The 230686-nt window shown below is 40.6% G+C and carries 224 protein-coding genes, 1 other RNA gene, 3 pseudogenes, 1 riboswitch and 5 other annotated features (1 of these 234 cut by a window edge); of the genes and pseudogenes, 33 read left to right on the forward strand and 195 right to left on the reverse strand.

Going from position 1 to position 230686, the window contains the following annotated elements; genetic code table 11:
• A partial coding sequence (locus BMX30_RS02550; RefSeq protein ID WP_139195374.1) for an IS3 family transposase occupies positions 1 to 346 on the forward strand: 346 nt, incomplete at its 5' end.
• A gap of 60 nt (positions 347 to 406) precedes the next feature.
• On the opposite strand, the gene efp is transcribed toward BMX30_RS02550, so the two are convergent.
• The 3 genes from efp to BMX30_RS02565 all read right to left on the reverse strand — a co-directional run bounded on the left by efp (position 407) and on the right by BMX30_RS02565 (position 2652).
• Positions 407 to 964, reverse strand: a complete 558-nt coding sequence (efp, locus tag BMX30_RS02555) for an elongation factor P (RefSeq protein ID WP_090740913.1) — start codon at positions 962 to 964, stop codon at positions 407 to 409.
• Between the two features lie 21 nt (positions 965 to 985).
• Positions 986 to 2047, reverse strand: coding sequence for a M24 family metallopeptidase (locus tag BMX30_RS02560; protein ID WP_090740915.1), 1062 nt, complete (start codon positions 2045 to 2047; stop codon positions 986 to 988).
• A gap of 86 nt (positions 2048 to 2133) precedes the next feature.
• Positions 2134 to 2652 carry a YqhR family membrane protein gene (locus BMX30_RS02565; protein WP_090740917.1) on the reverse strand — a complete coding sequence of 173 codons (519 nt, stop codon included), beginning with the start codon at positions 2650 to 2652 and terminating at the stop codon, positions 2134 to 2136.
• 301 nt (positions 2653 to 2953) lie between these two features.
• On the opposite strand from BMX30_RS02565, the gene BMX30_RS02570 reads away from it, so the two are divergent.
• On the forward strand, positions 2954 to 3337 hold the full coding sequence (locus BMX30_RS02570; RefSeq protein ID WP_342028057.1) for an SA1362 family protein: 384 nt from the start codon (positions 2954 to 2956) through the stop codon (positions 3335 to 3337).
• 13 nt (positions 3338 to 3350) lie between these two features.
• On the opposite strand, the gene BMX30_RS02575 is transcribed toward BMX30_RS02570, so the two are convergent.
• From BMX30_RS02575 to BMX30_RS02595, 5 genes and pseudogenes are all read right to left on the reverse strand, one after another.
• The gene (locus tag BMX30_RS02575) at positions 3351 to 4235 is read right to left on the reverse strand and encodes a patatin-like phospholipase family protein (RefSeq protein ID WP_090740921.1); all 885 of its coding nucleotides are present in this window, start codon (positions 4233 to 4235) and stop codon (positions 3351 to 3353) included.
• A 90-nt stretch (positions 4236 to 4325) separates the two neighbouring features.
• The gene (gene splB / locus BMX30_RS02580) at positions 4326 to 5351 is read right to left on the reverse strand and encodes a spore photoproduct lyase (RefSeq protein WP_090740923.1); all 1026 of its coding nucleotides are present in this window, start codon (positions 5349 to 5351) and stop codon (positions 4326 to 4328) included.
• Between the two features lie 94 nt (positions 5352 to 5445).
• Positions 5446 to 7197, reverse strand: a pseudogene (locus tag BMX30_RS02585) (vitamin B12-dependent ribonucleotide reductase); the annotation flags it as partial.
• A 687-nt stretch (positions 7198 to 7884) separates the two neighbouring features.
• A complete protein-coding gene (locus BMX30_RS02590) occupies positions 7885 to 8676 on the reverse strand; it encodes a ribonucleotide reductase N-terminal alpha domain-containing protein (RefSeq protein WP_090740926.1) in 792 nt (263 codons plus the stop codon).
• Between the two features lie 577 nt (positions 8677 to 9253).
• The gene (locus tag BMX30_RS02595; RefSeq protein WP_090741817.1) at positions 9254 to 10090 is read right to left on the reverse strand and encodes a lipoate--protein ligase family protein; all 837 of its coding nucleotides are present in this window, start codon (positions 10088 to 10090) and stop codon (positions 9254 to 9256) included.
• 277 nt (positions 10091 to 10367) lie between these two features.
• Between BMX30_RS02595 and BMX30_RS02600 the strand changes: the two genes are divergently transcribed.
• The gene (locus tag BMX30_RS02600) at positions 10368 to 10748 is read left to right on the forward strand and encodes a rhodanese-like domain-containing protein (protein WP_090740929.1); all 381 of its coding nucleotides are present in this window, start codon (positions 10368 to 10370) and stop codon (positions 10746 to 10748) included.
• A gap of 63 nt (positions 10749 to 10811) precedes the next feature.
• Here BMX30_RS02600 and gcvPB read toward each other — a convergent pair whose 3' ends face one another.
• Genes gcvPB through gcvT form a run of 3 tightly spaced genes read right to left on the reverse strand, consistent with a single transcriptional unit; the run spans position 10812 to position 14732 of the window.
• Positions 10812 to 12272, reverse strand: a complete 1461-nt coding sequence (gcvPB, locus tag BMX30_RS02605) for an aminomethyl-transferring glycine dehydrogenase subunit GcvPB (protein WP_090740931.1) — start codon at positions 12270 to 12272, stop codon at positions 10812 to 10814.
• Positions 12265 to 13611 (reverse strand): aminomethyl-transferring glycine dehydrogenase subunit GcvPA, encoded by a 1347-nt coding sequence (gene gcvPA, locus BMX30_RS02610; protein ID WP_090740933.1) that lies wholly within the window; start codon positions 13609 to 13611, stop codon positions 12265 to 12267. Before gcvPA ends, gcvPB begins: the two co-directional genes overlap by 8 nt.
• Positions 13612 to 13625: 14 nt before the next feature.
• On the reverse strand, positions 13626 to 14732 hold the full coding sequence (gene gcvT / locus BMX30_RS02615; RefSeq protein ID WP_090740935.1) for a glycine cleavage system aminomethyltransferase GcvT: 1107 nt from the start codon (positions 14730 to 14732) through the stop codon (positions 13626 to 13628).
• Positions 14733 to 14926: 194 nt separating this feature from the next.
• Positions 14927 to 15014, reverse strand: a riboswitch (glycine riboswitch).
• Between the two features lie 169 nt (positions 15015 to 15183).
• On the opposite strand from gcvT, the gene BMX30_RS02620 reads away from it, so the two are divergent.
• Together BMX30_RS02620 and BMX30_RS02625 are read left to right on the forward strand one after the other, a co-directional pair.
• Positions 15184 to 16872, forward strand: a complete 1689-nt coding sequence (locus tag BMX30_RS02620; RefSeq protein WP_090740937.1) for a DEAD/DEAH box helicase — start codon at positions 15184 to 15186, stop codon at positions 16870 to 16872.
• Entirely contained in the window at positions 16850 to 17644 is a 795-nt protein-coding gene (locus BMX30_RS02625; protein ID WP_090740939.1) for a YqhG family protein, read from the forward strand. Before BMX30_RS02620 ends, BMX30_RS02625 begins: the two co-directional genes overlap by 23 nt.
• Before the next feature lie 55 nt (positions 17645 to 17699).
• Here the strand turns inward: BMX30_RS02625 and BMX30_RS02630 are convergent, their stop codons facing one another.
• The 8 genes from BMX30_RS02630 to comGA all read right to left on the reverse strand — a co-directional run bounded on the left by BMX30_RS02630 (position 17700) and on the right by comGA (position 21946).
• A complete protein-coding gene (locus BMX30_RS02630) occupies positions 17700 to 17882 on the reverse strand; it encodes a YqzE family protein (RefSeq protein ID WP_090740941.1) in 183 nt (60 codons plus the stop codon).
• Positions 17883 to 17945: 63 nt separating this feature from the next.
• Complete coding sequence (gene comGG / locus BMX30_RS02635; protein WP_090740943.1) at positions 17946 to 18326, reverse strand: competence type IV pilus minor pilin ComGG; 381 nt, start codon at positions 18324 to 18326, stop codon at positions 17946 to 17948.
• Positions 18323 to 18790: a competence type IV pilus minor pilin ComGF gene (gene comGF / locus BMX30_RS02640; protein ID WP_090740945.1), complete on the reverse strand. Its 468-nt coding sequence runs from the start codon at positions 18788 to 18790 to the stop codon at positions 18323 to 18325. The genes comGG and comGF overlap by 4 nt, the downstream gene beginning before the upstream one ends.
• Positions 18744 to 19079 carry a hypothetical protein gene (locus BMX30_RS02645; RefSeq protein WP_090740947.1) on the reverse strand — a complete coding sequence of 112 codons (336 nt, stop codon included), beginning with the start codon at positions 19077 to 19079 and terminating at the stop codon, positions 18744 to 18746. The genes comGF and BMX30_RS02645 overlap by 47 nt, the downstream gene beginning before the upstream one ends.
• Positions 19063 to 19503 carry a competence type IV pilus minor pilin ComGD gene (gene comGD, locus BMX30_RS02650; protein ID WP_090740948.1) on the reverse strand — a complete coding sequence of 147 codons (441 nt, stop codon included), beginning with the start codon at positions 19501 to 19503 and terminating at the stop codon, positions 19063 to 19065. The genes BMX30_RS02645 and comGD overlap by 17 nt, the downstream gene beginning before the upstream one ends.
• Entirely contained in the window at positions 19504 to 19824 is a 321-nt protein-coding gene (gene comGC / locus BMX30_RS02655; RefSeq protein ID WP_090740950.1) for a competence type IV pilus major pilin ComGC, read from the reverse strand.
• 21 nt (positions 19825 to 19845) lie between these two features.
• Entirely contained in the window at positions 19846 to 20880 is a 1035-nt protein-coding gene (gene comGB, locus BMX30_RS02660; protein ID WP_090740952.1) for a competence type IV pilus assembly protein ComGB, read from the reverse strand.
• Positions 20864 to 21946, reverse strand: coding sequence for a competence type IV pilus ATPase ComGA (gene comGA / locus BMX30_RS02665; protein WP_280139925.1), 1083 nt, complete (start codon positions 21944 to 21946; stop codon positions 20864 to 20866). The genes comGB and comGA overlap by 17 nt, the downstream gene beginning before the upstream one ends.
• A 246-nt stretch (positions 21947 to 22192) precedes the next feature.
• On the opposite strand from comGA, the gene BMX30_RS02670 reads away from it, so the two are divergent.
• On the forward strand, positions 22193 to 22894 hold the full coding sequence (locus BMX30_RS02670) for a helix-turn-helix transcriptional regulator (protein ID WP_090740953.1): 702 nt from the start codon (positions 22193 to 22195) through the stop codon (positions 22892 to 22894).
• Positions 22895 to 22975: 81 nt separating this feature from the next.
• Positions 22976 to 23221 carry a DUF2626 domain-containing protein gene (locus tag BMX30_RS02675; RefSeq protein ID WP_090740955.1) on the forward strand — a complete coding sequence of 82 codons (246 nt, stop codon included), beginning with the start codon at positions 22976 to 22978 and terminating at the stop codon, positions 23219 to 23221.
• A 45-nt stretch (positions 23222 to 23266) separates the two neighbouring features.
• Here the strand turns inward: BMX30_RS02675 and BMX30_RS02680 are convergent, their stop codons facing one another.
• Positions 23267 to 24343, reverse strand: a complete 1077-nt coding sequence (locus BMX30_RS02680) for a class I SAM-dependent methyltransferase (RefSeq protein ID WP_090740957.1) — start codon at positions 24341 to 24343, stop codon at positions 23267 to 23269.
• A 457-nt stretch (positions 24344 to 24800) separates the two neighbouring features.
• Entirely contained in the window at positions 24801 to 25436 is a 636-nt protein-coding gene (locus tag BMX30_RS02685) for an MBL fold metallo-hydrolase (protein WP_090740959.1), read from the reverse strand.
• Positions 25437 to 25534: 98 nt separating this feature from the next.
• Here BMX30_RS02685 and BMX30_RS02690 point away from each other — a divergent pair, with 98 nt between their 5' ends.
• Positions 25535 to 26032, forward strand: coding sequence for a hypothetical protein (locus BMX30_RS02690; protein ID WP_090740961.1), 498 nt, complete (start codon positions 25535 to 25537; stop codon positions 26030 to 26032).
• Between the two features lie 101 nt (positions 26033 to 26133).
• Complete coding sequence (locus BMX30_RS02695; RefSeq protein ID WP_090740963.1) at positions 26134 to 26307, forward strand: DUF2759 domain-containing protein; 174 nt, start codon at positions 26134 to 26136, stop codon at positions 26305 to 26307.
• Positions 26308 to 26371: 64 nt separating this feature from the next.
• Here the strand turns inward: BMX30_RS02695 and BMX30_RS02700 are convergent, their stop codons facing one another.
• The 19 genes from BMX30_RS02700 to BMX30_RS02790 form a co-directional block, all read right to left on the reverse strand.
• The gene (locus tag BMX30_RS02700; RefSeq protein ID WP_090740965.1) at positions 26372 to 26683 is read right to left on the reverse strand and encodes an MTH1187 family thiamine-binding protein; all 312 of its coding nucleotides are present in this window, start codon (positions 26681 to 26683) and stop codon (positions 26372 to 26374) included.
• A 12-nt stretch (positions 26684 to 26695) separates the two neighbouring features.
• On the reverse strand, positions 26696 to 27808 hold the full coding sequence (locus tag BMX30_RS02705; RefSeq protein ID WP_090740967.1) for a YqgU-like beta propeller domain-containing protein: 1113 nt from the start codon (positions 27806 to 27808) through the stop codon (positions 26696 to 26698).
• A gap of 284 nt (positions 27809 to 28092) precedes the next feature.
• Entirely contained in the window at positions 28093 to 29079 is a 987-nt protein-coding gene (locus BMX30_RS02710; RefSeq protein WP_090740969.1) for an ROK family glucokinase, read from the reverse strand.
• Position 29080: 1 nt separating this feature from the next.
• The gene (locus BMX30_RS02715) at positions 29081 to 29299 is read right to left on the reverse strand and encodes a YqgQ family protein (RefSeq protein WP_090740971.1); all 219 of its coding nucleotides are present in this window, start codon (positions 29297 to 29299) and stop codon (positions 29081 to 29083) included.
• Between the two features lie 83 nt (positions 29300 to 29382).
• Entirely contained in the window at positions 29383 to 30843 is a 1461-nt protein-coding gene (locus BMX30_RS02720) for a spore germination protein (RefSeq protein ID WP_090740973.1), read from the reverse strand.
• A gap of 435 nt (positions 30844 to 31278) precedes the next feature.
• Positions 31279 to 32808 carry a rhomboid family intramembrane serine protease gene (locus BMX30_RS02725; protein WP_244532491.1) on the reverse strand — a complete coding sequence of 510 codons (1530 nt, stop codon included), beginning with the start codon at positions 32806 to 32808 and terminating at the stop codon, positions 31279 to 31281.
• A gap of 172 nt (positions 32809 to 32980) precedes the next feature.
• On the reverse strand, positions 32981 to 33178 hold the full coding sequence (locus BMX30_RS02730) for a hypothetical protein (protein WP_090740975.1): 198 nt from the start codon (positions 33176 to 33178) through the stop codon (positions 32981 to 32983).
• Between the two features lie 85 nt (positions 33179 to 33263).
• Entirely contained in the window at positions 33264 to 34217 is a 954-nt protein-coding gene (locus BMX30_RS02735; protein ID WP_244532492.1) for an L-lactate dehydrogenase, read from the reverse strand.
• Between the two features lie 54 nt (positions 34218 to 34271).
• Entirely contained in the window at positions 34272 to 35075 is an 804-nt protein-coding gene (locus BMX30_RS02740; protein WP_090740979.1) for a DUF92 domain-containing protein, read from the reverse strand.
• Positions 35065 to 35631, reverse strand: coding sequence for a 5-formyltetrahydrofolate cyclo-ligase (locus BMX30_RS02745; RefSeq protein WP_280139926.1), 567 nt, complete (start codon positions 35629 to 35631; stop codon positions 35065 to 35067). The genes BMX30_RS02740 and BMX30_RS02745 overlap by 11 nt, the downstream gene beginning before the upstream one ends.
• Before the next feature lie 128 nt (positions 35632 to 35759).
• On the reverse strand, positions 35760 to 35909 hold the full coding sequence (gene rpmG, locus BMX30_RS02750) for a 50S ribosomal protein L33 (RefSeq protein ID WP_090740981.1): 150 nt from the start codon (positions 35907 to 35909) through the stop codon (positions 35760 to 35762).
• Positions 35910 to 35992: 83 nt separating this feature from the next.
• On the reverse strand, positions 35993 to 36652 hold the full coding sequence (gene phoU, locus BMX30_RS02755) for a phosphate signaling complex protein PhoU (RefSeq protein WP_090740983.1): 660 nt from the start codon (positions 36650 to 36652) through the stop codon (positions 35993 to 35995).
• Positions 36653 to 36715: 63 nt separating this feature from the next.
• Entirely contained in the window at positions 36716 to 37501 is a 786-nt protein-coding gene (pstB, locus tag BMX30_RS02760) for a phosphate ABC transporter ATP-binding protein PstB (RefSeq protein WP_244532504.1), read from the reverse strand.
• A gap of 59 nt (positions 37502 to 37560) precedes the next feature.
• Positions 37561 to 38445: a phosphate ABC transporter permease PstA gene (pstA, locus tag BMX30_RS02765; RefSeq protein WP_090740987.1), complete on the reverse strand. Its 885-nt coding sequence runs from the start codon at positions 38443 to 38445 to the stop codon at positions 37561 to 37563.
• Between the two features lie 2 nt (positions 38446 to 38447).
• Complete coding sequence (pstC, locus tag BMX30_RS02770; protein WP_090741825.1) at positions 38448 to 39368, reverse strand: phosphate ABC transporter permease subunit PstC; 921 nt, start codon at positions 39366 to 39368, stop codon at positions 38448 to 38450.
• A gap of 136 nt (positions 39369 to 39504) precedes the next feature.
• On the reverse strand, positions 39505 to 40461 hold the full coding sequence (locus BMX30_RS02775) for a PstS family phosphate ABC transporter substrate-binding protein (protein ID WP_090740989.1): 957 nt from the start codon (positions 40459 to 40461) through the stop codon (positions 39505 to 39507).
• Between the two features lie 215 nt (positions 40462 to 40676).
• Positions 40677 to 42803, reverse strand: a complete 2127-nt coding sequence (locus tag BMX30_RS02780; protein WP_090740991.1) for a peptidoglycan D,D-transpeptidase FtsI family protein — start codon at positions 42801 to 42803, stop codon at positions 40677 to 40679.
• 120 nt (positions 42804 to 42923) lie between these two features.
• Complete coding sequence (locus BMX30_RS02785; protein ID WP_090740993.1) at positions 42924 to 44141, reverse strand: MFS transporter; 1218 nt, start codon at positions 44139 to 44141, stop codon at positions 42924 to 42926.
• Positions 44142 to 44292: 151 nt separating this feature from the next.
• Complete coding sequence (locus BMX30_RS02790; RefSeq protein ID WP_090740995.1) at positions 44293 to 44901, reverse strand: superoxide dismutase; 609 nt, start codon at positions 44899 to 44901, stop codon at positions 44293 to 44295.
• A 372-nt stretch (positions 44902 to 45273) separates the two neighbouring features.
• Between BMX30_RS02790 and BMX30_RS02800 the strand changes: the two genes are divergently transcribed.
• Positions 45274 to 45966, forward strand: coding sequence for a Crp/Fnr family transcriptional regulator (locus BMX30_RS02800; protein WP_090740998.1), 693 nt, complete (start codon positions 45274 to 45276; stop codon positions 45964 to 45966).
• 43 nt (positions 45967 to 46009) lie between these two features.
• Here BMX30_RS02800 and BMX30_RS02805 read toward each other — a convergent pair whose 3' ends face one another.
• Together BMX30_RS02805 and BMX30_RS02810 are read right to left on the reverse strand one after the other, a co-directional pair.
• Positions 46010 to 46489, reverse strand: coding sequence for a DUF456 domain-containing protein (locus BMX30_RS02805; protein ID WP_090741000.1), 480 nt, complete (start codon positions 46487 to 46489; stop codon positions 46010 to 46012).
• A 76-nt stretch (positions 46490 to 46565) separates the two neighbouring features.
• Complete coding sequence (locus BMX30_RS02810) at positions 46566 to 48197, reverse strand: Na/Pi cotransporter family protein (protein WP_170843796.1); 1632 nt, start codon at positions 48195 to 48197, stop codon at positions 46566 to 46568.
• Between the two features lie 219 nt (positions 48198 to 48416).
• Between BMX30_RS02810 and BMX30_RS02815 the strand changes: the two genes are divergently transcribed.
• From BMX30_RS02815 to ispG, 3 genes are all read left to right on the forward strand, one after another.
• The gene (locus tag BMX30_RS02815; RefSeq protein ID WP_090741004.1) at positions 48417 to 49202 is read left to right on the forward strand and encodes a DUF1189 domain-containing protein; all 786 of its coding nucleotides are present in this window, start codon (positions 48417 to 48419) and stop codon (positions 49200 to 49202) included.
• 96 nt (positions 49203 to 49298) lie between these two features.
• On the forward strand, positions 49299 to 49625 hold the full coding sequence (locus BMX30_RS02820) for a hypothetical protein (RefSeq protein ID WP_090741005.1): 327 nt from the start codon (positions 49299 to 49301) through the stop codon (positions 49623 to 49625).
• A gap of 111 nt (positions 49626 to 49736) precedes the next feature.
• Positions 49737 to 50825, forward strand: coding sequence for a flavodoxin-dependent (E)-4-hydroxy-3-methylbut-2-enyl-diphosphate synthase (gene ispG, locus BMX30_RS02825; protein ID WP_211482051.1), 1089 nt, complete (start codon positions 49737 to 49739; stop codon positions 50823 to 50825).
• Between the two features lie 57 nt (positions 50826 to 50882).
• On the opposite strand, the gene BMX30_RS02830 is transcribed toward ispG, so the two are convergent.
• Positions 50883 to 51395, reverse strand: a complete 513-nt coding sequence (locus tag BMX30_RS02830; RefSeq protein ID WP_244532493.1) for a DUF4190 domain-containing protein — start codon at positions 51393 to 51395, stop codon at positions 50883 to 50885.
• Between the two features lie 158 nt (positions 51396 to 51553).
• Between BMX30_RS02830 and BMX30_RS02835 the strand changes: the two genes are divergently transcribed.
• Positions 51554 to 52120: a hypothetical protein gene (locus BMX30_RS02835; protein ID WP_090741009.1), complete on the forward strand. Its 567-nt coding sequence runs from the start codon at positions 51554 to 51556 to the stop codon at positions 52118 to 52120.
• Positions 52121 to 52323: 203 nt separating this feature from the next.
• Here the strand turns inward: BMX30_RS02835 and zur are convergent, their stop codons facing one another.
• Genes zur through BMX30_RS02850 form a run of 3 tightly spaced genes read right to left on the reverse strand, consistent with a single transcriptional unit; the run spans position 52324 to position 54372 of the window.
• On the reverse strand, positions 52324 to 52743 hold the full coding sequence (gene zur, locus BMX30_RS02840) for a zinc uptake transcriptional repressor Zur (protein ID WP_090741011.1): 420 nt from the start codon (positions 52741 to 52743) through the stop codon (positions 52324 to 52326).
• A 13-nt stretch (positions 52744 to 52756) separates the two neighbouring features.
• Positions 52757 to 53599 (reverse strand): metal ABC transporter permease, encoded by an 843-nt coding sequence (locus BMX30_RS02845; protein ID WP_090741013.1) that lies wholly within the window; start codon positions 53597 to 53599, stop codon positions 52757 to 52759.
• Positions 53596 to 54372, reverse strand: coding sequence for a metal ABC transporter ATP-binding protein (locus BMX30_RS02850; protein ID WP_090741015.1), 777 nt, complete (start codon positions 54370 to 54372; stop codon positions 53596 to 53598). The genes BMX30_RS02845 and BMX30_RS02850 overlap by 4 nt, the downstream gene beginning before the upstream one ends.
• Positions 54373 to 54526: 154 nt before the next feature.
• Between BMX30_RS02850 and BMX30_RS02855 the strand changes: the two genes are divergently transcribed.
• Positions 54527 to 54793, forward strand: a complete 267-nt coding sequence (locus tag BMX30_RS02855) for a DUF2624 domain-containing protein (protein WP_090741017.1) — start codon at positions 54527 to 54529, stop codon at positions 54791 to 54793.
• A gap of 49 nt (positions 54794 to 54842) precedes the next feature.
• On the opposite strand, the gene BMX30_RS02860 is transcribed toward BMX30_RS02855, so the two are convergent.
• Positions 54843 to 55736 (reverse strand): deoxyribonuclease IV, encoded by an 894-nt coding sequence (locus BMX30_RS02860; RefSeq protein ID WP_090741018.1) that lies wholly within the window; start codon positions 55734 to 55736, stop codon positions 54843 to 54845.
• Positions 55737 to 55760: 24 nt separating this feature from the next.
• Positions 55761 to 57077 carry a DEAD/DEAH box helicase gene (locus BMX30_RS02865; RefSeq protein WP_090741020.1) on the reverse strand — a complete coding sequence of 439 codons (1317 nt, stop codon included), beginning with the start codon at positions 57075 to 57077 and terminating at the stop codon, positions 55761 to 55763.
• 237 nt (positions 57078 to 57314) lie between these two features.
• On the opposite strand from BMX30_RS02865, the gene vrrA reads away from it, so the two are divergent.
• Positions 57315 to 57935: a VrrA/YqfQ family protein gene (vrrA, locus tag BMX30_RS02870; protein ID WP_090741022.1), complete on the forward strand. Its 621-nt coding sequence runs from the start codon at positions 57315 to 57317 to the stop codon at positions 57933 to 57935.
• Positions 57936 to 58187: 252 nt separating this feature from the next.
• Positions 58188 to 59135: a 4-hydroxy-3-methylbut-2-enyl diphosphate reductase gene (locus tag BMX30_RS02875; protein WP_090741024.1), complete on the forward strand. Its 948-nt coding sequence runs from the start codon at positions 58188 to 58190 to the stop codon at positions 59133 to 59135.
• 436 nt (positions 59136 to 59571) lie between these two features.
• Here BMX30_RS02875 and BMX30_RS02880 read toward each other — a convergent pair whose 3' ends face one another.
• The 24 genes from BMX30_RS02880 to rpsU all read right to left on the reverse strand — a co-directional run bounded on the left by BMX30_RS02880 (position 59572) and on the right by rpsU (position 82977).
• Positions 59572 to 60687 carry a Nif3-like dinuclear metal center hexameric protein gene (locus BMX30_RS02880; protein ID WP_090741026.1) on the reverse strand — a complete coding sequence of 372 codons (1116 nt, stop codon included), beginning with the start codon at positions 60685 to 60687 and terminating at the stop codon, positions 59572 to 59574.
• Positions 60684 to 61376 (reverse strand): tRNA (adenine(22)-N(1))-methyltransferase, encoded by a 693-nt coding sequence (locus BMX30_RS02885; RefSeq protein ID WP_090741028.1) that lies wholly within the window; start codon positions 61374 to 61376, stop codon positions 60684 to 60686. Before BMX30_RS02885 ends, BMX30_RS02880 begins: the two co-directional genes overlap by 4 nt.
• Positions 61377 to 61491: 115 nt before the next feature.
• A complete protein-coding gene (gene cccA / locus BMX30_RS02890) occupies positions 61492 to 61854 on the reverse strand; it encodes a cytochrome c550 (protein WP_090741030.1) in 363 nt (120 codons plus the stop codon).
• Between the two features lie 352 nt (positions 61855 to 62206).
• Complete coding sequence (gene rpoD, locus BMX30_RS02895) at positions 62207 to 63337, reverse strand: RNA polymerase sigma factor RpoD (RefSeq protein WP_090741032.1); 1131 nt, start codon at positions 63335 to 63337, stop codon at positions 62207 to 62209.
• Between the two features lie 40 nt (positions 63338 to 63377).
• Positions 63378 to 65192 carry a DNA primase gene (gene dnaG, locus BMX30_RS02900; protein ID WP_090741034.1) on the reverse strand — a complete coding sequence of 605 codons (1815 nt, stop codon included), beginning with the start codon at positions 65190 to 65192 and terminating at the stop codon, positions 63378 to 63380.
• A gap of 813 nt (positions 65193 to 66005) precedes the next feature.
• Entirely contained in the window at positions 66006 to 66830 is an 825-nt protein-coding gene (locus BMX30_RS02910) for a pyruvate, water dikinase regulatory protein (protein ID WP_090741036.1), read from the reverse strand.
• Between the two features lie 25 nt (positions 66831 to 66855).
• Complete coding sequence (gene ccpN / locus BMX30_RS02915; RefSeq protein WP_090741038.1) at positions 66856 to 67488, reverse strand: transcriptional regulator CcpN; 633 nt, start codon at positions 67486 to 67488, stop codon at positions 66856 to 66858.
• An 85-nt stretch (positions 67489 to 67573) separates the two neighbouring features.
• Positions 67574 to 69646, reverse strand: a complete 2073-nt coding sequence (glyS, locus tag BMX30_RS02920) for a glycine--tRNA ligase subunit beta (protein WP_090741040.1) — start codon at positions 69644 to 69646, stop codon at positions 67574 to 67576.
• Positions 69639 to 70529, reverse strand: a complete 891-nt coding sequence (gene glyQ, locus BMX30_RS02925; RefSeq protein WP_090741042.1) for a glycine--tRNA ligase subunit alpha — start codon at positions 70527 to 70529, stop codon at positions 69639 to 69641. The genes glyS and glyQ overlap by 8 nt, the downstream gene beginning before the upstream one ends.
• 86 nt (positions 70530 to 70615) lie before the next feature.
• Positions 70616 to 70789 (reverse strand) — a binding site (T-box leader).
• 109 nt (positions 70790 to 70898) lie between these two features.
• The gene (gene recO / locus BMX30_RS02930) at positions 70899 to 71651 is read right to left on the reverse strand and encodes a DNA repair protein RecO (RefSeq protein WP_090741044.1); all 753 of its coding nucleotides are present in this window, start codon (positions 71649 to 71651) and stop codon (positions 70899 to 70901) included.
• Positions 71652 to 71682: 31 nt separating this feature from the next.
• Positions 71683 to 71826, reverse strand: coding sequence for a YqzL family protein (locus BMX30_RS02935; protein WP_090741046.1), 144 nt, complete (start codon positions 71824 to 71826; stop codon positions 71683 to 71685).
• A 176-nt stretch (positions 71827 to 72002) separates the two neighbouring features.
• Positions 72003 to 72914 (reverse strand): GTPase Era, encoded by a 912-nt coding sequence (gene era, locus BMX30_RS02940; RefSeq protein ID WP_090741048.1) that lies wholly within the window; start codon positions 72912 to 72914, stop codon positions 72003 to 72005.
• Positions 72907 to 73305: a cytidine deaminase gene (locus BMX30_RS02945; protein WP_090741050.1), complete on the reverse strand. Its 399-nt coding sequence runs from the start codon at positions 73303 to 73305 to the stop codon at positions 72907 to 72909. The genes era and BMX30_RS02945 overlap by 8 nt, the downstream gene beginning before the upstream one ends.
• A 186-nt stretch (positions 73306 to 73491) precedes the next feature.
• Positions 73492 to 73890 carry a diacylglycerol kinase family protein gene (locus BMX30_RS02950; RefSeq protein ID WP_090741052.1) on the reverse strand — a complete coding sequence of 133 codons (399 nt, stop codon included), beginning with the start codon at positions 73888 to 73890 and terminating at the stop codon, positions 73492 to 73494.
• Positions 73868 to 74338, reverse strand: coding sequence for an rRNA maturation RNase YbeY (gene ybeY / locus BMX30_RS02955; RefSeq protein WP_090741054.1), 471 nt, complete (start codon positions 74336 to 74338; stop codon positions 73868 to 73870). Before ybeY ends, BMX30_RS02950 begins: the two co-directional genes overlap by 23 nt.
• The gene (locus tag BMX30_RS02960; RefSeq protein ID WP_090741056.1) at positions 74335 to 76509 is read right to left on the reverse strand and encodes an HD family phosphohydrolase; all 2175 of its coding nucleotides are present in this window, start codon (positions 76507 to 76509) and stop codon (positions 74335 to 74337) included. The genes ybeY and BMX30_RS02960 overlap by 4 nt, the downstream gene beginning before the upstream one ends.
• A gap of 184 nt (positions 76510 to 76693) precedes the next feature.
• Positions 76694 to 77662, reverse strand: a complete 969-nt coding sequence (locus tag BMX30_RS02965) for a PhoH family protein (RefSeq protein WP_090741058.1) — start codon at positions 77660 to 77662, stop codon at positions 76694 to 76696.
• On the reverse strand, positions 77659 to 78852 hold the full coding sequence (gene yqfD / locus BMX30_RS02970; RefSeq protein ID WP_090741059.1) for a sporulation protein YqfD: 1194 nt from the start codon (positions 78850 to 78852) through the stop codon (positions 77659 to 77661). The genes BMX30_RS02965 and yqfD overlap by 4 nt, the downstream gene beginning before the upstream one ends.
• Before the next feature lie 15 nt (positions 78853 to 78867).
• Positions 78868 to 79152: a sporulation protein YqfC gene (gene yqfC, locus BMX30_RS02975; protein ID WP_090741061.1), complete on the reverse strand. Its 285-nt coding sequence runs from the start codon at positions 79150 to 79152 to the stop codon at positions 78868 to 78870.
• 117 nt (positions 79153 to 79269) lie between these two features.
• Positions 79270 to 79764 carry a hypothetical protein gene (locus tag BMX30_RS02980; protein ID WP_090741064.1) on the reverse strand — a complete coding sequence of 165 codons (495 nt, stop codon included), beginning with the start codon at positions 79762 to 79764 and terminating at the stop codon, positions 79270 to 79272.
• A gap of 33 nt (positions 79765 to 79797) precedes the next feature.
• A complete protein-coding gene (floA, locus tag BMX30_RS02985; protein WP_090741066.1) occupies positions 79798 to 80799 on the reverse strand; it encodes a flotillin-like protein FloA in 1002 nt (333 codons plus the stop codon).
• A 22-nt stretch (positions 80800 to 80821) separates the two neighbouring features.
• The gene (locus tag BMX30_RS02990) at positions 80822 to 82141 is read right to left on the reverse strand and encodes an NfeD family protein (protein ID WP_425283731.1); all 1320 of its coding nucleotides are present in this window, start codon (positions 82139 to 82141) and stop codon (positions 80822 to 80824) included.
• A 199-nt stretch (positions 82142 to 82340) separates the two neighbouring features.
• Positions 82341 to 82787 (reverse strand): GatB/YqeY domain-containing protein, encoded by a 447-nt coding sequence (locus BMX30_RS02995; RefSeq protein WP_090741068.1) that lies wholly within the window; start codon positions 82785 to 82787, stop codon positions 82341 to 82343.
• 16 nt (positions 82788 to 82803) lie between these two features.
• Positions 82804 to 82977 carry a 30S ribosomal protein S21 gene (rpsU, locus tag BMX30_RS03000; RefSeq protein ID WP_090741070.1) on the reverse strand — a complete coding sequence of 58 codons (174 nt, stop codon included), beginning with the start codon at positions 82975 to 82977 and terminating at the stop codon, positions 82804 to 82806.
• A 200-nt stretch (positions 82978 to 83177) separates the two neighbouring features.
• Here rpsU and BMX30_RS03005 point away from each other — a divergent pair, with 200 nt between their 5' ends.
• The gene (locus BMX30_RS03005) at positions 83178 to 84110 is read left to right on the forward strand and encodes a Na/Pi symporter (RefSeq protein ID WP_090741072.1); all 933 of its coding nucleotides are present in this window, start codon (positions 83178 to 83180) and stop codon (positions 84108 to 84110) included.
• A 605-nt stretch (positions 84111 to 84715) separates the two neighbouring features.
• On the opposite strand, the gene mtaB is transcribed toward BMX30_RS03005, so the two are convergent.
• From mtaB to gpr, 12 genes are all read right to left on the reverse strand, one after another.
• Complete coding sequence (gene mtaB / locus BMX30_RS03010; protein WP_090741831.1) at positions 84716 to 86062, reverse strand: tRNA (N(6)-L-threonylcarbamoyladenosine(37)-C(2))-methylthiotransferase MtaB; 1347 nt, start codon at positions 86060 to 86062, stop codon at positions 84716 to 84718.
• 5 nt (positions 86063 to 86067) lie between these two features.
• Positions 86068 to 86820 carry a 16S rRNA (uracil(1498)-N(3))-methyltransferase gene (locus tag BMX30_RS03015; RefSeq protein ID WP_090741074.1) on the reverse strand — a complete coding sequence of 251 codons (753 nt, stop codon included), beginning with the start codon at positions 86818 to 86820 and terminating at the stop codon, positions 86068 to 86070.
• Between the two features lie 321 nt (positions 86821 to 87141).
• The gene (gene prmA / locus BMX30_RS03020) at positions 87142 to 88077 is read right to left on the reverse strand and encodes a 50S ribosomal protein L11 methyltransferase (RefSeq protein WP_090741076.1); all 936 of its coding nucleotides are present in this window, start codon (positions 88075 to 88077) and stop codon (positions 87142 to 87144) included.
• Positions 88078 to 88094: 17 nt separating this feature from the next.
• The gene (gene dnaJ, locus BMX30_RS03025) at positions 88095 to 89222 is read right to left on the reverse strand and encodes a molecular chaperone DnaJ (RefSeq protein ID WP_090741078.1); all 1128 of its coding nucleotides are present in this window, start codon (positions 89220 to 89222) and stop codon (positions 88095 to 88097) included.
• A 268-nt stretch (positions 89223 to 89490) separates the two neighbouring features.
• Entirely contained in the window at positions 89491 to 91314 is a 1824-nt protein-coding gene (gene dnaK, locus BMX30_RS03030; protein ID WP_090741080.1) for a molecular chaperone DnaK, read from the reverse strand.
• Positions 91315 to 91348: 34 nt separating this feature from the next.
• Positions 91349 to 91924: a nucleotide exchange factor GrpE gene (gene grpE / locus BMX30_RS03035; protein ID WP_090741082.1), complete on the reverse strand. Its 576-nt coding sequence runs from the start codon at positions 91922 to 91924 to the stop codon at positions 91349 to 91351.
• Positions 91925 to 92045: 121 nt separating this feature from the next.
• Positions 92046 to 93077 carry a heat-inducible transcriptional repressor HrcA gene (hrcA, locus tag BMX30_RS03040; protein ID WP_090741084.1) on the reverse strand — a complete coding sequence of 344 codons (1032 nt, stop codon included), beginning with the start codon at positions 93075 to 93077 and terminating at the stop codon, positions 92046 to 92048.
• 77 nt (positions 93078 to 93154) lie between these two features.
• Positions 93155 to 94300: a radical SAM family heme chaperone HemW gene (gene hemW, locus BMX30_RS03045; RefSeq protein ID WP_090741086.1), complete on the reverse strand. Its 1146-nt coding sequence runs from the start codon at positions 94298 to 94300 to the stop codon at positions 93155 to 93157.
• Between the two features lie 365 nt (positions 94301 to 94665).
• Positions 94666 to 96501 (reverse strand): translation elongation factor 4, encoded by a 1836-nt coding sequence (gene lepA / locus BMX30_RS03050; RefSeq protein WP_090741088.1) that lies wholly within the window; start codon positions 96499 to 96501, stop codon positions 94666 to 94668.
• Between the two features lie 298 nt (positions 96502 to 96799).
• On the reverse strand, positions 96800 to 97138 hold the full coding sequence (locus BMX30_RS03055; protein ID WP_090741093.1) for a YqxA family protein: 339 nt from the start codon (positions 97136 to 97138) through the stop codon (positions 96800 to 96802).
• Positions 97139 to 97161: 23 nt separating this feature from the next.
• On the reverse strand, positions 97162 to 98352 hold the full coding sequence (spoIIP, locus tag BMX30_RS03060; protein WP_090741095.1) for a stage II sporulation protein P: 1191 nt from the start codon (positions 98350 to 98352) through the stop codon (positions 97162 to 97164).
• A gap of 96 nt (positions 98353 to 98448) precedes the next feature.
• Positions 98449 to 99573, reverse strand: a complete 1125-nt coding sequence (gene gpr / locus BMX30_RS03065; RefSeq protein WP_090741097.1) for a GPR endopeptidase — start codon at positions 99571 to 99573, stop codon at positions 98449 to 98451.
• A gap of 207 nt (positions 99574 to 99780) precedes the next feature.
• Between gpr and rpsT the strand changes: the two genes are divergently transcribed.
• Entirely contained in the window at positions 99781 to 100041 is a 261-nt protein-coding gene (rpsT, locus tag BMX30_RS03070; protein WP_090741099.1) for a 30S ribosomal protein S20, read from the forward strand.
• Positions 100042 to 100101: 60 nt separating this feature from the next.
• On the opposite strand, the gene holA is transcribed toward rpsT, so the two are convergent.
• Positions 100102 to 101121, reverse strand: coding sequence for a DNA polymerase III subunit delta (holA, locus tag BMX30_RS03075; RefSeq protein WP_090741100.1), 1020 nt, complete (start codon positions 101119 to 101121; stop codon positions 100102 to 100104).
• 348 nt (positions 101122 to 101469) lie between these two features.
• Here holA and BMX30_RS03080 point away from each other — a divergent pair, with 348 nt between their 5' ends.
• Positions 101470 to 101604, forward strand: coding sequence for a YqzM family protein (locus BMX30_RS03080; RefSeq protein ID WP_090741102.1), 135 nt, complete (start codon positions 101470 to 101472; stop codon positions 101602 to 101604).
• Between the two features lie 89 nt (positions 101605 to 101693).
• Here BMX30_RS03080 and BMX30_RS03085 read toward each other — a convergent pair whose 3' ends face one another.
• The 3 genes from BMX30_RS03085 to BMX30_RS03095 form a co-directional block, all read right to left on the reverse strand.
• Entirely contained in the window at positions 101694 to 104006 is a 2313-nt protein-coding gene (locus tag BMX30_RS03085) for a DNA internalization-related competence protein ComEC/Rec2 (protein WP_170843778.1), read from the reverse strand.
• 16 nt (positions 104007 to 104022) lie between these two features.
• Positions 104023 to 104472: a ComE operon protein 2 gene (locus BMX30_RS03090; protein WP_090741105.1), complete on the reverse strand. Its 450-nt coding sequence runs from the start codon at positions 104470 to 104472 to the stop codon at positions 104023 to 104025.
• Between the two features lie 64 nt (positions 104473 to 104536).
• Complete coding sequence (locus tag BMX30_RS03095; RefSeq protein ID WP_090741107.1) at positions 104537 to 105181, reverse strand: helix-hairpin-helix domain-containing protein; 645 nt, start codon at positions 105179 to 105181, stop codon at positions 104537 to 104539.
• A 94-nt stretch (positions 105182 to 105275) separates the two neighbouring features.
• Here BMX30_RS03095 and comER point away from each other — a divergent pair, with 94 nt between their 5' ends.
• On the forward strand, positions 105276 to 106100 hold the full coding sequence (gene comER / locus BMX30_RS03100) for a late competence protein ComER (RefSeq protein ID WP_090741109.1): 825 nt from the start codon (positions 105276 to 105278) through the stop codon (positions 106098 to 106100).
• 97 nt (positions 106101 to 106197) lie between these two features.
• On the opposite strand, the gene BMX30_RS03105 is transcribed toward comER, so the two are convergent.
• The 8 genes from BMX30_RS03105 to BMX30_RS03140 form a co-directional block, all read right to left on the reverse strand.
• A complete protein-coding gene (locus BMX30_RS03105) occupies positions 106198 to 106950 on the reverse strand; it encodes a class I SAM-dependent DNA methyltransferase (protein ID WP_090741111.1) in 753 nt (250 codons plus the stop codon).
• Complete coding sequence (gene rsfS / locus BMX30_RS03110; RefSeq protein WP_090741113.1) at positions 106947 to 107303, reverse strand: ribosome silencing factor; 357 nt, start codon at positions 107301 to 107303, stop codon at positions 106947 to 106949. Before rsfS ends, BMX30_RS03105 begins: the two co-directional genes overlap by 4 nt.
• Positions 107304 to 107873, reverse strand: a complete 570-nt coding sequence (yqeK, locus tag BMX30_RS03115; protein ID WP_090741115.1) for a bis(5'-nucleosyl)-tetraphosphatase (symmetrical) YqeK — start codon at positions 107871 to 107873, stop codon at positions 107304 to 107306. It lies immediately after the preceding gene.
• Positions 107863 to 108432 carry a nicotinate-nucleotide adenylyltransferase gene (locus tag BMX30_RS03120; protein WP_090741117.1) on the reverse strand — a complete coding sequence of 190 codons (570 nt, stop codon included), beginning with the start codon at positions 108430 to 108432 and terminating at the stop codon, positions 107863 to 107865. The genes yqeK and BMX30_RS03120 overlap by 11 nt, the downstream gene beginning before the upstream one ends.
• Positions 108433 to 108450: 18 nt before the next feature.
• Positions 108451 to 108744, reverse strand: a complete 294-nt coding sequence (yhbY, locus tag BMX30_RS03125; RefSeq protein ID WP_090741119.1) for a ribosome assembly RNA-binding protein YhbY — start codon at positions 108742 to 108744, stop codon at positions 108451 to 108453.
• The gene (gene aroE / locus BMX30_RS03130) at positions 108738 to 109577 is read right to left on the reverse strand and encodes a shikimate dehydrogenase (RefSeq protein ID WP_090741121.1); all 840 of its coding nucleotides are present in this window, start codon (positions 109575 to 109577) and stop codon (positions 108738 to 108740) included. Before aroE ends, yhbY begins: the two co-directional genes overlap by 7 nt.
• A gap of 136 nt (positions 109578 to 109713) precedes the next feature.
• On the reverse strand, positions 109714 to 110820 hold the full coding sequence (gene yqeH / locus BMX30_RS03135) for a ribosome biogenesis GTPase YqeH (RefSeq protein ID WP_090741123.1): 1107 nt from the start codon (positions 110818 to 110820) through the stop codon (positions 109714 to 109716).
• 3 nt (positions 110821 to 110823) lie between these two features.
• Positions 110824 to 111339: a YqeG family HAD IIIA-type phosphatase gene (locus tag BMX30_RS03140; protein ID WP_090741125.1), complete on the reverse strand. Its 516-nt coding sequence runs from the start codon at positions 111337 to 111339 to the stop codon at positions 110824 to 110826.
• A 343-nt stretch (positions 111340 to 111682) separates the two neighbouring features.
• Between BMX30_RS03140 and BMX30_RS03145 the strand changes: the two genes are divergently transcribed.
• The gene (locus BMX30_RS03145) at positions 111683 to 111823 is read left to right on the forward strand and encodes a sporulation histidine kinase inhibitor Sda (RefSeq protein ID WP_090741127.1); all 141 of its coding nucleotides are present in this window, start codon (positions 111683 to 111685) and stop codon (positions 111821 to 111823) included.
• A 227-nt stretch (positions 111824 to 112050) separates the two neighbouring features.
• Here the strand turns inward: BMX30_RS03145 and BMX30_RS03150 are convergent, their stop codons facing one another.
• The 29 genes from BMX30_RS03150 to BMX30_RS03290 all read right to left on the reverse strand — a co-directional run bounded on the left by BMX30_RS03150 (position 112051) and on the right by BMX30_RS03290 (position 140364).
• Positions 112051 to 112830 (reverse strand): phosphatidylserine decarboxylase, encoded by a 780-nt coding sequence (locus BMX30_RS03150; RefSeq protein WP_090741128.1) that lies wholly within the window; start codon positions 112828 to 112830, stop codon positions 112051 to 112053.
• Positions 112831 to 112919: 89 nt separating this feature from the next.
• Positions 112920 to 114716 carry a M3 family oligoendopeptidase gene (locus BMX30_RS03155; protein ID WP_090741833.1) on the reverse strand — a complete coding sequence of 599 codons (1797 nt, stop codon included), beginning with the start codon at positions 114714 to 114716 and terminating at the stop codon, positions 112920 to 112922.
• 280 nt (positions 114717 to 114996) lie between these two features.
• Positions 114997 to 115716 carry an RNA polymerase sporulation sigma factor SigK gene (gene sigK, locus BMX30_RS03160; protein ID WP_090741130.1) on the reverse strand — a complete coding sequence of 240 codons (720 nt, stop codon included), beginning with the start codon at positions 115714 to 115716 and terminating at the stop codon, positions 114997 to 114999.
• A gap of 560 nt (positions 115717 to 116276) precedes the next feature.
• Complete coding sequence (locus BMX30_RS03165) at positions 116277 to 116417, reverse strand: YrzI family small protein (protein WP_090741132.1); 141 nt, start codon at positions 116415 to 116417, stop codon at positions 116277 to 116279.
• Positions 116418 to 116540: 123 nt separating this feature from the next.
• Positions 116541 to 116681, reverse strand: coding sequence for a YrzI family small protein (locus tag BMX30_RS03170; protein WP_090741134.1), 141 nt, complete (start codon positions 116679 to 116681; stop codon positions 116541 to 116543).
• Between the two features lie 566 nt (positions 116682 to 117247).
• Entirely contained in the window at positions 117248 to 117511 is a 264-nt protein-coding gene (locus BMX30_RS03175; RefSeq protein ID WP_244532494.1) for a YrhC family protein, read from the reverse strand.
• Positions 117512 to 117665: 154 nt separating this feature from the next.
• On the reverse strand, positions 117666 to 118364 hold the full coding sequence (gene mtnN / locus BMX30_RS03180; RefSeq protein ID WP_090741136.1) for a 5'-methylthioadenosine/S-adenosylhomocysteine nucleosidase: 699 nt from the start codon (positions 118362 to 118364) through the stop codon (positions 117666 to 117668).
• A 66-nt stretch (positions 118365 to 118430) separates the two neighbouring features.
• Positions 118431 to 119102 (reverse strand): YrrS family protein, encoded by a 672-nt coding sequence (locus BMX30_RS03185; protein ID WP_342028060.1) that lies wholly within the window; start codon positions 119100 to 119102, stop codon positions 118431 to 118433.
• A 122-nt stretch (positions 119103 to 119224) separates the two neighbouring features.
• A complete protein-coding gene (locus BMX30_RS03190) occupies positions 119225 to 120982 on the reverse strand; it encodes a peptidoglycan D,D-transpeptidase FtsI family protein (protein WP_090741141.1) in 1758 nt (585 codons plus the stop codon).
• Between the two features lie 63 nt (positions 120983 to 121045).
• Positions 121046 to 121522: a transcription elongation factor GreA gene (gene greA, locus BMX30_RS03195; protein WP_090741142.1), complete on the reverse strand. Its 477-nt coding sequence runs from the start codon at positions 121520 to 121522 to the stop codon at positions 121046 to 121048.
• A 155-nt stretch (positions 121523 to 121677) separates the two neighbouring features.
• A complete protein-coding gene (gene udk, locus BMX30_RS03200; protein ID WP_090741144.1) occupies positions 121678 to 122313 on the reverse strand; it encodes a uridine kinase in 636 nt (211 codons plus the stop codon).
• Positions 122314 to 122315: 2 nt separating this feature from the next.
• Entirely contained in the window at positions 122316 to 123587 is a 1272-nt protein-coding gene (locus BMX30_RS03205; RefSeq protein ID WP_090741146.1) for a peptidase U32 family protein, read from the reverse strand.
• A 141-nt stretch (positions 123588 to 123728) separates the two neighbouring features.
• Positions 123729 to 124658, reverse strand: coding sequence for a peptidase U32 family protein (locus BMX30_RS03210; protein WP_090741148.1), 930 nt, complete (start codon positions 124656 to 124658; stop codon positions 123729 to 123731).
• Positions 124659 to 124663: 5 nt separating this feature from the next.
• Positions 124664 to 125302 carry an O-methyltransferase gene (locus tag BMX30_RS03215; protein ID WP_090741149.1) on the reverse strand — a complete coding sequence of 213 codons (639 nt, stop codon included), beginning with the start codon at positions 125300 to 125302 and terminating at the stop codon, positions 124664 to 124666.
• Positions 125303 to 125534: 232 nt separating this feature from the next.
• A complete protein-coding gene (gene mltG, locus BMX30_RS03220; protein WP_090741151.1) occupies positions 125535 to 126689 on the reverse strand; it encodes an endolytic transglycosylase MltG in 1155 nt (384 codons plus the stop codon).
• A gap of 733 nt (positions 126690 to 127422) precedes the next feature.
• Positions 127423 to 127713 (reverse strand): DUF1292 domain-containing protein, encoded by a 291-nt coding sequence (locus BMX30_RS03225; RefSeq protein ID WP_090741153.1) that lies wholly within the window; start codon positions 127711 to 127713, stop codon positions 127423 to 127425.
• A 14-nt stretch (positions 127714 to 127727) separates the two neighbouring features.
• On the reverse strand, positions 127728 to 128144 hold the full coding sequence (ruvX, locus tag BMX30_RS03230; RefSeq protein ID WP_090741155.1) for a Holliday junction resolvase RuvX: 417 nt from the start codon (positions 128142 to 128144) through the stop codon (positions 127728 to 127730).
• Positions 128145 to 128414: an IreB family regulatory phosphoprotein gene (locus BMX30_RS03235; RefSeq protein ID WP_090741157.1), complete on the reverse strand. Its 270-nt coding sequence runs from the start codon at positions 128412 to 128414 to the stop codon at positions 128145 to 128147.
• Positions 128415 to 128490: 76 nt separating this feature from the next.
• The gene (gene alaS / locus BMX30_RS03240) at positions 128491 to 131124 is read right to left on the reverse strand and encodes an alanine--tRNA ligase (protein ID WP_090741159.1); all 2634 of its coding nucleotides are present in this window, start codon (positions 131122 to 131124) and stop codon (positions 128491 to 128493) included.
• Between the two features lie 78 nt (positions 131125 to 131202).
• Positions 131203 to 131416, reverse strand: a binding site (T-box leader).
• Positions 131417 to 131472: 56 nt separating this feature from the next.
• Entirely contained in the window at positions 131473 to 132552 is a 1080-nt protein-coding gene (locus BMX30_RS03245; RefSeq protein ID WP_090741161.1) for an AI-2E family transporter, read from the reverse strand.
• Positions 132553 to 132782: 230 nt separating this feature from the next.
• Positions 132783 to 132917 (reverse strand): YrzQ family protein, encoded by a 135-nt coding sequence (locus BMX30_RS03250; protein ID WP_090741163.1) that lies wholly within the window; start codon positions 132915 to 132917, stop codon positions 132783 to 132785.
• A gap of 45 nt (positions 132918 to 132962) precedes the next feature.
• A complete protein-coding gene (locus BMX30_RS03255; protein WP_090741165.1) occupies positions 132963 to 133154 on the reverse strand; it encodes a hypothetical protein in 192 nt (63 codons plus the stop codon).
• Positions 133126 to 133647, reverse strand: a complete 522-nt coding sequence (locus BMX30_RS03260; protein ID WP_090741167.1) for a PRC-barrel domain-containing protein — start codon at positions 133645 to 133647, stop codon at positions 133126 to 133128. The genes BMX30_RS03255 and BMX30_RS03260 overlap by 29 nt, the downstream gene beginning before the upstream one ends.
• Before the next feature lie 25 nt (positions 133648 to 133672).
• Positions 133673 to 136135 (reverse strand): SF1B family DNA helicase RecD2, encoded by a 2463-nt coding sequence (gene recD2 / locus BMX30_RS03265; protein ID WP_090741169.1) that lies wholly within the window; start codon positions 136133 to 136135, stop codon positions 133673 to 133675.
• A gap of 33 nt (positions 136136 to 136168) precedes the next feature.
• Positions 136169 to 136819: a tetratricopeptide repeat protein gene (locus BMX30_RS03270; RefSeq protein ID WP_090741171.1), complete on the reverse strand. Its 651-nt coding sequence runs from the start codon at positions 136817 to 136819 to the stop codon at positions 136169 to 136171.
• A gap of 96 nt (positions 136820 to 136915) precedes the next feature.
• Positions 136916 to 138031, reverse strand: a complete 1116-nt coding sequence (gene mnmA / locus BMX30_RS03275) for a tRNA 2-thiouridine(34) synthase MnmA (protein ID WP_090741173.1) — start codon at positions 138029 to 138031, stop codon at positions 136916 to 136918.
• Between the two features lie 51 nt (positions 138032 to 138082).
• Entirely contained in the window at positions 138083 to 139225 is a 1143-nt protein-coding gene (locus BMX30_RS03280; RefSeq protein WP_090741175.1) for a cysteine desulfurase family protein, read from the reverse strand.
• A 36-nt stretch (positions 139226 to 139261) separates the two neighbouring features.
• Complete coding sequence (gene cymR / locus BMX30_RS03285) at positions 139262 to 139684, reverse strand: cysteine metabolism transcriptional regulator CymR (RefSeq protein ID WP_090741177.1); 423 nt, start codon at positions 139682 to 139684, stop codon at positions 139262 to 139264.
• Positions 139681 to 140364 (reverse strand): YczE/YyaS/YitT family protein, encoded by a 684-nt coding sequence (locus BMX30_RS03290; RefSeq protein WP_170843779.1) that lies wholly within the window; start codon positions 140362 to 140364, stop codon positions 139681 to 139683. Before BMX30_RS03290 ends, cymR begins: the two co-directional genes overlap by 4 nt.
• Positions 140365 to 140499: 135 nt before the next feature.
• Here BMX30_RS03290 and BMX30_RS03295 point away from each other — a divergent pair, with 135 nt between their 5' ends.
• Positions 140500 to 141774, forward strand: a complete 1275-nt coding sequence (locus tag BMX30_RS03295) for a replication-associated recombination protein A (RefSeq protein ID WP_090741179.1) — start codon at positions 140500 to 140502, stop codon at positions 141772 to 141774.
• Positions 141775 to 142183: 409 nt separating this feature from the next.
• On the opposite strand, the gene BMX30_RS03300 is transcribed toward BMX30_RS03295, so the two are convergent.
• From BMX30_RS03300 to BMX30_RS23380, 5 genes are all read right to left on the reverse strand, one after another.
• A complete protein-coding gene (locus tag BMX30_RS03300) occupies positions 142184 to 142945 on the reverse strand; it encodes a tRNA threonylcarbamoyladenosine dehydratase (RefSeq protein WP_090741181.1) in 762 nt (253 codons plus the stop codon).
• 192 nt (positions 142946 to 143137) lie between these two features.
• A non-coding RNA gene (gene ssrS, locus BMX30_RS03305) (6S RNA) lies at positions 143138 to 143329 on the reverse strand.
• Positions 143330 to 143388: 59 nt separating this feature from the next.
• Positions 143389 to 145167, reverse strand: a complete 1779-nt coding sequence (aspS, locus tag BMX30_RS03310; RefSeq protein WP_090741183.1) for an aspartate--tRNA ligase — start codon at positions 145165 to 145167, stop codon at positions 143389 to 143391.
• 13 nt (positions 145168 to 145180) lie between these two features.
• Complete coding sequence (hisS, locus tag BMX30_RS03315) at positions 145181 to 146458, reverse strand: histidine--tRNA ligase (protein ID WP_090741185.1); 1278 nt, start codon at positions 146456 to 146458, stop codon at positions 145181 to 145183.
• Between the two features lie 80 nt (positions 146459 to 146538).
• Positions 146539 to 146777 (reverse strand) — a binding site (T-box leader).
• Positions 146778 to 146826: 49 nt separating this feature from the next.
• The gene (locus BMX30_RS23380; RefSeq protein ID WP_170843780.1) at positions 146827 to 147003 is read right to left on the reverse strand and encodes a hypothetical protein; all 177 of its coding nucleotides are present in this window, start codon (positions 147001 to 147003) and stop codon (positions 146827 to 146829) included.
• A gap of 423 nt (positions 147004 to 147426) precedes the next feature.
• Here BMX30_RS23380 and BMX30_RS03320 point away from each other — a divergent pair, with 423 nt between their 5' ends.
• A complete protein-coding gene (locus tag BMX30_RS03320) occupies positions 147427 to 149148 on the forward strand; it encodes an N-acetylmuramoyl-L-alanine amidase family protein (protein ID WP_090741187.1) in 1722 nt (573 codons plus the stop codon).
• Positions 149149 to 149575: 427 nt separating this feature from the next.
• Here BMX30_RS03320 and dtd read toward each other — a convergent pair whose 3' ends face one another.
• The 6 genes from dtd to BMX30_RS03355 all read right to left on the reverse strand — a co-directional run bounded on the left by dtd (position 149576) and on the right by BMX30_RS03355 (position 158824).
• Positions 149576 to 150016, reverse strand: coding sequence for a D-aminoacyl-tRNA deacylase (gene dtd / locus BMX30_RS03325; RefSeq protein ID WP_090741838.1), 441 nt, complete (start codon positions 150014 to 150016; stop codon positions 149576 to 149578).
• 65 nt (positions 150017 to 150081) lie between these two features.
• Positions 150082 to 152277: a RelA/SpoT family protein gene (locus BMX30_RS03330; RefSeq protein ID WP_090741189.1), complete on the reverse strand. Its 2196-nt coding sequence runs from the start codon at positions 152275 to 152277 to the stop codon at positions 150082 to 150084.
• 247 nt (positions 152278 to 152524) lie between these two features.
• Positions 152525 to 153037, reverse strand: coding sequence for an adenine phosphoribosyltransferase (locus BMX30_RS03335; protein ID WP_090741192.1), 513 nt, complete (start codon positions 153035 to 153037; stop codon positions 152525 to 152527).
• Positions 153037 to 155394: a single-stranded-DNA-specific exonuclease RecJ gene (gene recJ / locus BMX30_RS03340; RefSeq protein ID WP_090741194.1), complete on the reverse strand. Its 2358-nt coding sequence runs from the start codon at positions 155392 to 155394 to the stop codon at positions 153037 to 153039. Before recJ ends, BMX30_RS03335 begins: the two co-directional genes overlap by 1 nt.
• Positions 155395 to 155928: 534 nt before the next feature.
• The gene (gene secDF, locus BMX30_RS03350) at positions 155929 to 158190 is read right to left on the reverse strand and encodes a protein translocase subunit SecDF (protein WP_090741198.1); all 2262 of its coding nucleotides are present in this window, start codon (positions 158188 to 158190) and stop codon (positions 155929 to 155931) included.
• Positions 158191 to 158527: 337 nt separating this feature from the next.
• Positions 158528 to 158824 carry a post-transcriptional regulator gene (locus BMX30_RS03355; RefSeq protein ID WP_090741200.1) on the reverse strand — a complete coding sequence of 99 codons (297 nt, stop codon included), beginning with the start codon at positions 158822 to 158824 and terminating at the stop codon, positions 158528 to 158530.
• A 122-nt stretch (positions 158825 to 158946) separates the two neighbouring features.
• Here BMX30_RS03355 and spoVB point away from each other — a divergent pair, with 122 nt between their 5' ends.
• Complete coding sequence (gene spoVB / locus BMX30_RS03360) at positions 158947 to 160521, forward strand: stage V sporulation protein B (protein ID WP_090741202.1); 1575 nt, start codon at positions 158947 to 158949, stop codon at positions 160519 to 160521.
• 347 nt (positions 160522 to 160868) lie between these two features.
• Here spoVB and BMX30_RS03365 read toward each other — a convergent pair whose 3' ends face one another.
• Positions 160869 to 161516: a DUF421 domain-containing protein gene (locus tag BMX30_RS03365; RefSeq protein WP_090741204.1), complete on the reverse strand. Its 648-nt coding sequence runs from the start codon at positions 161514 to 161516 to the stop codon at positions 160869 to 160871.
• A gap of 196 nt (positions 161517 to 161712) precedes the next feature.
• On the opposite strand from BMX30_RS03365, the gene BMX30_RS03370 reads away from it, so the two are divergent.
• Positions 161713 to 162099, forward strand: coding sequence for a TIGR04086 family membrane protein (locus tag BMX30_RS03370; protein ID WP_090741205.1), 387 nt, complete (start codon positions 161713 to 161715; stop codon positions 162097 to 162099).
• 64 nt (positions 162100 to 162163) lie between these two features.
• Here the strand turns inward: BMX30_RS03370 and yajC are convergent, their stop codons facing one another.
• The 12 genes from yajC to nadB form a co-directional block, all read right to left on the reverse strand.
• The gene (gene yajC / locus BMX30_RS03375; protein WP_090741207.1) at positions 162164 to 162427 is read right to left on the reverse strand and encodes a preprotein translocase subunit YajC; all 264 of its coding nucleotides are present in this window, start codon (positions 162425 to 162427) and stop codon (positions 162164 to 162166) included.
• A gap of 39 nt (positions 162428 to 162466) precedes the next feature.
• Positions 162467 to 163606, reverse strand: coding sequence for a tRNA guanosine(34) transglycosylase Tgt (gene tgt, locus BMX30_RS03380; protein ID WP_090741209.1), 1140 nt, complete (start codon positions 163604 to 163606; stop codon positions 162467 to 162469).
• Between the two features lie 214 nt (positions 163607 to 163820).
• Positions 163821 to 164849, reverse strand: coding sequence for a tRNA preQ1(34) S-adenosylmethionine ribosyltransferase-isomerase QueA (gene queA / locus BMX30_RS03385; protein WP_090741211.1), 1029 nt, complete (start codon positions 164847 to 164849; stop codon positions 163821 to 163823).
• Between the two features lie 82 nt (positions 164850 to 164931).
• Positions 164932 to 165138 carry a DUF2905 domain-containing protein gene (locus tag BMX30_RS03390; protein WP_090741213.1) on the reverse strand — a complete coding sequence of 69 codons (207 nt, stop codon included), beginning with the start codon at positions 165136 to 165138 and terminating at the stop codon, positions 164932 to 164934.
• The gene (gene ruvB / locus BMX30_RS03395) at positions 165135 to 166136 is read right to left on the reverse strand and encodes a Holliday junction branch migration DNA helicase RuvB (RefSeq protein WP_090741214.1); all 1002 of its coding nucleotides are present in this window, start codon (positions 166134 to 166136) and stop codon (positions 165135 to 165137) included. Before ruvB ends, BMX30_RS03390 begins: the two co-directional genes overlap by 4 nt.
• 55 nt (positions 166137 to 166191) lie before the next feature.
• Positions 166192 to 166794, reverse strand: a complete 603-nt coding sequence (ruvA, locus tag BMX30_RS03400; protein WP_090741216.1) for a Holliday junction branch migration protein RuvA — start codon at positions 166792 to 166794, stop codon at positions 166192 to 166194.
• A 309-nt stretch (positions 166795 to 167103) separates the two neighbouring features.
• Complete coding sequence (locus tag BMX30_RS03410; protein WP_090741218.1) at positions 167104 to 167646, reverse strand: intercompartmental signaling factor BofC; 543 nt, start codon at positions 167644 to 167646, stop codon at positions 167104 to 167106.
• Positions 167647 to 168085: 439 nt separating this feature from the next.
• On the reverse strand, positions 168086 to 169081 hold the full coding sequence (locus BMX30_RS03415; RefSeq protein ID WP_090741220.1) for a phosphotransferase: 996 nt from the start codon (positions 169079 to 169081) through the stop codon (positions 168086 to 168088).
• Positions 169053 to 170942 carry a SafA/ExsA family spore coat assembly protein gene (safA, locus tag BMX30_RS23765; RefSeq protein WP_211482049.1) on the reverse strand — a complete coding sequence of 630 codons (1890 nt, stop codon included), beginning with the start codon at positions 170940 to 170942 and terminating at the stop codon, positions 169053 to 169055. Before safA ends, BMX30_RS03415 begins: the two co-directional genes overlap by 29 nt.
• Positions 170943 to 171150: 208 nt before the next feature.
• On the reverse strand, positions 171151 to 172257 hold the full coding sequence (gene nadA, locus BMX30_RS03425; RefSeq protein WP_090741221.1) for a quinolinate synthase NadA: 1107 nt from the start codon (positions 172255 to 172257) through the stop codon (positions 171151 to 171153).
• 18 nt (positions 172258 to 172275) lie between these two features.
• A complete protein-coding gene (gene nadC, locus BMX30_RS03430; protein WP_090741224.1) occupies positions 172276 to 173109 on the reverse strand; it encodes a carboxylating nicotinate-nucleotide diphosphorylase in 834 nt (277 codons plus the stop codon).
• On the reverse strand, positions 173078 to 174670 hold the full coding sequence (nadB, locus tag BMX30_RS03435; protein ID WP_090741226.1) for an L-aspartate oxidase: 1593 nt from the start codon (positions 174668 to 174670) through the stop codon (positions 173078 to 173080). Before nadB ends, nadC begins: the two co-directional genes overlap by 32 nt.
• A 97-nt stretch (positions 174671 to 174767) precedes the next feature.
• Between nadB and BMX30_RS03440 the strand changes: the two genes are divergently transcribed.
• On the forward strand, positions 174768 to 175895 hold the full coding sequence (locus BMX30_RS03440; RefSeq protein WP_090741227.1) for an IscS subfamily cysteine desulfurase: 1128 nt from the start codon (positions 174768 to 174770) through the stop codon (positions 175893 to 175895).
• A gap of 62 nt (positions 175896 to 175957) precedes the next feature.
• On the forward strand, positions 175958 to 176488 hold the full coding sequence (locus tag BMX30_RS03445; RefSeq protein WP_090741229.1) for a transcription repressor NadR: 531 nt from the start codon (positions 175958 to 175960) through the stop codon (positions 176486 to 176488).
• Positions 176489 to 176792: 304 nt separating this feature from the next.
• Here BMX30_RS03445 and pheA read toward each other — a convergent pair whose 3' ends face one another.
• From pheA to BMX30_RS03600, 30 genes and pseudogenes are all read right to left on the reverse strand, one after another.
• On the reverse strand, positions 176793 to 177641 hold the full coding sequence (gene pheA / locus BMX30_RS03450; protein WP_090741231.1) for a prephenate dehydratase: 849 nt from the start codon (positions 177639 to 177641) through the stop codon (positions 176793 to 176795).
• A gap of 129 nt (positions 177642 to 177770) precedes the next feature.
• A complete protein-coding gene (locus BMX30_RS03455) occupies positions 177771 to 178226 on the reverse strand; it encodes an ACT domain-containing protein (protein ID WP_090741233.1) in 456 nt (151 codons plus the stop codon).
• 15 nt (positions 178227 to 178241) lie between these two features.
• Positions 178242 to 179534 (reverse strand): GTPase ObgE, encoded by a 1293-nt coding sequence (gene obgE, locus BMX30_RS03460; RefSeq protein ID WP_090741235.1) that lies wholly within the window; start codon positions 179532 to 179534, stop codon positions 178242 to 178244.
• Between the two features lie 66 nt (positions 179535 to 179600).
• On the reverse strand, positions 179601 to 180149 hold the full coding sequence (locus tag BMX30_RS03465) for a Spo0B C-terminal domain-containing protein (RefSeq protein ID WP_090741236.1): 549 nt from the start codon (positions 180147 to 180149) through the stop codon (positions 179601 to 179603).
• A 323-nt stretch (positions 180150 to 180472) separates the two neighbouring features.
• On the reverse strand, positions 180473 to 180766 hold the full coding sequence (gene rpmA / locus BMX30_RS03475) for a 50S ribosomal protein L27 (RefSeq protein WP_090741239.1): 294 nt from the start codon (positions 180764 to 180766) through the stop codon (positions 180473 to 180475).
• A gap of 12 nt (positions 180767 to 180778) precedes the next feature.
• Complete coding sequence (locus BMX30_RS03480; protein ID WP_090741241.1) at positions 180779 to 181111, reverse strand: ribosomal-processing cysteine protease Prp; 333 nt, start codon at positions 181109 to 181111, stop codon at positions 180779 to 180781.
• Between the two features lie 12 nt (positions 181112 to 181123).
• Positions 181124 to 181432: a 50S ribosomal protein L21 gene (rplU, locus tag BMX30_RS03485; protein WP_090741242.1), complete on the reverse strand. Its 309-nt coding sequence runs from the start codon at positions 181430 to 181432 to the stop codon at positions 181124 to 181126.
• 14 nt (positions 181433 to 181446) lie between these two features.
• Positions 181447 to 181525 (reverse strand) — a sequence feature (ribosomal protein L21 leader region).
• 137 nt (positions 181526 to 181662) lie between these two features.
• The gene (locus BMX30_RS03490) at positions 181663 to 183135 is read right to left on the reverse strand and encodes an Rne/Rng family ribonuclease (RefSeq protein WP_090741244.1); all 1473 of its coding nucleotides are present in this window, start codon (positions 183133 to 183135) and stop codon (positions 181663 to 181665) included.
• Between the two features lie 286 nt (positions 183136 to 183421).
• Positions 183422 to 184288: a M50 family metallopeptidase gene (locus BMX30_RS03495; RefSeq protein WP_090741246.1), complete on the reverse strand. Its 867-nt coding sequence runs from the start codon at positions 184286 to 184288 to the stop codon at positions 183422 to 183424.
• Positions 184281 to 185063, reverse strand: a complete 783-nt coding sequence (locus BMX30_RS03500) for a M23 family metallopeptidase (RefSeq protein WP_090741248.1) — start codon at positions 185061 to 185063, stop codon at positions 184281 to 184283. The genes BMX30_RS03495 and BMX30_RS03500 overlap by 8 nt, the downstream gene beginning before the upstream one ends.
• Before the next feature lie 462 nt (positions 185064 to 185525).
• The gene (gene minD, locus BMX30_RS03505) at positions 185526 to 186329 is read right to left on the reverse strand and encodes a septum site-determining protein MinD (protein ID WP_090741250.1); all 804 of its coding nucleotides are present in this window, start codon (positions 186327 to 186329) and stop codon (positions 185526 to 185528) included.
• Position 186330: 1 nt separating this feature from the next.
• The gene (minC, locus tag BMX30_RS03510) at positions 186331 to 187011 is read right to left on the reverse strand and encodes a septum site-determining protein MinC (RefSeq protein WP_090741251.1); all 681 of its coding nucleotides are present in this window, start codon (positions 187009 to 187011) and stop codon (positions 186331 to 186333) included.
• Positions 187012 to 187184: 173 nt separating this feature from the next.
• Positions 187185 to 187703, reverse strand: a complete 519-nt coding sequence (mreD, locus tag BMX30_RS03515; RefSeq protein ID WP_090741253.1) for a rod shape-determining protein MreD — start codon at positions 187701 to 187703, stop codon at positions 187185 to 187187.
• On the reverse strand, positions 187700 to 188587 hold the full coding sequence (mreC, locus tag BMX30_RS03520) for a rod shape-determining protein MreC (protein ID WP_090741255.1): 888 nt from the start codon (positions 188585 to 188587) through the stop codon (positions 187700 to 187702). The genes mreD and mreC overlap by 4 nt, the downstream gene beginning before the upstream one ends.
• Before the next feature lie 173 nt (positions 188588 to 188760).
• The gene (locus BMX30_RS03525; RefSeq protein WP_090741257.1) at positions 188761 to 189783 is read right to left on the reverse strand and encodes a rod shape-determining protein; all 1023 of its coding nucleotides are present in this window, start codon (positions 189781 to 189783) and stop codon (positions 188761 to 188763) included.
• A gap of 158 nt (positions 189784 to 189941) precedes the next feature.
• Positions 189942 to 190088: pseudogene (locus BMX30_RS03530) on the reverse strand (JAB domain-containing protein); the annotation flags it as partial.
• A gap of 214 nt (positions 190089 to 190302) precedes the next feature.
• Positions 190303 to 190584, reverse strand: coding sequence for a hypothetical protein (locus BMX30_RS03535; RefSeq protein WP_244532496.1), 282 nt, complete (start codon positions 190582 to 190584; stop codon positions 190303 to 190305).
• Between the two features lie 352 nt (positions 190585 to 190936).
• A pseudogene (gene radC, locus BMX30_RS03540) lies at positions 190937 to 191458 on the reverse strand (RadC family protein); the annotation flags it as partial.
• A gap of 86 nt (positions 191459 to 191544) precedes the next feature.
• Positions 191545 to 192117 carry a Maf family protein gene (locus tag BMX30_RS03545; protein WP_090741262.1) on the reverse strand — a complete coding sequence of 191 codons (573 nt, stop codon included), beginning with the start codon at positions 192115 to 192117 and terminating at the stop codon, positions 191545 to 191547.
• A gap of 201 nt (positions 192118 to 192318) precedes the next feature.
• Positions 192319 to 193341, reverse strand: coding sequence for an SPOR domain-containing protein (locus BMX30_RS03550; RefSeq protein ID WP_090741264.1), 1023 nt, complete (start codon positions 193339 to 193341; stop codon positions 192319 to 192321).
• Positions 193342 to 193470: 129 nt separating this feature from the next.
• The gene (locus BMX30_RS03555) at positions 193471 to 194253 is read right to left on the reverse strand and encodes a hypothetical protein (RefSeq protein WP_090741266.1); all 783 of its coding nucleotides are present in this window, start codon (positions 194251 to 194253) and stop codon (positions 193471 to 193473) included.
• On the reverse strand, positions 194253 to 195002 hold the full coding sequence (locus tag BMX30_RS03560) for a PilN domain-containing protein (protein WP_090741268.1): 750 nt from the start codon (positions 195000 to 195002) through the stop codon (positions 194253 to 194255). Before BMX30_RS03560 ends, BMX30_RS03555 begins: the two co-directional genes overlap by 1 nt.
• 3 nt (positions 195003 to 195005) lie before the next feature.
• Entirely contained in the window at positions 195006 to 195998 is a 993-nt protein-coding gene (gene pilM / locus BMX30_RS03565; protein WP_090741270.1) for a type IV pilus biogenesis protein PilM, read from the reverse strand.
• Between the two features lie 17 nt (positions 195999 to 196015).
• The gene (locus BMX30_RS03570) at positions 196016 to 196762 is read right to left on the reverse strand and encodes a prepilin peptidase (protein ID WP_090741272.1); all 747 of its coding nucleotides are present in this window, start codon (positions 196760 to 196762) and stop codon (positions 196016 to 196018) included.
• A 14-nt stretch (positions 196763 to 196776) separates the two neighbouring features.
• Positions 196777 to 197199 (reverse strand): type II secretion system protein, encoded by a 423-nt coding sequence (locus tag BMX30_RS03575; protein WP_425283733.1) that lies wholly within the window; start codon positions 197197 to 197199, stop codon positions 196777 to 196779.
• A 116-nt stretch (positions 197200 to 197315) separates the two neighbouring features.
• The gene (locus BMX30_RS03580; protein ID WP_090741274.1) at positions 197316 to 198521 is read right to left on the reverse strand and encodes a type II secretion system F family protein; all 1206 of its coding nucleotides are present in this window, start codon (positions 198519 to 198521) and stop codon (positions 197316 to 197318) included.
• A gap of 1 nt (position 198522) precedes the next feature.
• Entirely contained in the window at positions 198523 to 199563 is a 1041-nt protein-coding gene (locus BMX30_RS03585) for a type IV pilus twitching motility protein PilT (RefSeq protein ID WP_090741276.1), read from the reverse strand.
• 12 nt (positions 199564 to 199575) lie between these two features.
• Positions 199576 to 201243, reverse strand: a complete 1668-nt coding sequence (locus BMX30_RS03590; RefSeq protein WP_090741278.1) for a GspE/PulE family protein — start codon at positions 201241 to 201243, stop codon at positions 199576 to 199578.
• Positions 201244 to 201266: 23 nt separating this feature from the next.
• Entirely contained in the window at positions 201267 to 202577 is a 1311-nt protein-coding gene (locus BMX30_RS03595; protein WP_090741280.1) for a VanW family protein, read from the reverse strand.
• Positions 202578 to 202685: 108 nt separating this feature from the next.
• The gene (locus tag BMX30_RS03600; protein ID WP_090741282.1) at positions 202686 to 203531 is read right to left on the reverse strand and encodes a hypothetical protein; all 846 of its coding nucleotides are present in this window, start codon (positions 203529 to 203531) and stop codon (positions 202686 to 202688) included.
• A gap of 254 nt (positions 203532 to 203785) precedes the next feature.
• Here BMX30_RS03600 and BMX30_RS03605 point away from each other — a divergent pair, with 254 nt between their 5' ends.
• From BMX30_RS03605 to BMX30_RS03615, 3 genes are read left to right on the forward strand one after another with little or no spacing between them, the layout of a single operon-like run.
• Positions 203786 to 204271 (forward strand): type IV pilus modification PilV family protein, encoded by a 486-nt coding sequence (locus tag BMX30_RS03605; protein WP_170843781.1) that lies wholly within the window; start codon positions 203786 to 203788, stop codon positions 204269 to 204271.
• A 12-nt stretch (positions 204272 to 204283) separates the two neighbouring features.
• A complete protein-coding gene (locus BMX30_RS03610; protein WP_170843782.1) occupies positions 204284 to 204790 on the forward strand; it encodes a type II secretion system protein in 507 nt (168 codons plus the stop codon).
• Positions 204777 to 206096, forward strand: coding sequence for a hypothetical protein (locus BMX30_RS03615; protein ID WP_090741288.1), 1320 nt, complete (start codon positions 204777 to 204779; stop codon positions 206094 to 206096). Before BMX30_RS03610 ends, BMX30_RS03615 begins: the two co-directional genes overlap by 14 nt.
• Positions 206097 to 206242: 146 nt before the next feature.
• Here BMX30_RS03615 and BMX30_RS03620 read toward each other — a convergent pair whose 3' ends face one another.
• Both BMX30_RS03620 and BMX30_RS03625 read right to left on the reverse strand, forming a co-directional pair.
• The gene (locus BMX30_RS03620; protein ID WP_090741290.1) at positions 206243 to 207562 is read right to left on the reverse strand and encodes a bifunctional folylpolyglutamate synthase/dihydrofolate synthase; all 1320 of its coding nucleotides are present in this window, start codon (positions 207560 to 207562) and stop codon (positions 206243 to 206245) included.
• Positions 207563 to 207635: 73 nt separating this feature from the next.
• Positions 207636 to 210275, reverse strand: coding sequence for a valine--tRNA ligase (locus tag BMX30_RS03625; RefSeq protein ID WP_090741292.1), 2640 nt, complete (start codon positions 210273 to 210275; stop codon positions 207636 to 207638).
• Positions 210276 to 210327: 52 nt separating this feature from the next.
• Positions 210328 to 210565 (reverse strand) — a binding site (T-box leader).
• A 172-nt stretch (positions 210566 to 210737) separates the two neighbouring features.
• Between BMX30_RS03625 and BMX30_RS03630 the strand changes: the two genes are divergently transcribed.
• The gene (locus tag BMX30_RS03630; protein WP_090741294.1) at positions 210738 to 210929 is read left to right on the forward strand and encodes a hypothetical protein; all 192 of its coding nucleotides are present in this window, start codon (positions 210738 to 210740) and stop codon (positions 210927 to 210929) included.
• A gap of 19 nt (positions 210930 to 210948) precedes the next feature.
• On the opposite strand, the gene ysxE is transcribed toward BMX30_RS03630, so the two are convergent.
• The 8 genes from ysxE to hemA all read right to left on the reverse strand — a co-directional run bounded on the left by ysxE (position 210949) and on the right by hemA (position 220610).
• Positions 210949 to 212010 carry a spore coat protein YsxE gene (gene ysxE, locus BMX30_RS03635; RefSeq protein WP_090741296.1) on the reverse strand — a complete coding sequence of 354 codons (1062 nt, stop codon included), beginning with the start codon at positions 212008 to 212010 and terminating at the stop codon, positions 210949 to 210951.
• A gap of 277 nt (positions 212011 to 212287) precedes the next feature.
• Positions 212288 to 213574, reverse strand: coding sequence for a stage VI sporulation protein D (gene spoVID, locus BMX30_RS03640; protein WP_090741298.1), 1287 nt, complete (start codon positions 213572 to 213574; stop codon positions 212288 to 212290).
• A 526-nt stretch (positions 213575 to 214100) separates the two neighbouring features.
• Positions 214101 to 215390, reverse strand: a complete 1290-nt coding sequence (hemL, locus tag BMX30_RS03645; protein ID WP_090741300.1) for a glutamate-1-semialdehyde 2,1-aminomutase — start codon at positions 215388 to 215390, stop codon at positions 214101 to 214103.
• Positions 215391 to 215707: 317 nt separating this feature from the next.
• The gene (gene hemB / locus BMX30_RS03655; protein ID WP_090741304.1) at positions 215708 to 216688 is read right to left on the reverse strand and encodes a porphobilinogen synthase; all 981 of its coding nucleotides are present in this window, start codon (positions 216686 to 216688) and stop codon (positions 215708 to 215710) included.
• A gap of 11 nt (positions 216689 to 216699) precedes the next feature.
• The gene (locus BMX30_RS03660) at positions 216700 to 217473 is read right to left on the reverse strand and encodes a uroporphyrinogen-III synthase (RefSeq protein ID WP_090741306.1); all 774 of its coding nucleotides are present in this window, start codon (positions 217471 to 217473) and stop codon (positions 216700 to 216702) included.
• On the reverse strand, positions 217470 to 218405 hold the full coding sequence (gene hemC / locus BMX30_RS03665) for a hydroxymethylbilane synthase (RefSeq protein WP_090741308.1): 936 nt from the start codon (positions 218403 to 218405) through the stop codon (positions 217470 to 217472). Before hemC ends, BMX30_RS03660 begins: the two co-directional genes overlap by 4 nt.
• A 10-nt stretch (positions 218406 to 218415) precedes the next feature.
• Positions 218416 to 219249 (reverse strand): cytochrome c biogenesis protein CcsA, encoded by an 834-nt coding sequence (gene ccsA, locus BMX30_RS03670; RefSeq protein WP_090741310.1) that lies wholly within the window; start codon positions 219247 to 219249, stop codon positions 218416 to 218418.
• A 14-nt stretch (positions 219250 to 219263) separates the two neighbouring features.
• Positions 219264 to 220610 carry a glutamyl-tRNA reductase gene (gene hemA, locus BMX30_RS03675; RefSeq protein ID WP_090741312.1) on the reverse strand — a complete coding sequence of 449 codons (1347 nt, stop codon included), beginning with the start codon at positions 220608 to 220610 and terminating at the stop codon, positions 219264 to 219266.
• Between the two features lie 258 nt (positions 220611 to 220868).
• Here hemA and BMX30_RS03680 point away from each other — a divergent pair, with 258 nt between their 5' ends.
• Entirely contained in the window at positions 220869 to 221354 is a 486-nt protein-coding gene (locus tag BMX30_RS03680) for a LiaI-LiaF-like domain-containing protein (RefSeq protein WP_090741313.1), read from the forward strand.
• Positions 221355 to 221610: 256 nt separating this feature from the next.
• Here BMX30_RS03680 and yihA read toward each other — a convergent pair whose 3' ends face one another.
• From yihA to BMX30_RS03710, 6 genes are all read right to left on the reverse strand, one after another.
• Positions 221611 to 222198, reverse strand: a complete 588-nt coding sequence (gene yihA, locus BMX30_RS03685) for a ribosome biogenesis GTP-binding protein YihA/YsxC (protein WP_090741314.1) — start codon at positions 222196 to 222198, stop codon at positions 221611 to 221613.
• On the reverse strand, positions 222195 to 224516 hold the full coding sequence (gene lon, locus BMX30_RS03690; RefSeq protein WP_090741316.1) for an endopeptidase La: 2322 nt from the start codon (positions 224514 to 224516) through the stop codon (positions 222195 to 222197). Before lon ends, yihA begins: the two co-directional genes overlap by 4 nt.
• A 363-nt stretch (positions 224517 to 224879) precedes the next feature.
• A complete protein-coding gene (gene lonB, locus BMX30_RS03695) occupies positions 224880 to 226577 on the reverse strand; it encodes an ATP-dependent protease LonB (protein ID WP_090741318.1) in 1698 nt (565 codons plus the stop codon).
• A 193-nt stretch (positions 226578 to 226770) separates the two neighbouring features.
• Positions 226771 to 228033: an ATP-dependent protease ATP-binding subunit ClpX gene (gene clpX, locus BMX30_RS03700; RefSeq protein WP_090741320.1), complete on the reverse strand. Its 1263-nt coding sequence runs from the start codon at positions 228031 to 228033 to the stop codon at positions 226771 to 226773.
• 360 nt (positions 228034 to 228393) lie between these two features.
• Positions 228394 to 229683, reverse strand: coding sequence for a trigger factor (gene tig, locus BMX30_RS03705; protein WP_090741322.1), 1290 nt, complete (start codon positions 229681 to 229683; stop codon positions 228394 to 228396).
• A 156-nt stretch (positions 229684 to 229839) separates the two neighbouring features.
• Positions 229840 to 230686, reverse strand: partial view of a tetratricopeptide repeat protein gene (locus BMX30_RS03710; protein ID WP_090741324.1) — the 3' portion only. Its footprint extends 176 nt past the window's final position; only the last 847 of its 1023 coding nucleotides appear in the window; its start codon lies off the right edge, out of view — the gene reads right to left on this strand; the stop codon is at positions 229840 to 229842.

The raw sequence follows: 230686 nt of genomic DNA on the forward strand, positions 1-230686 counted from the left end.
GCTTAAAAAGTTAAAGAAAAATAAAAATTTCAAGAAAGTTAAAGATGCATTAATTCACTCGGATCAGGGAGTACACTACACCCATCCTGAATTCCAAAAAGCAGTAAAGAAATTAGGTTTACAACAATCTATGTCAAGAAGAGGTAACTGTTGGGACAACGCCCCCCAAGAATCATTCTTTGGGCATCTAAAGGACGAGGCCTCTATTAAAGCATGTAAAACTCTAGATGAATTGAAACGAGAAATTAAGCAATATATGACCTATTATAATCACCATAGATATCAATGGTATTTAAATAAGATGACCCCTGTTCAATACAGAGATCATCTTCTTAAAACTGCCTAGGCTTTTTTAAAATGTCCTTGACAAAGGGTACAGTTCATTAAAGTAAGCAGGCCTTTTTTATTAAGCACGTGATACGTATGAGCTGTCTGTTGTGTTGATGATTAAACGATCACCCTGATTTACGAAAAACGGAACCTGAACTGTAAGGCCTGTTTCTACTGTAGCTGGCTTTGTTCCACCTGATGCTGTATCACCTTTGATTCCTGGTTCAGTTTCCGTAACCTCTAACTCAACCGTGTTCGGAAGCTCTACACCAAGCGTTTCTCCTTGATACATCATGATTTGGACTTCCATGTTCTCTTTTAAAAATTTCAGTTCGTATTCAATAGTTGTTGCTGGGAGTTCAATTTGATCATAAGATTCATTATCCATAAATACGTGTTGATCACCGTTCGCATATAAATATTGCATTCTCCGGTTATCAATCTGAGCTTTCCCTACTTTTTCACCTGCACGGAACGTTTTTTCCTGGATAGCTCCAGTACGTAGGTTACGTAACTTTGAACGGACGAAAGCTGCCCCTTTACCAGGTTTTACATGTTGGAAATCAACAACGCGCCAAATGCTGTTGTCCACCTCAATAGTCAATCCTGTGCGAAAATCATTTACTGAAATCATTAATAAATCCTCCTAGCCTTATTAAAGAATGATTAACTCTTTAGATGAGTGGGTAAGCCTCTCATTATGTTCCTCTGTGATGATAATATCATCCTCAATTCTTACACCGCCTAGGCCAGGTATGTATATTCCAGGTTCAACTGTTACGACCATCCCAGGTTCGAGCACAATATCGGACTTTACAGATAAACCTGGACCTTCATGTACTTCCAGTCCAATTCCGTGGCCAGTCGAATGACCAAAGTATTCTCCATAGCCTTTTTCGGTAATATAGTCTCTTGTCAGTGCATCTGCCTGTTTCCCGGTTAACCCTGGTTTGATGCCGTTAACTCCTCGAAGTTGAGCCTCAAGAACAATATTATATATTTCCTTCAGCTTTTCAGTTGGCTGGCCAACCGCAATCGTTCTAGTGATATCAGAAACATATCCTTCATAGTAAGCCCCGAAATCTAGGGTTACAAAGTCCCCTGCTTCAATCACTTTGTCACTTGCTACCCCGTGTGGAAGGGCGGAACGATAGCCGGATGCCACGATGATATCGAATGATGAGGAAGTTGCCCCCAATGACCTCATAAAGAACTCTAATTCATTCGACACTTGTAATTCTGTTTTTCCAGGACGAATGAAGTCGAGAATATGTGTAAACGCAGCGTCAGCAATCTTCGCTGCTTCCTTTAATATCTTAATCTCTGTCCCATTCTTAATCAAGCGTAACTTTTCAATTTCTCCAGAAACAGGGACTAATTCCGCCTGAACTTCCTTTTCAAATACTTTAAACGTCGAAAAAGCTACATGGTCTTCTTCAAACCCTAGCTTTTTAACTTCTAGTTTTTTTGCTAGTTCGGCTACTTCTGCAGCAATAGTCCCTTTTTGCTTTATAACTTCATAACCCTCACATTGTTTGGCCGCTTGTTCCGTATAGCGGAAATCAGTAATAAATAGGGCCTTATCGACTGTGATTAGGACCGCCCCAGCCGTTCCCGTAAATCCAGTCATAAATCTTCTGTTAAAGTTACTTGTGATAAGCATCCCATCAAGGCCAAGCTCTTCAAGCCTTTTTTGTAGTTTTTGTAATTTATTCATTATATGACTCCTCTCCTACCACTCGAAAAAAAGAATGTTCAATAAGAACATTCTACCATACATGAATTCTTCCACCTACTCAGAGCTTATGACACTGGAGACTCTTTTGCTTCTTCTTCCCGAACGTTTCGCTCAGCTTCTTCAAACGAGATGGAGTAACCTATGAAAACTCCATATAAAAGATATATACAGGCCGTTGTTATGAGTGTGTTTCTTGATAGCTTCCAAAAGGACTCAATTCCGGGGAAAATAGGGTTTAACACATAAAAAACTAGCAAAAACAATCCTATCCCATACGCCATTCCTACCCACATGTTATTGAACCGTCTTAAAACTGCATAATATAACAAGGAAGCTCCAATGGATAAAACCCCGATGGCAAGTATAGAGAACACTGTACCAATCCACCCTTTTTTCCAATCACCTAGAGCCCAAGGTTCAAGGATTAAATTCGGACGAACTTCCGTAAAATTAAAGAAATAGGCAAGTAAAGCAAGAGAACTCCATACAATCCCACCAACTAAACCAGTAATAACGACCATGCTAATAAAGGACATTGGCTTTTCATGTTTATTCTGTTCTAGCCGCTTTTGATTTTCTTCCATTTCAAGCACCTCCGTTTGTTATTATGCCCACGCCCTTGCAATCCTTACATACTTTTCCCAATTATTTTGCTTCATCCCTTACCTAAATAAACTAGAGCTTTACGTGTTTTTTTGGTAAAATATAGTTAGGAAAGAAGCAAGAAACCCTCTGACAAAAGGCTCAGACTACAAATCTGTATAGAAGATTATCCATAAACTGAAAAAGTAGCAGGATTTGATTACGCGAATGAAGAAAATGTATAAAATAATTCAGTGACCAAGTTTAAAATAGGAAAAAAATGCTCATGATGCTTTTAGGGAGGTGGCTTTTTTGAAAAATAAAACTTCATTTTATATAGTCCTAGGACTAATCTTCCTAGCAGCAATTGGATTGGTTTCTTCGCTGGTTAAAGATCCAGGTGGCCTCATTAAGATGCTTGCAGGGATGGCATTGATAGTAGCAGTAATCTTTTTCTTAATAAATCGTTTTTCACAAGCTAGTCCTTCGCAGAATCATGAGCAACGCGCTTTTAAAAAAGCGGCCAAAAGGTCAAAAAAACGTTACCATTCAAAGGAGAGTTCCTCTCCACCCAAACGTTCGTCAATAGGTTCGCTCTCTGCAGCCAGAAAAAAAAGAAAAGATGCCTCACACCTTACTGTAATAGAAGGAAAAAAAGGCAAGAAAAAAAACCGGGCCTCGTTTTAAAAGGTCTGGTTTTTTAGTATCCCCACGTTTTCATAAACTTTACGGCACTATTCCATCCTAACTCAATAAGTGACCGTTTCTTTTCATCCGTTAATTCAAACTCTGTGGCCAGAATACCTTCGGTTGGGATAAAAATGATGTTTTTTTCATGCTTACGTGAGATATATCTAGCGTCATGAGCATCTTTCATTGTCTCAAAAAGGGCTTCAAACAGATTTATGGCATTATTAATTTTATGTCTCTGATGTTCACGTAAACTTGGGCTTAGCTTAACCCCTAGCACCGGACGTACCATTTTCACATTTTCTTTATCGAAAAGCCACATTGGAAAATTGCTGAGTACTCCGCCATCAACGACAACAGTTGATCCTTGATAGTCTTTTATTTTAACCGGTTCGAAAAAAAAGGGGAGACTACAACTCATTCTAATTGCTTTAGCAATTGAAAAGGTTTTAGGATTAATCCCATACTTAGGTAAATCATCTGGAAGTACAAGCATCGTTCCATTTGTTATATCAGACGCAATCACTCGCAAGCTCTCTGGTGGTAAGTCACCAAATTTCCTCAATCCTTTGGCTGCAAGCTTATTTTCTATCCAACGTTCAAACTCCTTCCCTTTATACAAACCTAGTCTCCAATAAAGGAAAAACCATTTTGCCAATGCTGTGGGAAGAAAAGTATGATGAGGATCCAAAAATGACTTCAAATCCATTTCATCAAGGATTTGGGCAATTTCTTTACTTGAATAACCAGCCGCGATAAAAGCAGCAATAATGGATCCGGCGCTCGTACCCGCAACTCGTTTAAAATGTAACCCCTTCTCCTCTACCGCTTTATAGGCTCCAACAAGAGCAAAGCCCTTTATCCCGCCTCCAGAAAAAACACCGTCTATATCCATACAAGCCCACTCCTATCTGTAACTTGCTTGTTACATCTTTAAGCGGGCAGGTTGTAAAATAGTACGGCGTACAAGGTAAAGTTTTTCATTTTAAGTGAAATATTGTATTTCAGCCTTTGGAAAAAATTCATGGATATACTCGCGAATGCTTGTCTCTAACTGGCTGGCTTCTTCTGTTTGGTAAACATACTTACCAATCCCATAGCGGCCCCATTTATATTTCCGTTTTTCTTCATCCATCTCTAACTTTGTTTTTGGATAACGTTTCATAATGACCTTTTTAGCTGGTTTGGTAAATCGATGTTGAATGAGTTCAAACGTTATATCATCAAGATTCACTCCATCTAGTGATTGATGGAGGCGCTCAAATAATTCGCGATAGCCTTCTTCCCAGCCCTCATGTCTATATATTGGTGCAACAATAAAACCAAGAGGATATCCTGCCCCTGCAACCTTCCTTGCTGCTTCGAGGCGTTCATCAAATGAAGAAGTACCTGGTTCAAAATTTTTGATGACATACCGGGAATTTATGCTAAAACGGAAGCGAGTCTTTCCATTGTGCTTTGCATCAAGTAGATGGTCGACATGATGAAACTTCGTTACGAACCTTAATTGGCCATATTCAGATTCTCCAAAATACTCGATTGCCCTTTTAAGTGAGTGTGTTAAGTGATCAATTCCGACGATGTCAGAAGTACAGGCAGCTTCAAACCTGGTTATTTCCGGTTTTCTTTCTTCCATGTATTTTTCGGCTTGTTCAAATATCTCATCAAGGTTCACATAGGTCCTAATGTATGGTTTACTTCCAAGAGTTGTTTGTAAATAGCAATAGTGACAATGCCCCATACAGCCCGTTGCAAGCGGAATGGCATATTCAGCTGAAGGTTTGGAGGTATCAAATTTCAGTGTCTTCCTTATTCCAACCACAAGCGTTGATTTAGCATTACGATACTGCTGCAATTCATTATCACCAGGAATTCCCCTTACTTGGTTATGTGAAGTCGTCTCTCTAATTTCAAGCCCCATGTCTTCAAATTTCTGTTTGAGTTCTTGTCCTAACGGATACTCTAATGCCCGAGGTTCGATATAGACAAGTTGCGGTACAAATGGTTCCAATTGATTCCCCTCATTTCTATAGACTCATCTAAAGATAGTATGGCTATGAAATGAGAAAAGAGGATGGAAAATTATTTCCATCCTCTACTTTGTATTATAAGCCACATTTTAATTGTGCATTACAGTTTGTACATGTATTACAGCCACCAATATCTTTAACTTCTCCTTTTCGACAAACAGGGCATGTATCTCCTACCTCTGAGCCGATGGTTACATTTGTCGAGCGAAGTTCGTTAATGGTATCAACTAAAACGACATGCTGTTTAGACTTTTCTTTCTTTGCTTCCTTATCTTCTTCAAAGCTATTTTCCTCAGCTTTTAAAGTTAGGACCTGCGAATCACGGGACCCGTCAACATAGACTGTTCCACCCTTTGCTCCACCTTTGTAAAGACGCTCGTACACTTTTTCAACCTGTTCAACACTGTACCCTTTAGGTGCGTTGACGGTCTTACTGATGGAGCTGTCAATCCAACGTTGGATAATGCATTGCACATCCGCGTGGGCTTCAGGTGCAAGTTCCATAGCTGCAACGAACCAGTTTGGAAGGTTTTCTGCATCTGCTTCTGGATGTGCATCTAGGTATTCCTGAACAATATCTGCTTTTACTTCAATAAATTTACCAAGACGGCCGCTTCGGAAGTAAGAAAAGGAAAAATATGGTTCAAGTCCTGTAGAGACCCCAACCATGGTCCCCGTGGATCCCGTGGGAGCAACAGTTAGCAAATGTGAATTACGAACTCCATTTTCGAGTATGGATTCACGCACATCTTCAGGCATTTTTTTCATAAATCCTGTGTTTATGAACGCATTTCTTAAACGATTTGTTTCTTCAGCAGTTTCCCCATCCAAGAACGGGAAGCTTCCTTTTTCTTTTGCAAGCTCAACTGAAGCTCGATAAGCTGTTGTCGCAATGGTTTCAAAAACTTTATCAACTAGTTCATTTCCTTTTTCAGAACCATATTCTGTTTCACAGTAAATGAGAAGATCGTGAAGGCCCATCACACCAAGACCAATTCGACGCTCCCCAAGTGCTTGCTTTTTATTTTCGGCAAGGAAGTAAGGAGTGGCATCGATGACATTATCCTGCATCCTAATCCCTATTTCTACTGTACGTTTTAATTTTTCAAGGTTAACAGTCTTTGTTTCCTTATCGGCCATTTCCGCAAGGTTAACGGCTGCAAGATTACAAACACTATATGGTGCTAGTGGTTGCTCGCCACAAGGGTTGGTTGCTACAACTTTTTGACCATATGCTTGTGCGTTTGTCATGTCATTGGCGTTGTCGATATAGAAAATCCCTGGTTCTGCTGAGTAAGTTGCACAGATATTGACTAGGTTCCAAAGTTCTTTTGCTTTGATTTTTTTGTATGTGCGTACTTTATAGCCAAGCTTTTCCCATTCGCGAACATCGCCAACTTTATGCCATTCTTCATTGTACGTTTTCATGGTTTCAGCATCATACGATTCAACATCCGGGAAACGCAGATCAAACTCCGCATCGTTCTCCACGGCATCCATAAATTCCTTTGTTAAGGTAATTGAAATATTAGCTCCTGTTAGGAATTCCGAATTGTGGACCGTATAATTACCGCCTGTCTCAAGCTTTTCTTCAGCATTCCTGATAATTTCCGCACTGAAACCACCGTAGCCTGGAATGTTTTTATAATTTATAATCCCTTGATACATTGCCTCTTCTTGCAAGGTCAACGGAGTGAACTTTAGTTTTTCTTTCGCATGTTTCTTAATCGTTTCGTCTTGAGTATTTTCGATCAAGAAACGAAGGATTCTTGGATTTTGCATTTTTGAAATAATGAATTCAATGATGTCTGGATGCCACGTACCTACCGTTCCTTTCGGAATATTTCGCTGCGCATTTAAGCAGCCGGACTAGACTATATCATCACCCTCAGCTTGATCTGTTAGGGGTCGGGCGCTTATGAGAGTTTATTGTTGGGACTCACTCTCTAGTCGTTTAACCTTCGCCATCACCTAAGCCCGATGACGCTTGGCTGCAGATTGTCCAATACTAGCAATTTTTAGAGCCGTCACGCCCACCGTTTCCAGTCACGTTGTGGCTTGCTAGCCTCTAAGGATTTTCCCGCAATTCACCCGATTTACTAATCGTTCATTTCTGAACGATGCGGACTAGTGCATCTTTTAATCCGCTAACATTATCATTTGAGCGCCACGCTGATTGTTACTAGCTAAGTTTTAGCCGGCTAGGGCATTTCTGCCTAGCTCTCATACTTTCATATGAGGTCAGACTATATCATCAAAGGATTTACCCCTCTGTCTCGTGCCCCAAAAGACCGTTACCGAATCTATGGTTTACTTTCACCTTAAAGATCACTTCTTAGGTGATTTCAATAGTCGTTGAACGTTCATCTTCGTTTCCAAAGATGCTTCGCTGCTGATTGCCCAATCCTTATCATTTTTGAACCATCACGCTCACCGTTACCGGTCACGTTGTGGTTGATATGGCTCTAAGGGTGTTCCAGCAATTCACGAGATTTTAATCCCGCCATGGCGTATTTAACGGGATCCCCCCTGCTCAACTAGATGAGTCAACTTCGCAATATCATCCAGCCAAGATACTGAGCCAGACGATTTTCCGTTAACACCTTTAGCAAGCGTATTTCGTGGTCTAAGCGTCGAACCATTCGTTCCGACTCCACCACCGCGGCTCATGATTTCCATCACTTGCTTGCGGTGTTCCGAGATGCCTTCACGAGAATCTTGAACAAAAGGCATCACGTAACAATTAAAGTAGGTCACGTCGGTATCTGCGCCTGCTCCGTAAAGAACGCGTCCTGCTGGAATGAAGTTTAAGCTTGATAATTCTTGATAAAACTTTTCAAACCATTCCTTGCGTTTTTCTTCTGTTTTCTCAACTGAAGCTAAGCCCGTTGCATTTCGTTTCGCAATCTGCTCATAGAACACTTCTAATGGTTTTTCAATCACATCGAGTGATTTATGGATGATTCCAGTTTTCGCTTCTTCGGGGTCATCAAGGACGCCGCGGAACTCTTCATCCACCAAAACCTTTGCCGTTTTTGATTCCCAATCAATGTCAAGAATAAACCCGAGGCCTCTTGCAGGAAATTTCGGATCTTCTTTAATCGTAAGAACGACAAAATCTCCCTCACCTAAGGTTACTTTCTCTGTGTCCTTAAATGTATAACGATCCAGCATGACAAGTCTGGATACCCCTTTATGGGTTGTCTTCATATCAGGGGTAATTGGATGAACCTGCGGAAACAAACGGATGTCCTTGTTCAGATTCTCAATATTAATATTCATTTTTTGGCCTAGCTCAACTGTCATGATCACATCTCCCTCTAGTAAAATTCAGTAATACCGTCCAGTTTTTACAAGGCTGATAGATTTAGCGTTGATTCTGGATGTACTTACGAATTACTCATACATTATCATATTAAAAGACATTAAATCAATATATAGTGTGTATTAAATTTTCGACAACACTATATATTGATTAAAGTTCGAATGAAATTAAATTTGTCAAACCTAGAATCAGTGAAAAAAAAGAGAGAAAAAGAGAGAAAGATTGATATCCACCAAAAAACGATAGAATTCAACAAATTTCACCGCTTGCGTTTTATCGAAGGACGCACGAATAACAAAAGGCTGTTTTCTAAAAGATTGTTGTTTTTCATTGGTCTTTAATTAAACCGGTTGTTCGAGCGAAGTCGCTTGACTCTTGCGGGAGCAGCGGGACAGGTGAGACCTAGGTTTAAATGGTCCGAGTAAGGGCCATTTAAACCCCGCAAGAGCGCAAGCGACGCTTACTGCCCGCCCCGCGGAAATCGACCGCTTTGTTCAAAAGCAACGAAGTTTGATAAAGGAGCCTAACAAAAAGATAGGAAAGCGACGTACTCCTTCCCTACCTTTTAAAATTCCACTCGTCAGACTCATATTTTGTTTTTGCAAGATTTAATACATAGTCCATTTCTTCATCTGTTAACGTATAGGGCTCTAATTCAATATTAAGTCCTTCTTCAAAACCTGCCTTAAACGCCTTCTTCGCTTCGTCCATCTCTACAGTACGGCCACTAATTTCCTTTATGGCGACTGCTTTTGTTTTAAAAGCTTTTTGCATTCGTTCTTTTACCCGTTCATTCGGATATTTAAATAAACTAAAAAGCTTGTCCTCATCTAAATCCAGTAAAATCGCACCATGTTGTAGTATAACGCCCTTTTGACGGGTCTGTGCACTGCCTGCAACTTTTCTCCCCTCAACAACAAGCTCATACCAGCTAGGAGCGTCAAAACAAACCGCAGACCGTGGACTCTTTAATGCGTTTTTCTCCTCATCTGTACGAGGAACGGCAAAGTATGCCTCTAGCCCTAAATTCTGAAAACCTCTCAATACCCCTTCAGAGATGACACGATATGCCTCTGTGACTGTTTTAGGCATTTCAGGATGTTCTTCTGACACGATTACACTGTATGTAAGCTCATGTTCGTGAAGTACTCCCCTACCGCCTGTAGGTCTACGAACAAATCCTAGCTCGTGCTTCTTCACTGCTTCCATGTCTATTTCTTTTTCTATTTTTTGAAAGTAACCAATCGACAAACTAGCAGGCTCCCAACCATAAAATCGAATGATGGGAGGGATCTTCCCCTCACTATGCCAATCAAGCAGGGCTTCATCTAACGCCATATTAAAAGCTGGCGAACCATTTCCTGAATCGATATATCTCCAAATTTCTTTTTTCATAGCCCAACCCCATTTTTCTTCGGCTTTCCAACCAGTCATTTATTTCACTTTACATAGTCTATCAAAAAGTTATTTTAAAAACAAAAAAAGATATCTCCCACGCGAAGGACACTAGCCGCTAGGGCGCTGGATACTAAAAACGAATACAATTATTCACACCCATTACCTTTTATAATTTCCTAGACGACGAAAAACAAGCTTTCCAATGAAATTCCTTTGCCCTACGAACAAATCACTTATATAATATAATTGGCTTAGTTAGAAAGGAGAAGGAACATTGGAAGCATTATATTTTCTACTTGTAGTAATAGGGGTTATCGTTGCTTACTCCGCTTTTAATTATTTCTATCAGCGCAGGTTCTTGAAAACCCTAACTGAAGAGGAATTTAAAGCAGGGTATCGTAAAGCACAATTAATTGATGTCCGAGAACCGAACGAATTTGATGCAGGACATATTCTAGGTGCTAGAAACATTCCGGCTTCGCAACTAAAAATGCGGATGAAAGAGATCCGTCCTGACAAACCTGTTTATTTGTATTGCCAAAGTGGGGCTAGAAGCGCAAGAGCGGCACAAATGCTCCACAAGAAGGGGTATCAAGAACTTTCCCATCTACAAGGTGGTTTCAAAAAGTGGTCAGGGAAAATTAAAGCAAAATAAATAATATATGAAAAAAATAAAAGTGCCCTAAGGGCACTTTTTTGATTACAACCTATCTTCACTTTAAGCTTTCTGGAAGCGTAAAATTGGCTTTCTAGCTGCTGTTGCTTCATCAAGTCTTCCAATTACGGTTGTATGTGGAGCTTCCTGAACGACTTCTGGATTGTCTTCTGCTTCTTTGGCAATTTGAATCATTGCATCAATAAATGCATCAAGAGTGTCTTTCGATTCAGTTTCTGTCGGTTCAACCATAATACACTCCTCAACATTTAGCGGGAAGTAAATGGTAGGTGGATGATACCCAAAATCGAGTAGTCTCTTTGCAATATCAAGTGTCCGCACGCCCAGCTTCTTCTGGCGTTTTCCACTTAAAACAAATTCATGCTTGCAATGCTTATCAAATGGAAGATCATAATATTCAGCCAGTCTTCTCATCATATAGTTAGCATTTAATACAGCATTTTCAGTAACAGCCTTCAGGCCATCTGGACCCATGCTGCGAATGTACGTATAGGCACGAACATTTATCCCAAAGTTTCCATAGTAAGGCTTCACTCGACCAATGGATTGTGGTCGGTCATAATCAAAAATGAACTCCCCATCACGCTTAGTAACTATTGGTTTTGGTAGGTATGGAATTAAGTCTGATTTTACACCAACAGGACCAGAACCTGGACCACCGCCACCATGCGGACCAGTGAACGTTTTATGAAGATTTAAATGGACAACGTCAAATCCCATATCCCCAGGGCGAGCTTTTGACAGAACCGCATTTAAATTTGCACCGTCGTAGTAGAGTTTTCCTCCTGCACCATGGACTATTTCAGCCATTTCGACAATGTTCTCTTCAAAAAGCCCCAGTGTATTTGGATTGGTTAACATTAAGGCCGCTGTGTCTGGACCTACGACTCTTTTTAGATCCTCGAGATCAACAAGACCCATTTCATTCGATTTCACTGTTACCGTTTCAAAACCTGCGACCGTTGCTGAAGCAGGGTTCGTACCGTGAGCAGAGTCAGGAACAATAACCTTCGTACGTTCCGTATCACCGTTTGCTTCATGGAACGCTCGAATCATCATTAATCCGGTCCACTCTCCATGAGCCCCCGCGGCTGGCTGAAGGGTCACTTCGTCCATCCCAGTAATTTCAATTAAGTGCTCCTGAAGATCATACATGAGCTCCATAGCTCCCTGGACAGAGCTTTCATCCTGAAGTGGATGAATATGAGCAAAGCCATTAAATCTAGCTACATTTTCGTTAATCTTAGGATTATATTTCATAGTACATGAACCTAGTGGATAAAAACCGGAGTCCACACCATGGTTTCGGTTAGAAAGTGCCGTATAGTGACGCATAATATCTAGCTCAGAAACTTCTGGAAGTTCAGCTTCCGCTTCCCGAACGTATTCTTCAGGAAGTAATTCTGCTAAATCAACTTCTGGAATATCCACCTCAGGCAGACTATAACCGATTCGGCCAGGACTGCTTAATTCAAAAATGAGTGGCTGGTCTTCCTTATGCATGGCAATCCCCCATTTCTTGGACAAGTGTATCAATTTCTTCCTTAGTCCTCTGCTCTGTAACAGCAATGAGCATATGTTCACTTAGTTCAGGATAGTCTCGACCTAAATCATATCCTCCGATAATTCCTTTGGAGAGTAGTTCTTCATTCACTGTTTTAACTGGTCTGTTCAATTTAACAACAAATTCATTAAAGGCTGGTCCTTCAAATACGACTTCAAAACCATTATCCTTGAATGTTTTTCTAGCATAATGAGCCTTTTGGATATTCGCAATCGCCATTTCCTTTACGCCTTTTTTACCAAGAGCGGTCATCGCAACAGACGCTGCTAGAGCATTCAATGCCTGATTTGAACAAATATTGGAGGTAGCTTTATCACGGCGAATATGTTGTTCTCTTGCTTGAAGTGTTAGAACAAAGCCGCGTCTACCTTCATCATCCTTCGTCTGACCAACAAGGCGACCAGGAGTTTTTCGCATTAACTTAGATGTTACCGCGAAATATCCACAGTGTGGACCACCAAATGCTGCTGGAATGCCAAACGGTTGGGCATCGCCAACGACAATATCTGCACCAAATTTTCCAGGAGGTGTCAAGGCACCTAAAGCTAGTGGATTACTAGAAACAACAAACAATGATTTTTGCGCATGAGTGATTTTCTCGAGTTCTACCATTGGCTCAATACGACCAAAAAAGTTCGGGTACTGAACCATAACAGCAGCTACATCACCATCCATCTGCTTGGAAAGCTCTTCTAAATCCGTAACCCCATCCTTATATGGAATCTCTACCACTTCAATGTACTGCCCTTTAGCATAAGTTTTCACTACTTCCTTAGACTCAGGATGGACAGCCGCGGAGATAAGGATCTTCTTGCGTTTCGTTTGCCCTGCACTTAACATCGCTGCTTCGGCAAGGGCCGTTCCACCATCGTACATAGACGAGTTGGCCACTTCCATTCCAGTAAGTTCACAAATCATTGTCTGGAATTCAAAGATCGCTTGTAATTCGCCTTGTGAAATTTCAGGCTGATATGGTGTATAGGCCGTATAGAATTCTGACCGTGAAATGACGTGATCAACAATCACTGGCATGTAGTGATCGTACACACCTGCACCAAGGAAGGAAGAGTACGTTTTTAAATCAGCATTTTTAGCAGCTAATCGGGATAATTCCTTCATTAAGGTAGGTTCGGATTTAGCTGGCTTAATCTTGTATTCACCTTGAAAGCGAACTTTTTCCGGAATATCGCTAAACAACTCTTCAATAGAATTGACACCGATTGTTTCAAGCATGGTTTGCTTATCACTTTCAGTCAGCGGTAGATAACGATGCTTCATGCTATTTCCCCTCTCTACTTCTTTTCTCGTTTATAAAATGGAATGCTAGTTACTACTGCTTTCAATCTCTTTCCACGAATTTCAACCTCGACCTCTGTACCAACCTCGGTAAATGCTTTTTCTAGTAGAGCAAGGCCGATATTTCTCTTAAGTGTCGGTGACTGCGTTCCTGTTGTCACTTCACCTATTTTCTTTTCTTCTTGATAAATTGCATAACCATGACGTGGGATCCCACGATCAATCATTTCCACACCAACAAGTTTTCTAGGTAGCCCTGTTTCTTTCTGTTGAGTTAATGCCTCTTTACCAATAAAATCCGCTTCTTTATTTAATTTAACTGCAAATCCAATTCCGGCTTCTAGTGGCGTGATATCCGGTGAAAGTTCCTGACCATAAAGGGCCAAGTTTGCCTCGAAACGAAGGGTATCCCTAGCTCCAAGACCACAAGGAAGAACCCCTTCCTCTTTCCCAGCTTCTAAGATATCATGCCAAATACTTGCTGCATCCTGAGGTTTGCAATATATTTCAAAACCATCTTCACCTGTATAACCAGTTCTAGAAATTAACGCCGACTTTCCATTTACATTAACTTCTTGGTTAAACTTAAAAAAGCCAATACTCCCTAAATCCAAATCACCTGCAAGCTGCTGCAAAACTTTTTGTGCAGCCGGGCCCTGAATCGCTAACTGAGCTAAGTCTTCTGAGATGTTCTTTAGTTCAACGTCTCCTTCAAGATGGTCTTCAAGCCACTTAAAGTCCTTTTCTATGTTGGCTGCATTGACGACGAGGAGATAGTGGTCTTGCTCAAGCATGTAGATAATTAAATCATCAACCGTTCCACCATTTTCATAGCACATTGCTGTGTACTGGGCTCCCTGAATTTTTAGTTTAGAAACGTCATTTGTCATCATTTTTTGAAGGAAAGCTAAGCTGTCTGTCCCTTTCAACTCAAACTCACCCATATGGGATACATCGAAAAGACCTGCTTTAGTTCGAACAGCCTCATGTTCTTCCTTTATTCCGGAGAATTGTACTGGGAGCTCCCAGCCACCAAAATCTATCGTCTTTCCTCCGTACTGTTTATAAACATCAAATAGCGGAGTACGTTGTAATTCTACCATCGATTTCCCTACCCCCTTGTTCCTGTTTGTTTTTGCTGATTATAGATGTTTTATAGCTTAAAAATGCAACAAAAAAAGGACAGAGTACCCCCTTGTATTACAAGTAGGTCTCTGTCCCTTTCACCTGAAAGTTTACCCTTTTCAAGGCTTTCCCCTTTGGTGGCTCCCTCGATGTGGAGCACTCTCCAGAGTTGCGTCAAACAAGTGTTCTTTTGCCTGAGAGATTCACATAAATGCTTGCTCCTTCGGCGCTACGATTGTAGTCTCTCCCCTTGCCATCATCCGCAATTATAAATTTGTCAATTTAAGGGCATGCTATAAGATAACACCAAATAATCAGCTATTTCGATTTTGCTATTGTAGTAAATTTCAAAACATTCAAATCTACTTTCATCCTATCATTATTAAGGTAGTTTCGGCAATATATTTTAACACTAAAGGAGTGGTCACCTTGACTGTTCAAATCAACTTCGATACCTCTTGGCAGGATGAACTTTTAAACAGGATTTCAAATGACGGTCCATGGGGAAGCTGGGATCTTTATAAGCTAGCTCTCGAGGTCGAAAGTCATACAATCATTCCAGAATTTGAAGGCTTGCAAGCCCCAAAGCATCTTTCCGACCTTACCCCATTACCCCACCAGCTTGAGGTAGCAAAACAGGTGGTTGAGAATATGAATGGAAAAGCCATTTTAGCAGATGAAGTTGGTCTTGGGAAAACAATTGAAGCCGGTCTAGTTTTAAAGGAATATATGATAAGGGGTCTTGTCAAAAAAGCTCTGATTCTTGTTCCAGCCTCACTTGTTTCTCAATGGGAAATGGAACTTAACAGTAAGTTTTTCATTCCTGCTGTTGCCCAGAAAAAGAGCTATGTATGGGAAAGGTTTGATGTTGTCGTCTCTTCTATAGATACTGCTAAACGCAATCCACACCGAGACATCATATACGAACAGAATTATGATATGGTCATTATCGACGAGGCTCATAAGTTAAAAAACAGCAAAACAAAAAACTATGAATTTGTCCAAAGTTTAAAGAAGAAATTTTGCTTGCTTCTTACAGCCACTCCAATCCAGAACAAAGTGTCGGAAATCTTTAACCTTGTCAGCCTATTAAAACCAGGTCATCTCGGAAGTGAATCGGCATTCTTTGAAAAATATAAAAAAGACGCCCGTTCTCTTAATGATAACGAGCATTTACGAGAGCTCGTAAATAAGGTTATGATTCGAAACCGACGCGAGGATACTGGAATTGAGTGGACCAAACGTCATGTAGAGACAATTCCTATCACATTTACAAAAGAAGAACAGGAATTATACAATAGCATCCACATTCTAAGAGACCAATCTAGCGGGGGACCTTCAAGTCCATTTTCGTTAATGACCCTACAACGGGAGGCGTGCAGCAGCCGAGAAGCCGTTTATTATACGTTGAAAAACATGCTCCAGCGACAACAAACACCATCGGCTGAATTTGAACAGAAGATAGCCTCTATTATTAAAAAGGTCGAAGCTGTTACAACGAACTCCAAAGCAGTTAAAGCGCTAGAGCTTATCAAGAAAATCGATGACAAGGTCATTATTTTTACCGAGTACCGCGCAAGTCAACTTTATCTTCAATGGTATCTACAACAGAATGGAATTACATCCGTACCATTTAGAGGGGGCTTTAAACGCGGGAAAAAGGACTGGATGAAAGAACTCTTTGAGAAGAAAGCCCAAGTGTTGATTGCAACGGAGGCAGGTGGCGAAGGAATTAACCTTCAATTTTGTAATCATATCATTAACTTTGATTTACCATGGAACCCAATGCGGCTTGAACAAAGAATTGGAAGAATTCATCGGCTAGGTCAAAAGAAAGATGTCATGATTTATAATTTCGCTATTAAGGATACCGTAGAAGATCATGTACTTAAGCTTTTATATGAAAAAATTAACCTTTTTGAAAAAGTGATTGGTGATTTGGATGACATCTTAACTAAACTCGATTTCGGAAAGGTAGAAGACCATCTAATGGATATCTTAAACCAGTCTTCTTCTGAGGGAGAGATGAAAATTAAGATGGAAAACTTTACTTCAATGATTCAATTTGCAGAAGAAATGACGGAAGGAGATTCACATGCAGCAACAGGAAATACATAACTTTCTTCTAAAGTATTTTGAAGCAAATAAGTGTGAGCTAGTCCAGTCCCAGTCCGGTTACATGACTGTTCAACTGACGGAAGAGATGGATAAAGAGCTTATGAACCGGCCATTTTACTGGCATTATCTAGAAAAAACGGGTGGAGTACCTAACCCTATGCAACTTACTCTAATTACAAACCAACAACAAATAAATGGAGATATCAAAGGAGAAAATATTCATTTTGGCTCGCCTAGACTCCACCAGATTTTTGCTTCAACAAAAAAACTAGCTGGATATATACGGCTATATGAAGATTATCAAGGAGCACCTGGGAAGCAAACCCCCTTGCTTCCTTGGCTTTGTATTAATGCAAAAATCTCCTATCAATGTGATCGAAAGCGAGATATTTACCAATCGATTGGTCTTCAACTTATCAATGGCCGTATGGTAACTGACTTTCATGATCGGATGTTAAAATTACCTTTAACACCAAAGATTCCTGACTATGCGTTCACCCTCTCGCCGCTCATTATGCCTAAAAGTGGTGTTACAAGGATTGAGAATATGTTAAGGACAAAGATTTCCGAAGAGGATCATACCTGGGCAACAGAAGCAAGAGAGCGCTGGAAGAAAGACCTTGATTTATTAAACCATTTTTATAAGGATGTCGAAAACGAATTAGAGAGCTATGAAAATGAAAAACAAGCTCTTAAAGAGCAATTCGAACCAAAGATAGATATTTCAATTATAAACGGCGGACTCTTTTATCTTACTGATAACGCGATGTAAACCCTGATGTACAGCAGGAAAGAAGACCCAGCCATATAGCCGGGTCTTCTTTTTTCTACCGCTGTCTTCGTTTAATTAAAAGCATAAAGGCATATGGCAAAATGCCAAACCACCTGTATACCATTGGCGACCTGCCTGATTTCTTTTCAACCTTATTCCTGACTCTTTCCTCTCTAGGCTGATCCGCATACTTCACTACAGTCTCCGTTATATATTTCACATAGTCATTTGTCTTCATAGAAACACCTACCTTTTTCCCTTACAAGTCTCTCCTAGATTCTTTCCTTTTAACCTTCTGCCACTAATTTTTTTCAATCCATTTTACCCATTTCTTTTGGACCTTATCATAATGAGCCAGAGCAATCCATTGTTCCATTGAGGATAACTTGAGTGTAAACATCACCTCATCCAACGCCGTACTAAGCACTTTACGCTGATAAGCAATTTCCCCATTCGTGTAGATGAACCTCCCTGAGGGTGGTAACTGCCCATTCATCAAAAGTTTTTCTGTTTCTTTTACAGCCGCAAGCATATAATACTCCCCAACCAATATCGTTTCCGTTTCTTTATAAAAACGTTTCTCAGCCACATATTGCTCGATACCAATCAAGAAAAAAAGAGCGAAAAAGGTTAGCATGCATAAAGATAACGGATAAGTAAAACCTTTCTCATTATTTTTCATTTTATATCCACACTTATTATCGATCTTAAATAGCCCTCATAATCTACACCATTTAAATCTGTCACTGAAATAGTAAACCCTGCGCGCAATCTCTCAAACTGAACAGAAACTACATTTTGCAAGAGAATTTCGTGACCAGTATAATTTACTCTTCTCCTAAGATTGGATCCATACTTCTCATACAAAATGGTGTCATTATTTCGTTTCAGTAGTAATTTATCTTCTAGCACAGTAATTTCTGTCGCTAACCGAATTTCTTTTTTCATCTGACTATAGAATACCTCCCATTCCATCCTTTGTATTCCTTGATCAATGACTTCATGGGAAAGCACCGTCCTAATTCCGATTGGCAAAAAAGACATTAACATACAAAACGCCGTTAATGCTATAAGCATTTCAACTAAGGTAAAGCCCTGTTCATTCCTCCCATGCACACTTCGATATTTTTTGTGTGAAATACCCATCGAAATCGACACACACCTCCACTAAAGATTCGGGACTGTGATTGATAGCCCTGATTGTAAATACCGTTCCATTCCGATTAATACTTTCATTTCCAAGTGGTTCAGTTCTGATTTTCATCTCTTGTAACCGGTCATACAATAGATGAAGAGCATCTGCTTCACGTCGAAGATCAACAGACTGAGTAATAAGAGAAATAGAAAGAGGGAGCAGAACACATGCGGCCATGAGCCAAGCAGACAGTGAAAGGAGGAGCTCCGCAATAAAAAAACCTTCATTCTTCAACCACATAGAAACGCCCTCTTCCTATTAATACCGTCATTCGATAAAGCTTGTTTCCGATTTCAATATAAAACGAACCAAATCGGTTCGTATTCCCATCAGGCAAAAATTGAAAATAAAGATTCAACGTTCCTTCCCTGACTTTGACATTAGGAGAATATTTTCTTTCTACTAGCATCGGACCATTAAATCTAGTCCTTATATAATAATAATTTGACTCAGGCATAATATGGATGGTGACCTCTTCCTGATGAGAGATAGCATGTTGTTGGGCTAAGAAAAGGTCGGATTTAAGTTGCGAGAAGAATAAATGGCTATCAAGAAGATTATAGGTAGGCTTTAGTAGCATCGAAGACGCAAGGGACATAACAAGAAACGCGGAAAGAACAATAAGAGTTTCGATTAAGGTGAAACCATTTTTCTGACTATCCATTTAATTTGTAGCAGTTGATGCAACAGCTTCCACGACTCCCCCAGCTGTTAAGGTGATTACACGCCCATCAGGGCAAGATGTTTCACTTGCATTCAAATACTTAGCTGTTACTAACTCAGTGATATCCTTAGGAAGTTTTTTATTATCAATATTATAGGCTTGGACTTGCCCCTCCACCATTTTAACAAGAGCCTCACAACCCTTTTTGTTAATCGTAGCATTATGTTGGGTAACATTCGGAACAGTAATAATTAAAAGCACAGAAATAACTAACAATACAATCATCATCTCGATTAATGTAAATCCTTTTTCGTTTTTCATTCCAATCATCCTTTTCTAATATTAGATTCCCTGAATCAATTTAAACATTGGAAGAAGTATTGCTAGGTATAGGGCTACAATGAGAATACCAATCATGCAATACAACGCTGGCTGAATAATTTTCATGCCTCTCCTTGTTTTTTCTTCAAGGAGAGTGAGACAATGGCGACTATAAAAATGCAATTCCTTATCCAATCTTCCGTTTTCCTGCCCATGTCTAATGATTCGACCAAGCTCCTCCTCAAAGAATGGATAAGCAAAAATAACCTTATCTAGGTCTTGTCCATTAGAGAGACTCTCTTTAATCTCACTCCCAAGCTCTGCTGAAAACGGTGACTGTTTGTGTCTTTCAAAAATTTGTAGTGCTTCAATTACTGACATACCACTAGAGAGAAGATAGCTCAATTGGGTCGTAAAAAAGTGGGAATACAAAAGCTTCAAGAAGTTTCCAGCGAGCGGGAGGCGGACAAGCCTTTCCCGTTTTTCTAGGCTTCGGTACTTTCTAAAAATAACAAGGTAGTAGATTATGCAACAAACAGAGGCTAGCAAGAAAAGAAACATAAACAGAGGGGCATACATTTCGACCGTTGAAAGGACTTTTGTAAATAGAGTTGGCTCAACATCCATATTCTGATAGAGAGAGGAGAATCTCGGAAGCAGTGCTTTATTAACAAAGTAAAATAGTAAGATGGTTAGAAAAATTAAAAATAATGGATAAGATAGGAGGCCTTTCAGCCTTTGATAATCAGCGTTTCTCCTTAGTACCATCACGCTCCCTTCTATGATGGCATCCGCTAGGCCCCCATGCTGTTCCGCAAAATATACATAATTAACAAGATCTTTGTTAAAATTCAAATCTGAAAGGATTCGATAGAATGGATGTCCTTCTCTTAGATTAACTAGACACCCTTTAATCTCTTCCTGCCTCTTAGGATCAAAATAAAAAGAGAGGGAGTCAATTGCCTCTGCTAATGGATAACCTCTTGACAATAATTCACCGATCCTTTTCAGGAAACTTGCCTGCTCCTGCACAGACCATTTAGCGTTCCTGTTCATCTAATATCCACCTCTTAAATTCTTCTTCCTTTATAAACCCCAAAGCGATTCCTTTAGATACGGCATCTCTTAAGGTTGCGTAGCGAGTCCCTTCGTCAATTCCCTTTGCCTGTCTTAGAACGGCAGTTAATGAGTTTCCGGTTAAGACTTCAAAAACACTTCCCCTTTTGCCACGGCCAGAAGTATAGCAATAAGGCGAACACTCTTTTTCACAATACGGACATGCCAGCTCAACTAATCGTTGTGCTGTCACGGCGATCAAGGTCTGTTCTATTTCAAGCCAGTTAATTCCGAATTCGAGCAGGCGGTAAATGGCTCCTTTTGCATCGCGCGTATGCATCGTAGTTAAGACCAAATGACCTGTTAACGCAGCACGAACGGCAATTTCTGCAGTTTCCTGATCACGGATTTCTCCGACCATAATAATATCTGGGTCATGACGGAGGATTGCCTTTAACCCCGAAGCATAAGAAATTCCCGCCTTCTCATTTACTTGAATTTGAAGAACAGTATCATTCTGTTTTTCAATTGGATCTTCTAATGTAATGACATGTCGGTTAATCATTTGCGAGGCTTCGGAAAGAAGTGAGTAAAGGGTTGTCGTCTTGCCGCTCCCCGTTGGTCCGGTAAGAATGACCAATCCATGGGCATGCTTCATTAGAGAAATTAGTTTTTTTGACGTATTCGGGAATAAACTTAACTGATAGAAGGGAATTTGATTTTGCTGAGGAAGAAGGCGGATGACCATACTTTCACTTTTTGTTGCCGGAAGTGTAGAGATTCGAAGTCCTACTTCAATGCCCTTGTAACAGTAGGAGAACGCTCCACTTTGCGGTCGTCTTTTATCACCTATATCCATGGATGAGATGAATTTAAAATGAGAAATGAGCCGTTCACAAACAACTTTCTCGAGGGTATACCTTTGCAGGAGTTGGTTTCCGAGGCGAAACTTAATCATTGTGTCTTTGCCATGGGGTATGATGTGGATATCAGAAGCGCCTTTTTGCAGAGCATCATTTAAAATGCTGTCCGCTAATGCTTGTATCGATCTTTCAATTTCAAACACCACCTCTCGGGTTAATAGAGAAGAGATTCTCCAGGAATTTGTAGCTTTCCTGCTTCCTTTTAAAAAAAAATATGAATAAAGTGTGACAGGTTTTCAAACCGCTAAAAATGCCTCCATCGTTCATGATTTCGCCATTTAGTTGTGAACATTTTCTAAACATATAGTGTAAACAGTGTAAACCTCATTCCAAACCATTTTCAGCTGTATTATAATAAAGAAAATTAAAGCAGTATGAGGTGAAGCAGAGTGGAACAAACATTGAAAATAACAAGTGTTTTATCCGATCCCACGCGCTATTATATTTACCAGTACATTACGAAACGACATAAAGATGTTACCGTACAAGAAATTGCTGATAACTTTGAAATACACCCAAATGTGGCAAGACTACACTTATCCAAATTAGAAGATGTGAACATGCTCGTATCAGAAACTAAGAAAACTGGAAAAGGGGGACGTCCTAGCAGGCTTTACCGCTTATCCGAAGACGTCATTCAGTTAAATTTTCCATACCGGGATTATCAACTATTATCAAAAATAGCTATGATTACCATGATGTCTCTTGGTGACGAGGGAAGGAAAGCTCTCTACCTCACTGGCAAACGCCTAGGTACTGAGTTAGTAGAACAGGAACTATCGAGGCACCATCAACATCCTGATGAACTTTCATTCGAACAAAAACTGAATATCGTTAAAGGCGCAGCGACATTGGCTGGCTTCTACCCTGAATTTGAGGCAAATAATGAACAAACTAAGATCTATTTCCAAATCTTCAATTGCCCGTTTAAAGAAGTCGCGATTGAACACCCAGAAACTGTTTGTACAATGCATGTTGAATTCTTACGTGGTATGTTTGAATCTCTTTTTGAGGATATCGAATTAATTGAAAAAGAAAACTTAATCGCAGGATGTGATTCTTGCACATATCAGGCATTGGTTGCGCATTAATACAAAGCTTATTTACATTTCCCTCCTCTTTACTTTATAATTGGTATGTGATGGACTTGTAAGGTAAAAGGAGGGATGGCTATGGATAGGATGTACAGGGTTTTAGGATTCTGGACAGGTATTTTCGCAGTCATGTTTTTTGTAGGGGATATGTATACAGCGTCCTTACTATTTTTTGGACAAACAGGGTTTTTCTTGCTTTTAAGTTATTTGAAATTATCCGAACGCATGTATATTTATATCTTCGGAGCATACTTAACGGTTTTCTTTGCAGGATTTACTTACTACACCACATTTTTAATGGGGAATGGACCAGCGGGGCACTAAAACCAAAGGTCAAACAAAAAAAGCGATGGAACTCCATCGCTTTTTTTATTTTATCAACCCGCTCAATCCTTTTTGCTGAATAATTACATGAAAAGCGCTACTCATCCCCCCTGGTAACACTAGGCTTCGAATCGCTCTATTTTGTTTGCTCTTTTCGGAAAACGGATTTGGATCAAAATTCTCTGCTAACTCATCAAGTATGCCAATACTGAGTAAATATTCATCTTGTCTTTGCTTTGATAAAAACTTCAAACCTTGAAGCTCTCCTTCACTAACGAGCGCATCAAAATGAACATGACTAGTAATATCCATCAATCCTGGATATTGCAGAACATTATCATACATTCTTTGGCGATAATAACCTCTCAAACTTCCCTTTCGCCGCTCTGGTTCACGCCATTCCTCGTTGGTATATCCATAATCAACGGTAATGACGACACCACTTGTTAACATATGATTAATTTCTCTCAACACTTCCTTCATTGCTAAAGGGATCTCAATCCGCTGCCCCTCATAAAATTTGATCTCTTGATCCTCAATAAAGTCTAGTATCTTCTCATCCACTAGTGGAACTAGTTCTTCACTAAGCTCACCGTCCCTAAATGTAACCATTACTTCAAATAACTCCGCGCCCTTCTTCTCTATCATGTGAACTGGAAGGGCATCAAAGAGTTCATTTGAAAAGACTAACCCACTAAAGTCTCTCAGTTCACTAAGCTCACTATATTGAATAATGTTGCCAATGCTTTGAAGTTCCTCAACCTGAAGTTTTCTGTGGAAAGGGCTGGTCTCGATAAGGATATAAGTTAGCGGAATCGTTGAATATTGATTCCACCCTTCTAAAAATGCCTTAGCAAACCGCCCATTGCCACCGCCAATCTCACAAACTGCTGCAGGAAGATCATATTTTAAATGATGGGTAGAATACCATTTCGCCATGATTTTCCCAAATACATTTGAGACATTGCTTGTGGTAATAAAATCGCCACTTCGCCCAATCTTTACCTCATCATTCATATAGTAGCCGTGTTTCGGATGATAGAGTGCATTCTTTATGTATTCCGCGTATGTAATCATCTTGTTCGGGCTTTTCATTATTATATCTTGGATAAAGGAATTCATATTTTCTCCTTACTATTTACCACTATTGACGTAGTGTTTTGGTTGTTGTATTCTGAAATTAGAAACAAAAGCATTACCTTCCCTTATTTAAAAACAGCAAATCCCTAAGAAACCCTTCATATCTGAAGGGTTTCTTTATTTACTTGGTTCTGCTAAGCGGGGGTGTTGCTTTCCGCTCCAGGCGCACAACGAACAGCGGGGCGGGCAGTGAGCCTGTCTAGCTCCAGCGCCTAGCCCCTCGAGTCGCTTCTTGTCTAGCTACGGCTCCTAGCGACTCGAGTTTAAGCCACCGCCTTTCAGAAGGTAAAGATCACCTTCTTACAGGGCGCGTCTTATGCTTGTCGCCCCTAGACAGTCGCCTCCGCATTTCATAGTCGAAGTCAAAGAACGACTTCATCTGCCGCCCCTCCAGCGCTTTTCGGGGCTGAACAAGGCGCTTCCGCTGTTCTCCATTTACTTAAAAACCATTCAAAAAAGGATTTGAATCCATTTCTTGTCCGATTGTTGTTGCTGGACCATGACCTGGTAGAACAATTGTCTCTTCAGGCAAGACCAGTAGTTTATCATGAATACTTCTTAAGAGAAGATCATGACTTCCCCCAGGAAGATCCGTCCTTCCAATGCTTGCTTGAAAAAGTGCATCTCCGGAAACAACAATTCCATCCTGTTCAAAATAAAAAGATATACTACCAGGCGAATGGCCAGGAGTCTCAAATACCTTAAACGAGAAACCATCCAAAACCATGTTCTCTTCTGAGGAAATGAGATAATCAGCTTCCTTCGCTCTAATCACTTGTCCATGAAGAAAAAATTGTGAACCATTTAAAGCTGGATCTACCAACCAATCCTTCTCTTTTTTATGAACATAAACGGGAATCGAATACTTTTCCCTGATTGAATCTACAGCTCCGATATGATCAAAATGAGCATGTGTTAATAATATCGCCTTAGGCTTTAACTTTTTTTTACTTATGTATTGAATGACTTTATCAGGCTCTTCCCCCGGATCAATAATCAAGCCATTTCCATCCTCGTTCGAGAGAATATAACAATTTGTCTGTAGCGGTCCAAGTGGCAACGGGAACCAGTTCATTCTGACACCTCCAAATTTAAGTTGATTTTCATCCTATTCCTATTTTACACTATTAACAGTTAAGATTTAAGGTTTCTCAAAAAAGGAGGACTCTCATTATGGACTCCGCGTTTGGTGTTGAGGCCAATCAAATCGTATCTGAGGTTGAAGAGTTTGAAGCTTTATTACATTCCGATACAAATATTTTAGAGCAACTCGGGGCGATGTTCATCTATAAGAACGAAAGTGATGCAGCCTGCGCTAAAGGCCTTTTACAAGAGGCGGATTTATTTGAAGATATACACCCACTGATTGTGTTTGAAAATGGTGTTGAAGGTGAATGTTTTTTCGACTACGGTTTTAAAGGTGAAAATCGGACATACTTATTGAAGGAATCATTAATTGGTTTTTCTCTCATCGGAGACGGAGACAACCAACAAATGATTGAAATGGCAAAACTTCAAATCGAAGAACATGTAGTTTATCAGGCAACAATTGACTATCATGAATTATTCTTTGTTGAGCGTCAGCTATCCGAATTGATGAAACGGATTGCAGAAGCCTATAAATGTGGGACAATGTTTTTAGACCTCGACAAATGGAAGAAAAAACTATAAAATAGTAACGAATATAGGTAGCGTCTACATAGGGCTGAAGCCTGAGCATGAATAACAAAGTAGTTTGATGCTTACTTACTATTTCTAAAGGGGGATTAAAAATGGGACTCGTCATTATTTTTGCATTAGTAACCATCCTTGCTGCCTACGGCACATTCACTGCTTTAAAAAACAAAAATTTACTAGGAATCGTTTTTGGTGGGGGTAGCCTTCTCGTCTTTGGCTGGTTTACAATTATGACAATAATCTACCACGGTTATCCAGTAGCGCATTAATTTTTTTTAGCGATAGGAACACATTTATTCATCAAAAAGGACTGCTAAACAGCAGTCCTTTTTATTATTCAAGTAAGCTTTCAACCCGCGCCACTTTATCTTCCATTTTTCTATCGATATCTCGGCGATCATCAATTCTGATGTTCGTTGCAACCCGTAAGATATCTTTAGCAAAAGGAGCCTCATGCATTGCCTGAATGACCTCGAATAAAATTGGTAATTCCCCTTCGATAATTGTGTTCATTGGTGTAAGCTGGTAGCGAATTTTCCCCTGCTTTTCATATTCCAAAAGCAGCTTTTGAATATCTGCAACATAGGAACTAACACTTGGGGAATTTGTACCAATTGGTATAACCGTAACATCAACAATAGCCATAAAAATATCCTCCTACTGGTTAACTAGGTTTATTATCTCCTTCTCTAGCAAATCAATTACTTTCTCAAGTTGAAAACCATATAAACACATAGTACCACTTGGAGAACAAGAAATTGGTTCATTTGCTAACTTAGAAAAGATTTCTCTTTCTTCTCCATCTTTTAAAGAGATTTCCGTTAGCGCGAATCCTCCCGTGTACATATCGGCTGCACCACTACTATGCGGGAGAAAAGATAGCATCGAATCTTTACTATCGATAAAATCATAATATGGGACTAACCATCCTGAAAAAGTAGTTAAATGCTTCGTATCAAAAGTATAGATCTGTTCGAACTCCTTATTAAAGATCAAATATGTAGAACGTTCACTATCGTTTTCCTTTGTATAAATGGCTAGAACGCGGTCTTTGGAAGAATCGATATAATGAACGGACGATAATAATCTCTCTTCTTTCCCATTACCTAGATTTCTTTTTATTAGGGGTGCATTGAGATTAGGGCTATCCTCTTTCCAATCGAGATACAAAACTTCCTTGTTGGTTGGCCAAATCGTAAATGGTTGAGGAAGATTAATTTGCTGTATATTCTGCTCCTCGATATTCACGACATAAGTGGCAAAACTCCAATCTTCTTTAAAAGAGGATACTAAAACCTCATTCTCGTTTTCATCATTCCACTCGTATGCAAGCTCAAACGAATCAATTTTTGTTTCATACCGGGTCTTTCCATCCACCCCGAGGACCGTTAATTCCCCTTCGTAGTTAGATGGGGCTGCGTGAATCAGGAGTTGTTTCCTTGAGGGACTGAGTTCAGCACTTACTATAGGGTATTCGCTCTTATAAAACGATGAGCTCACACCCTCATCTAAATCGTAACTGTAAACCTCGGAGCCCTCTTTTATATTTGTTATGTATAAAATTGTCTGGTCATTTAGCCAGCCCACCGTTTGATAGAAATTCCCCTCCATATCCTCAATTGGGGCTACCTTTCCTAAAGAAAAAGGATTGTCTTTTACAATGGGGAGGTAACTTGAGCCTGCATGAGGTTGCGCGTGGCGCTCATTTGTACAACCTCCTAAAAATAATACAGACGCTGCTAAGAAAGCAAAAAAAAGAAACGATTTCATTGTGTTTGTTCTCTTTATATATATGCCCTTCAAGTTCTCCCCACCCTTCAATAAACAATACGTAAAAAAGCAAGAAACGTTTCAATTTTCTTTAAAATCCTGCACTTTTTTTGCCAGGCTATAATTCTCTAGGGAATCACTTAGTGAAATTCTTTCCTGACCAAGTAGCACTGAAACCGGAGCAGGCCACAAAATTAGTGACAATACCTCCACATACTTTCTCCGTCTTCCTGAAATAACATTTTTTTAGGTTAAAAAAAGAAGTGTCCATTGGACACCCCTCCTTATTCTGCATTTCCCTTAGTAACCCTATTTTCCACAATCCAGGCTGCTCCAATAACTCCAGCATCATTACCGAGGGTTGCCAGGGCAATTTCCGTTGAGTTTGCTACTCTAGGAAACGAATATTTCATAAACGATTCTTGTACAGAATCAAGCAATATAGCACCTGCTCTTGATACTCCTCCACCGAGAACGACTTTTTCCGGATTTAGTGTGTTTGCAATATTGGCTAGTGCAATTCCTAGATGAAATGCAACCTTTTCAATCACTATTCGTGCGGTCGCATCTCCTTCTTTCGCTGCATCAAAGATATCTTTCGCAGAAACTATACCGTCCCTGCGATAGAGTTCACTAAGAGACCCACTATGAGTGTGCATGCTTAACTCTTCAATAGCTAAACGAACAATCCCCGTAGCGGAGGCAATGGTTTCTAGACAGCCGGATTTTCCACAATTACATGGTGCTCCACCCTCCGCAATCGAGGTTATATGGCCAATCTCCCCTGCTGCACCACTTTTCCCATGAACAATATCACCATTGGCAATAACCCCTCCGCCAACACCCGTTCCGAGAGTAACACAGACAAGATCTCTGGCTCCGTTTCCGGCCCCTTTCCACATTTCACCCAAGGCAGCACAGTTCGCATCATTATCCACTGCTACAGGCAATGAGGTTTCCAATTCTAACAGGTCCTTTAGTGGATATACATCCTTCCAACCTAAATTAACGGCTTCATAAATCTCACCCGTTGCCAAATTAACCGGACCAGGAGCCCCTATGCCAATTCCTTGAATCGCACTCTTGCTCCGACCGAGTTCATCCAATTTTAGGTCAATTGCTTTAGCAATATCGGTAGTTATATTTTTCCCTTCATTGGATTTATCGGTAGGGATTTCCCATTTATGTAGAATTTCTCCATAAAGGCTTAGGAATGCAATTTTTATTGTAGTGCCTCCTAAGTCAACACCAATCAACCACTTTTCCACCATTTCATTCACCTTGTTTCTTTTGTCTTTTTTCCCGTTCCAACCTAATTTCATGCCTTAGGAGCATAATAGCAGATTGGAATTCCGCTGTCTGAATAAGCTGTGAGCTATATAGTTCTTTTATTTCAGCCTCCATAAGCTCTAAATCTGCTAACCTTTCTCCCACATAAATATAGGAACCAAACCCTTTTAAAAACTGCTGGATATCAAATATTGTCTTCACTTTTTACCCTCTCATTGTGAACAAATTTACATGATTAAGTATAATCGATACCAGCTAGCTTCTCAAGGGAGTTAATTCAGATCCTAGCGGTCCGGATCTTTAGGGTGTAAGACCTTTGGACGGCGATTTTTCAACGGCATTGGTGCACGAATAATAACATCACGAAATGCTTTGAAATCAAACGGGATAAATGGCCATAAATATGGAATTCCAAAAGAATTCATACGAACAAGATATAGAATAAACAGCACGGTTCCGATGACAAGCCCATATACGCCAAAGGCGGCTGTAACAATAAGTAAAAAGATTCTTGCCATTCGATTTGCTAGACTCATCTCATAACTAGGAGTTGCAAAGGTCCCAATCGCTGCGATTGAAAAATATAGAATGACTTCATTCGTTAATAACCCTACCTCAATCGCAACCTGTCCAATCATCAAGGCTGCAACAAGTCCTAGTGCAGTAGCCAGAGAGGTTGGAGTATGTATAGCGGCCATTCTTAATCCATCTAAACCGACTTCAATGATCATGAATTGGACGAATAACGGAATTTGTCCAGGATCATTTATCCCAATATATGAAAAATTTTCGGGTAATAAACTTGGATGTGAAGCAAGTAAATACCAAAGTGGTAAAAGAAAGATGGATGCCCAAACCAATAGGTATCGTATCATTCTTAAATATGCGCCAACTAATGGTTTATTACGGTATTCTTCCGCGTGCTGCATGTGATGCCAAAAAGTTGTTGGTGTAATCATCACACTCGGGGACCCATCAACGATGATACAAACATGACCTTCATAAAGATGAACAGCAGCTGTGTCTGGCCTTTCCGTGTACCGAACATTCGGATAAGGATTCCAGTGTTTTCCTGAGATAAATTCTTCGATTGTCTTCTCTGCCATAGGTAGACCATCGGTATCAATTTTCCCAATAGAATCTTTTACTTCTTTCACCATCTTAGGGTCAGCAATATCCTCAATATAACATACAACGATATCCGTTTTGGACCTGCGTCCTACTTGCATATATTCCATCCGCAAAGTACGGTCTCGAACTCTTCTCCTAGTAAGTGCGGTATTAAACACGATGGTTTCAACATAACCGTCCCGTGCCCCTCTAACCACTCTTTCTGTATCCGGTTCCTCAGGTCCTCTTACCGGATATGTACGGGCATCGATAACAATCCCTTTTGTTAAACCATCTACAAGTAAAACTGTTGGTCCCGCTAATACCTTATCCGTCAAGTCATCCAAGTCATCGGAAACTTCTACTTCGACGTATGGTATATAAGTACGGATGAGTTTCTTCAACATATCGTCGCGAAGGTCTTCAGGTTTTAATCCAGCCAAATATTTCATTAAAAGATGCAGAATATCGTCTTTCGCAAACCCATCAATTAAAAATAGGGCCATCTCTTTTTCTGCATATTCCACATCGAGCTGAATCACGTCAAAACTTTTGTCAACCCCCAAAGATTCCTTTAAATAAGCAATATTTTTTTGAATATCCGCATGAACTGGATGTTTTACTGTTTTTTCCATAATCCACCTCGAAAGTCTCATATCATCTAGTTAATCCATAATTTTCCTCACTCCTTCCATCATTGCCACACCTATAACAAAACATACTTTGTTTTTTTTACTTAACAGGAATGTTATTCTTACCCCAGGCATCAGCCGAATAGGGACGTGCTGGGGTGACCCCTCTACGCTTGTGAAGATGAAAACAGGGATGAAGCCAGCATGAAATCATCTTCATGAACCCGATGAAGATGATAACGAGAACGAATCAGCTTCATAAGATGTGTAGCCCCCACCCCACAGGACCGAGTGCCTTCTGCTCCAATATCAACAATTTTTAATAATTTATCATCAATGTTATTTAACAAAGTTTACCAAAAGAAAGGAAAGTAGTTCATAATTTATAAATTCATGAACTACTTTCCTGTTTCGAAACTCCTATAATTCAATTTTAAACTACAAAGAGGTAATCCTTTCTACTAACTCTTGATAATCCTTGTTGTCAGGTTGTAAATTTAAAGCGTTCTCTGCGTATGTTTTCGCTTCATTAAGTGATCCTTGTTCTAAATAAATTAACGAAAGATTATAATGAGCCTCATGAAACTGGGGATTCAATTCAACAACCTGTTGAAGGTGAACTTTCGCACCCTCAAGGTCATTCCTTTTAACCTCTGTAAAAGAAAGGAGAAATAGAATATCGGCTGAGTCACGTTCCTTATCTTTGTATTCGTTCAAAAGTTGATACGCCTTGTCAAACTCTTCCGCTCGAATCTGTTCCTGGGCATGGATTAAGACGGACTGCTTATCCATTAAAGATGCAGGGTTACTAAAACCATACTGTAGCAGCCCTAGGATCAAAGCGGTTGTAATCGCTAAGTATAACACCTGGGAAGCAATCCTTTTCTTTTTCGGGAAACGGACAATCCCAGCTGCAGCGAAACCACCTACTAATCCGCCGATGTGTCCTGCATTATCAATGCCAGGAATCGTGAAGCCGAACATCAGATTAATAGCCAGAACAATAAGGATGTTAAATCCTAATGATCTCAGAAAAAGTCGGGGAAAGACAACACCGAAATAAAGTAAGGCCCCAAAACACCCGAATATCGCTCCGCTTGCTCCAGCAGACAAATTAGGGCTAAACAGAAAGCTAGCCAATACCCCTGAGAAACCTGCGAGGATATAGATAAATAAGAACCTACTATTCCCGTATATTCGTTCAACCATTGGACCTAAGTAGTATAAGGCTAAAGAATTCATTAAGAGATGAAGAAAACCAATATGTATGAACATTGGTGTAATAAAACGCCACCATTCTCCTTCCAAAATAAGTGGATTAAACTTAGCACCATACTGGATGAGAATGGATGTCTCCGTACTTCCCCCCATAAGTTCCATTAAGATAAAGACTGCAACCTGAATAACGATTAGAAAAAAAGTGAAGAAACCTTTTCCTGAATGAAATATTGCCTTCTCAGCTTTTTCTCTTTCCGATGCATCTCGTAAGGATTCAACCTGAAGCTTGGTCGTTTCTTCCTCTGTTAACTCCATTCTACCTTCTAGCAAGAAATCAGTGCCCATTATATCGTGTAACTTATCCTTCGATTGACTAACATTCGAACTATCTATTATAGTGGTGACCACTTCCACCTTCTCTTTAGCGGAGCTCAAATACGGTTTAACTAGGTGATGCTCATAATCATCCACTGGTGGAAACTGTGTAAAGTAGAGATTACTTATAGTTAATTTCCCTCTAACCAACCTTCTCCTAATTCGGCTCCCATTTGCAGCAACTTGTTCAATATCTCTTTGAAGCCACTGACTCCAATCAAGGTCATATCGTATAAGCCTTACAATCGGCAGATCTTTATTTTCAACTTTTTCTAACCATATCTCTTGTTTATCCCTTGAAATCTGTAAAACTCTATATTGTTTTCTTACAATTAAATAGTGGGCCGTGCTCCAAAATAAACTTTCGGCAATCAAATATATCTCCCTCCTTTCTTCAGTTTTACTCCTTAAGATTATTATAAACGAAAATGCCAAGAGATAAGGAATATAAGAATTTTCAACAAATGCAGGGGATTATCTTTTTACTAACGGCTGATTTCAAAAACTTTACAGGATCAAATCAAAAAAAGACCTCAGAAAGGTCTTTTTACCTAAATTCTGAAGGTCCTGAAAAAACGGTTTGAAAAAGTTTTTGTCGAATTCCTGGGATACCCATTAGGGAGCCTACTGCGAACCTTCTTAGCATTGCATTTCCTAAAATACCATTCATCACTCGATATCGATTTTGGTATACAAAATATCCTGCCAAGCTAAAAAGTATAAATGACGCAAGTTTTTTTAACATATCCATCCCTCCACCATTATTTTGTAGCAGAAAGAATTCTTTTATCCATAGATTACAGGTACTTCGAAAAAACTAGCTGCCTACATTAAGAAGGAAAGACAGATTCCTTAATTTTTTGTAAAACATTTACTGAATGACTGAATTTCTCTTTTTCATCTTCCGACAATTCGAACTCAAGGACTTCTCTAATTCCATCTCTATTCACGATTGCGGGAACACCGATATAAATATCTTTATGAGCATACTCACCATCAAGGTAAGCGGACACCGTTAAAATCGAATTCTCATTCTGCAATATTGCTTTTGTCAGTCGAACTAGACCCATCGCAATTCCATAATAGGTTGCACCCTTACGTTCAATGATATGGTAAGCAGCATCTCGAACATTAATGAAAATCTGGTCCAGGTCTGCTTGGTTATATTCTTCGATTTCATTGATAATCGTTTTAATCGGTTTACCACCGATGTCTGCATGGCTCCATACAGGTAATTCGGTGTCGCCATGTTCACCAATAATATAGGCATGCACATTTCTTGTATCAATATTAAAATAATCGCCTAATAGAAAACGGAAACGAGCTGTGTCAAGAATCGTCCCAGAACCAATCACTCGTTCCTTTGGCAATCCTGAGAATTTCCAGACAGCGTATGTAAGAATATCAACAGGATTCGTGGCTACAATGAAAATACCATCAAAACCGCTTCCCATGACCTCACTGACAATGCCTTTGAAAATTTTTGCATTTTTCTCGACCAGATCAAGGCGTGTTTCACCAGGCTTTTGGTTAGCACCTGCACAAATCACAACAATATCCGCATACTTACACTCCTCGTACCCTCCATACCATATTTTCGTCGGCGCAGGAGCAAATGGCATCCCATGATTTAAATCCATCGCATCACCTTCCGACTTTTCCTTATTTAAATCAATAAGAACAAGTTCTTCAGCAACACCTTGATTCAACATGGCAAAAGCATAACTTGAGCCTACAAAGCCTGTTCCAATTAATACCACTCGATTTACACGATTTTTTTTCACACTAGTCCCCCCATCACTTTTATGGTTAGTCTTTCCCATTAATCAAGAGATTCATTATGATATCCAAGGTGAAAAACTGATATAGAAAAGGATCCCCAAGATTACCGCACTCAAGCCTGACATGAAATTAACCACATCATTTCTAAACCATTCTTTCCCCTTAAGTAGAATTGCCTTTTCCTGACAATGGGTTGGCCCCTCAATATGCCGACCACAGACCTTACAAGTGTATTCCGCTTGTAAATATGCTCCTAAAAATGTATCGATTAGCATACCAGCAAAGCCGAATATTACTATGGAGAAAAACCCAAGAGAGCTTAATTGAAACAAGTAAGTTGCAATCATAGCGATAAGTAAAGCACCTAATAAACCTGCGAATGTTCCAAGCAAGGATATGGCACCAGAGGTTCCAGTCTCAACCTTTTTAAACCCCTTTATCGTACGCGGGGCCTTTTTGCTCAAGGAACCTAGTTCAGATGCCCAAGTATCGGCGTTCGCACTAGCTAATGAAATGGCAAAGGCGATTAGCCAAATCGGTTCGCTCCAATAAAAGAAAATTAATCCTGTTAGAGCGGCAATTCCCCCATTCGCTATCACTTGTGCCCAGTCTCGTGTTGAGCCCTTTTCGTGAATTTCAGATAAGAAACTTTTTCTTTTCTTCTTATACTTAGAAAACAGACTTGAGCTGATGAAGAATATCCCAATCAATATAAGACCGTTGCTACCAAATCCAATTGCTATACTGCTTCCAACAAAGAAGGCCGAAATAGCACCAGATAGACTAAGGAATGATAGTTTCCAAGCTACAAACGCAGTGAAAAGAATAAAACCTAAAGTCAGCGCCGATTCAACCGCCACACAGGAACACCCCTTCTTCTGTTACAATCTTTGCAACAGCCATGTCATGGGGTTCGTTTGGCAAGTCAGAAACAATCTGTTGGCTAAAAGCCAGACTCAACGTCTGATTGTGATATTTCTTTAAATAACGATCGTAATATCCTCCTCCAAAACCCAGCCTATACCCTGCAGTTGTGTAGGCTAGACCTGGTACAACAAGGAGGTCGATATTTTCGGCGTTAATTTCAGCGGTTTCTGAAGGTATCGGTTCATACAGTCCGAAGTAGACTTTTTCCAATTCTGAAAATCTAGTTAACGTACGAAAAACCATTTCTTTTGTATGGGGAACACATTTAGGGATGACCACCGTTTTCCCTTGTTCCCAAGCCTTGCGTATTAGTTGAAAGGTGTCGACTTCGGGCGCTTTAGAAATGGTCATACCGATTACGTCAGCATCCTTCCAACTACTGTCATCAAATAAGCGTCTTGCGATTTGGTATGAGAGGTCTTCATAAACAGGTAAGCTGAGTTTTTCGAGCTCACTTTTCATTGAATTTCGAAGGGTTTTCTTCCTCAAGTTCTCGCCTCCCTTTCTAAGTAATTATCTGTATGTATTGGCTGATGATTCTTTCCATATATGAATGTATCATAAAATATAATAAAAAAAACAACAAAAAAAGCAGTCGGGATAATTCCCGCTGCTGCTTATTTTGTTTCACGATGTGCAGTTGCACGCTTTTCTCTTGGGCAATATTTTTTAAGCTCAAGACGATCTGGATTATTACGTTTATTCTTTTTAGAAATATAGTTACGGTCTCCGCACTCTGTGCACGCTAACGTAATATTTACACGCATATTTTTCCCTCCAAACATACCTGTTTCGTTCATACGACTTTTCTATAATAGCACTTTTCATCAGGAAATGCTAGTAGGTTTTTTTAATTATTTAGGTCATATCGCTTTCCTTTGACAAGATAGAAAACATTCTCTGCAATGTTTGTTGTATGGTCTGCAGCCCGTTCAAGATAGCGACATATAAAGGAGAGCTGGGTTATCTGTGCCGTGTAGCTAGGATTTTCTTGATTTAGTTTCAACAGTTCCCTGATTGTCTGACCATACAAATCATCGACCTGATCATCCATTTCAGCAATCTTCTTTGCCTTAGACAAATCCTCTTCTCCAAAAGATTCTAAGGACAACGACAGCATCTCCAGTGTTAGTTTGTGCATTTCCTTAATATGTTCAATTGGTTTTACAAGGGGTTCCTTGCCAATCCGGATTGCCGATTTAGCAATGTTTACGCCAAAGTCAGCGATTCTTTCAATATCGTTTGCGATTTTAATCGCTACAATAATTCTCCGTAAATCTACAGCAACAGGGGATTGTTTTGCTATTAGTAGGATAGCAAAATCATTAATCTCTTCTTCCAAGATATTTGCTTTAGAATCATCTTCAATTATTTTTAAAGCTAGTTCAATATCTTGGTTTTCAAGAGCTTCTAAAGAACGTGTTAATGCGTCAGCACTGAAATTCCCAAGTTCGATTAATCGATTTTGAAGTTCTCGCAGTTCCTCTTCAAATTTCTCTCTAACAACCATCGTTTTGCTCCTTTCATCACATCAGACTAAACTAACTCAACAAGAAAATTTGTCTTTCATTGATCAGCCAAATCGACCAGTAATATAATCTTCCGTCCGTTTATCAGAAGGATTGGAGAAGATTTTATTTGTATCGGCAAACTCAACGACTTCCCCACTGAGAAAGAAAGCTGTTTTGTCTGAAATTCGAGCCGCCTGCTGCATATTATGGGTAACGATAATAATACTAAAATCCTTTTTCAACTCTTGGACCAGTTCTTCAACCTTTAATGTAGATATTGGGTCAAGCGCTGATGTTGGTTCGTCCATGAGAATAACATCTGGTTCAATTGCTAGTGCACGGGCAATACATAGACGTTGTTGTTGCCCCCCAGAAAGTCCATAGGCATTTTCATTAAGGCGGTCCTTCACTTCGTCCCAAATAGCCGCGCCCCTTAAGCTCTTTTCAACGATTTCATTTAAAATTTTCTTATCGCGAATCCCATGAATTTTCGGTCCATAGGCAACATTCTCAAAAATTGATTTCGGAAAAGGATTAGGTTTTTGAAAAACCATTCCTACTTTTGTTCTTAAATCTTCTACTTTAAAGTTTTTATCAAGAATATTCTTTCCACGGTACAATATTTCTCCGGAAATCCTTACTACTGGAATCATTTCCACCATTCTGTTTAAGGTTTTAATATATGTGGATTTCCCACACCCAGATGGACCAATGATTGCGGTGACCTCATTCTCATAAATAGACAAATTAATATTTTTTAACGCCTGATCTTCACCATACCAAAGGTTTAAATCCTTCGTATCATAAACAATACTTTTCTTCGTGTCGGGCACTGGCGATTCCCCCATGGTAGAAACTTGTTTCTTGTTTTCTGTTAATACCGACATCAATAAAAACCTCCTGGTAGCTAAAATCTTCTTTGAAACTTATTTCGGATTAAGATCGCGATTGAATTCATTATGAACAAGACAAGTAGTAAAATTAAGATGGTTGCAGCTGCCAAATTCATATACTCTGATACCAACGCAGAATCGAGTGTCCAATAATAAATCTGGACGGGAAGAATCGTAAACTTATCAAAGATTCCATCTGGTAGAGGAATTAGTAATGCCGGTATTCCGATAACTACAAGTGGCGCAGTCTCACCAATTGCCCGGGAAAGGGCTAATATCGTTCCCGTTAAAATTCCTGGTATAGAAGCTGGTAGGACTACATTTTTAATGGTTTGCCATTTAGTTGCACCCATCCCGTAGGAAGCTTCTCTTAGAAATTGTGGAACCGCTCGAATTGCTTCTTGCGCCGATACAACCACAACCGGTAGTACAAGAAGGGCCATCGTTAAACCACCAGCTAAAACGATATTCCCCAAATCTAAACCTCTAACAAAAACTGTCAATCCCAAAAGACCAAAGACGACAGATGGAACTCCAGCTAAATTGGCAATATTGGTTTGAAACAGGGACTGTAACCGCCCCTTTTTAGCATACTCTTCCAGATAAATGGCAGTCCCGACACCTAATAGCATCGTGACAGGAGCAACAACAAGCATTAACCAAAAGGTTCCAAGGATTGCCCCCATAATCCCTGCCCTCTCCGGCTCAGTAGATAACTTGTTTGTAATAAAATCAAAATTTATCCACCCTGCTCCATCTCGGAAAACTCGGTAAATAAGAATAACTAGAACAATTAGACCAAATAACGTAGCCAGAAGGAATAATGATTTTGCAAGCATATTAAGAAATAATCTTGAACCCATTTTTTTCTGAACTTGATTGTTATCAACGTATTTCATTTTTAATATTCCTCCCTATATTTGCGAGAAATATATTGCGCAATCATGTTCATAATCAGCGTAAACACAAATAGTGTAAACGCAACAGCATATAAACTATGATATAAAGTCGTTCCAGCAGCCGCCTCACCACCAGTTACTTCAACTATATAAGCTGTCATGGTTTGCATAGATTGCGTAACATCAAAGGTAAAGTTTTTTGAACTGCCGCTCGCAATGGTAACAATCATCGTTTCGCCAATGGCACGAGAAATACCTAACACAAAGGAAGCAATGATTCCAGAAATGGCTGCTGGTAAAACGACTTTCCAGGTCACTTCTAGCTTCGTTGAACCTAGGGCTAGTGCCCCTTCTCTCATTGCATTTGGCACTGAACTCATGGCATCCTCAGAGAGGGACGCCACCATTGGGATGATCATAATTCCCATTACAATACCAGGACTAAGAATATTCGTTGGTTCCAATCCTGGGATGAAGGATCTTAATAGCGGTGTAACAAAGGTAAAGGCAAAGAAACCATATACAATTGTTGGGATACCCGCAAGAATCTCCAGAATAGGCTTTAAAATTTTTCGAGCTTTCTCCGACGCGTATTCACTTAAATAAATCGCCGTCATAAGACCAATAGGAATGGCGACAAGCATCGCGATTAGAGTAGATATAAGAGTACCGGTCAGCAGTGGCAACACACCAAAAACCGCGTGTTCTCCTAAAGGTTTTAACTCAGTGCCAGTAAAGAAGCTTATAATTGGTACCTCTTGAAAAAAGAGCACTGTTTCGGTAATTAGCGTTAGCAGAATACCGACAGTTGTAAGAATTGATATAACAGCAATTCCTAAAAGGATTCCTGGAATCAGTTTTTCGACTGAATTTCCGATACTCTTTGTTTTTTTCTTTTCATCTATCAAATCACGGATTTTCATTTTGTTTTGATCCGCTGTCTTTTGCAATTTTATTAACCCCTTTAACCTTAATTATGAACCTAGAGGGAATAATCAATAAGAATAGCTAAAAGATGAGAAGAGTACACTTCTCATCCATTAGACTGATTGAAGGTTACTATTCACCTTTCAAGCCATTTAATGTGTCAACAGTGGCTTGAATTTCTTCTTCAGGAAGTGGTGCAAAACCAGTTTCTTGAGCAACTTCATTTGCATTTTCCATTGTATAGATAGCATAATCTAACACCTGTGGTTTTTCTTTTGCATGGTTAACGTTTAGGTAACTGAATACCGGGCGAGTAAATTCTGCATATTCTCCATCTTCAGCGATAGTTTCCACAGAAGGTTCTACTGGACCATTACCAAAATCAACATTAACAGCTGTTAGCTTATCGGTATTGCTCGCATAATATCCATATCCAAAGAATGCAATGGCGTTTTTGTCTTTGGAAACTAGATCAACAAGTACAGAATAATCTTGCTGAAGGTTAGCCCCTTCTACCATATCTTGCTCTCCAAGGATGTTTTCAAACATGAACTCGTATGTTCCATGATTTTCATTTGGTCCGTATGTTTTAATTTCTTCCTCAGGGAAGTCTGGGCGCACATCTGACCACTTTTGCTTTCCACCACTCGCAAGGAAGATTTCAATGATTTCTTGTTGTGTTAATTCAGTAGCCCAATCGTTTTCTTTATTAATAACGAATGTTAAACCATCCAAAGCAACCTTTAGTTCTTGTACTTCAGTTCCTAGCTCTTCAGCTTTAGCTAACTCTTCTTCTTTAATTGAACGTGAAGCATTGTTAAAGTCTGTCCCATCTTCTACTAAGAATTTCTGAAATCCTGCAGAGGTACCAGCACGACTAACTTCAACCGAAACATTCTCCTGGGCATTTGTCATATAATTTTCTGCCATTTTAGCCATAAAAGGATAGACTGTACCAGAGCCGTCAATCACAACACTGCCTTCTAATTCCGCCCCACCCTCCGGTGAGTCATTGCCTCCACAAGCAGCCATAATCATCATAACTGAAGCCATTAATGTCATTAAGCTAAATTTTTTCAGACGTTTCATTCCGTATTCCCCCTAAGAGATATCGTTTGTTTTGTCCTACAAGTAACAGAATACAGACCTTTTTTTAATTCTGTTTAAATAGAATGTAAAGGTTTTGTAAATTCACATGAATTTTATGTATATCTGTCGAAAATCAGGACCATAATCCATATATGATTTAATGGTTAGTATCACCTAAAAGCAAAAAAAAACTGCCCTATTGGACAGTTTTATTACTATTCTTCTTCGGATTCACCATCGTTTGAAGGAGTATTGTTATTTTCAGTTTCTTCAGTCTGCCTAGCCTTTTTTATATCAAAATACGTATCTAGCACCCTACGCCCGATGACACTATTTGCCGTATGGCCACTGTTCCCTTCATATGCCCATGGAACCATTACTGCCATAGCTATTTCTGGATTATCGTATGGTGCATACCCTACAAGACTAAGGTTCATAACACCTGGAGCCTCATTAAAGTTGCCACGCTCTGGTCCATCATAGAATGCTTGGGCAGTCCCTGTTTTACCTGCTGGTTTATAGCTTGCGCTTCCAAAGCTTCCATAAGCCGTTCCGCCAGAAACCTGCATAACTCGGCGGAACCCTTCCTGTACGCCTGCAATCCATTCAGGCTCAGCATCTACCTTATTAAGAACAACAGGCTCAAAAGTTTTTACCACTGGACCTATATCTTTATTATCCATGATTGGCTCACGAATCTCTCTAACAATCTGCGGTTTAATTCGATTACCACCATTAGCAATGGTTGAAACGTATTGCGCCAGCTGCATAGGGGTATAAGTATCATACTGACCAATAGCAAAATCAAGTAAGAGACCTGGGCCACGGTCAAACCCTTTAAATCCGGCCATTTCGTTCGGAAGATCAATTCCAGTCCTTATTCCAAGCCCAAATTGAGCAAATGAATTCCTAAATGTATCAAACGCTTTTGGGTTGATTGAAAGAGGTTGATTATACCGATATACTCCCTCGCCAACATTAATTGCGGTCCTATACATAAAGACGTTTGATGATACTTTAAGTGCATTTTTGTAATCAAGAGTACCTAAACCTGCTCTCCATGAGCTTTTAGGCTTTGTGTCTTTAATTACAATCGGAGTATCATGGAAGGTCGTACTTGGGACGATCGCGCCAGTATTTAAACCTGTTAGCACAGTTGCTCCTTTAACTGCTGAACCTACAGTGTAGGATGTGGAGATATTCCCTAGGGCAAAGTCTTTCATCTCCCTAACCCCTGTTTCTTTATCCTTTACAATTTGCTTACCCGCCATCGTTAATACTTCTCCTGTAAAAGGATCCATTAGAACCACAAAGGCTCGGTCTAAAAATCTAGTTCTTGGCTGCTGCTTTGCCTTAACTAACTCTTCTTCAATAATTTTCTCAACAGCAATTTGTAAATCCATATCTATTGTAAGGACCAGGTCTTTTCCTCTATTTCCTTCAGTAATTACCTCAGTATCAAGAACATTCCCTGCCTTATCGGTAATATTTTTCACTTTTGCCTTTTGCCCGTGTAGAACATCTTCATATTGAAGTTCTAAATAGCTTCTTCCAACTCGGTCATTTCGACTGTAATCTCTTGACAAATAATACTCTAAGCTTTCTCTTGGCAAACCCTCGTTGGAGTCAGTAATCCCACCAAGAACCGATGATAACGTTGGCTTAAGAGGATACTCTCGGTCCCAATCTGTCGTTGTATCCACTCCTGGCAACTGTTCTAAGTTTTCACTAACAGCCGCATACTCTTTAGCAGAAACTTCTTTTTTCACAATTTGTGGTGTAAGTGCATAACCACTATTGAACTCCCTAAAGATAGCTAAAATTTCTAAATCCTCATCAGTAAGTTGATCTAAATCCTTTTCTGTTATTCTTTCGAGTTGAAGGTCATAGATTGCCTTATCATCAAGCTCTTTTTCTTTATATAAATCCCACTCAGCTTCGGTTATTTTCTCTTTAGCACGCTCAGGATTTTTCAAGATCCAGTAGTCCTTTTTATCTCGTTCCCTTACAGCGTCTGTATCCTTGTATATCAGCTTTGCCAACCGTTCTGCTACCTTTAACATTTCCTCCGTGGAAGTTCCTTGACTTCTTGTATAAGTAATCGCGTCACTAGCTGTATTGTCAACAATCGTTGTCATATTTCGATCAAACATTTTGCCACGAGGTACTGGACTGTTAACAGTTACATCCTCGGTCCGTTCGATTTCACGCTTATAATCTTCTCCATAGACAATTTGGACAATCCCAAGTCTCAAAATTAACATCGAAAACAACATAAAGACTGCAAAAAACAATAAATTTAGCCTAAAGGAAACCTGTTTCGTTTTTTTCTTTTTCCCCATCTTCCCCCCACCTTCCTTTTTAAAAAAGGGATACGATGCATGATTGCATACCCTTTATTTTAAAGGAAAAGCAGGGATATATCTATTGGAAATTTTAATCCGAAACGTTTACCGCGAACTTTAGGTATAGGATAGCTTAATATGACGCACAAAGAAGTAAATGATCGTATGACCACTTCCAATGATTAGGAGTAAGATAGGGATACTCTTCTCTTGATTGAACCAGTGGATAGCACCCAAGAATAACAGAATTGAAAGTATTCTCCCCATATTTAAGAACACTTCTTTTACCACTATGTATTCTATTCTCATTTCGGCAGCCTTCCAGCCTCTACCGATGACATCATAGGTTAATGACGCATACGGAACGAGTAATAGTGGATAGGCAATTGCAATAATTGCAGCATATATGAGAAGTTTAAAATAAGTTAAATCAAAAACAATTAAGAAGATAACTAAATAAAGCAGAATTCCTCCAACGAGAATGGCTTTTTTACGCCATTCTTTTTTTAACATCCTAGAAACAAAAAAATAGGTTAAAAAAGCAATACCAGAATTAATAAGCCCAAATGTCCCTAATGCCATTTCGCTTCCAGTAGAGATAAAAACAAAGACAGAGATAATAAACGCAAATGTTCCTTCCCTAAGTCCTTGAAAAATGTGAGCATTTGTAACCATCCGCCAATTATCGCTATTTTTCCGTTCTTTCCAAATTCTTGTGAACCAGTACTTCCCTTCTGCAGGACGCCGCTTTAAATAGAAGCTTAAAAAGACAGCAACCGAAAACAATGCTAAGGAAATACCAAATATAATTGTATAGCCCGTGAACTTTTCCAACCTTGAAATAATAAAACCAGCTGCAAACGGACCAATCATTCCGCCAGCTGAGGATAGGATTCCTAAAAAGCCATTGAAAAAGTCGCGAGTTTCTGGTTCGGTAATCTCAAAGGTTAGGACGTTAAAAGCTAACCAGTAAAACCCGTAGCCAATCCCAAGCACCCCACCAAGAAGCAAGAGAAATTCTGATGCTCTTTCCCCTGCAAAAAGAACCGCAAGGTAAAAAGAGGCTAAAAAAATTACACCAATCCTTAACACAATGACTCGGTCTATCTTTTTTGCCCATCGACCAGCTAAAATAAAAGTCACCAATTGCATCACAACAATTGACAGATTATAAAATCCAAGGTCAAGATATTCTCCAGATTGCTTCCATAAATAGATATTGACGAAAGTATTAGACAAAGCAACACTTAATGAATATAAGCCTCCGATCAACAGAAGAAGCGTTAAGTCTTTTGTTAGTTCCACATCACCTATTAGTTTTTTAACTTTACTCATTAAGAAACTCCCCTTTTCTTCTGTGTAGTTTCTATCAATCCACAATGACTTATTCATGATTAAAGAAAGCAGTAAAGAAGCAGGGAATTAATTTTCTCCATAAAAAAAAAAGACAGGCAAATTGCGCCTGTCTTTTCGTCATTGTCCATTATTATTTCGCAGCGTTGTAACGCTTGTTTACTTCATCCCAGTTTACTACGTTCCAGAATGCACCAATATAATCTGGTCTTCTGTTCTGGTAGTTTAGGTAGTAAGCATGCTCCCATACATCAAGACCAAGTACTGGAGTCTTACCTTCCATAAGTGGTGAATCTTGGTTTGGTGTGCTTGTTACTTCAATTTCTCCATTGTTTACTGCAAGCCAAGCCCAACCAGATCCAAAGCGAGTTGTTGCTGCTTTTGCAAATTCCTCTTTAAAAGCGTCAAAGCTTCCAAACTTCTTAGTGATTGCCTCAGCAAGTTCACCTGTAGGTTCTCCGCCACCATTTGGAGAAAGGATTTGCCAGAATAAAGAGTGGTTAGCATGTCCACCACCGTTATTGCGTACTGCTGTGCGTGCAGCCTCAGGAACGGCATCAAGGTTTGAGATAACTTCCTCTACTGATTTAGCTAGTAACTCCTCATTGCCAGCTAAAGCATTGTTTAGATTAGTTACATAAGTGTTATGGTGCTTAGTGTGATGAATGTTCATTGTTTCCTTATCGATGTGTGGTTCTAGTGCATCATATGCATAAGGTAATTGTGGTAATTCAAAAGCCATATTTAACATCCTCCTATGTATCGTTTGATATCCTTAAGAATGTTTCTACTATCTTTAGTTTTCAGATATTAGAACCATTCTAAAAGGGCTCTAGCATTAGATTACCAAACAACGGTAATTGATTCAAATAAAACGCTTTATTTGAACCTAATAAAGTTTTCCCTTTATGCTTATTTTTATTCTTAAATGAGCGTAAAACACCAAAACGAATAGAATTCAAAAAATCGTCAATATTACACAATCCCCATTCTGTCAACGATTTATGTCGCATCTAACTACAACACCTTCCAATTACTGTAAAACCACTATTGACATAGTACCTACAATTCTTTTAAATCAAAAGTGTAGAGGCTTTTTTAGGGAGTGATCCTCATGGAGAAAAACATATCTTTATACAGCTTGTTATTGCAAAATTTCATAGATAAAGAGGCGATTCAAAAGGTCAAAGCCGGTACCATTCTTTTTCAGGAAGATGATCGGGTTGATTACATCTATCTCGTCCTAAACGGCACTATCTCGGTTGGACGGGTCCACATGAAGGGGAAAGAATTCATCATGAAGTTGCTGAATGGTGAGGAGATGATTATTGAATACGAATTGTTTAAACATAATCCTCGGTATCATTTTACAGCAAAAGTGATTACTGACTGTGAAATCATTATGATTAAGAGAGAAGCATTCGAGGATTTTGTTTTTAACGACAAAACGGCCATGAATTCGCTTTTAAATTGGCTTAGTACCCGGTATTTAAAAGCCCAAATGAAATGCCAAGACTTAATCATGAATGGTAAAAAAGGTGGACTGTACTCTATACTCATTCGACTTTGTACTAGTTACGGAGTTAAAACAAACGAAGGAATTCTTATCGACCTTCCTCTAACCCATCAAGAGCTAGCTAATTTAACTTTTGGAACGAGAGAAGTAATTCAGCGAATGTTAAAGGAACTCAGAGAACTCAACATTATATCTTATGACCAGCTTAAATTTACCGTAAAAGATTTGAACTTTTTAAAAAGAGAAGTCGACTGCCAAAATTGTACCTTTGAAATTTGTGGCCTGAATTAAAAATGTACTTGACTCTAAAAAAATCGTGCTATGCACGATTTTTTTAGATAGTAACAAAAAAGTAAACCACCATTACGATTTGAATAACCGCTTTCGTCACAACACTGCTTATAAAGCCAATAACGGAACCAAACCCGATTTTTGCTGCCTCTTTGATTTTTCTTCTATTTATTATTAGTTCTGCTAAGAATGCTCCTGCAAAAGGCCCAATTATTATGCCGATAACAGGAATAATAAATGGCCCAATTAACAAACCGATTGTACTTCCCCAAACACCAGCCTTAGACCCTCCATATTTTTTCACACCAATAATATTTGCAATATAGTCAGCTCCAAACAACAGAATGACAAATAAGGCTTGGACCGACCAAAATAACAAATTAAATGGTTCGAAAGAATAAAATACCCCGTAAAGTACGAATCCAGCGAGTAGAAAAACAACACTCGGTATAATTGGATAAATCAATCCTACAAATGCAACTACAAACAATAAAATGATGATGATCCAATACAAATAATCCAAAATATCATCCCTTCAGAATAATAAAATTTCCTAAACAAAAATAAAAGCAAGGGAAGGCCCTTGCTTTATTTTACCATTAATGATTTTCGTCTAACACGTATTCTGCAATATTTACAGCATGGTCACCGACTCGTTCAAGGTTGCTGACAATATCTACGAAAACAATCCCAGCTTGACCAGAACAGTTTCCTTCATTGATTCGGAGGATATGTTGTTTTCTTAGTGATCTCTCCATTTTATCGATTTCTTCTTCTTTCTTTACTACCTTAGCAGCGATTGTTCGATCGTTTTGATCAAGCGCTTGTAAAGCATTATTAACCGTCGAAATCGTAAGTGCAAACATTTCGTCAAGATCGCCCATAGCGGTATCTGTCATTTTAACTTTATTTGCTTGCTGATACTCAACAAGCTCGATAATATTTTCAAAATGGTCACCAATCCGCTCTATATCACGAACTGTATCCATCAGATTCCCATGTTCCTCTGACTCCACTTTTGAAAGGGAGCTAGTCGAGAGCAAAACAAGGTAATCAGTGATTTTTCTATCAAGATTATTAATTGCATCCTCTAATTGATAAGCTGCCCCCGAGTGCTTTGTATTCTTTGTTTTTAAGAACTGATTCGTTTCCTCAAGCCCTTGAACAGCAAATTTCCCCATACGCAAAACTTCTTCCTTGGCTTGTCCAAGTGCAATTGATGGAGATTGTTCAATGAAGATTGGATCGAGATGCTGGGCTTTATATTCTACAATGGAATCTTGCCCTGGAATTAACTTTGTCACGATATAAGCTAACACCGCAATAAACGGCAATTGAAGCAATGTGTTTGAAGCATTAAATATCCCATGCGCAAACGCAATCGTCATTTCTGGATTTAAATTCATGGCCTCTTGAATCATGAGAATGAGGCTCGTAAATGGTTTTAAGAGAAGCAAAAAGATAACTGTCCCAATTAAGTTGAAAAGAACATGGGTTGCAGCAGCACGACGGGCAGCAACAGATGTGCCAATGGCTGCAAGAATGGCTGTAATTGTTGTACCAATGTTATCACCAAACAGAACTGGCAAAGCGGCATTTAAGGTTACGAGACCTTCGCCAAATAATTCCTGAAGAATCCCAATTGTTGCACTAGAACTTTGGACAATGACAGTAAAGAGAGTTCCGACCACAACACCTAATATAGGGTTTGTACTCATTTGAACCGTAAGTTCATGGAAAGCTTCCACACCACGCAGTGGCTTCATCCCAGCGCCCATTAGTTCAAGTCCATAGAATAAGGCACCAAACCCAAAGACAAGCTGACCGACGTTATGTATTTTCTTACTCTTAAAGAAGAACAAAAGAATAGCACCGGCTGCAATAATTGGTAATGCGTACGCGCCAATATCAATACCAATGATAAAAGCAGTAACAGTTGTTCCAATATTGGCTCCCATGATTACACCAATTGCTTGACGTAAAGTCATAAATCCTGCACTGACTAAACCAACCGTGATGGCCGTGGTTCCACTACTTGTCTGTAACAATACCGTTACAAATATCCCAGCTAATACTCCCATTATCGGGTTTGTCGTGAACTTATCCAATATATCTCTTAGGCGATCACCTGCAGATCTTTGTAGTCCGTCCCCCATGTATTTTATCCCGAATAGGAAAATACCAAGGCCGCCCAAAAATTCAAACAGCATTTGTTGTACATTCAATTCCATCATTTCAACCCCTAGAATTTTTTCGACTAGTTTCAGCAAACCTCTACATTATGAAAGATTTACTAGGGAATTGTAAACATTTTTTTAAGCAAATTTACAATACCTTAACATTTCGAAAGAAATATTACAAAATTATTACAAGGAAATCCATTTAACTTGTGAAACCTTACCTATCAAGATACAATTAAACCCGTTAATTATGATAAAGGGTGTGGTTCCATGAATATTTTTGTTCAGTTTTTTAAAAGCATTTACTCACCAAAAGACATCGCATCATTCCGTTTACAGGGAATTGGGAAAACCATCTTATATGTCTTTTTACTTTCAGCAATATCCGTCTTTCCTACGATTTATTTTTCAAACACAGCAATTAAAGAAGCTGTAAGTGTGATAGAGGAAACGATAAAAGAAGATCTCCCGGATTTTCAAATTGAGAACGGATTGCTTACTTCCACAGAAAATGAGCCAATTCTGATTACTAAAGGAGATTTCTCAATTATCTTCGACTCGTCCGGAACGATGGATACTTCGAATGTGACAACAGGAGATACCCTTGCTCTTCTTAAGCAAGAAATGGTGTTAATTGCAGGTGGAGAAGCAAATTCCATCCCTTATTCTATGCTAGGAGCACAAACCACTACTAAGCAAGAAATTGAAACTTTCATTGACGGCTCAGATTCAGCTTTAGCAATATTTTTGCCCATTTTTTCTCTCGCTATTTACCTTTTTACTAGTGGCATTGGGTTTATTGAAATTTCCATTATTGCTTTATTTGGTCTCCTCCTTAAAAATCTTGTTGGGAAACCCCTTCAATATCGACATCTTTGGCGAATGGCTGCCTACAGTGTAACACTCCCTACTGTCTTTTTTACAATCATGTCTTTGCTTCAGGTACATGTACCATTCGGGTCTTTAATAAATTGGTTCGTCAGTCTTACCGTGCTACTTCTTGCGATTCAAGAAGTACCACACTCAAAAGAACCCGAACTTGTTGATAATGAATAATGGTCCTACTGCATTCAAATATGGATGCAGTTTTTTGTTCTAACTCTAGTGTTTTATGCATATAAATGGACAAACCTTACGATGGAGGATTGTTCAATGAAAAAACTAGCAGGATTCCTATTTATTGTTCTCATATTGTTTTCTATATACAATGATCTTAGTTACGGTAGTCTTCCAACAGCAGTTAGTACCAATAAAATTGAAGCCAAAACAGTCGTTAAGGAAAGCGTCCCCTACTTTGAATATAAAATTCTTCCAGGGGATACGGTTTTGTCTGTATTAGAAAAAAACTTAGATGGACCGCTTCCTGTATCTATTACAAAAGCTGTTGAGGATTTTCAGGATTTAAACAACAATATTGAACCAACAGCCATTAATATTGGAAAAACCTATAAGTTTCCCGAGTATCCCCAAGGACAATAGCAAAGGCTACAAAAGTGAACTTTTCTTGTCAAGGTTGACTATAGCCTGATAAAATAAAAATGGATATGTTTGAATTTCTTTTCTTAAAGGAGCGAATCACTGTTGAGTGAAATAATACACCGTACCAAAACACGCCCTGTTCGCGTGGGCAATTTAACAATCGGTGGCAACAATGAAGTCGTCATTCAGAGTATGACGACAACCAAAACACATGATGTTGAGGCAACTGTTGCTGAAATATTGCGTCTAGAAGAAGCTGGATGCCAGGTTGTACGAGTAGCATGTCCCGACGAACGGGCAGCCAATGCTATATCTGAAATTAAAAAACGAATCAATATTCCTTTGGTCGTCGACATCCATTTCGACTATAAATTAGCGTTAAAAGCAATTGAAGGCGGCGCTGATAAAATCAGAATTAATCCAGGAAATATCGGAAGAAGAGAGAAAGTTGAAGCTGTTGTTAAAGCAGCAAAAGAACGTGGGATCCCTATTCGTATCGGGGTCAATGCCGGATCACTTGAAAAACGGATACTAGATAAATATGGGTATCCTACTGCTGACGGCATGGTTGAAAGCGCCCTGCATCATATAAAAATACTTGAGGATTTAGATTTCCACGACATTATTGTTTCTATGAAGGCATCAGATGTAAATCTAGCCATTGAAGCTTACACAAAGGCTGCGCAAGCCTTTGACTATCCTCTACACCTCGGAATAACCGAATCGGGCACACTGTTTGCTGGTACAGTAAAAAGTGCGGCAGGACTTGGAGCCATCCTAAGTAAAGGAATTGGAAACACTGTACGTATCTCCTTGAGTGCGGATCCTGTCGAAGAGGTTAAAGTGGCCAGAGAACTTTTAAAATCATTTGGCCTCGCTGCTAATGCGGCTACACTTATTTCTTGTCCGACATGTGGTCGAATCGAAATTGACTTGATTTCAATTGCTAACGAAGTTGAGGAATACATTTCAAAGATAAAAGCACCTATTAAGGTTGCTGTACTAGGATGCGCAGTTAACGGTCCAGGTGAAGCTCGCGAAGCTGATATCGGAATTGCGGGGGCTCGCGGGGAAGGTCTGCTTTTCCGTCACGGAAAAACGGTAAGGAAAGTTCCAGAAGACCAATTGGTTGAGGAATTAAAAAAAGAAATCGATAAAATTGCTGAAGAAAAACTTATTGAAATGGCAGAACGAAAATAATATATTAGAAAAGGCCCGGAAACCCGGGCCTTTTTTTTTGCTCCCTTTGAAGTGAACTCAATAAAACGGCAAAACAAACATCCCAATAATAATCGAAACAGCACCTATTCCGATTGCCCAGGTAGCTAGCCCTTTGGCTCCACCACGATTTCTCGCAATGAAACCAAGAACAACACCTGTTATGCCAAGAACAACAGGTAAAACAAACAATGAAAGGATTGAAATCGCCAGAGCGGAAATGCCTACAATACCAGCTCTTGCTTTCATCGTTTCTTGGTCTCCTGTTTCTACATCACGGTCACGACCTAAGCTGACAGGAGCTGCAATCTCAGCAGCCGTTTCCTCACGGTAGCTCGTCTCTGTCTCTTGAGACATATCCGCTTGAGAAGCTGTGTTCATTCCCGATACTTGGTTATAGTCAACGTTATTTTCTCGGGGCAAGGCTAATCCTAACGGAGTAGTAGCAGAAGCCCCTGTACCTTCTTTATTAATGTCGTTATCAAGCATATTTTGTTCAGGCTCGTTCAAATACTCGGGTTTATCCTGGTTTCGATTTTCGTCTGCCATCATAATCCCTCGCTTTCATAGTGGAGCATTTATATTGTCTGCGAGAAAGCAACTTTTTACGATGTCAATATCTGTCTAAAAAGGACAGATATTTCTTCAAACGGTTCCAATCATCTGGTAAGATTATCAGGGAAAAGAATTTTAACAGGGGAGATTAACAAATGACAAAGCGTTTTGGTATCGACATCGACGGAACCGTTACTTGCCCAGCTTCCATGGTTCCTTTTTTAAATGAAGCATTTAATTTAAATATTTCACTTAAAGATATAAAACAATATGATTTAATGCCCCTTGTTTCCGTATCCAAAGAAGAATTCGCTGAATGGTTTACAAAAAATGAGCCAAAGATTTATTCGAACTCTCCGATGGCAAAAGGAGCAAAAGAAATATTAGATGATTGGGCAAAAACAAATGAGTTGTTTTTCATTAGTGCAAGAGGCCAGCAGTTGCTCAACGTTACGGCTGAATGGTTTAATGTCCATAACATTGATTATGATCATATAGAACTTATAGGTAGCCATGATAAGGTGGCATCAGCGAAAAAATATAATGTAGACATCTTTTTTGAAGACAAGCACGATAATGCCGTGACCATTCATGAAGAATGCCAAATTCCAGTCATCCTATTCAATACTCCCTATAATCAGGATCCCATTCCAGAAGGTGTGATTCGCGTGAATAATTGGTATGAAGCCAATAATTGGGTTAATAACTGGCTACAGAAATAATTAAAAGGTCCATCCCCATCGGATGGACCTTTCTTTTTTATTTAGTTAACCCTGATATTAGATATTGTGGTCGTTCTTTGACTTCAACTGACGGACCGAAGCGACTCAAGGGGCTAGGCGCTGCAACTGACTGGATCACCCGCACGCCCCGCGAAAACAAGCGCCTGGAGTGGAAACCAACTTTACTTGTTTAATGAAGCCTTTTAACTAAAACACTCCGGACACTTTCCATAAATTTCAAACTTATGTCCAGACACATCATACCCTTTTAAACTTTCGCTAAGCGCACTCATCGGACAAGTTTCAATTTCTTTTGTTTTTCCACAGTCTAAGCAGATAAAATGATGATGATGATGATGCGCTTGATGTGAGCAAGCAAATCGAAAATGTTTTTCGCCTGAAAGCTCAGTCATTTCTAGGATTCCCAAATCAACAAACACAGAGAGGTTCCGGTAAATAGTGTCAAAACTTAAACCAGGGTAATGTATTTTTAACTTGTCTAACACATCTCGGGCTGTTAGATATTTTTCATGATCAGAGAAAAGCTGAAGCATCTCCTCCCTTTTCCCTGTGTGTTTATACCCGGCATCCTTCAAGAGATCCATTGCTTCATTTACATTCAATTCACTCACCCCATTATATTGCTCTTCCTGAAGAAAGCTTTTTCATCAAGACAGTAACCACTAAAATGAACACGGCAATCATAACAATTGTGCCACCTGGTGCTAAATCTAAATAATACGAAAGAAACAGGCCACCTAAAACGGAAGCTTCACCAAAGAGAACGGAATAGAAAATGGTTTGCTTAAAGCCTCGAGCAATGCGAATACTCGCTGCAACCGGCAATGTCATTAACGAAGAGACAAGTAGAATCCCAACAATTCTCATTGATGCAGCAATGACTAATGCAACCATGACAATAAAAATAAAATGAATGGTCTTTGCAGCGATTCCTGTTGCCTTCGCGTATTCCTCGTCAAAGGAAAGTAGGAACAACTCTTTATAAATTAAAATAATTGTAAGGATAACAAAAACACTTATTACAACAATTGTCCATAAATCTACCCTACTTACAGCACTAACACTTCCAAATAAATAGCTAAATAAATCTGTATTAAACCCGTCTGCAAGTGAGATAAAAATAACACCTAGTCCAATACCTCCAGAGAGGATAATTGGAATCGCAAGCTCTTGATAATGCTTATATACCGTACGTAGTTTCTCAATTAATACAGCCCCGCCAACTGAAAAAGCCATTCCCATATAAAGTGGATTCAGACCTAAGAAAAAGGTTGAATATTTTCCAAGAAATAAACTAGCTGCAATTCCAGCAAGTGTAACATGACTTAAAGCATCTGCAATTAACGAAAGCCGGCGAACGACAATAAAGACCCCTAGTAAAGGGGCTATTGCACCGATTATAATCCCGGCAAGAAAGGCATTTTGCAAAAATTCATATTGAAGAATGCCTGAAATCATGAGTGTGCCTCCTCGTGGTGATCATGCGATAAGAGCTGCACATCATGCCCATAAATCTCAGATACCCCTTTTACCTTTTGCTGCTCGAATTCACGCGATGTACCATGGAAGAACAACTCTTTATTCAAACACGCAACATTGGTAACCTTATCCGAGATCGCCCCAATATCATGGGTGACCATTAGTAGAGTAATCCCTGTTTGATTTAAATGTGAGAGCATTTCATAGAAAGCTTGAACATTCTCTGCATCGACACCAACTGTTGGTTCATCAAGAATTAACAGCTCCGGCTGACTCACAAGTGCTCTTGCAATGAAAACTCGTTGTTGCTGTCCACCAGAAAGCTCCCCAATGTTTCGGTCTATAAATCTTTCCATTCCAACGGATGCAATGACTTTTTTTATTAATTCGGCTTCCTGCTTAGTTGAAAAGCGAAATAAGCCCATTTTTTTTGTTAAACCACTAGCAACTACCTCATATACGGTTGCCGGGAACCCAGTATTAAAAGAATTGGCTTTTTGAGAGACAAACCCTATCTTTTGTTTCTCTCTAAAATGTCGGATGTCTTCCCCGAAAATTTTTATCTCCCCTTTTTGAGGTTTAACCAAGCCAAGAATTAATTTGAGCAAGGTTGATTTCCCTGAACCGTTTGGGCCGACAATTCCCAGGAAAGCTCCCTTCTGTATTGATAAATTGATATTCTCAAGAACGTTTTCACGATCATAACGATAAAAAACATTTTTTATTTCAATAATTGGAAGATTATTCTTCACATTAACCACCTACAAAATAAGAATCATTCCGATTTACTCACGTAGTATAACCCATGGGGGCAAAAATGTAAATAATAGAGCCTTTTGATGTATTTTTAAATCATGGTCACGATTAGGATGAAACGCTCATACCTTACAATGAGGAGTGATGAGTATGAAAATATTTGAAAACATCGTAAATCACAAGGTCAATAATATTACCGGGGAAGAACTCTTAAAATATGCAGAACCATTTAAATTAGAAATTACAAAATCACAAGCCAATAAGATTGCCCAATACTTAAGAAGTACGAAGGTAAATATCTTCGATGATAAAGAACGTGTGGTCCTTGTTAAGGAGATTGCTAAAATTGCTGGACCAGAAACTGCAAAAGAAGTGAATAAACTGTTTGTCTTGTTTACAAAAGATAAAAAAAAATAACAAGGCAAAAAAGCTGTGATGTACTACATCACAGCTTTTTTATATAGGTTTATCCTTGTAGAATTTTATCTAACAAACCCTCATTAAATTGCTTGCTTCTTAACATTTCAATTTCATGAAGATACGGTGCTTTCTTACTGTTCTTATCTTCACCAACAAACGGCGTTTCCAAAATTTTCGGTATTTCCGCTAGTTGTGGATGGTGGACAATATAATTTAATGCTTCAAACCCGATATGACCAAACCCAATGTTTTCATGTCTATCTTTTTTCGCTCCGCGAGGATTTTTACTATCATTAATATGAAGGACCTTTAACCGTTCTATCCCAACAATTTTATCGAATTCATTAAGTACCCCATCAAAATCCTCGACTATATTATATCCTGCATCATGAGTATGGCATGTGTCGAAACACACAGATAATTTATCGTTGTGAACCACACCATCAAAAATCATTGCTAACTCCTCGAAAGATTTCCCACATTCGGAGCCTTTCCCTGCCATCGTTTCTAGCGCGATTTGAACCTGGTCATTCTTGGTTAATACCTCATTCAATCCTTCAACAATCTTCTTAATTCCTTCTTCTGTTCCAGCTCCTACGTGAGCACCTGGGTGTAGAACGATTTGTTTTGCTCCAATTGCTTCTGTACGATCGATTTCGCTCCGTAGGAACCGTACGCCTAAATCAAAGGTGTCTGGGTTTGTCGTATTCCCAATATTAATGATATAGGGCGCATGGACGACAATTTCATCAATCCCGTGTTCTTTTAAGAATTTCTGACCAACCTCTATATTTAGATCCTCAATTTTTTTCCTTCTTGTGTTTTGTGGCGCCCCTGTATAAATCATAAATGTATTTGCACCATAGGATACCGCTTCTTCCCCTGCGGCAAGAAGCATTTTTTTCCCACTCATTGAAACATGTGAACCAATTTTAAGCATTCCTTTGTCCCCCTTTGAAATCCACTATTTCTTTCTTTTTTCGACTCGCTTGGCTCTTTTTTTAATTTTATCAATATCTGCCTGCATCTTTTTCTTATAACCCGGCTTTACCTTTTGTGGCTTCTTAACCATCGTTTTCGCTTTCACGTCAATTTCATTTTCCTTCTTTTGCCTTCTCTGCCGCTTATGACGTTCAGCGATTTCGACAATCTCTCCATTTTGTAAATCGATGTTATGGAAAGTAATACCTAGCTTTTCTAGTCTATTAAGTGCATCCTCATCTGAAGGTTCATGGATGGTCAAAGCAATCCCAGAATAACCAGCACGCGCTGTTCTTCCTACCCTGTGAATGTAAAAGTCCAAATCAGTTGGGAGTTCATAATTAATGACGTGACTAACTCCTTCGATATCGATTCCACGAGCAGCAAGGTCCGTTGCAACAATATATTGGTATTCTAGGTCGTTGACTTGTTTCATCATTCTTTTCCGTTCCCGTGGACTTAGGTCTCCATGAATTCTCCCAACCTTAACTCCTTGGGCAATAAGACCATCAGCCACTTCATCCGCCTTTTTCTTAGTATTCGTAAACACTATCGCCAAATAAGGATTGAAGGCTTTCAAGGCTGAATGAACGAGGCTAACTTTATTTCGGTGTCTAGTTGGCATCAAGACATGTTTGATATTTTCAGCCGTTGCTTTCTTTGGATCCACTTGGACATATTTTGGATTATCCATATACTTCTTTAAGAAGGGTTTTAACTTTTCTGGGATAGTTGCAGAGAAGACCAGCATTTGTAATTTTTCAGGCATTTTCCCAGCAAATTGATCTACATCATGAATGAACCCCATATCGAGCATCAAATCAGCTTCATCCACAACAAGGAATTCAGCCTTATGTACATGAAGGGCTTGTTCTTTAACTAGGTCATTGATCCTACCTGGAGTTCCAATGACGATTTGAGGCTGAGTCTTCAGCTTCTCAATTGTTCTTACCTTGTCCGTCCCACCAATAAACAAACGAGCCGTATACTTTTCCCCTTCCTCTGCATGTTCGACTATTTTCAGGACTGCATGATAAATCTGATTAGCAAGCTCCCTTGTTGGTGCTGTTATAACAGCTTGTACCTCATTTAAGTTCGGTTTAATGTTTTCGATGATTGGAAGTATATAAGCATGAGTTTTTCCCGTTCCTGTCTGGGATTGACCAATCGCACTTTCGCCTTTTTGAATAATTGGGATTAATCTTTCTTGTATTTCTGTTGGCTCTGTAAAACCAAGTTCCTGAATCGCTTTATGAATAAACGGCTTAAAATTATATTTTTCAAATTTTGTTGATTTCATAAAAAAGCTCCTTTTATCGTTCTTATTTTTCTGGAGTTAACGGTTACCTCATTTTTAACTCGTGCAAGTCCATCCTGTTATTATAATCGACAATCGCAAAAATCTCCATTTAAGCTTATTTTAACCTTTTTATCACCTAATTCATGCTCAAACAGATTAAGTTTCATTTTTATCCAAACCAAAAATAAGTGAATGCATATTCTAAAAGGAGAAGCAATTTCGAAAGGAGGCTAAAATATGCGCCCAGGACCAGGTGGCCCGTATCGTGGTATGGGACCAGGAATGTTTGGGGCAGGACCTATGAATCAGGGGTCAGGTCCTTTTGGTGGGTCTTTTATGAGGCAAATGGGGCCAGCACAAACTCGAATGAACCCCATGATGGGCATGGGTCAATCAGCGAAGCAAGGGGGAGGCATTCTTGCGAAGATTTTAGGAAAAGGAGCAGGAGCACGAAATCTTGGTGGAGCCGCACAGGGAGCAACTAGAGCAGCTTCCGGTGGAGGCGGTATTCTTAATACCCTTGCGAACCCTGGATCCATTAACGGATTCTTAAACAATACTCAGCAAGTGCTGAAAACAGCCCAGCAAGTAGGGCCAATGATCCAGCAATACGGACCTCTTGTGAGGAATCTTCCTGCAATGTGGAAGCTTTACAGGGGCTTTAAAGATATGCCTGATCAAGATGAAAAAGATAGCAAGGTTAGTAGCGAAAATTCATTACCTATAGATACTAAATCAACGAAAACAACACAATTAACAAAGGCTAGCATGTCTAAAGAAAACACATCTTCCCTTGAAACAAAAAAACAGTCGCCTAAATTAACATCAAGACCATCCACACCAAAATTGTTTTATTGATCAACTGCAAAAAATTGGTTGGTCAGTAAATTATGCATATCCGTTTTTATATAACTCCCCTTAGTAGATAAATTACTTTACTGAAAGGTCACGATGCTTACTTCATCGTGACCCTTTTTCTTTCCATAGTTTGGCAACAGTCCAGATTCCAACTGCTCACTCCCGCTGGAAAAAAAGTATTTTTGTAATCTGTTTTTAAGTTTACTATAATAGAGAGATAGAAATAGAGCTTTCTGGTAGGAGGATGACTCAATGAAAGTAATTAAAATTTCACCGCGAGGGTACTGCTATGGCGTTGTTGATGCTATGGTCATTGCCCGAAACGCGGCTCTTGATAAAAGTTTACCAAGACCAATCTATATCTTAGGTATGATTGTCCATAACAAGCATGTGACAGATGCGTTTGCTGATGAGGGTATCATTACCTTAGATGGTAATAATCGCAGAGAAATCTTGGAAAAGGTTGAAGGCGGTACCGTTATCTTCACAGCTCACGGAATTTCCCCGGAAGTTCGTGAACTAGCTACGCAGAAGGGGCTAGTTACGATTGACGCAACCTGCCCAGATGTAACGAGAACACATGTATTAATTGAAGAGAAGGTTCAAGAGGGGTTCCAAGTGATTTATATTGGTAAAAAAGGACACCCGGAACCAGAGGGGGCTGTTGGGGTTGCTCCAGGTCGTGTCCATCTTGTCGAAACAGTTGCTGATGTCGAAGCACTCCAACTGGGCCACGATAAACTTATTGTCACGAACCAAACAACAATGAGCCAATGGGATGTTGCGGATATCATGCAAAAGGTCCAGGAAAAATTCCCATCTGTGGAAGTCCATCGCGAAATTTGTATGGCTACTCAAGTTCGCCAAGAAGCGGTTGCTGAACAAGCGAAAGAAGCCGATGTATTGATTGTCGTCGGCGACCCAAAGAGTAACAACTCCAACCGCTTAGCACAAGTATCCCAGGAGATTGCTGGAACGAACGCCTACAGGATTGCGGATGTTTCCGAACTTAAACTTGAATGGCTAAAGGGCGCAGAGACAGTTGCTGTCACAGCAGGAGCCTCGACCCCGACACCGATCACGAAAGAAGTTATTACTTTCATAGAGCAATATGATCCAGAAGATGAAGCAACATGGACCACAGAGAAAAAGGTCCCGCTTAATAAGATTCTTCCTAAAGTCAAGAGAACAACCGTTTAAATTTAAGAAGTGTCCGATGGGACACTTCTTATTTTTATCCAAATGAATAAAGGAAAAGCAGGACAACCCTATTGGAATTTGCCCTGCTCATATCGTTATTCCTACCGCCTTCTTTGACACTTACAATTATAGACAATAGACGGAAGAATTCCGCTTATTTGGTAAATAGCATCGAAAATAGCTTAAATAAACGGAGAAATTCCGACTATTGACTCGAAAAACGTGAAAATAGGTGATTTTTAATTGCATAATCGGAAAATCTCCCCTTATATGCCACGAAACGAACTGCATTCTGAATATAACCGAAAAATCTCCGCTTATTTTACTTTGGCTAGTATTCAATTAAGGAAAAGCCTTTTTAATTTAAGGCGAGGAGAGATAATGTTTGGTCAGGCATTTTTTATGACTTAATCCCCTGTGTTTAAGACGCTGTATTTTAAATAAATATAAAAGGATCTGTATTCACTTCTGAGGAGATAAACTCAACCTCAAATCCTTTCTCCTGGCATCGATCAGCTAGGATGTTTGCCACTCCAGTCTTCATCACTTTTTCGACATTATGACCTGGATCAATGATGTTTAAGCCAGCCATCATTGCATCATGAGCAGTATGATAATAAATATCTCCGGTGATATAAACATCTGCACCGCGGAACTTCGCATGAGAGTAATACTTGTTCCCGTCACCACCAAGCACTGCTACTTTTTTAACTCGATCCTCTAAATTGCCAACGACACGTACAGCTGAAACGTCTAATGCATTTTTTACATGCTCTGCAAACTCGCCTAAACTCATTTCTTCAACCGTTCCAATCCTTCCCAACCCTAGTTCTTCCCCTTTGTTCTCAAGTGGGAAAAGATCATAAGCAGGTTCCTCGTATGGATGAGCCTTAAACATCGCAGATAGAATTTTCTTTTCTAAACTCTTAGGAAAAATAGTCTCAATCCTTGTTTCTCCTACCGCTTCAAACCGTCCCTTCTCACCGATATGGGGATTCGTTGACTCCCCTGGGAGAAAGCGCCCAGTCCCATTTACTGAGAAAGAACAATGGCTATAGTCCCCTATCGCTCCACCTCCAGCATTTCCGATCGCTTCTCTCACTTCTTCCGCATTCTCTTCAGGAACGTATACGGCAAGTTTCACCAATTTATCCTCATAAGTAGGCACGAGAACCTCAGTATTTCTTAAACCTAATGCACCTGCTAAGAGGTCATTTACTCCCCCTTTAGCAACATCTAAATTCGTATGAGCAGCATACACGGCTATGTCATGTTTAATTAATTTCGTTATCATTCGACCGGAGGCAGTCTCTTCGGTTATTTTTTTCATCGACCTGAAGATAGGCGGATGATGGGCGATAATAAGTTCAACGCCTTTTTCAATCGCCTCATCCACGACTTCCTCGAGCACATCTAAGGCAATCATCACTTTTTTTACAGGTTTACTCAACGAGCCAATCTGTAATCCAATTTTATCTCCCTCTACCGCAAAAACCTTCGGAGAGAACTGTTCAAATAGCTGAATGACCTCGTGGCCATTTACCTTTTTCACGAAAGAACCTCCTCTGCCATTTTTATTTTCTTCTCCAATTCAAGCCTTTTCTCGTCTGTAGCCTCGTTTTGTTCTGCTTGTTCCAGCTGACTTAAAATCCTTTGCCAATTCTGTTTTTCAAGTTCCCATTTTTCCTGAAAGGCCTCATTTCTATCTTTTAATAAATAGGGACCAAATAACACCTCTGCCTCGGTATATTTACTTTCACCTTTGTCGGCAACGAGCACTTCATAAATCTTACCATCCTCTTTTAAAATGGTTTCAGAGGTAAGCTTCCAGTCGTTAGCACTTAACCATCTTCTAATTGCCATCGCCCCAACATTCGGTTGGAGAATAAGCTTTGTCACTTCGCCAAGTTTATCCTTTCCACTTTCAAGAATACTGGCTATGAGAGTCCCCCCCATCCCGGCTACTGTAATACAATCAACTTCTCCAGGTTCAATAACCTCAAGTCCATCCCCTTTGCGCACTACAATGCGATCTGTAAGCCCCTCAAGTTGCACCTGCTTCATAGCAGATTGAAACGGGCCTTCTGCTACCTCCCCCGCAATTGCAAAGCGTACAGCCCCTTTTTTGACCATATGGCACGGTAAATAGGCGTGATCCGAACCTATATCCGCCATCCTACAGCCGTGAGGGAGATAATTAGCAACTGCCGCCAATCTATCTGAAAGTTTATCTGTGTTCATTACGTCACCCACTAATTTCTTTAATACCCGGTCTGCCGTTTTTTGGCCCTCCGAATTCCTTACTTAGTCTAGTATAAAAAAAGTCCTTTGCAGATGCAAAGGACATGGTCATACATTATTTCATTTCTGCTAGCCATTGAGCCACTTTTTCTTCATTTCCAGCTACTAGACCTCCTGGCATTCCACCAGGTGTACCGTTTACAAGAATATCCTGAATTTCTTCTTGTGAGAGCTTACTACCAACTGCTGTTAAAGCTGGACCAGAGACACCTTGTAATTGGTCACCGTGGCAACCAATACAGCTTTGTTGATATAGTTCCTCTGGGCTTGCATCAGCCACTTCCTCTGTGTGGCCACCTTCTTCACTTTCTTTAGCCATCTGTTCAGCATCCCCTAAACCTTTAAAAGAAAGGAAAAACATTAGACCAATACCAAAGACCATGATCACTACAAATGGAATAATTGGATTTCGATTCATCTATACCCCTCCTTATGTATAAGTTATAAAATATTTATAACTATTGCAAACAACTTTATTTTACTTGAAAAACGTTCTAAGGAAAAGTAAAAAAGTAAACTTTATCACACTAATACACAATTTAGACAATTTTTTGGGAATCAAGGAGATATTACCAGCCTATAACATCCTTTTAATGGAAAAATAATCGAAAGGGTATTTGCAAAGTGAGAGACAATTCAGTAAAATAACTGTAGATAGTGTTAAACACAAAGAGAACTAGTATATAAAGTGAATAACATCCATCCTAAGGGGCATTAGTGTGAAATAAAAAGGATAATTCACTTTTAAAAGTAAATTATCCTTATGAAATCTATTCTAAGAAGTCTTTCAAGCGTTTGCTACGGCTAGGATGTCTTAACTTCCTAAGTGCTTTAGCTTCAATCTGGCGGATACGCTCTCGGGTGACACCAAATACTTTACCCACTTCTTCAAGCGTTCTAGTGCGGCCATCATCAAGACCAAAGCGCAATCTTAATACATTCTCTTCACGATCAGTTAACGTATCTAATACATCTTCAAGTTGCTCTTTAAGCAGTTCATATGCAGCATGCTCAGATGGAGATGTAGCATCTTGGTCTTCAATAAAATCTCCTAGGTGAGAGTCATCTTCTTCTCCAATAGGGGTTTCTAAAGAAACAGGCTCCTGAGCAATCTTAAGAATTTCTCGTACCTTTTCAGGGGTAAGGTCCATATCTTCTGCAATTTCTTCAGGTGTCGGTTCGCGACCTAGGTCTTGCAATAATTGACGCTGGACACGAATTAGTTTATTGATGGTTTCAACCATATGAACCGGTATCCGAATTGTTCTTGCTTGGTCTGCAATTGCTCTAGTAATGGCCTGACGAATCCACCAAGTTGCATAAGTACTAAATTTGAAACCTTTACGGTAATCAAACTTTTCAACTGCTTTGATAAGACCCATATTTCCTTCTTGAATCAGGTCTAAGAAGAGCATTCCACGGCCGACATAGCGTTTTGCAATACTAACGACTAGACGAAGGTTTGCTTCAGCAAGACGTCTTTTCGCCTCTTCGTCACCTTTTTCGATTCTTGTGGCAAGCTTGATTTCTTCTTCTGCTGAAAGAAGATCAACTCTTCCTATCTCTTTTAAGTACATTCTTACTGGGTCGTTAATCTTTACGCCAGGGGGAACACTTAAATCATTAAGATCAAATTCTTCATCACTTTCCTTGGCTAGTTCCTTAACAGCAGGATCTACATCCTCATCATTGTCACCAACTAGTTCAACCCCTTGATCACCAAGGAATTCGTAAAATTCATCCATTTGGTCTGAATCTAATTCAAAACTTGATAATCTCTCGGCAATGTCATCATAAGCGAGGACACCGGTTTTTTTTCCTAGTTCCGTTAATAATTCTTTCGCTTGATCTAAGGTAACTTCTGGCTCAACCTCTTTAGAATGGGTGGACTTTTCAGCCATATGTACCCCTCCTTCCAAAATCACAAACACATTTTACAAATTATAATGACTTACGCAGCTGGATAATTTCCATTGCGATAGTGGCTGCACGTAAAAAATCGCTTTGTCGTTCTGCTTCCTTTTGTTCAACTTCTTTAGCTTTTATTTTTAACATCTTTTGATATTTCAACACCTGCTTGATATAATCAGTTAATTCCTGATCACCAATCTCTTCGTTGAGTGTTATCATTCCGATGTCTGCTACAATCCTTTTTAGCTTATTATCTTCAAGATAATTTAAGAACCCATTAAGATCTGGCTCATAGCCTTTTTCATAAAACCCTATTAAATAAGTAATGATTGCCTGGTGTTCATCAATATTTAGAGTATTGCCTTGCAGCAGGTCATGTACTCTATATGCCATTTCACTATCTCTTAGCATATGTGAAATGAGACGTCGTTCCGCTTCATAATAAGCTGGCCTAAGCCCTGCCTGCCTTACCACCGAAAAAGGCTTAGCCTCAGGAGGAGAGGTATTGGAGCTTACTTTTCTAGCTTGCGGCGTTGAACTTCCCCTTTGGTTCACTTGCTGCTTTAACGCATCCAAGGAAAGTGAAAACTCATTCGCTAGCTGTCTAATATAAAAGTCCTTTTCGACTACTTTATCTAGTCGACTGATTTCAATTAATACTTCTTCGATATATTGAAGGCGATCTCCTTCATTTTGAAGGTTTTTCCCTCGCCGATAGTAAAGGAGTTTAAACGCCATAAGGGTTAAACTCGATCCAATTACATCAGCTTTGAATTTTTCTTCACCATATTTCCGAATATAATCATCTGGATCAAGCCCTTCAGGCATTTGGGCTACTTTTACAGTACATCCAGCTTGATCAAGCATTAAAGCCGCTCGCTGTGCAGCTTCAATCCCAGCTTTATCTGCATCATAGCAAACCGTAACGGTTTGAGCATTCTTTTTCAATGTTGAAATATGCTCAGAGGTTAAGGATGTTCCCATTGTGGCAACGCCGTTTTCAACCCCTGCACGATCAGCTGCAATTACATCTGCAAATCCCTCAAATAAGACAACATTCTGATGCTTACGGATTATAGGACGTGCTAAGTGAAAGTTATACAAGATTTTACTTTTATTAAAGATTGGTGTTTCAGGGCTATTTAAGTATTTGGGTTCTTCATCCTCAAGAGCTCTCCCCGAAAACGCAATGGTATTCCCTTGATGGTCAGAAATAGGGAACATAATCCTGTTTCGGAACCGATCAAAATATGTTCCGTCTCTCTCCCGTTTAATGACCAATCCGGCCTTTTCCATCTGTTCTAGGGCAAACCCTCTTTTTTGGAGAAGATTGCTGGCAAATTCCCAAGATGGGAGTGCATATCCAATCTGAAACTTCTCGATAGATTCCTTTGAAAATCCCCTGTTTGTCAGATATTCTAGAGCATGCTGACCTTCATCTGTATTCATTAACAGGTGATGATAAAACTTTCTCAGCAACTCATGTGCTTCTACCATCTGACGAAAATTTTCAGGAATTGCCTTCCTCTTCAAAGATAACGATGCGTCAAACTCTAGCTGAATATTTGCACGATCAGCAAGTTTTACAGCAGCTTCTTGAAAGTTTAGCCCATCGATTTCCATTAGGAAAGAAAACACATTCCCTCCGGCACCACAACCAAAGCAATGATAAATTTGCTTTTCGGGTGAAACAGAAAAGGAAGGGGAGTTCTCACCATGAAATGGGCAAAGACCGAAGTAGTTCCGCCCTTGCTTCTTCAGCTGGACATAATCACCAATGACATCGGCGATATCAACCGCCTGTCGGATTTCGTTAATTTTTTCTTCGGCAATCCTTTCTGCCATGAGCATTACTCCATTTATTATCGCTTTTCATTTCTCACTAGAAATTTCGACAAAGCCCTCGTCAATTCCTGCACAAAATTTTCCCGAACTTTTTCACTGAAAGGTTTTGGTCCTCTTCCGTAGTCTCCTCGTCTTTTAGCATTTTGCTGAAAGATGTCGAGGCGCTTTCTTTTTCTTCAAATAAAATTCCCCGTGGAGACAAAACATAAACCCATCTTTCAGAAGAAACGTTATTTTGCATATGTGCATTGGAAGCGACAAAAACAAGCTCTACAGGAAACGACGAAGTAAGTTGAATCATTCATTCTTAACTGGACAGGAATCTGCATCGACAAAAACTGTCAAAGAATTTAATTCATAACTAGTAATTCTACATCACTCCGTATATTCCTTCTTTAGTAAGAGGATTTTTTCAAATCAGTTTTTGTCGAAATTTCCCTCACCTCAAACCTTGACATGTAACAATAAATAGTTTATTCGTAAATAGTCAAGTCTAAACCTAATCTTGTGTATTTTTATCACAATTTTTTATTATAGTACAAGAAATCCAAATTTGCTATCATTTTTTTAGGCTCTTTTCTTAAACTTTGTTCCCTTTGGATATAAAAGTAAGACGACTTGAGCATCGTTACAGAGCAAAATGGCGATCCACATTGAGAAAAGAGCTTACAAACTTACTAAATTAGCTTAGCTTACGTTAAAATCGGCTTTTAGATTTTAACAACAATCTTTTACGAAAATTTTTAAATATACTTTGTTGCTCAAAAAGAATAGCACATTCTCATATGTGCTATTCTTCATTTAAGTTGATTCTTATTTATTATTGAGAGAAGTTTTTTTAAGGATAATGTTCATAATTACATTCGCACTTTCCTCTACCGCTTTATTGGTTACATCGATTACCGGGCAGCCAATTTTTTCAACAATGGAATCGAAATAATCAATCTCCTCTTTAATCCGATCGATATTTGCATAGATGGCCTTCTGGTTAAGCCCAAGGGAAATTAATCGTTCCTGCCTAATCTGATTCAGCTTTTCCGAGGTAATCCGAAGTCCAAAACACTTCTCCTTTGGCACTAGAAATAATTCTTCCGGTGGATCAATCTCAGGAACAATTGGGACATTTGCTACCTTATAACGTTTATGGGCTAAATACTGCGACAAAGGAGTCTTCGATGTTCTAGAAACCCCAACGAGGACGATATCTGCCTTAAGTATTCCACGCGGGTCTCGCCCATCATCGTACTTTACAGCAAATTCAATCGCTTCAATCTTTTTAAAATAATCCTCATCTAGTTTATGAACTAAGCCTGGTTCATATAACGGCGTCTCGCCGCATTGAAGTTGAATCTGGTTCATAAGGGGACCAAGAATGTCGCAACTAATGACTCCTGCTCGCTCAGCGGCTGTTTTCATATACCCACTAATCTCTGGTCTTACAAGTGTATAAGCAATCATCCCACCGTCTTGCTTTGCGAGAGAAATGACCTCATCCACATTTGATGTATCCTCTACAAATGGAAAACGTTTAATTGTCAGTTCCGTTTTTTTAAATTGGCTAACTGCTGCTTTTGTTACAAGTTCTGCCGTCTCACCCACAGAATCGGAGACAACATAGATTATCGGCATCTTATCCATTGAAATACCAGCTCCTAGTTAAATCCTATTCGTCATTCGCTAAAGCAACAAACGCCTTAGTTACATTTGTTTTCGTCAATCTTCCGACGATTTCTAGTCCTTTTTCTGTTTCCTTCACAATCGGCAAGGCATCAATCTGCTTATCAATTAATTTTTTTGCTGCCTCAATTAATAAATCATCTTTTTCGCATACCGTAATATTTGGCATCCTTGTCATAATGATGTTGACTGGAACGGCTGTAAGTTCCTGCTTTCCAATGCTTGCCCTTAAAAGGTCTTTCCTAGATAACACGCCTGCTAAACAACCAGATTGATCTGTAACGAATAACGTCCCCACATCCTCAAGGAACATGGATACAATCGCATCGTATACTGACACATTTGCTGAGATCACAACAGGAATAGACTGGTAATCCCTTACATGAATTTTTTTTAGATTTTCAGTCAATAGTTGTGTCCCAGTTTTACCGGTATAGAAATAGCCTACACGCGGTCTAGCATCAAGATAGCCAGCCATCGTCAATATGGCTAGATCAGGTCTCAAAGTAGCTCGTGTCAGGTTAAGTTGATCAGCAATCTGCTCCCCTGTTATCGGGCCATTCCCCTTAACAATTTCCAATATTTGTTCCTGGCGTTTATTCAGTTCGATTGTCCTCACCGCCTAACTGGACCATATTTAGTCCGATCAATATTGAAAAACTGTGGAAAAGCACCTATCAAACAAAAATAGGTACTTTCCTCAATTATTTAACGTTAATATCGTTCACCTTAGCAAATTTCATAATTAAGGTAGCAAGAGCGCTCATCTGGTTGAGGCGATTCGCCCGGACTTCTTGATTTTCTGCCATAACCATTGTTCGCTCAAAATAACCATTAATGACAGGACCTAACGAGACTAACAATTGATAAAACTCAAATGCATCAATCCCTGTTTCTTCCGTTTTTGCAGCATCTAAATACTTTGCATAAAGAACATTCTCATCCTCATTTTCAAATAGTTCAGGATTGATATCTCCCATTACCTCTGCTTTACTGGCGATATTCACTACCCGGCTAAGCGATTCCATGCTCTCCTTAAATCCTTGTTCATCCTTTTTCATTTGAAGAACATTTGCTTTCTCAAGTAAACCAGGGATGTTTCGTAACCCACTTCCAAGAACGGCATCTATCAAGTCATAACGGACACCTTGTTCCTGAAGGAGGTGCTTCATCCTCATATTAAAGAAGTGATAAAGCTCCTTGAATATTTCCTCACTATCTCGTTTAGAGATTTCCGCTTCATTGACAAGATCTAAAGATAGACCTATTAGAATTTCAAGTGAAATATTCCAATTCTTGTTAACAAGCGTTTGAACTACACCTAACGCTTGTCTTCTTAGGGCATATGGATCCTGGGATCCACTTGGAATCACACCAATAGCAAAGAATGAAGTAATGGTATCCAGTTTCTCAGCAATTGCTACAACTGCTCCTGCGTCACTTTCAGCTGTTCCATCTTCAGCATTCCTAGGCATATAATGCTCATTGATTGCCCGAGCTACCGCCGGTTTCTCACCTTTTTGCAATGCATATTTTTCTCCCATGATTCCCTGTAGTTCTGGAAATTCATAAACCATTTGAGAGACTAAATCAAACTTACTGATTTCAGCAGCACGGTCAACAACTGCACGAGCATCCGTATCCAGTCCAATGCGTTCACTGATTAGGCTTGCTAGTTTTCTTACGCGCTCTGTTTTAACAGCAAGCGTCCCAATATCTTCGTGATAAACGATGTTCTTAAGCTTGGCCATTGAAGCTTCAATCGATTGTTTCTGATCTTCTTTATAGAAAAATGCTGCATCAGCTAATCTGGCGCGAAGGACCTTTTCATTCCCACGAGCTACCTTATCAAGATGAAGGTGATCACCATTTCTGACTGTAACAAAATACGGAAGCAGTTCTTCATTCTTCGATTTTACTGGGAAATATCTTTGGTGCTCCTTCATAGAGGTGATCAAAACTTCCTCTGGGATTTCTAGAAATTCCTGTTCAAACTTACCAAATAATGCGGTTGGATACTCGACGAGATTATTGACTTCTTCTAGTAGATCCTCATCGACTGGAATTGTCCAGTTATTCTCTTGTTCAATATTCTCGATTTGTGAAAGAATAGCTTTTTTCCTTTTGTCCGCATCGACAATTACATATTGGTTCAGCAAATCCGCTTCATAGTTCTCCGGCGAAGTAATTTCCACCTCTTCACCAAGGAATCGATGACCCATCGTTATATTATTAGAGGCGACACCCGTAATAGAAAAAGGAATTGTCTCGTTTCCAAACATGGCAACGATCCATTTGATTGGTCGAATATAGCGGAGCTCTTCATTAGCCCAGCGCATATTCTTTGGGAAGGTTAAGCCTGTAATAATATTTTTTAAATCTGGCAATAAATTTACCGTTTCTTGTCCTTCGATAAACTTCTTAACATGAGCGTATTCAACGCCTTTAATTTCCTTAAAATAAATATCTTCAACCGTCATTCCTTGCCCACGGGTAAACCCTTCCGCTGCCTTTGACCAAGTCCCATCAGCAGAAAGAGCTATTCTTTTAGCTGGCCCCTTGGCTTCCTCATGATTATCTTCTTGGCTCTCTGCTACGTCTGTAATAAGCACTGCTAATCGTCGGGGAGTGGAATATAGTTTTATCTCATTAAATTCAATATTTTTGTTAGATAACCAGGCTTTTAATTTCTCTGCCAGTTGGCTTATTGAATCGTTAATAAATCTAGCCGGCATTTCTTCAAGCCCAATTTCTACTAATAAATGACGCTTACTCATGTTCCGCCGCCTCCTTTCTCCCTAAAATTGGAAAGCCCAATTTCTCCCTTTCTTCATAGAACGTTTTTGCTACTTTTCTTGCTAGGTTGCGGCATCGACCGATATATCCGGTTCTCTCTGTAACAGAAATCGCTCCCCTAGCATCAAGAATGTTAAAGACATGAGAACACTTTAGAACATAATCATATGCTGGGTGAACAAGTCCGACCTCCATTTGTCGATGGGCCTCTTTTTCATAAATGCTAAATAGATTAAAGAGCATCTCTGGGTCAGATGTTTCAAATGTGTATTTAGAATGTTCGTACTCCGGCTGACCAAAGATATCCCGCACCGTAAAGCCTTCTGTCCATTCTAATTCAAAGACGTTTTCCTTATCTTGAATATAGGAGGCAAGCCTCTCGATTCCGTATGTAATTTCAACTGAAACTGGCTTACACTCAAGACCACCTACTTGCTGAAAATAAGTGAATTGCGTGATTTCCATACCGTCAAGCCAAACTTCCCATCCGAGTCCAGCACAACCAAGGGATGGGTTTTCCCAGTTGTCTTCCACAAAACGAATATCATGTTCGAGTGGGTTTATTCCCAAGGCCTTTAAAGAATCAAGGTATAGTTCTTGGATATTATCTGGCGATGGCTTCATAATCACCTGGAATTGATGATGTTGGTATAATCGATTGGGATTCTCACCATATCGACCGTCTGCTGGGCGCCTTGACGGTTCAACATACGCCACATTCCAAGGCTCAGGCCCAATCGCCCTTAGGAAAGTATAGGGACTCATCGTTCCTGCTCCCTTTTCTACATCGTAGGCTTGCATAAGGATACAACCTTGTTCAGACCAGTGTTTCTGCAAAGTTAAAATCATATTTTGGATATTCATGATTTGTAATAACACCTCCAAATATATTCGTTTTCAGGCAAAAACCAGCAGACATATAAAAAACTCCCGCCTCTATGCCTAAATAGCATAGGGACGAGAGTTACCCGCGGTTCCACCCTAATTGCTGTAATCATTTACAGCCTCTTTAAAATAAAGTTACTCCGGAACGCCATTCACTAATCCTCCGTACCTCGGCTTACACCATCCCGAGTTCGCTTTTACAGATAAGGTTAGCTACTCCTTTCCTTCAATGCAACATATGTAATTTAATAAGAATCATAGCGAAAACCAAAACAGTTGTCAATATTTAAGGCTCTTTTCTCTAATTTAAGATGCTTTAGGATTTCAATAACCATTTTAACGAGTAACCTAAAGCTTGTCTTTAAAACTATCCAACTGATTTAAGAATTTTTTTGTTTTTAAATGCAGTCCTGAATATTCCTCGTAATAAGCATTAATGACCTTTTTCAATTCTGCCTTTGTTTCAGGTTTTACGGAAATATTACCAAGCCTTGAGAGGTCCAATAAATAGAACAATCTTAGTAGTCGAACAGTAGCAGGAGTAATCTTATAATGATAAGGGTCCATTCCAACGCAGCGATGGCAAAGAAGACCTCCTTCTCTAATTGAAAAGGCAAAACTCCCTTCAGTACTACCGCAATTTACACAATGATCTAATACAGGATATAAACCTAAGACATTCAACATTTTCATCTCATAAATATGAACGAGTATATCCAAATCATAACCCTCATTCATATATTGCAACGTTTGCAACAGAAGTTCAAACAAGAAAGGATTGGGCTTTTTTTCTTCGGTGCTTTTATCGGTTAGATCGATTACATAACTAGCGTAAGCAGTTAAAAAGATATCCTCGCGAATGCTCCGCATCGACGAAATGATTTCCCCTTGTTGCAATCCACCAAGGCCTCTTCCTCTTTGAACTAAGTAATATCCATAAGTAAAAGGTTGGGTGACAGCAGTTAGGCGACTGTTTGTTTTTTTCGCCCCTCTTGCCATTACTCCAACCTTCCCCCATTCTCTTGTAAATAACGTAACGATTTTATTTGTTTCAGCATAATCTGTAGTTCTAATAACGATGCCTTCACATTTTTCCAGCATCAACCTCACCATCCATTGAGGGGAGACAAATCTATGAGAGGGGAAAATCCATTTGCGCTAGTTCTTCCTCCTGATTTTCGGGTATTTCTCGTGTCTCCTGCTCCAATTCCTTAAAGAGCAGATATGTGTCAATGTTACCTGTTTGAGAGAAGACCTTCCAGGTAAAATCCAACATCGAAACCCCACCTTTCATTAATTCGATACTAGCAATTTCAATCCCAAATCCTTAACATTATCATAGCCTGTCAATCCATTTTTCATGTGACACAAATATTGTAAAACGGTTGTATGCATAATTCATGTCTACATCTAATAAATTAATTAGGGCTTTAAAAAAAGCACCAACTCTACTTAATACTCATCTTCCCTAAACCCATAATCACGAAGATGTGATGCTCTATTTCTCCAGTCTTTTTGGACCTTAACCCATAATTCCAGAAACACTTTGCTTCCAAGTAAATTTTCGATATCCAATCTTGCACGTTTGCCAATCTCTTTTAACATACTACCTTGTTTACCGATGATAATGCCCTTCTGGGAATCTCGTTCCACTATGATTGTAGCCATAACATGGACATTATTTTTTTCTGGATTTCGTTCCATTTTTTCAATCATGACCGCTAAGGAGTGGGGAATCTCTTCACGTGTTAAATGAAGCGCTTTCTCCCTAATCAATTCCGATACGATGAATCGTTCAGGATGGTCTGTTACTTGATCCGCAGGATAATATTGTGGCCCTTCAGGCAAGTAAGCTTTGATTTGACCCAAAAGTGTTTCAATATTATTCCCCTCAAGTGCGGAAATAGGAATAATTTCTTTGAAATCGAACTTTTCTTTATACCCGTCTATTATTTTCAGAAGTTGGTCGGGGTGAACAAGGTCAATTTTATTAATAATTAGAAACACTGGGGTCCGAGTGTTTTCTAGCTTTTCAACAATAAATTCCTCTCCACGACCAAACCCTTCCTCAGCGTTAACCATAAACAAGACGAGGTCGACTTCCTTAAGGGTATTTTGCGCAACTTTCATCATAAAATCCCCAAGTCGATGTTTGGGCTTATGAATACCTGGCGTATCAATGAATACCATCTGTGCGTTATTTAAAGTTAGCACGCCTTGAACCTTATTACGAGTCGTTTGTGGCTTATCACTCATGATGGCAATTTTCTGACCAACAACTCTGTTTAAAAAGGTCGACTTCCCGACGTTAGGTCTGCCAATTATAGATATAAAACCTGATTTATAATCTTTGTCTTTATTCATTTAAATCCTCCGGTGAAAAAGCGCCTGGGAGTAAATCCTCAACCGTTAATTCTAATGTATCGCCTTTTAAATTGGTCAAAGTCACCCTCATGTCTTTCGGACATAGTTCTGAAATCACCTGGCGGCAAGCTCCACACGGAGAAACAGGGCGATCTGTATCAGCAATGACGGCAAGACCTTTAAATTTACGGTCTCCTTGTGCGAAAGCGCTAAAGATAGCCGTTCTCTCCGCACAGTTACACATGCTGTAAGCGGCATTTTCAATGTTACACCCATGATATACCTTTCCATCCTCTGTAAGCAAAGCAGCACCGACTTGAAATTTTGAGTATGGAACATAGGCCTTATCTCTTGCTTTTGTTGCTTCTTCAATCAACATTCTAACATCCATTTAATAACTTCCTTTCCACTATTTTACCTTACTTTGATGTTAATTTCACTGTTATTAACGAAAAAAAGTTAAAAATTTTAAATTTTCTAAAAATATACACCTATTCTTAGATGCTCTTAATTGTAACCTACTTTAATAGGCAGTTTCAATAAAGCACAAGTTACTAAAAGCTGCCCAGAAGGACAGCTAATGTAAAAATAAATCGATAAGTCTTGGTCCAAATATTAATAAACCAATCAAAACAGATGTGATGGCAAAAAACAACACAGCTCCTGCCGCGATATCCTTAGCCTGTTTTGCTAAAGGATGGTAATCTTCTGTTACAAGATCAACAACCCTCTCAATCGCACTGTTCATCATTTCTGCAGCAAGCATTCCCCCAACCATTATTAGAACAACTAACCATTCCATCAGCGTGATTGAAAGGCTGAATCCAAAAATAATCACCACGCCTGATAAAGTGAGATGAATTTTTATGTTTCGCTCTGCCTTGACTGCCACTACGATTCCAGATATGGCATAGTAAAATGAGTGAATAAATCGATGTTTTTTCCGATTACTTTTATCGTGTGAGCCCATACTCATCTAATATTTCCCTTTGTCTTGAGAACATAATCTTCTCATCTTCCTCTGTTTCATGGTCGTATCCTAGTAAATGCAAGAAACCATGTACAAGAAGAAATCCAATTTCCCTCATAAATGAATGGTTATATTCATCAGCTTGCTCCCTAGCCTTCGCCGTAGAGATGATAATGTCGCCAAGCACACGAGGAATATCTGCCCCAATTATTTCCATCTCCCCTTCACCAGTTTCTTCCAACGCGAAGGAGATGACATCTGTAGGTCGGTCTTTGTCACGATATTCCCGATTGATTTCATGAATTCTTTCATCCGTTACGAACGTAACCGATACCTCACTACCAGGTTCAACCATCTCTTTACTTGCAGCAAAATTTAAAAGGTTTTCTAATTCCTTTAAGTGCTCTTCACTAAACTCTTTTACTTCATCAAAAATGTCAATTTCCAAACTCATGCCTGCTTCACCTTCTGTTTTGTCATTTCTGGGTACTCAATGCGAGAATGGAAAATACCTTTTAAGGTCTCACAAAAGGATTCGCCAACTGTATCAAGCTCCTTTAACGTTATGTCACAATCATTCAACTGTCCGTCTTGAAGCCTGTCGGAAATAATATTTTTTACGAGTGCCTCAATCTGTTCGTGAGTTGGATTGGACATGGAGCGGACCGCCGCTTCAACGCTATCAGCTATGCCAATAATTGCAATTTCTTTCGTCTGTGCTCTAGGGCCTGGATAGCGGTAATCTGATTCTTTTGGTTCATTTCCATCCTGTTTTGCTTTATGATAAAAAAACTTTAACAGGGTTGTGCCATGATGTTGCTCAGCAATATCTACAATTTCTTTTGGCATTCTATTTTTTCTAAGCATCTCAGCACCGTCTGTTGCATGGGCGATGATGATATTCTTGCTGGTCAATGGAGGCAATTTATCATGCGGGTTCTCTATATTGATTTGATTTTCAATAAAGAACTGTGGCCGTTTCGTCTTGCCGATATCATGGTAGTAACATCCTACCCTCGCCAATAGTCCATTCGCACCAATCGCCTCACAGGCGGACTCCGCTAGGTTTGCAACCATCACACTATGATGATAGGTACCCGGAGCTTCCGTCAAAATCTTCCTCAATAATGGATGATTTGGATTTGATAGTTCGATTAACTTCATTGTCGATAACACCCCAAATCCAGCCTCAAAGAATGGAAGAAGACCGATTGTTAATACAGCTGAGGTTATTCCCGACAAGAAGGCAATCAACAAATTTATTCCATACTCAATCCCTGAGTATTGGCTGTTCCGTAATAAAACAAGCGCAATGATAACAAAAAGATTTACCATGGAAACAAATAAGCCTGCTTGAAGGATCTTAGCCCTCTGGTTCTGTTGTCTAAGATAAAGAATCCCTGCTAAGCCACTAGCAATAATGTAGATAGCCACAATCACATTCAATGTTCCGGTAATTCCTTGATTGAAGAGAATACTTCCAGATATCCCAAGAATTACCGCTTGAAAGATCGCCAAGCGTTCATTAATAAGAATCTTAATCAACATCGGTCCCATTGCAGCAGGGAAAACATAACCAATCTCCGAGTACTCAAACTCAGTAAATAGGCTCAAGAGCTTCATAATTAATAAAGCAGTAATAAAAATAATACTAAAGATTAAAAGCTGTTTTTGCCTGTTTTCCGTCCTGCCCATCTCATCAAAAATGAAAAACAACGAGCAAATAATGATAAAAATCAGCATCGCAAGACCAACAAAGGGCCTGACTGAGTTTTCATTGTCTAAGAGACCTGCCAGCTCTAGTTTTTGGTACAACTCCCTGCTAATTAACTGTCCTTCTTCAACTATAATTTGGCCTTCTAGGATTTTAACTGTTTCCACCCCATCACTTGCCTGTTGCCTGAGGTCTTCAGTAGCTTTCGGGTCATAGAACTCATTCTGAATGACCGCGAAACGTCCTAATTCGATAATAGCCTTTTTTACACCAGCATCTAAACTAGTGTATTTTAATTCCTCTTCCACTCGTTTCTTGGCATTCTCCACACCATCAGCAGGAATGCGATTACTCATCACATTATTTACAGCTGTCACCGTTAAATCTTGGGCAATTGCAAGATCATCCGGGTGGGCCTGAATCATCGCCGTGAATGTTTGATTAGAGACTTCATCTGTCACACCCGATGTAAGCTTTCCTTTTACCCTAGAGAGCTTCTCATCTACAATCTCAGACGTATTTTGGTTCTCGGCAACTTCTGAGTTCGCATCTTCAGATTCACTAAATTCTTTCTCCATTTCGCTATTTACTTCAGTTACTGAATCAAAAATAGACGTAATTAGATCAACTTGGTTTTGTGTATATTCCTTTTTCACCGTGTATACATCTTGCACCTGGTCTATAGCTTCCTGTTTCTTCCTTGCTGTATTCGCTTTATCTTCGACGGTAATCGGGGAACGGATTGTCTGATTAGCAATTGAAAACAAGGTTAAGTTCAACTTTTCCGGTTTCACATTGCTATACATGGATAAAAACATGACCAGCCCAAGGATAAGAAATAATAAAATCCGGAATAACCTAATGTTTAATAAGTTAAGGATAGACGTCATAGAGCGTTGCAACTTTTCCATTCCATACCTCCTTTCCCGTCCCGACACAGCTAGAACATAAGATAAATTTATTATAAACCTTCATTATTTTACATCATAACAGTTTTTTTGCGAACTTTCATCTCCATTCTAGGATACCCAGGATACATAACTTGGTCTAAAGCGTTTTTTACTCCTAAGGAAATAGCCTGCCCGAATGGACAGACTATTTCTCTTCCGTATTTTTCTCATATGCACGAATAATTCGAGCGACTAGAGGGTGGCGGACAACGTCTGATTGCCCTAGATGGATAAAGGATATTCCGTTAACCCCGTTAAGAATATTCTCAGCCATGATTAAACCCGACTTAACTCCTCTAGGTAGATCGACCTGAGTCTGGTCTCCGGTAATCACCATCTTCGAACCGAATCCAAGCCTTGTAAGGAACATCTTCATTTGAGCTTGGGTCGTGTTTTGCGCCTCATCTAAAATTACAAAGGCGTCATCCAATGTTCTTCCCCGCATATAGGCAAGGGGGGCAATTTCAATAGTCCCTCGCTCAATTAACCTTTGAGTGTGTTCCATTCCCAAGATATCATGCAAGGCATCATACAACGGTCGTAAGTAGGGATCAACTTTTTCCTTTAAATCGCCAGGGAGAAAGCCGAGGCTTTCTCCTGCCTCTACAGCTGGACGTGTCAAGATGATTTTGTTTACATTCCCATTTCTAAGTGCATTAACAGCCATCACAACTGCAAGGTAGGTCTTCCCGGTCCCAGCTGGACCAACCCCAAAAACTAAGTCATGACTTTTAATTGCGTTTATATAGTATCTTTGTCCAAGTGTTTTAACCCGTATTGGCTTTTGTTTTGAATTCTTGGCAATCTCTTCGTCATAAAGATCATTGAAATAGTCAAGTGTACCTTTTTCTGCCATTTGAACAGCATAAATGACATCTCTTTCACTTATATTAATTCCTTTTTTCACAACACCCATGAGCTTTTCAAGAACATTCTTTGCTAATTCAACCTTTTCAGGAGGACCTGAAAGGTTCACGGATTCACCTCTGGTTACCACCGAGATACCTAGTTCTTTTTCAACCGCTTTAAGGTTTGCGTCAGAGTTCCCAAACAACGCGATTGCTTCATCATGATTTACTAGTTGGACTTCCATTGTTTTTAAATCTTGAGTCATTCTTCGTCTCCTTGGATTATTGGTTGGCCTTCTGCTATATCTTCAACTATTTGAAAAAGAATTGATAATTTTACTTTACCATTGTTTATTGACTGATGTAAAATCTCTTCCCCTTTAATAGTAGCATCTTCAGGAATCTGACTTTTTATATCCTTTCTTGCTAAATCGGTTGCTTTTTTTATTGCTTCCTTTTCTGTATAAGTTCGATTGACCTCTTCCCTTTCACGGATCGTCCTTGTCCCAATCGTGATCGGAAGTTCCCATTTAAACAGTTTTAATCGGTGATCATTTGCCTCAATTTCAAATTCTTTAAACTTATGCTCCCCAAATCCCCAAAATGGTATTTCAGTATTAGCAATATTTAAATAGTACTTACGCCTTTCTTCCCCACTAAATACTTGAAACGTTGATTCTAAGGGGAGTTCTACCTGGGATCTATACCACGTCTCTCCCAGAATCTCACCTCTGGCCGCTACCGCCTTTTTTTCCTCTTCATTGCCGATTAAGCCTGAAACCAGTAATTGTCCCTTTTTAACCGTATCATTAATAGCTACAACTTGCTCACCTTCTTCAACAAACATCTTAACGATTGTTGCCTTCTTTTTGGCAATAAGGTTCTGAGCATCATATAGCTCAGGCTTTTCAGGTTCTTCCTTCTCGACCACCTGGAAATGGTATGTAGTCCCTTGCAACTCGACACCTACCCAAGTTAATGCTTTTACCTTATCAGTAAGTTCCTTTTGAATAACATCTACATTTTCAATGGTAAAATGGGGCTTTCCGATTTTCACTCCCATTTCGTCTAATTCTTTGCGAACTTGATACTCGGTAGCTGGACTTGCTCCCTTAATTTCAATTCCCCAAACCATGTTTGATAGGATTAAGAAAAGAATAAGAAAGGCAACAGCCCCGAATAAAAACCCACTGTTTGTCCATACCCTCCTTAAAAAGAAAGGGCCACCTGCCCTCTCGATAAACCGAATTTTACATTCCCCTTCTCTAGCAGGTCCCCTAAGCTTTTTTACATCCGTCACTTTAATTTGAAATGTGATTGCTTCTGTCCCATGTCTTTTTACATTCCAAATAAGAATTTCTTTTCTTGTTAACTGGTTTAAAAATCGTTCAATCCCTTTGCCAGTCACTTTAACTCTAACGATTCCAACGAAATGATTTATCCACTGATTTTTCATGCCCTTCCTCCTGAATCATTCATTGATATATATCACTTGGTCGATTTTTCCTTCAAGTAGGATCTCTTCTGGCAAAATCGTCTTTATGACAAACGCCTTCCCCTTAACAAGCAGCTGCCCTTGTTCAAGAAGCAGCCTAACCTCCCTATCAGAGAAAGCCAATAATCCACGGTGGTTTTCAATATAGATATGGATTTGACCAACCATAGTAATTCGGGGGAGGTCCATCATGACATCTGGTGGAAGATCCATTCTCTGAGTCATCCAATTACGTATAAGCTGGCTCCATTTTTTTGCCATAAAAAAAGAACCCCCTTTCATCTCATATGTATGAGTTGAAAAGGGGTTCTAGCACTTCTTTTTCATTAGAAAAGCACTTGTACACGGCTAGGGGCTAATTAGACAGAGCACACTCTCCTACCTCCGCCTTGCCGTACGGTACGGGTTACGTGACCTAGGTGGCTCTAACACTTGCGCCCAAGCGATTCCTTCGAGTAAACGGTCTGCCTCAGGGCTTAAATCTATGGATATTCCATCAGTTATTTCGTCCTTGTCCTTCTGAACCTGTACTGCAGGTTGGGGAGACTCATCTCTCTGTTTCGTAGCCGGAGGATGGGCAGCCGCCTCCCGTCGCTCTTGATATTTTTTTTGAATATCAATAAAAGGATTTTCCGGAACACTACTAGGTTCCCATTCATTTATAGGTTTTTCCGACTCTGGCCTTTCGGTCCTCATCGGTTGAAAAGGTTCTGCAGACATGGGGTCCTCCGAATGTGATGCAGGTCCTTGCTGTTCAGGGCGTATGGGCCTTTTCGGCTGTTGCTCCTGCTCTCCCTTCACCTTTTTGAAAAGGCTGGAGATCAAACCAATAAGGAGGAACAGTAAAATGGGATTTTCAAATATAAATTCCATCTAAGCTACCCCCTTTCACATCTAGAATCGCTTTTATTCATCCTTTTTCCCGTCTTTTTTACCGCCAGAAAGTTTACCAAACGAATCTCTCATATCGGTATCGGCAGAGATATTTTGTATATTCATGTAATCCATTACACCCATATTTCCTTCTCTTAACGCTTCCGCCATCGCCAACGGTACAGTTGCTTCTGCCTCGACTACCTTCGCTCTCATTTCCTCAACACGAGCCTTCATTTCTTGCTCTTGAGCTACGGCCATTGCACGACGCTCTTCCGCCTTAGCTTGAGCAATTTTCTTGTCAGCTTCAGCTTGTTCAGTTTGTAATTCTGCCCCAATATTTTTACCGATATCAACATCGGCGATATCAATCGAGAGGATTTCAAACGCTGTTCCTGCATCCAGTCCTTTTGATAAAACAGTTTGCGAGATCATATCAGGGTTTTCCAACACTTTTTTGTGATTAACAGAAGAACCAATCGTCGAGACAATCCCTTCACCAACACGGGCAACAATTGTGTCTTCTCCTGCTCCCCCGACAAGTCGATCGATATTTGCTCTTACAGTAATACGTGCTTTCGCCTTTACTTCAATTCCATCCATTGCCACACCGGCAATAAAAGGAGTCTCAATCACTTTTGGATTTACACTCATCTGGACAGCTTCAAGAACATCACGACCTGCAAGGTCAATGGCTGCTGCCCTTTCAAATGTAAGTTCAATATTGGCGCGGTGGGCAGCAATTAACGCATTAACAACGCGGTCTACATTCCCTCCGGCTAGATAGTGACTCTCAAGTTGATTCGTAGTAACACCTAGCCCAGCTTTATGAGCCTTAATTAACGGGTTAATAACTCGACTCGGGATAACCCGACGAAGCCTCATCCCAATTAATGTAAAAATACTCACTCGTACGCCAGCAGCTAATGCTGAAATCCACAGCATAACGGGTACAAACGTAAATAAAACACTAAGCAGTATTAAACCTATTACAACTGCAACTAATACAAAGATTGTGCTAGTAGTTAAAACCATACATTTTCCTCCGATCTAATAATTATTGCTCAGAAATTTCTCGAACGACAATTCGAGATCCTTCCGTTTTTACAATTTTTACTTTTTTATCCTTTTGAATGAAGCTACCCTCACTTACCACGTCTACTCGTTCATCGCCAACCTGGACTGTTCCTGACGGTCTAAGTGCGGTAAGCGTAGTTCCCTCAAGGCCAATCAAATCTGTCCGGTGATTGTTGGAAACATACCCGCTTTCAGTATTTGTAGAATCAGTTAAAATAATTTTCCTGAAAAATTTCATCTTTTTTCCCAACACCTTTACCATCAGGATTGAAACAAGCACAGACAAGACAAGCGCAATTAACAGGGAAATTCCCATATGGACAATATTTCCAGAAGCAAGGAAAAAGCTTGCGATAATAGCAATAAACCCGATAATTCCCGAAATACCACCTGGCACAAAGAATTCAAGAATCATCAAACCAATACCTATAGCAAAAAGAATGATTGCCTCATACCCGGCAAGTCCCGCCACCAAATGACCGTAAAAGAAGAGAAGAAGAGAGGATATCCCCATAAAGCCAGGTAACCCAAAGCCAGGAGAATATAGCTCTAGTACTAATCCCAGGCTGCCAATTGACATCAGAATCGGCACGACTACGGGATGAGTAATAAATCTGGCCAATTTCTCTGCAAAGCTTTCCTCAACAGTTTTGATCACAGGGTCTTCGTACCCTAGGACATCAATTAAATTCTCTAGGTTTGTAACTGTCCCTTCAGAGTAGCCAACCTCTAATGCCTGCTCAGTCGTCAGTGTTAACAGTTCACCTTTGCCTGCACCGTAATCAGGTAAATCCACATTCTCATCAGCCATTGCTAAAGCATAAATCGGGTCACGTCCTGATTCCTGTGCTGCACTACGCATCGCTGCAAGCCAGAATGATTGCGCCTTTTTATCTGCCGCGTTCCCTGCTTGGTCGATGACAGCCGCGGAACCCATAACAGCACCAGGCACCATATAAATCTCATCGGCATTTAACGATATAAAGGCCCCTGCAGATAATGCTTGCTTGTTCACAAAAGCAACTGTATGGATGTCCGTTGAAGTAAACAGTTTCCCAATATCACCCGCCGCATCTACGGCACCGCCAGGAGTATTCACATCAAAAATAATGGCAGAAGCATTATCGGCCTCGGCTTCAGAAACAGCTCTTTCTAAAAAAGCAAAAAGACCTTTTTCAACTGTAGCACTCACCGGAACAACATAAACCGTTTCACCTTGTGCCGCTGTATGTACAGGAGTACTCATGACAGCAAACCCAATAACCATGAAAAATATAATCGAGATCCGACTTAATTTCAAAATCCACCCCCCTCTCATTAACTTATTAAGCGGCTTCCTGTATTACGTTTATCATGCCCCGATAGTTTCATAAACTTTTATTAGTTTATACAATGGGACACCAAATTAATATGTATAGTTAAATCGTATCATAAGTATCCATGTTATGAACATATTAAAAAGCCGTAAGCAAAATGCTTACGGCCTGTGCTCACTTTTTTTATGAAAGGTGTTGTTGTACAAGTTTGTTAACGAGTGAGCCGTCAGCCTTTCCTTTTACTTTAGGCATGATTGCGGCCATTACTCTTCCCATCTCAGCTTTTGTAGATGCCCCGGTTTCAGCGATTGTTTCCTTAACAATAGTTGTTAATTCCTCTTCGCTAAGCTGCTTGGGCAAATAGGCTTCAACATAGGTGATTTCCATTCGCAATTTTTCTACAAGGTCATCACGACCTGCATTTTCAAATTCCTGGAGGGAATCTTTGCGTTGTTTCATTTCGCGAGAAAGTACGGTCAACTCTTCCTCTTCGGACAACTCCTGCTTCCCGAGCTTAAAAGCTTCGTTTTGCAAGGAAGACTTCAACATCCGAATTGTCATGAGTTTGTCTTTTTCCTTGTTCTTCATCGCTTGGACCATATTTTTATTTAAACGCTCGAGAAGACTCAAATGATTCCACCCTCTCTTAGAACTTGCGTTTTCTAGCAGCTTCAGACTTTTTCTTACGCTTTACACTAGGCTTTTCATAGAATTCGCGCTTTCTAGCTTCTTGAATTGTACCAGATTTTGATACAGTTTTTTTGAAGCGTCGAAGAGCATCTTCAAGCGATTCGTTTTTGCGAACAACAGTTTTAGACATTCTCTTTCCCTCCCTCCGAACACAACACACTTACATTAAAACACATGGATACCATGTACTTTGCAATTATAATATAACAGTTAAGTTAGGTCAACTGAATTTCGTGTTTAGATTTAATATTTATCTCAAGATTTTTATTCTCAAAATTCTGGCATGTCCACCCTCTGTTTTCATAGATATAGAATGAAAGGGTGGAGTCAATGATTTATTTAACGATGTTTATACTTTTTGTCAGCATTTTTCTTTTAGGAATGATGATGCTTAGAAAAGGGCTATTCAGCCTGTCAGCAGATTCAATGAAGGATTGGCTCGCAAGAATGACGGGGACCCCATTAAAAGGCCTCTTAGCGGGCGCGATTGTTACAGCACTTCTCCACAGCAGTTCAGCTGTCATGGTCCTCACAATTGGATTGATAAGTGCCGGTATGCTTACCTTTCGTCAATCAATTGGAATTATACTCGGGTCTAACATTGGAACAACTTTTACACTTGAGATAATAACCATTAATATTGATATCTTCATAGTTCCCCTTGCGGTCATCGGAGCAGCACTGATGGTACTGAGTAACGAACGATCACAAAATATAGGAAGAATCTCTTTTGGGATGGCAGCAGTATTTGCAGCGATGCGGGGATTTTCATATCTTGCTGTGCCGTTAACTTCTCTCCCAATTGTGGAACACACCCTTGAACAGTTAAACCATAGTCTATTCCTAAGTCTGGCAGCAGGAACAGTTTTAACGGCTATTATTCAATCTAGCACAGCGATGTCCGGAATCCTTATGGGGTTTTTATCAGAAGGTACCATTGAGTTTGCCTCGGCTCTTACTGCTATGCTTGGAGCCAATATTGGTACATGCGCAACTGCGTTGTTGGCATCCGCAGGTGCAGGAAAAGAAGCTAGACTGACAGCTTATGCTCATCTATGGCTGAATCTAGCTGGAACTTTAGCTTTTTTACCGTTTATAAATGATTATTCTTCAATCGCTCCTTTAACAGCTGAAAGAGTTGAAGTCCAACTTGCCCATGCTAGCGTTATATTTAATATTGTCTCTTCCATTCTGGTACTACCATTTGCTGATCGATTTGGGAAGTTGATTATCTATTTTCATGGGAAGGAACAGGTAAAATAAAGGCTCTTTTCTCAACCATTGTTGCTTGTTAAGCTGGTACTATGTGTCTAGGTTATCTATATAACCAGAAAAACAGCCTCCAATTGTTGTGAGAAAAAAGATCTGGGACTAGAGAGGTCAATCGTATCGGTAAAGGGATAGGCTAGGCATTTCGATGATAAATAGAGGGAAAAATTCCCCTAAAATAATAAATAGCACTGAAAACCCCTTAAATAGAGGGAGAGATTCCCCTTATTTAACACGAAAACGTCAAAATAGGTGATTTTGCCTTGTATAAGAGGAAAATCTCCCCTTATTTCACTAAAGTAGGGCCCTAATCTGCATTTAAGGGAAAAATCTCCCCTTATTTTTCTATAGCTGGTTACATAATTAACGACATGAACTTTTTTTAAAAGAGCTGTGGCAAGTTAGCTTAGAATTTTAACGACAATCTTTACGCAAACAGCCCAAATTAAAAAGGAATTGCCATATTCAGCAATTCCTTTTTATTTGGCTCAATTACAAGTAGGTTGATTTCCGCTCGAGACACTTTGCGGATCTTAGGGCAGTCCGGGAGCCTGTCAAGCTCCAATGCCTAGCCCCTCGCCTTACAACACAGCATTTTACTAGATTGCTGCTTTCTCTGTAACGATGTCCTCTTCGATCACTCGGACAAACTGCCCTTCGTTATATGGATATCCGACCTTCGTTAGTTTAACTTTAACGATTTTGCCAACCATATCTTCTGTTGCTTCTAAAATAACTTTTAGGTAATTATCCGTGTATCCAACATAATGACCAGGTTTATCATTGAATTCCTCTTCGGGAATCACTTCAAGGACTTCGTTTTCAAACTGTGAAGCATACTCCTTCGCCAGTTGATCAGAGAGTGCAATTAGGCGGTGAACACGATCGTTCTTGACGTCTTCATCCACTTGGTCTTCCATTCTGGCTGCTGGAGTACCTGTCCGTTTTGAGTAAGGGAAAACATGAAGCTCAGAAAATTTATGTTCCTTAATAAAGTTATAAGTGTCCATAAACTCTTCTTCAGTTTCACCTGGGAAGCCAACGATGACATCAGAGGTAACAGCGAGCCCTGGAAGGACTTCCTTTAAGCGTGTTAGACGCTCTGCAAAAAACTCCATCGTGTATTTCCGACGCATTCTTTTTAAGACAGTGTTAGACCCTGATTGGATTGGGATGTGCAAATGGCGCACAATGATATTGGATTTATCAATAACCTCAATGACTTCATCGGTAATTTGACTTGCCTCGATGGATGAAATTCGTAGGCGCTTTAGTCCTACTACTTTCGCTTCAAGATCTGTAAGCAAAGAAGCAAGATTATAATCCTTCATGTCTTCTCCATAGCCACCTGTATGAATACCAGTCAGTACAATCTCCTTATATCCTGCATCAACAAGCTGCTGAGCTTGGTGGATGACTTCCTGCGGGTCACGAGATCTCATTAGGCCACGAGCCCAAGGGATAATACAGAATGTGCAAAAGTTATTGCACCCTTCCTGAATCTTAAGGGATGCTCTCGTTCTGTCTGTAAACGCAGGAACATCTAATTCTTCATAGACACGGTTTTTCATAATGTTTCGCACGCCATTAATAGGTTGACGCTCTATTTTATATTGTTCAATGTATTCTAGCATTTTCACCCGATCTTGGGTTCCAACAACGATATCCACTCCAGGAATCGCCATAATTTCAGCTGGAGAAGTTTGAGCATAACAACCAGTTACGCAAATTACCGCATCTGGGTTTTTCCGAACGGCACGACGAATCACTTGTCGGCTCTTCTTATCTCCAGTGTTCGTTACTGTACATGTATTGATAACATAAACATCCGCGCTAGATTCAAATTCAACACGGTCATAGTTCTGTTCCTTAAATAATTGCCAGATTGCCTCTGTTTCATAATGATTTACTTTACAGCCAAGTGTATGGAATGCAACTGTAGCCATCATTTTCACCTCATTAATTCAAAATGGTAGGACGCTGCAGAGAGCAAATAAAGCGGTGCAGTTTCTGTCCTTAAAATACGGGGGCCTAGACCGCAGGAAAGGAATCCTTGAGCTCGAAGAGTTTCCGTTTCCTTACCAGTCAAACCGCCTTCAGGGCCAAATACAACTAACAATGATTGCTTTGGCTGAATCTTTCTTAACACTTCAGAAAGGACGGACGCCTCCCCTTGCCTTGCCTCTTCCTCGTATGCAATTACTTTATAATCAAAGCTAGCCCCAAGGTCAATTAAATCCCTAAACGTTTTGGGCGCAGTAATTTCGGGTACATGGTTACGGTGTGATTGTTCCGCTGCTTCTTTAGCAATCTTTTGCCAGCGGTCAACTTTTTTGTTGCTTTTCTTCTCATCCCATTTAACTACAGAGCGAGCTGCAACAAAAGGGACAAATCCAAAGGCCCCGAGCTCAGTCCCTTTTTGGATGATCCACTCGAGTTTATCCCCTTTGGGCAGTCCGCTCGCAATTGTAATTTGAACAGGAAGCTCGGAAGATTCCTTATACCATTCTACAATGTTAGCGACTGCTTGTTCAGCGGTAATTTCTGCAATTTCGCAAAGTGCACTTTCTCCATTCGGAGAAACACAAATAACTTGATCGCCTTCCTTCATCCTCATAACCCTGACAATATGATGGTAATCATCATCAAAGATATGAAAACGTCCATCGTCAGAAGAAGGCCCATTCACAAAATAGCGCTGCATTCTTGCACCATCCCTTAGTTATTAGATAAGAGTTCATTTTCATTTTTCCAGACTGTTATCCAAAATCATGTTGCTTTTACAGAGTGTAAAAAAATAAGTTGATTGGAGCGGAAGGTGCGAGACTCCTGCGGGAGCAGCGGGACAGATGAGACCCCACAGGCGCCTCGGCGCCGAGGCGCCGAGGAGGCTCATCGCCCGCCCCGCGGAAAGCGAGCATCCTGGAGAGGAAATCAACGACCCACTTTACAATGCAACAAACGTACGAAGACAGTCTTTACAAAAAGAAAAAAGGGGATTGAGAAATACCCCTTTCCCCATAAATTAATTTTTAGCGATAATGGCAACCCAATCTTCCATCACGATTGTTTCTTCAATCGTGAAGCCCGCTTTCAGAATCGCATCCTTGACTACATCTTTCTTCTGCTCAATGATTCCTGAAGAAATAAAGTATCCATCTTTTTTAACAATTTTTTTTGCGTCATCTACGAATCGAAGAATAACCTCTGCAAGGATATTCGCGACGACAATATCCTTTTCGCCTTCAACACCCTCAAGTAGGTTGTTTTGGCGAATATCAACGACGTCCTGCACTTTGTTGAGTTCTGCATTTTCTCTTGCAACATGGACAGCCACTTCGTCAAGGTCGAGTGCCTCAACCTTCTCAGCACCAAGTTTGGCCGCAGCAATGCTAAGCACACCTGAACCTGTTCCAACATCTACAATTCGATCACCTGACTTAACTGTTCGTTCGAGTGCTTGAATACATAAGACAGTAGTCGGATGTGTTCCTGTCCCAAATGCCATGCCTGGGTCTAGTTCAATGATTAACTCATCACTAGAGACGGGGGTATACTCCTCCCATGTTGGAACAATCGTAAACTTTTCCGAGATTTTCACAGGATTATAATATTTTTTCCAAGCCGTCGCCCACTCTTCTTCATGAACCTCATTGAGTGATACTTTATTTTCACCAAGATCAATATTATAGGCGGAGAGCTGATTAATTGCTAATTTTATTTCATCGACAGTTTCCCCTAAAAAACTATTAACGGGAAGATAGGCTTTTACAATTACACCTTCCTCAGGGTAATCTTCTGGATTGAGTTGATAGATTTCTCCGAATTGGTCCTCCCTCTCTTTTACTAGATCTAACGGGTCTTCAATAACGACCCCGCTAGCTCCTGCCTCATGCAATATATTAGAGATCGGCTCAACCGCTTCATTTGTAGTTAATATGCCGATTTCAGACCATTTCATAAAAACTCGCTCCTTCTTTACTCACCCTTAAAGGCTCTTTTTACTTTAGAGAAGAACCCTTGTTCATGTTCTCCTTGAGGGGACTGACCACTTATTTCTGCATATTCTCTTAATAACTGCTTTTGTTTCTCAGATAGCTTTGTCGGTGTAACGACTTTCACGATAATATGCTGATCACCAGTACCATAGCCTCTTACATTCGGGACACCTTTGCCTTTTAAGCGGAATCTAGTCCCAGTTTGAGTACCAGCTGGTACCTTTAATTTTACTTTTCCATGGACAGTAGGTACCTCAATCTCATCACCTAAAGCTGACTGAACAAAGGTAATCGGCATTTCACAATAGATATCATCGCCATCACGTTCAAAGAATTCGTGTGAACGAACATGGAAGACAATATATAGATCTCCAGGAGGTCCACCATTGATTCCAGGCTCACCTTTTCCTGGAACCCTTAGTTGCTGGCCATCGTCAACTCCTGCAGGAATTTTAACATGGATTTTATGACGTGTTTTCACTTTGCCACTACCGGAACATGTACGGCATTTTTCTTTTATTTCTTTACCTGTTCCACTACAGTATGAACAAACTCGACGATTTACAATCCTACCGAACGGAGTGTTCTGTTGAATATTCAATTCTCCGGTTCCATTACAGTGGCTACAAGTGTCTACCTTTGTCCCAGGCTTTGCACCTGAACCATCACAGGTATCACATGTTTCTTCCCGAGGGATCTCAATGTCTGTCTCTTTGCCAAATACGGCCTCATTAAAAGCTAGCGTCATAGAAAATTGTAAATCGGCACCTTGTCGTGGTGCGTTTGGATCTCTTCTTCTCCCGCCGCCACCGCCGCCAAAGAAGCTATTAAAGATATCCTCAAACCCGCCAAAACCGCCGCCAAAGTCACCGCCACCAAACCCTTGGTTCGGATCGGTATGACCGAATTGGTCATAATGCGCTTTTTTCTGATCATCACTTAAAACTTCATAGGCTTCCTTTACTTCCTTAAACTTTTCATCAGCATCGGGTTCTTTATTGATGTCCGGATGATATTTTTTCGATAACTTACGATAGGCTTTTTTTATTTCGTCTTTTGAAGCCCCTTTGCTAACTCCAAGAACGTCATAGTAATCCCGTTTACTCATATTTAAACACTCCCGATTCTTTTCACATAAAGGTAATTTTACCATCCACGACTTAAAGAGTGCAATATATTAATACTGCAGCTGCTTCGTGTTATGTTTTCGTTCCACCTACTTTTTTAAGCCAAATGAGCAAGCAATAGATGAAAAACACTAGGACTCATTTGTACACTAGTTAAAACTTCACCAATACCATTACTATTTGCCTTCAATTGGTAAATAAAAAGTCAAAGCCAAGAAAGACCTGACTTTGACTTTAGGGTAACAATGCTTATTTTTTATCGTCTACTTCTTCGAATTCAGCATCGACAACATTATCTTTATTGGCTGCGCCTTCTTCACCTTGAGCAGCTTGTTGCGCTTGTGCAGCTTCTTCATAAAGCTTCATTGTCAAGGCTTGAACGATTTCTTGTAATGCATCCTTCTTCGTACGGATTTCTTCAAGTTCATTTTTCTCAATAGCAGCTTTTAGTTCATCTTTTGCTTCATTCGCTTTTGCTACTTCCGCTTCGTCTACTTTTCCTTCAAGATCCTTAAGGGTCTTTTCAGTTGTAAACACTAGCTGATCTGCTTCGTTACGGATTTCAACCTCTTCTTTACGTTGCTTATCCGATTCTGCGTTTTCTTCTGCTTCTCTTACCATTTTTTCAATCTCATCATCAGATAACCCTGTTGAAGATTTAATAGTAATTGCTTGTTCTTTGTTTGTTCCCAAATCTTTTGCACGAACATTAACAATACCATTTTTATCAATATCAAAGCTAACTTCAATTTGTGGGACACCACGTGGAGCTGGTGGGATCTCAGCCAACTGGAAACGGCCTAATGTTTTATTATCCCCAGCCATTGGGCGCTCCCCTTGAAGAACGTGAATATCTACCGCAGTTTGGTTATCAGCCGCAGTTGAGAAAACCTGCGATTTAGAAGTAGGGATGGTTGTATTACGTTCAATCAATTTAGTAAATACGCCACCCATAGTCTCAATACCTAATGATAGTGGTGTAACATCAAGCAAGACTACATCTTTTACATCACCGGTAATAACGCCACCCTGGATTGCAGCACCCATTGCGACAACTTCATCAGGGTTAACACCTTTATGAGGATCTTTGCCAACTTCTTTTTTAATTGCTTCCTGCACGGCAGGAATACGAGTAGATCCACCAACTAGAATTACTTTATCAATCTCTGATGCGCTTAAACCAGCATCGCGCATTGCTTGACGAGTTGGACCCATTGTACGCTCAACAAGATCAGATGAAAGCTCATCGAATTTTGCACGTGTCATTGAAACTTCTAAGTGTAGCGGTCCAGCTTCCCCCGCAGTGATAAATGGTAAAGAAATTTGGGTAGAAGTAACACCTGAAAGGTCTTTTTTCGCTTTTTCAGCAGCATCTTTTAAACGCTGTGTAGCCATTTTATCTTTGGAAAGGTCAATGCCGTTATCCTTCTTGAATTCTGATACCAAGTAATCAATGATGACTTGGTCAAAATCGTCACCACCAAGACGGTTATCACCTGCAGTTGCCTTTACTTCAAAAACACCATCTCCTAGTTCAAGAATGGAGACATCAAAAGTTCCGCCCCCAAGGTCATAAACTAGTATTGTTTGATCTTCATCTGTTTTATCCATTCCATATGCAAGCGCTGCAGCTGTTGGTTCGTTGATGATACGCTCAACTTCAAGGCCTGCAATCTTCCCTGCATCTTTTGTCGCCTGACGCTCTGCATCGTTGAAATATGCAGGAACAGTAACAACGGCCTTTGTTACAGGTTCACCAAGGTAATCTTCAGCATATGACTTTAAATATTGAAGAATAATCGCAGAAACTTCCTGTGGTGTATATTTCTTACCATCAATTTCTTCTGTGTGTGCTGTACCCATATGACGTTTAATTGACATGATTGTGTTAGGGTTTGTGATACTTTGGCGCTTAGCCACTTCCCCAACTTGTCGTTCTCCATTTTTAAAAGCAACTACGGACGGAGTTGTACGGTTACCTTCTGGATTCGGGATAACTTTTGCTTCTCCACCTTCAAGTACGGCAACACATGAATTTGTTGTTCCTAAGTCGATTCCAATTACTTTGCTCATGGAAATACCTCCCCACTAATATGTAAACATTCTATTATTGATTTACTTTTACCATTGAAGGACGGATTACCCTGTCCTTTAACATGTATCCCTTTTGAAATTCAGCCACAACTATGTTGGGCCCATAATTTTCATCACTTTCTTGCATGACTGCTTGGTGGCGATGTGGATCAAACTCCTGTCCAACCGCTTCTATAGCCTCGACACCTTCTTTCTGAAGTGCCACTACAAGGCTTTGATAGACCATTTCCATTCCCTTTTGAAGAGATTTAGTCTGTTCATTATCTGACTCAGTCTGCAATGCTCGTTCAAAATTGTCAAGTGCTGGTAGTATATCGGAAACAAGACTTTGCGCACGATACTTCGCACTAGCCTCAAGGTCAAGTCTAGACCTGCGACGGAAATTATCGAAATCAGCTTGAAGGCGTAGGTAGCGGTTCTCCGCATCTTCCAGCTTTGCTTCTAATTCAGCAACTTTCGGGTTAACCTCTTCAGCTTGCGGCTCTTCAACTTGATCAGCCTGCTCAGCAAAAACCTCTTCCACTTCTTGCTCCTGCTGTTTCTCTTCAGTCTGTTCCATTTCTGATGTCATGTTGTTTTTTTCTTCCATGATCTTGATTCACCTCCCTTAAAGTAGAAAATAATACAGGGTGAGATTATCTAAAAGGTAATTAAAATTTACATGGCAAGGGATGGAACAATCGGTTCCACCCTTAACAATATCTCCATGCTCAATTATTTTGATACAAATCTGTCAGAACCTTGGATAAATCAGCACTAATAAATTCAAGCAAACTAATCACCCGAGAATATTCCATCCTCGTAGGACCTAGAACAGCAATGGTTCCTAGCTTTTCACTTCCAATAGAATAGGTAGCCGTAATTAAACTGCAATCTTCCATCGCCGAGTTGTCGTTCTCCCTACCAATCTTGACATTGAGTCCTTTAGGGTTTCTGCGAATAAGCTGAGAGATCCCGTCCTCCTGCTCAATCATGGCCATCAAGTTACGAATCTTTTCAATATCATTAAAATCAGGTAGGTTTAACATATTTGTTTTCCCACCAAAGAACACTTTATCACTAGCTGGTATCGAAAGGGTTTCTGAAATCGACCCCATTAACACATCATAACTTTTGATATGTTGTCGTAAAATCGATGCCACTTCTTTATAAATTCTGCCATTTAAATTTATTAAAGGTACCCCAGCCAAGCGTTCATTTAAGATATTAACCATCTTTTCAACATCCCCAGGATCAACAGATGCTGGGAAATGAAAGACTCGGTTTTCAACATGACCTGTGTCCGTAACGATAATCGCGATGGCTGTATCCTGATTCAAGGGGACAATTTGTATCCTTTTCAGCTTATTGTTATTTACTGCAGGACCAAGGACAATGGATGTGTAACTCGTAAGCTCGGATAGAATCTTTGCCGATTTTTGAACTATTTTTTCTAGCTCGTATATTTGTTCAGCAAAAATCGATCTGACAGACTGAATCTCCGACCGATTTAGTTTCTGCGGAAGAAGTAAATGGTCGACATAGTATCGATACCCCTTTTCGGAAGGAATCCTTCCTGATGAGGTGTGTGTCTTTTCAATAAAACCGAGTTCCTCCAAATCAGCCATTTCGTTTCTAACGGTAGCCGAGCTGAATGAAATCTCATCTTTTTTCGACAAGCTTCTCGATCCCACCGGCTGTGCGGTGCGGATAAAGTCATCAACAATTACCTGTAAAATCAATACTTGCCGGTCTGTTAACAACACTCATCACCTCTGTTAGCACTCTTATATAACGAGTGCTAAATCTAATAATAAATTATCAATAAATAGCCTTGATGTCAATCATTAGATACTCCAAGAAATGATTGGAAAACCTCATTTCCAAGAAGTCGACCCTTACGAGTAAGAGAGATTTCGTTTTCATTCACCGCAATCAACTTATTCGTTGTCAATTGGTCAATTTCTTGTTGAAATAATTCTAAAGGGTTCACTTGAAACTTTTCGATAAAGTGTCGAATTGACACCCCTTCTATTTTTCTTAACCCAAGGAACATCTCCTCTTCCATTTGCTCCGCTTTGGTTACCAGATGTTTTTCCATTACTGGAAGAAGGTCTTTACTCAGAGGTTCCATATATTTTTTTAATGGTCCATAATTCGACCTTCTGTACCCATCTACATACCCATGGGCACCTGCGCCAAATCCAAAATACTCTTCATTGCGCCAATAGGTGAGATTATGATAACTTTCAAAACCAGGGAGAGCAAAATTACTAATTTCGTATTGCTTTAACCCCTTCTTCTCCATCGCATCCATGAGCAACTCGTACATTTGGGCTTCTGTTTCCTCACCAGGTAGGCGAAGTTTCCCTCTTTGCATCAAATTATAAAACACTGTTTTCGGCTCAATGATGAGTGAATAGCCAGAGTAGTGAACCAAGTCTAAATCGAGTGCCGTCTTTAATGTTAATTTAAAGTCTTCCAAAGTCTGCTTAGGAAGGCTATAGATTAGATCCACACTGATATTTTCAAAACCGATATCTTGTGCTGCATGGATTGATTTAAATACGTCTTTCGCACGGTGAGACCTCCCAATGGATTGGAGTAATTCGTCGTTAAAGGATTGTACTCCAAAACTCAGACGATTCACTCCCGCCTCTTTTAAGATACGAAGTTTTTCGGTAGATAAATCTCCAGGATTGGCTTCAAACGTATACTCTGTATGCTTGTTGTAAGGAAGATTCTCTTTAATAGACTGAACGAGAGTTTCTAACTGCCGTTCATCGAGGGCTGTTGGGGTCCCACCTCCAACAAATATCGAACGAAGCTCATTAACCGGATTTTTTTCAATAGTCATCATCATTTCTTTGCCGAGACTTGCAAGGTATTCCCCCACCGGTTGCCGCTCCATAAATACCTTATTGAAGTCACAATAATGGCATATATGATGACAAAACGGGATATGAATATATGCAGCTTTTATCATGTCATCACTTCCTGTCTATTTAAAAGACTCTTTTCTCAAACTTCGTTTCTTCTCAAGATGAAACTATATGTTAAAACTATCTTTATACTGTAAACAACCAACAATTACAAGAGATGTGCCTATAGATCTACTTTAGTACAGGATAGCTTTCCTTCCGTTAAAATTGGCTTTAGGATTTATAATACCTTTTCCACAAATGCATCCATTTAAAAAAAGCACAAGTGTCCGTTTAGTTAGTTACACTAGTTCCAGACGCTTGAGCCAACAAAAAATCCAAAGGTAATACTACTCGCACCATTTTTCAAAAAAAGAGGTTAGAACCGGCTGCTTAACTAGATGCCGGTCTAACCTCCTCCAAAAACTTCTTATTTTTTAGAGCCATTGTCATCCATTTTCAACACAGCCATGAAGGCTTCTTGCGGCACTTCTACAGATCCAACTTGTTTCATGCGCTTTTTACCTTCTTTTTGCTTTTCAAGCAATTTCCGTTTACGGGAAATATCGCCACCATAACACTTAGCAAGAACATTTTTACGCATCGCTTTGATTGACGAACGCGCAACAATCTTCGTTCCAATTGCTGCCTGGATTGGCACTTCAAACTGCTGTCTCGGGATAAGTTCTTTCAGTTTTTCAACAATTACTTTTCCACGCTCATAAGCAAAGTCTCTATGAACAATGAAACTAAGGGCATCAACTTGTTCTGCATTTAGAAGAATATCCATTTTAACAAGCTTAGATGGTTTATAACCGATTAGTTCATAGTCAAAAGAGGCATAGCCTTTTGTACTAGATTTAAGCTGATCAAAGAAATCGTAGACAATTTCAGACAATGGAATCTCATAAACAATACTCACACGATTTTCATCTAAATATTGCATATCAATAAAATTCCCGCGTTTTTGCTGACAAATTTCCATGATTGGACCAACATAATCATTTGGAGCCATCATTGTTGCTTTTACATAAGGCTCTTCAATCCGGTCAATTTTCTGCGGATCCGGCATATTAGACGGGTTGTCCACTTTAACTTCAGATCCATCCGTCATATGAACATGGTAGATAACACTCGGTGCCGTAGTGATCAAGTCAATTTTAAATTCTCGTTCAATCCGTTCTTGAATGATTTCCATATGAAGTAAACCAAGGAAACCACAGCGGAAGCCAAATCCTAACGCCTGAGATGTCTCTGGTTCATATTGCAGAGCAGAGTCGTTCAATTCTAACTTCTCTAATGCTTCCCTCAAGTCATTGAACTTTGCTGTATCAATTGGATACAGACCGCAATAGACCATCGGGTTTAATTTACGGTAGCCTGGGAGCGCTTCAGTAGCGCCTTTTTTAGCATTGGTAATCGTATCCCCTACACGTGTATCACCAACGTTTTTAATCGCAGCCGTCAAGAATCCAACATCACCGACAGATAGTTCATCGACCATAATAGGTTTGGGGTTAAACACACCAACCTCTGATACTTCGAATTCCTTGCCAGTTGCCATCATTTTGATTTTATCGCCAGCTTTAACGGTTCCTTCTACTACACGGATATAAGCAACAACCCCGCGGTAAGCATCATATAAAGAGTCAAAAATCAGCGCTTTTAATGGCGCCTCTGGATCGCCTGTTGGTGCTGGAATTTTCGCAACAACCTGTTCGAGGATTTCTTCAATCCCAATCCCCGCTTTGGCTGACGCTAACACAGCATCTGATGCATCAAGTCCGATAACATCTTCAATTTCAGCCCTTACTCGTTCTGGTTCAGCACTAGGGAGGTCAATTTTATTAATAACCGGCATGATTTCTAGATCGTTATCAAGTGCCAAGTAAACGTTCGCTAACGTCTGCGCTTCAATTCCTTGAGCAGCATCGACAACAAGAATCGCCCCTTCACACGCTGCTAGGCTCCGTGAAACCTCATAGGTGAAATCGACATGTCCAGGAGTATCTATTAAATGAAAAGTATAGATTTCTCCATCCTTCGCTTTGTACTTCAGCTGGACCGAGTTAAGTTTAATCGTAATGCCTCGTTCACGCTCTAAATCCATAGAATCAAGTAACTGATCCTTCATTTCCCTTGATGTCAACGCATTTGTCTTCTCAAGAATACGGTCAGCTAACGTTGATTTCCCATGGTCTATATGAGCGATGATTGAAAAGTTTCGAATCTTTGATTGTCTTTTAAGTTTTTCTTCTCTATTCACTGGTGCTTCACTCCTACTTTACTCGCACTAACACACTATTTTTGATTATATCAGTAGGGAGGGGAAGATTCAATTATTATTGAAAAGGGGGGATTTGGGATAAGTATGAAGGCTATATAGGGTTAAGGGCAATTGTTGCCTGGCCTTACTCTACCTCCCACTGTTTTGGGTACTCACGATTCGAATTGGTGACCGATTTTCTCCTCTTCCCCCTCCTGTGGGCATCAAGAGCCACATTTGTGACCACCGCTTTAGCAGACACCAACACCAAAAAGCAGGATGAGTTCCTGCTCTCGTGTTAAGATTCTCTTTTCGTAATCAACTCTAATGATTTGTCAACAGCAGATTCAAGGCCATCAGCAATTGTTTTTCCAATTGAAGAAAAGAAATTAAAAGTCTCCATTTTTTCTAGCTGCTCTTTTTTTTGCTTTAGGTCATGACTTGAGACATTGTTTCCGAGAATAGCCGTTTCAATATCCCCATCGTTATTCTCCTTAACTGAAACGGCTGACTCAAAGTTCGGGTCTTCAAAGCCTTTCATATCGTGGATCCCTTTGTTTGCAAGTTGCATCCCTGTCAATACACATATAAACATAAGACATACGAGCAAAAAGGCTTTCAGCATAAACATTTTCATAAAAACAACCACCTTGGTTTGCCTTAATTATTTGCCTGTGCATCCACTTGATCGGCCTGCCAGTAAAATTCGCTAAATACATCGGCTAATGCATCAGCTGATCTATATAGTTCTTCAAAAGTGTTGTCCACACCACCAAATTCTACTAACAATGCATTACCAGACAAATCCTGATTATAAACACCATTCATCCCTGGTCCTTTATTTTCAATAATCCCACGGCTCATACCTTTATAATTCTTTTCAAGTAGCTCATGAAGTTCTGTTGCGAGTTTTAAGTTCTTTTCATAGTTTTGGTTGTTACCGCCAATAACGAATGCTAACTTAGCATAAGCTTTCCCATCAATCGTAACGGTCGTATCCTTCTTTCTTCTAGAATCGCGGTGGATATCAATTATATATCGGAGATCTCGATTCCCTGCCATCGCCGTCTCCACCACAGACCTCGACTCTTGGTAAGCATAACCAAAACCAAGTCCTTTTTTATTCAATGTTCCCATTACATCTGATTTATCAACTGTAGTTCCCACACCCTGACTCTCGAGCCCTTCTTTTAGTCGATCGCCAATTCTAGTTACATTTACCTTTGAATGATAGGCACGATCAGGGTCGGTCACACCTTCTAAATAAGGAAGATAGGATTCACGATTATGCGAAAAATACACATAAACGACTTCTTTCCCTCCAGTGGTATTCGGTGGTGTAACGGTATTGCCATCATTTTCTGTACCCTCAATATCTTCTGTATTCTGAAGAGCCGCTTCCTGCTCTGCTTTTAATACTTCAATCGGAGGAGGAGATTCCATCGGCATATTCGTATAGTTAGTCCCCTCACCTGCAACAAGGATTTTTCCGTCAAACAAGTCAAACCCCGGGAGCTCTCGACCAAGAAAGCTTCTCGGATCATCAAGACTTATATTAGTAGAAAGTTCAAAGACAAGACTTGAAAGATTAAACGAGTCCTCTTTCTTAGGAAGTACTTGCAGAAGTTGATGATTTTCCCAGCTCATTAACCTATATAATAACTCCCCATTGATGTTATTGGCCGCTTGATTGATGGACGACGAAGCAATCCGATACTCAGGCTTCAATGATGTCATCAAGCCGCTAAATGTAAATACAGATATAAGAAAAAATATAAAAGCCAGCACCACTTTTAACAGGCTTGTCCCTTGTACGGCTACAATCATTCCTGATCCTTTTAAACGTTTCACGGTTCCACCTCTTTTAGCAAGTCTAGTAATTCTTATGACTTTGCTAGAAAAGATAGAACCTTATTTTTTACATTGAAAACTATTTAGTTGGAGTGATTAATGCGTATAGAATCCTGCGTTATCCTGGTTCACCTTTGAGTGTAAGGAGGCGTTTAAACCGCCAGCAATCAAGTTGGCCATATCCTCAATGAAAACATCAACCTCTTTCGGGGTAACCATCAAATTATGACCGAGTGGAGCTAGAACCTCGTATATCAGTTTTCGTTTTTCTTCTTCTTCAAGATTTCCAATCATCCCTAAGAATGTTTGTCTTTGTTCTTCTGGCGGTAAATCCTCATCTGTTAACTTCTTCTTTTTACCGAATGTCATCCCGGCCGGCACCAATGAGCGCGATGGTCGATCTCCTTCACGAAGCTCTTTACCGAAGTGTTTCAATATATAATCAATCGTATCACTTGTAATCGAAACAGCGTCCACGACTGTCGGAACACCAATGGCAATGACTGGGACTCCTAGAGTATCCTGACTTAATTCTTTGCGTTTATTGCCGACTCCTGATCCAGGATGGATTCCAGTATCTGAAATCTGAATGGTACTATTGACTCTCTCAATTGACCTTGAAGCCAAAGCATCTATCGCAATGACAAAATCAGGCTTTGTTTTTTCAACAACTCCAAAAATAATATCACTTGTTTCAATTCCAGTTAGGCCCATAACTCCTGGGGATAGCGCACTTACAGGACGATATCCGTCCTGAACATGCTCTGGTTGAAGCTCAAACAAATGCCTAGTAACTAATAAATTCTCACATACTAGTGGACCTAGAGCATCTGGGGTAACGTTCCAGTTTCCAAGCCCTACAATAAGACAAGACGAATCTTCGTTTAACCCCTTTTGTTTGATGAACTTAGAAAATTCATTAGCAAAGACAGCTTCTACCTTCTGTTGAAGAGCACTGTCTTGCTGGCGGATCCCTTGGACCTCAATGGTTAGATACTGCCCTTTTTTCTTCCCAATTGCTTTTTCCCCTTCTCCCGTTACTTCAACAAGAGAGATTTTAATGTCATTTTCTTCCTTTTCCTTTATAATAACTCCCTCGAGTTGTGATACATCCGTTTCATCGTGTACCGTTTTTACTCGATCGGCAATTGCCATTTCACGTGCCTCTACTGCTAGATCCGTTCGTACAGAAAATTGACTTAAATCGATTGAATCTTTCATATACAAGAATCCCTCCTTAAGCATCACTACTTCCTATCTTTTCCTATAATAAAAAAAACATTCAATTCATACCCGTCTAAAATTCATCGAGAGTATTGCAATATTGACCACCATTTGATAAAATATCATTTGTTCTTAATAAATAAGAAAACGTCTGGAAATGCCGAGTTCCATTAAAATCTCGGCGCTTTTTAGGAGGTGAACGGAATGCCAAACATTAAATCTGCAATTAAGCGTGTAAAAGTAAGCGAAAAAAATAGAGCACAAAACATAACTGTTAAGTCTTCTATGCGTACAGCTGTTAAAAAGGCTGAAGCAGCTATCGTAAATAACGACAGCGAAGCAACTGCAGCTTTCGCAGCTGCTGCTAGCAAGCTTGACAAGTCTGCTGCAAAAGGTCTTATCCACAAAAATGCAGCTGCTCGTAAAAAATCTCGCATGATGAAAAAATTAAACGCTAACGGTTAATTTTGTCTCTGCAAATAAACAAAAAACGACCAAAATAGGTCGTTTTTTTGTTGTTCTTAATTAGTTTCGCGTCAGATTGAAGAGGAACATTTCTATCAATAGTTCCTTTTTCATCCCGCCAGTCTTCATCTGGTAATCCGCATGGGCGATCATCTTCATAATTTTTGCCAATTCTTCATCAGAAAAATGCCTCGCCTGTCCAGCTGCAAGCTTGACGCGGAAAGGATGGGCCTTCAAAGCACCTGCTATTTGTTGCTGACCATATCCTTTTCGAGCTAATTCCTTAACCTGATACAATAGCCGAAATTGTCCAGCTAATAATGCCAGTATCTTAATTGGCTCTTCGTTCTGTTTCAACAAGTCATAATAGATACGCAATGCTTCGTCGACTTTCCGTTGTACTACCTTTTCAATTAAGGTAAAGATATTTTGTTCAAGCGATCTAGCAACTAACTTGTCTACCATTTCAGCGTCAATTCTATTCGAGTCTCCTGCATAAAGTGATAACTTGTCTACTTCACTAGCAAGCATAAATAGATTTGTACCGGTAAGTGTAAGCATTAAATTAATTGCATCTTCTTGAATTTGCACCCCATTACTAGTTGTCCTATCTTTAATCCACGCCTTCAGGTCTGTTTCGCCTAATCGTTTGGCTTCGCCTACTACTGCTTTTCGCTTTAACTCCTTTGTAATCTTTTTTCGCTCGTCTAACTTTTCGTATGGAGCAGCAAACACAACAACGGAATAAGGGGCCGGCTCAGCAAGATAGGTCTCAAGTTTTCCTATATTATGCTCAACTTTCCCTTTCTGTTTTTCGGAAGTTAAGAAGACAGGGTTTTGCAGAATAATTAACCTTTTCTCTCCCATAAAGGGTAAAGTCTCTGCATCTTCAATCGCCGCCTCAATTGGAGTTTCCTCAAGATCATACGTAGAAAGATTAAAGTCAATTTCTTCATCACTTAAAACCTTCTGAATTAACAACTGCTTAGTCTCATTTATTAGGAACGACTCAGTCCCAAATAGTAAATAAATAGGCTCGACATTATTTTTTTTCAATTGTTTCCAAATCTCTAGTACCAATGCCTTTCGCTCCCGTTCGATCCAGTTTCTTACCTTTTTATCCTAGGCTACATTTAACAAGGATGTTGATTTCCGCACCAGGCCGCTTCAATCAGCGGTAAGCAAAAAACAACAAATTCCTCTAACATAGCTTTATCCTAAAGAAGCTTGGACATTTTCGCAAGTTAAAATATGGAATCACCAAGCAAAGCTTAGCGATTCCTATATATGGTAAACGCTGTTACATAAGCCCCGGGATACTTACATAACAACGGTGCATCATATTACAATAGAGGAAAACACATGACTAGGCTGGCTTTTTAAATTAAAATCGTCTATACTATATTATGATATAAGGGGGGATGGACCGTGAATCAATTCGAAAAAAATGTCAATAATAAACGTCATGATATTATTGATTCAGGAATTGGATTTGTCGTTTCTTTTGGTTTCTTTGCAACGATGTTCATCATTGCTACAGTCGTAGAAGTTATGGGAAGATAATCTACATAGCTTGATGGTTAAAATTGAGACTGCATATACTGCAGTCTCTTTTTCGTTTTGTTAAGTAAGTTCTCGCCATTTTCTACATCCTATGGAATCCAGCTTGAAAAGGTTCCTGATTCAGCAGTGAATATGTAAATAATAGCCCCTTGCTGGTCCGTTCGGTATAGATTTACTTGATGATTTTTTAAACGATCAAGCACTTCCTGATGTGGATGCCCATAACGATTTTTTACCCCAGCTGATATTACCGCAGTATCGATTGAAATGCTTTCAAGAAAAATCTCTGAACTTGATGTTTTGCTTCCATGATGACCGACTTTTAGTACATCCGCTTGCATTTCTGGGAACCTTTTTACTAACTCTTCCTCACTACTCTCGCCAATATCCCCTGTAAACAGCCAAGTTTTTCCTCCAAAGCGTGCCCATAAGACGATGGAGCCTTCATTTTTATCATCAAGTTTTTCAAAAGGGCTAATAACATGAAAAACGTTATCCCCTTCCTTCCAGCCTGACCCGGCACCCACTTCGATAATCTTTATTTGTTTGGATTGTGCTTTTTTAATAATGTTTCGTTCCAGATCACTGCGATCTTTAGCAACAGGTAGAAGGATTTCTTTCACCTTCACACCTGACAATAAGCTAGATGCTCCACCGATATGATCCATATCTCCATGAGTTAATACCAGTTTGTCTATCTTTCTTACACCTTCGCTTTTTAGATATGGTAGTAGAATGTCTTCTCCTACTTCAAATTTATCTCTTCTCTCTTCCCATTCTTCTTTTGGAAAAGCAATTGTCCCCCCGGTATCTATCAAATAATTGGCGCGATTAAACGGTAGTTGTATGAAGATACTATCCCCTTGCCCCACATCAATAAACACTACCTTTCCAACTGGAGAAAGATAAGGCAGGACCAACTGAAATAGGATTGGAATCATTGGAAGCAGGCAGAAAAGTGGGACCCTACTAGGCCGATCCACCTTCCCACTCTTCTCCCAAATAACAAATGTCACCAATAAGAATACTAGCTGGAACAGTACAAGACTGATTCCTGGTTTACCGATAATTACTGAAGAAATCGGGAGCCCCGCAAGAGCTGCTGACATTTGATTTGCAAACGTTACAAAGAATTCAACTAGTGGTAAAAACAGTTCAGAAGAAGGAGGAAAGAAAATGCTAGTGAGGTAAGATATTAACACAATCGGGAGAATGACTAGTGAGAATAGGGGAACAAACAATAAATTAGCCATTACCGAAATCAGTGAAATTTCATAGAAGAAAGACAATATGACTGGGACACTCGCTAGTTGAGCTATCATTGACACGACCGCTAGTTTTGACAAATAAGAATCATACCGACCAATAATGCCACTCGCAGAGAGTATAAGGGCTAAGCTTACGCAAAACGAGAGTTGAAAACCTGGCTCATAAATGATAAAAGGTGACGTGAGGACTAGAAATAAAAAGGCTAGAGAAAAAACATCAAGTGGGGATACTTTCAACCTAAGTTTGCGAGCTATAATAAAAAACATCAGCATTGAAACAGCTCTGTTGACGGATGGCGTTAAGCCTGTTAGTACGGCGTATAGAGGGAGTGAAATGATTAGAATTAAGTCTACCTTTTCCCTGGTTAACCCAATTCGGAGAAGAAGTGAATAACACATACCAGCAAGCAATGCTACATGTAGACCAGAAATGGCAAGTAAATGGACGGTTCCAGTTTTTTCGTAGGCATTTAATATTTCAGGTGCCATCAAATTCCTATCACCGAACAGTAAAGCAGCAGAAATAGCTGCAGTCCCTTCGTTTAGTTTATCTTCTAATTTATTGATTTCCATCTGTCTGACTCGTTTTAACTGCGAGACCAGATTCCCCTTTACCTCTGTGCACAGGTCTAGGTCTATCCGAGTGGCTTCATAATTCCAAAATATATCCTTCCGTTGAAGATAGGCCCGATAATCAAATGCATTTGGATTTCTTGATTGAGTAGGCTCGAGGAGTTCTCCACTAACTTTACACACTATACCAGGATAAATCGCATTCCTAAGCTGATCTTTCTCTTCGGGGGAACGGATACGATAGTTTAGAACAACCCGTTCCCCGTTTCGAGAAATCTCTGTAATTGCAGATAACCGATTTCCATTTATTTTCACATGGTCCCTAACAGAGAGAATCAAGCTTGTCTCCTCACCAGTTAATTGTGTTTTTTGAGTCCCCTTAGCTAAAGCTCCAACACCGATAGCAAGAATAAGCATCATGATTAGTAGCAACCACTGGTGACGGACAAACTTTTTCGTATAGTACAAATAGATACATAATGATAGAATAACAAAACCGAAAGCTATCGGGTTTTCAAACACACCTAATAGTGCAAATAATACGATCAGCGCGAAAAACACTAATCTCCCTTTCATATTAACGTTCGGTTAGTGTTACTTGCCGACAATGAACTTGCTCCATGTTCACCCCTGCTTTTTTAAATAGATCAATGGCATAGGGATGGTTCTTATAGTCCTCAGCATAGTAAACCGTCTTAATACCTGCCTGGATAATTGCTTTACAGCATTGCAAACATGGGAAATGTGTAACGTAAATTTCCGCACCTGCTGTGGGTACACCAAATTTAGCACATTGTAATAATGCATTCATCTCGGCATGGATGGTCCGGACACAATGATTATCGATTACATAGCACCCTTCATCAATGCAATGCTCTCCACCTGTGATAGAACCATTATATCCACCAGCAATAATTCGTTTATCTCGAACAATTGTGGCACCCACAGTCAATCTTGTACATGTACTTCTTAGAGCAAGTAGCTGGCTTTGCACCATAAAATATTCATCCCACGAAATACGCTCCATGATAACCTCCTAAATTACTTCGTTTTCTATACAGTTTACTGGTTTCCCTAATGAACCGCAATTTCTATTTTACCGTAATGAGACTTGATAATTTTTCATATGTTTTTTCACCAATCCCAGAGATGGATTTGAGGTCCTCAATGCTTTTAAAAGAACCATTCGTTTCACGATATTCGAGAATGGCTGCGGATTTGGCAGGACCTATCCCAGGCAAGGTCTCAAGATCACTCGCTGTAGCCGAATTTAAATTCACCTTGGAGCCTCCTGCTTCTGAGTTAGATCCAGCATTGATTGTCATACCACCTACCGCCTCGGTAGACTCTCCCTTCTTCGGAATATAGACAGCCATTTCGTCACTAAGCTTCAATGCAAAATTAACGCCTATTGAGTCAGCATCTTTCGTCAACCCACCCGCCTTTTCAATAAGATTGATGATTCGATCTCCATCATGCACCTCGTATACCCCTGGATTTAAGATTTCTCCCTTAATATCAACCATCAAAATCGTTGGTTCTACAGGTACTGGTGAGGAGGATTCCAAGTCACCCACCATTTCCTTATCGTTTTCAACCTGATCCAATGATAGCCAGTCTTCTTGAAGTTCTTCTTCCGCGGGCATAGAATACGTAAAATAAGCATAGGAAAAGATTAGGAGTAACACCACACCGATGAATAAATAAAGCTTGTGTTCTTTTATCCATTCAACCATTTTAAACACCTTTCTTTCTTAATGTCATAATTCAACATTGGGACACATAATGTTTAGGAGAACATGATGGATTTGTAAGAAGGAGGGAAGGGATTTGAAAATAGGGATTATTGGCACCGGAAATATGGGGAGAATTTTGGCTGAAGCCCTGATTGATGGGAATGCCGTTTCCCCTTCTTCGATGATCGTTACTAATAGAACATTGATGAAAGCGGCCGATTTAAAAAAGGCTTTTCCGGGGATAACAGTAGAATCAAGTGCGACCGAGGTCGCAGAGCAAACAGATGCCATATTTGTTTGCGTGAAGCCTCATGATGTTTATCCGTTGCTACAAGAATTAAAACCGGTCCTTACTGAGGACAAATGCGTCATATCAATTACAAGTCCGATTAGTATCCAACAACTAGAAAGTGCATTAACTTGTTCAGTTGCCAGGGCCATACCCAGTATCACAAACCGTGCACTAGCTGGTGTTTCACTTGTTTCCTACGGCACAAGGTGCAGCAATACTTGGAAACAGGGACTCGACCAACTATTCAGAAAGATTTCTACTCCTGTTGAGATTGATTCAAATATTACAAGAGTAGCTTCAGATATCGTCAGCTGTGGTCCCGCTTTTTTTAGCTATTTAAGTCAACAGTTTATTCTCGCTGCTGTTGAGAAAACAGAGATTGACTATGATACAGCCACAAAATTGACTAGTGAGATGCTAATAGGTCTCGGTGAGCTTTTGAGCAAGGAATTTTACACCTTACCTACACTAATAGAAAAGGTGTGTGTAAAAGGTGGTATAACTGGAGAAGGAATTAAAGTACTTGAGAGTGAGCTAGGTGAGATATTTGAACATTTATTCGAGGCAACACACGGTAAGTTCGAAGATGATTTGAATAAAACAAGGGAACAGTTCGGTACAGACTAATTTCGACAATAACCTTTAAAATCCTGCTTGTTTAAAAAATAAAAAAATCCCTAGTGCACTTAGTTAGCACTAGGGATTTTTTTGTTGAATTTGTAGGTTAGGATAACCCTTTCCTCGCCGTAAATAAAATTCGTTCTGCTTCCGGTCCTGGTTCACCTGGTTTGAAATCAGCCATAATATCAACTAGTTCAAAACCGGCAGCGTTTAGCATTTGGATATACTTCTCAATTTCATATGTACGTTGAAAGTGGTATTCCTCCACTCGATCATACTGACCTGTTTCCTCATCTAAAACAAAAAAAGTCAATTCATGTTCGACACTTAGTGGATACTCTCCCTGAAAACACTCCCATATATATGAAATGTTCTCATCGGTAAGTGTGAACGGACCTTCTTGGAAGATAACTTCCATTTTATATAAGGAGTGAACGTCAAATAAGAATAATCCTCCAGGCTCTAAATGCTGAAAAACCCCTGCGAATGTTTTCTCAACATCCGTTGTCTCAGGTAAGTAATTGAGAGAATCACAAAAAATTCCAATCATCTCGAATTGACCCAGACTAGTAAGCTCGGTCATATCTTGATGGTAAAAAGGAATGGATAAACCATTCCCATCCGCCTTTGTATGAGCAACAGCTAGCATATCTTCGGATAAGTCGATTCCGGTTACATCAAAACCTGCTTTTGCGAGCCGAACTGAGAGTTCTCCAGTCCCACAAGCCAGGTCCATTATTTTTTTCTTACCGAAGCCATGCTTATCAGTCGAGTGGATTATCCACTCAACCCACCTATCATATGGGACATCTTCCATCAAGGTGTCGTAAAGATAGGCAAACCTTTGATAAGTCATGGAGTTAGTTCACTCTCAATATTCTCAAGCGGGGCGTCTCCCCATAGCCGCTCAAGATTATAATAACTTCTTTCATCACGGTGAAATACATGAGCTACGATATCTCCCAAGTCAATTAGAATCCATCTTGCTTCTTCAAAGCCTTCCATCCGATTGATATTAAATCCCTTTTCTTCTGCCATATCCTTTATTTCTCGTGCAATAGCCTGAACTTGTTTGTCAGAATTACCATGGCAAATCATAAAATAATCGGCGACTAATGAGATTCCCTTCATGTTTAAAACCATAATATTCTCTGCTCTTTTATCATCTGCTGCTTTCACAGCCGTTTGTAGCAACTGCTGTTCACTCATTCAATCACTCCTCCTAAGGTTTACTAAATCATTATACGTGTAAATCGTGTCTGGATATACAGGTTGATTCTTTCTCATCAAAAACTGAATTGAATTTTTCACTGCCTGCGTCAAGGCCTGATCAAGATTTTCCTTAGCCATTTCCCTAACTTCCTCAACCCCCGGAAAATGCCTACCTGGTTCAATATAATCCGCTAAATAAATGACCCGGTCAAGCAGAGTCATTCCTTTTCTGCCAGAAGTATGGTATCTAATTGCATCGAGAATTTCAGAGTCAGTAATACCAACTTCTGTTTCAACCAGATAAGCTCCAACAGGAGCATGCCAAAGTTCACTATTAAAATGAAGCAAATTTTGTTCTAACCCTTGATCGAGAATAATCTGTTTCATTTCATCTTTCGGGCGAAACTTTGCATAATCATGAAAAATAGCAGCTAGTTCTGCTTTCTTTTCATTCACCCCATAATTCTTAGCAAGAACAATGGCGGTTTCCATAACACCAATTGTATGTTGATAACGATGATCAGTTAATTGTTCTTTAACTAATTGTAAGGCAAGTTCACGGTCCATATAAGCCATTCTCCTCAATATAAGTCCGTACAGGATTTGGAACCAAATAGCGTATCGTTCCACCCTGTCTCCTTCTCTCTCTAATTATACTCGAAGATAACGCAATCGATGGAGAATCGATGAGTTGGATAGGATAAGTCGTTTCACTATTATAACCTGGCCGATTAACACCAACAAATTTCACAATTGTTTGCAATTCATCAATACGATGCCATTTTGGCAAGTATTCAATCATATCTGCACCGATGATAAAATAAAATTGAACATCCTTATGTCTTTCTGTCAGGATTTTCATAGTCTCAAATGTGTAGGATGGTCCCTTCCGCTCCATTTCAATTCCTTCGACCCTGAAACCAGAATGGCCATCAATGGCCAATTCTAGCATGGTAAGCCGTTGCTGGTTTGTTATGTTTCCAACCTTCTTCTTATGAGGAGGCTCTTGATTTGGCATAAACCAAACCTCTTCCAAACCAAGGGCGTGAAGGACTTCGTTCGCCATCATGAGATGCCCGGTGTGCGGCGGATCGAATGTTCCACCTAAAATGCCAATCTTTCGCATATCATCTCTCCTTCCCTGTTAACGGGGGAGTTCAATTTGCTTGTTTTCTTTAGATTCTTTGTAAAGGACAATCGTATTTCCAATTACCTGAACAAGTTCTGCTCTTGCCCCTGATGAGAGCTGCTCAGCTACTGTGTCACGATCTTCCTCACAGTTTTGCAACACACTTACTTTAATCAGTTCACGTGCTTCAAGTACATCAGCAATCTGTTGTACCATATTCTCATTTACGCCACCTTTGCCAACTTGAAATATTGGATTGAGATGATGGGCTTTTGCCCGTAAAAATCTTTTTTGTTTTCCTTTTAGCATGTAGATCCTCCTAGTTGGTTCAAAACGTTTTTCTTCATCCGCTTAGTGTCTGGAAAAATCCCCGTCCATAATTCAAAAGCAAGTGCGCCTTGATAAACAAACATTTCAATACCATTTTGAATATTTGCACCCAAGGATTTAGCTTCCTTTAAAAACTGAGTTTCAAGGGGATTATAGATGATGTCACTAGCAAAACAACCTATTTTCAGCTGGTTAAACTCTAACGGACGCTCATCTACATTTGGCGACATTCCTATCGAAGTCGTTTGAATGAGTAAATCGTAGTCCTCTATGCATTTACTTGCGCCCTCAATGTCAAAAATGCTCGTATTAACAGGAAAAGGGCAAGCCTTTTTAAGCAGGTCAGCCTTCTCAGTGGTTCGGTTACAAATATCCATCTTTTGAACACCTGCTTCAGCCATCGAAAAGTAAATCGCCCTAGCTGCACCGCCGGCTCCTATTAACATCACTTTTTTATCTGGTAAAGACGAAAGCTCTTCTGTAAGCCCACGAACAAATCCCCGTCCATCTGTATTATACCCGATTAAAGTCCCTTCTTTGTTTACGACGGTATTAACTGCTCCGATCGCTTCGGCAAGAGGGTCTATTTCATCAAGAAAATTCATAATTTCCGTCTTATGCGGAATTGTGACATTAAAGCCATCTATACCAATTGCTTTGAATCCTTTAATTGCATCCTCTAGATTGCTCTTTCTTACATGCAAAGGAACGTACGCCGCATCAATTCCATAATGATTGAATAGGTCATTATGCATAACCGGCGACATTGAATGAGCAATTGGATCCCCGATTACCCCAAAAAGCTTTTTCATCCTTCTCCCTCCGAACAATCACTCCGAATAAACAAAACCTTTTACTTATCTCTATAGATTTAGGCTCTCTTAACTTAGTCTGTTGCTTTCCGCTACAATCAATGACAAGCAAAATCAATTATGTCTTTTATAATCCTTATATCAAAGACTTTCGCAACATAACTTGTACACCTTTAGGAACATAGGCTGCGACTTTAACTCCTGCATCGTTAACCGTCATCCAACCAAGGCCTGAAAAGACGACATCTGTTTTTGGTTCTTTTATCGTAAATTCATGTCTTACTAGTTCTGGGAATTCCTCTAGTTGTTCCTGCCTAGGAGGAGTTAACATTTCACCGACATGCTTTTGATAGAGCTCTTCGGCATTTTCAAGCTTCGTTCGATGGATATTTAGTTCATTTGAGAGGTAACAAGTGAAAGATCTTCTCCCTCCAGATACGTAATCAAACCGGGCTAACCCACCAAAGAACAAAGTTTGTCCTTCGTTTAACTGGTAGATTTTCGGTTTGATTTCCTTTTTAGGTGTGATGATCTTCAAATCTCGCTTATCAACATAATGAGCCATTTGATGATGATTAATGATCCCTGGGGTATCAATCAAGAACTTTCCGTCATCAAGTGGAACTTCTATAATATCAAGCGTCGTTCCCGGGAAATGGGAAGTGGTAATGATATCGTTCTCCCCGGTCACTTCTTTAATAATTCGATTAATGAAGGTTGACTTCCCGACATTTGTACAGCCAACGACATAAACGTCCTTCCCGTTGCGATATTCATCAATTGCTGCTGCTGCATCCCGAATGTTTTTCCCTTTTGATGCACTAACAAGAAATACATCTTTTGGAATTAAGCCAAGATCTTTTGACTCCTTCTTCATCCAATCAATCAGTTTGTTTTGTTTAACTGACTTTGGGACAAGATCGGCTTTATTTCCAATAAGTATCACCGGATTTTTCCCAGCGAATCTTTGTATTCCAGGAAGCCAGCTCCCATTAAAATCAAAAATATCGACAATTTTCACAATCAACGCATCTTTTTGACCGATGCCATTTAATATTTTTAAAAAGTCGTCATCCGTTAAGCTAACGTCCTGTACTTCATTATAGTGTTTTAATCGAAAACACCTTTGGCAAACCACAACTTCTTTTTCCAATGAAGATAGCGGAGCGTATCCTAAATGCTCGGGTTCTTCTGTTTGAATCTTAACGCCACAACCTGTACACACTATTTGCTCGTCACTCAATACTTAATCCTCCCAATTCAATTTACCTTGTTTTCTAAATATATTTAAAAGCCTTCTCTCAATTGCCCGGTTAAACCTCGTTGCTAATCCGTCTGTTTGTGCCACTGGTATCACAAGGATTGTATGGAAACCACCTCTATTTCCTCCAAACACATCGGTCAAGAGTTGGTCACCAATGACAACCGTCTCGTCTTTCTTTAATCCCATTTCCTTGACAGCCCGGTTAAAGGCTATAGTCATTGGCTTTTTGGCTCGATAAATATAAGGTGTTACGAGTGGGTCTGAAAATGCTTTAACTCGTTCTTCATTATTATTAGACACAATTGTAACAAGGATGTTGTTTTTCTTCATATTTTCAAACCACTCAATAAGTTTAGGGGTTGCTGACGGTCGATCCCACTCTACGAGAGTATTGTCCAAGTCCGTAATAATCCCTTTCACACCTTTTTCTATTAAGCTTTCCGGCGTGATATCAAATATACTTTTTACATGCTGGTCTGGCAAAAAATACTTTAGCACTAAGTTACACCTCATTAAATATAATTGCGATTATATCGTTAACATCATAACTAATTTTTTCCCTTGTTACAAAAAATATCAAATATTAATAGAAATTTTTCGACATATTTCAACTTTTTCCAAAGCTGTGGATAACTTTACCCACATTATACCTCTTGAAATTCATAATATTTCACCTTTTATGAACAACTTAATCACAGGTTATCCACCGTGAATTGTGGATAATTAGAACGGTTGTTCTGCAAGTTTAAATCTGATAGAGTAAGGGTACAAATTAGTAACTTACCACTATATGTACGTTGTTCCGTAAATATACGTTCATTTTCGGGGGTGAATGATTTTCATGCGAAAACTTTCGGATGAATTGTTGATCGAGTCCTATTACAAAGCAAGAGAACTAAAACTAAACAAAGAGTTTATCCTGTTAATCGAAACAGAGATTAAGCGCCGGTCATTAACTCATAAAATTCGAGTTTCTTCTTAAAAAACGTCCCATTGGGCGTTTTTGTTTTAGGCTCTTCTCTCAAAGTTTGTTCCTTTTGGATTCAATTCAGATGGTCTAAGCTTCAAGTTACTTCCAAAAACTTTTTTAGAGAAAAGAGCTTGCAAACTTCCACGAAAACAGCCATGTTCTATCTATCGTTTGCGTCGTACACAGCTTATAATTGAGGGCAAAATGGCACAGACTTTCTCTGTGCCAAATCCTCAAATTCAATTATTCAAACTTCCAAGTTTTTCTCCTACCTTAATTGGCTTAGGAAGATTGAGCTCTTCAGATATGTTTAGAGCATCCTGCTCGAACAGAAGAACAACAGTTGAGCCAAAAGAAAAATAAGCGATTTCTTCACCTTTTTGAAGGGTTTCTCCTTTATGTATGAGTTCGATAGAATTGACAAACATCGCCCCTACCTTTACGACTGCCATTCTTCCATTCTCATAGCCAATCTCGGTAATATTCCGATAGTTTTTAGCTAGTGTATCTCTTCCATATTTAAGACCTAGCCGATTAACTGGATAAGACGAAGTTCCAAGGGTCCACCGCTTTAAGACTTCACCAGAAATTGGACTATGAATCCGGTGATAATGACTTGGACTCAAATAAAGAACCATGTATTTCCCTTGTTTGTAATACTCGGCCGCTTCCTTACTACCTAACATTTCAGCAATAGAATAAATTTTCCCTTTTACAACGATTTGATGGTTAGGTTCAATAACGCCAATGTCCTCAATCACCGCATCGACAGGACTGACAACATCGGAGTCCAAGGCAATCGGCCTCATTCCCGGCTTTAGTTTTCGAATAAAGAAGTCATGCAAACTTTCATATTCGTGTAGGTTCTTTTCCATTTCTTCTTGATTTATCTTATAAACACTAGCGAAGGAAGGGACAATCCATTTGCTTTTCCGGGATTGCGCAAAACGCTTTAATATTTTAGAAGACCAGTTCCGATTGGTTAATTCAATGAATAAACGATATAAGCTTTGTATCAAAGCAATGACCTCCAAAAGTGGTAGCAGCTTCATCCATGAGTGACATTATATCATTTATAAGGAACAGCAGCCAAGATTCCTCTAGAATTTTAATACTTTGTTAAATCAAGAAATTCTTCTACATCACTCACACACAGACCAACAGCCTTTTCCCAGAAGTCCATCTTTGATAAATCAATGTTTAAATGTTTCTGTGCTAAGTCCTCAACAGACATGGATGCAGAGTCTTTAAGGAGATCAATATATTTTTCTTCGTAGCTCTCACCAGCTTCCAATGCTTGAGCATATATGCCCAATGAAAAGAGAAATCCAAATGTGTAAGGAAAATTATAAAATGGAACACCCGTGATATAAAAATGAAGCTTAGAGGACCAAAATTGAGGGTGATATTCTTCCAGTGCCCCACCATAAGCCTCAACCTGTGCTTCCTCCATCAATCGATTCAACTTCTCAACATTGACAACTCCATGCTTCCGTTCTTCATAAAATCTCGTTTCGAATAAAAACCTCGCATGAATATTCATCAGCAGCGCAACCGATCGTTGAATTTTATCCTCAAGAAGGGCAATTCTTTCTTCCTTTGTACTCGCCCTCTTCAAGGCAGCATCCGCAACAATCATCTCAGCAAAAGTCGACGCCGTCTCAGCGACATTCATAGCATAGTTACGGTTTAATAAGTGCAAATCCCTCATTGCATATGTGTGAAACCCGTGACCAAGCTCATGGGCAAGTGTCGAGACATTTGAAGGAGTCCCCGAATAGGTCATGAAAATTCTGGATTGACTGCTTTCAGGAAAAAAAGTATGGAACCCTCCTGGTGCTTTCCCTTCACGGTCTTCCGCTTCAATCCAATTGTTTTCAAAGGCCATTTGTGCAAAATCAGCCATTTCGCTCCCAAACTTTGAGAAATGATCAATAATAAACTCGGCACCTTCCTGGTAGGTCATCTTCGAAGAGGTCTTCCCAAGAGGTGCATCAAGATCATACCAGCTTAATTTATCTAATCCTAACAGTTCCGCTTTTCTGTTTAAAAACTGAACAAATGGTTGTTTATTGGCAGAAATAGCAGACCACATTGCATCAAGCGTTTCTTTGTTCATACGATTTATGTCTAGTGGTTCTTTTAATACATCATCCCAGCCCCTCAGGTTATAGGTATTGAGGCGAAAACCAGATAAATGATTTAATGTTTTAGCAAAAAAGTCGCTTTTCGATTCCCAAGCTTTTTCCCACTCAACGAACATTCTTTTTCTAACTTCTCTATCTCCATTTGAAAACTGATTCGCCGCCTGACCTACGGATAAATGCTTTACTTCCCCGTTCACTTTAAAAGGAATTTTAATTGAACTGACTAGTAAATCGTACATTTGACTCCATCCATGGTAACCATCTGTACTAAGAGAGGTAATCAACGCTTCTTCTTTTGCTGACAGCTTCTCAGCAGCCCGCTCTCTTCTCTCATCAAGAACAAATCGGAGCGTCTTTAGGAAGGTATCTTCCATTATAGTGGACCAATCGTCTTCGTTTATAGTTGTTAACTTCACATCAAACTCTAACAAGACATTTTGAAAATTAGCGCTAAGTTCGGTGACCTTAGCTTTTAACTCAGTGGCCTTCTTATCCTTAGTATTCTGCGCTTGAAGGCAACTGACAAATGCACCTGCTTGGCGGATTTGTTTAGCTACATTCTCAAACTCCTGAATAACCTTTACTAGTTCTGCTACGCCATTATGTACATCCTTAGGATTCCATAGCTCCACCTTCGTTCTAAAAGCATCTATGTTCTTAGCTGTCGAATTGAGATGGGTTGCAAATTCCTCGGAATCACTACCACCTTCAAAGAACTCATTCAAACTCCAAGTATCTGAATATGTATGAACCACTATTTTTCCCCCTTTCATTTCCTACCATTATAGATGTATTTTATTCTTTCGGCTATGTTAACCTGCTATGAGTCCTTTCAGGCAAATAGAAGCCCTCTATTTTACCGTTCTCTTCTCGCTTGGCCCGTTTCGGGCAAATAGAAGCCCTCTATCATACCGTTCTCCCTTCCTTGCCACGTTACGGGAAAATAAAAGCCCTGTGTGCCATTTGCTACTTTCCACAGCTCACAAAAAAAGGCTGACCATATGATGATCAGCAAAATAACACCAATTATTTATATTCTTATTTCATATTATTCTTTTTTTCCTTTTCTGCTCGGTAGAACTCATGGAACATTTTCATTAAAGCTCGCTTTTCTATCCGCGAGACATAACTTCTAGAGATACCTAATTCCTTTGCAATCTCACGCTGTGTTTTTTCTTTTTTTAGATCCAACCCAAAGCGTCCGATAACCACTTCTTTTTCACGTTCATCGAGGATGTCGATATATTTTTTTACTTTTTCAAGCTCCATGCTAAGCTGAATAGTATCAAAAACATCCTCGGATTCAGATTTCAGTACGTCAATAAGAGAAATTTCATTTCCCTCTTTATCCTGTCCGATAGGGTCATGAAGTGATACGTCTTTTTTCGTCTTTTTAAGGGCCCTCAAATGCATTAGTATTTCGTTTTCAATACACCGAGCCGCATAGGTGGCTAACTTTGTTCCCTTCCCTTCAGAATAGCTTTCAATCGCTTTAATGAGGCCGATTGTTCCGATAGAAATCAAATCCTCGGAATCTTCACCAGTATTTTCGAACTTTTTTACAATATGAGCAACGAGCCTTAAGTTGTGCTCAATTAGCATGTTACGTGCATGTGCATCTCCTTCGGCCATTAATCTTAAGTACTTTCGCTCTTCTGCTGAAGATAACGGTTGGGGAAATGCATTATTTTTGACATATGAAACAAGGAATACAAATTCCTTTACTAAATATCCAAGTGCTGCCAATATTCCCGACACTTTTCCACCCCCCGTGTATTTAGGCTTTTGCCTATAATAGATTCCTATGAGAGAAGTGTCAGGTTCGTGTATGTCCAACTAAAAATCTTTTGGATGAAATTATTCCCAATCATCGAAACAAGAAAAAGCACCAACCACTATGGTTAATGCTTTCTCCTAGAGTTTTTATTCATTAATTGGCTTGCTTGTGTTTCCGTCTACTCCACACTAACTTCAGCCGCAATAATGCTTCCGATTGCACCACAGATAATAAGGCCCATTACTATGGAAAACATCGTTCCACCCCTTTGTAAGAAGCTAATATTTTGCTTCAAATTTATCACATTTTCACTGTGTTAAAAGGGGTGGCTTGTGAACACTTTCTAACAATTTATTTCAATTTGTGTTTTTTTCTAAAAATCAAGGTTAATAACAGTACTTGGATCACTCAAAATCCCTCCTAATTAATCTGGTTAGGTGGAATCCTTCTCCACCCATAACACTTCTTGACGTCTTTGAATTAAATAAATCATTTACATTCCCACCTTTCTTTTATTTTAAAAAAGAGTAACCTAAACAGATTAGTAATGCCTTATATATTTCGCAACACGCTCTTGATTTTCTTGATACATTTTCTCAACCATTTGATCATGGAGTGCTTCTTCTAATGTGCTTTGTCTTTTCTTAATCGTAATGGTGAAAAATAGGATATTTAAAGTCATACCAATTTCACCTCCTAACTGCTAAACGCGTTAAATATCTTCACCTCTTAAAATTGCCTGTTTTCCTATAGTTGGAAAAATCATCCTTCATCCCGCCTTTCCTAAGTATGGTAAAAATCTACATTAGAGTTGGTTCATTATTGAGGAAACTCGTCTCCTGTTTTCTTCATAGAGCTTCTCAACTGTTTGATTGTGAATTTCTTCTTCTAGAGAAATTTCACGTTTTCTCAGTGTGATCGTAAAAAATAAAATATTCAAAGTCATCTTGTAATCTCACCTCCTTATCTCTATCCGCGCACGAAAAAGCCGCAGAAGAAACCCCCTGCGGCTAAAAATGGGCACAAATATACCGCAGGGCACGCTTCTCCCTGCGGCACGGATATGCTTAGTCACGAAAAAATACTTAAGCGATCCATTCCGATCTGGTCGAATGCGTAGTTATAACATTTTGAACTGGCTGGATTGGCTGAACTGTTTTCACTTCTACCCATACCTTTGTAATCATCATTTCATTCGACCTCCTTAAGTAATTATTTTCTTCAATGGTAATTATATCCACTGGAAACCCGTTTGTAAACCGCTTTTTCGCCTAATTTTCAAAATTGTTTTTTGATGTTTTTCTGAAATAATTTGGTAAAGGACATTGCTGATTTTCAAAACTGTTGATTGGAGCGTAAGGCGCTTGACTCCTGCGGGAGCAGCGGGACAGGTGAGACCCCACAGGAGCGCAGCGACGAGGAGGCTCACCGCACGCCCCGCGGAAAGCAAGTGCCTGGAGCGCATATCAACCTACTTGTTAATCAGGGCCTTTGAAATAAAAAAAACGCCCATTAAGGACGTTTTTGTTTTGAGATATATTCCATGCCTTCTTCTGTTTCAATTAACTGCTTACGAAGGCTCTTAGATAAACGAAAAAACACGATTGAAAGCAGCAAAGAACCCGTTGATGCCGCTGTTGATATATAGATATCACTTGCTGACTGAACAGCAGAAGGGATAATGATGCCAAGATAGAAAAATGCTCCTACTGTTAGCAATACGATTCCAAAGTAACGGTAATCCACCATTTTTTCATACATCTGTTTTAAATCCACATCAATCACCCCTGTTATATAGCTAGTAATCTAGTAATAAAAATTTCTTCACTATAATAATTTAACATAAATATTTATTTAAAGATGCATGTAAATAGTGTAAAAAAAGAAGCCTCTTGTAAAAGAGACTTCTGGGTTCCACATTTTTGAAAGCTTATTTATTTAGTTCTTTAGTTATTTTTAAAACAAGTGTAGCCGAATGTACGGCTGCTGTTTCAAGGAACTGATCGAAAGATATATCCGATTCCTTCCCTGCAATATCTGATAACGACCGGATAATCACAAATGGTGTGCCAAACTGGTACGCTACTTGGGCGATGGCTGCTGCTTCCATTTCAACAGCTTGCAAGTTTGTAAACTTTGATTTAATAAAATCAGCCTGTTCAGGCTTACTGATAAAGGAATCTCCAGTAGTAATCAATCCTTTGACTACTTGGATATCCTCAATTTCCTTTGCACACGATTCTGCTACACTGACAAGGCTAGCATCCGCTTCAAAAGCTGCTGGTAATTGAGGTACTTGCCCATATTCATAACCAAAAGCGGTAACATCTACATCATGATGGCGCACATCTGTAGAGATGACCACATCTCCAACGTTCAAATCTGGGTTCAGGCCGCCAGCTGAACCTGTGTTAATTACATAATCTGGTTTAAATCGTTCGAGCAAAATGGCAGTTGACATTGCAGCATTTACTTTACCTATGCCAGAACGCAGAAGAACCACCTCTGTTCCTTCTAACGTCCCCACTGTAAATTCAAATCCTGCAATGATCTCCTTTGCTTGGTCTTGAATCTTCCCTCTAAGTAATGTTACTTCTTCATCCATTGCTCCAATAATTGCTATTTTCATACTACAACCCTTTCCGCTGTTTGCTTCACTATAGCGCAGTCTCTACGCATTAAATCGATACTATATTTATTCTTCTAACTTAAGTTCTTCAAGTTTAACAGGCTTCCAGCCCTGGCCGTCCACCCAATCAATGGCAACTCGATATTTTACGGGACCGCCTTTACCAGACACCGTGCCTACTGCCTTTTGTGGACTGCCATTGTTTCTAAGATGCCAGACAGTCATATCATCTACAGCAATTCCTGAGGCTTGGGAGAGCGCCTGCAGCATCTCTTGCCAATCAATAGATGTATCGTCATAGACGGCAACATGCTCTCCGGTTTGAGATGTGCCAACCGGTTGCCAATTCGGATCAATAATCGTCTGTTTTACATCAGGGCTATCTCCCCCCTCCGTAACAATGGGGTCTGAATGTGCCTGATCCTCTGTTTCTGCTTCTGTTTCACCCTCTGGAGTTTCATCGACTACTTCTTTGGTCTGCTCTTCACTATTGCCAGAGTCTACGTTCACATCTTTATCTGCCACTTCCTTGTTTACTACAACAGAAGTATTTGCTTTTTCCGCCTCACTCTGGCTATCCCCAAAAAAAATCTTTACTGTTACAAATACAATCAACAGCAATACAACTGTGATTAAACTGTTTAAGATAAGATTCGTTTTCCTTCTTTTCGCCAGTTTTTGCGCCCTAGAAGCCTCGTTTTCAAAATCATTATTCAATATCCTCACTCCCTCATTCACAGACAAAAATAGCCAACTGCTAAAAAAAGTCTTTCATATAAGGCTGACAACATTCTACCATGTCTTTTTACAAACATGAAGGGTTTTTATCATAGTTGACGATAGAGGACAGGACACTTTCACTAATTTTCCTCGTCGAAGCGATAAACCTCTTCAACCATCCCCGCAAACAATGGATTTATTCCACCTTCATTTGTATGTACTCCTAGGTTTACGACCACAAGGGCATATTTAGGATTCTCATAGGGAAAATAACCTGCGAACCACTTGTTATGTGTTTGTTTACCATCCTTCATAATTCCTGTTTCTGCTGTTCCCGACTTTCCAGCAACAGAATAAGGTAAGTCCCTAAACCAGCGTCCAGTTCCATCCTCATCTAGGACAACCTCTCGAAGAAGTTTTTGCAGTTTTTGAGCCGTAAAAGGGGAGATGTTATCACCACCTAATTTTTTCTCATCAAAACCAAACACCTTCGTACCATTACGATATTCAACTGATTCCACTGCCTTAACCATTTGTTTGTCTCCACCCCGAGCAATCGTCGCCATCATATTCGCCACGGCAAGTGGTGTTACCCTGACCTCATGTTGACCAATAGCGGAAAGAGCAACAAAATTATCATCCTTGCTTGCATTTTCGCTTTTAAAAACTCGCCCCATCTCTTCGTCAGCTAACTGACGAAATTGCTCCGTATGAAAAACAGTTCCTGTCCATCCTACACTGCCAGTTAAGGAAAGTTTCCTTGCATACTCCTCAATAATGTGAGGATCTTTATTCTTTAATTCTTTTGCCAAATCGGCAAAAGTCCGATTACAGCTTCTAGCAAAACTTTGTGTGAAATTCAATTCTCCATGCTGATAGTTCGGATCCGGCTTCCCATATATATTTTCATCACAATCAAAACTTCGCGAAGGAGGCTGTAAGCCGTAATCAATTGCTGCTGCTGCGGTAACCGTCTTAAAGACTGATCCAGGAATTTGTTGTTTAAGCATCCGGTTTTCAACCCCTCGGTCCCCAAACGGATTTTTCCGATTAAGATGAGGCCTTGAAACCATGGCTAGAATGTTATTCGTTTCAATATCAAGTAACACGAGACCTCCATCCTCTATCTGATGTTTGTCTACGAGGTTTTCGGCCACCTCCTGAAGTTTTTTATCAATAGTCGTTCTTATGTTTATAGGATAAAACGGATTAGCGGGTTCTGAATACTTAACATTTATCCCAAACAAGGGAGACCCTATCCCATCTACGTGATAGACTAGCTTAGACTTCCCTTCCCCGACCAGAAATTCATCAAAGCTTTTTTCTAACCCAGAGAGTCCTACAAGAGTTCTAGAGGTGAATTCCTTATCCTCGTACCTTTCTTTAAGAAGGGAAGAATTTTCACCGGTAATGCCAATTAACTGCTCTGCTTGAGTATTGGAAAGAGGGTATTTTCTTTCTACCGCAAACACACCTGGAATTTTCATTTCGTTAATGGCATCCATTTCATCTTTTGATAGAAGATAGGGGTCAGGAGTCCCCAACGCAACTGGACCATCGGCATTTTCTAACGTATTGAGTATTTCATGCTTTGGTATCCCGATAACAGACGCTACTTCTTCCACCGGCCAGTCTAGGTGATTAAGGAAGGGGAATAAAATCAAAACGGGAATATTTTCATAAATTAATGGTTCTCCAAAACGATCTAGGAAGTTTCCTCTTCCATTATCAATGACCATCTCCTGAGTCCGCTGATTAACGCTTCCTTCAAGGAGATTAATCTCATACTTAGAAAATGATTCTGTAGAAATAAGCTGAATTTGTGCTAGCCTGGCAAACAGGACAGCAATTCCAACCATAATGAACGCTAAACATACCTTTAACCGCCGCTCCCTCATAAAAAAACACCTCGTCAAAAGTGTTGACGAGGATGCTTTTTTTCAAACAGGTCTATTTAATTATTACTTAATCGATGTAATCTTCACAGCCATCTCTCCACCAGGAGTCTGAACCGTTACTTGATCTCCGACCTTTTTCCCAAGTAAACTTTTGGCAATTGGAGAATCATTTGAAATTTTTCCTTCAAAAGGATCGGCTTCTGCACTACCTACAATGGAATAAGACTCCTCTTCTCCATCGGGGAGTTCGACGAATGTGACTGTACAACCAAGGCTAACTTCGTCCACGCTTGCCTCATCTTCTTTAATGATCTTTGCATTGCGAATCATGTTCTCAATTGTCGTAATCCGACCTTCAACAAAGGCCTGTTCTTCCTTTGCAGAGTCATACTCTGAGTTTTCTGAGAGGTCTCCAAAACTTCTAGCGATTTTGATTCTTTCAACGACTTCTTTACGTTTAACCGTTTTCAATTGTTCTAATTCTTGTTCCAGCTTCTGCTTTCCGGCTAGTGTCATCGGAAATACTTTCTCTGCTGCCATAATCCTTCACTCCTTCTAATCTTCGCAGATTCCCCAATAAAAAGGTTTTGTATGTAGGGTTTTTAAAAGATAGAGTAGCGCGTCCTTTGTTAAGGGCGCGCACTACTATTCGATATAAAATATTATCTAGCATTTCTAGTATTTATGCTATTGTGTCACAAAAAAGACTTTTGTTCAAGAATTGTTTGGATTTTCGTTACCATTAAATCGATTGCCACATAGTTATGCCCGCCCTCAGGGATAATGATGTCCGCATACCGCTTTGTTGGTTCAATAAATTGGTTATGCATTGGTCTCACAACGTTGACATATTGTTCGATAACAGAATCCATCGAACGTCCCCGCTCTTTAATATCACGAAGCAGCCTCCGTATAATACGCAAATCAGCGTCAGTATCTACAAAAAGCTTGATATCCATCAAATCACGAAGACGTTCATCTTCGAGAATAAGAATTCCTTCAAGAATAATGACATCTTTCGGTTCGACATCAATTGTCTCACTAGACCGTGTATGAACGGTATAATCATAAACTGGCTTTTCCACTGGCTCATAGCGAAGGAGCTTGTTAAGGTGCTCAATCAGCAAATCATTATCAAAGGCAAGAGGGTGGTCATAGTTCGTCTTTAACCGTTCCTCAAAAGGCAAATGACTCTGGTCCTTATAGTAGTAATCTTGCTCAATCATAAGAATAGAGTGCCCTTTGAAGCTCTCATAAATCGACTTTGTAACACTTGTCTTACCAGAGCCAGAGCCACCAGCAACCCCAATTACAACAGGCTTGCGTTTCATGTCTATTTCTCCTTTCGCATCATGTTGTATGGGTATACAGGTTTATTCATTTTAAATTTAACGATTTGTAGTGGATGTCGTGCGGCATCTAGCTCGTTTCCATCCTCATCCCAAATTTTCTCGATTACATAATTGAAATTCTCAATATCTGGTCCGAAAAACTCGACTTCATCGCCTGGTTTAAAATAGTTTCGCTGTTGCAATGTAACTATATTCGTTTCGGTATCATAATCAAGCACCATACCAACGAAATCAAACGTCGTCTTTTTGCTATGATTTCCAAACATTTGCTCTTTATACCCAGGAATTCCCTCGAAGAATGCCGTTGCTGTTTCACGGTTTGCACACTTATCAAGCTCTTCTAACCATTCCTGCTTAATTTTAAAATTAGTAGGGTCCGCACAATAAGCATCGATCACTTTACGGTATACACTAACAACCGTTGCAATGTAGTGAATCGATTTCATACGGCCTTCAATTTTTAAGCTATCGATCCCAAGCTCAATCATTCTTGGAATGGACTCTATTAATTTCAAGTCCTTAGGGCTCATTGCAAAAGGAGCGTCCCCTTGGTTTGTTAATGCTGATTCAGCACCATCCTCTAGTTGGTATAAATCATAATCCCAACGGCAAGACTGGCAGCATCCACCACGGTTCGAATCACGAGCCGTCATATGGTTACTTAAAGTACAACGTCCAGAATAAGCAATACACATTGCCCCATGAATAAAAGTTTCAATTTCAATATCGACTTTTTCTTTCATTTCTTGGATTTCTTCAGCGCTAGTTTCACGAGCAAGAACGACCCGCTCTAAGCCCTCTTCTTTCCAGAATTGGACTGCCTTCCAGTTTGAGAGAGATTGTTGCGTACTTAAATGTACCTCGACGTTAGGTGCTACTCTCCGGCATGTTTCAATGATTAGTGGGTCCGCAACGATAATTCCATGGACTCCTGCTTCTTGTAAGCCGATTAAATAGTCGTCAAGGCCATCGATATTTTCATTATGTGCAAAGATATTTGTTGTAACATAAACCTTTGCACCGTATTGTTTAGCAAACTCTACGCCTTCCTTCATTTCTTCAAACGTAAAGTTGTCAGCATTTGAGCGTAGTCCGTATTCTTGACCACCGATAAATACGGCATCCGCACCATAACGGACAGCGATTTTTAATTTCTCGAGATTGCCAGCCGGAGCTAGAAGTTCTGGCTTTTTAACAATCACACGCTTACCGTCTACAATCTGTGAGATTGTATCTTTTACTGTTGCTGTCATCATTTTTCCTCCTTTTCCAATTGCTTAAAAACGCATATATGGCATTTTTTTGTGTCTGTTTTCCGCAAATTTTGTTGCTATAGAACCAGGAAAGGTTGATTTCCCTAAAACAACGAACTTCTAGAAAAACAGCCCTATTTATTAATAAACCGTCTCTTTAAAGAAGAATCCTGTGTCAAGTGGGCGGTTTTCTGGTTGGTGTTCTTCTGCTTGTGAAAGTAACTCATCTTTTACATCTTCATACTGATCAGGATCTTCTACTGCTAGATCGATGGCTTTTCGGTATAGTTCTGTGACAGCTACCAAGTATTCGGGTTGCTTTAAGATTCCATCAATTTTAAAAGAATCAACACCGGCTTCCACCATTTCTTGTAGTTCATCGATGATGCAAATATCATTTGGACTCATGATATGTGTTCCATTCTCATCTTCGAAGATTGGGTACTTGTTGCTGCGTTCCTTGTCATGAAGAAACATATTCTTTTGCTGTTTACGGTTCTCGATTTCCAACGCTTGTCCTTGGTATTCAAAATAATTCCCAAGCAGATTGCGTTTGGATTGGAACATACAGGTCATTCCGTGAACCTGTACTTCAATTTCCACTTCAGCGTTCTCCTTCATTTCAACAATCGCATCCATGCTAATTTCCCTAGCTAGAACGGCACGTTTCGCACCCTTTCTTCCCCAGTAGTTACATGTATACCAGTTCGTTGCCGTAGTTTCGGTATTCCAGTGCAACTTCATTTCTGGTGCTGTTTCGCGGGCCGCCATTAACACAGCAGGATCGCCAAATACAATCGCATCAGCCTGTACTTCCTTAAGAAAGCTAATATAGTCATTTAAAAGTTCAATTTTTTCATTATGGAAGATAGCATTCATGGCAACATAGACCTTTTTACCTTTTGAATGAGCTAATTCAATCGCTCGTTTAACATCGTCACGAGTAAACTCACCCGCTAAACGCAGGCCGAATTTTTGTTCACCGATCATAAATGCGTCGGCACCAGCTTCAACCAATGGCAAAATATCTTCTACACTAGTCGGAGTCACTAATAATTCTGGTTTTTTCACCTTATTCACCTCTTCATACTAATCGCTACGCCGTCGCCAACAGGAAGGATGACCGTGTCATAATCCGGGTGGCTCATCAACCAGCGATTGAAGTCATCTATTTTTTTGACTAGACTTTTGATTCGTTTATTCGTTGTATCCTGAGTGGCAACAAGTCCTTTGAACAGGACATTATCAGTTATCACCATTCCCCCAGGTTTTAGGAAGGCCGTATATATTTCAAAGAATCGTTTATATTGACCTTTAGCCGCATCAATAAACACAGCGTCAAACGTCCCCAACTGACTGACCTGCGTTGCGGTCTCAAGAGCATCGCCATAAATAGTCAGGATTTGCGATTCTTTGTTTGCCTCTTTAATATAAGCTCTTGCTTTAGATAATCGTTCTTCATCGCGCTCAATGGTAACGATTTTAGCATTAGGTAAAGCATAAGCCATTCTTAGAGCAGAATAACCAATTGCGGTTCCCACCTCTAAGATAGTTTCTGCTTTTTTTAATCTTAACATTTGCAGCATCATCTCAATTCCAGCGGGCTCCATAATTGGAACTTGATGCTCTTTGGCATAGGCTTCCATCTCCGCTAGTATCCCTTTACGGGAAGGTATAAGCAAATCAATATATTCTTCCAGCTGTTCATCTATCACGCTGCATCTCACCTCTATTCATAGAGCATGCTTAATTATCAGTTATCATTCGTATAGACATGAAAAAATAGCGTTAACAGCTAGATGAAGAGTAACAGGCATAGTTTGCCAACGAAATAGATCCTCAACACTGTAAATGACGCTATCATTACACGTATGAAAAACACTTGAACTATTTTATCATAAAGAACGGAGGAATGCTAATCCATTGCATTCCTCCGACTGCTGTTAATTATTGGTTTGTAATATGTTCATTCTTTTTACGATTATGCTCTTCTAAAGTTTTCGAGAAAAGCACATCTCCAGTTGGAGTTGCTAGAAAGTACAAGGAATCTGTTTCTGCTGGTGTTAGTGCTGCTTCAATCGACATAACCCCTGCATTCGCAATCGGACCTGGTGGTAAACCGTAGTACTGATACGTATTATATGGTGAATCAATCTCTAGGTCTTTATAATAAACCCTATCTTTATGTTCGCCATGAGCATACAAGACCGTTGGATCTGTTTGTAGCTTCATCCCAGTTTCGATTCGGTTGTAAAATACACTTGAGATTTTGTCACGGTCTACTTTTTGTGTTGCTTCTTCTTCAATTAATGAAGACATCGTTAGAAGTTCATGTAAGCTAAGTCCCTTTTCTTCAGCTAAGGGGAGATACTCCAGAACCACTGACCGCGTTTTATCGAGCATTGTAGATACGATTTCTTCTAGTGTAGGATTCTCCTCGTAAAACGGATAGGTAGCAGGGAATAAATAGCCTTCAAGCGGATACTTCACTTGGTCATCAAGTATTTTATCCGTTAATAGATCTGGATATTTAGCCATTAAGTCCTCTAAAAAATCCGGGTCGTTCAACTTCTTCAATACATCGTCATATTCACGGTTTGTCTTCTCCGCAATAATTTCTGCAATTTGCGTAAGCTGTTTACCTTCTGGAATCGTTAATTGCATGACGACATCTTTCATCACCGTGCCTGTTTTGAGCGCGTCAATAACTTCTGATATATCCATTGACGGTTTCAATTTATATTCACCAGCCATAAAGCCCGATTCGTTTTTAAATTTTACATAATATTTAAAGATCCGCGCATCACGAATAATTCCGTTATCCTCGAGAATTTGGCCGATTCCCGTTGAAGTTGAACCAATTGGAATTTCGACCGGCACTTCCTGCTGGTTGGTTTCATCAACCGGCTGCAAAGCATTTTTAATATAAAAATAACCTCCGCCACCAAGACCTGCAAACAATACAACGAAAAGAATCGTTAACGTAAAGACAATTTTTCGTACGACCTTTGCCTCACTATGCTGTTCGGCAACCTTTTCGTATACTAATTTTTTTCTTTCGCCCTTTGGCAATTTTCTGCTGTCTTTATTCTCCTTAGTCATCATTTCCCCCCTGGGCTGACTTTTTATCATAGGATGTCCTAAATGTAATTTCTCGAATTATTATACTATATTTCCTTAATCAAGTCGCAAGAAATTACAATAAAACTGTTTTTTCGCCAAAATTCATGATAAAAAGCTGTGTTAAAACTGGGTATTGATTCTCGTTCAATAGCAGTATTCAAACAAAACGATGTACTATCGTACTGTTGGTGTAGCGAATTTAAATGTAGTTCTCTTGGATTTTTTTGAAGTTAACTTGTCTAATTACTATAAAAGAGCCATACCCTTAAATTGGGTAACCAACTATAGAAAATAAGGGGAGTTTTTCCCGTTAAATACAGACTAGAGGTCGTTTTGAGGTAAATAGGGGGAGTTTTTCCCCCTATACAAAGCAAAATTACCTATTTTCACGTTTTTCGAGTCAAATAAGGGGAATCTCTACCGCTATTTATGCTAATTTTAGAGCCATTTACAAATTAAGGGGAATTCTTCCCTCTATATTATCAAATTAAAGTGCCTAACCTGATCCCCCTAACCGATAAGAGCAAACTGGTCCCAGAACTCATTTCTCCCTATTGGTGGGTGGATGTTTTTATGCAAATGGATAACCTAGGCACTTAGTATCTGCTTAAAAAAGTAATTAAGCTTGAGTTAGAGCCAATAAAAAAGAACCGAGACATTAATCCCGGTTCTTTTATGAGAATTCTTATATCATTAAACTAAGGGAAATGTTCTACTCTTCTTCGTCTTGCTCAGCAAGGAAGGTCTCAAGCATTTCTTCAATCATGTCCCATTCTTCATCAGACTCGATTGGCATTAACTCTCCGTCTTGGCCATCTTCAGTAGGTGTGAAGGAGGAAGCATGGATTTCAATTTCCTCTTCTTCATCTTCTTCTGCTCCGATTGGATAGTATAAAACATATGATTTGTTAAACTCGTCTGAATCAAAGGTAAACAGCACCTCACAAAGCTGTTCATTTCCGTTTTCGTCTACTACTGTAATATTGTTTTCACCGTGGTCCATTTTCTTTCACCTCATTAATTTTGACTGTTAAGATACCCCTGTAGAATCATCACAGCGGCCATCTTATCAATAACCTTCTTGCGTTTCTTACGGCTGACATCGGCTTCGAGCAGTACCCTTTCAGCTGCCATCGTGGTTAGACGCTCGTCCCATAGGATGGTAGGAATACCGAATAAGCTTTCAATCTCTTTAGCATATCGTTGACAAGCTTCTCCACGCGGTCCGATCGTCCCATTCATATTCTTTGGGAGTCCAACAACTACTTTGTCTACATTATGCTCTTTTATAAGTTTACCTAATCGCTCGAAACCAAACTCATTTTCATCTTCATTGATTTTCAGTGTTTCAAGCCCTTGAGCTGTCCACCCAAGTTCATCGCTTAATGCAATGCCGACTGTCTTCGTGCCGACATCCAACCCCATAATGCGCATTTATTGTCCCTCTCGTGAACGTTTTAAATAAGACTTTACTAGCTCTTCAATAATTTCATCACGTTCTAACTTTCGGATGATGTTCCGGGCATCTCGGTGGCGAGGAATATAAGCCGGATCACCTGAAAGTAGATAACCAACAATTTGATTAATTGGGTTGTACCCTTTTTCCTGAAGTGCTTCGTACACCTCGAAAAGCACGTCATTTACATCATGCTCAAACGGCTCCTCAGGGAAATTAAACTTCATCGTTTTATCAAAAGAGCTCATCGAATGCACCTCGCTTTTTTCGTTGAAGGTAAATTTAAGCTATGTTACCTACATTTTACACTACTTCCTCTTTATATCAAATTGATTTTACCCAATCTTCAACAATTTGTAGGGCATTGTCGAGCTTTGATGGATCTTTTCCACCTGCTTGTGCCATATCCGGTCGGCCACCGCCGCCGCCGCCACAGATGGTAGCTGCTTCTTTGACCAATTTACCAGCATGGTATCCTTTATCAATCAAATCTTTTGTTACACCGGCAATTAGATTTACTTTTTCACCCTCTGCACTACCTAGTAAAATGACAGCAGAACCTAATTTTTGCTTCAAGTCATCTGCCATATTTCTGAGGCTGTTCATGTCAGCTGCCTGAACTCTTGCCGCAATCACAGGTACTCCATTGATTTCCTTCACCTTCGATGCAAGGCTTCCTGCTTCAATATTCCCCAACTTGGCAGCAAGTGATTCATTTTCTCTTTGAAGTTGCTTATTCTCTGCAAGGAGAGTATCAATGCGTGTTGCTACTTCCTTTGGAGCTGTTTTTAACTTACCAGCTGCACTTTTTAAAATTGAAATTTGGTCATTTAGCGCTTTATAAGCAGCTTCACCTGTGACAGCTTCAATTCTTCTGGTTCCAGCACCGATTCCACTTTCGGTAGCAATTTTAAATAAACCAATAACGGATGTATTTGGAACATGGCAGCCACCGCAAAGCTCAAGGCTGTAATCTCCTATTTGAACAACGCGAACGATATCTCCATACTTTTCACCAAAAAGAGCCATCGCTCCCATTGCTTTCGCCTCAGCAATTGGTTTAAAGTCTGTCTGTACTTGAATGCTCTGCCAAATTTTCTCGTTCACAATCGATTCGATTTTCTCTAATTCTTCAGATGTAATCTGACCAAAGTGAGAGAAATCAAAACGAAGACGATCTGGTTCGACAAGGGATCCAGCTTGGTTAACATGTGCACCAAGAACGTCTTTTAATGCTTGATGAAGCAAATGGGTCGCAGTATGGTTCTTTACAACTTGGGAACGGTTAGCATAATCTACTTTAGCCGTAACCTTTGTTCCTTGTTTCAGTGTTCCATCTTCCATCACTGCATGTTGCAGGTTCTGTCCATTCGGTGCCTTTTGAACATCTTTGATTGAGGCCTTTACCCCATTGGCTTGAAGGATACCTTTGTCAGCAATCTGTCCACCACTTTCAGCATAGAATGGCGTCGTATCCAGAATAAAATGGAACTCATCCCCTGTTGTAACCGAGTCAACTAACTGACCATCCTTTAAAAGAGCTACTACATTCCCTTCAACTTCTAGCTCTTCGTAGCCGACAAATTGGCTTTCTACCGTGATATCACCAAGAATTCCACCTTGCACCTGCATCGAGCCTGTATCCTGCCTTGCAGAGCGAGCACGTTCCCGCTGAAGTTCCATCTCAGACTCAAAGCCCTGATGGTCAACCTGCATGCCTTCATCCTCTGCATATTCTTCTGTTAACTCAACCGGGAAGCCATAGGTGTCATACAGACGGAAAATATCTTTCCCTTGAATCGTGTCGCTTCCCTTTGACTTCTCTTCTTTTATCAATTCTGATAGGATGGCAAGCCCTTCGTTTAGAGTTTCATGGAAACGATCTTCTTCATTTTTAATGACTTTTGCAATAAACTCGGCCTTTTCTTTTACTTGTGGGTAAAAGTCATGCATGATTTCCCCAACCACTGGTACAAGATCAAACATAAACGGGCGATTAATATTGAGTTTTTTTGCGTAGCGGACAGCACGGCGAAGCAAACGGCGCAGAACATAACCGCGACCCTCATTCGAAGGCAAAGCACCATCCCCAACAGCGAATGCTACAGTACGTATATGGTCTGCAATTACTTTAAAAGCTGTATCTTTTTCGTTTGTAACCCGATATTTCTCTCCAGAAATCTCTTCTGTTGCATTGATAATCGGCATGAAAAGGTCCGTATCAAAGTTAGTTGGTACGTTTTGAACAACGGATGCCATTCTTTCAAGGCCCATACCTGTATCAATATTTTTCTTAGGAAGCGGTGTATATGTACCGTCAGGATTATGATTAAATTCAGAAAACACTAGGTTCCAGACCTCTAGATAACGATCGTTTTCTCCCCCCGGATAAAGCTCTGGGTCTTGTGGGTCATCCCCGTATTCAGGTCCACGATCATAGAAAATCTCGGTATTTGGTCCACTCGGACCTTCACCAATATCCCAGAAGTTGCCTTCTAAGCGGATAATTCTTTCTTCGGGTATGCCAATCTTGTTCTTCCAGATTTCAAACGCTTCTTCATCTTCAGGGTGGATGGTTACCGAGAGTTTCTCTTTATCAAAGCCAATCCATTTTTCATCGGTTAAAAATTCCCATGCCCAGTCGATTGCTTCAACTTTAAAATAATCACCGATTGAAAAGTTCCCAAGCATTTCAAAAAACGTATGGTGTCTCGCTGTCTTCCCCACATTTTCGATATCATTTGTACGAATCGATTTCTGGGCGTTTGTTATACGTGGATTCGCAGGAATAACCCGACCATCAAAGTATTTTTTTAACGTTGCGACACCGCTGTTGATCCACAACAAAGATGGGTCATCATGTGGCACTAGTGGTGCACTCGGCTCCACAGAATGCCCTTTTTCCTGGAAAAAGTCTAAAAACAATTTTCTCACTTCTGAACCAGTTAACTGTTTCAAACAAAAAACCTCCTCATTATATTTTAAAAGAAATGTTGTTTACAGGTTTGAAGGCAAACAAAAAAGCCCCCATCCCTGGACAGGGACGAGAGCTAACTCGCGGTACCACCCTGATTATGAATACCCCAAAAAGGGTACTCATCTCTCAAAAGCGCCTTAACGCGGCATACGGCAGTGTTTGACTGCACTCCAGATTAGCCTTCTGTTACCCTTCACTTGGAATCTCTTTCAGCCTAGGAAATTCCTCTCTTATTAGCGGACTGTAACATACTCGATCTTTCAACATTTTCTTCATTTTCATTTCTTATAGCCGAATTATATAAAAGCTAGAATCCTTTTGTCAAATCCCTACTCATGTGCAGGCCTACTTTTTACACGTATCATATACTCCCTTGCATGTAAAATCGCTGTTCTGATGACTACAACGATTGGAACAGCTAGGACTAGTCCGAAAAGCCCACCAACTTCCCCTCCACCGATTAGAGCAAACATAATCAGTAACGGATGCATATGAAGGCTTTTACCAACAATAATCGGTGAAAGAATATTGCCTTCAAGAAACTGTAGGGAAAACACAATGATTAAACAAATGATCACCATTTTCATTGAAATCGTCGCGGCTATAATTACAGCTGGCACCGCACCAATGATAGGACCAAAATAGGGGATGACATTTGTGATTCCAACAATAAAACCTAACAAGAGTGAATACGGCATGCCTGCTAGGAAAAAGAATAAAGTGGACAATACTCCAACTACCAGACAAACTAATAATTGCCCACGAATATAACTACCTAACGATTTGTCCACATCACGCAAAAACATTTTGCCATTCTCACGCCATCTTGATGGTGTGAGGTACCAGGCTGCTCTTTTCATCAAATTAAAATCCTTTAGCATATAAAAGGCGATAAACGGTATGATGGCAATGGTTACTATTGAATTAAGAAACCCTTTGAGGATACTTAGCAGTGTTGATAAAATTCCTTCCAGATAGGCTTCCACGGCAATAATGCTCTCATCAATCCGTTCCTTAATGGCTGGCGGCAACCGGGACGTTTCATCCTGGATACCATCCACTAACTCCTGGTAATGTGCAGTGAACATCGGAGCATTTTCTGCAAGGTCGTGAAGCTGATGAATGAAAGCAGGAATCCCCCTGTAAAGCCCAAACCCAACACCACCAAAAAATAAAGTGTAGATGATAAATACAGCGATCCCCCTATGTACCCCACGATTATGGAGATTTTCAATAATTGGATGTAGAAGATAAGTGATAAACCCTCCAACCGCAAATGGAATGAGCAACGCGGTGAACACTTCGAGGAATGGAGCCCATACATGCTTTAATTTAAAGAAGACATATATGACAATAAAAAAAAGCAAAAGGAATGCTAGACGGTAAAACCATTTCATTCGAATATCCAATTTATCACCACCCTTACGTCTATTTTTAAACAGTGAGGGCAGATTATGCAAAAAAAGGCTGTTTTCGTAAAAAAGATTGTTGTTAAAAGCGGTGTTTAAAGTCAGATAAGCTATTTTTAACGTTTCAAGTGACTATTTTGTAGTTGAAACAAAGCTTATATACAAAAACAACAAAGTTTGAGAAAAGAGCGTTAAAAAATCCCCTGTAGGTACACAGGGGATTTTGGATATTAAAGAATCGCTTTTGTGATTCTTTTTTGCAATCGTTTCATTTGGCGTTTATCCATCATGTTGTTTTTTTGCATATAATTGACAGCAGCCACACCGGCACCTACGACTAATGCTGAGGTTAACATTCTATTCATATTCCGCTTCACCTCTTCTTTTTATTTCACATGACAGGTTGGGTTTTACATACCAAATAGACGCTCTTCCTCATCAAACAGGTCATCAAGTGAGCTCAGTGAACCGTCTTCTTCCACTTGATGGGTATGAATGATGCCTTTCGACAGGGACAATTCAATGAAGCAATTCCAACAATAGTATTGATTTATACCAATTTTCCCGATATCTTTACTCTGACAATTGGGGCATGTCATCATCAATGCTCACCTCGTTAACAATGTTCTCTACGTTAACAATGATGGCATCTTTTCCAATTGCAGGGGGATCTACGGTTTTAACTACGCGTTTTCCAACTGTAATATCTGAAAAAAAGCCATCCGTTAATTCGTACCCTACAATCGTGCCCAATTCCTCGAGAAAATATACATCTTGTAGAAGCCCCAATTCCTTGCCATCTGAAGAGAACATCATCCTCCCACTTAGCTGTTCCTGGTGCTCAAACGTGAATCCGGGAGGGGTTTTCATTCTTTCTAGAGCATTCCGATTGTTGATGACAACACCGTTTGCTCCAAATGAATGAACATGTTCAACCTTTATCGAATACGTTTTCTTGAAGAGATTCCCTTTTTTAATCAGCAATCCTTCCACTTTTCCCTTCCCAGAAACAATCAGGTCGGAGACTTCACCTAGCTTTGTTGCACTTTGTACCTCAATGACAGGAAGGCCTTTGATTAATGAAAATGTCCGCAAAGCGAGCCCACCTTTCCGAACATTTCTAGTTTCCGCTTCCCTCCATAAAATCATAAGGGGTAAGGTTTTCCATTCCGATCATTGGGTCCACGTTCATAAGAACTTTTACAAAATCCTCGGCTTTTTTCGGCTGTTCGTTACCATTTTGATTCTCTAAGTTTTTACTTTCATCCATTTCTGATGGGGATGTTTCAACGCTGGTCGTTTCCGGAAGTGTTTCCGAAAGCTTCACACAAAGGGTGGTATTTCGTTTTAAATCATCGCCTCGTTCAATTCCTCTTCGAAATGCCTCTTCTTCTCCACAAAGGATTAAGAACTGCTGACTTCGGGTAATCGCGGTATAAAGTAAATTCCTTCGAAGCATCCTAAAATAGCTTTTGACCACTGGTAAAATGACAATTGGAAATTCACTTCCCTGCGATTTATGAACAGAGCAACAATAGGCATGAGTAATTTGCGAAAGGTCTTGGCGAGCATAGGTGACTTCATTTCCTTCATAAGAAACAATGATTTGATCTTGTTTTTCAGTATTTTCCTTTGCATAAAAAATCGCGACTATTTCACCCATATCCCCGTTAAAGACATTGGCCTCGGGCTGATTGACTAATTGGAGCACTTTATCGCCGACCCGGTACTTTACATCACCGAATGCCATCTCCTTTCGGCTGCCGTCAGGGTTAGGGTTGAAAATTTCTTGAACAAGTAAATTTAAACGATCAATTCCAGCAGGACCTCGATACATCGGCGCTAAAACTTGGATATCCTTTGCCGTGTATCCTTTCTTTTTCGCATTTACGACGACCTTTTTAACCACTTCAGAAATTTGTCCCGTTGAACATTGAAAAAAAGATCGATCAGGCTGTTGTGCCGATAAATCCTCTGGCAAGGTTCCTTTTTTTATCTGATGAGCTAGGTCAATAATCGACGAGCCCTCTGCCTGTCGATAAATATCAGTAAGGCACACCGTTGGAATCCGCTCGGAGTCAAGTAAGTCCTTTAAAACTTGTCCTGGACCAACGGATGGGAGCTGATCTTCATCCCCAACTAAAATTACTTGGATATTATCTGGTAGCGCCTTAAACAGCTGATGTGCCAACCAAATATCTACCATTGACGATTCATCAACAATCAGTAATTTCCCCTCAAGCTGGCGGTCTTCATCATGATCAAAGCCATCTGCACCATTCCAACGGAGCAAGCGATGTATTGTAACAGCCGGAAGTCCAGTTGACTCGGTCATTCGTTTCGCGGCTCTTCCTGTCGGGGCGCAGAGTAAAAACGGAAACGGTTCTTCTTTTTTGTAATCATTTATATCTAGTGAACAGCCATGAAGCTCTGCATATAACTCAACAATTCCTTTAATAACAGTTGTTTTCCCGGTCCCTGGACCACCTGTTAATATCATCATCGGGGACATTAATGCGGTTTGAATTGCTTCCTTTTGGGTTGGTCCATACTGGACCCCAAGTCGTTCCTCAAGGTCACCAAGGGCTAGAAGAAATTCAGACTCTGGAAATTGGTCTTTATATTCTGTTTGATCCAAAACTCGTCCAATATTGGTAACCAAACCTTTTTCCGAGAAGTACAGTGTTGGAAGATAGATTCTCCTATCTTCCACAATGATTTTCCCTTCCTCCCCAAGCTTCACCATTTCGTTTGAAATGTCACTAAAATCAATTTCCACAGGCTCGTTTTGTTCAAGCAAACTTTTGACCTCTTGGAGAATAGCTTCCGCCTCCATATAGACATGTCCAGATTGGACACTGGAAGATTCAAGAGTATAAAGACAAGCTGCTTTAATTCGATCCGGATGACTCCCTGTAATGCCAAGCTGGCGACCTAGTTCATCAGCCCGACCAAAACCAATCCCTTCAATATCCTCAACAAGTTGGAATGGATTTTTTTTAATCAATTCCAGCGCCTGCTCCCGGTAGGCTTGGTAAATTTTCATGGATAGCTGTGGTCCAAATCCATATTGATTCAAACCAACAATCACCTGTTCAAGACCTTGATGCTCCATCAAGGTGTCATAAAGCTGTTTCGCTTTGTCCGGATTGAGCTTGGGAACGGTATCTAGCAAGGACGGGTTTTCCATAATTCTAGTGATTGCATTTTCACCCAAGACCTCGACAATACTTTCCGCCGTCTTTTTCCCAATTCCTTTAAATAAATCACTTGATAAATAGGTGATGATCCCTTGTTTGGATTGCGGCAAATCTTTCCGAAAATGAGTGGCTTGAAATTGAAGCCCAAATTTCGGGTGATCGGTAAAAGAACCATAAAACACATACGTTTCTTGCTCATGGATTTTGGGGAAATAACCTGTGATGACGGCCTCTTTGTCATCATACTCCTCGTTTGTCTCCTCCACTCGAATCCGCATGACCGTATATAAATTTTGGTTATTATGAAAAATGGTCACTAAATGCCGGCCTTTTATGTAGTTTCCCTGTTCTTGGAACAAGTCGAGCGAGTCTTGCTTATCCATCAGTTACCCCCCTGACCCCGTTTTAACTATATTCTAAATTCCTTCAATCAACTTCTTCCCGTGACCTGCAAGCAGGTGGTCAGGTTGAATCGCAAGAGCCTGTTCAAACATTTCAATTGCCTTCTCTGCGTTTTCTTTAAAGCCATAAGCAACTCCAAGGTTATAAAAAGCATCCGCATGATCTGGATCTAATTTTACACTCTCTTCTAATTGTTCAATCGCTTCGTCGATGTATTCTGCCTGTGCCAGGCATAGGCCGTATTGAAAAAAGGCTTCGGCATCGTCCTCAAGAAGTTCCGTGCTTCTCTGTAAAAAAGGCAGTGCCAGTCGACCTTGGTCCAGTTGTACAAGTGTCATTCCTAGCATAAAATAATTATCGCCTGACTCAAGACCCTTTTTCATTGCCAGCTCAAAGTTTTGCTTCGCTTCTTCAAATCGCTCCATCTCATAGTATAGATTTCCTTTGCTATAGTAGGCAGCAATCGCGTCACTATCCAAGTCGAGCGCACGATCATAAAATTTTAATGCTTTTTCTGTTTCACCTACAGCAGTTAGGACATTTCCAAAGTTGATATGAGCAACCGCATTTTTCGGTTCTTCCTCAATTGCTTCCATAAAGGATCTGGCTGCTTCCTCCCATTTCCCTTCTTTCATATATTCAATTCCTGCTTGATTTTTATCCATCCGTACACACTCCATTCGAAAAAATTATATCATAATTCACACCAAAATCTTTGCTAAAAAAAACCCCGGCATCCCAAATGGGACCGGGGACAATGGTTATCCGACATACGTTAGTTTGCTTCCGTCCTTATACACTTTGTCAATCGTACCTCCACCAAGACATTCATCGCCATTATAGAAAACAACAGCTTGTCCAGGTGTTACAGCCCGAATAGGTTCTTTGAAAATAACTTTTACATTGCCATCTTCAAGCACTTGTACGGTGACAGGATTATCGGCTTGGCGATAGCGGAATTTAGCCGTACACTCAAATTCTTGCTGCGTTGGCTTATCTGATACCCAACTCACCTGTACACCGTCAATTGAGTCAGAGTACAATTTTTCATTTTCAAACCCCTGACCTACATAAAGGACATTCCGTTTTAAATCTTTACCAACCACAAACCAAGGGTCACCTGATCCACCAATCCCTAGTCCATGTCGTTGACCGATTGTATAGTACATCAAGCCATCATGCTTGCCCTTCACTTCCCCGTCTAGCGTTTCCATACGACCAGGTTGTGCTGGTAAATAATTACCTAGGAACTCTTTGAAATCTCGTTCACCAATGAAACAGATGCCGGTACTGTCTTTCTTCGTTGCCGTTGCTAGGTTCGCTTCTTTCGCAATTTCCCGGACCTTAGATTTCTCAATATTGCCAATTGGGAACATCACACGCTTTAATTGGTCCTGTGTTAGCTGGTTTAGGAAATACGTCTGATCCTTATTTTCATCGCGACCACGAAGCATTTTATATTCCCCGTCGCGGTATTCAACTTGTGCATAATGCCCTGTAGCTAGATAATCCGCACCAAGGTTTAACGCATGTTCAAGGAAAGCCTTGAACTTAATTTCTTTATTGCACATAACATCAGGGTTTGGTGTACGCCCTGCCTTATATTCATCTAGAAAATAGGTAAAGACCTTGTCCCAGTATTGTTTTTCAAAATTAACTGCATAATATGGAATCCCAATTTGGTTGCAGACGCGGATGACATCATTATAATCTTCTGTTGCGGTACAAACTCCGTTTTCATCGGTATCGTCCCAGTTTTTCATAAATATACCGATGACGTCATAGCCTTGCTCTTTTAAAAGCAGAGCTGCAACAGACGAATCAACGCCACCTGACATTCCAACAACCACTCGCGTATCTTTAGGTGATTTTTCCATGATTATGACTCACCTCGCTTGTTCTTATCTAATTCTTGTTTCCGGATTTTTTTATCTTCTTAACCTTGCAACGACTTTCGCTGTTTCTTCAGCAGCCTTTTCTACCTGTTCCCTAGTATTATTCAACCCGAAGCTAAACCGAATCGAGTTCGTTAACCGCTCGGAGTTCTTTCCGAACATGGCAACAAGTACATGGGACGGGTCAATCGACCCGGCTGTACAGGCTGACCCACTAGAAACAGCTATTCCTGCTAAGTCAAGATTCACAAGCATCGCTTCGACGTTAGTTCCCGGAAAGCTTAAGTTTAAAACATGAGGCAAACTTTTATCAAGCGAACCGTTTAGTTCAAACGAAATATCGTTGTTTTTTAACTTTTCAATAAATACGTCTTTAAATCCTTGATAGAGTTTACGTTTGTCGTTAGGATTCTCAAGTGAAATTTTAACAGCCTCACAGAAGCCTGCAATCGCCGGCACATTTTCCGTTCCAGCGCGACGCTTTCTTTCTTGTTCACCGCCGAAGGCTAGCTGTGATAATTGAATCCCATCCCGGACATAAAGAAAGCCAATCCCTTTCGGACCATTAATTTTATGAGCGGAGACAGACAGCATATCGACCTTTAATTCCTGAACATTAAGGTTTTCTACCCCATAAGCCTGAACGGCATCTGTATGGAAGGCAGCCTGATGCCCCGTGAGGATCTCTCCGATTTCTCGAATCGGCTGAATCGTTCCTACCTCATTATTCCCAAACATGATGGTTACTAGAGTCGTATCTTCTCGTAATTCCTCTCGTAGATCTTCAATCGAGATCAAGCCTGTTTCATCAACAGATAGATAAGTGACTTCAAAACCACGTTTCTCTAATTCCTGACAACTATGAAGAATGGCATGATGTTCAATGCTAGTTGTAATAATATGCTTGCCTAGATGCTTATTCTTTTCAGCATAACCAATTACAGCTAAATTATCTGCCTCTGTCCCACCACTAGTAAGGATGATGTTGTTCGGCTTCGCCTGAATGCTATCTGCTAGTGCCTGGCGCGTATCGTCAAGAATTTGTCTAGTTTCCCTTCCAAAGGAATGAATACTTGATGGATTCCCATACTGAGTTTCCATTACCTTCATCATCCTGCTAATGACTTGGGGATGGATTGGAGAGGTTGCTGCATGATCTAAATAGATTCTTTCCAAAATGATTGACACCTTCTTTTATGAACTAATTCCCTATTATATATAAAACATATTGGCATCCGATATCCCGGTATCTTCTCGATGGTTGGCCAAATCTTCAATCGTTGTATTATCAAGAACCGCTTTAATCGAGTCCCTAATTCTGACCCATAACTCTCTTTGGGCAGGTGCCTCATCCTCGATCCCTTCGACAAGTACAATCGGTCCTTCTAGTACACGGATAATATCTCCTGCCGTTACTTTAGAAGGTTCATTTGTTAAAACATAGCCTCCGTAAGCACCCCTAATACTTCTTACAAAGCCGGCATTCCGAAGTGGTGCAACAAGCTGCTCTAAATAATGTTCAGATAAGTTATGAGTTTGAGCAATCGATTTCAAGGAAACCGGACCTTCTCCATGGTTTTTAGCAAGCTCAATCATAATTGTCATTCCGTAACGACCCTTTGTAGATATTTTCATAAAACAGCACCCCTATTTGTTTTTTCTCCCAAATGTTTTTTATCTTGTTTAGCTTTTAATTTCGCTAGCCATCGATCGGTTACTATTCGAGAATGTGGCAAAGCGAATCCAGAAATGGGTCCGATACTTAAACTAAAGATAATCGTTCCCCAAAAAACAGGCCCTCCTAGTCTCCAACCAATCACAAGGGCGACAATTTCAATGACACTCCGTACCGTACGGATACTCCAACCAGTCTTTTCCGATATAGCAATCATTAAACTATCACGCGGTCCTGCTCCAAACTGGGCGGATATATAAATGCCCATTCCGTAGCCTAGAAACAATAAACCAAAAGCAAACATGATAACTCTGCCAATTAAATGGTCCGGTGTATTAATGAACGGAAGGATTAAATATAAGTCAATGAATGTTCCAACTAAAAGCATGTTTGCAAATGCACCAATCTGCGGAATCTCTTTTGCAATGATAGCCGAGATGGTTAATATAACTAAACCAGCAATAATGGACCACGAGCCAATCGTGAGGCCAAAATTATAAAATAATCCAACGTGAAGAACATCCCAAGGGGGGACTCCTAAATCACTTTTAAGTAAAAATACAATCCCAAGTGCCATGACAAGAAGCCCAACTAAGTAGATGAAAACCCTTGGAAACACTTGGCCTCTTTTCTTTATCATGATGTCACCAGCATTTCTAAGTATTTTAATAGGCATTAGCCATTATATCATATCTTTCAAGCCATATACATTTGCCTACACTTGAAGGTATGGTAGAGTTAGAGCATAATTTTGAATGGTACTGGAGTGAGGTTCATGAGCGTAAAGCCGCTTGCGTTCAGAATGAGGCCGCGAACAATTGATGAAGTCATTGGTCAACAACATCTTGTCGGTGAGGGGAAAATGATTTCCCGCATGGTACAGGCTCGACAACTGAGTTCGATGATTTTATATGGGCCGCCCGGAATTGGGAAAACGTCGATTGCATCAGCGATCGCCGGAAGCACGCAATATGCGTTCCGCACTTTGAATGCTGTTACAAATAATAAAAAGGATATGGAAATCGTTGCTGCCGAGGCAAAAATGTCCGGTAAAGTAATTTTGCTCCTTGATGAGGTCCATCGTCTTGATAAGGCGAAACAGGATTTTCTTTTACCTTATTTAGAAAATGGGATGATCACCTTAATAGGGGCTACAACGAGCAACCCCTATCATGCGATTAATCCAGCGATTCGAAGCCGGTGTCAAATCTTTGAATTGAAGCCGCTCGAGCCTGAGGATATAAAAACTGCCTTGTTAAGAGCGCTTGAAGACGATGACAGAGGGCTTGGTAGTTATCAAGTGGAACTAACAGAGGATGCCTTGAGTCATTTTGCGACCGCTTCAAACGGAGATGTCCGCAGCTCGCTTAACGCACTTGAATTGGCCGTTTTGTCTACTGCACCGAACGCCGATGGCAAGATTCTTATTGATTTGGAAACGGCCGAGGAATGCATGCAGAAGAAAAGCCTTGCTCACGATAAAGATGGCGATGCCCATTATGATGTTTTATCTGGTTTCCAAAAGTCGATTCGCGGTAGTGATGTAAATGCTGCTCTCCATTATTTAGGTCGATTAATTGAAGCAGGTGACTTGGTTAGCATCGGCAGGAGGTTGTTGATCATTGCCTATGAGGATATCGGCCTTGCTAATCCACAGGCTGGGGCAAGAACGTTGGCAGCAATTGAAACCGCGGAACGAGTCGGATTCCCCGAAGCCAGGATTCCCTTAGCCAATGCCGTCATTGAGCTTTGTTTGTCACCAAAGTCCAACTCTGCGATTGTCGCGATTGATTCAGCATTAGCTGATATCCGGGCCGGCAAAAGCGGTGAGGTTCCTGACCATTTGCGCGATGCTCATTATAAAAGTGCCAAGGAGCTTGGCCGTGGTATCGGATATAAATATCCTCATGATTATGAGGGTGGTTGGGTGAAGCAACAATATCTACCAGATAAATTAAAAGGGAAAGTTTATTTTAAACCGAAAAAGACCGGGAAATTCGAACAAGCTCTCGCTGTTGTGTATGAAAAGATTATGGGGATGAGGAAATAAAGGTTTGTTTTGAACAGGATAGCGAGGGACTAGATTTAATCAAGGCTACTTACCGATTTTCATTCTTTTTTTGCGCCATGAACCCTTCATGGCGCAATTTTTTTTGGTTTTCACTCATTTATTGCCGCAAAGAGCACTAAGAACATAACTTTTTTGCTTAGGAAAAGGTCGGGTAAGCATATATGCATTAATTCTTACGGTTTATTGATTGATTCTCGGGGAATATGCATCGATTATTGAAAGTTATTGATCGATTATTAGACTTTATTGAAAAAATCGTGACCATTTTGTGACAACGATTGTATTTCACACTACTGGCGTGATTTTTTTGAGACTGGGCTATGAACGATTAACCCTCTACGTAGTTAAAAAGCCCCACCAATCAACTTGGCGGGGCTTCGTCATTTTTTTAGTCATTCACACGATGAATTTTAATATCCTTCAAAAGTTCTTTTACAACATAACTAGCCATAATCAATCCGCAGGCCGATGGAACAAATGCATTAGACGAAGGTGGCATTTTCGCTTTGCGAATTGGTGCATCTTGTTTCCCGACAACTCTATTCACTTCTTCAAGGGTAACAATCGGGCTTTCATCTGAAAACACGACGGTTACTCCCTTATGAATCCCTTCTTTTCGCAAACGCGTGCGAATCACCTTTGCTAGCGGGTCCGTATGCGTTTTTGAAATATCGGCGATTTGAAAGCGCGTCGGATCCATCTTATTGGCTGCACCCATACTTGAAATGATTGGAATATCACGCTTTAAGCATTCCTTGGCAAGGTGAATTTTATAAGAAATTGTATCTGAAGCATCGACAACAAAATCGAGGCCATAATCAAAAAATTGCTCGTAGGTATCTTCCGTATAGAACATTTTTAAAGCAATGACTTCACAATCAGGATTGATGTCACGAATCCTTTCTTCCATTAACTCAACCTTAGGTCTCCCTACCGTGGATAATAATGCAATGAGTTGACGGTTCACGTTCGTAATATCAACATCATCCTTATCCACCAAAATCAATCGACCGACACCTGATCGTGCGAGGGCCTCGGCTGCAAACGAACCTACCCCTCCGATTCCGAGGACAGCCACTGTACTGTTTTTCATAATGTCGAGCCCTTCTGTACCAATGGCCAATTCATTTCTAGAAAATTGATGAAGCATCTATTCTCACTCCAAACTAGGGTTAATCTACTTTTATGCTTGTTATTCTTATTCCCGCTAAACAATATATCATACTTTATCTTAAAAACAAGTAATTACATAGGAATAATGAAACAAAAGGCCAATCATTAGAAAAAAAACCAATAAAAAACTCCATGCAATTAACATGGAGTCGTTCGTCGTATGTAGGGTAAGAGCCCCAATCGTGCCGTCATTAGATGCCTTCGTTTTGATCCCGCAGCTAAGCAGGTGGGTGTCCTGTCCCAAACTTTGCAAGTCCTCTAATCCAAGAGGCATTTGCTCACTTTGAGAACTCCGGGCTCCCAATGTAACAATCTTGTTCGGTCAAAACTTCAGGTAAAACAACGAACACATCAGGACTCTTATCGTTAATAAAAATATATCACATGGACAGCCTCATTTCAAGTTGAGGCAATACCAATTTATTCCACTTGTTTCTTAATCTTTAGTGACAAACTTAGTTCTTCAAGTTGCTGTTCACTCACTTCACCTGGTGCTTCTGTTAACAAGCAACTTGCACTTGCCGTCTTAGGGAAAGCAATGGTGTCGCGAAGGTTCGTTCTTCCAGCAAGGAGCATCACCATGCGGTCAAGACCTAAGGCGATTCCACCATGCGGCGGCGTCCCATATTCAAATGCTTCCATCAGAAAGCCAAATTGTTCGTTTGCTTGCTCTTTTGTAAAACCAAGGACCTCAAACATTTTCTCTTGAATTTCACGTTCGAAAATCCTTAAAGATCCTCCACCTAGCTCATAACCATTCAGTACGAGGTCGTAAGCCTGCGCTCTCACACTGCCTGGGTCAGATTCAAGAAGGGGTAGGTCTTCACGAACAGGCATCGTAAACGGATGATGGGCTGCATAATAACGACCTTCTTCTTCCGCATACTCAAGCAATGGCCAATCGGTAATCCACAGGAAATTGAACTTTGATTGATCAATCAACTCAAGGTCCTTACCAAGCTTTAATCTTAATGCTCCAAGTGCATCGGCTACAACTTTCTTTTTATCAGCGACAAAGAGAAGTAGATCCCCAGTTTCAGCCTGTAGAAGGGAAGTGATTGCTTCTTGAACTTCAGTATCTAAGAACTTAGAGATTGGTCCTTTCAAGCCTTCTTCCTCGGCCTTTAACCATGCTAAGCCTTTTGCTCCGTAAATAGAAACGAATTCTGTTAACGCGTCAATATCTTTGCGAGAGTACTTAGCTGCTCCTCCCTTCACATTGATCGCTTTCACCTGGCCGCCGCTCTCAACAGCCGCAGTAAACACCTTGAACCCTGAACCTTTAACAGCTTCAGATAAATCCACAAGTTCCAGACCAAAGCGTGTATCTGGCTTATCTGAACCATAGCGGCCCATTGCATCATCATAGGACATACGGTTGAATGGAGCTTCCACATCAATCCCCTTAACATCCTTCATAACCTTCTGCATCATTTGTTCCGTTAAAGCGAGAATATCTTCCTGGCTCATAAAACTTGTTTCAATATCAATTTGCGTAAATTCTGGCTGACGATCGGCACGAAGGTCTTCGTCACGGAAACAACGAGCGATTTGGTAATAGCGTTCAACTCCACCAACCATCAATAGCTGTTTAAAAATTTGTGGCGATTGAGGTAGTGCGTAAAATTCACCAGGATGAACCCGACTTGGAACAAGATAATCTCTTGCTCCCTCAGGAGTGCTTTTGGTCAAAATTGGTGTTTCAACATCAAGAAAGCCTTCTCCATCTAAATAATCACGAATCGCTTTTGTTGTTTGATGTCTCATTTTAAGCGTTTCAGCCATAACCGGTCGACGCATATCAAGGTAACGATACTTCAAGCGAAGATCCTCAGAAACATCTGTTTTATCCGTAATCGTAAATGGAGGTGTTTTCGCCTCATTTATAATGGTAATTTCCTCAGCTGCAACTTCAATTTTACCTGTTTTCAGGTTGTCATTGATTGTGCCCTCAGCCCTCGCCACGACTTTCCCCTTTATATCAAGGACATATTCGTTCCGGACTTTTTCAGCTACAGCAAGTGCTTCTTTTGATGCATCAGGGTTAAAAACAATCTGCACGATTCCTGTTCTGTCACGTAAGTCAATAAAAATGAGTCCGCCGAGATCACGACGTTTCTGAACCCATCCCTTTAATGTGACCGTCTCTCCAATCGCTATTTCTGTTACGTCACCGCAAAAATATGATCTCCCAAACATGAAGCTTCCCCCTTTATTTAATTAGCTCTTTGAATTTTTCTAAGAAGGAGTCTAGCGGCAATTCAACTTGTCCGCCGTCATCCATGGACTTCAGTGCAATTTTATTATCAGCGAGCTCATCGTCTCCTAAAACGGCAACGTATTTTGCTTGATAGCGGTCAGCTGCCTTAAATTGTGTTTTTATTTTACGGTCTAAATAATCTCTTTCTGCGGAAAAACCAGCACTTCTTAATTGGTGAAGAAGTCCTACTGTATAATCTTTGGCATTCTCTCCAAGGGAAACTAAATAACAATCAATCTTATTTACTACCGGTAGCTCGACCCCTTCTGCATCAAGAGCAGCTAAAAGGCGCTCAATACTAAGCGCAAAGCCAATTCCAGGTGTTTCGGGTCCACCGATTTCTTCGACAAGACCGTTGTAGCGACCTCCACCACAAAGAGTGGTAATTGCCCCAAATCCTTCTGCGTCACTCATAATTTCAAACGCCGTGTGATTGTAATAATCTAGTCCACGAACGAGGTTTGGATCCTCCTCAAACTCAATACCAATATCCGTCAAATATTTCTTTACCTTTGTAAAATATTCGCTCGATTCTTCATTTAAAAAATCGATAATCGATGGTGCCGATTTCATTAATTCATGATCACGATCTGCTTTACAATCGAGAATTCGCATCGGATTTTTCTCTAGTCGGTTTTGACAATCACTACAAAATTCACCAATACGTGGTTGGAAATGCGCGATGAGCGCATCGCGGTGTGCTTTACGACTCTCTTTATCACCAAGGCTATTAATCACAAGCTTCAATTTCTTTAAGCCTAGTTCTTGATAAATTGCCATAGCCAACGAGATGACTTCTGCATCGATAGCTGGATCATTGCTTCCAAGTGCTTCAATTCCGAACTGGACAAATTGACGGAATCGACCTGCCTGTGGGCGCTCATAGCGGAACATTGGTCCCATATAGTAGAGCTTGACCGGCTGGGTTGCTAAACCAAACATTTTATTTCCGACGAAGGATCGAACCGTTGAAGCCGTCCCTTCTGGTCTTAAGGTAACTTCACGACCACCTCTGTCCGTAAAAGAATACATTTCCTTTTGAACGATGTCGGTCGTATCGCCTACACCTCGTGAAAATAATTCTGTATGTTCAAAAATCGGAGTACGTATTTCTTTATATTGGTATTTTTCACAAATCTCTCTAGCTTTATTTTCAATGTATTGCCATTTTTCCGTTTCACCTGGCAATATATCCTGTGTCCCGCGCGGTATTTGAATCTGCTTTGACATGCCGGACAACCTCCTTTATTATCTAAGTTCTTTGTTTATTTATGTAAAACAAAAAAAGCCCCCGTCTCCTTGTCCTAAAAACAAGGGACGAGAGCTTTTGCTTCCCGTGGTGCCACCCTAATTGAAGGCAGTTTAGTGCCTTCCACTTTTACAGTTAACGCCTGTAACGTCCCTCCTACTAATGGTTGCAAAACCAACTTTCAGAAAGGAGCCTACGAGGTGTTCATTCATCAAGTCATCATGTAGAAAAGTTTTCAGCCAAGACTTTTCCTCTCTTTTCATGTGGATCTTCATTACTATTCCTCATCAACGGCATGCTTTTGATATGACATTATATTTGTTTATAATACGGACGAAAAATCCGCTTGTCAAGAACGTTCTAGTCGTTTTTTTAAATTTTTCACATCACGAAGTGAAAGCCCGAATTCTGAAGCGAGCTCAATCATATTTGAACTTTGCTCCTTTTGGATAAAATCATGCAAATCGACGCTAAAAATTTGGTTTTCTCCAAGATTCATCATATTCCCTTTTTCACTAAACCGCATATAATCACCTTCCGTATGGTTATGTACCTATTGTTCCCATGAAGTTGAAAATATTTCATATCTCTGCCCGACTTTTTTTAAAAGGGTGTGTTAAACGCGACTGTTGATTTCCGCTCCAGTCACTTCGCTTTCCGCGGGCAGTCCGGGAGCCTCCTCGTCGCTAACGCTCCTGCGGGGTCTCCCTTGGCCTCGCACTCCCGCAGGACAATGAATAGCTTCTCCGATTAAGCCCACGCACAAGAAAATGCGCTTTTCATTTTCGAGGAGTCTTCGTGCCTGAAGCGGAAATCAACCGGATAGCTAAAATCAACATTATCCTTTAAAAAGCTTTGATTAAACAGAAACTGGACAAAATCTAGTGATTTTGGCAATATAATCCGTTAAAATAAATACAAAGAAAAGTTTACAGGGGGATGAGAATCATTGCTGAATAAAAAGATGGCCACCATCTTTGTTTGCCTGTTACTCATTATTACAGGCAGCATCCAGAAGGCCGTACCAGCAGAAGCTCAAAATGGATTTGTAACAATAACCGCATCAAACTTGAATGTCAGAGAAGGTCCTGGACTGAGTTATTCAATCATGAGCAAAGTCAATAAAGGGGAACGGTTTCCGATTGTTAAGGAAGAAGGAGACTGGATAAAGATTGGGCTATCAGCTGGTAGGCAAGGCTGGGTAGCCAATTGGTATACGACCAAGGACTCCGCTGACAACTCTTTAGCTACAGGCGGAACAACCGGTACGGTAACAGCAGATAGCCTTAGGGTACGAACTGGCCCTGGGACAAGCCACTCTTTAGCCGGGTCATTAACTCACGGACAAAAAGTTACCATAAAAGAGCTTAGTGGAAATTGGGTTAAAATTTCTCTAAATTCATTCGAAGGCTGGGTTTCCAAAGAATATTTGAGTATGAGTACCACCCAACAAGCAAACTCTCAAAGTGGAAAGAAAGAAGCCGTTGTGACAGCGGGTTTAAATGTTCGGACAAGCCCCTCAGTTTCTAGTAATAAAGTAGGAACTCTAGCTAAGGGGTCACGTGTTATTGTAAACTCTCAAGCAAATGGTTGGTCGCAAATCAATTATAATGGAACCAATTCTTGGGTTAGCAGTCAGTACTTGAACTTCTCAGTTCAAACCCAAAACACTACAACAGCATCAGCTACTACTGTTGTGACCGCTTCTTCCTTATATGTTAGAGATCAGGGTAGCCTAAACGGAAAAGTGGTCGGACAAGTTGTTAAGGGGCAAACGTTCACCATCCTTGCCGAAACAAATAATTGGTTAAAAATCGAGTACGAAAATGGGAAAACTGGGTGGGCAGCAGGTTGGTTCTTTGATAAGAGCCAAACCAATGGGGGAATATCCACTTCAGCTGTCAAAAATCAAACCATTACCATTCTAAGCGATGGAACCAATATTCGGAATGATGCTGGTGTCGACGGTGCTGTTATCCAGAGAGCAACCAAAGGAGAAACATATGAAGTCACTAACCTAAATGGTGATTGGTATCAAATCCATCTTAGTGGTGGTAAAACTGGGTATATAGCAGGTTGGATTGTTTCTCTGAACGGATCCGGGACACAAATCGAAAAGCCAGATGCTGGTGTCCACACCAAGAACAAAACCATTGTTATTGACCCTGGACATGGTGGAAATGACAGCGGAACAATTGGTGCTAGAGGTACACATGAAAAAGACCTTAACCTTAAAACGGCAAAGCTCCTTCACGATAAACTAAAAGCTGCCGGGGCAAATGTACATATGACAAGAACCTCCGACAAGTATGTTTCATTAGCATCACGGGTATCAACTAGCCATTACCGGAATGCGGATGCATTCATCTCGATTCATTACGATAGCATTTCCGACAAAAGTGTCCGAGGAATGACTACGTATTATTACTACGGGAAAGGCCTTGCAAGTGAATTGCATTCAGGTGTCATTAATCGAACGCAACTTAAAAACAGGGATGTCCGCTACGGAAACTATTATGTCCTAAGGGAAAACAAACAAAGTAGTGCCCTACTAGAACTTGGCTATTTAAGCAACCCTACCGAGGAAATGCTAGTTAGTACAAATCAATACCAACAAACCGTAGCCGATGGACTATTTGAAGGCTTAGCAAGGTATTTTAAAACGAATTAAGCAGTAAATAATAACGAGGGATCCTTAGACTATAAAATAGAGGTAGGTTCAAGGTATATAAGGGGAGTTTTTCCCGTTAAACTACAGAATAGAGGTTGGTCAGGGGATATAAGGGGAGATTTTCCCGTTAAGCAAAGCAAAATGACCATTTTCATGTTTTTTTGAGTCAATAGCGGGAAATTCTCCCTTTATTTGAGCCATTTTCAGTGGTAATTCCAAATTAACGGGAATTTTTCCCCTTATCTGGGTCTTTCAGGGCCGGCGCTTTTATTACTCCGAAATTGAGGAGAGTTCAACAGGCAAACCGAAAGAATAAATAAAAATGGCTCAGTATCGTGAACTGAGCCATTTTTTTAACATATGCAGTTGAACTACATTTTCGAATGCGGGTTTTGTAACAATCCCTAAGTAGTAGAGATTCCCCCTCTTAGATACTATCAATAATTAATGTTACCGGTCCGTCATTTGTCAGTTGAACATCCATCATTGCTCCAAATACGCCGGTTTCTACTTTTACACCTTTTTCGCGTAGAATGGAATTGAAAGATTCATAAATCTCGTTTGCATGCTCTGGACGAGCGGCTCCCATAAAGTTTGGGCGCCTTCCTTTTCGACAATCACCATAGAGTGTAAATTGGGAAACAGATAATACCTCTCCGCCCACATCTAGTAGTGAAAGATTCATCTTCCCGTTCTCATCTTCAAAGACACGAAGATTGGCCACCTTTTCCGCAAGAAAGGCTGCATCCTTTTCTTGGTCCTCATGAGTGACCCCTACAAGTACCACAAACCCTTTTGTAATCGAACCGGTTATTTCCCCATCCACCGTAACCTTTGCTTCTTTACTGCGTTGTACAACAACTCTCATACTAACAAACTCCTTAAACATGCGTCTGACCTCCAGTAATGTGCACTGGAGGTCAGGACGTTTTTTTAGTTTAGTACCCTTCTGACAGAATAAATGTCAGGGATTTGCTTGATTCGGTCAACCACTTTTTGGAGATGGCTGACGTTTGTAATCGCAATCGACATATGAATCGTTGCCACTTTGTTCCGGTCTGATTTCCCGGAGACCGCCGAGATGTTCGTTTTTGTTTCATTAACAGCCTGAAGCACTTCATTAAGAAGTCCTCTACGGTCATAACCTGTAATCTCAATGTCGACATTGTATTCTTTGCGGTCATTGAGAGCTGTTTCCCATTCCACTGGAATGAGACGTGCTTGGGCATCATCGGTATGAATATTCGTACAGTCAGAGCGGTGAACCGAAACCCCTCTCCCCTTTGTGATAAAGCCAACAATATCATCGCCTGGAACTGGGTTACAACAGCGCGAAAGGCGGATCAATAAATTGTCAATTCCGGTTACCCTTACGCCTGATTCGCGTTTTTTGACTTGAGGGAGCGATTTAAGTTCTGCAACCGCGTTTGAGATATCCTTTTCCTGCTCTTTATCACGCTTTTTCCGCCATTTCTCGGTTAATCGATTCGCAACCTGAAGGGCAGTTACCCCGCCATAGCCAACAGCAGCGTACATATCTTCTTCACTCGAGAAATTAAACTTATCGGCAACCTGCTTTATATTTTCGGGAGTTAGGATTTCTTTTAAATCAAAATCCATTAGTTTGATTTCTTTTTCAACAAGCTCCCGACCTTTATCGACGTTTTCATCTTTCCGCTGCTTCTTAAAGAATTGGCGGATTTTATTTTTAGCCTGAGAGGTCTGAGCTAACTTTAGCCAATCTTGACTTGGTCCGTACGAGTGCTTTGAAGTCAGGATCTCAATAATGTCGCCAGTCTTGAGCTTGTAGTCCAGCGTTACCATCTTGCCGTTTACTTTTGCACCAATGGTTTTATTGCCAATTTCGGAGTGAATACGATAAGCATAGTCGATTGGTACAGAACCTGAAGGTAACTCAATCACATCAGCTTTTGGCGTAAACACGAAAACCATGTCCGAAAACAAGTCAATTTTCAAGGACTCCATAAATTCCTCGGCATCGTTCGTTTCATTCTGGAATTCGAGGATTTCACGGAACCATGTCAATTTTTTATCTAGTGTAAGTCCTTCTGCAACAGGCTTGCCTTCCTTATAGGCCCAGTGTGCCGCAACCCCGAACTCAGCAATACGGTGCATGTCGGTTGTCCGAATTTGAACCTCGAGAGGATCACCTTTAGGACCAATGACTGTCGTATGCAAAGATTGGTACATATTCGGCTTTGGCATTGCAATATAGTCCTTAAATCGGCCAGGCATTGGCTTCCAGCAGGTATGAATGATTCCGAGAACAGCATAACAGTCCTTGATACTGTTCACGATAATTCTCACGGCTAATAAATCATAAATTTCGGTGAATTGTTTGTTTTGCAAAACCATTTTCCGATAAATACTATAAATATGCTTTGGCCTGCCATTCAGCTCTGCCTTAATATTGACATCCTTTAATTGGTCACGGACTTCAACCATAACTTCGTCTAAATAATTCTCCCGTTCGGCCCGCTTCTTTTTCATCAAGTTTACAATTCGGTAATATTGTTGTGGATTTAGGTACCTTAGGGCTGTATCTTCAAGCTCCCATTTAATTTTAGAGATACCAAGTCTATGGGCTAGAGGTGCAAAGATTTCAAGTGTTTCATTTGAAATTCTACGCTGTTTTTCTTGTGGGAGATGCTTCAATGTCCTCATATTGTGAAGACGGTCGGCAAGCTTAATTAAAATGACCCGAATGTCCTGAGCCATGGCAACAAACATTTTTCTGTGATTTTCCGCCTGCTGCTCTTCTTGAGACTTGTATTTAATTTTACCGAGCTTTGTTACTCCATCGACAAGCATAGCCACTTCGGAGTTAAATGCCTTTTCAATATCCTCAAGCGTTACTTCTGTATCCTCAACGACATCATGAAGAAAACCAGCGGCCACGGTCGCAGGGTCCATTTCAAGATCGGCAAGTATCCCAGATACCTGAATTGGATGAATGATGTAAGGTTCACCTGATTTCCGAAACTGGTCATGGTGAGCGGCTTTTGCGAAATCGTAAGCTTTTCTTACCATCTCAACATGCTCATCATTTAAGTATTCACTTGTCATTTGGATAACTTGCTCGGCGGTTAACACTTCATCATTCGCCATGAAATCACCTTTATCATAAAAAATCTGGAGGATTTTGCAATGTCTCCAGCGGCCATTGTATAAAATAAAATGGTTTCCTAACCATCTTCCTAATTCTAAAGTATCAAATGGATTGTTATTATTATCAAAGAAAAATTCCAATATGTAAAGAAAAGAATCTAATTTAGCGTGAGAAATCGAAAAAAATGTCGAAAAACCTTTAGATACTATATGGAAAAGGCACCCCGGGTAGAAGTGCCTATCTCTTTTAGTATTCCAATAGTGTAAGGATATCGTAGTTGCCTATCTTGCTGCGGCCGTCTAGATAGGTTAGTTCAATTAGGAACGCAATCCCAGCAACAACACCACCTAGTTCCTCAACTAATTTAATGGTTGCTTCAATTGTACCACCTGTTGCAAGTAGGTCATCAGTAATCAACACTCTTTGACCAGGCTTGATTGCATCCCTATGGATTGTTAAAACATCTGTGCCGTATTCAAGGCCATAATCTACATCAACCGTTTCGCGCGGCAACTTCCCTTTTTTACGAACAGGAGCAAAACCCAACCCAAGTGAATAAGCCACTGGGCATCCAATGATAAATCCGCGGGCTTCAGGTCCAACGATAAGGTCGATTTCTTTATCACGCGCATAAGCGACAATCTGATCGGTTGCATATTTATATGCATCGCCATTAGCCATCAATGGTGTGATGTCCTTAAATTTAATACCCGGCTTTGGCCAATCGGGTACGATGGCTACGAATTGCTTTAAATCCATTATGAAATTGCCTCCTCAAATTGCACCGACTCTTGAATGATTTTATCGAACCAATTCTTCAACTGCTCAAACGAAGAATAGAGCAAATCATTTTCAAGAGTAAATGTATCCTGTTTTTTCTGGTATGTTTTAGATTCAGATAAGTCCCTCTTCGGAACATTCGTTTCTAAGGAAATAAATCCATTGTTTATTTTAACAAACTCTAGCTCAAAAAACACCTGTGACATAAAATCGACTGTCTCTTTTGTCCAACCTCGATATTTCGCAAGATCTTCACCGTGACGATTTAAGTCAAATGCACCTTTCTTCGCTAAGAAAGCATAAAACCATTTGAAATGCTCTCTCGTAGGCATTGTGCTAAAGAAATCACTATCCTTTTTATAAAAATGGGCATATACGCGTGCAGGTTGTTTACCCGCTAGTAATTTTTCAAGCACATCTAACGAAGGAGGCAAATCTAGTAGGACTATATTTTTATTATGAATATTAGCCTTTACTGCTACTTCCTCATCGCTCACTTTAATAAGGCGGTCTTGACAATAAGGTCGAAACAAATCCTCTGTACGGTCATCAAATAAAATCCATGAGGTTTCTTCAGCTGGAATCATATCAGAAAGCTTCTCATGCCGTCTTAATCCTCTGATATCAAACAACTGCCAAGACTCTACAGCAAGGTCCTGGAGAAAAATCTGTGGCTTTCGTCTATTATTCCATTCATTGATGGAGAGTTCGCCAATAACGGATAAAGAAGAAATCGGCGAAATTTCCTCATGTAGCTCTCCAAGACTGAAACCAATGCCATCAAGCGAAGTTTCCTCACTCGCAAGTGTTACTTTCAAATGCTTGTTATTGGCACCAATTCTACGCATGGTAGAAATTTGAGCTTCTTTTATTAACACCTTTGGTTTCGGATTATCAACACCATACGGAGCAAGCTTAGCCATTTCCAAAATCGAATCTAGTGAAATTTCTCCGAGACTAATTTCTAAATCTACATTTGTTATCGGAACTAAATCTGTTTCACTCAACTGATCAGCAGCAAGTGTGTTCAGACTTTGTCTTAGTTGCTCAACATCCTCAAGTTTTAAGGTCATCCCAGCTGCCATCGGATGCCCCCCGAAATGAGGTAAAATTTCACGGCACGTAGACAGGTTTTTAAATAAGTCGAAGCCCTGAATACTTCTCGCTGATCCTTTAGCTAGCCCTTTTTCTTTATCAAAGCTAAGGACAATCGTTGGGCGATAAAACTTTTCAACGAGTCGGGATGCAACAATCCCAATCACACCTGCATTCCAGCCTTCCTTACCAATAACGAGAACATGGTTGTCCTTGACAGGATAATGGTTTTCGACCTCGTAGATGGCCTCTTCCGTGATCGTCGCCACAAGGGCTTGACGCTCTTTGTTTACAGCATCAATCTCTTCCGCCAACATGACAGCTTCTTCTCTGTCTTCTGTCATCAGTAGCCTTACGGCAGGGTCTGCACCCCCTAACCGTCCCACCGCATTGATCCGTGGACCGATAATAAAGCCAATCGTCTCTTCTGAAACAGTTGATAACTCTGTTTTCGTGAGTGAAAGCAACGCACGTAGACCCATGTTCTCTGATCGCTTCATTTGTTCAATCCCTTTTTTCGCAATCAGACGGTTTTCATCTGTTAACGAAACGAGGTCAGCAATTGTACCAATTGCAGCAATTTCTAGTAATTCTTCTGGAACGAAACCACATAAGGCGTGAGCAACTTTAAAGGCTACCCCTACACCTGCAAGATCCCTAAAGGGATAAATACTATCTTCAAGTTTAGGATGGATGATTGCGAACGCGTCCGGGAGAACGGGCCCGGGCTCATGGTGATCAGTGATGATTAAATCGATTCCAAGCTCTTTAGCAACGTCTGCTTCATGAAGCGCAGAAATACCTGTATCAACCGTAATTATTAAACCGATTCCACGCTCAGCCGCTTTTCTGAAAGCAGCCTCATTCGGGCCGTAGCCCTCTGTAAAGCGGTTCGGAATATAATAATCGACATTGGCTCCTAACTCTTGTAAAACCTTCATCATAACGGTCGTAGAACTAACTCCATCGGCATCATAATCACCGAATATCTGGATTGGCTCTTGGTTCTCTATAGCTTGATTCACTCTACTAACAAGTTTATCCATATCTTTCAATTGGAAAGGATCGTGAAATGATAGGTTTTCTTCAAACAAAAAATACCGGGCAGTCTCCACGGTATCAAATCCGCGATTGACGAGCAACGCTGCTGTCAAAGGAGCGATTTTCATTGCAACGGCAAGCTCTTCTGCTTTTAATCGGTCGGTTTCTTTTACAACCCACCTAGTTTTGGATTTTAACATAGGTTCACCCCTCAGCCTTTCCATTATACAGAAGCATTGAAGTTGTTTCAATCGGTGGGAATTTTATGCAGGGTATCTAGGAAAAATAATTTGTAAATTATAGAAAAAAGGAACTTCAGATTTGTTCAGATACAAATTAGAGAAATCTGTTGATTGGAGTGGAAGGCGCGTAGACTCCTCGAAAATGAAACTGCACATTTTCTCGTGCGTGGGCAAACTCGAGGAAGCTATTCAGTGTCCTGCGGGATTAGCGGGACAGGTGAGACCCCGCAGGAGCAATAGCGACGAGGAGGCTCACCGCCCGCCCCGCGGAAAGCGAAGCGCCTGGAACGGAAATCAACAGACCAAATGAACCCTCTAAAACAAAGAAAACTGTAGGAAAACTCAATTTAGCTAGAGTTTTCCTACAGTCTACATTGTCCTTCATCAAGTGATGAAGGACATTTTTTCTCGTGAATTGGACGTGAAAGGCTAGGTGAATAACAAGTACTTTTACTTGTTATTCATAATTGCCCCTCCACATTCAATGGTTCATTATACCTGTGGTTCATCCGAAACTTTTCGCTTTTCTTTATAGGTGTTAATGACACCTTTTTTCTTCAGTTCTTTTGTTTTCAGAACATAGTATAGCTGAGCTGCAATGAAAACCGATGAATACGTACCGGCAATAAGACCTAGTAGCAACGCGAGTGAGAAGTTCCAAATCGTTTCGCTACCGAAAGCCAATAAAGCAACGACGGTGATCACAACCGTCAATACGGTATTCATGGACCTTCCCATTGTTTGACGCAAACTCTTATTTACGACCTCCGCAATATCTTCCGGAGTTTTCAATTTCCGCTTCCGTTGTAGATTTTCTCTAATACGGTCAAAGGTAACAATTGTATCGTTAATCGAATAACCAATAATTGTCAAAACAGCCGCAATAAAGGTTAAATCAACTTCTAGTCGCAGTAAACTAAATAATGCAATGATAAAAAATGCATCATGTAACAACGCAATAATTGCTGGCAATGCCATTCTCATTTCAAAACGAATCGTTACGTAAAGTACAATCCCAATTGAAGCTAAAACAAGAGCAATAAAGGCATTTTTAGCGAGCTCTTTTCCGATGGTAGGTGAAACCGTACTAACATTTGGCTCGGCGCCGTACAGTTCTTTAAAATCTGCTTTTAGGCTTGCAATTTCATCCTTTGAAAGAACATCCTTAAAGCGCGCTACGCCAATTTCATTATTGTCACCTGAAAGAACAATATCATCTGTCTCGATACCAGCTTTCGCTAAATCAGCTTTCAGTTCCTGTGCGACCACTGGTTGATTGGACAGGACCTCAACTCTTGTCCCACTTGAAAAGTCAATTCCAAGATTCAAGCGGAAAATGGCTAAAACAATTAGACCCGTAGCTAATAAGACAGCTGAAACTGTAAAGAAGGTTTTGCGAATTTTAATGAAATCGAAACGATCAAACCTCGTTTTCAAATCTAACGTATCGACATTGTCTGCGATATTATGGATCTCGTTCTTTTTCACACCAAACCAACCGACTCTGTTATTCAGGAAGCCACTGCCTACCCACAGACCAAGTAGAACTCTTGATCCAAACACAGCAGTAACAAAGCTCATCACGATACTCAGTATGAGCATCGTCGCAAAGCCCTTAACTGAGCTTGTCCCATAAATAAATAAGACAAGTGCGGCAATAAGTGTGGTTATGTTCGCATCGACAATGGTTGAAAGCGAATTTTTACTTCCGGCTTCAAACGCCGCTTTTACTTTACGACCAACCTTAAGTTCTTCTTTTATTCGCTCATAAGTAATAATGTTGGCATCGACAGCCATCCCGACTCCAAGAATCAAGGCGGCAATCCCAGGGAGTGTCAGAACCCCATTCATCCAGTCAAACACTAATAAAACGAGGTAAATATAAATGGAAAGTGTAACAACGGCGATGAGGCCAGGGAATCGGTATAACGACAGCATAAAGAGAAATACGGCTAGAATACCAATAATTCCAGCTAGGATGGTTTTATCTAATGCTTGTTCCCCAAACTTCGCTCCAACCGAGGTAGAATATTGTTCCTCTAGCTCAACCGGTAGCGCACCTGCATTTAAAAGGTTAGCAAGATCCTTCGCTTCCTCAACCGTAAAATTACCCGTAATTTGTACCGTGTCTGTTGCTAAAACCTGAGTTACGTTTGGAGCAGATAGAAACTTAGGCGCTGGCTTCATGCGTTCCTCGCGGTAGGAGTCCACACCCTCTTCATAGTCCAGCCAAATGACTAGCTGATTTTCAGGAGCCATACCTAAAATTTCGCTAGTTACTTTCCCAAATTCTTCTCCGCTTTTTAACGTAAGGGAAACGCTTGGTGCGTTGTTTTCATCAAAGCTTTGGGTTGCCCCATTTTCAGCAAGATCCCCGCCATCCAACATGAGTTGGTCATTGGCATCACGGAAACTAAGATTCGCTTCTGTAGAGAGGATTTCTCGGGCCTTAGCCTGGTCAGTAACACCTGCTAACTGAACCCTTATGCGGTTATCCCCTTCAATTTGAATGTTTGGCTCGCTGACTCCGAGCACGTTCACACGCCTATCTAGCGCTTCGGCCGTACTGACCAAAGTTTCTCTGTCAGCAGGCTGACCATCTTTTGTTTTCACTTCATAAAGCACTTCAAAGCCACCTTGCAAATCAAGGCCAAGCTTAATGTTACCCAAAATGTTCTGGGTCGTTAATCCCATCGCACTTCCAATTAACAAAACAACAAGGAAGAAGGCGATCAACCGGCTGCGTTTTACCATTATGTATAAGTCCTCCTTAATTTATAGCAAGGCTCTGTTAAAGGAAATTGTTGATTTTGCTTACCGTTGATTGGAGCGGAAGGCGCTTGACTCCTGCGGGAGCAGCGGGACAGGTGAGACCCCGCAGGAGCGAAAGCGACGAGGAGGCTCACCGCCCGCCCCGCGGAAAGCAAGCGCCTGGAGCGGAAATCAACATTCTTATTTTACAGAGCCTTTCGCAAAAAAAAATAAGTCTTTCTAGCAAGCTAACTTGATGAAAGAACTATTTTAAAAATATACGTTCTATTATGAACTCGCTGGTTCCTACTGTCAATTTACTAAAGGTTCAAACATTTGCTTACTTTAATAACTCCCTTCGCTCATCTTCATCAGTAAGAGTGAGGGTACCAACCTTAAACGCTTCAACGGTTGCAAAATTCATGTACTCCCCAGCCTGCACGGATAGAATATCAGCCACAATTTCGTATAAATGGACATCCTCTCTCGGCTTTTTCCATTTTTTATTGACCAAGTATTCCCACAATTCTTTTTCGGTAACCGCTCCATAACCAAACACCTCGAATTCTTCGAGTTTGCTTTTTAATGCGGGACGAACATTTTTCTTAAATGGCTCATACTGATGCACGTTGCCCATGCACTCCGCCTCCCTGGCTCTACTATGAATTTTTTATATCTTAATACCTGTCATGCTTTGTCCACTCACTTGCATATAGATTATTGTATCTGAATTTAGCATTTTTGAGAAGGTGGAGCAGGATGTCAAAGTTTTTAAAAGGAACAATGATTCTTTTAGTAGCAGGCTTGGTCACAAGGGTTCTTGGATTTATTAACCGGATTGTGCTCGCCCGTTTTATTGGAGAAGAAGGTGTAGGGCTTTATATGATGGCCTTTCCGACCTTTATCCTTGTGGTTACCATCACTCAACTTGGTCTTCCTGTTGCCATATCAAAGCATGTCGCCGAGGCCGAAGCTAAGGGTGATTATAAAAAAATTAAAAAAATTCTCGTTGTATCGTTGGCAACAACGATTTCACTATCATTGGTTTTCACACCAGCATTATTTTTTTTAGCACCAAAATTATCACAAATTCTCTTTACTGATAAGCGTACACTTCTTCCATTACTCGCGATTACTCCGATCATTCCGATTGTGGCTGTATCCGCCGTATTAAGGGGATATTTCCAAGGTAGACAAAATATGAAACCTGGAGCCATCTCGCAGGTGATTGAACAAGTTGTCCGGATTACCTTAATTGCAGTCCTCACAAAAACATTTTTACCTTACGGGATTGAGTATGCGGCTGCCGCAGCAATGGTATCTGCTGTAATCGGTGAGCTCGTTTCACTTCTTTATTTAATGACCACCTTTAAAATCAGGAAAAAATTTCGCCTGCGACGGAACTTTTTCCAATTCGTTCAATCGGGAAATACAACTTTCAAGGAATTGATGGGCATCGCTATACCAACTACAGGTAGCAGAATGATCGGCTCAATTTCATGGTTTTTCGAACCGATTGTCGTTGCCCATAGTCTTGCGATTGCAGGAGTAGCGGCTTCAGTAGCAACAAAGCAATACGGAGCACTAACTGGGTTTGCACTCCCCTTACTAATGCTACCATCTTTTGTCATGAATTCTCTATCAACATCACTAGTACCTGCAATTAGTGAAGCACATTCTAAAAAGGACTTTAAAATGATTGAACATCGAATCCAGCAGTCAATGAGATTTTCGTTTCTGACTGGAGGTTTAGCGATTATAATTCTTTACGTCTTGGCCGAGCCACTGATGCGTGTGATGTACGGATCAAACAGTGGGACTCAATTTATTGTCCTAATGGCACCTTTCTTTCTATTTTACTATTTTCAAGCGCCCCTTCAAGCTACCTTGCAGGCTTTAGACCTTGCCAGAGCAGGTATGATTAATAGCCTAATCGGGAATGTCGCCAAAATCGCTGTTATCTTCCTACTGGCTAGTCAGCCGACATTTGGCATCATTGGAGCTGCACTGGGGATAACAATGGGATTTGTCCTAACAACAGTCCTTCATTTCGCTACCGTTTTAAAAGCCATTTCCTTTACTTTCCATATTCGTGAATATGCAAAAACATTCATTGTCATCGTGGGTTCGATATGGATTGGTTTTCAAATATGGGACAGCCTTGGTACGGAAATGGCTCTATCATTAAAGGTTATTATTTCAACAGTCATCATTTCGATTATCTATTGCTTTTCGGTGCTATTAACAGGTCTAGTGCGGAAGGAAGAACTAGTAAGAATTCCGCTGATTGGAAAAACTCTTGCTAATCTTACGCCGAATTGGGGTGGGAAATAGCTGTGATAGAGCACAGTATTAATTATGCTAACGGTTGATTGGAGCTCCAGGGCTTGACTCCTCGAAAATGAACTACACATTTTCTCGTGCGTGGGCAAATTCGAGGAAGTCTTTCAGTGTCCTGCGGGAGCAGCGGACAGGTGAGACCCCGCAGGAGCGCAGCGACGAGGAGGCTCACCGCCCGCCCCGCGGAAAGCAAGCCCTGGAGCGGAAATCAACAGACTTGTATAAACAGCCAAAAAATAAAGAACCAGGGACCTTCCCTGGTTCTTATTTTAGGATGTTCTTTTAAAAGCTATACGAAAAGAGCATTATATTAGGCGCGATTAGCATTTACAGGATTGAATCTACTGTTCATCTATCACATCAATATAAAACTTATGGTTGTTACTATTATAAGTGCAAAATGATATCTCAGCAGGGTTCTTGTAGCCCTGTTCTTTTAGTTGACTATACAACCAGGAAGTGGTTTCCCCAAGCAACTCTAGGTTTTCATACTGGATGGCTCCATCGACAATCAAGGTAATTCCTAAGGTGTTATTATCACTCTTTTTAAAAACCGAAAGTTTTCCAGATGTCTCTAAGATTGCAAAATTAACATCCGAAATATCTCCTACACCTTCATTCCGAAGCTGAAGCAACAAATCATTAAAGTTATAACGTTGTTTTCTCATTTCATGTTCATCAATTTTACCATTATTAATAATAATACTTGGCTTCCCATCCACTAGTTCTCGAAAACGCTTGCTCTTCATCGATATGTATGCAAGGAGAAACTGAACAGCAACAAGTAATAACATCGGGAGTAAGGATTTGATAATCGATTGATCGGGATTTTCAATGGCAATTGCAGCCATTTCAGCGATCATCATAAAGACGACTAGGTCTAAAAGACTCAACTCACCTATTTCCCTTTTACCCATTACTCGGAAGATTGATAATATCACCGTATAAAGAACTAAAGTTCTAAAAATCATCGATGCGTATTCCTCCATACTCGTCTCTCCCTTCGGAATGGCATTAAGATATAGCATTCGATTATGAACGATAAATTATAACGGAATCAATTAAAAGAGTTTTTGAAGATTACGGTAAATTTTAATTCTATTTTTATTTCTAGGGAATATGCTTGTACTAAACGTAACTAGACAGCATTGAGCTTTTAGCCAGTGTAGGAGGGGGAGAAAACTGATGGAATCAAGGAGTTTAGGCATTGCAGTGCTCCAAGGGGTTATTGCTATATTTGTATTAGCCATCCTTAGTAGTTTTATTTTTTCGCTGTTATTAGCCTTTACGTCAGTTCAGGAATCGTCTTTGCAGTATATCGTGACAACCGTCTCATTTATTTCATTATTTATCGGCGGGTTTATCACGGGAGGGAAAGGCAAGCAGAAAGGTTGGCTAATTGGCGGGGCGACTGGGATCATTTATTCCATAATTATTTTTCTGTTTCAGTATCTTGGACACGACAGTTTATTCTCAACAGAACAAATTATCTATCACATATGCTATATTTTAACCGCTACGATGGGTGCTATACTTGGGGTTAATATGACCTCCTCTAATTCAAGAGAATAAAACAAGACTGTCTTTGAGACTTAAAAAAGCAGGTGCAATTAGTTTGCACCTGCTTTTTGCTTTATTATTCGCTGATTACCTCGCGGATGGCATTGCGGTCGTAAGTTAGACGACTACCATCTCCACACTTGATAACAACTGTTCCTTCATCAAGTGCATCAACAAAACCATGAAGACCACCGATTGTAACAACACGGTCGCCTTTCTTAAGCTCAGTTTGCATTTTCTGAACCGCTTTTTGCTTCTTTTGTTGAGGACGAATCAACAAAAAGTAGAAAAGCACAAACATTAGTATCAGTGGAAATACTGTTCCTAAAAGTCCTTCCATTCTTTTCTCCTCCTTTCACTTTATCAAGCCAGCTGCTTATTAAAAGTTTTTAGCATTCGGCTTATTAAAGCCATAGCGCTCAAAAAATTCTTCTCTGAAATCGCCTAAACGGTCTTCCATGATTGCTTGTCTGACTTGCTCCATTAATTTTAACAGAAAATGAAGATTATGATAAGTCGTAAGCCGTATTCCGAATGTTTCCTCACATTTGATCAAATGACGAATATAAGCACGTGAATAATTTTGGCATGTATAGCAATCGCAATTTTTATCAATTGGATTAAAGTCGCGGGCATACTTTGCATTCTTGACAACAAGACGCCCCTCACTTGTCATCAATGTTCCATTTCGGGCAATCCTTGTTGGGAGTACACAGTCGAACATATCAATGCCACGAATCGCTCCGTCAATCAATGAATCTGGTGACCCTACGCCCATTAGATATCTTGGCTTATTTGTCGGGAGTAATGGTGTGGTAAATTCAAGCGCTCGATTCATGACATCCTTAGGCTCACCAACAGACAGGCCACCAACAGCATAACCTGGGAAATCAAGCGATACAAGATCTCTTGCACTTTGTTTCCGTAGCTCCTCATATTCGCCACCTTGAACAATCCCGAACAAGCCCTGATCCTCTGGACGCTTGTGCGCTTTTAAGCAACGTTCTGCCCATCTAGATGTCCGTTCAACAGACGCTTTCATATAATCAAAAGTAGCAGGATACGGCGGACATTCATCAAACGCCATCATGATGTCAGAGCCTAGAGCGTTTTGAATCTCCATTGCTCCTTCGGGTGAAAGAAATAGTTTATCTCCGTTCAAATGATTGCGAAAATGAACTCCTTCCTCTTCAATCTTGCGGAATTCACTTAAACTGAACACTTGGAATCCACCAGAGTCTGTCAGGATAGGACGGTCCCAATTCATAAATTTATGAAGTCCACCTGCTTCTTTAATGATTTCATGGCCAGGTCGTAACCAGAGATGATACGTATTGCTTAAGATGATTCCGGCCCCCATCTCCTTTAAATCCTCTGGAGACATTGTTTTTACCGTAGCAAGTGTCCCCACCGGCATAAACGCAGGTGTGTCAAATGAACCGTGGGGCGTATGTACACGACCAAGTCTAGCACCGGTCTGTTTGCATGTTTTAATAAATTCGTATCGAATTGCAGACAATTGTGTTGCTCCTTCCGTGATTAAATCGTAGCTGTAAATATTTTCAACAGTGGGTTGATTTCCTCTCCATGCACTTCGCTTTCCGCGGGCAGTCCGGGAGCCTCCTCGTCGCTTCGCTCCTGCGGGGTCTCCCTTGGCCTTGCACTCCCGCAGGAGTCTTCGTGCCTGGAGCGGAAATCAACGGGTAAAATCAACTATACCTTCCCAATTCAGCCTAAATAATTAGCATGGCATCGCCGAAGCTAAAGAAGCGGTATTTTTCTTTGACGGCCGTGTTATAGGCATTTAACACATTTTCCCGGCCGGCAAGTGTACTTACTAGCATTATTAATGTGGACTTCGGCAGATGAAAATTGGTAATCATTCCGTTAATCCCTTTAAATTCATAACCAGGGAAAATAAAAATGTCCGTCCAGCCAGTTGCCGCCTTGAACTCACCGTTATTCTCTGAAGCAATCGTTTCTAGTGTCCTAGTCGATGTTGTCCCAACTGAAATAATCCTGCCGCCTTGTTCGCGAACCTCATTAAGAAGTCGGGCAGTCCCTTCTGACATGATGTAAAACTCCGCGTGCATCTCATGATCCTCAATGGTTTCAGCACTAACAGGCCTAAATGTTCCAAGGCCAACATGAAGCGTAATGAAAGTAATATGTACTCCCATTGCCTTGATTTCTTCAAGCAGTGATTCAGTAAAATGCAATCCAGCTGTTGGGGCGGCTGCTGAGCCACGCTCCTTCGCATATACCGTTTGGTAACGCTCCTGATCATCCAATTGTTCTTTTATATATGGAGGCAATGGCATCTCTCCAAGTCCTTCAAGAACTTCATAAAAAATACCTTCATACAAAAATTCAAGGATTCGGCCGCCATGGTCGGATTCCCCTGTACATACCGCCGTTAAAGCCCCGTCTCCGAAGACAATCTTGGTTCCTTCCTTCACTCGCTTCGCTGGCTTCACAAGCGTCTCCCACTTATCGCCTTCAACCTGCTTAAGCAGGAGCACCTCAATCTTAGCCCCTGTATCCTCTTTTACACCAAAGAGTCTAGCAGGGAGAACACGAGTATCATTGAGTACAAGACAATCTCCAGGTTGTAAATATTCTTTTATGTTTTTAAAAATCGTATGCTGTAATTCGCCAGTCTGTTTATCAAGTACCATCAGCCTACTTTCGGCTCTTTCAATCAGCGGTACTTGAGCAATTAATTCTTCCGGCAAGTGAAAATCAAATAAATCTACCTTCATTTTTTAAAGTCACCTATATTCTTTTTATGTATTGGCTGTATAAAACGTGGATGTTAATTTCCGCTAACAAAGGGGCTATGTATTAACGAAAGCGCCCAATGAAATAAAACACCAATGACAGGAGGATACTGACGATAATCGAGGTCACAATGGGAAAATAAAATGTCGTGCTTCCTTTTTTAATGACAATATCACCTGGCAACTTTCCAAGGTTAAAAAAGTGCACGAAAAGACCTGCGAGGAACACCACCGCGCCTACAATCATTAATAGCTTACCCAACCCTGTCATTCAAATGGCACCTCCATATGAAAATGCTCGTAGACGGCATGGGTAACCACTCTTCCACGCGGTGTCCGTTGCAAAAAGCCTATTTGCAATAAATATGGCTCATAGACATCCTCAATAGTATGGGATTCTTCCCCGATGGTCGCGGCAATGGTTTCTAAGCCGACTGGTCCACCACGAAATTTTTCAATAATCCCTTTAAGTAATTTATGGTCAATATGATCTAGTCCTAAACGGTCCACTTGCATTAACTCGAGCGCCTCATTGGCTAGTTCTAAATCAACCGAGCCATCACTTCGTACCTGGGCAAAATCTCTAACACGCCGAAGCAATCGATTGGCAATCCTCGGCGTTCCCCTTGACCTACGGGCTATCTCAACAGCAGCACTCATATCGATTTCTGTATCAAGAATTTCAGCCGTCCGTAAGACAATTTCCCGCAAATCTTTTTCCTTATAGTATTCTAGTCGACTTAAAACTCCGAAGCGGTCCCTTAATGGAGCCGATAAAGATCCAGCTCTAGTGGTTGCGCCAACAAGAGTAAACGGGGGCAAATCAAGGCGAACCGACCGGGCAGAAGGTCCTTTCCCGATAACAATATCAAGACAAAAGTCCTCCATTGCCGGGTAAAGCACTTCCTCTATTGACCTTGGAAGTCGGTGGATTTCGTCAATAAATAAAACATCCCCAGGTTCCAATGCGGTTAAAATCGCAGCTAAATCACCTGGACGCTCAATCGCTGGTCCAGATGTTGTCCGTAGATTCACACCCATTTCGCTGGCAATAATCGCAGCGAGCGTCGTTTTCCCAAGCCCAGGGGGTCCATATAATAGGACATGGTCCAAGGTTTCCTGCCTAAACTTAGCCGCTTTTATGAAAACTTCAAGGTTTTCCTTTACCTTGTCCTGGCCAATATACTGATTTAAGGTCTGTGGTCGCAAGCTTTGCTCAAAGGAAATTTCCTGCTCGCCTGCTTCCGTGGAGATGATCCGTTCATCCATTTATCCATCACCCTTTAAAATCTAGTTTCCTTAAAACTTCGAAGCGGCATACAAATTATCTTAATAATTTCTGTAAACCTTTTTTAATATATTGATCTGTCGTCAACTTCTCTTTTCTAAGCTCAGGGGTAATTTTCTTAATCTCTTTTTCAGAATAACCAAGAGCCTTTAACGCCAATATGGCTTCATCGAATTCGTTCGACACATCCTCTACCGCTGTCTCTTCCGAGAAAAGATTCGGGAAGAAATCAGGTACTATATCCTGAAGCTTGCCTTTTAAGTCCAAGATCATCTGTCTAGCGGTCTTCTTTCCGACTCCAGGGAATTTAACAAGGAAGGATTCATCCTCGTTTTCAATTGCCTGGACGACTTGCTGTGGTTCACCTGTGGCCAATATCGCAAGTGCACCTTTTGGTCCAATTCCAGTTACATTTAACAATCTCATAAACAGTGCTTTCTCTTCACGTGACTGAAATCCGTATAACGCCATAAGGTCCTCACGTACATAATGAAACGTAAAGACTTGTACTTCAGATCTTAATTGCTTTGAAAATGCAAATGGGTTCGGGGTATGAATTTGGTAACCAATCCCACCATTATCAACAACTATGTATTCAGGGCCAATAAAGTCCACTGTACCTTTTATATACTCAAACAATACTCTTTCGCTCCTCTAATTTGCTGTACCCCATTTTATCACACTATCTTACTAGGAACGAAGAAAATTATATTCGGCTAACTGTTTTAACCTTGTATGTTGATTTCCGTTCCAGGCACTTCGCTTTCCGCGGGCAGTCCGGGAGCCTCCTCGTCGCTTCGCTCCTGCGGGGTCTCCCTTGGCCTTGCACTCCCGCAGGAGTCTTCGTGCCTTCCACTCCAATCAACATAGTTCATAACCTTAGCAAGCTTACAAACCTTCTATCCCAATATGAGCAATTGAAAATAGGGCCGGTATGGGCCGGCCCTGTTAATTCTTCTGTTTTTCTACTCTTGTATATGGTTTGAAGGCTTCTATCACCTGTTCATACTGATCTTTTGTCTTAATAGGAATTCCTTTAAGCAATTCCTGGTGTTTTCTACTTTCAAGTCGTCCGACATCTAATTGAAAGAAAGATTGGATGATTTGCGAGCGGTCCGGTCGACCATTAAATATCGTCAACACGCCATCCTCGGATAAACCAAAATAGCCGTTCGCTTTTAAAAGTGGAGAAATATCGTCAACATATTGCTTAAACACAACCGTATCGCCGTCAATACTAATGCACTGCCATTGGTCATAACGGAGCCAGAAATCCTCAAGCGACCAAACGGTTTCTCTCACCTTTTCTTCACTAACTTCGCCATCAAGATAGGCCCTCTCCAGAATGACCGTTAAATCCAATGGGACCGCCTCATCTTCAAAAGTTTGATTAGGCTGAGCTGCTAACACTGTCCCACTGTTCAGTGAGAAACCAAGGCCAAAAAAAGCAAAACATACGCTAAGCGTCATGACAACAGACTTATATCCCATTGCCGGTCACCTCACTCTTTTAAATTCATTACTAGTATGACCAATATATTCATATTTATTAATTTAGGACGGCAGTTCGTTTACTAGTGTTGAAAAAGGAGATGTGGATTTGGTTGGGAGACGTCCGGGAAATTTGAATTTTTACTCGTGACCGTTTTAGTGGATTTCATTGCTTTTTGGGCACGTTAAACTTTCTATCGTTACCGTTTTAAATGAGTTCATCGCATTTCGGGCACGTTAAACCCTCTATCGTTACCGTTTTAATCGAATTCATCGCATTTCGGGCACGATAAACCCTCTATCGTTACCGTTTTAATCGAATTCATGGCATTTTGGGCATGTTAACCTTCTATCGTGACCATTTTAGATTCCATCAGATATTTTTGTGTGACAGCTACCTTTTTACCCCAAAACAAAAAGCAACCACACTGGCTGCTTTTTATAAGTCAATCAAAGTCATTGTGTTTTCAATAAATTTTTTCCGCTGAGGGAATTGGTTTACAGTCAATTCCATTAATGTTGAAACCTTAGTAGGATCATAATAACTATTCAACTTGATAATTCGATTCCATTCTCGAAAGATATCAGATGGGTACATTAGCCCATATAAAAACGACTGATCATTTACGTACTCAGTCAATCCATTCATTTTAAACAAAGATTTTAGAGACCAATGCATAAATGGCAGAATTCGATTGGCATACTGTAACAAGTCATACCTCTTTGGCCCAACAGAAACGAGATCAAAATCGATTAAGTATAGCTCCCCTGTTGCTAACCTTAGAAAATTATGATGAGCAACATCCCCATGGAGTATCACTTGATCCTGTGTCGTGAAGTTGGCTTGGTTATTTTCCATCCCAGCTAAAGCAAGCTCTGCCCACATGATGATTTCCTTTGTTATCTCCTTAGGTACATAATAGTGAACGATCGATAAATTTTTTTTGAATAATTTTAGCCGTTGCTTCCACTTTCTTAGCAGATCTTGTTTAGATAGTAATGAACCATACGAGGAAACTAGACCCTTAGTAATGGAATGATATTCAGAAACCAACTGAAGTCCTTCTTCCCGTTCCGCTTGTGATTTAAATGTAAAAGGCCGTCTATTTGGAACAAGATACTCAATGCATCCCCAATAGCGATTTTCAAAATACAAGGGAGACTCAATGAAGTTGAAAAAACAATAGGTCTCCTCAAACCCTGCCTTTTTCAACGCCGCAGTAAAGTCTTGCTGTAACGCAAGCTTTGATAAGTCTAAATACCCTTTTAGGATAAAAGTAACCTGGCTTGCCTCGACTAGGTAGACATGGTCTCTAATCCGAGTAAGTTGATGAATCTCAAATGGCAGTTTAAGAGTTAAAAAGGAGAAGAGACGATCAATAAAATCGTCCCTTCCCGGGTAAAAATTAATATTCATAGCTTTCGTCTTCGTCATCTCGAGGCATTCCATACGGTTCGCCTGGTACTTGCTGCGCTGGATCAAAACCTGCCATTGGACCATATGGACCATATCCTGGGTCAAAGCCTGGTTGCGGACCGAAACCTGGTTGCGGTGCAAAGCCTTGTTCCGGTGCAAAACCTGGTTGCGGCGCAAAGCCTGGTTGCGGCGCAAAGCCTGGTTGTGGTGCGAAACCTGGTTGCGGTGCAAAGCCTGGTTGCGGTGCAAAGCCTGGTTGCGGCGCAAAGCCTGGTTGCGGTGCAAAGCCATGCTGTGGCGCATAGCCTGCTCCTGGGCCAAACCCTTGTTGTGGTCCATAGCCTGCTCCTGGGCCGAACCCTTGTTGTGGTCCATAGCCTGGTTGCGGTGCATAACCGTATCCTGGACCGCCACAACCGCAATCATTCATCATTGGTGCTTGTGCTTGCGGCATCATTGGCATTTTCATGTCTGGAGAATCGTAATCTTCTACTCCTGCCACTTGCGGCATATGCGGATATTGCGCATCCATTGCCCCTGCCACTTGCGGCATATGTGGATATTGCGCATCCATTGCTCCTGCTACTTGCGGCATATGTGGATTTTGCGCATCCATTGCTCCTGCTACTTGCGGCATATGTGGATATTGCGCATCCATTGCCCCTGCTACTTGCGGCATATGCGGATATTGCGCGTCCATTGCTCCTGCCACTTGCGGCATATGTGGATATTGCGCTCCTTGAACAGGTGCCATACCTTGATGGTGATACCCATATGGTTCACATAAGCCAGAACCAGGTAAGACTGGTGAAATTGGCGTTGGCGGTGGGCAAGGGTATTGCATCGCTGGTGCTGTTTGGTACGGCATTGGAGCTGGCATATTTTCTGCTGCTCCTTGAACCGCCTGATGTGGCATATTAGGCATTAATGGCATATTAGGCCCGTGACCATAAGGGGAAGATTCTGGACTTTCAACCCCTGGCATTGGATATCCTGGCATCTGTGCTCCTTGAACCTGAGGGTGTGGCATCTGATGTTGTGCTGGGAACCCTGCTCCTGGCATCATTGGTGACATTGGAAAATTATTTGGATATGGAATCATAGATTCTTGGAAACCTCCTTGATTAATCGGAATCATTGAGGAAGACTCATCCCCAAATCCTTCTGTGTTCATTGGGCCGTAATGCGGCATTGTATCTTGTTTAATACCCGGAAATATATTTGTCGGCTTTGGCGGTAATTGCGGCGAATTAGAATGCGGCATTTGCGGCGCCATGTTCGCCATATTTTGAGTATAATACTGGTTCATATCATGTTCTGGAACCATTGCTTGTGGCATCTTAGGTGCAAATGGCTGTTTGGGTGTCTCTTTTATCGGTGCTGTTTTTGGCTGCTGCGGTTTAAGTTTTGGCACCTCAGCAATTGGTTTTGGCATCGGCTTTGGTGCCGGTGGTTTCTCGGCAATTGGCTTCGGTGCCGGTTTCGGCGCTGGCTTCGGTGCCGGCGGTTTCTCAGCAATTGGCTTTGGTGCTGGTTTTGGTGCTTCAGCCATCGGTGATTCTGGTGATTCCTCTACAGGTAAAGGCTTCTGCTCTTCTTTTACCGGCAAAGCCTTTTGCTTTTCCTTTACAAATGGGTGTTCAGTTTTCGGCATCTCTTTTTTACTTCCCCAATTGATTTTTGCCTCTTTTCCTCCGGAGATGGGCGCTTCTTTTTTGACCGTCCCTCCTGTTGTTGGAACTTTTATTTTCATTCCGGGCATAATCATATCAGGGTTGCTGAGCTGCGAATTCATCTGTTTCAGCTCTTCAAAGTTCACGCCGTACTTCTTGGCGATCTTCCAAAGAGTATCCCCTTTCTGTACGATATGGATCTTCATGATTTCCCTCCTATGGCATAAGTCCATATAGTGTATGTTTGTGTAGGCGTTTTGCCATTAATCTTGAAAAAAACTTATGCTTCTTCCACCATGTATATGTACTCGACCCAGAATTAAAGCTTTTCCACTAAAAATGGATGAGCCCAAAATATAATTCCACAGAAAAAAGGTGTCCCAATCACTTTTGTGACAGGACACCTTTTAAAACTTAGGATTGTTCGAGCATTCGATTTAGTGCCTTTTTAGCATTCTCTGCAACCAGTTCATCAACTTCAATAAGATTATGCGGTACTCCCTCGTCAATTGAATCTAAACACCAGACGAGATGCGGTAAGTCAATCCGATTCATCGTCAAACAAGGACACATATGTGGATTTAAAGAGATGATCTGTTTATCAGGATGTTCCTGTATGATTCGCTTTACAAGGTTCATTTCTGTCCCTATTGCCCAAGCAGACCCTGATGTGGAAGCATTAATTGCCTCTATTATATAATTCGTAGATCCGGCTAAGTCAGATAATCCGACAACCTCACGGGTACACTCTGGGTGAACAATGATCTTCATCTCAGGATAGGTTTCACGTACTTGATGAATATTTTCAACCGTGAAATTTTCATGGACGGAACAATGTCCTTTCCAGAGAATTACTTTTATCTTATCTATCGGGCCATCAAATTCCAGCTCATCTTTAATCGGATTCCAGACAGCCATTTCATCAAGGCCAATTCCAATATTAAAAGCAGTATTTCGACCAAGATGTTGATCTGGGAGAAATAGGAGTCGTTCTTTTTGCTCAAAGGCCCAACGAACCATTTTTTCTGCATTAGATGAGGTCACTGTTGCTCCGCCATTTTTACCCACGAATGATTTAATCGCTGCAGTAGAATTGACATAAGTTAATGGCAAAATCGTTTCTCCAAATAATTCAAGCAGCTTCGTCCATGCACGCTCAGTTTGGTAAATATCTGCCATGTCCGCCATCGAACAGCCTGCGCGCATATCAGGAAGATACACTTTCTGGTCTCTCTTCGTTAAAATATCGGCTGTCTCGGCCATAAAGTGAACGCCACAGAAAACAATATGCTCAGCGGCCGTATTTTCAGCAGAAATTTGCGCCAATTTTAATGAGTCTCCTGTAGCATCAGCAAATTGAATTACTTCATCTTTTTGATAATGATGCCCCGGAATAAACAGTTTGTCCCCAAGTTTCTCTTTTATTTCTCGCACTCGTTCTTCAAGCTGTTCTGTTGTCATTTCCCGGTATCGATCTGGTAATCCTAACGGTTGAGTACCCACTACATTAAGCAAATTCATCCCATTCTCCCCCTTATACTACAAGTTCACTTTTACACTAATATCTAATGCTGTAACCGTATGTGTTAAAAAGCCTAAGGAAATGTAATCGACTCCTGTATGACGGTAGGTTGGTAAAGTTTCCATTGAAATGCCACCTGAAGCCTCTGTAGCAATTCCAGCTGGAACAAGTTTGATCAGTCCCTTGATTTCCTCCGGCGTCCGGTTATCAAACATGATGCAATCCACTTTATTATCGACCGCTTCAAGGACCTGCTCCCTTGTCTCCGTTTCCACCTCAATTTTCACCATATGTCCAATTTGATTTCGAACATCTTCAACCGCTTTCGTAATCGAGCCCGCAAAACTGATATGGTTATCTTTAATCATTACCGCATCATACAAACCGTATCGATGATTAAAACCGCCACCGCAACGGACTGCATATTTCTCAAGCATTCTTAGCCCCGGAGTCGTTTTTCTAGTATCACAAATTCTTGTATGGGAACTATTTAACGCCGCAACAGCTTCCTGTGTTTTCGTCGCAATTCCTGACATCCGTTGAACTAGATTTAAAACTACTCGTTCTCCTTTTAACAGGTCCGATGTTTGACCTTTGACAACCGCAAGCCTTTGTCCGACCTCAACTGGTTCACCATCGGTAATCATCAGTTCTATTTCTGCATTCGGATCCAGCAATTGAAAACCTGTGCGAATGACTTCTTCGCCACAAAAGACACCATTTGCTTTTGAAATAAAAACAATTTCCCCAACGCCTGATTTGCCAAAAATTAAATCACTTGAGACGTCCCTTTCACCGATATCTTCAAGAAAAAACTGTTCAAGTTGTAAGCGCAGCTTTAATTTGTTCACTACGATCATCCTTTTTTGGGTTTCTTTTATATAAAATCTTTTTCTTCAACCAATTTGTGTTGTCTTCATTCGGGTAATCCGCCCGAAAATGCCCCCCTCTACTTTCGGTACGAGCAAGGGCCGCATCTGTAGTCAACCAAGCGGTAATTAGCATAAACACTGTCGTTAGTTCTTCAGTGGAATAATGTTCAAGGTTCTCATTCAGCCAATCTCGGATCTGATAAGATTCCAACCAGTTTTTTTGCATGGTAAGAGCTGCATTATTTCGGATAATGCCTGTTCGGTCCATCATTGTTTGCTGTAAGACATGGTGTTCTGGAAGCGTTAGTTTTTTTGCTTTTAAAAGATTAGATGGCTGCCGTTCATTTTCAAAGAATTGTAAATCGGTACTGCTTCGCTGTTCATTAATCCAGTTCCCTAGCCTTTTACCATAAACCATCCCTTCAAGCAAAGAATTGCTGGCGAGTCGATTTGCGCCATGGACACCAGTACAAGCTACCTCACCAATGGCATAAAGCCCGCTGATGTTCGTTTGACCGATAGAACCCGTTTTGACACCCCCCATTAAAAAATGACTTCCGGGAGCGACTGGTAATTTTCCTACACTGAGTTCTACCCCTGCTTCACGGCAAATTGCTGAAACAGTTGGAAACCGTTCTGAGAAGTTCTCAATGCTACTTATATCTAGATAAATTTGTTTGCCTGCTTTTAAGTATTCATAAATCGTTTGCGAAACGATATGTCTTGGTGCCAGATCCTTAAGGGGATGAACATCTTCCATAATCAACTGGCCATCCTCGGTTACGAGTCTTGCACCTTCCCCACGGACAGCTTCGGAGATGAGGCCTTTTGTTTGTCCATCAACATAAAGAAGCGTCGGATGAAACTGGATAAACTCCATATCCACTAGCTCCGCGCCAGCAAGATATGCCAAGGCCAAACCATCACCGGTGACGGTTTCTGCATTTGAAGTAAAAGTAAACAGTTGGCCACATCCACCTGTTGCAAGGACAATATGCTCGGCATAAAAAACTTCTGTCGTCCCGTCAGGTAACTTGCCTTTTACTCCAATACAGCGGCCATTGTCATTCACAATCAACTCGTAAACAAAGGTATGGTCTTGCACTACTATATTGCTACCTAACTGTGAAACTAGAAAATTCACAATCGCTTTTCCAGTTGCATCTCCCCCACTATGGACAATTCTTTTTTCTGAATGAGCCCCTTCCATCCCAAGCTTAAATTCCCTATTTTCGTTAAGATCAAAAGGACAGCCATTGTTCAGAAGTTCGTTGATGAGCTTAGGCGCTTCTTTCGTCAACTGTAGGACAGCTTCTGAATCATTATGATTTCGCCCTGCCTCAAGCGTATCGTGATAATGTAATTTTGGTGTATCCTTGGCGCTCAATGCTGCAGCAACGCCACCTTGAGCCATATGCGAATTTCCATTTGTGAGTGATCCCTTTGTGAGAACCATCACATTCAAATCATTTCTTAATGTAGCTGCTAATTGTAAAGCAGCGATGCCACTGCCGACGATTAGCACATTCGCTAATTTCATAGTTTTTTATCCTCCTGTTTTTACAGGTGTCTTGACACTTATATTTACATAGATTTAAACTGATGACAAGATATTTTTACATTTTAGGGGAGAGACGATGAAATATTTCGATTACGCCGCAAGTAGTCCGCTGGATCAAGAGGCGGCTGAATTATATGTAAAAGCAGCGACCGAATACTACGGTAACAGTCAAAGTCTCCACGATATCGGCTCAACAGCCAATAGCCTGTTGGAAAACTGCCGCAAAGAACTAGGGAAATTACTTGGTGTTGAATCAGACGGGGTATTTTTTACATCAGGGGGGTCAGAAAGCAATTTACTTAGTATTCATGCCCTCCTTTCAGCTAATCGTGGAAAAGGACGGCATATCATCACAGGGATGGCTGAACACGCTTCCGTTCACAATGTTCTCCGTATGCTCGAAAAAGAAGGCTACGAAGTGACTTATCTCCCGTTTAACGCTGAAGGTAAGATTGAAGTTGCGGCTATTGAAAAAGCTTTGCGTGAAGATACGGTTCTTGTTTCGATTCAGCATGGAAATCCGGAAATTGGAACACTACAGCCTCTTGAAGAGATCGCACGCGTTTGTAAGGATAATAATGTCCTTCTTCATAGTGACTGTGTTCAATCGTTTGGGAAAACTTCAATTAGGGAAGTCGCTTCCGTTGTCGACGCGCTGTCGATTTCGGGACATAAATTTTACGGACCAAAAGGAACTGGTGCTGTTTATCTAAATCCGAGGCTTGCTTGGAAACCTTATATTGAGGGGACAAGTCACGAACGAGGCTTTCGTGCGGGAACGGTCAATGTTCCAGGTATTCTTGCGATGACAGCTGCCGCTCAGAAGGCTATATCTAAGCTTGAGGATGAGAGCGAACGGCTTTCGTCTTTGCGGGAGATTTTCGTGAGTCAATTTACTAATTTGACCAATCAAGTAACCATTTATGATGCTCAACTTCCCGCCATAATTGGTATGAGAATTCATGGGCTGGAAGGACAATGGATCATGCTTGAATGCAACCGGAGAGGATTTGCCATCTCCACGGGTACGGCTTGCCATACCGGTTTATTGGATCCATCGAAAACGATGACTGCCATCGGAGTGAAAGGTAAAGCCGCTAAAGAATTTTTCAGAATCTCTTTTGGGCGCCAAACGGAAGAGTCGGATGTTAAAGAGCTAGGGCGGATTTTAGCAGAGCTCACGCGAACCCAACAAAGGGTTTAACTGAATTCACTTAAAAGGTATGGTACAATTTTTTTACGGAAGCTAGATAAGGAGAGAAATCGATGAAAAAGATATTAGGTGATGAGAGACGATCTCTTATATTAGATATTTTAAAAACAAGCAACGAGCCTATAACGGGGGGCGAGCTTGCCGCACAAACCAATGTCAGTCGCCAGGTGATTGTTGGGGATATCACGTTGTTAAAAGCGCGAAATGAACCGATTATCGCCACCAGCCAGGGCTATCTTTATATGCATTCGTCTTCTCCAGTTGTTCTCGCCGAACGAACAATCGCCTGTAGCCATGCCCCGGAAAAGACAGAGGAGGAATTGAACATCCTCGTTGATCTCGGAGTGACCGTTAAAGATGTCCGGATTGAGCACCCCGTTTATGGAGACCTTACCGCTTCGATTATGGTTTCAAACCGCCGTGAAGTGAAGCAGTTTATGGAAAAAATTCTTTCGACAAATGCTGGATACCTTTCAGAACTAACCGAAGGCATCCATATTCACACCATTGCCGCGCCAAGCGAAAAGATATTGGATGAAGCCGAAGAAGCGATGAGCAAAGCTAATTTTTTGATTACGCAATAATTAATTTGAAGCTGCACTTTTGAGGGGTCTTGTTTTTATGAGACCTATTGGGGGGTGGCTTCTTTTTTACGTGAAGGTTATACTTTGATCTGATAAATAGACGGAGAAATTCCGCTTAATCAGTAAGTAACACTGAAAACTAGCTTAAATAGAGGGAGAAATTCCGCTTATTCGACTCGAAAACATGAAAATAGGTAATTTTGCTTTGTATAAACGGAAAAACTCCCCCTATTTACCCCAAATTGAGCTCTAATCTGCATTTAACGGAAAAAACTCCGCTTATTTTTCCAGTCACATCTAACGATTAAAGTCTAAAAGACGGATAACTCCCAAGCACTTTTACAGAGCAGCCAAGGGCTTCGAGTTCGGCAATTGCACCTGGGATGAGGACATCATCCATTTGCTGTTCGATGTCGATGATGAAAAAGTAATTTCCAAGTCCTGTCTTTGTCGGTCTAGACTCAATTTTTGATAAATTCAGATTACGCCATGAGAAAGCTGATAGAACTTGGTGAAGCGCACCCGTTCGATCAGAAGGTAAGGTTACGACCAAAGTCGTTTTAAATCCGTTGCTAGCTAAAGTGGTTTGTGGCAATGCTTGTTTTTCCTTTGATAAAACGACAAATCTTGTATGGTTATGATCATAATCATGAATATCGGCTTGAACGATGGACAGACCATATTCTTCGGCAGCAAGACTATTAGCAATCGCCGCTAAGTTTTTCTCCGGATGCTCGTTCACATACTGAGCAGCAGCAGCCGTTGACGTCATTCTTTCACTCACAATCCCCTTCATTTCGCGGTGAAGAAATTTATGACACTGAGCAAGTGCATGCGAGTGGCTCAAAACGAGTTCCGTTTGTTTCCACTGCTGTTCATTTTCTGGATGGACCATTAAATGCTGTTGAATTGGCGCTGTCGCCTCGCCAATAATGTATTGCGGAGCTTCATGAATTAAATAGTCCAAGGTAATATTTACCGAACCCTCCAACGCATTTTCAATCGGCACAAGCGCAAAATCACAGGTACCATCCTCAACCGCATCGATGCATTCTGGAATCGTCATAAATGGTGTGGCTTCAACCGATGGAAATAAATGGCGCACAGCCAAATCTGTGAACGTAGCCCGCGGCCCCAAAAAACCTATCTTCATTGTTTCTCACTCCCCCTATTTATAAAAAGGCAGTGCAGTGAGAACTCACCGCACCACCCCAAACCCAGCAATTATGTAAGGACAGTGAAACTCCCTCAGGAATTTTCAAAGCCCTCTTTCTATATAAAATTAAGCCCCAGATCCAAGCACTTCAACCTTTTCAACAAACTCAAGCCGCCGTAGCCTTGCTAATAGTTCATCCATTTCAACCTTCATATCCCCAATGTTTAAACTCAATGTAACATTGGCGCGTCCTTGAAGAGGGATGGTCTGGTGAATCGTTAGCACATTACAACCAGCATTTGCGACAAGGCCTAAGAGCTCGGATAGCGTTCCAGAGCGATCTTCAAGATGGAAAAATAAGCTGATAATCCGTTCCTTTACAACCGTGTGAAAAGGGTAGACGGTATCACGATACTTGTAATACGCACTTCTACTCAAGTCCACACGTTGGACGGCATCCCAGACAGAATCGGCTTTTCCCCGCTCAATCATTTCCTTGGCATCTAAAGTCTTTTTCATAGCCTCCGGAAGCACATCTTCTCTGACAAGATAAAATTTCTTATCGAAATTATTCGGCTTCATTTCTCCACCCCGTGGTTATTCTACAAATTCAAACTCATATTTCAGGATGCGAACGGTATCCCCATCCTTCGCACCGCGTTCACGAAGAGCATCATCAATTCCCATACCACGCATTTGACGAGCAAATTTCCTAGTCGATTCCTCGCTCGCGAAGTTCGTCATCTTAAAGAGTTTCTCAATGGTGTCACCAGAAATAATAAAGGTTCCATCAGGATCTCTAGTAATTTTAAACTTATCCGTGTCTTCCTCATGTCGATAAACAACACGGTTAATTCCTGGATTTTCTTCGACTTCTTCCAGTAAAGGAAACTCAGGTGTTTTCTCGATTGTGTCTGCAATTGCAAATATCAGATCACGCAAGCCTTCCCTTGTAAAAGCAGAAATCGGGAACACTGGAAAATCGTCTGTTAACTTTTCTTTAAAAGCAGCAAGATTTTCTGCCGCTTCTGGCATGTCCATTTTATTGGCAACAATAATTTGCGGACGTTCCGTCAAGCGAAGATTATACTGCTCAAGCTCTTTATTGATGACTAGATAATCCTCGTATGGATCGCGTCCTTCAACGGCTGCCATATCAATCACATGAACAATGACTCGTGTTCTTTCGATATGTCTCAAGAACTGATGTCCTAGTCCGACACCTGAGTGCGCTCCTTCAATCAGCCCTGGCAAATCAGCCATAACAAAGCTTCTAGCATCTTCCGTTTCAACCATTCCTAAGTTTGGAACAATCGTTGTGAAATGATATTCAGCTATTTTAGGACGAGCAGCTGAAACAACCGACAACAATGTTGATTTTCCTACGCTTGGGAAGCCGACAAGGCCTACATCAGCGAGTAGTTTCAACTCAAGGACTACATCTCTTTCTTGTCCTGGCTCGCCGTTTTCCGATAGCTCTGGTGCTGGATTGGCAGGTGTAGCAAAGCGGCTATTGCCTCGTCCACCGCGACCACCCTTGGCAATGACAGCCCGTTGACCATGTTCGGTTAAGTCTGCAATGACCTCTCCTGTTTCAGCATCGGATACAATCGTACCCGGTGGAACCTTGACGATCATGTCTTGAGCTCCTCTACCGTGCTGGTTCTTCGACATCCCATGTTCACCACGTGGTGCCTTGAAATGACGCTTATAACGGAAATCCATTAGTGTGCGCAAGCCTTCTTCAACCTCAAAAATGACATTGGCTCCGCGGCCGCCATCGCCACCAGCTGGTCCTCCGTTTGGTACATATTTCTCACGACGGAAAGCAACTATTCCGTTACCACCGTCTCCACCTTTAACATAAACCTTTACCTGATCGACAAACATTGTATTTAATAACCACCTGTCTTGAATGAATTTGATTTTACATGGTTAGGTTAGTTTTCAGTATTATCATACCCGTTCAGCAGCAATCGTAAAAACCTCGAATGAGATTTCCTCATCCGTTACCGCCGTCGCACGGACGGACATTGTTGAATTTAACGGTTTTTCCAAAAACTGAATGATATTCGATGTATTGATTAGTATTCCGCTGAAATCAAAAAAGAAACGGGTTTCTTCTTCATCAGCTTGAATCATGACCGAAAGATGATTTTCCTGAAATTTTTCAACCGAAGCATCTAAAATCTCAAATAGTTCATTCGTCCAGTTGGCAAGCACCTTGTCATCAAGATGTTGAATGGTAGATGATTTATTTACCTCATAGTCAAGCCGAAAATAGTGTTGATCCCAGTTGCAGGTTAATTGCGCAGAGGCAAACTGTGGGAGATTCAGATTCGTAAGCTGGGCTTCCTGCCTAGCCTCGACAATGATTTCCCCAATGATTTCTTTCACCCTGTCCACTTTATTTAAAGACAAATTGCCTTGAATCAATTGTAGTCGATTGAGCCAATCATGGCGTGCATGCTTTAATACCTCAAGGGTATCCCACTCTTTTTTCATAAAAATACTCCTAATCATAGAAAACTGTCTTTTGTAAGTATAACAAAAAAGATGGAAAAGGTAAGCAAAATCGTTTTAAAAGGAGGGAATTAGAAGTGTAAGTTTGCAAAAGGCTGTTTTAAAGACATTGTTGATTGGAGCTCCAGGCGCTTGACTCCTGCGGGAGCAGCGGGACAGGTGAGACCCCACAGGAGCGCAGCGACGAGGAGGCTCACCGCACGCCCCGCGGAAAGCAAGCGCCTGGAGCGGAAATCAACAACCCCTTTAACACATCCATAAAAAAGAAAACCCTAACCGAATCGGCTAGGGTTTTCCACGTTTACTTAAGCTTCTTGAGCTGTTGGGTAAACACTTACTTGCTTTTTGTCACGGCCAAGACGTTCGAACTTAACAACGCCATCAACCTTAGCGAATAGTGTATCGTCGCCACCTTTACCCACGTTTACACCTGGGTAAATTTTTGTACCGCGTTGACGGTAAAGGATAGATCCACCAGAAACGAATTGACCGTCTGCACGCTTAGCACCAAGGCGCTTTGCATGAGAGTCACGTCCGTTCTTTGTAGAACCTACTCCCTTTTTGGAAGCGAACAATTGAAGATCCAATTTCAATAACATGTATTCCACCTCCTACTTTTTGAAGGTAATTTTTATGTGTTCTCGATATTCTTCCTCAATCGTCTGCAATGAGACAACCATTCCCTCGAGAAGAAGTTGTACTTTCTCATTTATACTCTCCGGAAGTTTTTCCGGTAGGGTACAGCGGAGAAAGCCGTCCTCATCATGACCAATCTCAGGAGTGACACCGGTTAAGGCATGCACCGCATTGATGGCCCCGACGGATACAGCGGATACGCCTGCACAGACGATATCTTGACCCCGTTCGGCGAAAAATGCATGGCCGCTAATAGCAAAAGATTGAATGGCACCGGATTGTGTACGATAAATCACAGCGTCAATCATTGATAGCCAACCTTAAGCGTTGATTTTTTCAATAACAACTTTAGTGTATGGCTGACGATGACCTTGCTTTTTACGGTAGTTTTTCTTCGCTTTGAATTTGAAAACGATGATTTTCTTTTGACGGCCTTGTTTTTCAACTTTAGCCGAAACAGAAGCACCCTCAACAACTGGGCTTCCTACCTTCACGTCTTCTCCACCTACGAATAAAACTTTGTCAAAAGTAACTGTTTCACCAGCTTCAGCGTTAAGCTTTTCGATGTAGATTGCTTGTCCTTCTTCTACACGGATTTGCTTGCCGCCAGTTTCGATAATTGCGTACATTCCACTGCACCTCCTCTTAGACTCAGACTCGCCATCCGCAGGCGTTTGCTAAACTGCAAATCTTATACCTGGTCTGTGCGGTTGTAGCACGGGTGCGCTACAAACATAACATGAAAATACTATCATAGGATTATATCTCTGTCAATCCTAATCTGCTTTTCTGTTAATCCTGTTCCTAACTTTAACATACATCTTTGAACGTGAGAATACCCAACTGATGGAAACCTAAATTATTTTTTTACCTTAGCAGAAATCTCTGCGACAGTGCCAAGTTGACGGATGCTGTAGTCCGGCTTGGCCGAATCTAGTTGACTAAAATAGATCTTCAGTCCAACGGCTTCTTCGATTCTTAACCGATGAACATCACTTTCCCCCGAAAATACACTTGAAACTTCATCCGTAGCTGCGATTAAAACCGCATCATAATCAGATTGACGATGCTCCCAAAGTTCCCGTTCAAGTCGGAAAGCCATTGTTTCGGCACTCAACACTTTTCCGGTACCACTACAAACTGTGCAATGTGTAGTCAACGCTTCCGAAATGGTTACTTTCTTTTTTTGCCTCGTTAGCTGTAAAATTCCTAGCTCAGTGAAACCAGCAATTCTTGTTTGCCTTCCATCTCCGGCGAGTGCACCCTCAAGTACCTTCGTGACACTTACTCGATCAGCTGGATCTTTCATATCAATAAAATCAATGAGCACCATCCCGCCAAGATCCCGAAGGCGGAGCTGGCGAGCAATTTCCGCAGCCGCAAGCTTATTGGTTGCGACAACTGTATCTCTTAGATCATTTTTACCTGAAAATCTTCCAGTGTTAACATCTATTATGGTCAGTGCCTCGGCCTCATCAAATATTAAATACGCGCCATTATCGAGCCAAACCACTCTTTTTAACGCTCTTTCAATCTCTTTTTCAACCCCATAAACAGAAAAAATATTTTCTGGACTTTGATGATAACGTATCTCGTTGTCGCCTAGATTTGCTTGGAGCCTTTTCTTTAGAGCTTGGCCATCAACAATCACTTCCGCTTTTTGCAACTGCTCCATCATTGTCATTAGCTCTTCGTAAAAGAAATCCTTTGCAACCACTAGACCAGGCTTTTTCTTGTTTTTTATTTGTTGCAATAACTCTTGGTACTGCTCTCGTAGTTGCTCGAGCTCAGCTTTAATATTTTCTTCACTTTGGTTCACTGAGGACGTCCGAAAGATCAAACCTTCCTCATCTGTTTTGATTTGTTGACCATATTCCCGCCACTTTTTCTTCATCTCGCTATCGGCGATTTTTTTCGATACGGCGGTATACTTCCCTGAAGGCATATAAACGATATGGTCTCCGTGGAGCTCAATGATAGCTGTCAGCCTAGCTCCCTTCGTACCTGCAGCATCCTTTTCGACCTGAACAAGCAATTTCTCCCCTTGATGAAGATAGCTGGAAATGCCTCGCTTACTCTTCTCTTCCTTGCTCCGTGGGTCAAGTACATAGGATGGGAGCTTATCACGAAATAGAAAGCCGCTTTTATCCTCACCAAAGTTCACGAAAGCCGCATTCATGCCTGGAACCACTTTTTCGACAACACCAAAAAAAATACTACCCACCAACGATTGTTGACCCGGCTGTTCTATGTAAAGACGTTCTAGCTTCTCATTTTTGAGAAGTGCAAACCGCTTTTCTCTTGTTAAATGATTGATAATTAATCTTTCCACAACTAACTTCCTCGCTCTTTTAAAATATCCTCTGTTAAACAAGTAGGGTTGATTTCCGCTCCAGGCGCTTGCTTTCCGCGGGGCGGGCGCTGAGCCTCCTCGTCGCTGCGCTCCTGTGGGGTCTCACCTGTCCCGCTGCTCCCGCAGGAGTCAAGCGCCTTCCGCTCCAATCAACGGTTAACAAAATAATCAATGTCCTTTAACAGAACTTTAAAATAAAATAGACAGGGATCACATCCCTGCCTTTGTATTATCCTCTTTTATAGATTAAAAATGCAAATTCGAGCTAGTACGGAATCACTAGGTCCCCCATCTTGGCTTGGAGGTTTTTTTCGGCAAAATAAGCATGTAAAAGTTCATTTTCATCAAGGGAAGCTTCCTTCCCGTTCTTTTGCTTTACGATGACTCGATGCTTACATCCGCGTTGAAAGCGTTCAAGTACGGCTGCTAATTCCTCCTCTTCGGTCACTTTTATGGGCAGGAGCGAGCGGAACTCTCCTTGATTGCCATAATAGCGTTCCATGAGAAAACGAATAAACACGTAGCGACGCTGCTTCCATTCATAAAATAGGGAAAACGCTAGAAAACCAACGATAATCAAGACATTTAATGTAAACGGACCGACAACTAGCATCATAAAAGCAAACACGAGAAGCACAGCCCCTGAAAAGATTATCGTTTGCAAATGGGCTAGTGGAAAAGCTCTGCGGAAGCTTAGTAGCAAAAAGATAAGCTTCCCCCCATCAAGCGGCCATACAGGAAGAAGGTTAAACAATAACACCATCATATTAAAATCGAAAAACCGAGCATACCAATATTCAGGAACAATCCCCATCGCATAAAGACCATATGCTAGCGCACCCATCCAGACATGCTGCAAAGGTCCTGCGAGCACAACGACGGTCTCCTCATAAAGGGATCGGTTTCCATGTTCATCCATCTCTGCTACCCCACCAAACGGCAGCAGCGAAATCCTCTTAATTCTCCACGAAAAAAAAGAAGCTGCCGCTGCATGTCCCATCTCATGAATAAAAATGATTAGCAGCAATAAAGACAGCTCGATAAAATGGGCGGTGACGATTGCAACAGCAACGACCACCCAAAGCAGCGGATGAATATGGATTTTTTTCAAAAGGCTTAAGGCTTTATTCAAACTTGATCACCCCAATGGGATCAATAAAGTCATCGCCTTTTTTAATGGCAAAATAAAAGGAGCCTTTCTCTTCACTTGCAGCTGGCGATGCTTTGCCGACTGCAGCCCCTTGGCTAATGTACTCATAGACATTCACATCGAAATCAGCTAGATTTCCATACCATGATTCACTTTTGTCCGCATGCTGGATGATGACTGTTTTACCGAACCCTTCTTTCGTGCCAACAAACCGAACCAATCCCTCATTCATTGCCTGGACCATGGCTCCCTTGCCTGTTTCAATCGTGATTCGCTGACCATTATCACCAAAGTCCTCTAAAATCCTTCCTGAAGCCGGAAGAGCATAATGAGTGTTGCCGGTGTTGGTATCAGCGATGTTCTCCCGTTCGTTGATTGGCAGGAGCGCGAGTGGCTTACCAAATTGATCTTCATACCAATTTGAGACAGCAGCAAATTGAAATTCCGTTTCCATTGTCGTTTTCACGAATTGTTTCACCGGCGCTACCCGTTCCACTTCACTGCGGAAAAGGATGGCCACAATTAGTACGACACAAGCAGAAGCAAGAATTTTAAATATGAATACTTCCTTCTTGAATAACGGATGGTTTCCATCACCAGGCTCTATGTCATAGGATGGAAGCTTATCAAATCCATAAAGCTCTTCCGTCTCAGGCAACTTTCGAGCTGGAACTTGGGTTCGCTTGTCAACAACCCGATCCCGCTCCCTTTTACGTTTCGCAATTCTTTTCCGGATATCATCTGCTCTTGACCCCATGTTACCCCCACCATTCCTTTATTGGACAGTTTGTACACTATATGAGGACGGAGGGACAAGTATGCTAAATTGATAAGAGATTTTAAGTTAATGTTTAATTACTTTAATAGATTTATATTAGTATCTTTGGAAACGTACACATTGGTGGCCTATCTTACTCTGGTTCCTCACACTTAGGGCACCAATCGGCTTTGTTGGTGACCTTTCTTCCTCTGGCTCTTCCCACTTAGGGCACCAATCGGCCTTGTTGGTGACCTTTCTTCCTCTGGCTTTTCCTACTTAGGGCACCAATCAGCCTACTTGGTGCCCCATCTTCATCTGTTCCTTTCCATTTAGGGCACCAATAAGACTATAAGTTTCAACTCCCCCATCCTTACACTTATACTGAACAATTTAAAACAACAAAAAACCCCAGAAACAACTCTCCAGGGTTTAATCATTTTAAATCTATAAATAACATTCTTAACGTACACCAAAAAACTTCTTAATCTTTGTAAACATGCCTTTGTCATCTGCGTCCAATTGCTGCAATGGAACAGATTCTCCAAGAATTCTGCGCGCGATGTTACGGTAGGCAAGTGATGCCTTGCTGTTAGGGTTCAAAGCAATTGGCTCTCCGTGGTTGGAAGCTTTAATTACTTCATCATCGTCAGCAACAATTCCGATGAGATCAATCGACAAATGCGTCGTGATTTCATCGACATCAAGCATGTCACCGGATTTCATCATATGACTGCGAATACGGTTAATAACAAGCTTTGGTGGTTCAATGCCTTCTTCTTTTTCAAGAAGTCCAATAATGCGGTCGGCATCACGTACAGCTGAAACTTCAGGCGTTGTGACAACAATCGCCTTATCTGCTCCAGCGATGGCATTTTTATAGCCTTGTTCAATTCCAGCTGGGCAGTCAATAACAATATAATCATAATCTTGCTTAAGATCAGTGATTAATTTTTTCATCTGCTCAGGTTCAACAGCAGTTTTATCTGTCGTCTGTGCTGCCGGCAACAGATACAACTTGTCATCAAAGCGCTTATCTTTAACGAGCGCCTGATGAACCTTACATCTACCTTGAATCACATCTACCAAATCATAGATAATTCGGTTCTCCAACCCCATTACAACGTCTAAATTCCGTAGACCTATATCCGTATCGACTAGACAGACTCTTTTACCTTGAAGGGCCAAAGCTGTCCCAATATTGGCTGAAGTTGTTGTCTTACCGACCCCGCCTTTTCCAGATGTAATTACAATTGCTTCTCCCACTCTAGCGGCCTCCTTCGAATCTAGTTAAATTTGGTCTTTGCTGAATTAAAACTTGTAGTCTATCAACAATAATTTGATGATTTTCGGATATATAAGCACACTCCATAGGTTTGCCTTCTTCATCGGTACCTTGGTCAGGAGCACGATTGATGCAATCGCTAATACGGAGCTGCGACGGTTTCATGATCGATGCGGCAATCACCGCTTCATCGTTCCCAGTACACCCAGCATGGGCGATTCCTTTTAAGGCACCCATGATGAAAATATTTCCACTCGCCTTCACGGTTCCACCCGGGTTGACATCACCAATTAATAGCAAGTCCCCCGTTACTTCAACCACTTGGCCTGAGCGGATCATTCGAGCCAACGAGACAATTTCACCGTCTTGTTTAAGCCGTTCCGCTTCTTCCTTAGTCAACACGTTTGTCTCAACTTCTTCAACAATGAGGTTGCGCTTTTGGCGGATTAAATCCTTTAGCTCCTCTTGTTGTTCATCCGTTAAATAACGGTTTCCAACCTTGACCTTAACAGATAAAAGTTTACTTTCTTCCTGTACGCGGGTCGAGTTGGAGAGTTTGCGATCTAGCTCCTGTTTAAGCTCCTGATATGAGCAAGTATCATCGAGATGGAGTGTTAATCCGTCTTTAGTCCCTTTAATTGTCACATTTTGTGTCTTTTTCATAAAGATGTTCACCTCAATGATAAAAGAAATTCGACATCGACGCCCGAATTCCTTTATTAGAATAGCAGAGGAATGATATTTCTTCCGCAAAGCGCTTCTATGGGCCTTAAGGACGACCTCAAGGCACGCATCCAATCTGCATAGGTCATTATCCCGATATACACGAGATTTTTTTAATCATTCCGTAATTCTTCGGCAAATTTCTCAAATTGTCGTTTAAACGGGTACGCAGCGATTATGATAAAAATAAGATTTAAAATTAAAGTTGGAACAAGGCGAATCTCTGAAAAGCTTGTAAAGTCCAAATCTGTAATATGGATCAACAAGTTCATAAAGTAAACGCTACCCTCAAGAAAAGCAATACTTAGTAAAGATACAAACGAAACAAGAACAATGTTTGTTTGAATCACTTTCATAATCGTTATAAAAAGATAAGTAGCCAGCGGGAACAAGAACAAGTAAATCCCAATAACCTCTGTATAGACCATATCGAAAACTAATCCGAACAAAAATCCATAGATGATGCCATGTTTAACACTTCCATAGATTGCTAAAAAAAAGATGCTAATAATCAAGAAGCGCGGAACAAAGATATAATCTCCATTAAACAAATCCGCAGGGAAAAGCTGCGTAAATAAGCCTTCAAAAATGAACAGAAAAATGAGTAAAAGAGGAATTAAATAACGCTTCACAAATCCTCCCCCTCATTTTCTTCATCATTTTCAATTTGCTCTGGAATCGCCATGCCTCTCGTTAAAATCATCACATGCTCGATATTGTAAAAATCAGCCTCTGGCTTAATATAGGCCGTCTGGTTTAATCCAAACTGATCTGGGACAACTTCAACGACTTTTCCAACCGGTACATCGCCAGGGAAAACGCCACCAAGTCCAGATGTGACGACCATTTGGTCTGGCTCGATTTCGGCATCAACAGGTAATCCTTTTAATAAAAGCCATTCATTTTCTTTATCATAGCCTTCGATGGTTCCGAAAAGCTTTTTATCGCCCTGTAACGCCGCTGAAATCCGATTCGTCGGATCAAGTGCACTTAAAAGTTGAATCGTTGAGGTGAATGGCGTGGTACTTTTTACTTTCCCAATCAATCCCCTCGCTGTCATAACAGCCATATTCTTTTCAACTCCATGTGAGGAGCCTTTATTGACGATAATCATCTCATGCCAGAGTCGGTCAGGACTACGAGAAATAACCGTAGCCTGCATCGGGTCATAATCCCCAATTGAGCCTTCAATTTCGAGGATCTCCGCTAGCTCGGCATTTTCTTTTTCAAGCGAGTATACTTTCGCTTCAAGGCGCGCCATATCTTCAAGATGTTTCTTCAACTCTTTGTTTTCTTCATATGTATTTTGCAAATCTTTCATATTCTCAAAGATGCCAATCACATATTGTGTCGGTGTCGCTACAAGTGACTGAGCAAAACCAGTTGTATCTTTAACAAACTTTTCCGCCCAGCTTAATTCATCCCGCTCCCTAATCGAAAAACCAATCAATGCCACGAGGATAATAATGCTCACAAGCAAAATTATAAGTCGTTTATTCAGAAAGAACTGTGGCATTTTTTACACCTCAAATTTCTATAAAAAAGTAAGATCATTTCATTCGATGCATCAGCGCCTTGTCCAATTTAATGGAACAAGGCGCTAATCCTTTTTTTGATGTTTTGCTTCAGCGGCTAGCGGCTAGTGGAATTCTCCCTACGTTGTTAAACCGGTCGCTTTCGCTTTTCGTTTTATCTAGATTCTTTTGCTCTGTTTTTAAATAAATCAATATTATCTAGTGCTTTACCCGTACCAATCGCAACGCAGTCTAGTGGATCTTCAGCAATAAGAACAGGCATCTTTGTTTCTTCAGCAATGACTTTGTCAAGATTACGAAGCAATGCTCCACCACCTGTTAAAACAATCCCACGGTCCATGATATCAGCCGCAAGTTCTGGTGGTGTGTTTTCAAGGGTTAGTTTTACAGCATCGACAATCGAATAAACGGTATCATGAAGCGCACCTGAAATCTCATCGGCAGTGATTTCGATGGTTTTCGGTAGACCGGTTAACAAGTCGCGGCCACGAATTTCCATGTTTTCAATGCCTTCTGCTTCACCTGCAGCACCAATTTCCATTTTAATCGCTTCGGCTGTGCGCTCACCAATCATCAGATTGTAATTTTTACGAATATAATTGATGATGGCATCATCCATTTCGTCACCGGCAATGCGAATCGATTGAGATGTAACGATTCCTCCAAGGGAAATAATCGCTACTTCCGTCGTACCGCCACCGATATCAACAACCATGCTACCAGTTGGTTCCCATACAGGAAGGTTCGCACCAATCGCTGCAGCAAATGGTTCTTCAATCGTAAAGGCATCACGTGCTCCAGCTTGACGGGTTGCATCAACAACCGCACGTTCTTCAACCGCGGTAATCCCTGATGGCACACAGACCATCACATACGGCTTGCCAGCTAACCAGCCTTTATTCCGGGTTGCTTGCTTAATATAGTACTTCATCATTGTTTCGGTTGTTTCGTAGTCAGCGATGACACCGTCCTTCATTGGGCGGAGGGCAACGACATTTCCTGGTGTTCGGCCAATCATGTTTTCCGCGTCATTCCCGACGGCAACAATCGATTTCGTATCCGTCTGGAACGCCACAACTGACGGCTCCCTAAGGACGATTCCTTTTCCTTTTACATAAATCAGAGTATTAGCGGTCCCTAAGTCGATCCCCAGGTCCCTTGTCCCAATTCCTAGCATAGTTTGTATCTCCCTTTCTCAACAAAATGCATTTAAAACCGGTTATCTATATTCACAGCGATGTCGTTTTATTAGGCCATATTAATGGTATAACAGCTTCATCCTCGTGCAAAAACCATAAGATATATTATAGCGTAACCAAATTTAAAATCCTAGTATCAAACATACCCTTTTTCCTTCAAACTAACATATTTATTATCGCCAATGATCAAGTGATCCAACAAGTCAATTCCCAGCATTTTCCCACATTCAACCAAACGCTTGGTAACTTCAATATCCTCTCGACTTGGTGAACAATCGCCGGAAGATAGCAATAGGTAAGGCTTTGAATTGATCTCCACCTTTTCCCCTGCTCCACACCGTGCATGCAACTTTCATCGCACACGGCATTCCATCGTTTGTATTCTATTTCACTTACCTCAATCTGTTAAATTTAATTAGAATCCCTAATTCCTTTTTAGTCACACAAGAATCCTTGAGATGATTGAGTTGAAATAGTTTAGACGAAACGACTTGAGGCTATTGCTCAGTTTCCATTACAGAAACTTCAACGCTCCTGCCTCTACTCTCACTACCATAAAAGGAAGTTATAGACGAATCCTTTTCTTCCCACCATTTCATCGTGTGTGCACACTCCATGTTGATAGCTTTCCACGTTCCCTTAACTCTATCTATACTTAACTTAGGTGCTAGCTCTTGCCTGGCGCCCTCTCCATCGCCTTTAACGATGCATGGAGCTTTCGAAACCACCATAATTACTCGCCCACGGAACGCACTTGAATTTTCATCAAGTCTACTCATTTCTGAGTAGTCCCACTTGCAGACATTTCGTTCGCTAGTTCGTCAGTGTTTTACCACATTCTCACCATATTAAGTTTTAACGACTCCCGACCTATCAGTTACACCAACTACCTCTAGTTAGCTTTCGGTTACCAATTAGATTGGCACTACGGCAACATTCAGCCGACTTCACCGAGCTTCACACCACATTCTTATACACATTCGAATATCGCATGTCGGAGTATTAGAGCAGGCATTTCAAGGCGTTACCCTATCATTCTACCTATCGAGTTAAGAGTTCACGACTCTCTTACTTGTCAAATTGACGTTCGGACAGCGTGCATAACCTTTTCAGTTATGAACGTGTCGCACGATGGTTATGGGCACATATAATGGAAGCAGCTGAGCGGCGAACGGCTTCTTTGTAGACCTCGCGTGGGTGAACTATCGAGGCATTTAGGCTACCGATAAAAACTGTCTGACGATGAATGATCTGATTCTTCGTATTCAAATACAAGCAAACGAAGTGCTCCTGCGAAAGGTATTTCAAATCATTCATTAAAAATTTAGCACCATCTTCCGGTGAACGAATCACGTAGCGATCCTCATGGGTATGACTTGCAAGTCGCCGACCAATCTCAACGGCAGCAAGTAAATGAATCGCTTTTGCTTGACCGATTCCCTTTATTTTCGTTAGCTCTTCAAGCGTGGCGTCTTTCAGTAATCGTAGGCCTTCAAATTCTGCTAGCAGTCTGTTAGCAAGTTGTAGCACTGATTCTTCTTTTGTGCCCGTACCTAAAATAATTGCAACCAACTCGTGGTTCGATAAACTTTGGGGACCATTAATAATAAACCGTTCCCGCGGACGTTCATTTTGTGGGTAATCCTTGATCATAATCGATTGAGTAGTCAACATCTTTCCTCCCTATCGGATTGTGACAGGGAGCAGTTTTTAGAAGAATGATGTCTTGTTACCTACTGTTAATACGGAAGGACATATCCGATTTTTCTTAATTCGCGTACCGTTCTGGAAACAGGCAGCCCGACAACGGAGAAATAATCTCCTGTAATTCCACGGACAAGAAAGCTACCAAATCCTTGAATCCCGTAGCCTCCTGCTTTATCAAACGGTTCACCACTGCGGATATACGCGTCCATTTCTTCCTGTGACAGCTCCCAGAATGTCACATCTGTTTTTTCATAAAACTGGGTTTCTGTTTCTGGGGCAATAATCGATACTCCGGTATAGACGGAATGAGTTTTCCCGGAAAGCTTTTTCAACATCGATAAAGCTTCAGCCTCATCGGTTGGCTTTCCAAGAATTTCTCCGTCATGAACCACCACCGTATCAGAGCCAATCACAAACGCATCTTGTTCTTTCTCAGCGATAAAACTCGCTTTTCGCGATGCCAGCTCCATTACGGCGTCTTCTGGTGTCAATTCCGGACTAAAACTCTCATCGACATTACTGCTGGAAATTTCAAAGTGTAAGTGGAGATTTTCAAGAAGTTCTTTTCGTCGTGGAGAGGATGAGGCTAAAATAAGTCGCTGCATACAATCACCTTTCTAACTATTTGCATTTTAGGGAGATACATCATCATCGTATCAAACTTACAACCTTCTCACAATCTTTAGTCACCTAAAAGCAGAGAAAAAAATCAGGGCCTGTCGAATGCTACGACAGACCCTGTTATTTTGTTGTATTTCCCAGAAAATATACTCGTATAGAATGAGGAAAACACGCTGCATTTGTCATTATTTCCCTAACGATTGCCAAGCAGCAAGAAAAGCTAGATTGGCTTTTTCTAGTGTAGTCTTATCGCTAGATTGAAATGCAGTTGCTGCTGATTCTAAACTTTTCTTAGCAGAGAGAACCTCTTTATTGTTAATTTTCTTTTCATCAATTTCTTTTAGCTGGTTTAGCTGAGCGCTAATCGTATCGGCATTCCCGTTCCCACTTGATAGGTTCGCAAATAGCTCCGGCGCTAGTTTTAACACTGAACTTTCTTCCGTCGTCAAGCCTGCAACGCTAAATCCGGCAAGTTCCAGGGGTTTTGCAAACACTTCTGCCCCTTTGCTTTCAAGCTCGTCTCCTGCTGCTTTCGCTTCTTCGATGGACCCTGCCGTTGCAAGCAGTAAAGCAAATTTCCCGTCCACTGGGACAGCGGCAGCAAAGATTCCTTGTCCCCCGAGACCTTTCGCCGCGGTGTCGGCTGAGTCCTTCGTTGAGAATACTCCACCTTGAACAACGAATGTTGAAATCGCTGGGAGCTCTGCTACTTGTGTTCCAGCTGTTGCGTGTTGATCTTTTTCCTCAGCAGGAGGCGTCACACTCTGCTCGGCGGTTTGTACCTGATCCGATTTAACGATATTAAGAATAATCATCCCAAACCCTAATCCTACAGCTACCGCTAAAAAAATATTCAATGCAACTCCTGGGATGATTGGCGAGTGCTTCCGTGACTTTTTAGTATTTGTTGGCAAACCAGGTAAGCGCAGCCCCCTTTGTTTCGCCGGCTTAGGTTTAAGTACTGATTTATTCCCGGTTACCTCTGTGTCCTTTACTGTCTCTGGTAAAATCCAATCAAAGCTATCTTCAACAGGTTCCTTTGCCGCCGCTGTTTCGTTCCACGCTCTAATCTTTGTTTTGGGGACCACTTGAGCACCTTTGTCTTGGTTATCTTCCTTGATAACCTTTACTTCTTTCTTCCGTTCAACATCCTTATGTGGGCGATCCTTGCCGTTAATCTTGATGGTAATCATTTTGTGCTTGTCCAATGTCAGCCCCTCCCGTTCTTTGCACATAAAATTGGTTTAATCCTATCATATGCACAAAAAAAAAGAACAAGACTTTTGTCGTCTTGTCCGGGAAGTATTTCGTCAAATTTTTTACAAGAGTTAGAAGCCTTAGTCTGTAGCTGTTAAATCAGCGGAACTAGCAAACGGATTCGATTTATTCCCAGGAGCTGGTACTTCAAGCTCTGGAAGCTGATCTTCCAAGTCTTCAAGCTCAGGCATATAAAACGCCGCAAGCGTGATCGAGTATGAAAATTCTTGCTGTTCAACTTCGACATTTGTCAATTCAGTTGTACCAGAAAACGCGACAGACTCAATGACAATTCGGCGATTTAAGCCTTCCAGCGCATCTAAAAACTTCATTAGTTCCTTATAACCAGGCGAAGTCACTGACAAATTAACAGACAGCTTTTTAATTCCTTCTGGGAGCGGAATCGGTTGGTACTGTTGTTCGTCAGCAACTGGCTCGACAGTTTCAGCTTCAACTGTAGTTTCTTCTGTTCCTTCGGTTGTTGCTGGGGTCTCAGCCGTTGCGGGTTCTGTACCAGCCCTAGCTGCTACATCCCCTTCAGCAAAGGACATATTTGCAATAAAACTTTTCGACATGACTTCAGCTTTATTTAAATCTAGGATTAACTGTTCAAGTTGCTGTTTAACCGGAACCTTCTTTTGCAGTTCAGCAACGGTTCCCTCCAATGGGGCCGTTGCTCCAGCAATCTTTGTTTGGATAGCTGCAAGCAATTGCTCTTCTGTCTTAAGTTGGTCCTGCTTATTGCTAACCTCTTGTTTTTTGGGGTTAAGATATAAATAATACGTCCCAAGTATAAAGCCCACCACAACAAGAATGGATGCAAGAAGAATTAACAGTTCTTTTTTCGATAGTCGGAGACTCATCACTCTTCCCCTCCTTCGCTGCTGGCAACTTTACTAGCATTGTTTTGTTGGGCATTGATGAAATCACGGCTTAGCGTAAGTTGGTATTGGCCAATATATCTGGGAACTATTTTATTATTGGCGTCATTTTTCTGTTTAACAACGGTTTGCTCAGTAGATGTAGCTTCAGTATCCTCATCCTGAGAGTCTGAATCAGTTGATTCTTGTTTCTCAGCATCAGTGGACTCAGTTGTTTGCTGGCCATCTTGATTAGTAGACTCTTCAGATTCAAGTTGGTTAGCTGAAACGGAACTTAATTTCACATCCGCGAACCATTCAGAATCGATCAAAGTTTTTAAGTAATATGCAGCTTCTTTACTTGTATCAAATTGAACAGTCATATCGACTGAGCCTATTTCAGAATAAGAAATAGTCTGAATGAATCCACGATTTGGTAGAAGTGCGATAACATGTTCAATAATTGGTACGGTTTTAAGCCGGTCTTCACTTGCCCAGACGACAGCAGACTCAAGCACAGCCACTGAATTAGAAACCTGTCCATCCATCACCTTTGCCTGTTCGAGCTGTGCAATTTGTTGTGTTGTCGAGATTTGATTATCTAAAGTAGCAATTTCACGATTATAGTTCTTCCCTTGGAAAAGGAGATAAGACCCTGTCACCACAATGAGAAAAAGAGCCGTGAGCAGTATCGCAATCATTTTAATATTCTTCTTTTCTTTTTTCGGTAACAGATTGATTTCGACAAGCATGGCTTACACCTCTTTTAAAGCAAGTCCCAAAGCTAGATAATGCGAGGATGGCAATGGTCTATTTTTTTCGGTTGAAATGTTACTAGAATCGAGAATCTCAATTGGGAAATCAAACTGCTTTTGCAATTCCCCCAGAATCGTATCTAAAAATGGATGATCACCCGTCAGAAGAATTTTCGTCAATTCATTTTTCCCTTGATTAAGAGAAAACTGATAGAAGTCAATCATCATATTAATTTCTTTTGTTACCTCTTCAAACTGGAGAACCAACTCTTGCATATCACCTTTGTAGGTCAATTGCTGGAACCCCGTACGACCAACGGTTGTCTCCCATTGTTTATGATCAAACGGAAGATCTTGATGCCGGGTGAAGAACGGAATTTCATTTTCAAAAATACTCATATTCACATGATCTAGATCAAATTGAATAATTAATAGGTTCTCGTTTGAAGACTTCTTAGCTAAGTGATGATAGAGCCGGTAAAGCGCAAGCGAAGATAAATCAGCAGCCACTGGCTTTAACTTTACACTTGAAAAAAGTTCAGAATACGCCATTACGTGCTCCCGATGGGCAGCAAATAACAGAATCTCACGCTTTTCGTCTTGCTCCGGAAGAACAATATAATCGAAAATAGGATCTTCAAATGGAAGATGGATGGTATCGCCAATCTCCATGTACAGATACCCTTGTATTTCATCTATACTAAGATCTGCAGGAACTGGTAGCTTCCGAATCGTAACCGATGGATCCGGAACAAGAAACCGTACCTTGCGTCGCTTAATTTTCCAAACATCAATACATTCCTCAAGAATGATTGCTAGTGTTTCTCGGTCAACGATTTTTCCTTCGTTCACAATTCCAGTTGGTAAATACCGCTCCCCCCATCTTAATGGAGTCGGTTCATCACCACTCTTTAATTCGATATAACGAATACAATGGTCATTCACCACGATATCAACCGGTCGGTTATTGAACAAAAAGAGGGTTGATGCCATTTGTTTACCCCCTCCAATTAACTGTAGAATAAATTAAGATAGGTAGAAATGAGTGTATCACCAAAATAGTAGGCTACTAGTGTTCCAGCAGCAATAAACGGACCAAAAGGAATCGGCTTCCCCTTTTTTACAACTCCGATTGCCATTAAAATCAGACCAACCACAGCACCTAATAGAGTTGAAAAGAAAAAAGATAATAATAGTGTTTTCGTACCAGCGACAAAGCCAATGACGGCAAACAACTTTATATCACCGCCACCCATACCGCCCTTACTAATGAGGGTAATCACGAGCAAAAGGACAAAGCCAATCGCTGCCCCTAAGAGAGAATCCCACCAAGGAGTCAATGGAATAAAAATCCGTTCCAATAAAAAAAGCCCTGCAAAAAACAACAACACTTTATCAGGGATAATCATATAAGCTAAATCGGATACAAAAATAATAATAAATAAAGATATTAGTGTTAGTGCGATAATCAGTTCATAGTTCCAACCGACAACAAGTGGCGCTGTCGCAAACAGCACACCTGTCAAAAACTCAATACTTGGATAAATAGGAGAAATCCGCGACTGACAGCCGCGGCATTTTCCCTTTTGCAAGAAATATGATAGAACCGGTATAAGTTCCCAAGCTCTTAGTTTGTGACCACAAGTTGGGCAGGAAGAACCAGGATAAACGATTGATTTTCCTGCAGGGATTCGGAGACCGACTACGATGTAGAAGGAGCCTAATATCACACCATATAAAAATAAAGCACTTAACATATTTTAATTAGCCATTAATATGCTAGTAACTCAGTTTCTGTAGCAGGAGTAGTCTTGTCACCAACTAGTGTTTCTGAATCATGACTAGCCACTTCGTACGTGTATTTTCCAGTTGTTGTATCTTTTTTCACATTAACTGTAAAACCTGATGCTGCATTATCTAAGTAAGCAGATAGATCAGTGTCACTTAGCACCATAATACCTGGCTTTGTGGCATCCGTGACTTTATGTTGATGTGCAGACATATACATTTTTGCAGAGTTAACAATTTGAATACCTTCAGAAACTTTCGCATCTTTTTCAGTTTTGTTAATTATACCCCCAATTGCAGGTACAGCAATAGCAGCAATAATACCTAAAATTACAATAACTGCTAATAGTTCGATTAGCGTTAAACCCTTCTGATTTTTAAGATGATTTTTTACCATTTTTAACATTTTTTTCTCTCCCTTTTAAAAGTATTTTTTTGTACGTTCAATATATTGAACTTAGTTCTATTATACTATGAGTAATTGTCAAATAAAAAGCATATTTTACAAAATCCAACAAATTCCTAACCAATATGATTGAACATATCGAACATGGGCACCATTATAGCCAATACAATAACGCCAACGATTCCTGCTAAGAATACTATCATCAATGGCTCTATCAAGGACTTTAGCTTATCAGTACTATTGTCGACCTCTTTTTCATAGAATTCAGCTACTTTTGAAAGCATCGCATCTAAAGACCCGGTTTCTTCTCCAATAGAAATCATTTGCGTTGTCAAGGGAGGAAAGGCCCAATGTTCCATCATAGGCCCTGTTAAAGACCGTCCACGCGATAATTCTTCTCGTGAATACCTAATCACACGTGAAATCACTTCATTTTCAACAACATTTTCAACAATTAAAAGGGCCTGTAAAATTGGCACACCTGAGGAAAATAATGAACTTAATGTTCTTGTCATTCTCGCCAAGGCAGCTTTTTGAAGCATTTTCCCAAATAACGGGAGCTTCAGTTTTATTAAATCCATGTGATACTTTGTGCGTTTATCGTTATTTAACAACTTTATGCCAACAATGATACCAATTACTAATAATAAGATTAGCCACCAATATGCTTGAGTGAATTCACTAGAGTCTAAGACAAATTGGGTTATTGCTGGTAATTCAGCTCCAAAATCTTCAAACATCCCAACAAATGTTGGAACAACAGATACAAGCAAAAAGATTATAACAGAAATTGCAATCACCCCAACAACAACAGGGTATGCCATTGCTGACTGTATTTTTTGTCTAGTATGATGCTGTTTCTCAAAATGCTCAGCTAGTCTTTCTAATGTCTCCTCCATATTCCCGCCAGCTTCACCAGCACGAACCATATTAATAAACATTGGTTCAAAAATCTTTTTATGCTTCTCGGCTGCATCTGAAAAGGGTTGACCCTGTCGTAACTCGTTTTCAATATCTTTCAAGGCAGCTGATAGTTTTTTACTATCTGTTTGCATCGCAAGGATATTTGTAGCATCAACAATTGTAACCCCAGCTTTAATTAAAGTTGAAAATTGCCGCAAATAAATAACGATGTCCTGGAGCTTGACAGGATTGCCAATCGCCAAATCTTTCGTCATTATCGTTTCCGCAATTTCCTTTATCTCGACAACCTTAATACCATCACCACGAAGCTGTAAAATCGCCTCTCTTTTTGAGGATGCATTAATTACTCCGGATTTTTTCCCTTTACGAGTCCGGCCCGAATATTTAAACCTTGCCATATTAGCTCACCGACTCTTTTAAGAATGGTTGGCCTGCTTCTTTTGATATAACTCCTGTTTGAATTAACTCTTTAATGCTTGTTTCAAGCGTGATCATTCCCTGATTTCTTGAAGTTTGGATCACTGTTTCAATTTGGTGAATTTTATCATTACGAATTAGGTTGGCAATCGCTGCATTATTCATCATAATCTCCGTTGCGGCCCGACGCCCAGAATTATCAATCGTTTTAAACAAACGTTGTGAAATTATTGCTAATAAAACACCTGCCAACTGGGTCCTAATCTGCGGCTGCTGACCTGGGTCAAAAACGTCGATGATACGTTCAACTGATGCAGGTGCACTTTGAGTATGAAGGGTACCGAAAACCAAGTGCCCCGTTTCAGCTGCTGTTATCGCCGTTTGAATCGTTTCAAGGTCACGCATCTCCCCAACGAGAATGGCATCAGGATCCTGACGCAACGCAGCTCTTAATGCATTGGCGAAGCTTTTTGTATCTGCACCAATTTCACGTTGGTCAATGATACAATTCCCGTGTTTATGCAAGTACTCAATCGGGTCCTCTAGAGTGATGATATGCTTGCGCATATTCGCATTCATATAACCGATCATTGATGCTAGAGTCGTAGATTTCCCACTACCTGTTGGTCCGGTTACTAACACAAGCCCCTGCGGCTTTTCAGTAATATGCTTCAAAACTGCTGGCATTTTTAAATCATCAATCGAAGGAATACTGGTTGAAATAATCCGGATGGCAATCGCAACAACCGCACGTTGCATGAAAGCATTGACCCGGAATCTAGATACTCCTGGGATAGAATAACTAAGGTCAATTTCTCCGGTGTCCTTAAAATCGTCCCATTTATCCTCGGGAATGATAGATTTTGCTAACCCTTCCGTATCGTCTGCCATCAGTACTTCTTTCCCATACCTTTTCAACTCTCCATGAATACGAAACATCGGCGGGACACCGACTGTTATATGAATATCAGATGCCTTCAACTCATGCGCTGCTCTTAAAATTCGATCGATTCTCTCTCTCAATTTTTTACACCTCTACTCAGGAATGGCAACACGTAGTACTTCTTCCGTCGTTGTCATCCCTTGTTTTACTTTTAATAATCCGTCATCAACAAGGAAAATCGTTTTATTTTGGACGGCCACTTGTCTAAGCTTCGAAACAGATTCCCCGTTCATGACCAAACGTCTAATTTCATCATCAACAACAACCACTTCTTGAATCGCCACCCGGCCTTTATAGCCAGACATATTACAGGAAGCACAGCCTTTGCCTCTCATGATTCTCTCAATCTTCAAGCCTCTTTTCGCAAACATTTCAAGTTCACGGTTTGAAGGCTCATGAGCTTCAGCACAATCTCGGCAAACCTTCCTAACTAGACGCTGGGCGACAACACCCGTGAGTGCCGTAGCTACTAGGAATGGTTCCACTCCCATATCTATCAAGCGGTTAATACTACTTATCGCGTCATTGGTATGCAGTGTGCTTAAAACAAGATGTCCAGTAAGTGAGGCACGAACAGCAGTCTCAGCTGTTTCACGGTCACGTATTTCCCCGACCATAACAATATCAGGGTCTTGTCTTAAAATTGCTCGAAGCCCGGCTGCAAAGGTCATTCCTACATTTGAATTTACTTGAATCTGACTAATCCCCTCAAGTCGATACTCAACAGGATCTTCAACGGTAATAATGTTGACACTTTCATTGTTCATCTTATTAAGTGCAGCGTAGAGGGTCGAGGATTTCCCCGAACCCGTTGGACCTGTTATAAGCACAATCCCATTGGGTTTTTCAATTAGTTGTTTAAAGCGAGCAAGATTGACCTTATTGAAGCTTAGCTTTTCAATATCTGTTAAACTACTAGATAGATCGAGGATACGCATAACGACTTTCTCGCCATAAACCGTTGGCAAAGTAGAAACACGTAGATCAATCGGGTAGTATTCGACATTTACTTTGATTCTACCATCCTGCGGCACACGATGCTCCGTGATATCAAGATTGGCTAGGATCTTGATCCTCGCCGTTAAAACACTTTGCATATTCTTCGGCAAGGTCCTTTCTACCCTCAAAATACCGTCCACGCGGTAACGCACAACGACTTTTGTTTCCTGAGGATCGACATGAATATCACTAGCCTTTTGGGTCACGGCGCTTAAAAGAATCTGGTTTACTAGTTTAACAATCGGAGAAGATTCATCCGTTAAGCTCTCCTCTTGATTGGAATCACCGTTTTTCGGCTTCTCCATCATCTCCTCAAAATCTTCATCGACATCATAAAACTTATTAATCGTCCGGACAATATCATCTCTAGTTGCGATAACTTTTTCGATTTGAAAGCCAGTCGATAAGCGTAAATCATCAATCGCAAAGAAATCCATCGGATCGGCCATAGCAACAAGAAGCTTATCTCCATCTTTCCTTAAGGGAACAACAAGATTCCGGCTTGCTGTGTCTCTTGAAATAAGGGAGAAGAGGTTTGTTTCAAAGGGATATCCGTATAAACTGATATGGGGAACCCCAAGCTGAACCTCAAGTACCTCTATGAGCTGCTGTTCAGTTATTAATCCTTTTTGTAATAGCGCATCGCCTAGCTTTTGATTAGGTAATTTATCTTGCAAAGCCATTTGAAGCTGTTCTTCTGTAATTAATCCTGCTTCAACAATCAAATCACCGAGTCGTTTTCTAGTTTGCTTTTGCTTCATACAGAATCACCGCTTCATTCTGATTATTTTTCCGTTTCGTTTGGTTTCCCATAAATGATTTTCCCATCAGATGTTTCATCTTTAAGGGAAGTAGTATCCTCAACTGATTCAGTTTGGGAAGCTGAATCAGTTGTCGTTTCCGTTCCTGCTCCGTCATCTCCCGTTGAGGTTCCGGTTGTAGTTGATGATTTTAGACCATGAACTTCAATTCGCTCAACAGGCGCGTAAAAATCTTCAGAAATGAATTCTTCAGATAAAAATTCATCGTTTTCACCGTATACCTTTCTGATAACATTCGTTAACAAACCATTTCGACCCACTTCCTTCACAGTTTTTTGCGATGGATGAAGCTGGGGACTATATTGAATGATGGTCTTCGGATCAAATTCCTGTTTTCCGGTTTGTTCAACCACATATTTATAGAGCAGAGAACTTCCCTTTAATTGTACGGTCAGAGTAGGATACACCCACTTCAATTCAATCGTGTACTCCGACTTATTCGGATTGGTAAATGCCAAATCTAGATTATTCTTTTGATTTATTTTTGCTTCAAATCCTAATTCGATATAGTTTGGAAGCTGCTGTCCAATATGTCTTTGTATAACTACAAAATTAGTCGGCAAAACAGTTTTATATATGGCCGTTGCAATCATACTTTTATTTGCTGCCGGCATAGAGGTCAGCTTGTTTTCTTCAATTGTTTTTAAGAAAGAAAACTGTGATTCAGCTGGAATCGTAATTGGTGATAACGCAGCTACCCAATCCATCATTGCGACACTAACCTCTTCAAATTCCAAAATCGTTTCACTAATCACAACGGAAGAATCATCAGTTGCCAGGAGTTTACCAACCGCTATATGATGTTCTCCTGATTTCAAAAGATGAGCATAAGAAAGAAGTTCGTTATTAACTTTAGTAAGTTCTTCTTCACCAATGGCTAATTTCGAAGAAAGTTGTTGCAACATAGCCTTCAATTCCTGTGAAGGAATTGAAACTATCATTGGGTTTGCTTGCCCACTTTGAGCAGCAACTACTGATTCTTGCACATCAATCTCAAATATATCTAAATTCACTTGTATTGTTTTCTCTTTGTACATCAGATTAAGTATTGTTCCGTTCTGCCAACTTTGCAAATCATCTGTGACCGACGAAAGTGCCTCATTTCTCGTTTTACCAGAAACATCAACAGAACCAATACTTGTGCCAGGTAAGAACATGTCATCTTCACTCGTCATTGCATTGTATGTCATAGCCCCAAAATGAGAGAAACTATAAATAAATAGGGTACTGACTAGTAATACAACGAACAATTTAATTCCTTGTTGCTTCTTCACCTATGTTTCCTCCCAGACAAGCGGTCTATCCTTATATTAAGCTCTTTTATTTTAGTAGAATCTATGTTAAAAAAACATCGGGAATAAAAGGGAATATAAGACTGCCGATTATTTAATATCTGCTAATTCTTTTTTCTCCTCGATAACTTCTAGTTCATCGTCATCTTCAAGTAGACTATTCCAAAATTCCTCGTCCGAATCAGTAGTTTCCGTTGAGTCGCCCTTACTAATTGTGAAATCATCAAAGTCTAACTCCTCGAGGTCATCTAAATCACTCAGACTGTTAAGGGTATTTCCAGCTTCAATATCAGGCTCACCCAGTTCTGAATCGCTCGATACTGGTAATTTATCTTTATCTTCATCTTCACCTTCACCTTCAACGACCAGCATCTCTTCCACATCTCCAAGGTAAGCATGATCTGATGACTGTGTTGCTACATCAATCTGTTGCTCTTCTGTAACTGCTACCTCAGTAAATGTGGTGAGCCCTAACTCTGTAAAATCTGTATTTTCTTCAACTTCTTGACTAGTGATAAGCGCGTTAGTCCGAGGTTTACCCGCATTTCTCATTGCTTTTTCTAATAATCCCTCTTCCTCTTGATAGAAACCTTCCTTGTAGTCAGAAGTAGCAATATGGTTATATACATTCGGAATATCGCCAAGTACTTGTACACTAGATTCTTCCGAAAGCTCAAATTCATCTTCTTCTGTTACTGGATCTACCACTGGTATTTTCCCAGTTAAAAGATAACTGGAAACCCCAATTAGTAAAACAACGATTAAAATTGTTTGCCACAATGGCATGATTGGTGTAGCGAATAATCCCAACAAAGCAATAACTGATGCCGCCAATAATAACACTAATTTTCCATGAAAGGAAAACCCAAGTGGCAAAAAGTACATCACTGGAATCAAGATTACTAAGGCGATGCTAGCAAATATTAAACTCTCCACTCCTACACCCCTAACAAAATTTTATATATTTCTACTTAATACTATTATATTTAACAAAATTAGACATCCTATTTACTTATTGTATAATAGCGAATTCTATTTTTAAAGAAAATTTAATACTAAAGTAATGGTAAATCTGCTCTATAATTGGAAAAACTTCTTTAAACTTGCGTTGATAGGAGGCTATTTATTGATATAATTCATGATATGATAGATAACAATATAGTGAAGATTACCCGGAAGGGATGGAATATATGAAACAAATCAGTAATGAAAAAGGTGTGACATTACTAGAAGTTGTGCTAGCCATGGCGATTCTATCAATTATTCTTATTTCGTTTCTAAATATTTTCCCTCAGATGGGAATGATGAACAATTTTAACGAAGAGAAAACACAAGGTATAAATACTGCAAAAGAGTTGCTAGTTGAATGGCAAAATTACCCAGAGATGGCGAACTTTCCTAGTAATTCTATTAAAGCTGATATTGAAGTGGACCAAGCAAATTTCTCTAAGATAGGGGAATATAAAGATCATCATGAAGGTGACTATTATTTTTTTGAATATGATCATGAAGTCTCACCAAGTAATACAAAGTATGCTGTAAAAGTTAGAATCCTTGTTGATGAGGAAGTTGACTCAGAACAGACAAAGGCCCATCGGATCTATATAGAGCTCTTAAACAAGGATAGAGGAACTAAGGTCAGTGAGACGTATGGATATATTTTAAGTGACAAATAGGAGATGAAGCTATTGATTAATAACCAGCGCGGAATATCTCTAGTTGAGGTACTCGCAACTCTAGTCATTTTATCAATTATCGGGGGTACAATTTGGAGTATCTTTTTCCAAGGACATAGTTACTCACAAAATGCCATTTCTAAAAATGCTATGCAACAGGAAGCAAATATTATTTTAACAAGTCTAAAAAACGTTCATCAAACAAATGATAAATATACAATTTCCACAATATCTGATTCTAGCTGTGACAGTGTTGATGGCAAAATTGGTGGCAGAATAGAAATTACTGGTATCGAAGATCATAATGGAACTGGTACAATTTCTAACGAGCAAGATAAGGTTTTTAGTAATACCCGTCTTTGTTTCATATCGAGTTTAGAAGAAACTATTAATATAGCAAATAAAAATAATGTACCCTTGACACTAACTATTTATGAAAAACAAAATCCAACTAACATATTAAAAATTAACACGTTACTTTTTCGAATAAAGGAGGAGAAGGTAGATGTCCAAGGTTAGTAATGAGAAGGGATACGCACTTGTAACAGTATTACTTATAATAGTAGTATTTATGATTGTTTTTGTGTCTTTTACCGGCCTGGCATTTAACAGTGTTAAACAAAACGATGTAATTGAGACAACTGCACAATCTATCGATTTAGCTGAAATGGGGGTATCTTATTATCATGTCGCCATTCAAGGAGCATTCGAAGAGGCAAAACAAGAAATCGACAACAACATTGAGAATTATGCCACTGTCGAAGAGGTTAAAGCTGCATTAGTGACTTCTTTACAATCCAAAATAAATATTTTATTTTCCGCCCCTATTGAAGTAAAGGAGGGAGAAGAAGCTGAATTCGTCATTAAAACTACCGAAGGTAAACAACTTGTTGATGGTACTAAGGATAAAATAATAGAAATTAATTATTCTGTTGAGGGTCAAAAAAATGGTGAAACTCCTAAAAAACTCGATGCAGAAGTAGTACTTAATTTACAAGACCTTGTGTTTCAACCTGGAGACCCTGAGACTACAGATGAACCTCCGTTTGTATATACAGTAAACAAGCCTGAGGTACCTATGGATTGTAACTTTAATTATCTACTAGATGAGGGTGACTCCATTCAATGCGAAGGAGTAGTCATAAATACCCCACCCAATTCAGTAAGTTATCCCAAAAACAATACTATAAATGTGTCAACAATTTATGCACCTGATGTTCATTTTACCTTTGACGGTAACATCAATAAGGCTAGTCAATTAACAATTTATGCAGAGTCCCTTACGTTAGGAATGAATTTTAATAGCGGATCAGATTTTATAATAAAAACGGACCAAAATTTAACTATGGAAAGCAATATGAACAATCTTACTAATTCGGAACTTTACATCGGACAAGACTTAATAATGAAATCAAACATGAAGAACTTGGATAATTCAAATTTAAGAATTGCTGGCCATTTAAAAGCTGAAAGTAATGTCGAACTACAAAACACCTCCAAAATATTCATTTACAGTAGAAGTGAAGGCTTTTTACCAGCAGGTAGTTCCGAAAAATCATCTATCGTTGATCAAGGATTAACCATTCAAGAAGATTCAGTGATGTGTGTTGATGGAAATATATTTCTTGGTGGTACACCTCATATTTTAGGTAAATTAATCGTGAGTGGAAACGTCAATCGGACGGGAACTAACATTATCCAACTTGATAGTGAAGAAGAACGTGTTCTCTACAATTCAGAGGATTATTGTGATGGTTTCTTTAATTTTTCTAACCTTAATTGGGGAAATGCGAATACAGCAATAACTGATGTTACTTATAATTAATTTAGTTGACAAAAAAGGATGGGATATGGTGCCTTTGCACTTAGCCCATCCTTCTTTATTTATTTGGCTTTGTTATTTAATGTACTCCACCAACCGATTTATTTCTTCGAAGTCCAGCAAGGAGTCTATTAAAATAACACTAATTATTATATTGAGATTTTTTCTTCACTTAATACTTTTTGCAAAAACGGCTTTACTTCAGAAATGAAATAAAGAGAACCAGTAATAACAAGCACTTCGTCCCTAAGTTTAACTACCTCTTCAGAAAGATAGGAACGCCATTCTTCTACACCCATTTTATTTTCCGATTTACTCAACTTCACCAAATCCCCCGCGGCCGCGGCACGTGGGAAATCAAACGAAACAAAACTAATCTGATCTGCCACTTGATCTAGCTGAGCTATCATTTTATCTAGCTTTTTGTCTTTTAAAGCTGCAAATACGATATAAATTGAACGATTGGCATACCGTGTAGACAATGCCTGCACTAATGTTGAGACACCTTCATCATTATGTGCCCCGTCAATGATGACTAAAGGCTGGTCTGAAAGAACTTCTAACCTTCCTGGCCAATAGCCGGCGCGCAATCCGTTTCTAATTGCTTGTTCATTGACGGAAAGATGTTTTTGTTCGTTCAGGTATTGTAGCGCAACGACCGCTAAACTAGCATTCTCCGTCTGATGTTTGCCAAGCATTGCAATCTCTAAATCTGCAAAATTGCCAAACTTACTATCCACGGAAAACTGTTCACCTTTAGTTAAGGACTGATAACTAGGAATTGAAAAATCCCCATTCAACACAAAAATTGGCGCATTTTTTTCGGTTGCTTGCTTCTTGATGACCTGTAGCGCTCCTTCATGCTGAACCGCGGTAAACACTGGTGTGTTGTCTTTAATAATCCCTGCTTTTTCAAAAGCAATTTTTTCATACGTATCTCCAAGGATATTTGTATGATCCAAGCCAATGCTTGTAATGATTGACGCCAAAGGCTGAATGATATTTGTTGAGTCAAATCTTCCGCCTAAGCCAACCTCAAAGAGAACAACATCAACAGGGCGAACTTCGGCAAAATAATAAAATGCCATTGCGGTAATAACCTCAAACTCTGTTGGTCCGCCTAACTCGGTTTCCCCTAATTCATCTGCCAATGGTCGAATGACATTTACAAGCCTCACTAAATCTTCATCATTGATACTCTGTCCATTTACACTAATGCGTTCATTAAATTGTTCAATATATGGTGAAGTAAAAGTGCCAACAGTATAGCCACTGTTTTCAAGAACCGTCCGCAGATAGGTGACGGTAGACCCTTTCCCATTCGTACCGCCAACATGAATCGCTTTAAGTTTTTTATCAGGAGACTCAAGCCTTTCCATCATCCATTCCATCCGCTTTAACCCTGGCTTTATCCCTAACCTTAACCTTGCATGAATCCAGTCAAGGGCTTGTTTGTAAGTAGTAAACATTCATGACACCCCATCCTATTAAAATAAAGAGGAGACGGTCCACTGGACACGTCTCCCCTATTATACATGGTATTTATCCTCTTAGCTCTTGAATTCTTGCTTCAACAGCGGAACGTTTTTCCATATAATCCTTTTCTTTCGCACGTTCTTCTTCAATAACTTTTCCCGGTGCTTTTTTAACAAAACCTTCATTGCTTAATTTCTTTTGAACGCGTTCTACTTCTTTGTTCAGCTTTTCGCGTTCTTTTTCAAGACGTGCGATCTCTTCGTCAATATTAAGTAAACCTTCGAGTGGAAGAATGATTTCAAGCCCAGTAACAACGGCTGTCATTGCTTTATCTGGGGCCTCCACATTCGTTCCCATTTCTAAAGTTTCAGGATTACAGAAGCGCTCAAGATAGGCGCGGTTCTTCTCAACAATCGCAAGAACTTGTTCATCCTTTACTTTTAGGAACATCTTAATCTTCTTGCTTAATGGCGTGTTTACTTCAGCACGGATATTACGTACGGAACGAATGATTTCAACGAGCAACTTCATTTCGGCTGCTGCACTTTCATCTGTCAGACTTGAATCAACTTTTGGCCACTCTGCAACCGTAATTGACTCGCCTTGATGCGGTAGGTTCTGCCAAATTTCTTCAGTGATAAACGGCATGAATGGATGAAGCAAACGCATTGTATTATCTAGTACATAGGCAAGAATCGATCTTGTTGTTTTCTTCGCTGCTTCGTCTTCTCCATATAGAGGAAGCTTTGCCATCTCAATATACCAGTCACAGAAATCATCCCAGATGAAATTGTAAAGGACACGGCCAACTTCACCAAACTCATAGCGGTCAGATAATCTTGTTACGGTTTCAATCGTTTCGTTTAGTCTCGTTAAAATCCACTTGTCAGCAACAGACTTTTCACCTGACAAATCGATTTCTTCATATTTAAGTCCATCCATATTCATCAATGCAAAACGAGAGGCATTCCAAATTTTATTAGCAAAATTCCAAGTGGACTCTACTTTTTCATAAGAGAAACGTAAGTCTTGACCTGGCGAACTTCCAGTAGAAAGGAAATAACGAAGAGAGTCGGCACCATATTGGTCGATAACATCCATCGGGTCAACGCCGTTACCAAGGGACTTACTCATCTTGCGTCCTTCAGAATCACGAACTAGGCCATGAATCAAAACATCTTTGAATGGTCGCTCTCCAGTGAACTCTATTCCTGAGAAAATCATTCGTGATACCCAGAAGAAGATAATATCGTAACCCGTTACAAGGGCAGCGGTTGGGTAATAGCGTTTGAAATCAGCAGCTTCTGTATCAGGCCAGCCCATTGTTGAGAACGGCCATAATGCTGAACTGAACCATGTATCTAGAACATCTTTATCTTGCTCCCAATTCTCAATATCTGCAGGTGGTTCGTGGTCAACATGGACTTCGCCTGTTTCTTTATGATACCAAGCTGGGATGCGGTGTCCCCACCATAGCTGTCTTGAAATACACCAATCACGGATGTTTTCCATCCAGTGAAGATACGTTCTCTCAAAACGGTCTGGCACAAAGTTAACTTTGTCTTCTTTTTCCTGAAGTGCGATGGCTTCATCCGCTAGCGGCTGCATTTTAACGAACCATTGTGTAGAAAGATACGGTTCAACAACGGCTCCACTACGCTCAGAGTGACCAACAGAATGCATATGCTCTTCAATTTTAAACAGAACATCCTGCTCTTGAAGGTCTTTGACAATCTGTTTGCGGCATTCGAAACGATCCATGCCTTGATATTTTGCAGCTTGCGCGTTCATCGTACCGTCTTCATTCATCACAAGAATTCTCTCAAGATTATGGCGGTTACCGATTTCAAAGTCATTCGGGTCATGAGCTGGCGTGATTTTAACTGCCCCAGAACCGAACTCCATATCCACATAATCATCGCCAACAATCGGAATTTCGCGTCCTACGATTGGGAGAGTAACCGTCTTGCCGATTAGATGCTTGTAACGTTCGTCTTCAGGATGAACGGCAACTGCTGTGTCACCAAGCATCGTTTCAGGACGTGTTGTTGCCACTTCGATATGTCCGGAACCGTCTGCAAGCGGGTATCTCATGTGATAGAAAGCACCTTGGACATCCTTATAGATAACCTCTATATCAGATAGAGCGGTTTTCGTGGATGGATCCCAGTTGATGATATATTCGCCGCGGTAGATGAGTCCTTTTTTATATAAAGAGACAAATACTTCACGTACTGCTTTGGATAACCCTTCATCAAGTGTGAAACGCTCACGGCTATAATCTAGTCCGAGGCCAAGCTTTGACCATTGCTGGCGGATAAAGCCTGCATATTCTTCTTTCCACTTCCAGGTTTCTTCAACGAATGCCTCACGCCCAAGGTCATAACGGCTCTTGCCTTCTTCTTTGAGCTTTGCTTCAACTTTTGCTTGAGTGGCGATTCCGGCATGATCCATACCTGGTAGCCAGAGTACATCATAGCCTTGCATCCGCTTCATTCTAGTTAAAATATCTTGTAATGTCGTATCCCATGCATGACCTAGATGCAAGCGCCCCGTTACATTTGGTGGTGGGATAACAATTGTGTATGGTTGTTTCTGCTTATCGTTTTTCGCTTCAAAAAACTTCCCTTTTGTCCACCAGTCGTAGCGACCTTTTTCGATGGATGCCGGGTCATATTTTGTTGGCATCGTTAAATTTTCTTCCATGTGCTTTCCTCCTGATTTTTTCAAATAAACACAAAAAACTCCATTCGCCTAATAAAAGGACGAATGGAGTGCGATTCGCGGTACCACCTTTTTTCCAGACAGAAATAACCCTGACTGGCTCTCAACAAGATAACGGACTTTTCCGTCTCCGACTACTAGGACAAACGTCCGTTGGCGGGAGAAGCTCGAGGGCGACCTTCCAATGTACCAAACTTAGAAAACCTCGCAGCAATTGGTTTTCCTCTCTTGAAGATGGTAAGCACTGTACTCTTCCCTGTCTAAGCTTTAAACGATTTATTAATATATTAGATATAGTACATATAAAGGAGATTATCGTCAATATTCATTTCCTATTTTTCAATATTTTATACCGACCTTTCTTTTTAAGTGCATACTTTAGGCACTTAATAACTTCTAAGTACATACCATAAAAATAAAAAGCAGCCGAGGAGGACCATTAAAATGAGGAAAAGGTATAATCCCTACACATACCCGCGGTGGTTGAAAAACATTAGGGGTGTATGTGCACAGTTTGCAATCCCGATTTCGGTGTTTCAGGGAATCCGGACGATTTTGTTTCCAACGGGTTTTGATGTGTTGTTACTTGCGTTAGTGATTCTTGGGGCCGTTGCTCTTCATCTCCAAATTATATAAAATGAGCCCAAGTTGCTTTTTAACTTTGGGCTCCTTCTTGTTCTGCTTGTCGCTTTGCTTCTGCAATAGCGGCTTGTTTTTGTTGTTCAATTTCCTCGAGCCTCATGGCAACATATTCGGTATTTTTTAAATGCCAGTAATGTCTTTGTAGCCTTTGGACATATTTTCGCTCATCTAGTTTCGTATTTTGCATATGGTAGGCCTCCGCTGTTCGTAGCAATCCCGTTGGGTAGGCGAAATAGCTTAAGAACAGTAAGCGTTCATCCTCCTTTAATGGAAAATAGTTTAAATACATGCTAACCCAATCAACTGCTTCCTCCGACCTTTTTGGTCTTGTTTTTAGATGCCTCGAAAGGTAGGGGAGAAGATCTTGTATCGGTGAGCCAAGTCTTGATTTCTCAAAATTGGTAAAATAGCCATACCCTTTTTCGTCATATAAAAAATGCTCGGTTGAAAGATAGCCATGGAGTTGAACCATGCGGGCCTTCTTTTGATCTTTCGTCTTTTCCCGCCAGCTTTCAAGCTTTTGTTTCGCAAAGCCCATGGCCTGCCGAATGCTATGGTAGTACAAGCAAAACGTTAGCTGAAAAGGAGACATATAGACCTCGTTTTCACAGGCTTCGATAAAACCATCTAAAAACTCTTCGTCCTTTTCCCATTGCTTGATCATATTTTCATAGTGTTCTTCACGAGATTCTTGGCTGATCTCGACTTCTCTTCCTGATAAGGTGTGCATCCGCGCTAATTCGCGGAACATTTGAACTGGCCGTTCATCTCGGTTTTCTTTTTCTTCATTTGGAAGCCACGGCATTAAGTAATACAAGCCACTCCGCTCGTAAACCGCATACCGTCCATCGTTTGTGGGGAAAATTGGGACAATCCGGTTATAGCCTTTCTGATATAAAAAATGAACCTGACGGATGAAATCAATTCCGTGATGCGGATCGATTCTTTTGAGAGCAAACGTGCCTGATTGCGCGTACACCTTTTTTACATTGCCAAAATCCTCGACAAAATGAGGTCTAATCTCATAGTTTTTAAGGATACCCGCTGCTTCTGACAGTGCATTTTCGTTATCCATCTCTTTCACTCACTTTCACAGCATCTGAGAAAAGCATAAGCGCCCGGTAAGCGACGTATGGACTGGAGCGCTTCGACTGATGAGATAAAGGAAACACGAAGAGCGTTAGCGCATTCGTGCTTGACTTATCGTAGGGAGAAGCGTGAAGTACACTAGTCGCTGGGCGCTGAAGCTGGACATTTCTCAAAATGAAAACTTATACATTCTTGGCTACAAAAAGAGTTGAGCAGGTTAAATAACCTGCTCCGCTCGACTGCATTTTTATTACTCAATCTTTTTAATGCTTAATGTATTCTGCAGGAACATATAATACCTGGCCTTCTGCTACATCTTGATCCAATCCAAGGTGATTGAGACTCAAGATTTGTTGAACGGAAACTTCATAGCGGTCAGCTATTTCCTGAATGCTATCGCCTTGTTGAACGATACAAACGCGAAGCTTTGCGACCTCCGACTCCTCTTTACGTGCAAGGAATTCGGCAATCGAAAGACCTTTTTTCTTTGAAGCTTTCTTGCTTTTAGGCTTTTCTTCAGAAGATGACGATGAGCTGGAGCTTTCTTCGACTTCTTCCACAACCGCTTCAACCTGTGCCTTTTGATTGATAATCGGTACTTGCTGCACCTCAGGCTCAACTGTTTCTTCTGCTCTTTCAACTAATTCCGGTTCATTTTCCTCGACTGCCGACGGGGTTGACTCCGCCTCAGCAACAGGGAACGGGGTTACGTTTGAGTTCGATTCTTCCTCTTGTGTAGAGGCAGATTGTTCTAACCCCTGTGACCATAAAGAAGCTGGCTCTTGGGCCTGATTGTTCACATTTTGTGCAGACTCCGCCTTTTCCTCAGTGGCTAGCTGAGGTTCTTTTTTAGCTTCTGCTCTGAAAGGTTCATAGAGACTTGAAGCCTCTTGATTCGCATTTTCTGTTTGAGCTTCTGGTTGAGGGACAAACGAGTATTGCTGGTATTCAGGAACATCAGGCTCTATCTGTTCCGCCTTCCCAAATGATGTTTCAACCTCTTGTTCTTGTTGAATCTCTGCCTCCGCTGTTGCTGTTTGACGATACAACGGCTCGAGATCCTCCACTTCTACTGCAGATGAAGATGGTGCTTCTTCCTCTTCTTCACTTCCATGCTGTTGCTCGCCGTATAAACCGGTGATGGCAAGTTCTGCCGTCAGCTTCATGCTGTTTTGTTCTGGAAAGTCATAATCGAATGTTTCGACCGCAATGTCGATATCGTCAATGCTCTGAATCCGGTTTTGAGGAATGGTGATGTCGACTGGAAACTGATGAAGAAATTCTAAAGCTCCTTCTTCTCTTTCCGTTACCGAGTGGACCACTCTTCCGTTTAACGGAGGTCCAGCCTCTCCCTCCCCCGTTTGTTCCGGGCATTTATATTCGCCGCTCAACGCTAACGAACCTTTAATCGTCACATATTGATCGTTTTCTTGGATGGTGATATCTGGGTCTAGTGAAATGGAGATAAGCTCCGCGACTTCCTGTCCTCTTTGGAACCAAACTGATTCCTCAAGGGAAAAGCGCAGGCATGATTGATTTCCCGTAGACAAAGCGACTCCTCCTTTCGTTTCACAAGCATAAAATCACTATGTCAATTACACTTTATGAGGCGTGGATTGGTTTTATGATAAAAAAGGGAACATGAGTTGATTGGAGGGCACTGAAAATCCTTCAGATTTTTGAAAAAGTAATCTCTTCAATAAAAAAAACGACTCTAAAATTCAAATTTGAATCTAGATTCGTTTTTATGTTTCATAAACAAATGGGAAAGCCTATTGAATTAACCAAAGTATAGGACACTGTTGATTGGAGTGGAAGGCGGCGAAGACTCCTGCGGGAGTACGGGGCAGGGGAGACCCCACAGGTGCCTAAGGCACCGAGGAGGCTCCCCGGCACGCCCGCGGAAAGCGAAGCCGCCTGGAACGGAAATCAACAACTATGTTTTAGTACATTACTAAATTCCAAGGGACTTTTTCAGTGACCTCAGTTGATTGAGGTGTATTTTTTTCAAACAAACTAAAAAAACCCACATCTCCAAAACGGAAATGTGGGTTGATCGCAATTTTAACTATAAAACTAACCTTTCAGCCGCGAAAATGCCTTCTCGACCGCTGCAATGGTTTTAACAATATCCTCATCGCTATGCTCAGTGGACAAGAATAAGCCTTCAAATTGTGATGGTGGCAAGAATACACCTTCATTGGCCATTTCACGATAATAATTCGCGAAATACTCAAGGTTTGAGGTCTTTGCAACATCATAGTTGATGACATTTTCATCGGTAAAGAAGAAGCCAATCATCGAACCTGCACGATTAAATGAAACTGGGATCTCATACTTCTCCGCAGCTGCTTTAATTCCAGCTTCCAATAGATCTGCTTTCCTCTGAAACTCTACATAAGATTCTGGAGTAAGCTGACTTAATGTTTCATAACCAGCCGTCATTGCAAGTGGGTTCCCTGATAGGGTTCCAGCTTGGTAAATCGGACCGCTTGGTGCGATTTGTTCCATGATTTCCTTTTTACCACCATAAGCACCTACTGGAAGACCACCGCCGATGACCTTTCCTAGGCAAGTTAGGTCAGGAGTAACATTGAAATGGCCTTGCGCACAGTTGTAGCCGACGCGGAAGCCGGTCATAACCTCGTCAAAGATCAGAAGAGACCCGGACTCGCTGGTAACCTCACGTAAGCCCTCTAGGAAGCCTGGAAGCGGTGGGACAACGCCCATGTTTCCAGCAACCGGTTCAACAATCACACAAGCGATGTCATCTCCAAATTGTTCAAACGCATAGCGAACACTCTCTAAGTCATTGTAGGCAACCGTAATCGTGTTTTTAGCGACACTTTCAGGAACCCCTGGGCTATCAGGCAAACCAAGCGTAGCGACGCCAGAACCGGCTTTAATCAACAATGAATCACCATGGCCATGATAGCAGCCTTCAAACTTAAGAATCTTGTTACGCCCGGTGTATCCACGAGCAAGACGAAGCGCACTCATCGTCGCTTCTGTACCGGATGAAACCATCCGCACTACTTCAATTGATGGCACACGCTCGATGACAAGCTCAGCCATTTTATTTTCCATCTCGGTTGGAGCACCAAAGCTTGTACCCATTTCAGCTACCTTTTTAAGCGCTTCAACGACACGGTCGTTCGAATGGCCAAGGATTAATGGTCCCCATGAAAGAACGTAGTCGATATATTCATTGCCATCGATATCGTAAATTTTCGAACCTTTGCCTCGTTCCATAAAAATCGGGTCCATATTGACAGATTTAAATGCACGGACAGGGCTGTTTACGCCGCCAGGCATTAACTTTTTTGCTTGTTCAAATGCTGCAACTGATTTTTCATATGATCGCATCTATGATCCCTCTCTTTATTAGTAGCACTGTTAAAAAAGTCAGTTGATTTCCACTCCAGGCACTCGCTTTCCGCGGGCGTGCCGGTGAGCCTCCTCGGAGCTTAACGCGCCTGTGGGGTCTCACCCGCCCCGTACTCCCGCAGGACATTGAATTTTGCATCATTGAACCCGCCCACGCACAGAAAATGCGTTTTTTCATTTTCGAGGAGTCGAGTGCCTTCCGTTCCAATCAACTGTTTCCTTTAACAGAGCCTATTTTTTAAGCCGAAGCACTTTGGACTTGGACGCGCTTCACCTAAGAATCATCAAGCTATATTTTATTGTCCCTTAAGCCAACGAGCGGCATCCTTTGCATGGTAAGTGATGATTAAATCGGCACCGGCACGTTTCATGCCTGTTAGCATTTCCATGACGATTCGTTCTTCGTCGATCCAATCATTCGCAGCGGCCGCTTTCACCATGGAGTACTCACCGCTGACGTTATAAATAACGACAGGAACGTTAAAGTTATTCTTCACATCACGAACGATATCTAGGTATGGCATTCCTGGTTTTACAATCAGGAAGTCTGCGCCTTCATCCACATCTGACTCTGCTTCGCGCATCGCTTCTAGGCGGTTCGCTGGGTCCATTTGATAGGTTTTACGATCACCAAATTGCGGTGTGCTATCGGCAGCATCACGGAATGGACCGTAAAAAGCAGAAGCATATTTAACTGCATAAGACATGATTGGAATATTTTCAAAACCTGCTTCATCCAATCCAGCACGAATTGCCGCAACAAAACCATCCATCATATTAGAAGGAGCAATAATATCCGCACCTGCTTGCGCCTGGCTTACAGCCGTTTGCACCAATAAGTCAAGTGAAGAATCATTATGTACATCGCCGTTTTCAATCAAGCCGCAATGCCCATGGCTTGTATATTCACAAAGGCATGTATCAGCTACTACAATTACCTCTGGATAGTTTTCTTTAATGAAACGAGTGGCGACCTGAACGATTCCGTGGTCATGGTAGGCCTGTGTTCCACATTCGTCCTTTTCATCAGGAACGCCGAATAATAATACGGACTTAATCCCTAGACCCACAACTTCGTCCATTTCAGCCTTAAGGTTATCCATCGAAAGCTGATAAACACCAGGCATAGACTTTACTTCATTTTTTTTATTTTCCCCTTCAAGGATAAACAACGGATAGATAAAATCTTCAGTGCGAAGATGAGTTTCGCGTACAAGTGATCGCATAGTTGCACTGCTGCGCAGGCGACGATGACGGGAAAATTGGAGATCTTTCATTCTAGCTCCTCCTATTCATTCTTCAAATATTCAATCACACTATTCATCATTTCTTCGACGGTGTACGTTTTTGGACAAGCGTGAACCGTTAAGCCATATTCTTCTGCTTTACGCTTCGAGACCGGGCCAATACAAGCGACAATACAGTCAGCTATTTTATCTTCTAATTGATAGTCTCTCACAGTTTCCATAAAATGATTGATGGTCGATGGACTCGTAAACGCGAGAATATCAAGTTTTTCCTTAGACACCATTTCTGCAAGCTGGCTGCGGCTTTCCTCCGGCATATAGGTTTCATAGATAACTAACTCATCCACCAATACGCCGTGTTTTTTTAACGAAGAGGAAATATACTCTCTCGCTAGATTCCCTTTTGGGATCAGCACGCGCATTCCTTCGCTGACATGGGGAAGGAATTCCTCTACAAAACCTTCAGCTACATACTCTTTTGGCGTAAAACTAGCTTGATAATTCTTTTCTTCTAGCACTTCTCTCGTCTTCGATCCAATTACCGCAATTTTAGGAAAAGGCTTCCCATTATTTTTGTAGTAGGAAAAGAATGTTTCAACTGTGACATTACTAGTAAAAACAATCCAGTCGTATTTATGTATTTCTTTTAATATGTAAAATAATTCTTCAGACATAGCAACAGGGCGAAAAGCAATTAGAGGGATTTCAGCAGGAATCCCTCCAAGCCTTTCGACCAATTCTGAAAAAGCTTTCGCCTGTTTTGCTCCTCTTGGAATCAAGACGTGTTTATTTTGCAGAGGAGGAGCGGAAATCATTCCGAATCTAGCTCCGCTTTTACCGAATCAATAAGGTCTTTAGCGCCTTGACTAATTAACTGATCAGCGGCACGATTTCCTACTTCAACAGGATTTGTTCCTGTCACGATTTCTTTATAGATGACTTTTCCATCTGGTGAACCAACAAGAGCCGTTAACACGATTTCGTTTTTGTCATTTAGGTCTGCATAACCTGCAATCGGTACCTGACAGCCACCTTCCATTTTTGCAAGGAAAGCACGTTCGGCAATGACCGTGTCAGACGTTTTCATGTCAGTGAACTTACCTAACCACTCAAGAAGCTCTTTATCGTCCTCACGACACTCGATTGAGAGCGCGCCTTGACCAACAGCAGGAACACAGATGTCTTGGTCGATGAACTCTGTTACTGTATCTTCTGCCCAGCCCATACGTTTCAAACCAGAAGCAGCAAGAATAATTCCATCGTACTCACCAGACTCTAGCTTCGCCATCCGTGTATCAATGTTTCCACGAATCCACTTAATCTCTAAATCAGGGCGTCTAGCAAGAATTTGCGCGCTACGGCGAAGGCTGCTAGTTCCAATCACGGCGCCACTCGGAAGATCATTTAAAAGAACATCTCCGTTGGAAATTAACACATCACGTGGGTCTTCTCGTTCTGGAATTGAACCGATGACTAGTCCTTCTGGAAGAACAGCTGGCATATCCTTCATGCTGTGGACGGCCATATCAATTCTTTTATCAAACATAGCTTGTTCAATCTCTTTAACGAATAACCCTTTGCCGCCAACTTTAGAAAGTGTCACATCGAGGATTTTATCCCCTTTTGTTACGATTTCTTCGACGCGGAACTCAAATGGTGCACCTAGCGCCTTCAACTGGTTAATCACCCAGTTTGTTTGTGTTAAAGCTAACTTACTTCTTCTCGAGCCTACTACGATTGTTCTCATGAAGATCCTCCTATTCGTACCAGAAATGGAACGATGATAATTGACCAAATAAGAAAAAATTAATTAATACGATTAAAAATGAACCTATATTCCAAAGCGCGAGCGATCGACCATGTTTCCCTTGTGCGACGCGCAAATATAAATAAATACTAAAGACTAATAAGACAAAAAACGAGCCGATAACCTTTGAATCATACCAGACAAAATCGTGAATTTTAATCCAGGCCCACTGCAATCCAAGGATTAGACTAAGCAGAAGGAGTGGCACTCCAATCACATTCAAAATATAGGACATCTTCTCTAGTTTTGTTAAATCGGCAATTCGCCATAAAAGCTTGCCCCATTTCTTCCGTTTCAGCAATTCGTATTGCAGCAAATAGAGCAGGGAAAATACGAACGAAATCGAAAAGGCACCATATGAAAGAATCGCCAAGATGATATGAATAAGCAATAGTTCAGAGACCATTTGCTCCGCGATAAGATTGGATTCCAAATGTTGCGGGGCGAAAGTGTGAATACACATAATAATGAAACCAAGTATATTCGTAAAAAAAACGATAAAATCAACCTTCATCAAACGGTTAATAATTAGTGAAAGGGAAACTAGTATCCAGGTATAAAAGTACAACCCCTCAAACAGGGTCAGCACTGGAAATCTCCCAGTTTCAAACATATACAACAACAGAAAAAGCGTTTGCAAAAGCCATACAAATGCAAGTAACCAGAAGGCAATTTTGTTTGCCTTCCGGTTACGGTTAAGGAAGTCAATAAAATATAAGAGCACGCTTGCGCAGTAAACTAAAATCGTCAGCTCATGCATGCGGGTCATAAAAAGATCGGACATAGCCAAGACCTCGCTCACGATTGAAATGAAGCTTGAGGGACTTGAACAACAGTCTGTTTAGCTTCAGTCGGTTTCAATCCTTTTTGTTCAGCTACTTGCTGCTCAATATTAAATATTTTCACAAACAATTCTAGCGCTTCATCCGCATCGCGACGTGACGGGATCTCCTTTGCTTGGAGAATTGGATCTTTTAAAAGTTGATTAATAATACTCTTTGTATGCTTATTAATCACCTTCATGTCACGCTCAGAAAGATGGGACAGCTTGCGCTCAATACTGTTCATTGTCTCTTGCTGAATGTCTAGTGCTTTCACACGTAGTGCTGAAATAACAGGGACAACACCAAGTGTATTAATCCACTGTTTGAAGAGAACAATTTCCTCTTCAATCGTCAGCATAATTTTCTGCGCTGCCTTTTTGCGTTCTTGAAGGTTGGCTTCAACGATTCCTTCAAGATCATCAATATCATAAAGGAACATATTTTCAAGAGAAGCGATACCAGGGTCAAGATCACGAGGAACAGCAATATCAACCATGAACAATGGCTTGCCCTTTCTGAGGCCACCAACCATTGCCATCATTTCCTTCGTGACAACGAAGTCCTTTGCGCCCGTAGAACTAATCAGAATATCGGCATCAACTAGCGCGCATTGCAGCTCTTTTAGCGTTTTAGCAACGCCAGAGAAACGGCTTGCTAAATCCTCTGCCTTTTGATAAGTCCTGTTAATAACAGTTACCTTTTTAGCTCCATTGGCATGAAGATTTTGAATCGCTAATTCACCCATCTTACCCGCACCGAGGATTAAGACATGCTTGTTCTCTAATGAACCGAAAATCTTCTTCGCTAGTTCGACGGCAGCATAACTGATTGAAACGGCATTCGCGCCAATTTCTGTTTCAGAGTGAGCACGTTTAGCTACAGTGACTGCTTGCTTAAACAAATGATTAAACACTGTGCCTGTCGTCTTCTCTTCTTGTCCAATTAAAAAGCTTGATCGGACTTGTCCGAGAATCTGAGTTTCCCCAAGAACCATTGAATCCAATCCACATGCTACTTTAAACAAATGCTCAACCGCACCGTCTTGTTCATAAACAAACAAATACGGAGAGAACTCATTTTGTTCCATTCCGAACCATTCGGCTAAAAATTCTTTTATATAATAGCGGCCTGTATGAAGCTGGTCTACAACAGCATAAATCTCTGTTCGGTTACAAGTTGATATGATGATATTTTCAAGGATGCTCTTTTTGTTTTGAAGCGTCTGCATCGCATCCCTTAAGTTTTTCTCATCAAATGTTAACTTTTCCCGAATCTCTACAGGGGCTGTTCGATAGTTTAATCCTACGACCATGATATGCATTGAATAAGACACCCCCAAACAAAAATTACCCTCGATTACTTTTTTAATTATAACATCATAAATTTAATAAACTTTTAAGAATTGTGAACATCCACCGAAAATCTCATTTATAAAATATCCCATTTCACAGCTTTACCATGATGAGAAATGATGGTTAAATAATAAGATAAGACAATACTTAAATTCTTTATATCTCCTTATGTACCCTACCAAAAATTCGACAATAATTCAAGTATCCTTAACTGAAGGTGGTGAAGTATGAAAAGTCAAAACACGATTCCGGGAATTATCTTAATTGGTTTTGGAGTATATTATTATCTTCAGCAAACGAATATCATCCTGTTTGATCAATTTTATACGTGGCCGACCTTGATGCTGATTGTTGGACTTGCCTTTTTAGTTCAGGCATACCGCGGGAACGATTATGACTCGATTCTCCCTGGTGTCATTCTCTTCGGATTCGGCATCCATCTTCACATCGTCGGGAGACTTTCGATTTGGCCAGATCACTTAGGTGCGTTTATTTTAATCATCGCTTTGGCGTTTCTGTTGCGCTATCAAAAAACTGGCACAGGCTTATTCCACGGCATTCTCTTTCTTATTCTTGCCGCGCTGTTGCTATTTTATGAGCAAATTTCCAATTGGCTGGCAACATTGGAAACAGGACTTGCGGTTGTTTGGAAGTTTTGGCCCATTGCACTTATTTTAATTGGAATTTATTTGTTGTTTTTTAAGCGGAAATAAACATTTTACATAGTGTCTTGTTGACAGTAAAAAACCTGATGCACCTTGAGCATCAGGTTTTTATGTTTTCTCTCTTAACCAAGGATGTTGATTTCCGCTCCAGGCGCTTGCTTTCCGCGGGGCGTGCGGTGAGCCTCCTCGTCGCTTTCGCTCCTGCGGGGTCTCACCTGTCCCACTACTCCCGCAGGAGTCAAGCGCCTTCCGCTCCAATCAACGGTTAGCAAACAAAATCAACATTCCCTCTAACAGAGTTCAACTATTTATTCGCATATGCCTGAAGAATGCTCCAGGCTTTGTCTTTCCCTTCTCCTGTTTCGGAAGAGAAGAGGATGAGTGCATCTTCTTCGTCGAATTCTAATGTTTCCTTGACGATTTTGATGTGCTTTTGCCATTTCGATTTCGGGATTTTATCCGCTTTCGTGGCAACGACAATCACTGGGATATTGTAGTGTTTCAGAAAGTCATACATTGTTCGATCATCAACCGATGGAGGATGACGAAGATCAACTAATAAGATAACGGCCTTGAGCTGTTCTCTTGAGGTAATATAGGTTTCAATCATTCTTCCCCATGCGGCACGTTCCGTTTTCGACACTTTGGCATAACCGTAACCTGGGACATCAACAAAATAAAGGATTTCATTGATTAAAAAGAAGTTTAACGTTTGTGTTTTCCCAGGCTTTGAAGACGTTCTTGCCAATGCCTTACGATTTAACATTTTATTGATAAAAGACGACTTGCCGACGTTTGATCGGCCGGCAAGCGCAAACTCCGGTAGGTCCCCTTCTGGATACTGGGCGGGCCTAACCGCACTGATGACTATATCTGCAGATGTTACTTTCATTGTTTAACTCCCTCAGCAAGGGCATGAACGAGAACTTCGTCTACATGCGAAACGAGTACAAACTCAAGTTGATTACGAACGCTTTCTGGAATATCATCAATATCCTTTTCGTTATCTTTCGGTAGAATGATTTTCGTTAATCCAGCCCTATGAGCACTTAATGTTTTTTCTTTTAATCCACCAATTGGAAGTACACGGCCACGTAGCGTGATTTCACCGGTCATACCGACTTCTCGGCGAATTGGTCTTCCAGACAGAGCAGACACGAGGGCCGTAGCAATCGTGATCCCTGCCGAAGGGCCATCCTTTGGAGTTGCCCCTTCTGGTACGTGAATATGGATATCCAGTTTTTCATGGAAATCTTCATCGATTCCGAGTTCCTTCGTTTTTGAACGAACGTAGCTAAACGCCGCTTGCGCTGACTCTTTCATGACGTCGCCTAATTTCCCTGTTAAAACAAGTTTGCCTTTACCAGGAGATAGCGATACTTCAATTTGCAATGTATCCCCGCCAACCGTTGTGTAAGCAAGGCCGGTTGCAACCCCGATTTGATCTTCCATTTCCGCTTCACCATAACGGAATTTCGGTTTGCCGAGGAAATCAACAACGTTCTTTTCGTTAACGACAACGCGCTTTTTCGATTCAGATACAATAATTCTTGCGGTTTTACGGCAAATCGTCGCTAGCTGGCGTTCAAGAGAACGCACCCCTGCTTCTCGTGTGTAGTGGCGAATAATTTCCAATAACGCCTCTTCACGTATTTGCAATTGTGCTTTTGATAAACCATGGTCCTCAATTTGCCTTTGGAGCAAGTGATCCTTGGCAATATGAACTTTTTCAAGCTCTGTATAGCCAGCAATTGTGATGATTTCCATCCGATCAAGTAACGGACCTGGGACAGTGCTTAGGTTATTCGCTGTCGCAATAAACATAACCTTCGATAAATCATATGTTTCTTCAATATAATGATCGCTAAAGTTATGGTTTTGTTCCGGGTCTAAAACTTCGAGCATCGCGGAAGATGGATCACCACGGAAATCGCTAGACATTTTATCAATTTCATCTAAAAGAAAGACTGGGTTGACGGTTCCAGCTTTTTTCATACCTTGAATAATACGTCCTGGCATCGCACCGACATATGTACGACGATGACCGCGGATTTCCGATTCATCACGAACGCCACCAAGAGAAATCCGAACAAAATTCCTGTTTAAGGATTTGGCAATTGAACGTGCTAGACTCGTTTTCCCGACCCCTGGAGGTCCAGCTAGACAAAGAATCGGTCCTTTTAAGGAATTCGTTAGCTTTTGAACAGCAAGGTATTCCAAGACACGTTCTTTCACCTTTTCAAGACCGTAGTGGTCCTCATTTAAAATATTCTCAGCTTTTTTGATGTTCAAGTCATCATCGGTTGCTTTTGACCAAGGTAGCGCAACTAGCCAGTCGATATAATTCCGAATGACCGCACTTTCTGCAGAAGTAGACGGAACCTTTTCATACCGATCAAGCTCTTTTAACGCCGTTTCCTTTATGTGGTCAGGCATTCCTGCTTTTTCGATTTTTTCCGTTAGCTCTGAAACTTCCCCAGTTTTCCCTTCTTTATCACCAAGTTCTTTCTGGATAGCTTTCATTTGCTCACGAAGATAGTATTCCTTTTGCGTCCTTTCCATGGAGCGCTTCACTCGTTGGCCGATTTTCTTTTCGAGATTCAGTACTTCTTTTTCATTATGAATAATTTCAACCACGCGATTCATGCGTTCTTTTTCATCAATTGTTTCTAATATCTCTTGCTTTTCTTTCAGCTTTAATGGCAAATGGGAGGAAATAATATCAGCCATTCTTCCTGGTTCTTCGATATCAGTAACCGAAGAATGGGTTTCAGCTGAAATTTTCTTAGACATTTTTATGTACTGTTCAAAATACTCGAGCATCGTTCTCATTAATGCTTCGTCTTCTACATCCTTCGTGTCACGATCCTCGTATGTTTTTAAGGTTGCAGAATAATGGCCTTCATCGTCATAGAAGTCAACAATTTCTGCCCGCTTTAGTCCTTCTACAAGCACACGAATCGTTCCATTTGGAAGCTTCAACATTTGCTTTACCTTTGTGAGCGTACCCATTCGATAAAGCTCGTCTTCCGTCGGCTCGTCTATTGAGACGTCCTTTTGAGTAGTAAGAAAGATCATATGGTCATCGACCATTGCCTTTTCTAGCGCCTGGACTGACTTTTCACGGCCTACATCTAGATGAAGTACCATCGTTGGATAGACCAAAAGTCCCCGAAGCGGTAATAATGGGACGGTTTTATTTTCCCCCATGTTATGCACCTCCACATGTATCATCAGTTGTACATGGATTCTTTGTTCAATTTTATCTTATTTACCTTCTAGTGTCTAATAACACAGTTTGAAGGTCCTAATACAGAAACGTTCATCCCTCATTAGTATCTGATTTCAGGTGGAAAATATGTCATGATTTTAGGGCGTTTTTCTAAAGATCATGTGTTTTATATGAAATTCTCTGTTGTAGAGCAGAGGTGATGGAGTGTTTTGTGCATGGGTCGTGCGTCTTTCTACATGAAAAACCTCTCTTTCTACATCACACAAAATACATTCTACACACACAAAGAAAAAGCCCCGTCCCCTCATACAAACCAAGGGAGACAGGACTCACACACTCTCTTACACACTTTCTTTTTTATCAATATCCTCTGAAGAGTTGGAGAAGATGCTCTCTGCAACAGAGGAGATAACTTCATCCTTATTGGTTTCTTCTCTTACTAGCGCCAAGTCAAATACTTCGCTTAGATGGCTGACAGGTACGATGTCAATCCCTTTAATTTCCTGAAGGATGGACTGGACATTTTCCTTTGGAATGATGACACGCTTTGCTCCTGCTTTCATCGCTGCTTTGACCTTTGGATACACGCCACCAATTGGTTTTACATTACCGTGGATGCTTATTTCACCTGTCATCGCAACGGTATGATCGGCTGGAATTTTATAAATAGCTGAATAAATTCCTGTTGCCATCGCAATCCCTGCTGATGGGCCATCAATCGGAACGCCCCCAGGGAAGTTGACGTGAATATCATATTTATCCGCTGGAACACCCATGGAGCGCAAGACAGTAATGACATTTTCGATTGAGCCTTTGGCCATACTCTTTCTTCTAATCGATTTACCTTGACCGCCGATGCTTTCTTCTTCAACAATCCCAGTAATATTAATGCTGCCTTTGTCTTTTGCTTCAATCACGGTAACCTCAATCTCCAGGAGAGCGCCTGTGTTTGGTCCGTGTACGGCTAACCCATTTATCAGACCGATAGCTGCTTTTTCGTTGATCTTCCGTTCCATTCTCGGTGTCAATTGGCTTGCATGAACAACCCATTCGATTTCCTCTTCTTTAATATAATCTCGGTCCTCTGTGATTGCTAATCCGGCCGCGATTTGAACCATATTTACCGCTTCACGCCCATTGCGGCAATAAGAAGATAAGACAGCAATTGCCTCATCACTCATGTTAAGGTTAACTTTTTCTGCTGCATTCTTTGCTACATCAGAAATTTCTTCTTGCGTCAATTCTCTAAAAAATACTTCCATACATCTAGACCTGATTGCTGGTGGGATTTCACTAGGGGTTCTAGTGGTGGCACCGACTAAGCGGAAATCAGCTGGAAGTCCATTTTTAAAAATATCATGGATATGTAATGGGATTTGGGTGTTTTCTTCACTGTAATAGGCGCTTTCTAGATACACTTTCCGATCCTCGAGTACTTTTAAAAGCTTATTCATTTGGATCGAATGTAACTCACCAATTTCATCAATAAATAACACGCCGCCATGAGCATTTGTAACCGCCCCCTGTTTTGGCTGAGGGATACCAGCTTGGCCCATTGCACCGGCACCCTGGTAAATAGGATCATGTACCGAACCGATTAACGGGTCGGCGATGCCACGCTCATCAAATCTTGCTGTTGTCGCATCAAGCTCCACGAAGACTGAAGATTGTTTAAAGGGAGACTTCATATTTTTCTTTGATTCCTCGAGCACAAGTCTTGCTGCCGCTGTCTTCCCTACCCCTGGAGGTCCATAAATAATGACATGCTGTGGATTTGGCCCACATAGTGCCGCTTTTAATGCTTTGATGCCATCCTCCTGACCAACGATGTCCTTAAAACTGGCTGGTCTAACTCTTTCTGAAAGGGGCTCACTGAGAGAGATTGATCGCATTTTTCTCAACTGTTCCATTTCTTTTTTTGACTCACGGTCTATAGATACTTTTTGTGTGCGTTGATTTTTTAGTAAATTCCAGAAATACAGCCCGATGATGATTCCAAAGAAAAGCTGTACGAATAAAGCGATCCCTGTCCAATTCAAAACAGATTCCCTCCTGACTTAATCCTTATGACTTTCCATTAGTATCTCCCTCAACTAGTTGGAATAAACAAGAATTTAAGTCAAAAATATCTTCTCATAGTGAAAACCTAACAATCTGTTTCGCAAACAAATTTGAACAAAACGCAAAAAAACCTGGTATAAAAATACCAGGTTTTCTCATTCAAGCTAGTTATCACGCAGAGTTCCGTTCTCCTTTATCTACAGAACCATCTTCAAGTACAAGCTGTGGTGGAGTTGATTCTAGGACTGTATCCTTTGTGATGATACATTTTACGATTTCTTCGCGAGAAGGAAGATCGAACATTACATCTAGCATGATGCCTTCAATAATGGAGCGAAGTCCACGGGCACCGGTTTTGCGTTCGATGGCTTTTTTAGCGATTTCGACCAATGCATCTTCTTCAAATTCAAGCTCAACATTATCAAGCTCGAGCATCTTCTGGTACTGCTTTACCAAAGCATTCTTTGGCTTAGTTAAAATTTCAACTAGAGCTTCCTCGTCAAGCTGAATAAGGCTCGCAGTAACTGGAAGACGACCGATGAATTCAGGGATTAGACCAAATCTTAACAAGTCTTCAGGTAAAACCTTCCCAAGTAATTCTTTTTGATCAATATCGTCTTTTTTCGTATCAGAACCAAAACCGATGACCTTTTGGCCAAGACGGCGCTTGATGATTGATTCAATTCCATCAAATGCTCCACCACAGATGAACAAGATATTTCCTGTGTCGATTTGAATGAATTCTTGATGAGGGTGTTTTCTTCCACCTTGTGGAGGAACGCTAGCAACCGTTCCTTCAAGAATTTTCAGCAAGGCTTGCTGCACACCTTCACCAGAAACATCTCTCGTAATCGATGGATTTTCTGATTTTCTAGCAACTTTATCAATCTCATCAATGTAAATAATGCCTTTTTCCGCTTTTTCAACATCATAATCTGCCGCTTGGATTAGCTTAAGCAGGATGTTTTCCACGTCTTCACCAACATATCCAGCTTCTGTTAGCGAAGTTGCATCTGCGATTGCAAATGGAACATTTAGAATACGCGCAAGCGTCTGAGCAAGAAGAGTTTTCCCGCTACCAGTTGGCCCAATCATAACAATATTACTTTTTGAAAGCTCAACATCATCGATTTTACTATTAGAGTTGATACGCTTGTAATGATTGTAAACGGCTACAGAAAGATTCTTCTTCGCCTGGTCTTGACCAATGACATATTCATCAAGAATTCCACGAATTTCACGCGGTTTTGGAACGTCCTTAAATTCAACTTCTTCTTCTGTGCCTAATTCTTCTTCGACGATTTCAGTACAAAGCTCGATGCACTCATCACATATGTAAACACCTGGTCCTGCAACGAGTTTACGGACTTGATCCTGAGTCTTGCCGCAGAAAGAACATTTCAATTGCCCTTTTTCATCATTAAATTTGAACATTTTTTTCACCCCTTGGAAACTTCTAACGTATATAAAATGGCGGATCATACACGAACATTCATTTTGGTTTGTAAACGTTAAAACTGGTTATGTACTGGATTGTAACACAATATTCTAAGTGACAGGAAATAATAACTCTTCGCGCCTGAAAAGTTGGTAAGCTGATCCGCAAAAAAAGATATGTACTCAATTAAGCTTAACCAAAATGATGCCGATTCAGTCGGCCGTTCGCCAAATACTAAGAAATTCTAGGTTTGGCCTCCGCTAGCCGCACCCATTTCACTTATGTAAAAAAAGGCTCATGATGGTACAAAACAAGGCACGATGTAATCGCGCCTTGTTCTTATCTGGTTACTTCTATTATGCAACAGTTTTACTATTTTCCACAAGGAATTCGACTGCTTTTTTTAGTTGAAGGTCACCTTTGACAGAATCAAGGTTTCCAGCAAGCGCCGCTTTGATTTGGTCTACAGTCATATTGTATGAAGAAGCCATGTTTTCTAGTTCAGCATTAACATCTTCTTCCGTTACTTCGATGTTTTCCGCTTTAACAATTGCTTCAAGCGTTAAGTTTACGCGCACACGATTTCCTGCATCTTCTTGCATTTGACCACGAAGAGCTGCTTCATCTTGTCCAGAGAACTGGAAGTAAAGCTCAAGATTCATACCTTGCATTTGCAGGCGCTGTTCGAATTCTTGTAGCATACGGTCAACTTCATTGTTAACCATTACTTCAGGAACATCAATTTCAGCATTTGCAGCTGCTTTTTCTACAACAGCGTCTTGAATCGCATGCTCTTTTTGGTGTTCTTTGTCATGCTTCAAGCGGTCTAGAGTTTTAGCTTTTAATGCTTCAAGAGTTTCGACTTCTTCGTCTACATCTTTCGCAAATTCATCATCTAACTCAGGAAGTTGTTTTCCTTTGATTTCATGAACTTTTACTTTAAATACTGCAGGCTTTCCAGCAAGCTCAGCTGCATGGTACTCTTCTGGGAAAGTGACTTCAACGTCTTTTTCTTCTCCAGCTTTTACACCTACAAGCTGCTCTTCAAAGCCAGGAATGAAGCTTCCTGAACCAATTTCAAGTGAGTGGTTCTCAGCTTGTCCACCTTCGAATGCTTCACCATCAACAAAGCCTTCAAAGTCAAGAACAACTGTGTCGCCATTTTCTGCTGGAGCATCTTCTTTAACAACTAGCTCAGCATGACGCTCTTGTAGAGCTTTCAATTCAGCTGCTACATCTTCGTCTGTTACTTCTGTATCAAACGCTTCAACTTCAAGACCTTTGTATTCGCCAAGCTTTACTTCTGGCTTCACTGTAACAGTTGCCTTGAACACTAGGCTTTGGCCTCTTTCGATTTGATCAACATCAATTTCAGGACGATCAACTGGCTCAATTCCAGCTTCGTCGATTGCATTTGAGTAAGCTTCTGGAAGAAGAATATCAATTGCATCCTGATATAATGACTCAACGCCAAAACGCTTTTCAAACATTTGACGTGGCATTTTTCCTTTACGGAAACCAGGAACACTAACTGTTTTTACTACCTTTTTGAATGCAGCGTCTAAACCTTCGTTAAACTTTTCTGCATCTACTTCAAATGTAAGAACCCCTTGGTTCCCTTCTTGTTTTTCCCATTTTGCAGACATACATTTCCCTCCAACAAATCTATTATCATGACCATTTCGGCGATGAATATCTCTTGAACGTGCAAGCAATATTCCAGTTTAAATGTAAAATAGATTAATTTTTACATAATACAACCACTACATTATAACACAGGATTATTTTGTTTCAACAGCCTGCTAGATGATAGGATAAGAAATTTCTTCTATCTTCTTGATGAAATCTAGCGCTGCCGTTGTTTCTTCGGCTGATACCTCATATTTTTCGCAATAATCATCTAGTGTTCCATTTAGGCCGTAATAGGCTTCTGCTAGATATTGATAGGCAGCTGCCCATGCCGATGCACCCTCTGGCTGGGGGTCAAATGGATACATTAGAAAAAAGTTTCGTTCGAGTAAGCTTTTAATATTTTCATACAACACGGGATCATCACTTTCAAGCTGAGATTCAAGCAGACTGGAGATTTCTTGTAGTTTTTTAATTTCATGAATTTCTGGTAGTGTTGCTGGAATAAATTCACCCTTCATCCCAAGTTTCTCCACTTCGACTTCTCGGTCGTATTCCTGCTCCCGTAAAATATTTAAAAGCATCGATTTCTGAAAAGGATGTCCATCCTTAGAACTTAGGTATAGTTTAATTTCATGTATGTATGGACGAACATTCTCTTTCGCGAGCCTTGCCGCAATCAGCATTTGATCTTTTGGGTCCTGATAAGCGAATAGACTTAATCGCTCTATTTTGGACTCTGCTACGTTGGCTTCAGTACTACTAGTATCCGTGTGGTTCTCAGCCATGTTCCGACTAAATTGAAGCATTTTAGAGAAGTGCTCATATTTGTCTACAGGAATTTCTTTCTCTTCAAGCAGCGCTTCAATCGTTGCGATGATTTCCTTATACTCGTTAAGTTGAACCATGATCATAATATAAAGGTCCATGACCTGTATATATTCCCCTAGGCCTTCCTTTAGCATTTCTGCTGCTAGTCTTTTCGCTTCTTGAGTATGGCCCGATTCAAAATTAGCAAGC

Source organism: Mesobacillus persicus, assembly GCF_900109925.1.
Taxonomy (GTDB): domain Bacteria; phylum Bacillota; class Bacilli; order Bacillales; family Cytobacillaceae; genus Mesobacillus_B; species Mesobacillus_B persicus.

Excerpts from the sequence above, each read along its gene's own strand:
- ysxE (WP_090741296.1), bottom strand. The coding sequence starts at position 212,010 with ATGGATAACGAAAATGCACTGTCAGAAGCAGCGGGTATCCTTAAAAAC.
- ybeY (WP_090741054.1), bottom strand. The coding sequence starts at position 74,338 with ATGAGTTTGGAAATTGACATTTTTGATGAAGTAAAAGAGTTTAGTGAA.
- ccsA (WP_090741310.1), bottom strand. The coding sequence starts at position 219,249 with ATGTCCGATCTTTTTATGACCCGCATGCATGAGCTGACGATTTTAGTT.
- BMX30_RS03415 (WP_090741220.1), bottom strand. The coding sequence starts at position 169,081 with ATGACGAAGACGAAAGCTATGAATATTAATTTTTACCCGGGAAGGGAC.
- BMX30_RS02965 (WP_090741058.1), bottom strand. The coding sequence starts at position 77,662 with ATGACTCAAGATTTAAAAACAATGGAAGTCCAACTAGTAAATCATGAT.
- obgE (WP_090741235.1), bottom strand. The coding sequence starts at position 179,534 with ATGTTTGTCGATCAGGTAAAGGTTTATGTTAAAGGTGGAGACGGTGGT.
- greA (WP_090741142.1), bottom strand. The coding sequence starts at position 121,522 with ATGGCAGCAGAGAAAGTATTTCCGATGACACTAGCCGGAAAGCAGAAG.
- BMX30_RS02810 (WP_170843796.1), bottom strand. The coding sequence starts at position 48,197 with ATGGAATTGAATGTACAACAAATGCTGTTTGAATTTTTGGGCGGCCTT.
- BMX30_RS03555 (WP_090741266.1), bottom strand. The coding sequence starts at position 194,253 with ATGAGTCTCCGACTATCGAAAAAAGAACTGTTAATTCTTCTTGCATCC.
- pilM (WP_090741270.1), bottom strand. The coding sequence starts at position 195,998 with ATGGCATCAACCCTCTTTTTGTTCAATAACCGACCGGTTGATATCGTG.
- BMX30_RS03465 (WP_090741236.1), bottom strand. The coding sequence starts at position 180,149 with ATGAAAAAAGAGTGGGATACCCTTGAGGTATTAAAGCATGCACGCCAT.
- BMX30_RS03170 (WP_090741134.1), bottom strand. The coding sequence starts at position 116,681 with ATGACTTTGAATATTTTATTTTTTACGATCACACTGAGAAAACGTGAA.
- BMX30_RS02865 (WP_090741020.1), bottom strand. The coding sequence starts at position 57,077 with ATGAAATCAACAAAATTTGAAAAATATAATTTTAAGCCGTTTATTCAT.
- BMX30_RS02935 (WP_090741046.1), bottom strand. The coding sequence starts at position 71,826 with ATGTTGGATTTTACCTGGAAGGTCTTCTCTCAAACAGGTAACATTGAC.
- BMX30_RS03015 (WP_090741074.1), bottom strand. The coding sequence starts at position 86,820 with ATGCAGCGCTATTTTGTGAATGGGCCTTCTTCTGACGATGGACGTTTT.
- BMX30_RS03335 (WP_090741192.1), bottom strand. The coding sequence starts at position 153,037 with ATGGATTTAAAGCAATTCGTAGCCATCGTACCCGATTGGCCAAAGCCG.
- BMX30_RS02830 (WP_244532493.1), bottom strand. The coding sequence starts at position 51,395 with ATGATGGCAGACGAAAATCGAAACCAGGATAAACCCGAGTATTTGAAC.
- efp (WP_090740913.1), bottom strand. The coding sequence starts at position 964 with ATGATTTCAGTAAATGATTTTCGCACAGGATTGACTATTGAGGTGGAC.
- recO (WP_090741044.1), bottom strand. The coding sequence starts at position 71,651 with ATGCTGGAAAAATGTGAAGGCATCGTTATTAGAACTACAGATTATGCT.
- BMX30_RS02680 (WP_090740957.1), bottom strand. The coding sequence starts at position 24,343 with ATGAATTCCTTTATCCAAGATATAATAATGAAAAGCCCGAACAAGATG.
- prmA (WP_090741076.1), bottom strand. The coding sequence starts at position 88,077 with ATGAAATGGTCTGAAATCGGCATATTAACTACAAATGAAGCGGTTGAG.
- era (WP_090741048.1), bottom strand. The coding sequence starts at position 72,914 with ATGAATAAAGACAAAGATTATAAATCAGGTTTTATATCTATAATTGGC.
- BMX30_RS03105 (WP_090741111.1), bottom strand. The coding sequence starts at position 106,950 with ATGACTTATCAAAGGTTTGCCTATCTTTACGACACCTTGATGGAAGAT.
- comGB (WP_090740952.1), bottom strand. The coding sequence starts at position 20,880 with ATGAACAGGAACGCTAAATGGTCTGTGCAGGAGCAGGCAAGTTTCCTG.
- BMX30_RS02835 (WP_090741009.1), top strand. The coding sequence starts at position 51,554 with ATGACAAAGCGTTTTGGTATCGACATCGACGGAACCGTTACTTGCCCA.
- BMX30_RS03580 (WP_090741274.1), bottom strand. The coding sequence starts at position 198,521 with ATGGCAAGGTTTAAATATTCGGGCCGGACTCGTAAAGGGAAAAAATCC.
- BMX30_RS03235 (WP_090741157.1), bottom strand. The coding sequence starts at position 128,414 with ATGAGCTCTTTTGATAAAACGATGAAGTTTAATTTCCCTGAGGAGCCG.
- BMX30_RS02590 (WP_090740926.1), bottom strand. The coding sequence starts at position 8,676 with ATGACAGTTGAGCTAGGCCAAAAAATGAATATTAATATTGAGAATCTG.
- comGD (WP_090740948.1), bottom strand. The coding sequence starts at position 19,503 with ATGGATAGTCAGAAAAATGGTTTCACCTTAATCGAAACTCTTATTGTT.
- spoVB (WP_090741202.1), top strand. The coding sequence starts at position 158,947 with ATGTCAAAGTTTTTAAAAGGAACAATGATTCTTTTAGTAGCAGGCTTG.
- BMX30_RS02845 (WP_090741013.1), bottom strand. The coding sequence starts at position 53,599 with ATGATTTCAGGCATTCTTCAATATGAATTTTTGCAAAATGCCTTTCTT.
- comGG (WP_090740943.1), bottom strand. The coding sequence starts at position 18,326 with ATGAAAAATAATGAGAAAGGTTTTACTTATCCGTTATCTTTATGCATG.
- yqeK (WP_090741115.1), bottom strand. The coding sequence starts at position 107,873 with ATGGACCGTGAACTTGCCTTACAATTAGTTAAAGAACAATTAACTGAT.
- pstC (WP_090741825.1), bottom strand. The coding sequence starts at position 39,368 with ATGAAAATCCGTGATTTGATAGATGAAAAGAAAAAAACAAAGAGTATC.
- BMX30_RS02575 (WP_090740921.1), bottom strand. The coding sequence starts at position 4,235 with ATGGATATAGACGGTGTTTTTTCTGGAGGCGGGATAAAGGGCTTTGCT.
- BMX30_RS03455 (WP_090741233.1), bottom strand. The coding sequence starts at position 178,226 with ATGAAGCCGAATAATTTCGATAAGAAATTTTATCTTGTCAGAGAAGAT.
- BMX30_RS03095 (WP_090741107.1), bottom strand. The coding sequence starts at position 105,181 with ATGGTTGAATGGATAAAAGAACACAAGCTTTATTTATTCATCGGTGTG.
- BMX30_RS03205 (WP_090741146.1), bottom strand. The coding sequence starts at position 123,587 with ATGACAGCAACAGTAAAAGATACAATCTCACAGATTGTAGACGGTAAG.
- hemA (WP_090741312.1), bottom strand. The coding sequence starts at position 220,610 with ATGCATATCATGGTCGTAGGATTAAACTATCGAACAGCCCCTGTAGAG.
- vrrA (WP_090741022.1), top strand. The coding sequence starts at position 57,315 with ATGCGCCCAGGACCAGGTGGCCCGTATCGTGGTATGGGACCAGGAATG.
- BMX30_RS02560 (WP_090740915.1), bottom strand. The coding sequence starts at position 2,047 with ATGAATAAATTACAAAAACTACAAAAAAGGCTTGAAGAGCTTGGCCTT.
- glyS (WP_090741040.1), bottom strand. The coding sequence starts at position 69,646 with ATGAGTAAGCGTCATTTATTAGTAGAAATTGGGCTTGAAGAAATGCCG.
- BMX30_RS03535 (WP_244532496.1), bottom strand. The coding sequence starts at position 190,584 with ATGAGTAGACTTGATGAAAATTCAAGTGCGTTCCGTGGGCGAGTAATT.
- BMX30_RS03330 (WP_090741189.1), bottom strand. The coding sequence starts at position 152,277 with ATGGCGAATGATGAAGTGTTAACCGCCGAGCAAGTTATCCAAATGACA.
- BMX30_RS03440 (WP_090741227.1), top strand. The coding sequence starts at position 174,768 with ATGAAATATTTCGATTACGCCGCAAGTAGTCCGCTGGATCAAGAGGCG.
- aroE (WP_090741121.1), bottom strand. The coding sequence starts at position 109,577 with ATGAAAAAGCTTTTTGGGGTAATCGGGGATCCAATTGCTCATTCAATG.
- mltG (WP_090741151.1), bottom strand. The coding sequence starts at position 126,689 with ATGACTAAGGAGAATAAAGACAGCAGAAAATTGCCAAAGGGCGAAAGA.
- rplU (WP_090741242.1), bottom strand. The coding sequence starts at position 181,432 with ATGTACGCAATTATCGAAACTGGCGGCAAGCAAATCCGTGTAGAAGAA.
- BMX30_RS02710 (WP_090740969.1), bottom strand. The coding sequence starts at position 29,079 with ATGGTGGAAAAGTGGTTGATTGGTGTTGACTTAGGAGGCACTACAATA.
- gcvT (WP_090740935.1), bottom strand. The coding sequence starts at position 14,732 with ATGGTAGAATTACAACGTACTCCGCTATTTGATGTTTATAAACAGTAC.
- rpmG (WP_090740981.1), bottom strand. The coding sequence starts at position 35,909 with ATGCGTGTAAATATTACGTTAGCGTGCACAGAGTGCGGAGACCGTAAC.
- aspS (WP_090741183.1), bottom strand. The coding sequence starts at position 145,167 with ATGTTTGGGAGATCATATTTTTGCGGTGACGTAACAGAAATAGCGATT.
- BMX30_RS02790 (WP_090740995.1), bottom strand. The coding sequence starts at position 44,901 with ATGGCTTTTGAATTACCACAATTACCTTATGCATATGATGCACTAGAA.
- ruvB (WP_090741214.1), bottom strand. The coding sequence starts at position 166,136 with ATGGATGAACGGATCATCTCCACGGAAGCAGGCGAGCAGGAAATTTCC.
- BMX30_RS03615 (WP_090741288.1), top strand. The coding sequence starts at position 204,777 with ATGTCCAAGGTTAGTAATGAGAAGGGATACGCACTTGTAACAGTATTA.
- BMX30_RS02700 (WP_090740965.1), bottom strand. The coding sequence starts at position 26,683 with ATGGCTATTGTTGATGTTACGGTTATACCAATTGGTACAAATTCCCCA.
- BMX30_RS03225 (WP_090741153.1), bottom strand. The coding sequence starts at position 127,713 with ATGGACCACGGTGAAAACAATATTACAGTAGTAGACGAAAACGGAAAT.
- rpmA (WP_090741239.1), bottom strand. The coding sequence starts at position 180,766 with ATGTTATTGAAATTGGATCTTCAATTGTTCGCTTCCAAAAAGGGAGTA.
- BMX30_RS03255 (WP_090741165.1), bottom strand. The coding sequence starts at position 133,154 with ATGATGACATGCCCCAATTGTCAGAGTAAAGATATCGGGAAAATTGGT.
- dnaK (WP_090741080.1), bottom strand. The coding sequence starts at position 91,314 with ATGAGCAAAGTAATTGGAATCGACTTAGGAACAACAAATTCATGTGTT.
- gcvPA (WP_090740933.1), bottom strand. The coding sequence starts at position 13,611 with ATGAAGCATCGTTATCTACCGCTGACTGAAAGTGATAAGCAAACCATG.
- BMX30_RS02630 (WP_090740941.1), bottom strand. The coding sequence starts at position 17,882 with ATGAAGACAAATGACTATGTGAAATATATAACGGAGACTGTAGTGAAG.
- hemL (WP_090741300.1), bottom strand. The coding sequence starts at position 215,390 with ATGCGATCATATGAAAAATCAGTTGCAGCATTTGAACAAGCAAAAAAG.
- BMX30_RS03605 (WP_170843781.1), top strand. The coding sequence starts at position 203,786 with ATGAAACAAATCAGTAATGAAAAAGGTGTGACATTACTAGAAGTTGTG.
- grpE (WP_090741082.1), bottom strand. The coding sequence starts at position 91,924 with ATGGAAGAAAAAAACAACATGACATCAGAAATGGAACAGACTGAAGAG.
- BMX30_RS03290 (WP_170843779.1), bottom strand. The coding sequence starts at position 140,364 with ATGATAAAGAAAAGAGGCCAAGTGTTTCCAAGGGTTTTCATCTACTTA.
- BMX30_RS02695 (WP_090740963.1), top strand. The coding sequence starts at position 26,134 with ATGGGACTCGTCATTATTTTTGCATTAGTAACCATCCTTGCTGCCTAC.
- recD2 (WP_090741169.1), bottom strand. The coding sequence starts at position 136,135 with ATGGATAAGCAAGACTCGCTCGACTTGTTCCAAGAACAGGGAAACTAC.
- BMX30_RS02565 (WP_090740917.1), bottom strand. The coding sequence starts at position 2,652 with ATGGAAGAAAATCAAAAGCGGCTAGAACAGAATAAACATGAAAAGCCA.
- yqfD (WP_090741059.1), bottom strand. The coding sequence starts at position 78,852 with ATGAAAAATCAGTGGATAAATCATTTCGTTGGAATCGTTAGAGTTAAA.
- comGC (WP_090740950.1), bottom strand. The coding sequence starts at position 19,824 with ATGAAAAACGAAAAAGGATTTACATTAATCGAGATGATGATTGTATTG.
- BMX30_RS03165 (WP_090741132.1), bottom strand. The coding sequence starts at position 116,417 with ATGACTTTAAATATCCTATTTTTCACCATTACGATTAAGAAAAGACAA.
- yqfC (WP_090741061.1), bottom strand. The coding sequence starts at position 79,152 with ATGGCAAAAAAATGGAGCCAGCTTATACGTAATTGGATGACTCAGAGA.
- yhbY (WP_090741119.1), bottom strand. The coding sequence starts at position 108,744 with ATGCTAAAAGGAAAACAAAAAAGATTTTTACGGGCAAAAGCCCATCAT.
- rsfS (WP_090741113.1), bottom strand. The coding sequence starts at position 107,303 with ATGAGTGAACAGCAGTTGCTACAAACGGCTGTGAAAGCAGCAGATGAT.
- mtaB (WP_090741831.1), bottom strand. The coding sequence starts at position 86,062 with ATGGCTACAGTTGCATTCCATACACTTGGCTGTAAAGTAAATCATTAT.
- secDF (WP_090741198.1), bottom strand. The coding sequence starts at position 158,190 with ATGGTAAAACGCAGCCGGTTGATCGCCTTCTTCCTTGTTGTTTTGTTA.
- BMX30_RS02595 (WP_090741817.1), bottom strand. The coding sequence starts at position 10,090 with ATGAAAAAAGAAATTTGGAGATATATCGATTCAGGAAATGGTTCGCCA.
- BMX30_RS02675 (WP_090740955.1), top strand. The coding sequence starts at position 22,976 with ATGGATAGGATGTACAGGGTTTTAGGATTCTGGACAGGTATTTTCGCA.
- rpsT (WP_090741099.1), top strand. The coding sequence starts at position 99,781 with ATGCCAAACATTAAATCTGCAATTAAGCGTGTAAAAGTAAGCGAAAAA.
- BMX30_RS03625 (WP_090741292.1), bottom strand. The coding sequence starts at position 210,275 with ATGGAAGAAAATTTAACGATGCCAACAAAATATGACCCGGCATCCATC.
- BMX30_RS02820 (WP_090741005.1), top strand. The coding sequence starts at position 49,299 with ATGAAAAAACTAGCAGGATTCCTATTTATTGTTCTCATATTGTTTTCT.
- BMX30_RS03680 (WP_090741313.1), top strand. The coding sequence starts at position 220,869 with ATGAAAAGTCAAAACACGATTCCGGGAATTATCTTAATTGGTTTTGGA.
- BMX30_RS03295 (WP_090741179.1), top strand. The coding sequence starts at position 140,500 with ATGAGCGTAAAGCCGCTTGCGTTCAGAATGAGGCCGCGAACAATTGAT.
- BMX30_RS02960 (WP_090741056.1), bottom strand. The coding sequence starts at position 76,509 with ATGGAAAAGTTGCAACGCTCTATGACGTCTATCCTTAACTTATTAAAC.
- BMX30_RS03560 (WP_090741268.1), bottom strand. The coding sequence starts at position 195,002 with ATGCTTGTCGAAATCAATCTGTTACCGAAAAAAGAAAAGAAGAATATT.
- recJ (WP_090741194.1), bottom strand. The coding sequence starts at position 155,394 with ATGTTAAAATCCAAAACTAGGTGGGTTGTAAAAGAAACCGACCGATTA.
- BMX30_RS02945 (WP_090741050.1), bottom strand. The coding sequence starts at position 73,305 with ATGGATGTTAGAATGTTGATTGAAGAAGCAACAAAAGCAAGAGATAAG.
- BMX30_RS02950 (WP_090741052.1), bottom strand. The coding sequence starts at position 73,890 with ATGAGTATGGGCTCACACGATAAAAGTAATCGGAAAAAACATCGATTT.
- cymR (WP_090741177.1), bottom strand. The coding sequence starts at position 139,684 with ATGAAAATATCTACAAAGGGTCGTTACGGAATGACAATTATGATTGAG.
- mreC (WP_090741255.1), bottom strand. The coding sequence starts at position 188,587 with ATGCCACAGTTCTTTCTGAATAAACGACTTATAATTTTGCTTGTGAGC.
- gcvPB (WP_090740931.1), bottom strand. The coding sequence starts at position 12,272 with ATGCATAAGGAAGACCAGCCACTCATTTTTGAATTAAGCAGTCCTGGC.
- hemB (WP_090741304.1), bottom strand. The coding sequence starts at position 216,688 with ATGAAAGATCTCCAATTTTCCCGTCATCGTCGCCTGCGCAGCAGTGCA.
- BMX30_RS03300 (WP_090741181.1), bottom strand. The coding sequence starts at position 142,945 with ATGCTTCATCAATTTTCTAGAAATGAATTGGCCATTGGTACAGAAGGG.
- BMX30_RS02685 (WP_090740959.1), bottom strand. The coding sequence starts at position 25,436 with ATGAACTGGTTCCCGTTGCCACTTGGACCGCTACAGACAAATTGTTAT.
- BMX30_RS03545 (WP_090741262.1), bottom strand. The coding sequence starts at position 192,117 with ATGCAGCGACTTATTTTAGCCTCATCCTCTCCACGACGAAAAGAACTT.
- BMX30_RS02855 (WP_090741017.1), top strand. The coding sequence starts at position 54,527 with ATGAAAATATTTGAAAACATCGTAAATCACAAGGTCAATAATATTACC.
- BMX30_RS03570 (WP_090741272.1), bottom strand. The coding sequence starts at position 196,762 with ATGTTAAGTGCTTTATTTTTATATGGTGTGATATTAGGCTCCTTCTAC.
- BMX30_RS02815 (WP_090741004.1), top strand. The coding sequence starts at position 48,417 with ATGAATATTTTTGTTCAGTTTTTTAAAAGCATTTACTCACCAAAAGAC.
- BMX30_RS02785 (WP_090740993.1), bottom strand. The coding sequence starts at position 44,141 with ATGAGTAAAGTTAAAAAACTAATAGGTGATGTGGAACTAACAAAAGAC.
- BMX30_RS02730 (WP_090740975.1), bottom strand. The coding sequence starts at position 33,178 with ATGTTAAAAAAACTTGCGTCATTTATACTTTTTAGCTTGGCAGGATAT.
- BMX30_RS03590 (WP_090741278.1), bottom strand. The coding sequence starts at position 201,243 with ATGAAGCAAAAGCAAACTAGAAAACGACTCGGTGATTTGATTGTTGAA.
- phoU (WP_090740983.1), bottom strand. The coding sequence starts at position 36,652 with ATGGTTGTTAGAGAGAAATTTGAAGAGGAACTGCGAGAACTTCAAAAT.
- BMX30_RS02780 (WP_090740991.1), bottom strand. The coding sequence starts at position 42,803 with ATGGGGAAAAAGAAAAAAACGAAACAGGTTTCCTTTAGGCTAAATTTA.
- dtd (WP_090741838.1), bottom strand. The coding sequence starts at position 150,016 with ATGAGAGTTGTTGTACAACGCAGTAAAGAAGCAAAGGTTACGGTGGAT.
- rpsU (WP_090741070.1), bottom strand. The coding sequence starts at position 82,977 with ATGTCTAAAACTGTTGTTCGCAAAAACGAATCGCTTGAAGATGCTCTT.
- hemC (WP_090741308.1), bottom strand. The coding sequence starts at position 218,405 with ATGAGAACAATCGTAGTAGGCTCGAGAAGAAGTAAGTTAGCTTTAACA.
- hemW (WP_090741086.1), bottom strand. The coding sequence starts at position 94,300 with ATGATAAAAGCTGCATATATTCATATCCCGTTTTGTCATCATATATGC.
- dnaG (WP_090741034.1), bottom strand. The coding sequence starts at position 65,192 with ATGGCAGAAAGGATTGCCGAAGAAAAAATTAACGAAATCCGACAGGCG.
- BMX30_RS02860 (WP_090741018.1), bottom strand. The coding sequence starts at position 55,736 with ATGCTTAAAATTGGTTCACATGTTTCAATGAGTGGGAAAAAAATGCTT.
- BMX30_RS03365 (WP_090741204.1), bottom strand. The coding sequence starts at position 161,516 with ATGGAGGAATACGCATCGATGATTTTTAGAACTTTAGTTCTTTATACG.
- BMX30_RS03660 (WP_090741306.1), bottom strand. The coding sequence starts at position 217,473 with ATGATTTCCGCTCCTCCTCTGCAAAATAAACACGTCTTGATTCCAAGA.
- BMX30_RS03055 (WP_090741093.1), bottom strand. The coding sequence starts at position 97,138 with ATGAAAATGTTTATGCTGAAAGCCTTTTTGCTCGTATGTCTTATGTTT.
- udk (WP_090741144.1), bottom strand. The coding sequence starts at position 122,313 with ATGAAACGCAAGCCTGTTGTAATTGGGGTTGCTGGTGGCTCTGGCTCT.
- BMX30_RS02910 (WP_090741036.1), bottom strand. The coding sequence starts at position 66,830 with ATGGATAAGATGCCGATAATCTATGTTGTCTCCGATTCTGTGGGTGAG.
- minC (WP_090741251.1), bottom strand. The coding sequence starts at position 187,011 with ATGAAAAAGACACAAAATGTGACAATTAAAGGGACTAAAGACGGATTA.
- BMX30_RS03445 (WP_090741229.1), top strand. The coding sequence starts at position 175,958 with ATGAAAAAGATATTAGGTGATGAGAGACGATCTCTTATATTAGATATT.
- BMX30_RS03190 (WP_090741141.1), bottom strand. The coding sequence starts at position 120,982 with ATGAGGGAGCGGCGGTTAAAGGTATGTTTAGCGTTCATTATGGTTGGA.
- BMX30_RS03370 (WP_090741205.1), top strand. The coding sequence starts at position 161,713 with ATGGAATCAAGGAGTTTAGGCATTGCAGTGCTCCAAGGGGTTATTGCT.
- BMX30_RS02980 (WP_090741064.1), bottom strand. The coding sequence starts at position 79,764 with ATGGAATTTATATTTGAAAATCCCATTTTACTGTTCCTCCTTATTGGT.
- BMX30_RS03575 (WP_425283733.1), bottom strand. The coding sequence starts at position 197,199 with ATGTTAAAAATGGTAAAAAATCATCTTAAAAATCAGAAGGGTTTAACG.
- BMX30_RS03390 (WP_090741213.1), bottom strand. The coding sequence starts at position 165,138 with ATGACAGGGTTGGGTAAGCTATTAATGATTGTAGGCGCGGTGGTGTTC.
- tig (WP_090741322.1), bottom strand. The coding sequence starts at position 229,683 with ATGTCTGCAAAATGGGAAAAACAAGAAGGGAACCAAGGGGTTCTTACA.
- mtnN (WP_090741136.1), bottom strand. The coding sequence starts at position 118,364 with ATGAAAATAGCAATTATTGGAGCAATGGATGAAGAAGTAACATTACTT.
- clpX (WP_090741320.1), bottom strand. The coding sequence starts at position 228,033 with ATGTTCAAATTTAATGATGAAAAAGGGCAATTGAAATGTTCTTTCTGC.
- BMX30_RS03120 (WP_090741117.1), bottom strand. The coding sequence starts at position 108,432 with ATGCGAAAGATTGGCATTTTAGGTGGAACATTCGATCCGCCGCACACC.
- BMX30_RS03410 (WP_090741218.1), bottom strand. The coding sequence starts at position 167,646 with ATGGGATATAAGTCTGTTGTCATGACGCTTAGCGTATGTTTTGCTTTT.
- BMX30_RS02800 (WP_090740998.1), top strand. The coding sequence starts at position 45,274 with ATGGAGAAAAACATATCTTTATACAGCTTGTTATTGCAAAATTTCATA.
- queA (WP_090741211.1), bottom strand. The coding sequence starts at position 164,849 with ATGAAGGTAGATTTATTTGATTTTCACTTGCCGGAAGAATTAATTGCT.
- yihA (WP_090741314.1), bottom strand. The coding sequence starts at position 222,198 with ATGAAAGTAACATCTGCAGATATAGTCATCAGTGCGGTTAGGCCCGCC.
- pstB (WP_244532504.1), bottom strand. The coding sequence starts at position 37,501 with ATGGGGGAATCGCCAGTGCCCGACACGAAGAAAAGTATTGTTTATGAT.
- BMX30_RS03270 (WP_090741171.1), bottom strand. The coding sequence starts at position 136,819 with ATGGATAAAAATCAAGCAGGAATTGAATATATGAAAGAAGGGAAATGG.
- BMX30_RS02775 (WP_090740989.1), bottom strand. The coding sequence starts at position 40,461 with ATGAAACGTCTGAAAAAATTTAGCTTAATGACATTAATGGCTTCAGTT.
- nadA (WP_090741221.1), bottom strand. The coding sequence starts at position 172,257 with ATGAATTTGCTTAATGTAGTGGGTACTCAACCGTTAGGATTACCAGAT.
- BMX30_RS02885 (WP_090741028.1), bottom strand. The coding sequence starts at position 61,376 with ATGAACACAGATAAACTTTCAGATAGATTGGCGGCAGTTGCTAATTAT.
- BMX30_RS03480 (WP_090741241.1), bottom strand. The coding sequence starts at position 181,111 with ATGATTGACGCTGTGATTTATCGTACACAATCCGGTGCCATTCAATCT.
- mnmA (WP_090741173.1), bottom strand. The coding sequence starts at position 138,031 with ATGGAAAAATCACCTAAAGATACGCGAGTGGTTGTTGGAATGTCAGGT.
- nadB (WP_090741226.1), bottom strand. The coding sequence starts at position 174,670 with ATGAAATTAGCGAATGTGCTAATCGTCGGCAGTGGCATCGCTGCTTTA.
- yajC (WP_090741207.1), bottom strand. The coding sequence starts at position 162,427 with ATGGAAGGACTTTTAGGAACAGTATTTCCACTGATACTAATGTTTGTG.
- pstA (WP_090740987.1), bottom strand. The coding sequence starts at position 38,445 with ATGAAATACGTTGATAACAATCAAGTTCAGAAAAAAATGGGTTCAAGA.
- gpr (WP_090741097.1), bottom strand. The coding sequence starts at position 99,573 with ATGAAAGATTCAATCGATTTAAGTCAATTTTCTGTACGAACGGATCTA.
- glyQ (WP_090741042.1), bottom strand. The coding sequence starts at position 70,529 with ATGAATATCCAAAATATGATTTTAACTTTGCAGAAACACTGGTCTGAA.
- BMX30_RS02705 (WP_090740967.1), bottom strand. The coding sequence starts at position 27,808 with ATGAAATCGTTTCTTTTTTTTGCTTTCTTAGCAGCGTCTGTATTATTT.
- ruvX (WP_090741155.1), bottom strand. The coding sequence starts at position 128,144 with ATGCGCATTATGGGGTTGGATGTCGGCACGAAGACAGTCGGCATTGCA.
- floA (WP_090741066.1), bottom strand. The coding sequence starts at position 80,799 with ATGGTTTTAACTACTAGCACAATCTTTGTATTAGTTGCAGTTGTAATA.
- BMX30_RS03500 (WP_090741248.1), bottom strand. The coding sequence starts at position 185,063 with ATGGGGTCAAGAGCAGATGATATCCGGAAAAGAATTGCGAAACGTAAA.
- rpoD (WP_090741032.1), bottom strand. The coding sequence starts at position 63,337 with ATGGCTGAAAAGTCCACCCATTCTAAAGAGGTTGAGCCAGAAGTTACC.
- BMX30_RS03620 (WP_090741290.1), bottom strand. The coding sequence starts at position 207,562 with ATGTTTACTACTTACAAACAAGCCCTTGACTGGATTCATGCAAGGTTA.
- BMX30_RS02720 (WP_090740973.1), bottom strand. The coding sequence starts at position 30,843 with ATGGAAAAAACAGTAAAACATCCAGTTCATGCGGATATTCAAAAAAAT.
- BMX30_RS03090 (WP_090741105.1), bottom strand. The coding sequence starts at position 104,472 with ATGGAGCGTATTTCGTGGGATGAATATTTTATGGTGCAAAGCCAGCTA.
- cccA (WP_090741030.1), bottom strand. The coding sequence starts at position 61,854 with ATGAATCGAAATCCAATTATTCCATTTGTAGTGATCATGGTCTTTGGT.
- BMX30_RS03630 (WP_090741294.1), top strand. The coding sequence starts at position 210,738 with ATGAGGAAAAGGTATAATCCCTACACATACCCGCGGTGGTTGAAAAAC.
- BMX30_RS02625 (WP_090740939.1), top strand. The coding sequence starts at position 16,850 with ATGCAGCAACAGGAAATACATAACTTTCTTCTAAAGTATTTTGAAGCA.
- safA (WP_211482049.1), bottom strand. The coding sequence starts at position 170,942 with ATGAAGATCCATATCGTACAGAAAGGGGATACTCTTTGGAAGATCGCC.
- dnaJ (WP_090741078.1), bottom strand. The coding sequence starts at position 89,222 with ATGAGTAAACGGGATTACTATGACGTTCTTGGAGTTAGCAAAGGGGCT.
- hisS (WP_090741185.1), bottom strand. The coding sequence starts at position 146,458 with ATGTCAAAGCAGATTCAAATACCGCGCGGGACACAGGATATATTGCCA.
- BMX30_RS03005 (WP_090741072.1), top strand. The coding sequence starts at position 83,178 with ATGATTTATTTAACGATGTTTATACTTTTTGTCAGCATTTTTCTTTTA.
- BMX30_RS03250 (WP_090741163.1), bottom strand. The coding sequence starts at position 132,917 with ATGAATAGAATGTTAACCTCAGCATTAGTCGTAGGTGCCGGTGTGGCT.
- BMX30_RS02875 (WP_090741024.1), top strand. The coding sequence starts at position 58,188 with ATGAAAGTAATTAAAATTTCACCGCGAGGGTACTGCTATGGCGTTGTT.
- BMX30_RS03525 (WP_090741257.1), bottom strand. The coding sequence starts at position 189,783 with ATGCTAGGAATTGGGACAAGGGACCTGGGGATCGACTTAGGGACCGCT.
- lon (WP_090741316.1), bottom strand. The coding sequence starts at position 224,516 with ATGGGGGAAAATAAAACCGTCCCATTATTACCGCTTCGGGGACTTTTG.
- BMX30_RS23380 (WP_170843780.1), bottom strand. The coding sequence starts at position 147,003 with ATGCGGTTTAGTGAAAAAGGGAATATGATGAATCTTGGAGAAAACCAA.
- comGF (WP_090740945.1), bottom strand. The coding sequence starts at position 18,790 with ATGGGTATTTCACACAAAAAATATCGAAGTGTGCATGGGAGGAATGAA.
- BMX30_RS02690 (WP_090740961.1), top strand. The coding sequence starts at position 25,535 with ATGGACTCCGCGTTTGGTGTTGAGGCCAATCAAATCGTATCTGAGGTT.
- pheA (WP_090741231.1), bottom strand. The coding sequence starts at position 177,641 with ATGAAGATAGGTTTTTTGGGGCCGCGGGCTACGTTCACAGATTTGGCT.
- BMX30_RS03355 (WP_090741200.1), bottom strand. The coding sequence starts at position 158,824 with ATGGGCAACGTGCATCAGTATGAGCCATTTAAGAAAAATGTTCGTCCC.
- BMX30_RS03145 (WP_090741127.1), top strand. The coding sequence starts at position 111,683 with ATGCGAAAACTTTCGGATGAATTGTTGATCGAGTCCTATTACAAAGCA.
- BMX30_RS02645 (WP_090740947.1), bottom strand. The coding sequence starts at position 19,079 with ATGTGGTTGAAGAATGAAGGTTTTTTTATTGCGGAGCTCCTCCTTTCA.